Source organism: Paenibacillus sp. FSL M7-0656, assembly GCF_038003225.1.
Lineage (GTDB): Bacteria > Bacillota > Bacilli > Paenibacillales > Paenibacillaceae > Paenibacillus > Paenibacillus amylolyticus.
Genome location: NZ_JBBOOT010000001.1, coordinates 4,786,726 through 5,017,411 on the forward strand (window position 1 = coordinate 4,786,726; position 230,686 = coordinate 5,017,411).

Below are 230,686 nucleotides of genomic sequence, written 5' to 3' on the forward strand. Positions count from 1 at the left end.
GGAAGCTCTATAGTTCTGGATTATGCAGATGAGCATCTTTTTGAGGAAAAAGGAATGTTTAATCGGGTTGAAAATATGGTTAAATTGGCTGCAATGGGTGGTGAGCCCATGCAATCCGGCTATGCATATGTGGAGATGGAGGCCTTGCTTGATGAAGCAGGGCTACTTATTTATGAGCATCTGACTCCCGAGGCGATTCAGGAACAGTTTTTCCAGGATCGAATCGATCATCTAAGGGCATTTGAAACGATACATTTCATTCACGCAGTAAAAAAATAAATCGATCCGGGCATGTAAGTCACCTATATAGCCCGCATTTGCATAGTAGCGGCAAACCTTCACCCTGTGGCAGGGTGAAGGTTGTTTGGTTTGATCAAAGGAACAGCACAAACCATGATTCTGTAGCCAATAACATCACACGTGATACAAATGTTCAACAATCAGACTTGTTAGTGTGCAATTCCATGTCATTCAATGTCCTCCCCTCTATTTGTGCATAATGCCCATATAATAGAATGGAACTGGTTAAAGGCAGGAGGATGCATACGATGTACAAGGTTTTGCTGGTTGATGATGAATTTATGATCTCGGACGGGATCTCCAGTGTGGTGAACTGGTCCAGATTAGGAACAGAACTGATCGGCATTGCTCAAGATGGATTGGAAGCGCTTGCTTCAATTGAGCGGCAACGCCCGGATATCATCATCTCGGACATCCGCATGCCGGGAATGGATGGGTTACAGCTGGTTGAAGCTGTGGCAGAGAAGTATCAGCATATCTCGTTTATCATGCTCACGGGTTTTACGGAGTTCGAATATGCGAAAACGGCCATGCAGTATGGGGTGAAGCACTATTTGCTTAAGCCCTGCAGCGAGGAGCATCTTGTACAGGCTATCAGTGAATTGGTCAGTGAGAAGCGAGAGTTAACCGATCAGGAGCGTTTTGTGCAGTCGATCCAATATAATCTGGAGCGAGTACTGCCACATGCCAAGGAATATTTTCTGAAAGAGCTAGTCACGAACAGAACATACGGGGTCAAGGAATGGAAGTATTTCGAGGAATTATTCGATGTACAGTTTCAGGATCAGCGTGTGCGGTTGCTGCTGGTAGAGATTGAGGGGGATCATGAGTATTTGCACTTGTTCGCGGTGAAGAACATTGCCGAAGATATTTTTCACAATCCAATATTAAGTGCCACGGTTGGAAGGCATGTGCTACTAATCATGGAGGACAAGTTGTCTGAAACGCAGTTGTTCCATAATATCGATGAGATTCGCGCCACATTTACCCGATATTATCATGATGATCTCACGATAGCGCTAAGCGAGCCAGGAGACCTCTCGCAGGCACGCCATTTGTACATGCAGACGCTGGTTTATCTCAATTACCGCTTTTACCTCGGTGAGGGCAGTCTCATTATGGAACGGGATATTTACTCTCCCGGAGAACGCATTCTTCCTGAATTCGAATACGATCCGGAGCGGATGGTTACTGCAATCAAGGCGGGACACTGGAAGGAAGTGGGATCAGAGCTGAACCGGATGTTTCAGCTGCTTGCCAGCTTGCGATACGATATATCCCAAACGAAGTCCTATCTTATTCAGATGTTTATGGAGATGATTCGACTCAGTGGTTCTGCCGAGATGAAAAGGTATATGGACCAGTTGCCAGGCATGATTGAATCCAGCACCCTGCATTCTTTTCAACAGTTTCTGCTTGCCGTTGCCAAAGAAATCACCTTGCGCCGCTATGATCAACATCGCTCCAGACAATCGCAGATGGTAGGCAGTGTGAAACAGTTGGTAGAGAAACGCTACAAGGACGAGACATTAACACTCCAGTCCATCGCTGGGGAAATATACATGAATCCAGACTACATCGGCAAAATGTTCAAAAAAGAAACTGGTGAGAAATTTACGAACTATGTGTTAAGCTACCGCATCCGTAAAGCGTTGGAGCTTCTGGAGCAGGACGGGAACTGCACTGTATCCTCGCTTGCCGAACAGACAGGCTTTGGTGCCAACTGGCCGTATTTCAGCAAAATGTTCAAGAAATACACGGGATTCTCCCCTTCCGAGTATAAAAAAGTACCCTAAGACAGCGTTGCTGTCGCTTCTACATAGCTAATCTTTATATCCGATCTACATCTAATCTGTGATCGGGCCCTGTACGCCATTCATCGGCAGCAGGGTCTTTTTTTGTCGGACGGAACTCGGTTTTGAACATCCATTTATCGGAAATGAGCATGGGAAGAAAAGGCGCTCGCTTCTATCATTAGAAGTGTCATGTTAGTGAATGAACATCGAGAGTGGAGGTTGAGTGGATGGAGCTGAATCGAAGCCGGGGGATTGAACCTGGGCGTTTGAAGCCAGCTGGCAAATGGAGTTCGGTGAAAAAGGAACTTGTCCGCAACAGATACGTCTATCTGATGCTCGTTCCTGTGGTAGCCTACTATCTGATTTTCAGCTATGGGCCAATGTACGGGCTACTGATGGCATTTCAGGAATCCTACAACCCGATCAAAGGAATCTTGGCAGGCGAATGGGTCGGATTTGACAACTTCACCATGTTTTTTGAAAGTTATTATTTCTGGCGACTGATTAAGAACACACTGATTTTGAGTTTTTACAGTATTGTGTTTGGTTTCCCGGCTCCGATTCTACTAGCACTGCTACTGAATGAAGTCCGGAAGAAGTGGTTCAGAGGTGCAGTACAGACCATCAGTTATATGCCGCATTTTATTTCGGTTGTCGTCGTGGTTGGAATGTTGAAAACGTTCTCATCTCTGGACGGTGGGTTATTTAACGTCATTCGTGACTTTTTCGATCTGCAGCCAATTATGTTTTTGGCGGAAAAAGATATGTTCCGTCCGATGTACATCCTGTCCAACATATGGCAGGGCGCAGGCTGGGCCTCGATTATCTTTTTGGCAGCACTAAGTGGTATTGATCCTCAGTTGTATGAGGCTTCCAAAATTGACGGCGCAGGCCGCTGGAGACAGCTGTTACATATTACACTGCCGGGCATTATGCCCACGATTGTGATCATGTTAATTTTGCGTATGGGGGCGGTCATGAATGCGGATTTTCAGAAAATATTGCTGATGCAAACAGCACCGACATATGAGACATCGGATGTCATATCCACCTTTGTTTATCGATCCGGTATTTTGGAGGGGAACTATACGTATTCAACCGCCATCGGACTATTTAACGGCGTCATTAATTTCGCGCTGCTCATTATCGCAAACGCGATCAGCAGAAAGCTTAACTCAACCAGTCTATGGTAATCGGAAGGTGAAGCGATGAAACAGTCTATAGGGGAACGACTTTTTGATGTATTTAATACACTGCTGCTCTTGGTGATCATGGTTTTATGCTTGTACCCGATGCTGTACGTGTTCAATTCTTCAATCAGCGACCCGGACCAGATGCTGCGTTCCCGTTCACTGATGCTCATTCCTGAAGGTTTTCAGCTGGGAGCGTACAAGTCGGTATTTCAGGATACTCGCATCTATACGGGATATATGAACACCTTGTTCTATGTTGTGGTGGGTACCGCCATTAATCTGCTCATGACTTCACTGGCTGCATATGGGCTGTCACGCGGTGATCTGATGGGCAGAAAAACGCTGATGAAATTAATTACGTTCACGATGTTCTTCGGTGGCGGTATGATTCCGACTTTTCTGCTGATTCAGAATCTGGGCATGGTGGATACCCGTTTTGCGCTTATTATTCCGGGTGCCATCAGCACGTTTTATTTCCTCATTATGAAAACAAACTTTGAGGGCATTCCGATCAGTCTGATCGAATCGGCGAAGCTTGATGGTGCCAATGACTTTCTGATTTTGTTCCGAATTGTACTGCCTTTGTCAAAGCCAATCCTGGCGGTCATGATGCTGTATTATGCGGTTGACCATTGGAATGATTATGTCGGACCGATGCTCTACCTGCGCAGTCAGGAGTTATATCCGATCCAGATTATTATGCGTGATATTTTGATCAGCAGCAGCACAGAGGCCATGGGCGCTGGCGCCGATACCGGCTTTGCCATTGGGGAGAACATCAAATATGCGACCATTATTATCTCCACGCTGCCTATTATGCTTGTATATCCGTTCATCCAACGTTATTTTGTTCAGGGCGCTCTAATCGGTGCTGTGAAACAATAAAAAATGTATCCTATGGAGGCGAATTACGTGAAAAAAAGAATGGGGTCCATCCTGTTGTCATCGCTACTTACCATGTCTTTACTGGCGGGCTGTACAGGTGATAATGAACCAGGTAGTGCAGAGCCAGCAGAAGGAACAGAACCTGCGGTTCAGGCATTAACCGAGATTCCGCTACCGATTACAAGTGAGCCATTTACCATTGATTACTGGCGCGCCAATGATGCCAAACTGACAGCTTCCTTGAACAATTTTGGCGATATGGCAGCTTATAAGGAAAAGGAGAAGCTGACAGGCATCAAAGTGAAGTTCACACATCCTCCGCTTGGACAACAGCGTGACCAATTCAATCTGTTGATCTCCACGAAAGAGCTACCGGATGTCATTTATTATAACTGGGCAGATGCCGTTGGCGGACCGGAAAAAATGATCAAGGATGGTCGAATCATTCGATTGAACGAACTGATCGACAGTTATGCACCGAACTTAAAGCGGATTATTGAATCCGATCCGGATGTGAAGAAGCAGATTGCACTCGATGATGGCACGATCTATATGTTCCCGCTGCTCAAGCTGGATGCGTTGAAGCTGAATGCCACTTCCGGTTTAATTATGCGCCAGGACTGGCTTGATGCATTGAACCTTAAGGTACCTACCAACATCGATGAGTGGTATACGGTACTCAAGGCATTTAAGGAACAGGACCCTAACGGCAACGGCAAGCCAGATGAGCTGCCATTCACAGGAAACTGGGGGCCGGGTAACCTGACCAAGCTCCATGATTTTGCCGCGGCCTTTGGTGTAATTGGTGGCTTCCAGATGAATGGAGACAAGGTGGAGTTTGGACCGATTCAGCCGGGCTACCGTGATTTCTTGGAGACCATGGCCAAGTGGTACAAAGAAGGGCTGATTGATCCCGAGATCATGACCAATGACGGCAAAGCTTTCGATTACAAGGTCACCAGCAATCTGGCAGGCGCATATCAGGGTGGTGTGTTCAGCGGCATGGGGAAATACTTCAATCTGATGAGAGATACGGATCCGAACTTTAACGTGACGGGTGTACCATGGCCTGTATCTCCGGATGGAACTTCGTATGCAACATTTAATCTGGACGCTAAAGTGTTGTCTTATGGTGAGGCTATTACGGCTTCCGCAGACGAAGACCAATTGAAATACATTGTACAGTGGATGGACTACAACTATAGCGAAGAGGGTAGTGATCTGTTCAACTTTGGTATCGAAAATGACAGCTATGTTCGTGACGGGGAAGGTGTCAAATTCACAGATACCATCATTGATAATCCGAACGGTCTGACGTATGACCAGGCACTGGCTTCCTATGCCTTATCCATTATGGACGGTCCGATCAATCAGGATAGTCGTTATCTGGATGCCTTACTATTTGACGACGGACAGCGTGCGGCCAATGCGGAATGGATGAAAGCAAGCTCTGCATTAACGCTTCCTCCAATTCGTTTGTCAACAGATGAGGTGACCACAAGTACATCCATCATGAGCCAGGTGAATACGTATTTGAATGAAACGATGACTGCCATTATTAGCGGACAGAAGCCGATCACCGAATTTGACAAGATGGCCGAAACAATCAAGAGCATGGATATTGACCGGGCGATTGAGGTTCATCAGGCTGCGTATGATCGATATCAGTCCAAATAATACGTGAGAAATCGAGCGCTAAAACTTTGGGGAAACCTTCCTGTATGTGATATACCTAGTAGTATCACGTGGTTCAAAGGAGCGCTTTGGTCATGACAGCCTACCGCAAACTGAGCATCAAAATGAAAATGTTTCTGATGATTATGTTCATGATGGCGTTTATCATCATCCTGGCGTTTGGGTCCTTGTATTATACGTACTCGGTGTATGACAAACAGCTGTTTGATAAGTCATCCCGACTTCTGAACCTTTCTTCGTCTACAGTGGATGTTGAACTTCAGAAGTTGGAAGCGTTATCATTGAACATGATCTCCGATACGCAGATTCAAAGAGCCTTGAAGTCGTTGCTGGATGACTATAGCGCATATTCAAGCTTTATTGAACGAAAAAAGATCACAGATCGGCTATGGGAGCATATTAGTGGGGCTGCACATTATGTGCAGTCCGTTCATCTGATTGATTCCAGGGGAAGAGTGAATAAATATGGCGAGACACTAACCGTATCTCAGGAAAAATATGATCGGATGATTGCGGCTGCGGAGCAGGCCAATGGTGCAGTACGCTGGTTATACCCGGATGACGATGACCCGATGCTGGTTATGGTCCGTCAGGTGCGAACCTACGAACCGATGACTCTGGAACCGGTAGGCATACTGTTTCTGCGTATTAATATCGAGCGACTCGTTGAGGAGTATGCGGGCATCGATAGCCAGGACAGTGACATTATTTTAAAAGCAGGCAGTGATGTGATCTATCCTTATCGCCAACTTCCGGAAGCGGTGTCCGCCGGACTGAATCCACTTCCAGGCAGTGGGGGATATGAGATCAAGAATCTGGATGGGAGGGAGATATTTCTTTCCCAGAAGAAATCCTCTTATACCGGCTGGGTTTATTACAATATGGCCTCTTATGATGAAATTTTTGAACGTATTATATGGTTGAAAAATATACTGATCGTCGTTTATCTTATCGCCATTCTGGTTGTTCTCGCGCTTGGTATGGTGTTCGCACGAAGTCTGACAAGGCCGATCAGGCAGCTCATCAGTCAGATGAAGGAGGTTCAGTATGGGGATCTGGAGAATATAGACGCCAATCTGTCCATTCCAACGCACCAGCACATGGATGAACTGGGGTTACTACAGCGTACGTATCGACTGATGATTACACATATTAATACATTGATTAAAGAAAATTATGCAAGCCAGTTGGTCATTAAAGAAACGGAGTTCAAGGCGCTACAGGCGCAGATCAATCCCCACTTTCTGTATAATGCGCTGGATTCGATCCATTGGCTCGCCAAAAAGAACAGGCAGGAGCAAATCTCCAGTATGGTGTTATCACTCGGATATTTGCTGCGTTCCTCCATCAGCTTCAAACAAAATATCATTACCATTGCGGAAGAGCTGGAGATCGTCAATCATTACATCACCATTCAGACCTACCGTTTCCGGCAACGGCTGGATTTCCGTATGGATGTGCCCGCTCCTTATCTGGGGTGTGCCATTCCCAAGTTGATCCTACAGCCACTCCTGGAGAATGCCATTCAATACGGTTTGGAACCACAGGTTGGATCATGTCTGATTCGAGTGTATGCCGAGATATCAGGTGGCAAGCTGGCTCTTATCGTGGAGGATCACGGCCCCGGCATGGAACCCGAATATGTGGAACAGGTGCTGCGCGGTGAAGTGAAGACCAGAGGCACAGGTATTGGTCTACTGAATATCAGGGAGCGGGTACGTCTGGCTTTTGGCGAAGAATATGATGTTCTGCTGGAAAGTAAGCCGGGGCTTGGAACGAGAGTAACAGTGCTGCTGCCACCCCCATCACCAGGTAAGGAGGAGAAGTTATGGGAAGATGGATGCGAATGATAGGCATGCTCTGCCTTATGCTGACTCTTCCTGGCTGCGTGAACCAGTTGGATCAAAGGCCAGGCATGATTGTGGAAGAAGAGCCGATAACGCTACGAATCGCTTGGTGGGGTGGAGAGTTCCGCAACAATGCAACGATTGCCGTTATCGACCTGTATGAGAAGTTGAATCCACATGTGAACATCGAATACGAATATAGCAGTTTCAATGAGTACTGGAGAAAACTTGCCCCACATGCAGCAGGCAATGCGTTGCCCGACATTATCCAGATGGACATCTCTTATCTGTCCCAGTACAGTTCGCTGCAACTATTGGAGGACATGACGCCGTACATGCAGAGCGGGCTGATTGACACGACAGATATTGAGAAGGAACAGCTGGAGAGTGGTAGCCTGAATGGAAAAACCTACGGTCTCAGCTTGGGGGTTAACGCCATGCTCAGCATCTATGATCCGGAAGTGTTAAAGGCCAATGACATTGAATTGCCAACGGATACGTGGACATGGGCGGATTTTGACCGGATGGGCGAACAATTGCTCGGGAAAGGCATCTATCTGGGAACCTATTTCACGCCGGAACAGTTTTTCGCGTATTACTTGAGACAGTATGGTTCCAAGCTATACGCCGAGGATGGCAAGAGATTGGGATATGAGGATGATGGGCTGTTTATTGAGTACTTTGGCAGGATGCAGAAGCTCGCGGAAAAGAAACTTATTTTTGCACCGGATATCTGGACATCAGACATTGGCCAGCCTGATAACGACCCGTTTTATCTGGGAGAGGCTTTGTTTAGCTGGGGGTATTCCAACCAATTTATCAGCACCGCTCAGCGTTATGGCAAACCCTTAACCATCTCCCCAATGCCTGGGCCAAACAGCCAGGATGGATTGTTCTTGAAGCCAGGCATGTTTTTCTCCATGGCGGGTAATTCCAGACATAAGGAGGAAGCTGCCAAGTTCATCAGCTTTTTTGTGAATGATTTGGATGCCAATCTGCTGCTCAAAGGGGAGCGGGGTGTGCCTGTCTCATCCAGTGTCAAAGAGCGGATGAAGCTGGTGGTTGAACCGGAGCTGGCGCAGGTGTTTGATTATATCGATTGGGTTGCGGATAACAGCACTCAGATGGACCCGCCTGATCCCGTAGGTGCGCCAGAGGTCACTGCGGTGTTACGTGAGTTGTACGATCTCTTGTTGTTTGGCAAAATTACGCCTGAGCAGGCGGCGAAGGATTTCCGTGAGCGGGCGAACGCCATTCTGGGTGGGAAGTTATAAGAATGGACTAGATCATATATGTATTTAATGGACTTGGGGCTGTTGTCGTTCACAAGCTCAACCTTCATTCTACTCGGGTGAGGGTTTTTGTTATGGAATGGTGTATATTTCCTCTAGTATAATGAAAATGGGTAGTTGTCCTATCTGTAGATTAGATAGATTCTATCCATATATTAATGGATGAGGAGTGTCAGGACATGTCCATACATCAGATAGGTCACAAGGTGTCTTTTGCCGATATGAAAACGAAGTTGCCTCAGGAGAGCTGGATGTACACTCAGAATGAAGCGCACAACGGTGAATTTGAAGCCGAGGAAGTATGGTTACATTCTGGTGATCTTCATATCAGTGAACTGTTGTTGGATGAAGGACCCTTTTTGATCTTGGTTGAAGGAAATCTGAAAGTGGATCGTTATATTGGAAATACAAGTTCCGACGCGGCCAGTTCAAATCTGGTTGTACTTGGGAATCTCATAACGCCCTATATGATCGTGGGTGGGCAGGAAATATATATTACAGGTAATCTCTATGTGGAGGATATGTTCTGGGGGGATTATAACCATGGAGAATTGACAGTGAGAGGGAATGTAGAAGGTGGATTGCTGGTAAGTACCGATCAATATACGATTCAGGTTCAAGGACAGCGTAATGTGAAGCGTCAGCTTGAAGAATGGGAGGATCTCGGACCATGGCGGGGCTTTGACATGTTGGCGTTATTCGTTCCTGAATGTGTGATTGATGAAGATACAGAGCCGTTTCCTTGGCGAGAAGAAATGTTAAAGAGGCTGCAACAAGGACAACCTGTAATCAACCGAAAGTACATTCATGCTGATGAATCAGAGCCAGATGTGCCGGATTGGTTCGAAGATCATCGAATTACCGCTGAGAACATAGAGCGTCTTACTCATCCATCTTTGTTGCCTGTAAGAGAGGAGGATGAGTTACTGAACAGCTATGAATTTTGGTTGGACGAGCAATTTTGCCGAGTATCGGTCTATGGAGATGAGCATACGGAGGGGTATTTCCGTAGTCTGTATTTTCAGGATGACCACAATTGTGCATTGTTGCTTAAGATGGAGCCATCAGATCAAGGTTCCAACTCTCCTGATAAACATATCGTACAACCGGGTGAACCTGTCTGGATGATCTCAGGAGCATATCGTTATCTAAACAATGAGAAGTCGGAATGGAACGTATTTTCGGAGAACTCACCTGCTGATATTCAGCAGTTAAGCGAGCAAGGATGGAGCACCTTGTTGCAGTCTGTATCGAATTATCAGTATGCCCGTTCCTTAATTTCGCACCAACTGATCCACGATTTATTAGCACTGCCTGTCGTGGAGCCATATGACGATTATTATGATGATGATCGGCACGGACTGTGGATTGGAGAGTTATATTATGCATTTCGACAAGCAGGTCAGATGTCTGATGGTTTTCCTCAGCCAGCTATGCTACGTATTGGAAGAGAGTATGTGGATGCTCAAGGGGAGACGCAGGTGGAGAAATACTATTATACCCTGCACCAACATGCGGACGGCTCGGAAAGTGTGTTGATCGAATACTCGGCTCAGAAGGACGAGGATGAGGAAGAAGAACCGTTGTTGCTTGAACTTCATTACATCGGCGGCTCTCAGTTACTGCATGCCGTTCAATTGCTGGAACATGGACGCAAAGTGCTCATTCAAGCGAATGAGGATTTACTGAATGGGGAGCTACCTTACGCTGCTGAAACATTTGCAAAACGATTTTGGAAATCCAAAGGATACCTGAAATGAACAAAACAACCTTCACCTCTATTACAAGAGGGAGGGTTGTTCTGTCATTGCATTTAACCAAACTGGGCTTGATGCAGTCGGCTGTACGAGCCTTGACGCGCGAGAAGTTCTTCATGACTTCCTTGTTCAGCGACGGTGCCGTTCTCCACGACTACGATGCGATCGGCGTGTCTGATGGTCGCCAGTCGATGGGCAATCACCAATGTCGTACGGCCTTGAGCCAGCTCGGACAACGCCAGTTGAATGGCAGCTTCCGTCTCGGTATCGAGAGCGGATGTAGCCTCATCCAGAATGAGAATTGGCGGGTTTTTCAGGATCATTCTGGCGATGGACAGACGTTGCTTCTGTCCGCCGGACAATTTCACGCCACGTTCACCGATCATGGTGTCCAGTCCATCTGGCTGGGATTGTACCAGCTCTTCCAATTGGGCCCGGCGAATGGCTTGCCAGATTTCCTCATCGGAAGCATTCAGTTTGCCGTATGCAATATTTTCTCGAATCGTTCCATCAAACAGGAAAATATCCTGCTGCACAATCCCGATATGGGAGCGCAGTGATTCCAGCGTCATGTCCTTCACCGGAATGCCATCAATGGAGATATGTCCTGCATCCACATCGTAGAAGCGTGGGATCAGACTGCATAACGTCGTTTTACCTCCGCCCGAAGGTCCAACCAGAGCAACCGTCTGGCCTGCCTGAATATCCAGATTAACCTGAGACAGCGTAGGTTTGTGTTCTCCATAAGAAAAGGTAACGTTATGGAAAGCAATATCTCCTTTGACATCCGGAATCGGTTTCGCCTGTGGTGTATCTTCTACATCCGGTACAGCTTCAAGCAGCTCCAGGTAACGTCTGAATCCGGCGATGCCTTTGGGATACGTCTCAATGACAGAGTTAATCTTCTCGATCGGTCCGAGGAATACATTGGAGAGCATCACAAAAGCGATGAATTCTCCGTAAGTCATACTGCCTTGAATGACAAACCAGGTTCCACATACCAGTACAAACAGCGATACAAATTTCATCAGGATAAAACTGAGTGAAGAGTTCCAGGCCATAATACGGTAGGTGATTAGTTTTGTAAGCCGGAAACGTTCGTTGTTCTCAACGAAACGTCCTACTTCATGTTTTTCATTGGCAAAAGCTTGTACCACACGGATGCCGCTCACATTATTTTCTACCCGTGCGTTATAATCGGCGATATCCGCAAACATGCGCTTGAACGCCTTGGACATTTTGCGACTGAAATACAGTGACAGGTAGATCATCAGCGGCACAATGATGAACGTCATCACAGCGAGCTGCCAGTTGATCCCCAGCATAATTCCGAAAGCTCCGGCGAGTGTCATGAGGGCAATGAATAGATCCTCGGGTCCGTGATGCGCGATCTCACCAATATCCATCAGATCGTTGGTCATGCGGGAGACCAGATGCCCGGTCTTATTGTTATCGAAGAAGCGGAAGGACTGTTTCTGTACACGCTGGAACAGTTCACGCCGCATATCGGATTCGATGTTAATACCAAGCTTGTGGCCCCAATAGGTCACTGCATAATGGAAAAAGGAACTGAGCAGGTAGATGCCGAGCAACCCGACACACGCCGCTAAGATCATGGACCAATTGCCAGCCGGAAGCAGTTGATCGACAACCCTGTTAACGGCGAGTGGAAAGGCCAGCTCCAGCAGCGCGGCAGCGATGGCACAGGAGAAGTCCAAGATAAAGAGTCTTTTGTAAGGACGATAATAAGACATAAAACGGCGAAGCATATGTAAGTCCTCCTCAATATGACATAAATGCCCGAGCAGGATGATTAGCCTGTCCGGACACCTGTATTCATGCTTATGTTATTTACGGTTTTGCTCGGCACGTTCTACGATCATATTGGCGAATTCCTCAGCCTGACCTTGAATCGCAATTGGGTCGAAGTACCAGTAACGGTCTTCCAGCAACTCATACACCTGATTGTTTTTCACAGCCGGCAGGGATTGCCAGATGGAGTCACCTTGGTAATTTTTGGTGTTCTCTCCAACGGTTAAGAAGATATGATCCCCTGCATAATCACCAACAACTTCACGCGAAATTTCTTTCCATTGGGTATCACCCATCAGTTCTTTTTTGGTGATTTCGAGTGGGGCAAGTTGCAAAGCACTGTAGACCGCTTGTCCTCCTCGACCAAAATTGTCTCCATATCCATAATAACTCTTGTCGGATACCTCAAGGATGGAGAAGGTTTCCTCCGGTTTGATGACTGTTTTCACCTTGGCACGAGCGGCTTCAATCCGTTCATCGTACGTTTTCAGCCAAGCTTCGGCTGCTTCGGATTTGTTCATCAGCTCTCCGAATCCCCGGATTTCGTCGTGTACATTGGTGAAAGTACCATACGGAATGACCACGGTCGGTGCGATTTTTTGATAACTCTCAATTTCGCTGGCCTGATCAGAGTAGGTAATGATCAGATCCGGGTTCAAGGCAACAACCTTCTCCATGGATACCGCCGCCCGATCACCAATACTCTCTATGCCCGCTACCTGATCTGCATAGAACGGGTTTTCCAAATAATATTGAACAGTACCAACGGGTTTCACACCCAGTGCGAGCAGATCACTTACGTACATATCGGTAACGATTCGTTTCGGTTCAGCCGGAATTTCAACATCTCCGCTTAATGACTTGTAGATCCGTGTAGCACTTGAATTGTCTGAACCGGACGACGTGTCTGTGTTCGTCTCGGAAGAGGCTGTTGTTGTTTCGGTTCCCGCTGCCGAAGTCTGTTCAGTGGCAGTCGAGCCTGTTCCGCTACTACATGCAGCCAGAATCATAATGATGGCGAGCATAAGAAGAAAGCCGGAAAAGCGTTTTTTTGCAGCAAACATATTTTTGTTCCCCCTGTGTATAATCAATAATGATTATTATTCTCATTAATAACATAGAGGAAGATGTGATATTTGTACATGGACAACTATGATCACTACTGCATGGACAATTATGATGTGAGGTGACGCATGATATGCTGCAACTGCTCCATAACGGACAAGGGATCAAATCCATAGAACATGTCGGCATCAATCTCGTATACACGTCCTTCACGAACGGCGGATAGGGTGCCCCAGGATTCCTGATTCGGCAGGTTATCCAGCATTTCTCGTTTGGCAGGTTCCTCAGGGAAGGCGACAAACATGTGATCTGCGGCATACAAGTGAATCTCGGACAACGGAACATGAACGTACCCCGTAAGTAACTGTCCATCCTGCTCCATACGTGAGGGTGGAGTGAAGCCCAGCGATTGATACAGCACATGAGAGGCTCTGCCCCAGCCATGACCGTAGATATAAGCCCCGTCTTCTCCAATCATAAACATGCAAACGGCGGACCCTCGTGTTCCTTCCATCTGTTGGTCTAACGTATGATTGGCTTCTTGCTCCAGTTGATGATATTGATCTAACAACGCTTGTGCATTGGATTCAAGCCCGGTAATTCTGCCCAAAAGAAGAAGCTGCTCCTGCCAATCGATTTCCTCAAAGGGCATCAGAATGGTCGGTGCAATCAGACGTAGTTCATCGGAAGCGGGATGCGGTGCATACCCGACAATGACATCGGGCTGAGCGTTTGCAATCAGATCCGTATGTTTAACCAGCTCATATTCGGAATGTCGCTCAAATTGCTCATGACCATCATGATCATGCGCACACATTTTTTCTTCCATCCAGCTTGCTACGGCGCCCATGTGGGGAGTGTGGCCCAGTGCCAGAAGTGAGGCCGTATAATTGTAAGTCAAAGATACAATCTTTTTGGGCATTTTCCGGTAGTGTGTTGGTGCTGATCCAACCATCTGTTTGAATTTGCGGCTCAGATAAAAGGTGTCCCTGTAGCCTGTCAGTTGTGCAATCTCCTGTAGCGTAGGGTTCGCGAACAACAGATGCTCCTGAGCCATCCGGATCCTGAGACGGGTCACATATTCAACAAACGTAAGACCTGTATGTTTCTTGAACTCCCGTGAAAAATGCTCAGGACTCACATTTGCATCCCTAGCCAATTGTTCGCGGGTCAGCGGATGGGTATACATCTGATGGATATGTCTAAGCACGGCATCAAGCCAGGAGTGATCTTCATGAGCAGAATGAGCCACATGATCCCGTAAAATATCCAGTAACTCATAAAAAAGCATATGTGGCCTGAAGGGGCTGGAATCACGGCCTGCCGTACTGGCTTGGACCAGCTCTACTGCCCTGTCGGTGAGAGTGCGACTCGCAATGGGAACTGGTATCCCGAACGGCCAGAAGAGCTGTTCATTTTCAGTGGAATCAAAAGCAATAGCAATGCCCTGTACTGGCGACAGGGAGCCGCGCTTGTTCTCGTGCTGAAGCAGGTTTCCAGCTTGCCGAACGACTGCACAGCCTGCATTTAATGTCAGTTTACCCTCTGTACTGATCAGCCTGGCCTGGCCAGCAGTAATGACGTATAACACATGAAGAGTGCTCCACATTTCATCTATGCGGGAGAATGCCTCGCGGTCGTGAAGCTGCACCAGATGGCACGGCTTGAAGTGGGCAACAGGTACGGACTGAATCTTCTGCAAGGAAATGGGACGGGACAGCGATTTTTTATGATAAATAGGCTTGGAAATATTCATTAGATAACTGTCTCCTTACATAAGTCAGCAGGGACAGTATTCGTCTCATGCCCCTGGTGTACTGGCGTAATTCTCGGATCTCGACTATTATGCAGTATATACTATATACGGAGTGACGTGGATGGACAGATTGAACAAATCAACTTTTTATTTGAAAAATAGATAAAGTGGTTGAAATCGCTATCAACACCGACTATAATGAAAATGTCGAAACGTTTCAATCTGGCGTTTACTGCCAGTTTCATTGTATTAGGCACGAACTGTTTATAGAGCGCCAGATTGAAAGACGTGTCATGACCATCACTAATGGTATGGATTGGAACGGGACGCATTCAACCGTGGCCCCATAAGGATGGGAACGAGGATTTTTTTTGAGAACACCTCGAAACGTTTCGATTGACATCCATCGCTATGATATGTATAAAGATTAATAAACGATAATGAAGGATTTAGTGGTTGTTCTAACCATGTACCGTATAAAATGTGGGTAACCTTAGAATTTGTTCTATATAAATTGAACTAACATTTACACAAAACGGAGAGGGCAGAAAGAACCTGAAGAAGCAAGGCGTTCGCCTTTATCCCCGGATTTTCACCCTTATAAAAGGGAAACAAAAAATCTGGGGATAACAGCGATCGGAAGGTTGTTCTGTCATCGAAGTGGTCAGTGTAAATATTCTGTAGTTCAATTTATATATAGTTTAGAAGGAGCGAACGTGGAATGGCAACGATTAAGGATGTGGCAAAGCTGGCAGGTGTAGCACTCTCGACTGCTTCCTATGCGCTGAGCGGGGATAGCAAGGTTAGTGCCAAGACCAAGGCTAAAGTGCTTGAGGCAGCACGAGAACTGAATTACCGCAAGAACGGCTTTGCCATGGACCTGAAACGGAGCCGGACAAACACGATCGCTTTGATCCTGACCGATCTGTCGGGCCCATATTACTCGGAATTGATCCGTAGTGTACAGGATGTAGCCCTCGCGAACGGGTATGACCTGATTGCTTGCAGCTCCATGGGTGGACGGGATTCAACGGCAGTGCGATTTTTGCGTGAAAAAAGAGTAGATGGAGCCATCATTCTGGCGCATAACATTCATGATGATATTCTGGTAGAATCTGCCGGTCATCGTTTTCCCATCATTGTGATGGATCGTCAGCTGTCGAGTGACCATCTGGTCAACGTGCTGGTGGATGGAGAGCAGGGCGGTTACCTTGCTACCCGCCACCTCATCCAGGCTGGACATCAGAAGATTGCTTATATCAGCGGTCCATCCAACTCGTATGACAACGCGCTCCGTTACCAAGGGTATCTGCGAGCGATGCGGGAAGCGGAACTTGAAGAAAAGTCCAAATGGCGTCTGAGCGGTAATTTTGTACGTGAGGGCGGATACAGTGCAACCAAAATGATGATCATGCAGGGCGATCTTCCCTCAGCTGTATTTTACGGTAACGATGAGATGGCGATTGGTGGCCTGAAGGCATTGGAAGAGCGTGGTGTATCGGTGCCAAATGATATTTCAGTGATCGGTTTTGATGATATTCAGTTGTCCGAATATGTGCATCCACCGCTGACAACGATACGCCAGCCGAAGCATGAAGCCGGGTCGCTCGCCGGACATCTGTTATTCCAGATGCTCAATGGCGAAGCGGTTGACCCTTCATATACGTTAACGATTAATATGATCGAGCGCAGCTCTGTACGTTCGGTTTAGACCGAGTCTGAACAACAAAGAACTGCCTGCATGCTGAAGTAAAAGTTTAATGATGGGGTTATCGTCCGGACGGGCTGTAAAAAGCCGGTTTGAAGAGGCCCCTATTCTTTTTCAAATTTATCGAAACGTTTCGATTTTAACTAATTCAAGGAGTGAACCTTATGACAACGATGATTAATGAACCGATCCGGTTAAGTGCCGGAGAGTTATCCTTTACCTTTTTGAACAGTGGCGACCTATACCAGGCTACATCCGGTACAACGATGTTGAACCAGTTGCTCAGCAACCAGATTGATGGATCATTGAACAACCTGTACCTGCGTGTACATGAGGGAGAGAATATCAGCTCGTTCCCGTTGCTCGGTGTACGTTCGAACAGCAAGGTGATTACAAGCAAGGCACAATCCAGCAACCAGTTGATCTGGGAGGGCACAGTCCAGCTGGAAGGTAGCGAAAAAGGCATTGGCTATCAGGTCGTATTTACGGCTACACCTCAAGGTGTATGGTTCTGGGATGTGAAGCTCACAGGACAACAACATAACGTAGATGTGGTATACGGACAGGATGTTGGGCTTGCAGATCCAGGTGCGGTACGCAGTAATGAGGCTTATCTGTCACAATACATTGACCATACGGTGTTTGAAGATGAGGCGAAAGGCTATGTCGTTTGTTCCCGTCAAAACCAGCCTCAGGGCGGTGCATTTCCTTATATGCAACAAGGTTCCCTGACCAAAGCAGTTGGTTACTCCACAGATGGATTCCAATTCTTCGGTCTGTCATACAAGGAAACGAATCAACCAGAGAGCTTGACTCACCCAACGCTGGCAAATGAGACATATCAGTATGAATTTGCCTATACGGCATTGCAATCTGAACTGCTGAATCTGAACGGAGAAGCTCAGGTGGTCTTTTATGGACTGGCGAAGCCTAATCATGCCGAAGCGATCTCTGCACTGGAATTCGGAGATGAAGTTACAGCAGCATGGAATGAAGTACAGGCTCTAACTGTGGAAAATGGTGACACGTTGGAACAGGTAAAACTGTCCTCCTTCCTTGGTGAACCACTGGTTACGCTTGATCTGACGCAAGATGAGATTCATGATCTGTTCCCTGATCGTCATCAGGAAGAGCACAGCGGTGAGGAACTGTTATCCTTCTTCACAGGCAGCTATGAACATATCGTTCTGAAAGCAAAAGAATTGCTCGTAGAGCGTCCGCACGGTCACATTCTGATGAGTGGAGGCAACGTGCAACTTGGAGCACAGGTTATTACGACAACATCGTATATGTACGGTATTTTCAACTCACAACTCGTTATTGGTAACACCAATTTTAATAAAATGATCAGTAATGCTCGCAATGCATTAAACGTGCCGAAAACGGCGGGACAACGCATCTATGTGGAAATGGACGGACAATATCGTCTGCTGACGATGCCTTCCCTGTTCGAAATTGGCTTCAACTATGTACGTTGGATCTACAAAACGGCATCCGATACGATCATCGTAACGAACTATACAGGGGCACACACCACCGAAGTGAGCATGAACGTACGCTCCACAAGTGGCACAGCATACCGTTACCTGGTAACAAACCAGATTACGATGAATGTGAATGAATACGAGTATCCGCTACATATGACGCAGGATGGCGATACTTTGATCTTCAAGGCTGATCCGCAAGCGATTAGTGCTGGAACATATCCGGATCTGCAATACCGCATGTCGGTGGATGGCGCAGCTGTGAATGTAGGGGACGAAACGTTGCTGGCAAGTGGTATCCGCAGTGGTTCCGCATCACTGGTTACGCTTAGTCTGGAAGCGAGTGCTGAATGGACGCTGAAGGTACAAGGGGTATTGGAAGGTCAAGCGGACAGCGGAGTGGTAGCAGGTTCAAGCCAGACGTTTGAAGAGGAAGTGCAGGCATACCGCGAGTTCTTCGCAGGTGTGATGAACGGGTTCCGTTTGTCCCGTGGAGAAGGTCAGAGTGCAGAGGATCTGTTCAAAGTAAATGCGCTGGCTTGGTGGTACACCCACAATATGCTGGTTCACTATTCTGTGCCTCACGGTTTGGAGCAGTACGGTGGCGCGGCTTGGGGTACACGAGATGTGTGCCAAGGTCCGGTGGAGTACTTTATGGCAACGCAAAAATATGAGCAAGTTCGCGATATCATCAAAATGGTTTATACCCACCAATATGAAGATGATGGCAACTGGCCGCAATGGTTCATGTTTGATAAATACTTTGCGATTCAACAGGAAGAGAGCCATGGCGACATCATCGTATGGCCGTTGAAAGTGCTGGCGGATTACCTGACAGCGACTCGCGACTATGCAATCCTGGATGAGAAAGTACCTTATACCGTGAAACATAGCTTCGAGTTCACGGAAGAGACGGCAACGGTGCTGGATCACGCGAAAAAAGAGATCGAATATATCCGTTCGCACTTCCTGCACGATACGTTCCTGTCTTCCTACGGAGATGGCGACTGGGATGATACGCTTCAACCAGCCAATGCACAGCTGAAGCAATACATGGTGAGCAGTTGGACGGTGGCATTGACGTATCAGTCCGTGAACGTGCTCTCGCAAGTGCTGAAATTCAAGGATGCGGACTTTGCACAGGAGCTTGACGTGCTGGCTCAAGGCATCCGTGAGGACTTTAACCGTTACATGCTGGGCACAGATGTGATTCCAGGCTTTGTATACATGGAAGAAGCGGACCAAGCGAAGCTGATGCTTCATCCAACAGACACAGAGACAGGCATTCAATATCGACTGTTGCCAATGACGCGCAGCATGATCGGTGAATTGCTGAATGCGGAGCAAGCAGAATCGCATTATGCCTTGATCCGTGAGCAGTTCCTATGCCCGGATGGCGTGCGTCTGATGAATCGTCCAGCTCAATATGCTGGTGGTGTAAGCACACACTTCAAACGTGCAGAGCAAGCGTCCAACTTCGGACGTGAGATTGGTTTGCAATATGTGCACGCCCATATCCGTTACGTGGAAGCGATGGCGAAGCTGGGTAAGACAGATCAGGTGTGGAATGGTCTCGCGATGATCAACCCGGTTGGTATCGGCGAGGTTGTACCTAACGCGGAGATTCGCCAAGCGAACTCATACTTCAGTAGTTCGGACGGTAAGTTTAATACGCGTTACGAGGCACAGGAGCATTTTGACCAGCTTCGTAAAGGGACTGTACAAGTGAAAGGCGGATGGAGAATCTACTCCAGCGGCCCTGGAATCTACATGAACCAGCTGATCTCCAATGCGCTTGGCATTCGTCAAGAGGGCGGCGATCTGGTCATTGACCCGGTATTGCCAGCTGAGCTGAACGGCATGCAATTCGAATTCGAGTATGCGGGTGAGCCAGTGACGTTCATTTATCACTTGAACGAAGGTGCTGTGAGCCGTGTAGCGGTGAATGGCAAAGACATTCGTACTGAGCGTACAGCGAACCGTTACCGTCAAGGCGGAGTAAGCATCTCACTGGATGAGTTCAGACAAGCACGCAGTGCAACTGAGCGTACGGTTGTTGATATCTATATGTAATTTCATAGCATGATGTACACCAAGGTCATCCTCCTTTAATCAAGGCGGGATGGCCTTTTTGGCATATGCTCATAATCCACTAGCGCAGCGGGACCGCCAGCAACGTGTACAACAGCTCATTATGCCGCACATGCTTGGTTACATAGCCCTGTTGTTCCAGCCAGCTGCATAGCTCACCCAGCAGAGGGAAGTGACGCTCGCGTAAGGCGCGCAGCTGTTCCTCGTGTCCTGTGGTTTCTGCCTGCCGAATATAGGAATCACGGTGAGTCGCATCAACAAACATCAGATCCGTTAGACCGATACGTCCACGCGAGGTTAATACCCGCTGCATCTCCTGTAAAGCCAATAGTTGCTGATCTGGACTTAGATGATGGAAAGCAAAGCTGGATACAACAAAGTCGAAGGAATGATCGGTAAAAGGCAACGCCAGAAAATTACCAAGTTTCACATGCATCTCAGGATATTTGGTACGACATCTGCGTAGCATCTCCCGGGATTGGTCGATTGCAGTCATGTCTGCGCCGTGCTGTAGCAGTTTTCCAGCCAGATTACCTGTGCCTGTACCAATATCAAGTCCTTTCTCACCAAGGGCGGGAGAGATCCAATGAGCTGTCTGTTCGAGCGCTTCGTCATAGTTGTGATACAGATAAAAGGAAGACTGTACCGTATCATTGGAATCGCCCGGCGTGGAATGACCTGCATTATGGTTTGGATGTGAAACTTCATTCTCATCGCTTATAGGCGAGGGGTTGGCCGAATGATGCCTGTCCTCTGAATTGGGGTGTTCAGTACTGACTCTGCCTTCTGCCTGCACTCGCTGATCATGGATGGCTGCCTGCATGTCATAATTCCACCGATCATGCCAGTTCTGCCGTGCTTCACGCAGGCGACGGGCACTGTCTGCGAGATCGTGCAGATGGCTGACATCCAGCGGACCGTCCTGACGATTCAGGTCAATCATGCGCTGGGTTGTATCCATCATACGTTTCAACTCAATCCACTGGGCATACATGACGGCCTGTTGCAGTTCCAGATATTCTTCCAGCCGCTGCTGATTCCCTTGATCAATCTCTCCGAGCGCATGTGTAATATCCTGTAGCGACATGCCAATCTCACGCAGTGCAGCAATGGTCTGAAGCCGCCAGATATCATTCTCCGTATAGGTACGATACCCGTTATTGGACTGTTTGGCGGGTAGAATTAATCCTTTTTCCTCATAAAAACGAATGGCTCTCGCCGATATACCAAGCCTGCTTGCTGCCTCTTTGATATTCATCATGCATCCCCTCCTTATCGAACCAGTATAAACTATGACGTTAGGGCAAGGTTAAGTGATTATTTCATTTTGCGAAAAGGTTCAATATCGAGTGGAATTTTAGTCAAAGCTGAGGCTATGCTACAATATATAGAACAAAAAAACTTAAATAGTAAGTAAACGAACAATGTCTTCCTATTCCTAAGTTTCTAAACTTTCTAAAATCTCCCGACGTGTAACGTACAGCGTTGTCGACTATAGCACGAAAGGTTGAATCATTATGCTTACCAGCCATACATTTACGATTCGTCCATCTGAGATTAAAGATGCAGCCCAGCTAATGGAGTTGGACACCCTGGTATGGGACAAATACACCTCACCTGCACCGATGCAGTGGCGCTCCAGACAGCAATATCTGCAGCATTGTCCGCCAGGCAGCCAGTTGATTGCGGTGCAGGGAGAGCGGGTATGTGGTTATGTGGGCTTTCAGCCAGCCACAGGTATGCCGGTCAATCGTCATGTCTATGAGATTCATATTGCAGTTCACCCTCATGATCGGCGTTGTGGCATTGCTACAGCTTTGATGGATGCCATTAAGCAGCATGCGGTTGAACATGGCGTTCGCAAGCTCAGGCTGCGCGTACTTTCCAGCAATCCGGGAGCCATCACGTTTTATACACAGTGTGGATTTGTGACGGAAGGCAGGTTGGTGTCCGAGTTTTATATCGGAGGCAAATATGTGGACGATATTCTTATGGGTTATTTTATCCAGACCAAATAGAAACATAGCTGAGGAGGAGGAACAACGATGGATATGGGACTTAGGGGTAAAAAAGCATTGGTGCTGGCTTCCAGTCGCGGGCTAGGCAAAGCAGTGGCTGCTCAATTGGCAACAGAAGGTGCTGACGTCATGCTTGCCAGCCGGAGCGAAGAAAAGCTCGCAGCAGTGAAGCATGAGCTTCTGGCGCTTGGTGGTGGCGGACGTGTGGAATATTGTGCAACCGATGTGACACGCAAGGAAGATATTGAGGCTCTGATTCACAAGACAGCAGAAATGTTTGGACAGATTGATATTCTGGTGAACAATTCGGGTGGCCCGCCATCGGGTTCATTTGAGTCACTGACGGATGAGGATTGGGAACGTGCATTTGAATTAAATGTACTCAGTTATGTAAGGCTGATTCGCGGTGCTCTTCCTTATATGAAAGAAAGTGGAGGACACATTGTCAATATCGCTTCAACTTCAGTGAAACAACCCATTCCGGGTTTGGTGCTGTCCAACACGTTCCGTACCGGCGTGTTTGGATTGGCGAAGACCTTGTCTCAAGAGCTTGCTCCATACGGAATTTTGATCAACACGGTGGCGCCAGGACGTATTGCAACAGACCGTATACGTGAGCTGGATGCAGCACGGGCTGAGCAGAATGGAATCAGTGAGGAAGAGGTATCTGACCAATTCCGTAAAGAGATTCCACTGGGCCGTTATGGTCAACCAGAGGAGTTTGCCAAAGCGGTTGTATTCCTGTTATCCGGAGCCAATACGTACATTACCGGAACCTCATTGATCGTGGATGGTGGTATGGTCCGAGCACTATAAAAGTCATTGAATAAAATAAAATACCCTCTGTCACCACATTACGTGGAGATCGAGGGTATTCGTGTTGATCCATTATGTTGGGAGAGATCACTCCCGATTCATTATGTAGGCGAATTAGCGCAAGAGTTCCCATTCATGCTGAAGCATGCCGTACACCGCATGGTTCACGTAACCTTTAGGCAGTTTCTCTGCCTGACGAATGACACCCTCGAGAACAAATCCGAGTCTTTCAGGGATAGCGCGACTCCGTTTGTTATTTGTTGCCGAGCGAATCTCGACGCGATTCAGATCCAGGGTCACCAGTGCATAATCAACCAGAACGCGACAAGCGCTTGTCATCAAGCCTTGACCCTCAAAGCCTTTGCCAAGCCAATATCCGATGCTTACCGAGCGATTGGTCCAGTTAATTTCGTGGAATCCAATGACGCCGGCTAGATCCCCTTTTGACCATACTCCGGCGGTGAATCCGCCATTCTCGGCACCTTGTTTTAACGCGTTGGTAATAAAGTTCGAGGTGTGTTCCACTTCTGTCACATGATCCACCCACGGCAACCAATGTCTCAGTTGATCCCGCGAGCGATCCGTCAGTTCGAACAGTGGTTTGGTATGTTCCATGGCCAGTGGCCGGAGTTCGGTATATTCATCCAATGAATAGGTAAACATGAATGCAACCTTCTTTCTTTGTATAGTGTTGTTCAAAAAAGTCCACTTTTGATTACGAATCATGCCTAACGGCATTATCAGCATCGAATATGAAACCAGATTTTTTGAACACGTATTTGTAGTGGATTAGCGGGAAGTCTTGGGTAACTTTTGCTCCAGTGCAAACAGGTCTTCTTCCATTGAGGCCATGCGTTGATTGACCGTTGTGCGTGCGTCACGGAGTGCCTGATTATATATGTAGGGAGCGAGCTGTGTCATGAACAGGTCGAGGACACCCCAAGCGGCCAGATCGCCGAGTTCTTCGCCACGTTCCTCTTCGAAATACGACTGGATGGTGCGAATGGCTTCATCCTGCTGTTCTTTGGTCAGTTTAAGCGAGTTCGATGGAATGGGAAACCCTCCCTTTAATTTGTTTTTACTATCATGCTACATGATTCGAGCGAACCCGTCAAAATGGTTTAGGGCCTATTTATGCACGGCTGATCCTGACTTTGGTGCCGTTCTTTATTGAACTCCTCCCCCGTTAAAGGTATATTTAAATGAAACGCGTACGAAACTTTCCAAGAAAATAGATTTTTTCAGGAAATGACTTCGTTATTAAGGAATTATAGCCGGAATTGCAGCAATTCCCTAAGGCTCCAATCCATTCATGAAAGGTTTGATACCTGTGGACAATCGTACAACCCCACCTAACTTTATCAAAAATATTATTACCGAAGATCTCCGGTCTGGGAAAGTCCAGGAAGTTATTACCCGTTTTCCTCCGGAACCGAACGGTTATCTGCATATCGGCCATGCCAAGGCGATCTGGATTAACTTTACGCTGGGCGGCGAATTTGGCGGCAAAACGAATCTGCGCTTTGATGACACGAATCCGGTCAAGGAAGATGTAGAGTACGTTCAATCGATTCAGGAAGACGTGAAATGGCTCGGATACGAGTGGAATGAGAAACGTTTTGCCTCGGATTATTTTGACGAGATGTACAACCGTGCTGTCTTGTTGATTAAAAAAGGTAAAGCTTACATCGACGACCAAAGCGCCGACGAAATCCGTGAAATGCGCGGAACGCTGACGGAGCCGGGTAAGAACAGCCCGTACCGTGATCGTTCAGTGGAAGAGAATCTCGACTTGTTCACACGTATGCGTGCAGGTGAATTCAAGAACGGAGAGAAAGTGCTGCGTGCCAAGATCGATATGTCTGCACCTAATATCAATCTGCGCGATCCGGTTATTTATCGGATTTCTCATGCACATCATCATAACACGGGCGACAAATGGTGTATCTATCCAATGTACGCCTTTGCTCACCCGCTCGAAGATGCAATTGAAGGTGTAACGCATTCCCTCTGTTCCCTGGAGTTCGAGGATCAACGTCCATTCTACGATTGGGTTATTGCCGAGTGTGAGATGGAGAACCAACCACGTCAATATGAATTTGGTCGGCTGAATCTGTCCCAGATGGTAACAAGCAAGCGGAAGCTGAAACTGCTCGTAGATGAAGGACATGTGGATGGATGGGATGATCCACGCATGCCGACAATTTCGGGTCTGCGCCGCCGGGGTTATACACCGGAAGCTATTCGTGATTTTGTATATGAGACAGGCATTTCCAAAAACTATGGAGTTATCGACCTGCAAACGCTGGAGCACTTTGTACGTGAAGACTTGAAACTGAAAGCTCCGCGCACGATGGCTGTGTTGCACCCACTCAAAGTGGTCATCACCAACTATCCTGAAGGACAAGTGGAATGGCTTGAAGCAGAGAACAATGTGGAGAACCCAGAGATGGGTAATCGCCAAATTCCGTTCTCCCGTGAGATTTATATCGAACAAGACGATTTCATGGAAAATCCGCCGAACAAATATTTCCGTTTGTTCCCTGGCAACGAAGTTCGTCTGAAACATGCATACTTCATCAAATGTAACGATGTGATCAAAGATGCAGAAGGTAATGTAACCGAGATTCATTGTACCTATGATGTGGAGACAAAGAGCGGCAGTGGATTCACTGGCCGTAAAGTCAAAGGAACAATCCACTGGGTAGAAGCGACTCAAGCGGTACCTGCTGAATTCCGTCTGTACGAGCCGTTGATCCTGGATGAAGCACCGGAAGCAGAGGTGGAAGTGGCAGTAGCTGGGGCTGAAGCTGAGGTTGTGGAAGAGCAACCGGAGAAAACGTTCCTGGATCAATTGAACCCGAACTCCCTTGAGATTGTTAATGGGTATGTGGAACAAGAGATGAAAGAAGCGAATGCTCAGGATAAATTCCAATTCTTCCGTCATGGTTACTTCAGTGTAGATCCGAAACATTCCGAACCAGGACGTCCGGTATTTAACCGGGTCGTATCCCTGAAAAGCTCATTCCAACTGCCGAAGGCGTAAGGCCGTTGGAAGAACTTAAGGTCTGTTCATCAGAGTACTGGTAATCAGCCAATTTATAAAAGTAAAAGTAAGGGCATCCTTCGTCATGATCATGGCGAAGGATGCCCTTTATTGTTTCTCTGGATCTAGCCAGGTCCAGTTTTAGACGTAGTAATACAATTTCGCATGAACATGAACATGAACATGAACATGAGCTGAGGCCTTATGTGTGCGTATGAGGCAAAAATCTAACGAACCGAAGACACGTTATTCAAGTGTATTTGGACATTCCAGCAACGTAATGAATCGTAGACACCTTATTTCCTCGTTCGGTCTGTCTTTTTTGGATTTTCAGCGTCTTTTACGCGAAATAACGTGGCTGAGATTCCTTGGCTTTAGAATTTCGTGAAATTAGTGCAAATAAGACGTCTAAGGTTCGTTAGGAGCAACAAACCTTAGACGCCTTTTCTCTTTACTGCACCTATGCTTAATCTTTTGTTTGAATGTTTGAACGGTTTATTTACACGATAACGGAGAGGACAGAAATAACCTGAAGAAGCAGAGCGTTCGCCTTTATCCCCGGGTTTTACCCTTTGAAAAGGGAATCAAAAAATCCGGGGATAACAGCGATCGGAAGGGTATTCTGTCATCGTAGTGCTCTTGTGTAAAACGATCTCTCAACTTTTTCTAACAAAAGATTATCTGTCCTCATCCATATTGCCCATCTCCGTCAACACAACCGGCTGATAGCCGTTACGTCGATTCGATAACCACATGATGCTAAATCCAACAGCGCCGATGAGCGAGAAGAATACGCCAATGCTATACATGATTTCTGCACCGAAGCTCTGGAACAACCAGCCGCCGAACAGACCGGCAATCACGCCGGAGAGACCTCCCCAGGCCATCGTATAGACCGCTTGACCGGAAGAACGATAAGGTCTTGGAATGAACAGCATGGTCAGTTGCGTACCCACATAGAAGTACCCACCAAACGTAATGGAGTGCATCAACTGAATGAATACAATCTCCAGTGGGTTGTTAGCCATTGCCATGAGCTGCCAGCGAAGTGCAAACAGCACACTGATCAGAATGAGAGATGCCAGGAGCATGCTCATTTTGCGTTTGAGTAAACGGTCGAGCAGCAGGAATACGCCGACTTCGAGAATGGATGAGGTGAAGATGGCCCAGCCGACCATCTGTTTATCGCCACCCATCTCTACTATGTATAGTGACATAAAAGTACTGTTCATGGCATTAGGCACCGATACGAGTACACCCAGGCCGATAAATGCCATAAAATACGGATTGAACATGACTTTGCCAAACCGCCGAAAAGTAACCACCGGTGTATCCGAAGCGATCGGCTGTCTGGGTAGAAATACGGATAATACAAAGGCGGTGGCAATCATGCACGCAAATATAATGGATACACTGCCGATGCCAAAACGGTCAATGAGCGGTCCGGCTGCGACGGCAGTCAGCGCCCAACCGAGTGAACCCCAGAGCCGGAATGATCCAAATTTCTGGGTTGTACCATCGATATATCCAAGAATCAGACTGTTCGTTTGAGCAAATAATGGACTTTGAAAAAAATAAAAGAAAATCATGGCTACATAGATCCATGTATAAGTGGGCGCATAGAATACACCCTGGGCGAGCACAAATGTGCCTCCCATCATAATCATCAGAATGATGCGAATGTTGCGAGATTTATCGCTCCAGAAACCCCAGAACGGGTTGGCAAACAAGGATACAAAGGGTCCAATCGCCATGAGACTGCCAATCTCCAGTTTGGTCATACCAATCTCTTGCAGATACAACTGCAGGAATCCGGCGAAGATGGAGATGGCTCCATATATGAAAAAGTTATATAGTTTCAGAGAAACCAATGAGGGATTGCCTCTTGAAGGTGCAGGTCTGTCCAATTAAGCCATTCCTTTCAAATGCATATTGTTCAATGTATCATTTGTTGAAAGGGGATTCAATGCATAGCGAACGTTTTGAAATTGATGTAGTCAAACACATATCGTTACCAGGAGGGAGGATAACAACATGAACACGCGTGAATGGACAGGCATCATATTGGCAGGAGGATTATCCAGCCGCATGGGGACCAACAAAGCCATGTTGGAACTGAACGGTTCCGTTGTACTGCAACATGTCACAAAGGCCATGAGACCCGCCGTATCCCGTATCATCGTGGCTGCCGGACCCAATGTGACAACTTACGGTGCAATGGGCTACGACTGCGTTCAGGATCACTATCCGGGGAAGGGGCCACTCGCCGGTCTTCACGCAGCGCTGGAAGCTTCCGATACAGACTGGAATCTGGTATGCGCCTGCGATATGCCGCTCCTGCAAACGTCCTTTTTTGATGGGATAAAAAAGCTGGCCGAGGCGCATGACTCTTATTCTGCTATCGTTCCACGCGTGGATGGACATGTCCACCCTCTTGCAGGGGCTTACCACATACGAGTGCTCCCTGATCTGGAGCAACGTCTGATACAGGATCATCTTCGAGTCATGCGATGGCTTGAAGAGATCGGTTGCTGTTATGTCGAAACGGAAGAGCTTGAGAGAGCGGGTGTTCACCAAGTAGCGATGCAAATGAGTAATATGAACACGCCGGAAGAGTACGAGCGTATCCGTAATCAAGATTCTGGACTCGATTCCGATCTGTGGGTTACAGGATCGCCTGATGCTTCTGCATGATGATTGCGATATTGAAGCGGGCTTTGGCCTGTCCAGCGTTTGAATTGTCTGCTGAAATGGGACAGATGGGTGTAACCGAGCTTCCACGCAATTTCCCCGAGCGACAGCTCTGGCTGTTCGATCAGCACTTTGGCCTCCTGCAACTTCAAGCTGGACAAGTAAGCCCTGGGCGATCGCCCGTACACCTTGCGAAAGACCTGTAAACCATATCCCGGGCTGATGCCAAACGAGGATATAATCTGCTCTACTTTGACCGTGGATACGCTGCTTTCCTTGGTTCGAAGCTGGGCATGGAATGCCTGCTTGATCGCCTCCGCTATAGCTCCCGCATAATGCATGGCTGTTGGAGCTGGTGCATGTGAAGCAGCAACGGAAGTGGTGGCCTCCGGTTCATTGTCAGCGGCTTGGGACAACAGGGCGAACAGTTCAAACATGCGTGCCTGCATGATCATTTTGTCAGTGGACGTGTAGGCTTCAGATACGTTAATCATCCCCATCCAACTCTCCAGCACAACGCGCATCTTCCTATTATCTGCCGTACCTGCTGCGTAGATTCGGCTGTGCTGTGACATCAGCTTCAGGGTGAAGACCGGATCATCCACATTAAAGTGAGCGCTAAAATAAGTCATGCCTTCCGTGGATACACATTGATTTGTATGTTTGAACCCGGGAGGAATGAGAAGAATGGAACCTTCCTCCACGGTATAGGTATAACCATGAATCACACTCTCCTGCGTACCTTCGATGATCAACATAATCTCAAAGCCCGGATGTGATTCCTCCGGCATCGCCCATCCACAGGGTACTTGTTGGCTGTGAGCACCATAGAATTTGATGTTACAGTCGATAATAGGCAGCCAGTGGGCCAGCGTATGGTGTGGCATTTCTCGGAGCTGTGATCGGATATCCATCATATTCACCTCGGAAAAGGGTAAAAACAACTTGCCTTATACAATCGGCACCCGTAGTATACTTCATTATAATCAGTTTAACGCAAGCATGGATAATCCATGGAATACATCAGCGTTTGAAGTGGTTGCTGAACAATCCAAGTTCTTCAACCGACATTAATGTAAACGCTACCATTATGGATTGGAATATGTCAACTCTTGCACACGTCAAGATCACTATATTTTCCACCTAAAAAGGAGATTAAATCATGGACAAATTATTATATGGCGTAGCTTACTATGATGAATATATGCCTTACGAAAGATTGGACAAAGACATTCAGATGATGAAGGATGCAGGGATTAACGTGGTCCGCATTGCAGAATCAACCTGGAGTACCCATGAACCGCAAAATGGTGTATTTGACTTCTCTTCCGTGGATCGTGTGCTCAATGCCATGCATGAGGCGGGGATTCAGGTCATCGTTGGCACACCAACGTATGCTGTTCCAACGTGGATGGTCAAGGAATATCCGGACATTCTGGCTACAACCTCACAGGGACCTGGCAAGTATGGCGCAAGACAGATCATGGACATTACACATCCAACCTATCTATTCTATGCCGAGCGGATCATCCGCAAGCTGATCTCTCGGGTAAGTACACATCCAGCGGTAATCGGTTATCAGACAGATAACGAGACGAAGCATTACAATACGGCTGGAGATAATGTACAACTGCAATTCGTCAAACATATGCGGAACAAGTTCAGCTCCCTGGATGAGCTTAACAAGGAATTTGGCCTCGACTACTGGAGCAATCGGATCAATAGCTGGGAGGACTTCCCGTCTGTTGTAGGAACGATCAACGGCAGTCTGGGTGCTGAATTTGCCAAGTTCCAGCGACAGTTGGTAACCAACTTTTTGGCTTGGCAAGTGGGGATCGTGAATGAATACAAACAGGAAGGACAGTTTGTTACCCAGAACTTTGACTTCGATTGGCGTGGATATTCCTACGGCATTCAAGGGGATGTGGACCATTTTGCCGCATCGAAACCTTTTGACATCACCAGTGTGGACATCTACCATCCTTCCCAGGATGATCTGACCGGCATTGAGATTTCATTCGGCGGGGATGTGGCGCGTTCGACCAAACAATCGAATTATCTGGTACTGGAGACCGAAGCGCAGGCGTTCTGGCATTGGGTTCCTTATCCGGGACAGCTGCGTTTGCAGGCATTCAGTCATCTGGCTTCAGGGGCGAACATGGTCGCTTACTGGCACTGGCATTCGTTGCACAATTCCTTTGAGACGTATTGGAAAGGATTGCTCAGTCATGATTTCGAACCGAATCCGGTGTACAACGAAGCGAAGACCATTGGTAGGGATTTTGCAAGACTGAGTCCTAAGCTTGTGAATCTGAAGAAAAAGAATCGGGTGGCCGTGCTGTTCAGCAATGAGGCCCTGACTTCCATCAAGTGGTTTGGGTTTAACTTCACCAGTGACAAGAACTACAATGACGTGGTGCGCTGGATGTACGATGAATTGTACAAGATGAACATTGGCTGTGACCTCATCGACCCATCGGTTGAGAGTTATGCGGAGTATGACGTACTCGTTGTACCTGCTCTGTATGCTGCTTCGGATGCATTGCTGGAAAAATTGAATCAATTCGTAGAGGATGGCGGACATATCGTCTACTCGTTCAAAAGTGGATTTGCAAATGAGCATATCAAGGTACGCTCTACCCGCCAGCCCGGGCTAATTAGTGAGGCATGCGGGATCAGTTATAACCTTTTTGTAGAGCCAAAACATGTTTCGCTGCGCGATGATCCATTTGTAGTTGGTGAGGAGCAGAACCGAGTTCACACCTGGATGGAACTGATTACACCAACAACGGCTGAAGTACTCGCTTGGTATGATCATCCACATTGGGGTGAATATGCGGCAATTACCCAGAATGCCTATGGAAAAGGCAAAGCAACCTATGTCGGCTGTTACACCAGTTCTGCGGTGATCCGTAAGGTGTTGGAACGTGTCATGAAGGAAGCGGGCGTATGGGGAGCTGATCAGGAGCTGGCTTTTCCGATCATTGTGAAGACAGGTGTGAACGATCAAGGGAACACGATTCGCTATTATTTCAATTATGCAGATGAGGCAACATCCTTCGTGAATGCTTATGGAGAAGGGACTGAACTTCTGGCAGGAACCCCGATTGCTGCGGGAGAGAAGATCGAACTGGAGCCATGGGGCATACGGATTATCGAACAATAATAGAAAATAATAAATATAGGTATATAAGTTGAATTCAACAAGTACACGTTAACGGAGAGGGCAGAAGAAACCTGAGGAAGCGGAGCTAAAAGCTTTCTGAAAGAAAGCTGCATCGGAAGCATATACCTCGCCTTTATCAACGGATTTTCCCCTTAGAAAAGGGAATCAAAAAAATCCGGTGATAACAGCGATCAGAGGGTTGTTCTGACCACGTAGTGATCTCGTGTAACCATTCATTCTATTGTATAACGTGATATTTTAACATTTCCAAACGAATATAAAGACCAAAGCGCCCTCAGCTTCCATGCTGGGGCGTTTGTCTATTTTAGCTCAGGAGTGGATGCGCTGTGTTTACCGAATGTTATCGGAAGCTGATAGATCCTTTCAAACGCAGCATTCGCAATAAATTGATTCTTACCATGACGCTTCTGGCTGTTCTGCCCGTCATTGCCATGACCGCTATGGCAGCCGAGAATACCCGCTTTTCCATGGAAAAGGAGATTATGGAGACCAACCGAGCCAATATGAACTGGGCCTCCATCTATCTGGGTGAACAGTTCGCGCGCATGAACAATATTATTTATTCCATTCAGATCAGTGACGAATTGCATCAATATCTGGCGTTGAACGAGGAAGCGCCGGCGGCCAGTCGATTCGATGAACAGAAGGCCATGTTCAATATGCTGAACAGTGTATACTATTCTGCTGGCAATTATGTATTTGGCGTTGAACTGTACCTGAAGGAATTGGACACCTTGTTCACCTTCAACTCGATGGATTCTCGCATCAAAGCGGTATCGGAAATACCGGAAGGATATCATGAGCTTTTTGCACAACATAAAGATTTTACGATTATCAATGATCCGGACGATCCGCAAAAGTTTCACATGACCCGCAGCATGAACCGCTTCGAGGATCAGGCACAGATCGGGGCCATCAGTCTGGAGGTCAAGTGGGCTGAGTTCAACCAGACCCTGGAGCTGCTGGATAGCCGGGGAGACTATGCGGTATACATTGCTGATAGCGCGGGCAGTCCGGTCTATCAGCCAAACCAAGAGATTCAGCCGTCTGCGGAAGCACTGGAGAAATTGGCAGGCACAAAAGAAAGCTCGGGTTTCATTCGTACAGCCAAGGAATACGTATTTTTTCATTCCATTGAGCCGTCAGGACTGCGTGTGATCAAGATTGTACCTGCCCACGTCGTTAACGAAAGTGCCTTGGAAACGATGAAATACGGATTGGTTGTGGGTGGCCTGGCAACCGTCATTTCTGTAGGACTAGCTGCGCTCGTAGCCTGGCGTACATCGAAACCCATTGTCAGACTGGCGAATTCCATGAAGGGTATTCAACTGATCAAGGACAGGGAAGTGGTGCGAAGTGGCCGGGTAGATGAGATTGGTCTGCTGGAGAAAAATCTGCACGGCATGGCTAGTCGTATCCGGGAACATATTCGCGACAACTATCTAATGAATCTGGAGAAGCAGACGGCCGAGCTCAAAGCACTGCAATCCCAGATCCATCCGCATTTCCTGCAAAACACACTGCAGATGATTGGCGGCATGGTCTACTCGCAAAAACCGGCAGACAGTTACAAGGTCATTCGAGCCTTAAGCGAGATGTTTCGTTATATTGTGCGAGCGCCGGATGGACTGGTGCCCCTGCAGTCTGAACTCGATCAGTTGGAGCATTATATGCTGATTCAGAAGCAACGTTTTGCCGGCAGGCTTGAATATACAACGGAGATTACGGGAGAATTTCGGGCGTGTTATATCCCCAAGTTGTCTTTGCAACCCATTGTGGAGAATGCATTTTTGCATGGTCTGGAGAAGAAACAGGGCGAATGGAAGCTGGGCATTGAGGTCGTCTATGAACCTAAAGATGTAACCATTCGAATTTGTGATAACGGTGTGGGTATGGATGCTGAGAAACTAACGGAGATGAAATCCAGACTGGAGCGGCTTACCCGGCAGGCAGATCGGGTGTGGAGTTCAGGTACAAGTATTGGACTGGTCAATGCGGCCTCACGAATTGTAATGCATTTTGGACCTGAATACGGGATGAGCATGGAAAGTGAATATGGACAGGGGACGAGCGTTACGGTACGAATCCCCTGCAATACAGGAGGCGAAGCCTTGTGACAAAGGAACTGTACAGAGTGCTACTGGTGGACGATGAACCGTGGAACCGGGATATTTTGCGCAATCTCGGAGATTGGAATGAACTCGGCATGACCGTTGCAGGTGAGGCAGAGGATGGCGAGCAGGCCATACAACTGGTCAAGCAGCATCAGCCTCACATTATCATTACGGACATGCGCATGCCCGGTACAGACGGTGTGGAACTGTTACAGACGCTGAGCGGACAGTACCCACAGATCAAGGTGATCGTGGTGAGCGGGTATGATGACTTCAATTATGCAAAACATGCGCTCCGCCATCGGGCTGCTGATTATCTGCTCAAACCGGTGAATCCGGATGAACTGAATGGTGTACTTGCTAAATGTGCAAGGGAGTTGGAAAAGGTTGAATCAGCACCTGAATCGTGGGAATCGTACCCATCTTCGTTCGCAGGTGAGTTCTCCCTGTTTCAGCAGCAGGCCCGCCTGCGGTTTAATGACCTAAACGTTCAGAGTCTGCGGGAGTGGTTCCAGCAATTACAGCAGAAGCTGGAACGATGTGAGATTAACAGACCTCGGCAGCTTGGAAGGGTGGCTCATGAATTACAGGCTTTGCTGGACGAACTGTGCGTCTCCAATGGCTTGTACGAGCGGCCCGAAGCAACGGCGCTACCTCCTGCGTCTGCGCTGGCTTCCATCGAATCCACGATCACATGGATTTCGACTCCGTACTATCAGGCTTTGGAGCAACTGATTGCGCAGCGTAAGTTCAAGAATAAGCTGAACCTGGACGAGGTGAAACAATACATTGAGCAGCACTGTATGGAGATGATTACGCTGGAGCAGCTCGCCCAGATCTTTTTTGTCAGCAAGGAATATCTCAGCAAGGTATTCAAGAAAGAGTATGAGGTGAATGTGACCGACTATGTTGTCCAATTACGTATGACGAGAGCGAAAGAATGGGTGATGGATGAACAGATTCCGTTCAAGCATATTGCCGAGATGGCGGGTTATGAGGATGTGTCCTACTTCTATCGAGTGTTTAAGAAGCATTTCGGAATATCTCCAGGGGAGATGCGGAAGGGACAGGCTCGTATATCAGGTAAATCAGGCAATAGTACGGAATGAGACATTCGAGAGAGCATTTGCGGCAGGATTAAGGTTTAAAATAATCCAATACACAAGTCTAATTTTGTCCAATGAAGCGCTTTCATTTACTGATATATAATGATCCTATGAAAGACAAACCAGTTACACACCGGGAGGTCATAAGAGATGAAAGTATGGAAAAGCGTAGCAAGTGCGGTACTGGTCAGTGTTCTGCTCGCAGGTTGCGGTTCCAATGCAGGAACGGACAATGGGCAGGAGGAATCCGCATCAGGCAGCACGGTATCACTCAAAGTATTCGTTGCACAACCTCGGCTGAAAGAACATTACGACAAATATATAGAACAGTTCAAAGCTAAGGAGAAAGCAGAGAAAAACATTGAAGTGAACGTGCAACTGGAGATGCCGCCTGCGGACAATGCACCTCAGATTCTGAAGACTCGTCTCGCCTCCAATGATGCACCGGATGTGTTCGCCCTGCATGCAGTCAATGAGATTCCACCATTCAGCAAAGCTGGTTATCTGGAAGACCTGTCGGGCCAACCTTTTGTCGATAAGCTACTGGATTCGGTTAAACCTTCCATAACGGATGCGGAGGGTAAAATCGTAGCTATTCCATTGGAAACAGTATCATGGGGCTATCTGTACAATAAAGATATTTTTGAAGAGCAAGGGCTGGAAGTGCCAACGACGTTAACAGAAATGAAAGCGGTCGTGGAGAAACTCAAAGCAGCCAACATTACACCGTTTGAACTGTCCTACAAAGAAGCCTGGATTCCGCAATTATTCCTGCCACTTACCGTGGGTGCATTAACTCAGTCTGAGCACAAAGACTTCGTGGAGAAGATGAATCAGGATCAGGGCTCCTTCTCCGATATGAAAGCATTGTTTGATATCTTCGATCTCGTCAATGCCAATGGAACGGACAAAGCGCTGGAAGTGGGCGGAGATGATGGTTCAGCAGCCTTCGCATCAGGAAGCGCCGCGATGTGGATTCAGGGACCCTGGTTTGCCGAAACCATTCTGAAGTCCAACCCGGACTTGAACTTTGGTGTAGCACCAATGCCGATCAATGACAATCCGGATGATACCAAAATCAATCTGAGCACCTCCACTTCGCTGGCAGTATCGTCATCTAGCAAAAACAAAGAAGTGGCACTCGATTTCGTGAACTACATTCTCGATGACAAGGATTCAAGTGCATTCTTCGAAGCGCTTAAATTTAATCCGATTGCCAAGATCCATGACTTCAAGAGCTTCCCGTGGGTAGACGATGCCCAGAAATATGTGAGTGAAGGTAAAGCTTATGAGGACCCATCTCTTCCTCAAGCGGTGAAAGACGAGTCAGGCAAAGCGTTGCAAGGCTACTACTCTGGGCAATTAAATCAACAGCAGGTTATCGATGCGCTCGACAAGGCGTGGAAATCCTACAACAAAGTCAACAAGTAAGGAGCTGTGAGGAATGGAGTATCCGCTTTTGTTGGCAAATCTCTACGGTTTGAGAGTTTTGTCAACAAATGAGCGGTACTTTGTTTCGTCAGAGTCTCCAAGCAGATGATACGGCAGGCAGAACGTTCTTCGTTCCCTCGTTTACAATCATCCGCTTCGAGTGAAAAGGGGGAGAACCAATGGCTACGAATGTGTTCAAGAAGTATCTGTCACTGCTCGCGTTCACTGCGCCTGCCTTTGTCATCTATGCGATTTTCCTGCTGTATCCCACGTTTAGTGGCATGTTCTATAGTCTGACGGATTGGAACGGACTCAATCAGGATTACAGCTTTATCGGTCTGGGCAACTTCGTGGAATTGTTCAAAGAAGATCCAGACTTTCTGAACTCTCTGTGGTTCACGATGAAATATGTAATATTTATGCTGATTCTGCAAAATGGAATTGCCTTGCTGCTCGCTGTGTTGATTGAGTCACGAACGCGCAGCAAAGGGCTTTTCCGGACGTTGTTCTTCATGCCTAACATGATCAGTACAATCATCAGTGCTTTCATGTGGACCTTCATCTTCTCTCAGGTGCTGCCACAGCTCGCAGAGAAACTGGCTTTTTCGTTCCTCGACCAGCAATGGTTGGGTGATCCGAAGTTTTCATTTTACTCCATTCTGATCGTATCGCTCTGGAACGGTGTAGGGTATATGATGATCATCTATCTGGCTGCTCTCCAGGGTGTGCCGAAAAGTCTCAAAGAAGCGGCTGTTATTGATGGGGCCAACGCATTCCAGGTACTGCGTAATGTAGTGTTGCCGATGATAACTCATGCCGTGACCATCTGTTTCTTCCTGACGCTGAACGGAGCATTCAAAGTGTTTGAAGTGGTATATGGACTGACTGGTGGCGGACCGGGTCGGGCCACGCAGGTGATCACGATGAACATCTATGAAGAAGCATTCTCCAACAACTTCAGATACGGCTATGCGAGTGCCAAATCGGTTGTGCTGTTCATCATCGTACTCATCTTTACACTCATCCAGATCACCGTCATGAAGAAGAAAGAGGTGGAAGCATGAGGATGCAACGACTGAACAGTTATCTGATTCGACTGCTGCTGATTCTGGGCTCTCTCGTCGCCATGCTGCCGATCTACATGGCGGTTGTGAACTCTTTCAAAACACAGGGTGAGATGTTCCAATCTTTTCTCGCGCTGCCAACAACGTTGCACTGGGAGAATTATTCGGACGCGTTTAACAAAATCAATCTGTTGGGCAGTTCCATGAACTCGGCAATTGTATCCTTTCTGGGGATCGGGGGAATCGTCTTCTGTGCCTCACTTGCGGGATACAAGTTGTCACGTACCTCCGGACGTTTGAGCAACCTGATCTTCTTCCTGTTTGTTGCATCCATGCTGGTGCCGTTCCACTCGATCATGATTCCGCTGACACGGGTAGCCAAAGGCATGGGGGTGCAAGGAAGCACGTACGGATTGGCCCTGATCTATATCGGACTTGGCGTGAACATGGCAATCTTCCTCTATCACGGGTTTGTGAAGTCCATTCCGCGTGAATTGGAAGAATCAGCTCAGATGGACGGATGTAATGAGTTCCAGACATTCTTCCAGATTATCTTCCCACTCTTGCTGCCGATCACAGTCACCATCGCGATTCTGGACTTCCTGTGGATCTGGAATGACTTCTTGTTGCCACTGCTCATGCTGACCGATGTGAATCGTTATACGCTGATTCTGTCCACAAACATGCTGTTTGGTGAATATAATAAGGAATGGCCATTGATTCTGTCCTCCCTGGTACTGACTGCGATTCCGGTTATTCTGATCTATGCGTTCTTCCAGAAGTTCATCATGGAGGGTATTGCAGAGGGTGCGGTCAAAGGATAGAACGTTCAAAGGAATCCCGCAGCGCATCTGGTGTTTGCCCGTTCTGTTATTCGGCCAAACTTTCGAAACTTACGCAAATAGCCTTGATCTGAAGGACGTGGTCCTTCAAGGTCAAGGCTGTTTTTTTTGATTGTGAAATCAGGAAAAAGCATTCGTCGAAGTCAGGAGCCAGAATCCATAAGCCTGTGGACAGCCTCTGCCAGGCATTGTAATCCACGCTCCATCTCATCGGGGGATGCATAAGCGTAAGACAGCCGAATATGACTCGCATCTAACCGGTCATACAGATAACCCGGGTGGATAAGTACATTTTGCTCCAGACAGGTATGGAACAATTGGCGGATAGAGAGCGGAGAGACAGTGAATTGCAGCCAGATGTAAAACCCGCCAGCGGGTATTTCCCACTCCGCAATCCCATGGAAGCGACGTTGAAGCAGCTCCAGCATGAAGTCTCTGCGTCTGCGTAGTTCAGGGCGAAGGCGTTCCATATGTCCAGCGTGATGTCCTTCGGCGAACCATAGGGCAGCAGCTTCTTGGGCGAGTGAACTGGTGCCGTAATCGGTCTGCATCTTGATATCTGCGAGACGGCGAATGACCGGCTCTGGCCCAACCAGCCATCCGAGGCGCAGTCCAGGACTGACTGCCTTTGACAGGGTGCCCATATGCAGCACCCGTCCTTCCTGGTCACGCGCCTTCAGCGATGAGGGAGGAGGTTTATCCAACCACAAATCACTGTAGGCGGCATCCTCCAGTATGGAGATGCCTATTGTTCGAGCGGTGGTCATGAGTTCTTCCCGGCGGTGATCACTCATGACATAGCCGGTGGGATTGTGAAAGCTCGGGATCGTGTAGAGAAGCGAGATGTGGTCTTGATCTTTGACATGCTGCGCAGCATCCTCCAGACGTGCAATATGCAATCCTTCGTCATCCATAGGGATGCCACTCATTTTCAACCCTGCCGATTGAAAGGCGTGAATCGAATAGAGATACGACGGTTTTTCCAGGAGAACCGCTGATCCGCGAGGGAGCAGTCCGACCGAAATCAAATGCAGTGCCTGAAGAGAGCCCGATACGATCAGTATGGAATCTGGAGAGGCTTGAATGCCATTCGTCTGCAAATGGACGGATAAAGCCTCACGAAGCGCCAGGCTTCCTTGAGGTTCCAGGTAGTTGAGTGTACGAGAACGATGGGACAGGGAGTGCAGAATGTCGTTAAAAGCATCCTGAGGCATCAGTTCCGGGGCAAGCTCCCCTGTACCAAGACGTATGATGCCAGGCCGGAATTCAGCCTGATTAATCTGCTGGATCTCGGGCAGGTTGGGATAATACCAGCCCTCCTCGATGGCTTCGTTCCAGTTGGGCATCGCTCCGTGAGCCATGCCATGCCAACCGGAGCCGGAAATATATGTTCCACCGCCATGCCTGCCTTCAATCAGACCAGCGGCGGCCAGATTATCCAGGGCGGTGACCAATGTACTGCGGTTTACGCCCATGGACTTAGCCCATAATCGCTGTGAGGGGAGACGATATCCTGCGGACCATTCGCCCGTTGTGATTTTCTGCCGGATATAGGCTTCAATCTGGCGATATAAGGGCAAGTCGAGAGAAGGGTTCGGCTTCCACCCCATGCTTAGCCGAGAATCAGAACGTTCCATAACTGGCAGAATCACCTCCGGTTTTCTTTGTAACAAACAATATATCATTTGGTTGGGTCTGATGCCATCCAAGTGGTTGGTTACGTCAGCCATCATCTGCCCTACTATGGAATACAGAGATAAGGGGGAAGCGCGATGGAGGTTGTTATTCACGCAGTGGTTCTGGCGTTTGGCCTGATCTTGCCACTGGGTGTGCAGAATGTATTTATTTTTAACCAAGGCATGAGCCAGAGGCGTTATATACATGCCCTGCCTGCTGTAATAACGGCAGGGGTCAGTGATACGTTGTTGATCGGGGCAGCCGTTGGAGGGGTGTCGCTCATTTTGTTGCAATGGCCATTGCTAGCGAATGTGATGTATGCAGTAGGAAGCTTGTTTCTGCTATATATGGCATGGAGTATTTGGAGGTCGTCCGAATCTGTGGAAGGTTCGCAAACGGTAATGTCAGCAGGGCGACAGATTGCGTTCGCAACATCGGTATCTTTACTCAATCCCCATGCTCTGCTGGACACGGTTGCCGTGATTGGCACCAGTTCACTTCAGTATGAAGGGGTGGAGCGCATTTATTTTGCCCTAACAGCCGCGGCTGTATCGTGGATATGGTTCTTGGGACTTGCAGGCGCAGGCAGGGTGATTGGCAGAACGGATCGAACTGGACTCATCAGTCTGGTGTTTAATCGGTTGTCCGCTGTGGTCATGGTTGGTTTGGCGGTTATGATGCTGTGGAAGCTCATCTATTCCTAAAAAGGACCGTGATGTGGCTCGTCTTGTTTAAAATAAAAAAACTCCCCGTGACGTTAATCGCACGGAGAGTTCAATGTGGATGCTGAATTTGGTAATCAGCATAGCCTGTTGAATTAGTTATTGAGTAGGAATATGTAGTGCTCGATAATGCATCGGTATTGCGTCTCTTATATATGGTTGGTCATTTGAATTAGGGTCATCGTAATCGGATCTATTCCGCCTTCAGCAACATGGATTCAATAAACACTTTCAGATCACGGCTTACACTGTTCAACTGATCAATGACCTCGCTGAACTCGGTTACCAGCACCGCTTGTTGGTTGCTAGACTGTGAGATGGATGTGATCTCCTGCTCCATCTGCTGAATGGAATGCTGAACATCTTTCAAGGAACGTTCGATATTCACCGTAGCTTCTTTGGTACCTGTAGAAAGTTTACGCACTTCAGATGCAACGACGCTGAATCCTGCGCCTGCTTCACCTGCTCGGGCCGCTTCGATGGCTGCATTCAGGCCGAGCAGATTGGTCTGTTCTGAGATTTCACGGATGAATGCGGCGACTTTGTTCACTTCGCCTGAGTTCTGCACAGCCATGCGGGTATTATCCAAAATCTGTGTGGAAGATGCCGTCAATTGCTCGGATTGGGCGGCTACCGTCTGCACCATATCTGTTAATTTTCCGCTGATACCACCGATCAATTCAGTGAAGTACTCCAGTTTTTCCTCGTTCTGAAGAGAGAAACCAATGGCAAGTGTGCCCACGATATTTCCTTGTTCATCTCGAAGTGGGGTGGCCGCCGAGTTGATTGATGTGCCATAGAATTTCGCATCAATACGGTTCGCTGAAGTTTCCCCATGTATAAGTGCCCGGCGTAGTGTAGGGTCATCGAGGGAAACGGGGTCTCCTGCCTTGATGCCCAGATCGAGTTCATTGCTCGGTACATAATACCAGAACTTCTCGGTATCGGTTACTGCAATCATGATATCGTGTTCTTTCAGCATAATTTTAAAATGTGGACTTGCTGCAACGAGTGCTTCAACGATGTTCAATAAGGTTCAGCTCCTATAATGTATGTGTATCATCTAGATGTATTGTATACATCGTCAGAATGAGGTTGATCTTGAAGGCCTGATAAGGGCATAACGTATATTAATTAAATTTTTAACAAATGAAACAGGGGAATTGATGATTTTCAGAAATTTATGAAAATATAACGAAAAAGCAGACAAGAACATGATGTTCTTGTCTGCTTTGGCTATCCACCTATGCCTTATGACACGCTCCACTTCACGTTATGAAAACTGATTTACGTAAGGGATCACCGCGCCAGCGTTACCTCATCCGTTGCGTGAAGAGGTCATCCTGACGGTAAAGATATATATCCATATGCAGGAATACGCGGTTGAGTTATATTGCGTACTGTTGTTATCCGCCAATCTGGGACATGCGGCGTACCGTCGGCGTGTGCGATTGCATTTTTTGTTCCAAAGCCAGAGCCATCTCATGATTCTTTGGTTTCGTACCCAGCGCTTTGAGGAAAAGTGCCGCCATGGCATTCGGATCATCCACGAAGCGGCGAACATTATACTCATCCGACCAGTAGAGGCAGGCTTTGATATGTCCGTCAGCGGTCAGCCGAAGTCGGTTGCAATTGTCACAGAAGTGATCGCTTACGGGATGAATCAATCCAAATGTGCCTTCGGAGCCCACAATTTTCATATTTCGTGATGGGCCATTGCCCGCAGGGCCTTTTGTATTTTCTACCGTCCAGCCTGCTTCAGCACATACATCAGTCACGGCTTCCAGCGGCAAATAGGATTTGCGCCATGAATCCGAAGCCTGTCCAATCGGCATATATTCAATAAAACGCACATGAAGAGGTTGATCAATCGTCATAGCAATAAAATCCTTGATCTCATCATCGTTGATACCCTTCATCAGCACAACATTCAGCTTGATTGGAGCAAGGCCAGCGGCAGTTGCAGCTTCAATGCCTTTCAGCACCTTGTTCACATCTCCGCCGCGGGTAATCATGGAGAAGCGATCAGCGCGCAGGGAATCCAGACTGATGTTAATCCGGTTCAACCCAGCATCTTTCAACGCCTGGGCTTGTTTGTCCAGCAGAAGAGCGTTGGTAGTCAGGGCAATATCGTCAATCCCGTCAATTGCCGAGATCATGCTGACGAGCTTATGCAGATCCTTGCGTACCAACGGTTCGCCCCCGGTGAGTCGGACTTTGCGCATGCCCATCGGGGCAAGTACCTTCAGCACCTGTGCTATTTCTTCGTAGCTCATAATCTCATCATGTGGAGCAAACTCCATACCCTCTGCGGGCATGCAATACACACAGCGTAAATTACAGCGGTCCGTAACAGAAATACGGATGTAGTCATGTATCCGGCCAAATGAATCCTGAAGCAGTTCCATGCAGACCACCCTTTCATCGGTTCAGATTGGAAATCTTCTATTATAAATGATACGACAATTTCAAAAGGAACAGTTGCATCAAATTTTAGCTATTTCTCCAATCCGCGTCAACGATGACGTCAGATGACAGCATTTTTGGCGGGGTGATTCAGATGGAATTGTCCCACGAGTTGTTGCAGAAAAACCGTAATGGCTTCCACATTATGCGAAGAATGCTGAACCTGCAACATATCACGGATCAGCTCCATCATTTCTGCTTCTACCTCGGCAGAAGTCGCCCGATTTTGATGGCTGATTGCAGCAATATTCTCCATCAGCATGACCACTTGATCCACGACTTGAGTGCGCTCAGGTTCTTCAGCAGTAGCATTTTGCAGAAGTTGCGAAGCGGCCTGAACCAGTGTTGTTCCTTCAGCCAGTACCTGATCACCCTCTGTGATCAATTGAGATGCAGCTCCTGCTGCCGTTGAGATTCGGTCCAGAATCTGATGAATATTTTCAGTTGAAGAGCGGGATAACTCGGCTAGCTTGCGGATTTCCCCTGCCACGACCGAGAACCCTTGGCCATGTTCGCCCACGCGTGCGGCTTCAATTGTAGCATTCAGAGCCAGCAGGTTGGTCTGAGCTGAAATTTCATCAATGACAGCCAGTGCACGGTAAATCTCTTTCATGGTATCCATGAAGGACAGGATGGTACGGTTAGTATCGGATACCGCTCCTGAGATTTGGGTCATTTTATCGCCGATTCGTTCCACTTCCTGCTGGGCCACGCTGATCTGTTCGGTAGCAGAGGTCTCCAGTTGTTGCAGCGTTATGCGCATGTGATCAGCAGCGATCTTGGCCTGGTCGAGATCTTCCAGTTGGGTGCGAATGGCCTGAATCATCGAACCAAGCTTGTGGTTCACACGTTCAGTCGTGCCTTGGGTTGTCTCTGTTGAGGTTCGCATCTGATACTGGTTGTCCATAACGTCTACCGTGGCAAGTTGTACCTTCAGCATAATGCCTTCCAGAGAGTCAATCATGTTGTTGATCCACTTCGCCAGTTCACCTGATTCGTCTTGGGCAAAAGCAGACGTGTCCAGGCGCTGGGTCAGATCACCCCTGCCTTCGGCGTTAATTCGAATAAATCGGCTGATGCGACGCAAGTCTTCATGAACCCGTTGATATTGGCTGCGATGCAGCTGTAATGCAGTGAAGAATCCGAATAACACGTTAAAAGCGGCCATTGCTGTCGCGCTCCAACCACTACCAGTGAAGGCATAGACCAGAGCTGCTCCTGCAACGCCTGACAAAAGCGTGAAGAGACTGTGTTGCTTGAACTGGCGCCAGCCGATGCTTCGTATCCGATACACTTCCTCCAGATCCCCTTCACACATCATGCCCCAGCGATCAGGACAGTGTGGCAGCTGGAAGGTGATGCCTTTGCCGATCACAGAAATATGGCGATAATCCGAGTAGCCGGGAAAAGCTACAAACAGATTGGAACCATTCTGAATGGTGTTTGCTACTCCGGGGTGTAGTTCTCCGGTCGACGGATCAGTGAACATGAGTTCCAGTTCGGTATGCTCCTTGACGGAAACGATACCCCATTCGGTGGTGACGCCATCTTTGAGATTTTCCCCATGTGTAAAAGTACGATCCTCGAAGCGGCTTCGGGACAAGGCGGTGCCAGGTTGCAGATGGGGCCGTAATATCGACTCAGCCATAAAGAGGTAATTGTCACCGGAATCGGGATAGATATGACCTGATTCTCGTTGGATCAGGTCACCGAGTACATCCCCGGGAACACGGCTGCATAATGAACCGACATATCGACCTTCCTGCAGGATTGGGGAGATAAACAGCAAGGTGACATCATCGTGAAAAGCGGACGAGCGGGGACCAATATCCAACGTCAGTGGATCAGAATATGGACCATACAAGCATTTTTTGCCATGACGATCTGCTCTGGAGTATTTCAATCCTGGTCCAATTAAAGCTTCGTAATCTTCATAGATCTGTCCAATATGTTTCTTATATGTAGAGAATACCACCTGATTCTGTTCGTTCAGCATAAATAGCTCCGTACTGTCTACGGCTCGAATATAACTGGATTGAAACCATGTATCTAGTTTACTTCGTTGCTGTGAACCTTGTAATACATCTTGTAATCGGACCGACTGTATCTGTTGAAGCAAACGATCCAGGTGATTCCATTGTTCATCTGCCCAGTCCATCATAAGCTGTCGTCTCGTTTCGGCAATCCCCTCAAAAATCTGTTCCACATCTTCCTTTATATGTGCGTTCAACCGATAGGATCGCCACAGCGGCAATCCTTTTCTCCATCCCAGCCAATCAAACATCATGACCACCCCGATTTCTGGATTCTATATTCAATCTTTATACAAGAAAACGAACAAGAATACGAGGGGATATGTCATATTTTCCGAATATTTAATCAATAAATACAAATGATTGTGCGCTTGTTGTTAGGTGAAATGAATGTTAGCTATCTACGAAGAAAACTCACATGTATGTATCTGAGAATCCGTCTCATTTTACATTGTGTAACATGAACAGGTCCATACTCAAAACACACTGTATAATGTAATCCCCGCCCAAAGCGATATAGTATTATCTAACAAGCAAAACCTGTTACGTTTGTGTATATAAACCTCCCATTCAGCCTTGGTGTGTAATGAAAACAACTTCCCACAAAGGAGAATGCCCATGTCCTCCATATCCTCAGCCACAGTCCCCGAAGCCTGCCATATTGATGTAGATCATGTGTCCGTTGTTTTTGGTACAGGTACACAACAAGTGACTGCCTTGTCGGATGTTACATTCCAGATCCAGTCTAATGAGTTTGTCTCTCTGCTGGGCCCTTCCGGCTGTGGCAAGTCGACCTTGCTCCGGCTGGTGGGTGATCTACTTCAACCTACCTCAGGCACCGTTCGCATCGCAGGTCAGGAGCCTGAGCGGGCTCGACTACAGCGACAGTTCGGCATTGTCTTTCAGACACCCGCCTTGTTCGATTGGCGCACCGTTCGACACAATGTGGAATTGCCCTTGGAACTGCTGGGTACCCGCCGTAAGGAGTGCCGCCGCATTAGCAGTGAACTGCTTGAAATGGTAGGGTTAACCCGCTTCGCAGACCATTATCCATGGCAGCTCAGTGGCGGAATGCAGCAACGTGTATCCATTGCACGTGCGCTTGCACTTGATCCACCATTGCTGCTCATGGATGAACCCTTCTCTGCCTTGGACGAATTCACGAAAGAAAAACTTCAATTGGAGCTGCTTGAGATCAAGCGCTCAACAGGCAAGACCTTCCTCTTTGTCACACACAGCATCCCCGAAGCCGTATTTCTGTCCGACCGGATCATCGTGCTCTCGGCACATCCGGGGCAAGTACATTCCATTCATTCCGTCAATCTGCCTTCCGAACGTCATAGTGAACTGAGAGAAACGGAAGCCTTCTACCACATGATCACAACCATTCGCAACTGCTTCTACGAGGAGCGTGATGAATCTCATGTCCCTGCGGTTCTTTAAACCGGGATATCGATCCTGGGTTGTCATCTGGATTATGACCATATTGGTGCTATGGGAAGGAATCGCCTGGATACTCCAACTGTTCTTGTCACCCCAGCAGGCGGCGTCTCGCCTTCCTTATCTGCACGAAGTCCTTGCAGCCTTGTTTCGTTACTCGAGTACGCTCGCAGAGCAGGGGGCTGTCACGTTTGGCAATGCAGCCATTGGTTTTGGAGGGGGAACGTTGCTTGGTCTGGGTCTGGCTCTACTCATGAGCGGGGCTGTCTGGCTAGAGCGCACGTTATCTCCATATGTTGTCTCCTCACAGATGGTTCCGGTTATTGGTCTCGCACCAATTGTGTACGGGATCATCCACAATGCGGAGTGGGCCCGAATTGTTATGGCCGCGTATGTCACTTTCTTCCCGATCATCATCCATACATTAAAAGGATTGAAAAGTGCAGCACCAGAGCACCTGGAACTGATGCGTTCCTGTGGAGCTTCACTGACTGCACGATATATCAAATGCCTGCTGCCCTCAGCACTGCCGGGACTATTTTCCGGTATGAAAATAGCTGCTCCGCTCGCGGTGACTTCCTCCATCGTTGTGGAATTGATGGGCGCTCCCGATGGACTCGGCGTCCTGATGGTCAGTTCGTTATATTACGGTCATGCCCAAGTTGGCATGTTCTGGGCCACCATCATGCTTAGCATTGGCATTGGCCTGATCTCGTATCTGGCCATCAGTCTGGCTGAACGTTGGCTAACCCCTTGGCAGCCTGAATTCAGGGCCAAAGGAGGCGATGCCACATGAGTGAAGGTAGAGTTTTGCAACGGAAGCGTGATGAAGGTGTGGCTATTGCTGCTGTAACTGGCGCGGCTACGCCCCTCACGGGTTCACAGATAACATCTGCTCCAGGATCAGAAATTCACGGACAACAGGGACAAGCCGAAAAGGCCAGATTGGGTACCAGCGTTCGCAGGCGCTCAATTGTACTGAGCATGCTTCCTTGGGGTGCGGGTGTGTTGTTTCTCACCCTCTGGCAGCTCAGGTTGTTTCATTGGATATTCTCGCTGGAAAGCTACCAACTGCCTGTGCCTTCCGCGATTGCGGCATCCATTCAGGAAAATGCCAATATGCTCTTTCGATACGCGATGTATAGCGGAACCGAAATGCTGGGAGGTTTTTTGCTCGGTTCATTGTTGGGTGCTCTGGCAGCGGCAGGTGCATCGTTCTTTCCAACAAGCGGCAGGGCGGCGGTTACGGTTTTGTCGGCACTGAACGCAGTTCCGATTGTGGCCCTTGCCCCGATTATGAACAATTGGTTCGGAGACGGGATCTGGTCGCGTATTGCTGTCGTCACGGTGATTACGATGGCAGCGATGGCTGTTAGCCTGTTCAAAGGGCTGACTTCCATTCAGCCGCAGTACAGTGATCTGCTGAGTGGCCTTGCCGCGAGCAGGATGCAGTTTTTTTGGAAGCTGAGACTGCCTCATGCGCTGCCTTCCCTCTTCGCCGGTCTGAAGATCAACATGTCGACCAGTATTATCGGGGCCATTGTGGGTGAATTTTTCATCGCCTCCCAGGGGCTGGGGTACTTGCTCTCGGATCAGATTCGACTGGCAAACATGCCCTTGGCCTGGTCCTGCATTGTCATCGCCGCCGCGCTCGGCATTGTGTTGTATGAAGCGGTTGTCCTGGCAGAAAAACGACTCATTCCGTGGAATCGTGCACGCACAGATCACTAACATACATCAGGGTATCAACCATCCATAGATCGTAATACCTGATAGAGGTTGTTCAAAAAGTCCACGGTACTGAAAAGTAGACTTTTTGAACACGGACTGATGCTTGATAAATCGTATATAAACAGGGAGTTGTTCTGTACATGTACAAAACGTTGAAGCCGGGTTTGCTGGTATTGGTCCTGTTGGTTGTTACGATGCTGGGTGCATGTTCTACGAAGTCCGAGCCGGCTATTGAGCCTGTCGTTGCAAGTTCAGGAGGGTCAGGAGAGGCGGATCAACCGTTAACCAAAGTGAAAATTCAGCTGAAATGGGTGCCGCAGGCACAATTTGCCGGGATCTATGCAGCGAAGGAAAAAGGTTTTTTTGCAGATGAAGGCATTGATGCCGAGATTATTCCGGGTGGTCCGGATATCGTGATAGAGCAGCAGGTGGTCAATGGTGCGGCCGATGTGGGCATTACGGGTGTAGACAGTTTGCTGGTCAGCCGGGATAACGGTCTGCCACTCGTCTCACTCGCCCAGATCTCACAGAAGAGTAGCTATCGCTTGATTGCCAAGAAGTCCCTAGGTATTACTGATCCGGCTCAGATGAAAGGCAAGAAGGTCAGTACCTGGTTTGGCAGTCAGCAGTTTCAGGTGCTCGCGTTCATGGAGAAGAATGGTCTGGATCCGAAGAAGGATATTGAACTGGTGAAGCAGGGGTTCACGATGGATCAGTTTTTCAACGATCAGGTAGATGTGGCGACGGCAACGATCTATAACGAATTTCACGTGGTGCTGGAAAGTGGGATGAAAGAATCCGATCTGGATGTATTCAATATTGAAGATGCCGGTGTTGGGATGCTGGAGGATACGCTGATTGCCAAAAAGGATTGGGTAGACAGCAACCGTGAGCTTGCGGTCAAAGTGACCCGTGCCATTTTGAAAGGCTGGAACTACGCCATTGATCAACAGGATGAAACGGTGGATATCGTGATGAGTAATGTGACGGATGGTAGTACCACTCGTGAGCATCAGGTAACAATGCTGGAAGAGATTGCAAAGCTAATTCGCCCGGAAGGGTTTACGGAGCAGCAAGTCGGCAGCTTTGTAGATGAGTCGTTTACCCGAACTGCGGATATTGCACTGAACTATGGTTTGATCAAAAAAGCCGCCAACCTGGATGAAGCGCTGGAGAAGAGTATCTATGAAGAAGCTGTGAAATAAGCGCGTGGAGGAGGATGACGAATGAGTTCTGTAGATCAGCAGCCCCAGCCGCTTGGCGGTACGAAGGAAGAATGGCTGGAGAAGGATCGCAAATACGTATGGCATCACATCTCGCCTCATAACGATCATCCAATGATTGCAGTAAGCGGGGAGGGCAGTTGGATCACCGATCAGGATGGTACGCGTTATTTGGATGCGATGTCTGGACTGTGGTGTGTGAATGTGGGGCATGGCCGTGAGGAGATTGCGAGAAGTGCCTATGAACAGATGAAAGCAATTGCTTATGTACCGATGACACAGAGTCACGAACCAGCGATTTTGCTGGCGGAGAAGCTGAATGAATGGCTGGAGGGGGAGTATCGAATATTCTTCTCCAACTCAGGTTCAGATGCAAATGAGGTGGCTTTCAAAATAGCCCGTCAGTATCACCATCAGAATGGTGAGCCTACTCGGCACAAATTCATTTCCCGTCACCGTGCCTATCACGGCAACTCCATGGGAGCGCTGGGAGCCACCGGGCAAGCCGCTCGCAAGATCAAATACGAGCCACTCGGCGTAGGTTTCTCTCATGTTCCACCACCGTATTGTTACCGCTGTCCGTTTGGACGAAACAAGGATGGATGCGGACTCGAATGTGCAACCATCTATGAAGAGGTGATTCGTTGGGAAGGTCCTGAGACGGTTGCCGCAGTAATTATGGAGCCAGTGATTACAGGAGGCGGCATGATTGTGCCCCCGCCGGATTATATGCGTACCGTGCAAGAGATCTGTCAGCGCTATGGCGTGCTGCTCATTGTGGATGAGGTAATCTGCGGTTTTGGTCGCTCTGGGCAGAAGTTTGGTCATCAGAACTATGGTGTACAGCCAGATATTGTGACGATGGCAAAAGGCATGACCAGTGCCTATTCGCCGCTATCGGCAACGGCCGTGCGAGCCGATCTGTATGACACGTTCCGCGAACCCGGACCGGATGCCCATTTTCGCCATGTGAATACATTTGGCGGAAATCCGGTGTCCTGCCGGGTGGCACTGGCGAATCTGGAGATTCTGGAACGAGAGAATCTGGTCAGCCGCGCGGAAGAACTGGGACATCTGCTTCGTGAGAAGCTGGAGCCATTGCTGGAGCTGTCCATTGTGGGGGATATCCGTTCATTCGGGTTCGCCTGTGGCATTGAATTGATTGAAGCAGACGGGTCTCCTGCGGAGGCGGACAAAGTAATGAAGGTACTCGCCAGTTGTAAAAGGGATGGCATCCTGATTGGCAAGAACGGCGATACCGTGCCGGGGTTTGCAAACATTTTGACGATCTCTCCGCCATTTGTCACGACCGAGGATGAGTTGGATCTGATCGCTGGAAGTTTGCTCATTGCGCTACGTAGTCTGGACGCAGGTTAGTTGCCATACACAGGTACGACAGACGTTTACGGTTTAGCAAGCAAAATGAAAATTTTCATATCATTACGCGAAAATAAGCGCAAGGAGGCGAGGAAGGATGCAGACCACAACAGGCAAAGTCATTAATCAGCTTCGGCTGAATGAGCGAATTGAGCAGTTGTCACAGATTGGCCGAATCGCGGAGACGGGTGTTTGCCGACTTGCCCTGACCCCGGAAGATATGGATGGCATCATACAAGTTCGTCTCTGGATGGAAAATGCCGGTCTGACGACACGACTTGATGCCTTCGGTAATCTGATTGGTCGTCTGGAAGGTGCGGATCAGGCGCTGCCAATCCTCATGATTGGTTCCCACATCGACTCTCAGCCGTATGGCGGTCGATATGATGGAGCGATTGGTGTGCTCGGTGCACTCGAAGCCGTGCAGTGCCTGATCGAAAATGGTATTCAGCCCCTGATGCCAATTGAGATAATTGCCTTTTGCGATGAAGAGGGTTCCCGTTTTAACAAAGGCCTGTTCGGCTCACGTGGTATAACCGGTCAGTTGGAAGAAGGCGAACTGGAGCGGCAGGATAAAAACGGAGTGACCCGTCGGGAGGCGCTGGAAGCCTTCGGCTGTTCTCCTTCGGATTTTGAAGAAGCGATCTATCCGCCAGGTTCCATAGGCAGTTATCTGGAGCTGCACATTGAGCAGGGCCCCGTGCTGGAAGCGCTGAATGCACCAGTAGGTCTGGTGACGGGCATCTCCGGCCCGCTGTGGCTTACGGTGACGATGAAAGGCATGGCCGGTCATGCTGGCTCCGTTCCGATGGGGATGCGGCATGACGCTTTGGTAGGTAGCGCCAAAGTCATTGCGGCTTTTGATGACATGGTGAGAGAAGACCCGGCAGCCCCAACCGTAGGTACGGTGGGAAGTCTGAGGGTGTTTCCAGACTCACGGAACATCATCCCGGAGGAAGTCAGCTTCACGATGGATTTGCGAGACATGGAGATGGAGCGCAGGAGCCGGCTTGAAGCCCGATTGATGAACATTTTGGATGACGTGAGTTTCCGATATGGTCTAAACTACTCGCTGACAGAGGATACGAATAGTGAGCCGCGGTATTGTGCAGAGCCAATCAAGTCGGTGATTCGTTCATCCGCGGAAGAAATCGGGGTTACTCTGCCAGAACTGATGAGTGGTCCGTTCCATGATGCGTTGGCCCTTTCGCTTGTGTGTGATTATGGCATGATCTTTGTCCGCAGCAAGGACGGCATCAGTCATCATCCCAGCGAATATTCCTCCCCGGAGGATATTGGACTCGGCACGGAAGTGTTATATCGCACCATTCGGAGGATGTGCAGTGGAGTGAACCAACCAATCATTTTACCTGAGGAGGCGTTGTGACGTTATGGGCAAAATCAGCATCGGATTAATCCAGGCTTCTCATGAGATTGAAGGTTCGGCTCCCGTTGAGGAGCACAAAGAAGCTGCGGTTCAGAAGCACATTGCGCTGGTCCGTGAAGCTGCTGCACGAGGGGCCAAGATCATTGGATTGCAGGAAGTATTCTATGGACCGTACTTTTGCACAGAGCAGAATCCCAAATGGTATGCATCCGCTGAACCGGTGCCGGAAGGGCCAACGACCAGACGTTTTCAGGAACTGGCGAAGGAGCTTGCGGTGGTGATTATTTTACCCGTGTATGAGGTGGAGGGCATTGCTTCGTATTACAATACGGCAGCCGTCATTGATGCAGATGGTTCATATTTGGGAAAATACCGCAAACATCATATCCCACATGTGGAAGCAGGTGAGGGTACGAATGGGTTCTGGGAAAAGTATTATTTCAAACCAGGTAACCTTGGGTTTCCGGTATTTGATACGGCCTACGCCAGAGTCGGCGTGTACATCTGTTATGATCGTCATTTTCCGGAAGGGGCACGATTGCTCGGGCTGGCGGGGGCAGAGATAGTGTTCAATCCGTCCGCTACGGTTGCGGGTACATCGGAATATCTGTGGAAACTGGAACAGCCTGCTCACGCGGTAGCTAACGGCTATTATGTAGCGGCCATCAACCGGGTTGGCGTGGAAGCGCCATGGAATATGGGTGAATTTTATGGACAGTCGTACCTGGTCGACCCGCGAGGCAGAATGGTAGCGATCGGCAGCCGGGATCAGGATGAGGTCGTCATTGGCGAGATGGATACGGAGATGATTCGTGAGGTACGTAATGTGTGGCAGTTCTACCGAGATCGCAGGCCGGAAACGTACGAACATCTGGTTAGTATGTAAAAGTAGCTGGAAGCTGCGCGGATCAAACTTCAGGAGGTGCATGACATTGATGAACAGCTCAGGAACAACGTTATCCGATTATGGGTGGGAGAGTCGTTTTGCCGAGATGAAACCCGCCATGACAGGCAAGGAAGCGATGGAGGAGTCAAACCGCTGTCTGTACTGTTACGATGCACCTTGTATCAAAGCCTGTCCAACCGACATTAATATCCCTTCTTTTATTAGCAAAATATCCACAGGTCACCTGAAAGGTTCGGCCCGCACCATCATGGATGCAAATCCGGTTGGAGCCAGTTGCGCACGTGTCTGTCCCACAGAGGAATTGTGTGAAGGTGCATGTGTTCTGAACGAATCGTCGAAGCCGATTCGCATTGGTGACTTGCAGCGTTACGCCACCGACTGGGCGCGGGCGAAGAATGAGCCGTTATTCCAGGCAGCACCTGCCAATGGGAGAACCGTTGCTGTTGTGGGAGCGGGGCCAGCAGGACTGTCGGCAGCACGTGAACTGGGGCGTGCAGGATATGAGGTGACGATCTATGAAGCAAAACCCAAAGGCGGGGGGCTGAACACGTACGGCATCGTATCCTTCCGTTTGCCCGAATCGGTTGCGCTATGGGAAGTGGAGCAGGTGGAGGCACTTGGTGTGCAGATCCGTTATGGGGTGCGCATTGGTGTGGATATTCCTGCTTCGCAGTTGCTGGAGCAACATGAAGCGGTCATTCTGGCCTGTGGCATGGGTTCAGTACCTATGCTGGGCATTGAAGGGGAGACACTCGAAGGTGTCTATGATGCGATTGAACTGGTGGAGTCTACCAAGCAAGGTGTTCCACCCGCTTTGAATGGTCTGAAGGTCGCCGTTATTGGCGCGGGTAATACGGCGATAGATGCAGCGACTTGTTCGGTACGTCTTGGTGCCGAGCGGGTGCAGATGTTATATCGGCGCGGGGAAAGTCAGATGACGGCGTATGCGTTTGAATATACGTTTGCCAAGCAGGAGGGTGTGGAGTTCCGGTGGTTTACGATGCCGCAGCGTATCATTGGAGACGAGAACGGTCGGGTTCAGGCTGTGGAATGCGTGAAAATGGAGTTGATTACTCCGCCTGGAGGTGGGCGTGCCTTGCCAGTGCCTGTGGAGGGATCGGAGTTCATGATTGAATGTGATACGGTCATCCGGGCGATTGGGCAGCATCGGTTATTACCATTAATCGAAGCGTTTGGGCTGCGTCACCACTGGGGCGTCGTCGAGATTGAGCCGTATACGTACCGTACCTCGCATCCTCAGATCTATGCGGCAGGAGATGTCATTTTTGGTCAGGGCCAGGGTGAGGCGATGGTTGTCTCGGCTGCACAGCAGGGTAAGCTGGCTGCCGCCGCAGTCATGAAGGCGTTGCCTGGACAGGTGGAAGAGACGGCGTGAGTTGTGAGGGAGACAAGGTACGGAGTGTCCAGTGTAACTAATATGTTCAAACAACACCAAGGAGGGATCGTTATGGCTGACTTATCCATTAATCTGGCAGGTATTCGATCACCCAATCCATTCTGGCTGGCTTCTGCACCACCGACCAATACGGGATATCAGGTTCAGCGTGCGTTCGAGGCGGGCTGGGGTGGTGCGGTGTGGAAGACACTGGGTGAGCCAATTATCAATACATCCTCGCGTTTCGCGGCGGTCCATTTTGGCGGACAACGGGTGGCGGGATTTAACAATATTGAATTGATATCCGATCGTCCGCTGGAAGTGAATCTGCGGGAGATCGCCGAGACCAAGAAGCGCTTCCCGGACCGTGCGGTTGTCGCTTCACTGATGGTGGAACCTACGCGGGAGAAGTGGCATGAGATTGTCAAAAAGGTGGAGGCTGTCGGTGTCGATGGCCTGGAGCTGAACTTTGGTTGCCCGCATGGTATGGCTGAACGTGGCATGGGAGCTGCCTCCGGTCAGCAACCTGACCTGGTCGAACTCCAGACGATGTGGGTGAAGGAAGTGGCGACCACACCGGTGATTGTGAAGCTCACGCCGAATATCACGGATATTACGGCGACTGCCCGGGCAGCTGTCCGCGGTGGCGCAGATGCGATCTCCCTGATCAATACAATTAACTCCCTGGCAGGTGTGGATCTGGATTCGTGGAATACCGTGCCCCATGTGGGCGGCAAAGGAGCACATGGTGGATACTGTGGCCCAGCTGTGAAGCCAATTGCACTGAACATGGTTGCGGAGTGTGCACGTAATCTGGAGGTGGGTGTGCCGATCTCTGGCATAGGCGGCATATCTGATTGGCGGGATACCGCAGAGTTTCTGCTCATGGGCGCTACAGGGGTTCAGGTATGTACCGCAGCGATGCATCATGGATTCCGTATTGTGGAGGAAATGATTGATGGGCTGAACGATTATCTGGATGAAAAGGGTCTGAGCAGTGTAGCAGAACTGGTAGGTCAGACGGTTCCACGTTACTCGGATTGGGGCAATCTCGATCTGAACTACAAAGTGGTCGCCCGCATCAACCGCGATGTCTGCATCAATTGCAACAAATGCCATATTGCTTGTGAGGACACCTCGCATCAGTGTATTGATATGTTGACCGACCCGATCGGCTCCTATCTGGAAGTGGTGGAAGAGGACTGTGTTGGCTGTAATCTGTGTTCGATCGTTTGCCCGGTGGATGGGGCGATTGAGATGGTTGAACTTGTACCTGAGCAGGAACCTGTAACCTGGAATGAACGGCAGTCTGCGATTGCGATGTTGCAATCCGTTAGAGATCAATCAACCAAGGAGGCGATATCATGAGTACCCGCAAATTGATTCGTAATGGTGTGTTGGTCACGGCGTCGGATACCTTTGAAGCAGATATTTTGATCGAAAAGGGTAAAATCACACAGATTAGCATCGGACTGGTGCCAGACGAACGAATGGAGGTTGTAGATGCAACGGGCTGTTACGTCATTCCGGGCGGGATCGACCCGCATACGCATTTGGATATGCCCTTCGGTGGAACGGTAACGGCGGATGATTTTGCGACGGGAACGACAGCAGCAGCTTTTGGCGGTACAACAACGATCATTGATTTTTGTCTGACACAAAAAGGCCGTCCATTAATCGAATCTCTCCAGGAGTGGCATACCAAAGCCGAGGGTAAAGCTACCATCGACTACGGTTTCCATCTCATGATTGGCGAGATGAATGATCAGGTGCTAGAAGAGCTGCCGCAGATCATTGAAGAAGAGGGTGTGTCATCCTTCAAGGTGTTCATGGCGTATAAAAACCAGTTTCAGGCCGATGACGGGATTCTCTTCCAGACGTTGCAAAAGGCAAAAGAGTACGGCGCACTCGTCATGGTTCATGCCGAGAACGGGGATGTCATTGACCTGCTGGTTCGACAGGCGCTCGCCGAAGGGCGCACCGAGCCGATTCATCATGCGCTGACTCGTCCATCCATGTTGGAGGGAGAAGCGACAGGCCGTGCGGCGCGTCTGGCTGCACTTGCGGATTCACAGCTGTATGTGGTGCACGTGACCTGTGCAGAAGCAGTGGAGCAAATTGCGCGTATGCGTGAAATGGGCTACCGGATCTGGGGGGAGACCTGTCCTCAGTATTTGACACTGGATCAATCGATCATGGATCAGCCGGACTTTGAGGGTGCAAAGTATGTTTGGTCACCTCCGCTGCGGGAAGTAGCGCATCAGGAAGTGTTGTGGAATGCATTGAAAAGTGGTCAGTTGCAGACGATTGGCTCCGATCATTGCTCGTTTAATTTCAAGGGGCAGAAGGACTTGGGCAAGGATGATTTTAGCAAAATTCCAAACGGGGGGCCTGTCATCGAAGATCGTCTCAGCATTCTGTATTCCGAAGGTGTAGTCAAAGGAAGGATCACACTGAATCAGTGGGTTGATCTATGTTCGACAAGAGCGAGCAAGTTATTTGGACTATTTCCGCAGAAAGGGACTCTCGCTGTCGGGACAGACGCGGATATCGTTATTTTTGACCCCTCTGTAAACAGGGTGATATCGGCAGATACGCATCATATGAACGTGGATTACAGTGCATTTGAAGGTATGCAGGTACAGGGATGTCCGGTGACGGTGTTGTGTCGCGGGGAGTATGTCATTCGAGATCGGCAGTATACCGGAACAGCAGGGGCAGGCCAATATGTGAAGCGCAACAAGTATGATGCAGGCGCGCCCATACCGATGAAACATCCTGTGACGGCAGTGAATGGAGGGAGAAGCTGATGTCGGATCATGATGTATTTGAGACCGAGAGGATCGCCATAGAGCGAATGGTTGCACAGGGTTATCGGATCTATGCGGTACGGGAACATCTGGAGGGTGCTCACGTCATATGGGGGCACCCGGATCTTCCCGAAGAGAAACAAGAGCAATACGTAGGCACGGCGTCTGGACGGAAGTGGTTCAGTCACATCCTGATTCGCCAGCTTCAGGAGCAACGGGGAGCGTAGACCATACTGAAGCTCTTCATGCGATCGGGCCGTGTACGTACTCATAAGCGTAGATGGCAAGTTCGATCGCAACCCTTTTCTCGGGGAGGATATAGTCTTCTCCCAAAAGGGCTTCGATTTTGTCCAAACGGTGATACAGTGTCTGTCTGACGATATATAGAGCGGTGGCCGTCTCTTGCTTGGAGCAGCACAGGACCAAATATTGCTTGAGGGTCCGCAGCAGCTGACCTCCTTTCTCCACATCGTAACGAATGAGCGGCCCCAAATATTCTTCGATGAAATCATCCAGATTGCCACTCTGCTTCATACTAGCGATGATGCGGTAACAATGAAGATTACTGTAAAAGGGCTGCTGCATCACACCGATGTCCTTCTGAATTCGCAGTGTCTCCTTCGCGGATTCCAGACTATCCTTGAGACGGGAGAGGTCTGTGCAGTTATGACTGATACCGATCAAGCCTGAGAAGAGGCAGTGGGTCTGTTCCTGCTCGTGCTGCTGTAGCTGTTCGATGCAGCGCCAGAGACTGCTTTTGCGCTGAGATCCAGGTAGTGGGTCGAGAATGATAAGAATGATCTGGTGGTTCAGAACGGTGCTGTAGAGGGTGAAGTTCTCCCGAGCAAATACCAACCGGGCGACGATGTTACGTTGGATTAACAACTTCTGAAGTCTGAGGCTATCTGTGTATGCTGGATTGCTGTCGAATAAAATAATAGTGGCTTTGCTCGTTGCGAGAAGGGGATTAACGGTAGATATATATTCATGGATTTCCTTCGTGGAGTGGTGTCCGTTAAGCCAATCAATGACCCACATATCTTCTTTGTAGCGGCGTTTCTCTTCCATGTATTTGGTTCGCATCCAGTCCTGAGCAATCGCGGCCGCGCATCGTTCCAGTGCCTGAATGACGAATTCATCCGAAGGTTTGATCGGTATGCTTGAATCTTGATCCGTCAGCTTTTGATGCATCAGCACAAGGTCGGCAAAGGTGTAGTCCAACGCCTGAACAGGCATGCTGATCACATCCAATGTGTTATCTGACAGCTGCATTAAATTCGGAATATCCTCCCCCGCCAAATGTTCCCGCTGCAAAAACCAATCCTGCCGACGAGTCTCCAGCTGCTCTGGAGGGCAGTAGGGAACGGCACTTGCTTCCCCTTCAAGTGGATATAACGCCACGGCAAATCCGGTTGTTCGTGACAATAATCGAAGAAGGGGTTGTACCCCGTCTCCATTCAGAAGAAGTTGGTTAAATGAGGTGGTGAGACTATCGAGTTCAGCGATCATCCGCTGATGACTGCGAATCAAGGTGAAATGCAAGTCTTGCGTAATATCGATATAACGGACTTGTTCGTGAAACCAGATCAACGGAAAATCAGCTGCTACTGCAATTTCTTTCATAGCCCCGAGCTGTAACTTGGTGTGATCCCCCAGTTCCATACAGAGTCCGGCAGCCCCACGTGCAATTAACTGACGCAAAAAAGACAGGCCTTGCTGCTCACCCTCCTGCCAGCCAATGCCTGTTGTCAGCACCAATTCCCCGCCATTGAGCAAGTCCCCCACCTCGGGAACCTCCATGATATGAACCCAGCGAACATACCGCTCCAGCGCACGATCACTGGCCAGGACTTCTGCCTTGCGAAACACAGGACGTTTTAACATGTCTCTGACTTGAATATGAAGCGTTGTCTCCCCCACACAACCACCATCCTTCCCCAATCACATGTGATCTATCTGGAGTCTGGAATCCGTCAACTTACATAATTAATCCATATTATAATTCTATTTACAGCCAATGGGCTGAAATCTAACGTTCATTTGTTTCAAATGACAAATGGGACTGTTCTTTTTGTGATTTTGATTAAAATAAAGAATTTATATGTCAGTCTATGTCTCGTGTGAATTACATAAAAAAAAGCCCCTTAACATCACATCGGAATTCAATCATTCCAATATGCGCTAAGGGGCGAGAAGCTAATATTATAGTCTGTATTTAAGTTGTACTCGAACCGTTACATGAGCACGATCAACGACTTCTTAATCTTCGATTCTTTTCTTTTTAAATTTCATCAGGAACTCATACACAATCGGTACGATAACCAGCGTGAGCAGCGTGGAGCTGATCAGACCACCGATTACGGTAATTCCTAATCCTTTCGAGATGATCCCCGCACTTTCTTCGAGGCCCGTAACCAGTGGCAACAGGGCACCGATAGTTGCGAGAGCGGTCATCAGGATTGGACGCAGACGAGTTGCACCGGCTTCCAGCAAGGCTTCACGGGTAGGCATACCCTCTTTTTCCTTGTGAATAACACGGTCGATCAACACGATAGCGTTGGTGACCACGATACCGATGAGCATCAGTCCACCCATCATGGCGGAGACGTCGAGCGTACCACCAGCGATGAACAGACCTACCATAATACCAATGACCGTAAATGGCAGGGAGAACAGGATTGCGAATGGTGCCAATCCGCCACCAAATGTAACAACGAGCACGAAGTATACAATGGCGATGGCCGCCAGCATGGCGAGACCCAGTTGAGTAAAGGTATCATTAATCTGTTCGGTTGTACCGCCGAACTTCACTTCAACGCCATCAGGCAGATCCAGCTTGTCGATCTCAGCCTGTAGGTTACTAGAAGCTTTCGTTACATCCGAAGCCAGGATGTTGGCTGTGACTTGTACAACAACTTTACCATCAATTTGCATGATGGAGTTCGGGGATGTACCTTCTTCCACTTTGGCAACATCTTTGATTGGTACCTCGATGCCAAGCGGTGAAGTGACGGTTTCATCCTCAATCTCTTTAATGCTGCTGAATGTTTTGTTGTCTGTCTCTACATATACTTTGTACGTTTTGTTATCGATATCGACTTCCGTAAGCACAGGACGTTCCCGTGCCGGGCTCAGCGTCATCGCCAGTTGGCCTGCAGTCAGGCCCAGGGAACTTAATTTCTCCTGATCTGCCACGAGCGTATACTGCCCGTAGGTGTCAGCGAGTGTAGTGTCTGCTTTTTCAAAATTATCCTTATCTGCTTCAACCAGTTTCAGAATTTCGTCCGATACAGGTTTGAGTTGCTCTACATTATCGCCATAGATGGACAGGCTCAAGCCACTGCCACCCAGACCGCCGGACATGTCGAGCTCATTCCAGGTACCTACGGTAACTTCTTTCTTCAGACCTTCTACAAGCTGTTCCTTCACTTTGGTAAAGTCTTTCGTGTCTTCGTTATATTCAATATAGAATAGAGCCGAGTTGGAACCACCGCCACCCATGCTGCTCAGTGGATTACTTCCGCCGATGGAATATTGCATTTTCTCCAGACCTGGTTGTTCCAGCAACCACTTCTCGGCAACGAGTGCTTCTTTTTCGACATCTTCACGCAAAGCTCCGGTTTGTGGGCTGTACGTAATAGTCACGTATTTATCCTGTTGTTCTGGCAAGAAGCTTGCACCGATGAACGGGTACAGGAACAAACTGCCGACCAGCAAGATCACTGCAATACTGACTGTGATGAGTTTGTGTGACAGGGTCCAGTTCAGCAGGCGTTTGTAACCTTCCGCCATTTTGCCTGGTTTTTCTTCGTGATTCTGTTTGTTCTTCAACCCTCCACGGAACAGGGTGTGCGCAAGCATCGGCACAATGGTAATGGCAACGATCAGGGATGCCAGCAAAGCGAATACCATGGTCAGTGCAAATGGTGTGAATAACTCACCGACCATGCCGCTTACCAATGCCAGTGGCAGGAATACCGCAATAGTTACGATCGTGGAAGAAAGGATTGGCACAAACATCTCGCGAGTTGCTTCGCGGACTAGTTCACGGCCTTTCAATCTTTCACCTTTGAGTGTTAATCTGCGGTAGATGTTCTCGATAACAACGATGGAGTCATCGACAACCCGTCCGATGGCAACCGTCATCGCACCCAGCGTCATCATGTTCAAAGTAATATCCATCATATTGAGAGCAGTCAATGCCATGAGCAAGGAGAGCGGGATCGAGATAATGGAGATAATGGTTGAACGAATATTACGCAGGAAGAGCAGGATGATCAGGATGGCAAACAAGGCGCCAAAAACGGCTTTGCCCAACATCGTGTTCACCGAGTCCTGAATCGGCTTACCTTGGTCAAGCAATACAGTCAAATCAGCATTTTTGAACTGCGATTGCAACTCTTCAGCTTTATCTTTGACTGCGTTAACGACATCAACCGTGTTGGCATCGTTGGATTTTACAATGGAAATACCAATCGATTCCTTGCCGTCTGTCCGGGAAATGGATTCCGCTTGACCGATGACTTCGATCTTGGCAATTTCACTTAATTTTACTGTCGGGATACCAGCTGCGTTGGCAGCACCTGAAGGGCTACCTACACCGGCATTACCACCAGCGGCTTGGTCCGTTCCTTGTGAAGCACCTGGAGCGGTACCTTGACCAGCTTCACCAGTTGGTGCTCCAGAGCCTTGTGGGGCTGCGTTTGAACCATTGCCTGCGGAAGCACCGGCACCGCCGGGTACAACTGGAATGGCAAGGTTTTTCAGGTCATCGATGTCGATGATGTTTCCATCTACAACAACGGCTTTCTGGGATTTATCCAGTTCAAACAGTCCAAGGGGCACACGAATGGATGAACCCTGAACGATGCCGTTTACCGTATCTTCGGTCAGGCCCAGCTCGGCCATTTTGGCTTGGTCAAACTTCAATTGAACTTCTTTCACATATTGACCGGACACCTGAACCTGAGCTACACCGTCAATGTCTTCGAGTGCAGGCTGAATATCCGATTCAACCAGTCGTGTCAATTGTTCCAGGTCACCGCCGTCCTTGTCGGACAGGCTCAGAGATACAACCGGGAAAGAGTTAATGCTGAACTTGGAAATGGTCGGCTTCTGCACACTGTCAGGCAGTTGAACTTCATTCAGTGCCTCACGAACGGTTGCAGTTGCGTTGGTCAGATCTGTTCCATAATCAAATTCGAGTGTGATCGATGCTGCGTTCTCCATGGAAGTGGAGGTAACTGTCTTCACGCCATCTACATTACGTAGTTTTACTTCCAGCGGCTTCGTGACATCCTCAACAATTCCCTCCGGTGCAGCCCCCGGATCAATGGCAGTGACATTTAGAAACGGTACGTTGATGTTTGGGATTGTCTCTTGTTTCATCGTCAATCCGCTGTACAAACCTGCGAAAGAGATGATAATCGTCAGAATCCAAATCGCAAACTTGTTGTTCAGTGAAAAATTAATAATACCTTTCATACGATGGTTTCTTCTCCTCTCTGTTTCTCCTGTTTATGTGTGTGACGAGTCAGCCTGGATGAACCGGCTATACATGGCATCCAGAATATGCTGAAGCTCGGAGTGCAAAGATTGAATGGCAGTTACGTTCTCCAGATTGTGCATCATGCCCAGAATAATGGCACGTCGCGGTGTGAATTCCATCATCTCCTGCCGGAGAATGGCAATGGTCTCAAGTACATCATTCTTTGGTTGCCCAGCAGGCAATTCGGAGGCAGCAATATCCTGCATTTGCTTGATAATATGAATAGGATGCCGCATCACCGTGGAATCCGGATGGGGTTCGGTAATCCATGCAGGCCAGTCCTCCAAAGGAATCAAAGGCAAAGGTCGCTGCTTAAGGAATCCGTGCGCTGCATAATCCATCATTTGCAGTAAATTTGTTGCCATTTTGGTAACAGTAAGGGACGGCATCTCTGTAAACCAGATCTTGACGTAGGAAAGGAATAGCCCCTGTGTCAGCAAAATAAGGTCAATCGTATAAGGTTCAATCTCCGATCCGTACTGCTCCTCCAGCTTATCCTTAAACCAATGTAAGGTACGGACTTCCAGATCTCTTTGCAGCGGATGGCATTGTTCCTTGCGTTGCTGTTCATCATCCATCATCATGCTGCGCATCTGTACTCGCAAAAATTCCTTGAGCTCGGCAACATGGATCAACAGTGTCTCAATCTGCTTGTGAAGACGTTCACGCGAGGTAAGGCTGGTTTCATGCTCAATCTGTGTCATCTCGTCCATGAGCGTGTACATGCAGTACTCCAGAGTACTGGCTTCTAATTCCTCTTTGGATTTGAACATGATGTAGAGGCTACCTTTGGACATCCCGCATAATTCTGCAATCTCTTGCATGGATGTTGCAGCACTGCCTTTGGATGAGAATAACTTGAGTGCTGTAGTAATGATGAGTTTTTTCTTCTCATTCATCTCATGTATAGGGTTCATTAACGATGCATTCACCTCATCAGGGAACTTGTGAGTTCTTGAATTGACTCTAAGGTCAAAATAAGTATAAACGATCTGGTTAAAGGAATTCAAATGGGAGTAAATTGGAAAATGTATATGGGGAAAAGTGGCTGATCAAAGGGAAGGAGAGACGGCAAGTAACAAGGTGCAGCTTGTATGTACGATAGGGATAAGGTATCAAGAACGTTTAAGTTAGTTTCCTCCAGTGAAGGCGTATAAGGCAAGCATAATAATGGCGACTAGAGCGATGAGATAGAAAGTGGCCATGGCGATCAGAAGGGTATACCCTGTATAAGAGCCCATGCGTGCCAATAACTTTTTCATGAATACGACATCCTTTCTTACGTGGCAAAGTATAAAGAGGTTCCCTATTTATATCATTCCCCAAAAAAGACGACTTCCTGATCGAAGTCGTCTAATTTATATTACAAGATTTAATAGATATCATAATGGAAGCTAAGAATTACACGATAACGGAGATTGCAGAACCGACTTGAAGAAACGAAGTGTTCGCCTTTATCACCAGATTTATCCCTCTTCAAAGGGAATCAAAGAAATCTGGGGATAACAGCGATCGGAAAGTGGGACTGCAATCGGAGATATAAGAGTGTAATTCAGTTGTTCCGTTACGTGATCAGTTTCAGACCAACAGCTGCCACCAAAATCATCGCGATAAACAGGATACGCTTCGCTTCTTTCCGTTCACCGAACAGGAACATGCCTGTTAACGTACTGCCGACCGTCCCGATCCCGGTCCACACGGCATACGCTGTGCCCATCGGAATAGACGTCATGGCGTAGGACAACAACGAGAAGCTGAACACAAACGACACCAGCATAAGTACGATGTATGGCCATCCTTTCTTGGTGGAAGCACCATTAATACCGATTACGCCGAAAATTTCACATATCCCTGCACCTACAATTGCCATCCAAGCCATTATACTGCACCTCCTTTGGCTTCTTGCTGATCCGTAACCAGCTTCAGTCCGATTACGCCGCAGAGCAGCAGCCCGATAAGCAATACTTTGGCCAAGCGGAACGGTTCACCGAACAATACCATTTCCGTAAGGACAGTACCCGCCGTACCAATTCCCGTAAAGACGGCATACACCGTACCCACAGGCAACCTTTTGGAAGCGGCAATGATCAGTCCAAAGCTGATCACGATGGCAATCCCCGTTAAAGTCCACTCCCAGGCATTCGAGGCATGTTTCAGCCCGCTTACCCAGACAATCTCAATAATTCCACCGATAAATACATATAACCAGTTGCGGTTCATGTTGTTAAATCTCCTTCCGGCACAACGCTGTGCGCCTCGTCGTTCAAATGATGAATGCCATGCCAAAATACAGGCCAGGCTGCTTCCAACCGTCTCTTGTACCGGCGGGAACTTCCATAGATAATCTCCACGGTAATACCGTCGAGAAACGTCATAAATGCAATGGCGGCTTGTTCTGCGGGAATGGCTGGAATATCTCCATTACGCATTGCCCTTTGCAGCAGACGAGTCAGTGCACGTTCCATACCATCGATAAATGGATACACTTGATCCATCACTTCGCCATACAGAGAAAGGGGTGGGTAAAAACAATTACGCAACATCAATCGAGCCGAAGCATGAGCGTTGTATTCTTGTTCGAACCAGATCAGCAAACCCTTCAGCCTCTGCTCCAATGGCAGATCCGCATGATCACGGAAATATTCCAGTGTGTGCCGTGTTACCTCGTGAAATGCAAAGTCCAGTGTGTGTAAAAACAAGTCATCCTTGCAGCTGAAATGCGCATATATGGACGGTTTTTTAATCCCGACTTCATCAGCAATAGCTCTCAGAGAAGCTCCCTCATAGCCATCTCTGGCAAAATGGAACAGGGCTGCATCCCGAATGGATTGTGCAGTCATTCAATCACCTTCCTAACGGTCGTTAGGTAATTATATTTTCACACTTTACATCACCTGTCAAGATGAAAATATCCGCCTGCACAGTAGAGTACAGGCGGATATAACAGGTATGGATGTGGTTTCTGATCAAAAGGTCGTAAGACCCAGAATCAGTTGCAGCTTATATAGGATACCTTTCAAAAACGTAGTCTTCTCCTGGAACTCATCCAGGTCTAACGTGAACTCGGCATCATTATTATTCCAAATACGCTCAAAATAATTCGCGATATCAAGTGTGAACTTATTGTCTGGAGGTGCAGCAACCCATAGATCATTCTCCAGATTGTAGTCATTCATGTTTCGTGGTGTAAAGTTGGTTGAACCCCCGAGGACAATATGATCTCCGGTTGCTTTGGCAAGATAGATCATCTTGGTATGGTATTGCTCCTTGGTGGTGTTATACCAGCGGATCTGTATTTTACCGTCGGATTTATCATGCAATTCAGCAGCGACAGGACGGTTCGGAATACCGATCTTTTCCTGACCAAAGGCATTTTCATTTGGATCCAGTACAAGTCGGATCTCGGTTCCTCGTTTTGCGGCTTCCAGCAGGGCTTCCAATACTTTCGGAGAGGCCACATAGAACATGCCCATCCATAAGGTGTCACCTTTGCCAGCTTGATTGATCTCATGGAGTACAGCGTCATTCACTTTGCCTTCAGTTAAATAGCGTATTCGCAAATCTCCCGTGTTTGAATTCGAGGAAGGAGCTGTGTAGGCAGGAACCTTGCCTCCGCCTGAGATGTCGAGGACAGCTTGCTCGGACTGAAGAATATCGCCAATGATTGGACCTGTTACTTCAAATGCAATATTCGAGTGGTAGGCACTCGCATCATGAATATTGCCAGAAGAGACAATCGCCGTCTTCTCACTAACAACAACTTTGCGATGATTTGCTTTCACGTTGAGCAGCTTGAGATAGGAACGGACCGTTACATCCGGACCGTCCGTGGCCATCAGGTTTTTGATCCAGCCATCTCCGGATTGGCCAAACCATTGGAAGAAGGTCCGCCAGACCGCAGAGTATACTGGAGTTGAATCACGCAAAGGGTCCACATCCGTGATGACCACATGAATGCCTGCTTGTTTCATTTGTTCCAGCAACGGATTGGGTGCTGAGTTATAGTTGGTATTTACTTCATCTGTAATGAACCAGATGTCCATATCAGGATGCTGATTTTTTTTGGTGACCAGCGCTTCGGTGAATTCAGTACTCACGGGAGGAAAGTTCTGTCCCTTATGTTGATAATTATTGAACAGGAACATATCCACCAAGACAAACTGCTCTGCTTCCTCCAAAATTTGCATCATGCGCTGGAAAATCTGCTGTTCGTGCTCCATCTGTCCGTCGGAGGAAGGATAAGTGAGGTCATGCAGGAACTCGACTTGATCCACACGATACTCCGGACTTTCGTAGGAAATGCCCGCTGGTAATGGTTTGTAGGTCTGATAGAGCATGACGGCGATGAGCCATAGGACCAATAGGGCGAGCCCTGTTCGTATGTATGGAATTTTGCCGCGTGAAGACTTGCGGTCTGATGTATGGCGGCGTAATGAGACCAACGGTGGACTCCCCCTTCTGTACTTGCTGACTTCTATTACCACACGGATGATAACGTTGACGCAGGAGAACCCGCTAGCATAACGAATGTAGCAGTAAAACGCATATGGCAAAATTGGCATTATGCAATCGACAGGTGTCTGAGCGTTGTGTATAATGAGTGTATTATTTTTGTAGAATGTTAGGGTTTTCATATGCCTGACAAGGACGGGGAACCAATGATGTAACCTTTGAAATCTGGACATTTAGGTAAAGAAAGTGGGTAATAAGGTGTATTCCATCAAACAAGTCGCTGCCATGCTCGGTATCCCGACGGTGACGCTCCGGGCTTGGGAGAATCGGTATAGTGCGGTCACCCCTGAGCGGACGGAATCGGGTTATCGAATGTATACCGAAGAGAATGTTGCGGATCTGCGCTGGTTGAAAGAACAGGTTGAGCTACATCAGACCAATATTTCGGAAGCGGTACGGATGTTGAAAGTAAACAAATTAAATCCGCCCGAGGCTATACCCACGCCGATCATGGCTCCGGTGCCTACGATGGAAGAAGCCTACGCACGAATGGCAGATCAGATCTATGACTCGCTCTACAACTTTCAGGGTGAACGTGCCAATGGTTTGATTGATTTTGGGTTCACCATGTATGGGTATGACTCGATGTTCTATCATGTGTTGGTGCCCATTCTGGTTCGGGTTGGAGATGCATGGGAGCAAGGTAGGGCTTCGGTGGCTCAGGAACACTTCATGACACAGCTGATATCACAGCGGTTTTATCAGTTTTTCCATCTGTTCCCGATCTATCCGCATCTGCCCAAAGTTCTGGCGTTGTGTCCGGAGGGGGAGCATCATCAGGTCGGATTGCTGCTGTTCTCTCTCTTTATGCGCAAAAATGGAGCGGAAGTACTGTATCTGGGTGCGAACACGCCAGAGGAAGGCATCTTCCCGATTATCCGGGAGCAGAAGATCAAGTTGGTCTGCCTGTCGATCACAAGTCCGGGGCTTCTTGAAAAATGTGACCAGCTCGTCGAGCGGATTAAAAACGAGTTCCCACATATTCGCTTTGTACTTGGAGGTAAAGGCTATGAGCGTGCAGAGCATGCACGTTATCCGCAATGGATTATGCCGGAGAGTTCTGCGGACTGGCAATCGTGGATGGAGCGTGAGTATCTCTCCGAGCGATCACCTGGTGCAAGGTTCGGACAGGCCAATAATTAAACATAATCTCAAATGATATGAATAGGTTAGTGTATAAAGGACATCCTTTGACGAAAGTGATCAAAGGGTGTTTTTTGTGTTTATAAATGGATTACCAGGTATTTTGACCGACGGGTCATTTTTTGGTTTACAAGGCCGTATAATATTTGTATTATATTTGTATAATGTTTTTGCTAGTTACCGCTTAAAGTGTTCTTGGGCGGTTTAATAATAGGTTAGGGGCTAGAGAACTATAGGAATTCCCTACATAGAAAGGTGAGTGGCATGATACCGAATCAACAACGCAAACGTGCAGCTGTCATTGGCGCAGGTCCAGGTGGACTTGCAGCAGCGATGTTATTGTCCGGTCAGGGGTACGAGGTAGATGTGTATGAGAAACAGCCAGTCATCGGGGGGCGTTCTGCCAGATTGGAACTGGGTGAATATCGATTCGATCGAGGTGCTACATTTTTGATGATGCCTCAGCTGATTGAAGAGATGTTCGACGTGGTGGGACGTAAGTTATCCGATTATGTGGATATGAAAGAGCTAACTCCGCTGTACGCACTGAACTTTGGTGACAAGGTGTTCAAGCCTTCTCGTAATCGGGAAGATACAGCTGCACAGATTAAGGAATTGTTTCCGGGCAATGAAGACAATTACCTTCGGTTCATGCAAGAAGAAGAAGTGAAGTTTGGCAAAGTCATGCCTCTGCTCCGTCGTCCTTTTGGCAAGTTGACTGACTATCTACGCAAGGATGCGGTAACAGCTCTACCTAAGCTTGATGTCCACAATACAGTCTACGGGATCTTGTCCCGTTATTTTACAGACGAGCGTCTGCGCTGGGCATTTACATTTCAATCCAAATACCTTGGCATGTCTGCCTGGGATTGTCCGGGCACCTTTACCATACTATCGTTTATTGAGCATCACTACGGATTGTTCCACCCCATTGGCGGCGTGAATCGGATCTTCCAAGCCATGGCCGATGTCGTGGAAGAACACGGAGGGCGCATACATACTTCCACCCCGGTGAAACAGGTCATCGTTCGCAATGGTCGTGCAGAAGGTGTGTTGCTTGAGAACGGTGAACGCATCGAAGCAGACCATGTGGTGGTGAACGCCGACTTTGCACATGCGGTTAATCATCTGTTCGAACCAGGCGTGCTTAAGAAATATACCCCGGAGAAAATGAAACGCAAAAAGTATTCCTGCTCTACAGCAATGCTGTATCTGGGCGTGGATGGTGATGTGGACCTGCCGCATCACTCGATCTATTTTCCCGAGGACTACCGGTTAAACGTTGATGAGATTACAAAGCATAAAATGTTATCAGCCGATCCATCTCTATATATTCATAACCCTTCCAGACTTGATTCGACGCTGGCACCGGAAGGGAAATCTGCTTTGTATGTTCTTATGCCTACGCCTAACCTTACCGCAGACATTGATTGGGAGGCAGAACGGGAGAATGTGCAGGAGGCCATGATGAAACGCATGGAAGGCATTCCTGAGCTGGCAGACATACGCAACCGTATTGAAGAATGTATGCTGTTCACTCCACTTGATTGGGAGACTGAACTAGATGTGTATCGCGGAGCAACGTTTAATATGGCACATAACCTGGGTCAGATGATGTATCTGCGTCCCCATAACCAGTTTGAAGAGTTGAAAAGTGTATGGCTGGTAGGCGGCGGAACACATCCGGGCAGCGGGTTGCCCACGATCTTCGAATCGGCACGGATCAGTGTCAGACTGATTCAGGAAGAGGACGCACGCACACGTTCCAAGCCATCCTCTTATGTGAAGACGGCAGAAGCCAGAGGGCATTCATGAAGCGGGCCGCTATTGTAGGGGCAGGGATTGGTGGACTTACTTCTGCATTGTTATTGAACCGTCAGGGATGGGATGTCACCGTGTATGAACGGGGTTCTCGCGTTGGTGGACGCATTGGATATGAGCAGGAAGGCGAGTATCGGATCGATCAGGGGCCAACGATCGTACTGCTGCCGGAGATGTTACTTGGCATAATGGAGGAAGCAGGCGTAGATCGTTCGAAGATTGAGTTACTTCGCTGTGATCCGTTATACAGAGTGCATTACCACAGTGGTCGTGTCATGACCAAGATGACCTCACGTGAAGAGCAGACGGCGGAGATTGAACGTTTGTTCCCGGGAGAGAGCCGGGGATTCACACGATTCATGAAAGATATGGACACGTTGTTTCCGGCAGGCAGGGCAGCGTTTCTGGAAAGGGCTTTTCCGCGCAAAAGGGATTTCTTCACCCCTTCGCTCATGTCACTCATGGGCAGATTGCGTGCACACAAAAGTGTCCGGAAAGCGGTAGGCGATTATTTTGAGCACGAGGAATTGCTTGATGCATACTCACTGCAAAGTTTATACATTGGTGGATCACCGTTTGGGACGCCAGGTATCTATTCCCTTTTACCTTACGCAGAGCATGAATATGGCATCTGGATGGTCAAAGGTGGATATGCAGCATTGCCGGCTATTCTGGAACAGGAACTGATATCACGTGGTGGGCGTGTCGTGCTGAATTCGGAAGTGACCGGACTCAAGATTAAAAATGGTGTGTGTGAAGGTATAGAAACGGCAGCAGGCGCAGAAAATGTGGATGCAGTTATCTACAATGGTGATTTCCCCCATCTATCAGGTTTGCTTGGACAATCACCAGAGGTAGCACGTAAAAGAAAACCGTATCGTCCCTCTTCCGGATGTGTATTGCTCTATGTGGGCGTGGACAAAACCTGGGAAGATGCAACGACGCACCAGTTCTTCCTGCCACCGAGTCTTGAAGGCAGTTTGCAGGAAGTGTTCAATCAGCGACGAATTCCGGCAAAGTCCTCATTTTACGTATTTAATCCGGTCGCATTGGATGAAACTGCAGCGCCTCAAGGACAGAGTGTATTGTATTTCCTCATTCCCGTACCAGATGCCGAAGGTGTCGACTGGGATCAGGAGAGTGAAGCATTGGCAGAACGTGTACTGGAAGAAGCGGAGCAACGAGGATTCCCGGGACTTCGTGCAGCGATCAAGTGGAAAAAGGTACGTACACCCGCTGACGCAGAGCGAGACGGGCTCTATGGGGGCGGAAGCTTTGGTATAGCACCTGTATTATTCCAGTCCGGTGTATACCGACCGCAACCCAAACCATTCCCTAATATAAAGGGATTATATGCCGCAGGAGCATCTGTACATCCAGGTGGCGGAGTGCCGATTGTAATGCAGAGTGCACGGATGGCCGTCAATCAACTCATGAAGGAGATGGGAACATGAATGAAGCGATTTTGAGCAGGTGTGAAGAGTTGATGCAAAAGGGTTCTTCCTCTTTTTATCAGGCCTTTAGAGGGCTGCCAAGTCCACGTCGGGAAGCGGTATATGTCATTTATGCCTTCTGCCGCATGATTGATGACAGTGTAGACGAGCCGGAACATTCGCCTTATACGATTCACGAGATCCATGATTTGTTTGATCGGCTAGACGACGCGGAAGGACATTTTATCTGGCCCGCACTGAGATGGTTGTTCAGCAGTTTCCCTCATCTGGATAAGGGGCCATTTTTCCGTCAGATGGAAGGGCAACTCACAGATCTTAAAGTAACGCATTATACAACGATGCAGGAACTGGAGCATTATTGTTATCTGGTGGCCGGAACCGTAGGCGAGATGTTGTTGCCTGTATTGAGAGATGATAATGGCGCAGAAGTAGCCGTGAACGGGATTGCTTTGGGTAAAGGAATGCAGATCGTTAATATTATTCGGGATGTTGGTGAAGATCGGGCCAGAGTGCGCCGGTATGTTCCGCTGGAGATCATGGAGAAGCATGGTTACACCGAGCAGGACTTTGAAGACGGGGTCGTGGACGAACGTTTTATTGCCATTGTTCATGAATTAAAAGCTGCAGCATTGAACTGGTTCCGTATTGGCATGGATCGTCTGGATACGTACCCAACGGAAAGTGCATTTTCCATCGAGCTGGCAGCAGCCTTTTACTCCACCATTCTACACGCGGTTGAACGCAACGATTATGACGTATATACCAAACGGGCATATGTTAGCGATGAATTGAAACTGGAGATGCTGGGTGCGATTGTAAAACGTTACCCGATGCTGGCCTATCAAGCCTCCCGAACGGCGGTATCCTGATGATCCAGTGGCTTTACTGGGCGTGGTATGTCATTGGAGCAACCTTGATGCTAACGATCGGTGTGCCTGACGTATTATCTTTTTCAAATGGTTTATTTCTAATCTTCTACGCATTGTATGTGCTGGATCTGATCTATCAAGGGCGTAATCGGACAGGCCTGTCCGACCAGTCAGTCATCTGGCTGAAACCCGGACTCTGGATATCCTCTGTGATTATCTGGCTTGGAGGTATGGGCGTAGAGTGGGTAGGCGTTCATACGCATTGGCCTTTTGGCGAGTATGCCTACTCAGACTTCTTCGGGATTCATCTGTTCAGTGTGCCAGTTACGCTGGGTTTCGCCTGGATCGCAGTGGTGGGTAACTCGGCGCTGTTAAGTGGCGGTGGTTCAACGTGGACTGGCAGATTGCTTCGAGCAGTGAAGACCGGGTTCTGGGCGATTGTACTCGATCTGGTGCTCGACCCTGTTGCGCATGCAAGAGGATTCTGGGAGTGGCAAGCCCCAGGTGGATTCTACGGTGTTCCGTGGACCAATTACATAAGCTGGTTTATCATGGGTGCATTCTTATCCCTTTTCCTTCCGGCCATGCCTAATGACCGTAGCTCATTGCTGCGTGCAAAATGGTTGTATCAGCTGTTTATTCTTCTGTTCGGCCTGCTTGCTCTAAAGGAAGGGATTACGGGCAGCTTTATCATCGCCATTGCTGGTGTGCTTCTTGCCGAAGGGAGCTGGCTCTATGATTCGCGCCGTAAAATCAAAACCGTTTAATCGTATTTTTGCCTTATACAATCACTATTATCTGCTACGTCGGCGCTTCCGCTCCTTCACGCTCACAGGGTCACTGGACCCGCAGGTGGACATCAGGGACAACTCCCCGATTGAACCGACTCGTCCCGTGATCTATTTCATGAATCACAGCTCCTGGTGGGATGGTCTGCTGCTCTATCATGCGGCCAGGCAGACATCGCGGGGTGATCATTATGTGATGATGGAGGAGCAACAGCTTCAGCAATATGCTTTTTTTCGTAAATTGGGTGCGTATTCGATCAATAAGGAGAGTGCGTCCGGTATTAGGACCTCTCTACAGTACACCAGTGAATTATTGGATTCAGGTAAAAGGGTCTGGATTTTTCCCCAAGGAGAAATATTGCATCAGGAGGCCAGACCGATTCAGTTCCGTCCAGGCATCGGATTGTTACTTCGTCGTTCTCCAAATGCCATTGCTGTACCGGTAACCTTGTGCCATGGGATGGTCCAGCATGATTTACCGGAAATATCGATGCAGGCGGGCCCGGCTGTGATGGAAGACTGGAAGGTGTTGAAGAGTGAAGAGATTGCCGCCAGACTCGGCCATGTGCTGGAACAGCAGTTAGACGATCATAGATCAGAGCTTATACGGATGGGGCAGGGAAGTTTGCCAGATGCGATTCCACTGATTCGTCATGTACGTTCGACAAGTGAAAAATACGATGCGGCACGAAAGCGGGTGAACCGTTAGCATGAATGCATCTGAAATCTTCTGGATTGTGCTTACCTGCATATTGGGCATACAGTTGCTGTTCGCTCTATGGAACGTCTCCTGTCTGCCCAAAGTGCGTTCATTCCGAGCAGACCGAATACAACCACCAGACCTGCTGGTCTCGGTGCTGATTCCAGCCAGAAATGAAAGACTACATATCGAAGGATGTCTGGAGAGTGTGCTCGCGAGCGATACATCAGGATTCCAGATGGAAGTATTGGTGCTGGATGATCGCTCCGAAGATGAGACAGCGGCCATGGTACAAGCGATTGCGGATCGGGATGCACGTGTGCGTTTGCTGCATGGCGTTGATCTTCCCGAAGGCTGGATGGGGAAATCCCATGCGTGTCACAGGCTGGTTCAGGAGGCCAAGGGAGAATGGTATATGTTCGTGGATGCGGATGTGCGTCTGGAGCCAAGTGCCATTCGGCAGACTCTTGCGGCAGGGTGTGAGCAGAGCGGGGGGCTGGTAACCGGTTTTCCTTATCAGGTAACAAAGACGTGGATGGAAAAGCTTGTTGTACCCATGATGGTCTTCACCATCATCAGTCATCTGCCCATTTTCATGATACGAAGATCATCCAGTCCGATGTTTGTGGCCGCTACGGGGGCTTTTTTGCTGATTCATCGCTCCAGTTACGAAGCTTCCGGTGGTCATGCTGCCATTCAGGCACATCTGGTGGATGATATGAGTCTCGCCAAAGCAGTCAAGCGTGCAGGTCATCCGGTGATGCTGACCGATGTGCATGATGTAACGAATACCCGCATGTATCAGAACGGTGCAGAAGTATGGAATGGATACAAGAAAAATATGTACGAAGGTATGGGACGTAAAGACGTACTGCTGCTGGGCACGATGTTGATGTATACACTGATGTATATTGTGCCTCCACTAGGATTGATTATTGGACTCCTTATGGGCAGTTCGATGTCCATTCTGTATGGATTGTTAGGAACATTATTAGGTATGGCTGTGAAAAGAGTAGCGGATCATGCTGGCGGACAACCCTGGTGGCTCGCCCTTCTGCAACCGGTCAGCATGGCCTGTGTCATTGCCATCGGACTTGCTTCCTGGCAGGCAGGCCGCTCCGGCAAGGGGTATGTATGGAAAGGTAGGCGGTACAGTTGAGAGGTAACGTCATTATAATCGGTGCAGGATTTGGAGGTCTGTCGTGTGCAATACGACTGGCTTCACAAGGTGTGCAGGTGACCATTCTGGAGCGGCAGCAACACGTAGGTGGCAAGCTACAGCAGATTGAGCGGGACGGGTATCATTTTGACCGGGGACCGAGCACGATCACGATGCCATCGACCTTTCGTTCAGTCTTCGACCATGCTGGAGTAGCAATGGAAGATTACGTACAATTATATGAGTTAGAGCCGCGCACGCGTAATATATTTGCAGATGGCACAGTGGTAGATTTGTCAGGTAATCGCGGGTGGATGAAGGAGCAGATCGCTGCGTACAGTCCGGAGGATGCAGCTCGTTATGATGCGTTTATGGATGAGTCTGCTGCACTGTATGCGGAAGCCAATCGTCATTTTCTGGGTAAGTTGCTGCTGTCTCCTTCTGACAAATACAATCTCCAAATGCTGCGCAGCTTGCTCCGCGTGCGGCCAACGGTGAAGCTGGATAAGCTGCTACGCTCGTATTTCCAACATCCGCATACGCTCGCTATGTTCGGACGGTATGCGACCTATGTGGGATCATCGCCGTATCAATCGCCTTCCATCTTTGCCATGATGGGTCATGTGGAAGCAGAAGTGGGCATCTACGGAGTCAAAGGTGGAACCTATCAACTGATCGAAGGAATGACCCGGCTGGCTCGGGAAAAAGGTGTACAGATCATTACCGGCACAGAGGTCCGGCAGATTGTTGTTCGGAATGGCAAAGTGGCAGGCGTGGATACAGATCAAGGCTTCCGGGAAGCCGATCAGGTGGTTGCCAATGGAGATGTGCTTAGCGTGAATAGATTACTGCTTGCACCGGAACATCGGAAAGAGATGAGCGATGCCCGTATACGGAAGTATGAACCATCCATTTCGGGATTTGTGACGCTGGCGGGTGTGCGAAGACAATATGATGCGCTGCTGCACCATACGGTTTTCTTCCCGGAACGGTATGAACCGGAGTTTGACCATATTTTCCGTGACCGTAAAATGCCCGAAGATCCGACGATCTACATCTGTTACTCCGGTTATTCGGAAGCAGGCATGGCCCCGGCGGGAGCCAGCAACCTGTTCATTCTGGTCAATGCCCCCTACTTGTCGGATTCATGGAATTGGGAGCAGCAGACGGAACGTTACGGAGCGTTTGTGCTGGAACAGTTGGCAGCGAGGGGAATTACCGGGTTGAACCAATCCGATGTGCTGATCCGATATACGCCGCGAGATATTGAACGGGATACTTTGGCGCATCAAGGTTCAATCTACGGCATCTCGTCCAACTCCGTGAAGCAGACCTTCATGCGACCGGGCAACCAAAGCAAAGATGTACAAGGACTCTGGTACGTCGGCGGAACCACGCATCCAGGCGGCGGCACACCGATTGTGACGTTGTCTGGACAGCTTGTTGGTGAGCAGTTGGCATCTGAAATCTTGAGATAGTTCGTTGTGCAGGATGATGGAGTGAAAATGTGTTTTGTTGATCCATGTGCGTGTGTATCGTCTCTGCTAATTAACTTTGAAGCTACTACGGATGATCCGTGCTGTTGAGTAGGTATGAGATAGTGGTGCTCCGAGATTTAAGTGAGACATTTGGTGTCGGGGCATCCTTTCATTAGAGGGTTTGGAACGTTATACTGGATAGAGTTAAACTGCTGAGCTGCAATGCTTATAGGATTAATGTTTTTGTCTTTTGCAAAAGACGTATATACATAGAAGCTAGGACCAGGCAGGTTATCCTGTCGATCCGCACGATTCTCACATAGGAGGTCTCATCATGAATGAACAAGAGCGAGCCGGCGAACGGCTGCTTCCCGAAGTGGCTACGGGAGAACGGAAGCTAGAGCACGTGCGCCTCTGTCTTGAGGAGAATGTGGCAGGAGAAGGGGTAACCAGCGGCATGGAGCGGTATGCGTTTCGCCATCACCCACTGCCGGAACTGGATTTTGAAGAGGTGCATCTGGAGACTTCGTTTATTGGCAAAAAAGTACGCACACCCTTGCTCATCAGTTCGATGACGGGTGGAAGCAAAACAACGGGCGCGATCAATGAGCGCCTCGCCCGAGTAGCAAACGCCAGAGGCTGGGCACTTGGCGTAGGTTCGATCCGGGCTGCCGTGGAACAGCCGGAACTTGCGAGTACCTTCGATGTGCGGCGCTGGGCACCGGACATCCCGGTCATTGCAAACCTGGGCGCGGTCCAGCTGAACTATGGTTTCACAACAGCTGACTTCCAGCGCGCCGTAGATATTGCGGGTGCGGACATGCTCGTGCTTCACCTAAACACGTTGCAGGAAGTTTTCCAGCCGGAAGGTAACACCAACTTCAGCGGATTATTTCAGCGGATTGAAAACTTGTGTCGTGAGCTAGACGTACCTGTTGGTGTGAAAGAAGTAGGTTTTGGCATCGATGGCGTGACGGCTCAACGCCTATATGAAGCGGGTGTCGCATTCATCGATGTAGCCGGGGCTGGAGGTACAAGCTGGGTACAGGTAGAGAAGTACCGCAACAATAACCCGGTACGCCGGGCAGCAGCTGAAGCTTTTGCCGACTGGGGCATTCCCACAGCGGAGTGTATTCAGGAAGTACGAGCGCTGAATCCTACTGGTGCCCTGATTGGCAGCGGTGGACTGTACACTGGCGTGGATGCGGCCAAAGCCCTCGCGCTCGGTGCGGACCTGGCTGGTTTTGGCCGATCTCTGCTCGAATCCGCAGTCGCTTCGGATGATGCGCTGAATGAGCGGTTGGAACAGGTTGAATTTGAACTGCGTACGGTGATGTTTGGCATTGGTGCAGGGCAGATTGAAGATCTGAAGCAGACGTCACGTCTGGTGGAACGGCGTTAGAGTGAGGGGGAAATGAAGGTGCGAACCCCAAGCTCACAAGATTTCCCTGGGAGATTCGCACCTCGAAATTTGTTGAAAACGTCGTAATTATTACCTTTTGGCAACAGGAGTGTGGTTTTTTTAACACAAATATTTCTATAATTCGGTATAATAATTGAGCATACGTGATAATGTTTGAATTTGATGACGTTATTACGTGTATTTTCGCTGTCGTACTCCGTTTGGAGTGCGTGGATTGAAATTCACTTTGGGTCTATCCTCAATGCATTTCAAAGTCGCACTCCGTTTGGAGTGCGTGGATTGAAATTGGTAAAGTGAAGGGGTTCCGAAGAACCCCTCTGCGTCGCACTTCGTAAGGAGTGCGTGGATTGAAATTCTAAAGCCTGGGCTTATATCTCTTCGGGCTGGGGGTCGCACTTCGTTTGGAGTTCGTGGATTGAAATATTTAGTAACACTCCCTTGTTTTTGTTGGTTGCGGGGTGGCACTCCGTTTGGAGTGCGACTTATCAAATCCTTAAAACGCCTTATCTGTGCTTGTTGTAACATAACCAGAAGTCAGAAGTAAGCCAAACAAACCGTCCAAAGTAAAACATGGACGGTTTGTTTGTGTTTCTCTTTGAAAGTGAGAATTTGATGGCTTCATTGACAATGCTCAGCCCAGTTTGTTTTTTTATCCCTTGTCATCATCCGGTATGTACTCTAACACATCGTTAAGAGTGTAGTCATTTCCTGTCAGTGCCCGTAGAGTGTTCACGATATTATTCAAGGTATCTAAATCAAGCCTTTTCGTTTTTCCTTCGTACAAATCATAGATAAGGTCAGGTCTAACTTTTGCTTGTCTAGCCAGTGTATTTTTAGTGATGCTAGTTGCATCTAAAGTGTAGACCAATCTTATTTTTCATACAAATAGCCAATCCTGCCTTTCGCTGTATTCAAAAGCTGATCGTCCAAAATATATTATGTCGCCTTATTAGGAAGGTTTGTCGAAAACTAACCAAAATGAATGCAAATAAGCTATATTTAAAATGTAAATATATCTCAAAATAGGAATTGGAGGAATTGAAATGGTGAAAAGATTTATGGTCATGTTATCAGCTTTATTGCTTGTAGCAAGCTTGTTTGGAACTGCATTTGTATCAGCAGATAGTGTTAATGCAGATTCGATCAAAGTAATTACGGAAGAAAACCTACAGCGAGCAATAACTGAAGGCTCTTCTCAACAGCCTATTGCCTCTATTGAAGTAAGCAGTCAAGAAGAGGCCGATAGAATCATAAAAAAGATTGAATCTATTGAGCCGATAGACGTGGAAGTGTATAGACAATCAGATAATATCTCGACAGATAATGTTTCTCCTCAAGCTGTCCAGGTAGCTAAAGTTAGAACCCAGCCTACATACACATATTATCAAAAAAATGGAGTTACTGGTCATATTGAAGTATACTTAAAGATATGGGTTGAAGGCGGCGATATTGCCACATGGATCAGTAGTGTAAAAGGATATGCTGCAGCAGCTACTAATGCAGAAGGAGTAAGAATGAATATTAATTATATCAATTTCTTGCCTCTTAAAACTGTGAATATTACTGAGGAAAGTGATATCAAAATTAATTTTGACACTAGCCTGATTTTGGTTGAAGGATACGCGACTGTGAAATTAACCGGCGGTTGGTCGAATGCTGATGTATTCTTTGATTGGGAACATTATTTCTAATTCTAGTACAAGTATTATATATTCGGCGTGTGGCGATAGCTACACGCCTTTTGCTTAAAAAACTATATTTTTGTAAGGAGTCAATTGATATGATTGAAAAAACTCTTTTTAAAATAGATAGCGGTGGTCTCAATACCTTGTATAGTGATCCAGAGCATGAAGAAGTATTGAAGCAAGAGGTTTATTCTATTCAAGAAAACATGATAGTAGTTAGAAAAATTTTAGATAGTGGAGTGGCATTTAACGAAATTGTATTTGAAAAGCAGGATTTAAAAGAAGTTATTTTGTCTAATGTGGATATACAGTTTGCCTTGTTCCAATTCTATATGATCTATCAGGGTGAACTTCGAGCGGGGACCAACCAACCTAAATATGTAGGAGAACTACACTATCCAGAGTTAGAAGGTCAATTAAATGAAAAACTGGTCATGAAGCTACTTACGCTTTTCGACTCTCTACGAGTTGCATACAAAAACGGGAAGGTTCATATTCAGATTACTTTATCAAATCCAGATTCGATGAAGAAAGTATACGATGGCTATCATACGTTGTATACGGAGGGGCGCTTAAATCCATTTATTTTGTTCTTTTTAAGTAGGGTAAGAGGGCAAGCATTGATTCACACTCCTTATGTCACTTACCAGTATAGGCCGAATACATCAGAAATCTGTGATTTAGAAGTTACTCAACAAGAAATGCAATTTATTGAATTTGTTCAGCTACAACTAGCCTTAGCTCCTTATTTTATATGTTATTGTGTGGGTTGGAGGGAAGAAGAGGTCATGGATAGTACAGAGATGAAGAAGCTGGCTAAGTATTTTCCAAATGTCTTTTTTCTTTCAACAACAGATGTCTTTCTGTCTCAGATGCTTATAGTCAGCAAATAATAATAAAATGCTAACTAGCCGAGCGTATTATTGTTCGGCTTTTTTAATGTGATAATAGATATGTTGAATTTAAATAAAAGTAAATAATTTACAAGTAAAATATTGACATTAAATTCAAAAATATAGTATTATTTTATTGACCATTGCTTAATTTCGATTGGAAAGGTGGTGTACCTTTGAAATCAGTAGCCACAATACGTGATCATTTAGCAGACTACTTAAAAACGAACCATATGACACTCAATCAATTCTCTGAGATATCGGGAATCAACTCAGGGACGTTGAGTGGTACGCTGAACGGGCTGCGTACCATTGGCATGCAGCAGTTGGATCGACTAACTGCCGGGATGGGTTTAACAGAGGGTTACTTCTATGAATTATACATACATGAGTGTTTTGTACATACAAGTCCGGATTGGCGAAGACTGGGGCCTTTTTTATACCGTTGTGCCGAACTCGGTAAGGTCGATTATATGGAAGAAGCCGTTAATCTAATTATGGATAATCTTTCCTATGCACCGCTTTTGTTCGAGTTGGCTGAACAGTTATATCGTGAAGGGAAGTTAGAAGCGGCCAAGCCCTTGTATGTATGTGTAGCCGAGGGTGAGAAAATGCAACATTCTGAACGGTTGGCTCTAAGTCAGTATCGTTTGTTCACAATCGGGCTTTCCAAGGATCAGTTGAGCAATCTTACACTTGCTACGCAGTTTGAGTTTTTTGTAGATCGGCTTGATGAACACTACCAGCTGGATGGATTGAACGATTTGATTAATGTGTATGCTTCGTTACGCCGATGGGACAAGTTGTTGGAATTGGGTGAGAAACTGAAAGTAAAAGCAACCATTCATTATGAGTTGCATGGCAACATGAAGCCAAGAGAAATCAAAAAAGAGATTATATTTTATATTTTGTACTCTTATTTAGTGATGGGAAGTGCCTGTTTTTATCTTGAGGATTACAAGGTAGCCCTCAATTATGTCACACAGTATATTGACCATAGTTGGGTCGCATCCCCTAGTCAAGCTGAACAAATTGTGATGCAGCAATTCCAGGAATGGGCTGAAGCGAATCGTTTTATGTATATGTTGAGAGATGGACAATTGCATGTGCTGCCTGAATATCTGGAGTATATTTCAAACAAAGAAAATGAAGTGTTCCCAGCTTTATGTGAGATTGTGGTTGCAGCTAATCAATTTCACTTGGATATTGATTATGTTCTTAACCAATATGAATCATTTGTGCTGTATCAGGAACAGGGTAGCCGAATTGGAAAGATTAGCAGTCAACTTACAGGTGATCGTTACGTTCGTTTGTTATTGGGATTAAGTGAATATTATTTAAAGAGAAAAGATTATGAGAAAGGTTTCAAAGTGTTATTGGACGGTTTATTCTTTTCTCTTGAAATTAACAGCGGTTTATCTATGCTTAAATGTGTCGGGATATTTGAAAAATATCGAAGGAATGCGTCTGATACAGTGACTTTGCAGTACCAAAATCTAATCGGTGAGGTGCAAAATCTCAATGAGAAAAAAATTAGTTTCGCTTATAGCGATTTGTAGTATTGTCGTTGTAATAATGTCTGTTCCAGTAACAATTCAGTTAGATACTGGACAACAACCGGCTGTCAAAATGACAACGAACAGTCATGGACTTGGAAGTTAACAAACATTTCTAAAAAGACGTTCTATAAATATGAGATGCTCTCTCAAGTCGACTGGATTAATCCGTCTACTTCGAAGGGAGCTTTTTTGCATTTGGATGCTTTATGCTTTGTTTTTGAGGAAATTTGTTAGCACTGATACCCAACAACAAACAACATGGCTGAATACGATGATTAAACTGAATGTGTTGGAGTTCGTTTTCTTTCCTACTAATTAGCAGAATGGACTAGAATGTTACAACAGGGAGGGGTGAATATGGATTGTGGTGAGCTCAAGTTGCAGATCGAAGCAGCGAGACAAAAGCTCTATCAACTCAAGGTGGACTATGGAGATCTGCTTCATCCTCATGTTATACAGCAATCTATGGTCCTGGATGATCTAATTAATCAATACAATCAGGTTAAAATAAATAAGCCGATTGAATAATTCAATCGACTTTGGGCGAGAAACTTTGGCGGGTCGCTCGCCCCTATATTTTAACATAAGTCCACAGAGCGAAGTATCGCTATTACATACATTCATCTTTCACGGTGACATTCTCATTGGTTACAGTGACGTAGGAATTGCCGGACAAGTATTCGGTATAACCGCAAACTGTTTTGTTATAGGTTTTTCCGCGGCTGTCCGTAAACGCCAAGGAGACGGCCCCCTCCCCGGAACGTTTCAGCGGCGGGGCGAATTTCACGTTTGCTCCGCTGGGAATATCTTTTTTCAATACGTAGATGGAGCCACTCTCATTGTTGTTAAATGAGTTTTCGCCTTGAACTAGACTAGCCTGAATATGGGTGAGGTCATAGTCGGACTGATTGTAGATCGTGATCCTTAAGTGGCGAAAGGGATCCACTGCATTCAGAAAGCTCATAAAAGCGACTATGGCGATTCCGAGTATGATAGCGGATAAGATAATCATTTTCTTTTTGGAGAATCGGCGACGTGTGTTCAATATGATCCACTCCTTTCCTATGAGGTATAAACGATAAGAAGAGATCAAAAGTTTTGATTAAAATGGATAAATATAAAAATTGAAAACCGTATCATCAGAATAACTTCATGCGCTAAGCGAGAGAACAGGATACAATACGATATAGTAGTGCAAAAAAAAGATTGCACGGAGATCATACATAATTAAGATCACTCTTAATAAGGAGGGGAATAACTTGGAACTTTCTCCAATGAATCAGGAAGATTATGCGAGTTTTCGCATTCGATCGATTAAGGATTTTGCAGAAGAAAAAGTAGAAGCAGGTACCTGGGCGGAGGAAGAGGCACAGCAACTGGCGGAGGAATCTTATGAACGTTATCTGCCAGAAGGCTTGGACACACCCGGAGCGTATCTCTACAATCTGGTGCATCCTGTGGACGGCAATGTAGGGTATATCTGGTTTAACATCACGGATAATCGTCGTGGAAAAGATGCCTTTTTGCTGGATATTGTGGTTGAAGAAGCACACCGCGGTAAGGGATACGGAACAGAGACAATGCAGGCGCTTGAACAGATCGCCTTGAGTCTTGGCGTGGATCGCATTGGTTTGCATGTGTTTGGACATAATGTGCGGGCGAGCAGCCTGTATCGCAAGATGGGATATGAGGTAACGGACCTGACGATGTACAAGGAAATCAGAGGGTAAATCTAAAAACGGATAATCTAGGCCAAACTTAAGATCTGCGCAAAACGAATTATCCGCAGTAACCGGGGATTTCGGGAAGCGTATGGGACTCTAGTCGAATTGGCGAAGTTCCTTGATGCCTTGAGGTTTGTCATATATAATGTATAGGATTATCCATACCGAACAAGTAATCAATGAGGAGTTGTCATATACATGGCTTTGAAAGCAGGAATTGTAGGGCTTCCGAACGTCGGAAAATCTACGTTGTTTAACGCAATTACACAAGCAGGTGCCGAATCGGCAAACTATCCGTTCTGTACAATTGACCCTAACGTGGGGATCGTTGAAGTACCAGATGAGCGTTTGGACAAACTGACAGAACTCGTTGTACCTAAGAAAACAGTACCAACGGCGTTTGAGTTTGTAGATATCGCTGGTCTTGTTCGCGGTGCGAGCAAAGGCGAAGGTCTGGGTAACAAGTTCCTTGCCCACATCCGTGAAGTAGATGCGATTGTACACGTGGTACGTTGCTTTGTAGATGAGAACATTACACACGTCGATGGCAAAATTGACCCGGTAAGCGACATCCAGACAATCAATCTGGAGCTGATCCTGGCCGATATCGAGAGTGTTGAGAAGAAAATCGATCGCTCCAAGAAAAACATGAAGGGCGGCAACAAGACTGCCTCTCAAGAAGTAGAAATATTGGAGAGAGTGAAGGCTGTTCTGTACGATGACAAGCCGGCACGCAGCATGGAACTTACGGATGATGAGCTTCTGATCGTGCGCGATCTGCACTTGCTTACCCTGAAGCCTGTTCTGTACGCAGCCAATGTAGCTGAGGACGAAATCGGCGACGTGGCGAACAATGCTTACGTGCAAAAAGTAAGAGAATTCGCAGCTGCTGAAAACGCAGAAGTGGTGCCGATCAGTGCAAAGGTTGAAGAAGAGATTTCTGAGCTGGAAGGCGAAGATAAACAAATGTTCCTGGAAGAACTCGGTATCGAGGATTCCGGTCTGAACCTGTTGATCAAAGCGGCTTACAAATTGCTCGGTCTGTACACATACTTCACAGCAGGTGTGCAGGAAGTTCGTGCGTGGACAATCCGTAAAGGTACCAAAGCGCCTGGCGCAGCGGGAGTCATTCACACCGACTTCGAACGTGGATTCATCCGTGCAGAAGTTGTTTCTTATGACGATCTGGTTGCAGCGGGTTCCATGAACGGTGCCAAAGAGCGCGGACAACTTCGTCTTGAGGGTAAAGAGTACGTTGTAAATGACGGTGACGTTATGCACTTCCGTTTCAACGTATAGGTTGTTACACCTTTATATGTAGATTTAATAACATGACCCTGCGACCTTCTCGTGAAGTTCGTGGGGTCTTTGACTTAGAGTTTTGCAGATGAGGAACAAGAAAAACCACCGGGATTAGGTTGGTCGCCTTGCAATCCGGTGGTTTTTCATTCGTTTGATTGAAATTCGCCGTGGTCGCCCACCGGCCTTTGTTTAGAGAAGTCACGATGTTAGCGCATCGTGGCTTTTGTTTATTTTACATTTCGGAACAACATCGAACAATAATTTCATTTTGTATTTTGCAGAACTGAAAATTAGTTCATCCGCATGCGGAACAGTTACTATTCAGAACCATAAGAATATGCTATAATTAAGAGTCGTATACCACGTTAAAATTCGCGCTGTAACAGATGAGCTTAAGCGAGTTTCATACAGGGTACGCGATTTCTTGATTTCACTTTAAAAGTAAAGGATTTGATGACGTTGTAGCGATGTTATACGTCGATCATACAGGAATGTGAATACATGCTGCGGTCAGGGGATTCGGTGAGAATCCTGTGCGTTGTGGAATATAGATTATAGATGTTATGAATAATGAAACCGAAATAATTATTAAAAACGATATTTGCATGGACAAAATAATGTGTGAGGTGACTATACATGTTGGATAAATTACAGGCGTTAGCCGACCGTTATGACAAGTTGAGCGAGCTTTTGTGTGACCCGGATGTGGCAAGTGACAACAAAAAGTTGCGGGAATACTCCAAAGAACAATCCGATCTGCAACCGACTTATGAAGCGTACAATGAATACAAACAGGTAAGTCAGGATCTCGAAGCTGCGAAGGAAATGCAGGGTGAGAAACTGGATGATGAGATGCGCGAAATGGTCAAAATGGAAATTGACGAACTGAGCACTCGCCAGAAGGAACTGGACGAATTGATTCGTGTGCTTATGTTGCCAAAAGATCCGAATGACGACAAAAACGTTATTGTTGAGATTCGCGGAGCAGCTGGTGGAGATGAGGCAGCGTTGTTTGCAGCAGATCTGTATCGGATGTACACACGTTATGCAGATGCACAAGGCTGGCGTGTAGAACTGATGGACGTTAACACAAATGATCTCGGTGGGTTCAAAGAGGTTGTTTTCCTGATCAACGGACGCGGCGCTTATAGCAAAATGAAATACGAAAGTGGCGCACACCGTGTGCAGCGTATTCCAACAACTGAGTCCGGCGGACGTATTCATACGTCAACTTCAACGGTTGCGGTTATGCCTGAAGCCGAAGATTTTGATATCGAAATTCATGATAAAGACATCCGTGTTGATACGTTCTGTTCCAGTGGTGCCGGTGGACAATCGGTTAATACCACGAAATCCGCAGTACGGGTAACGCACGTTCCAACGGGAATCGTGGCGACATGTCAGGATGGAAAATCACAGAACTCCAACAAGGAAAAAGCGTTGCAGGTTCTGCGTACACGTATCTTCGATATGAAACGTATGGAAGAGGAAGCAAAGATCTCTGTTGAGCGGAAGAGCAAAGTGGGAACGGGCGACCGCAGTGAGCGTATTCGTACGTACAACTTCCCGCAAAGCCGTGTGACGGATCACCGTATCGGCCTGACGATGCACAAGCTGGATCAGATCATGAACGGGGAGATTGAAGATATCTTGTCTGCACTGACGATTGCTCAGCAGACCGAGTTGATGGATAGAGGAGAATAATCTGTGACCCGCGCGCAGTTTGTCATGACGCCGGAACAGAGCTGTCGGGAAGCCTTCGTTGAGGCTTCCTCTTTTTTGGAGAAGTGCGGCGTGTACGAGCCGCAAAACAATGCCCGGTTGCTGTTGGAACATGTACTCGGCGTTTATGGCGCCGCGTATTACATGATGCAGCCGGAGCCTTTTCCCAGCGAGCATCGCAGCCGCTGGGAGGACGCCGTCACGCGCAAGGCTGCGGGTGAGCCGGCGCAATACATTATCGGCAGCCAGGAATTTTATGGGCTGCCGTTCGAGGTCACGCCGGCCGTGCTGATTCCGCGGCCGGAGACCGAGCTGTTGGTCGAGGCTGTGCTACGCGAAGCCGACCGCGTGTTTCCCGACGGCGCTCCGCTCGCCGTTGATATCGGCACGGGCAGTGGCGCCATCGCGGTGACGATGGCTTCACTGCGCCCGCGCTGGCAGGTTGGCGCCGGGGATCTCTCGGCGGCTGCCCTGCAAGTGGCCGCGCGGAACGCGGCCGCGAACGGGGTACAGATCGACTTCCGTGAAGGCGATCTGCTGGCCCCGTTCGCCGGGGCACGGGTGGACATCCTGGTGTCCAACCCGCCATACATCCCGGCGGCTGATATCGCCGGGTTACAGCAAGAGGTGCGCGATCATGAGCCGCGCATGGCATTGGACGGCGGTCCGGACGGGCTTGCACCGTACCGTATCATGCTGGAGCAGTTGGCGCTGTTGCCTGCGCCGCCGCAGATCATTGGTTTTGAGCTGGGCCAAGGGCAGGCTCGCGACATCGCAGCTCTGCTTGAATCGGCGGGACATTGGCCGGAAATTATCATTGTACCGGACCTTGCCGGAATCGAGCGGCATGTCCTGGGTGTTCGTACTTCGGAACAGGTGACGAAAATGTAAGGTTCTGCGGGTTTTCTTTTTGCCGTGAAATCCTCTACAATGAGATATACCGAAGATTTCTGAATGCTTGGGGGAACATAATTACATGCTACACAAATTTAAAAAAATAGACTATTCTATTGTCTTTATACTCGTTATTCTGATGGGTATCAGTATTTTATCGATTTACAGTACAACGTTTGGTCGTCCAAAGCTGGAGGGACTCCCGAAAAGCGCAGTGATCTTTTATATTTTGGGCTTCGTAGTCTTTTTTGCGATGTCGATGATCAACTATAAATTCATAATCAAAAATTATTTATATATCTATGGCGTGGGGATGCTCCTGCTCATATTCGTTATGTTCTTTGGTAAGGAGTATTATGGTGCAAAAGGTTGGCTGTCCATCTTCGGGGTCAGTTTGCAGCCTGCTGAATTGTTCAAGTTATGCCTGATTGTGTTTTTATCGGCCTTTTTGGCCCGAAAGAAGAACCGTCCGCTCTATTTTGGACGTGACGTTATTCCGATTTCGCTCTGTGTTCTGCCGCCGTTACTACTCGTATTGCTTCAAAATGACTTGGGAAATGCGTTAAGCTATATAGTCATTCTTGTGGGCCTACTGTGGATTGGTAACATTAAATTTACGCATGCCCTCATTGGCTTTATGATCGCAGTGGCTGCTTTTATCGGTGGTACACAGGCGTATATTCATTACCATGATGAGATTGTTAAATTTCTGAATGACATTGGACGTTCGCACTGGGCGGATCGTTTTGACCCTTGGCTTGTACCAGAGCTGACCTCAAGAGATGTACTCTGGCAGACGTATAATGCAAAGCTTGCGATTGGTTCTGGTGGGATTACAGGCAAAGGTTATATGGAAGGCACAACGATTCAGTCAAATCGGGTGCCGCTGGCCTATGCTGACTCCATCTTTGTGCAGATTGGGGAAGAATTTGGTTTCATCGGTGCCTCGGTACTGCTTCTCCTGTACTTTATCCTGATTCACAGGCTGGTGCTGATTGCACTGGAGTGTAAGGATCGCGCGGGGCCTTATCTCATTGTTGGGATCATAGCGATGCTGCTTTACCAGATCTTTGTTAATATTGGTCCATTCATTGGTCTGATGCCGTTGACAGGAATTACGCTGCCGTTTATCAGTTCGGGTGGTACCTCCATTATGATCAACATGATCAGCATGGGTCTTGTGATGAGTATTAAGGTCCACACGGAAGAGAATGAGGATATTCTTGGCTCTGCGGAACAACCGAGTATTACAGATCTGGTGAGGAAATTGCTAAGACGCAAGCCATCCCAGCAGGAGCAATAACGTTTCTGAGTCAAACCGTGAAATAGCACGTCAGATTTATGTATATAAGCTAGATAACTATAGAACCCTGGAACAGACCAACCCAAGTTACATTGGGTGGATGTTTTGGGGTTTTTATTGTTTTTACGGCGTAATTCAGGCCGTTAAATAGTTCGTTTTTTAACCTGAAACGACCCTGATTTCCATTTTATTATCCAATTATATACAATGGTAATATTGAGTTCAATTGGAAATCATAGAATGCTAGATTTCAGGGGGATGGACAGAGCCATGTTGAGAATGTTGAAAAAGATGGACGGTGTGATTCTTTTTGTAATGCTGTTGCTCATGATTATTAGTGTATTTGCGATTTATAGCGGAACGCAGACAGATGCCAATCTGGCGAATCATCATGTCAAAACGATGTATTTCTATGTGGCCGGGTTCATTGCGCTGCTTGTGATCGGGCTTGTGAATTACAAGTTATACGTGAAATATGCGTTTTATTTGTATGGCTTGGGGATCATACTACTGATCCTGGCCAATGTCCTGGGAAGTTCAATCAATAACGCCAACGGTTGGCTGAAGCTGGGCGAGAACTTTTCTTTTCAACCGGCAGAGCTGTTCAAGATGATTCTGATTCTGTTTCTCGCCCATTTGATCGTGAAGAGACAACGAGGCACACTGAAATTTTGGAGAGATATTGTGCCGATTGGCTGTTGGGCGTTTATTCCGTTTGCCCTGGTTATGGCTCAGAATGATTTGGGGAATGCGCTGGGGTATGTGGTGATTTTGGCTGCGGTATTCTGGATCGGAAATATGAGGCTGAAGCACGCATTGATTGCACTGGCGATTGTGGGAGTGGCGTTCTTTGGTTTTGTCAAAGCCTATACCTTCTACCATGGTGAAGTTTTCACTTTTCTTGAAAAGATAAAACGTGAGCATTGGGCGGAGCGGATTGATCCCTGGCTTGTACCGGAGGAGGCTACCTCCAAAGCTTCCTGGCATACGAAAAATGCAGGTTTAGCGATCGGTTCAGGGGGCATCATCGGCAAAGGTTATTTGCAAGGAACATCCGTTCAGAGTGGACGAGTCCCCTATACGTATTCTGATTCCATTTTTGTCGTGATCGCAGAGGAGTTTGGGTTTGTTGGTGCATCCGTACTGATTCTGTTGTACTTTATCCTGATCCACCGCATGGTGCTGATTGCTCTGGCATGCAGAGATCGCGCGGGACCCGTCATCATTGTAGGTATTATCGGAATGTTGTTGTATCAGGTGTTTGAGAACGTGGGGGCGTTCCTCGGACTGATGCCACTCACAGGTATTACGTTACCGTTCATCAGTTACGGCGGTACCTCTTTGCTTATTAATATGGCTTGCATCGGTGTAGTCATGAGCATTAAGTTGTACGGGCAAGAAGAGGAGGATGAACTTCTGATGGGAGAGCAGCAACCCCGGTTATCGGAACGTTTACGGAATATGCTCAAGAAAGAAAAAAGTGCTGTGTAACTGTTGAGTCGGTGTAGGTGAAAAGTAAAGCGGTGGGACGTATAACGTGATCGTTCATAGGAATGAAGAGGTTGATTTGCCCTGTAACCAGGTGCGGATCAGCCTTTTTAACATGATGGGTGAAAAAGTGTGAATGATAGATGAGAGAAGCATGCATAGGTGTCTTCGAGCCTGCTGTAGGCTGAGGCGCACCTGAAAGAGTTGGGAATAGAGTGTTGAGCATTGTGTGGAGCTTCAGGTGCCAGCTGTTAGGAGTTAAGAGTTAGGTGGTGTTAGGAGCTAACGAACCACACACGTCTTATTCGGGGATTTGAAGTGTCTGGAGAAAACTAAGGAATCTGAGACACGTTATATCAGCATAAACAGCCTTTTGTAGCGTGTTGATCAGATAACTTTGGGAAATAACGTGCCTCATGTTCCTTACAATTTCAAAAGGATGCCTGAAGGGCAAATAAGACGTCCTCGGTTCTTTAGAACATCGACTGGTCACTCGCGAGAGTCATTCGCCTAGGGTCAGCCAGTACAGTCTTCAAGGCTTCTTGGACGCTGACATTCTGTCTTCGTATAACTTGCCTGGGTTTAAACACACATTCTAGTAGTACGTGTTCAAATAGTTGGGTTTTCAGTACCGAGAAGATGGGATGAGGTTAGAAATGGAGTAGTGGAGCGTAGGATAAACTACGTGAGCAATCAAAATGGTTCTTTGGTAAACATACTCCGTAAGCCTCCCGCTTATTTCGGCTGAATCTCATATTCAACGTTGATGATGGAGCTAGGCACCCTTTGTAATTAAAGTGGGCTTGTGAACAACCTCTAGTAGATTTATTGCAAATGCTAGGTTTACTTCCGTCTCTACCGGGCATACTGATAGACATGAGAGAGTTGCAGGTAGCGTGATCAGAGAGCCGAGGGGGAGAACGGAATGAGCAGAAGAATTGTAAAGCAAATTGGACTTATTATTGTATGTCTTATGATGATTATCATGATGTGGGAAGGTCAGAAAACGGATGCAGCTGTGGCGGCCACAGCAATTCCGGAACAATCGATTCGCTTGCGTATTCTAGCAAACTCGGATGCACCGGGAGATCAATTGGTGAAACGCGAGATTCGGGATGCTGTCGTTGCTCAGATGGGCGAGTGGGTAGCCGAACTGGAGAATCCGCAAAGTCTGGATGAAGCGCGCAAGGTGATTCGTGAGCATTTGTCCGAGATTGAGAATAGAGTAGGAGAAGAGTTGGCCAGTCGCGGTTTAAATTATGAGTATCAGGTGGAGCTGGGTTCCGTTCCGTTCCCGACCAAACTATATGGTGGCACTGTGTATCCTGCCGGAGATTATGAAGCGGTTCGGATTACGCTGGGCGAAGGAAAAGGTCAGAACTGGTGGTGTGTGTTGTTCCCGCCGTTGTGTTTCATTGATGCAGGGACCGGGGATGCACTGGCGAAACCTTCAACGGTATCAGCCGCAGCGGCTGAACCAGGAGATGCAGAAGCATCTGTGCAGGGAGACACACCGGAAGCGAGATTCTTTCTGTGGGATATGGCTGTGAAACTGTGGAGTTGGGTGACTAGTTTGTTCGCATAACAACGTATTTATAATACAGTAGAGGGCGACTTCGATTCAGGGAGCTGCCCTTTTAATATGAATTAGTGGTGAAATTCCGAGCGAAGTATGAAGGGCATCCGAGTTGGGACAGGTATGTTATAATTACTTATAGTGCGTGTTCAAAAAGTCTGGTTTTCAGTACCAAGAAGATGGAATGAAGCTAGAAATGGAGTAGCGGAGCGTAGGGAAATTACGTGAGCAACCAAAATGTTTCCTTCGGAAACATACTTCGTAAGCCTCCCGCTTATTTCGGCTGAATTTCATATTCGACGTTGATGATGCCGCTAGGCATCTATCGTAATCAAAAGCGTAGTTTTTGAACAACCTCTTATATTAAATACGGATATGAACTAACCTACTTGAAGTTTAGGAATGATGATATATGAGCAGAGAAAACGAACCAGTGCAACACACCTCTGAGATGAGGGATGGTAGAGAAGAACGTGATATGAAAGCTCCGGCAGAGCTGGTCACTGAGATGTGGGATGTACGCGTCTTGGTGAGCGCTGAGAACGATCACGGATTGGGTAATATTGAATTATTGGATGTGAAAAAGGGGAGCGCCGATCAACAGGCGCTCGCCGACTTGCAGGCTGCCGCAGCACGCATTCGTCAAGGTCAGACGGTGGCCTTTCCGACCGAGACGGTCTATGGCTTGGGTGCCGATGCGCGTAGCACAGCAGCCGTGGAGGCTGTATTTGTCGCCAAAGGCCGACCTTCTGACAATCCACTGATTGTGCATATCGCGCACCGTGACCAGTTGGATGCGCTGGTCACGGAAGTGAATGAAACGGCGGAAGCGCTGATGGCGGCCTTCTGGCCGGGACCATTGACGCTGGTGCTGCCGGTTAGGCCGGGGGCGGTGTCCCCGCGTGTCACCGCCGGTCTGGACACGGTGGCCGTGCGCATGCCGGACCACCCGGTGGCCTTGCAGTTGATCGCGGCGGCGGCATGCCCTGTGGCTGCGCCAAGCGCCAACCGTTCCGGGCGGCCAAGCCCGACACTCGCGTCTCATGTGCGCGAGGATCTGGATGGCCGCATCGGCGGCATCGTGGACGGCGGCCCCACCGGGGTAGGCGTCGAGTCCACGGTTGTGCAGGTCGGTGACGACGGTACCGTCACCATCCTACGCCCTGGCGGCATTACGGCGGAACAACTGTCCGCCGTTGCCGCCCGTGTCGCCACGGACCCCGCGCTGCTCGCGGAGGGGGCCGATGGCGTGGGTAGCCCGGCGCCGCGCTCGCCGGGCATGAAGTACACGCACTACGCACCCGCAGGGGCGCTGTGCGTGGTAGAGGGGCCGCCCGCAGCGGTGGCGGCCTGGATCAGCGCCGCCCTCGCAGAGGCGGCGCAGCGCGGAGAGCGCACCGCTGTGCTGGCGTTCGCCGAGCACGCGGAGCAGTACCGCGCCGATGCCGTGTTCTCGCTGGGTGACGCCAGCGAGCTGGAAGAAGCAGCGCGCCGGCTATACGCCGCGCTGCGCAGTTGCGATGAGCAAGGCGCCACATATATTGTGGCTGAAGCCTGCTCACGCGAAGGGCTGGGAGCAGCCGTCATGAATCGGCTGCTCAAGGCTGCGGGGAACCAACTCATACAAGTTGGCAACCAGCAACCCTCATAACCTCTCCTGATCATACAGTCAGGAGAGGAATCACTCTTTTTCCAAAACAAAATCAAGATTCTATAAAGCCAGCATCTGACCAGAGATCCGTCGCCGTTTGCCTTTCATCGGTCATGTTTAGGTCCTTGTCCGCATATCGTGTACAAGAACCTTTACGTGACTTGGGGGTATGGGGATGTGGGATGTGTCTGCCCATGTAGGGCAGTTGGTAACCATTTTGATCATGGCTATTGCGCTTGGCCTCGATGCGTTCTCACTCGGGATCGGAATTGGCATGAAGGGCGTTCGGCTGCGGGATGTATTGCGAATCAGTATTGTAACGGCGCTATTTCATATCATCATGCCGCTCATCGGCATGTATATGGGCAAATACGTCAGCTCCCTGCTCGGTGACATTACAACGTATGCGGCAGGTGGATTGCTTGTTTTGCTGGGTGCTCATATGATTCTGAATGCATTCCGTGAAGGCGATACAAAGCTGGTGGACCACCGTTCCCTGCTCGGCGTTGTTTTGTTCTCCCTCAGCGTAAGTGTGGATTCATTCTCCGTTGGCGTATCCTTAGGGATGTTCAGCAGTGATCTGATCTTAACTGTACTTGCTTTCGGTGTGTGTGGCGGGGTGATGTCGGTTATGGGTCTGCTATTAGGCCGTCGGGTGAGCCAGAATCTCGGGGATTACGGCGAAGCAATTGGTGGCGCAATCTTGCTTGCGTTTGGACTTTTGTTTATATTTTAGAATAAAACTTGAGATATCATATCATTCGCATCATATGTAAAATGGGGAGGCTAACACAATGAAACATATTTTATTCGTGTGTACAGGAAATACGTGCCGCAGCCCCATGGCAGAGGGGCTTTTGCGAAAACTGGCATCGGAGCGTGGCATTCAGGTAGAGGTTCGCTCCGCAGGTGTGGCAGCAACGTCGGGTATGCCGATCTCCCGACACGCTGAAGCGGTTTTGAGAGATCATAACGTTGAAGGTCCACCTTATTCCACACAGCTTAGCTCTAACCTGGTAGGTTGGGCCGATCTGGTACTTACATTAACACGGAGTCATAAGCAACATGTCATGCAGGTTTTTCCCGATTCAGTCCACAAAACCTATACATTGAAAGAATATGTGGAGGATGATGAACAGGTATTAAGTGATGTTCAGGAGTTGGACAGCCTATTTGCAACGCTTGAGATGAAACGTGCCCTTGGCCAAGAGATCCTGGCATCGGAGCGTGAGCGAGCCATTGAGATTAGACAACGAATTCCAAGTTTCGACATCTCCGATCCGTTTGGGGGAAGTCGTGATGATTACAATATAGCTGCAGCTGAGATTCGGACGGCATTGGACCGGCTTTTGGATAAGCTGGGATAATTCTGATCCCGCGAGGCAGGTTATAGAAATAGGACACGTGATGTAAATTAACCGTTGATTTTAGCCGCGGGTTGTTTTATGATGAAGGGGAAAACAGGGATCCGGTGTAACTGGCGACGAAGTGGGCATAACCACGATGGAGCACCGGAACAAACGGCCGGTCGCCTGGGCAAAAGAGCAATTCTGCGTTACCCGCAGACTGCTCTTTTTTTCGTCTTTCATCTGATTATTCGCTATAATAGTACCTGAGATGCCGTGCAAGAATACGAAGGACAACCAAGAGACAGCGGGCATGATTTTATCGGGAGGCGATAATAGGATGACTATAGAGTTAGATTCGGAACAACCCGGATTGCAGGAACAGACCGCGTCTATTCTGCATGAACTGGCGCTTGCCGGACAGCTTGGGCCAGGACAGATCGTTGTGATCGGTACAAGCACAAGTGAAGTCGCAGGCGCTCGGATTGGTACGAGTGGTGCCATTGAAGTGGCGCAGCAGCTTCTTGCGGGTATACGCGAGGTGCAGGAAGAGTTCGGTTTTGACACGGTATTCCAATGTTGTGAGCATCTGAACCGTGCACTGGTAATGGAACGTTCTGTGCTTACTCGACTTGGATTGACCGAGGTTGGTGCAGTACCCGTGCCCAAGGCCGGAGGTTCAATGGCATCCGCAGCATATCGTTCGCTGACCGATCCATGCCTGGCTGAACATGTGCAGGCCCATGCGGGACTGGACATTGGGGAGACGATGATTGGGATGCATCTCCGGCATGTAGCCGTACCCTATCGTACAGCGCTTCGCTATGTTGGAGATGCTCGTGTAACCACAGCGTTGACCCGTCCGAAGTTGATTGGCGGCGAACGCGCGGTGTATCGTATGGAAGAACAACCAGATTCGACATTTTGTGACTAACATATAAAGCGAGACTAATTGGGTTACACTCCTGACTTTGATTGCATCACCATCTTCCGATCGCTGTTATCCCCAGATTTTTTAATTCCCTATTTAAAAGGGGAAATCCGGTGATAAAGGCGACCACTTCGTTTCTTCAGATTGGTGTTGCACTCGCCGTTTTCGTGTAAACATTAGTTTCACTTTATAACTTCACTTATAACTGGGAGGAATTTAATCATGGAACAATTGCGCAAGAATGACCCGGCAGTACTGGAAGCGATGAATCTTGAACTGAAACGTCAACAGAACAACATCGAACTGATCGCATCCGAGAACATCGTAAGTGAAGCAGTAATCGAAGCAATGGGATCTGTTCTGACCAACAAGTACGCTGAAGGATATCCAGGTAAACGTTACTATGGCGGTTGTGAGCATGTGGACATCGTTGAAGACATCGCGCGTGATCGTGCAAAAGAATTGTTCGGAGCAGAACACGTGAATGTTCAACCTCACTCCGGTGCACAAGCGAACATGGCAGTTTATCTTGCAGCGTTGAAACCTGGTGATACTGTACTTGGTATGAACCTTGCCCATGGTGGACACCTCACACACGGTAGCCCGGTTAACGCATCTGGTTTGCTGTACAACTTTGTAGCATACGGCGTACAGGAAGATACATTCCTGATTGATTATGATGAAGTACGCAAAGCGGCTTTCAAACACCGCCCTCGTCTGATCGTTGCAGGTGCAAGTGCATATCCGCGTACCATTGATTTTGAAAAGCTGGCTTCCATCGCCAATGATGTAGGCGCTTTGTTCATGGTGGACATGGCTCACATCGCAGGACTGGTTGCTGCTGGTTTGCATCCAAACCCGGTTCCACATGCGCATTTCGTTACAACAACTACACACAAAACGCTGCGTGGACCTCGTGGTGGTATGATTCTGTGCCGCAAAGCATGGGCAGCAGCGATTGATAAAGCCGTATTCCCTGGTTCCCAAGGTGGACCTCTGATGCACGTGATCGCTTCCAAAGCGGTAGCATTCGGTGAAGCTTTGCAACCATCGTTCAAAACGTATGCTGAGAATGTCGTGAAAAACGCACAGGTTCTGGCTGAAACGCTGATCGCTGAAGGACTGAACATCGTATCTGGTGGTACAGATAACCACTTGATGCTGATCGACACACGCAGTGTGAACATCACAGGTAAGGAAGCTGAGCATGTGCTTGATTCCATCGGTATTACCGTGAACAAAAATGCAATTCCATTCGACCCTACAAGCCCGTTTGTAACGAGTGGTATTCGAATTGGTACACCTGCTGCAACTTCCCGTGGCATGAACGAAGAAGCTATGGTAGCGATCGGTAAGATCATTGCCAAAACGCTGAAAAATCCAAAAGATACAGCGAAGCTGGATGAAGCCCGTGCAGAAGTGACTGCACTGACAGACCAATTCCCGCTCTATACAGATCTTAAATACTAAAAAACTTTGCTAATGGTGTTTGTATTTGAGTGTTCTTAATGTACACACGCAGGCGGAGCAAACCGAAAGAACCTGAAGAAGCGTAGCGCTCGCCTTTATCCCCAGATTTCAACAATTATAATTGGATCAAAGAAATCTGGGGATAACAGCGATCGGAAGGTCATTCGGTTTGCGGAGCACCATTAGTGTTTACACGTTTTTGAACATACTCAACGACATAACAGCAAGAGCAAAACAGGACCGGATGGATCATTTTCCGGTCCTGTTTTTTATAGGATTCGGTAATCTGTAATGATTGGGTGCCCTTTGATGGTGTAATTCGTTGTTGGTGATGATATAATATACAGGATTTATCGAGCCCATGAATGGTGGCTAGGTATATTTGGAAATGCTGAACATGAAGAACTTACCGGAGGGACAAATTAGATGGGAAAATTAGTAATATGTGATCACCCTTTGATTCAACACAAACTGACGTTTATACGCGACATGCGTACGAATACGAAAGATTTTCGTGAATTGGTGGATGAAGTAGCAACGTTGATGGCTTATGAGATTACAAGAGATGTTGAATTGGAAACGATTGATGTACAGACACCTGTAGCTGCAACACAAGGTAAAGTCATCTCTGGACGTATGCTCGGACTGGTGCCGATTCTGCGCGCAGGACTCGGAATGCTGGATGGCGTTGTGAAATTGTTGCCAGCGGCAAAAGTTGGACATGTTGGTCTGTTCCGTGACCCGGAAACACTGCAACCGGTAGAATACTACACCAAACTGCCTACAGACGTAACAGAGCGTCAATTGATTGTAATTGATCCGATGCTGGCAACCGGTGGTTCGGCAATTGCAGCTATTGACGTGCTCAAAAAACGTGGCTGTACCCAAATCAAAATGATGAACCTGGTTGCAGCACCGGAAGGTGTAAAAGCTGTGCAAGATGCACATCCCGATGTGGACATCTATGTAGCAGCATTGGACGACCGTCTAGATGATCATGGTTATATCGTTCCAGGGCTTGGAGATGCAGGAGACCGTCTATACGGCACTAAATAAGCATATTGCATGCGGAGTAGAAAAGAGGCTTGCTCGAATGTCTAACAAAATTAAAGTCATGACGATCTTCGGGGTGCGTCCGGAAGCCATCAAGATGGCTCCGCTTATTTTGGAATTGCAGAAACACCCTGAGTCTATTGAATCTATTGTTTGCGTAACTGCGCAGCATCGCCAGATGTTGGATCAGGTACTTGAAGTTTTCGACATTCATCCCGATTATGATCTGGATGTGATGAAGGACCGTCAGACATTGAATGAAATCACAATTCGTGTGCTTGGCGGTCTGGAGCCAGTGTTAGCCGAAGCTAAGCCGGATATTGTACTGGTTCACGGGGATACATTAACTACCTTTGTAGCGAGCTATGCAGCATTCTTGCAACAGATTCAGGTAGGACATGTGGAAGCGGGGCTGCGGACGTGGAACAAGCTGTCTCCATATCCGGAAGAGATGAACCGTCAGCTGACGGGAGTACTGGCTGATCTACACTTTGCACCTACGGATTGGTCTTCTTCCAATCTTGCCAAAGAAAATAAATCGGAGTCTAGTACGTACGTCACAGGCAACACGGTAACAGATGTGTTTCAATATACTGTACGGGAGGACTACACACACCCGGTACTTGATTGGGCCCAAGGCAAACGCCTTGTGCTGATGACAGCTCATCGCCGTGAATCTCAAGGCGAGCCTCACCGCAACATTTTCCAGGCCGTCAAACGGATTGCCGACGAATTCGAAGATATTGCCATCGTGTACCCGGTGCATCCAAGTCCTGCTGTGAAGGAGCCGGCTCACGCGATCTTGGGGAATCATCCCCGTATTCAATTAATTGATCCACTAGACGTGGTGGATTTGCATAACTTTTACCCGCACACTCACTTGATTTTGACCGATTCAGGCGGTTTGCAGGAAGAAGCACCTTCGTTTGGTGTGCCTGTGCTCGTATTGCGCGATACAACAGAACGCCCGGAAGGTATTGAAGCCGGAACGCTGGAATTGGTAGGTACCGAAGAGGAACGTGTGTATGAACGGACCAGAGCTCTGCTTACAGACAAAACCCTGTATGCAAGCATGAGCCAGGCTGCCAATCCATACGGTGATGGACATGCTTCGGAAAGAATTGTCAATGCGATTTTGCATCATTTCGGTGTAAATGGTGAGCGTCCGGAATCATTTCACAGAAAATTCAAAAAATAATACATTTTTTCTGACGGATTTATAAAGGGCAAGCATACAGTTAAACTGTACGGTTTACGCGGGTTTATGGGCTTTGAGGGTCTGTATTCCCGTCGTTTCCCCCTTTAAAACGCTAAAATCATTCAATTGACAAAGGCTCTCATCATTCAGTAAAATTAACTGGGATTGCAAGGGTGGCGTGGAAAATGGCCGATTCGAACAAACCAAATTCATCCCGTAACCATGACGATAATGTATGGAAAGCGATGGGACTCGTGACAGCTTTTGGGATCGAGATTGCCATTCTCGCTGTTGCCGGATATTACGCTGGCTCCTGGTTGGACAAGACCATCGGAGGTAACGGAATATGGATCGCCGTAAGCGTTCTCTTTTTTCTTGCGGCAGGCGGTGTAAGCATCTACTTTATCGCGAAAAAAATCATGGGGGAAAGTGATGAGTGAACTAACCAGATACCGCAGATCGATGACTGTTTTCGTCATGTACTTTCTTATGATTTGTTTTCTCGCAGCGGCCTTTATGCCACGTGTGGAGACAATTGCTTTGGGACTGGCCCTGGGTACAGGAGTTAGCTGGATCAATGCATTTTACCTGGGCTACAAAGTAAGGAAAATGTCTGATGATGCGGCAGAAGGTAACTTGAAGCGTGTCAACTTGGGATTTTTGACAAGAGCGGCATTCGCTGTGCTCGGTATATTCATATCGATGCGCTTTCCGCAGTACTTCAATACATATGCGGTTGCAGGCGGTCTCGTCATTGCACAATATTCCTTATTGATTATAGGGATTGTCTATTCCCGCAGAGCAGAATGATGTTAAGGGCTGCAGCTTTCAAGTCGAGAAAGGGGTGAGAAAAATATGCATGAAGCTCCAATTATTATGCTTGGCGGATTTCGACTGGATCTATCGGTTCTGTTGATGCTGGTAGTTACAGGTGCAATTGTTTTTATTTTTGCTGTACTGGCAACACGGAGATTATCCGTTGAAAATCCCGGCAAGCTGCAAAATTTTATGGAGTGGGCAGTAGAATTCGTCCGCAATCTGATTTCCAGCACAATGGATATGAAGAAAGGTAAACATTTTATCTCTCTCGCTCTTTCCATGATTATGTTCATTTTTGTAGGGAACATGCTCGGCCTTCCGCTCGTGGCTGTATCTGAGGTAACAGATGTTAATCAGGCACAGGTATTCGGTAAGCCGATTGTTACAGCGGTGGAGGCGTTTGAAAAAGCGCATGCCAAGGACCCTGAAGCACACCCACACGTTGAACTTGCCTGGTGGAAATCACCAACAGCCGACTTGTCTGTAACGATGGGACTAGCTCTTGTAGCGTTCCTTGTATCTCATGGACTTGGATTGTTCCGTAACACAAAAGGATATCTCCAGCATTACTTCAAGCCATTCGCCTTGTTCTTGCCAATCAACTTGATTGAGACGGCATCCAAGCTGTTGACACACGGTATGCGTCTATTCGCGAATATCTTCGCGGGTGAGGTACTGATCGCAACGATCCTGAAACTGACCACATTCAAAGTGTTTGGTGCTATTGCAGCGATTCCGCTACTTATGGTGTGGCAAGGCTTTAGTATCTTTATCGGCGCGATCCAGGCATTTGTGTTTGTTATCTTGATGATGGTGTACATTTCACAGAGCATCGAGACGCATGACGAGCATTAAGTTTCAAGCCCTACGAAGATTTCTTCACCAGGCTGAACAATAAAAAATTCGATTTATTATTTTAAGGAGGATATACAAATGGGAGCAATGGCATTAATCGCAGCAGCAATTGTTGCAGGACTGGGCGCGTTTGGCGCAGGTATTGGTAACGGTATGGTAATCAGCAAAACGGTGGAAGGTATTGCCCGTCAACCGGAAGCAAAATCCACTCTTCAAACAACAATGTTTATCGGTGTAGGTTTGATCGAGGTATTGCCGATCATCGGTGTGGTACTCGCGTTCATGTTCTACGGTATGGCTTAATCAAATTTTAAAGGTTTGGCGGGGAAGGCCATAGCCATCCGCGCCTTCTTTTTAGGTAATGTCCGTTCTAACGGATGACGTTTCAAGGATACCTCCAGGAAGGAGTGAACAGATTGAGTTTCATATGGGAAAATACGCTTCTTGCGATTGTTGCATTTGCAATTTTATATTGGCTGCTTAGCCGTTATGCCTTCGGGCCTTTGTTCTCCATTATGGAAAAACGTCGTGAACTCGTGATGACGCAGATGAATGAGGCTGCACAGACTCGGGAACAGGCCATTGCCTATGTGGAGGAACAAAAACAAGCTCTTGAGCAAGCACGTCAAGATGCTTACGACATCATTGAACAGTCCAAACAAACAGGTGGCAAACAAGCTGAATCGATTTTGGCTGATGCAAAAGCTGAAGCTAATCGTCTGAAAGACGATGCAGTACGCGAAATCGAGAGCGAGAAGAACAAAGCAGTCGCAGCACTTCGCAGCGAACTGGGTACAGCTTCCGTTCAGATTGCATCCAAGTTGATCAAAAAAGAAGTTGAGAACGGTCCTGCACAAGAAGAGCTTGTGAACCAATACCTCAATGAGGTAGGAGGCCGACAATGAGCCGCGATACGATAGTTGCCAAGCGTTATGCGAAAGCATTGTTCGAAGTTGCTCTTCAGCAACAGCAGGTGCTTGAGGTTGAACAGGAACTGGTTGCAGTAGTCAGTGCATTGACTGGAGATGCAGATATCGAAAAATTTATCGTATCCCCTAATATTTCTGATGAAGCGAAGCAGAACGTGATTCACTCAAGTCTTGATGGCAAGGTATCCGATTCAGTCCTTCGTACAGTCTTGTTGTTGATTGAGCGCGGACGCGTTGAATTGCTGGGAGACTTGCTGAATGATTATCGGAAGATCCAAGGTGAGTCGCTGGGCATCGCTGATGCACGTGTCTACTCGACTTATGCGTTGAATGATGAAGAAAAAGAAGCGGTAGCCCGTGAATTCGGTGGCCGTGTGAATAAAAAGATTCGTATCGAGAACATTGTTGATCCGACTCTGCTGGGCGGATTGAAAGTCGCCATTGGCGATACGATCTATGACGGCAGCTTGGCTGGCAAGCTCGAACGTCTTGAGCAGTCTTTTAACAGACGAGTACAGTAGATTGGGGTGAGGACACTTGAGTATCAAACCAGAAGAAATCAGTACATTAATTAAGAGCCAAATCGAACAATACAAGACCGATATCGATGTAGTCGAAGTCGGAACGGTAATCGAGGTTGGTGATGGTATCGCTCGTGTTTACGGACTTGAGAACGTCATGTCCAACGAGTTGGTTGAATTCCCAAGCGGTGTTATGGGACTCGCCATGAACGTCGAAGAAAGCAATGTCGGTGTCGTTATCCTGGGACCTTACTACGATATTCGTGAAGGTGACCAAGTGAAACGTACTGGTCAAATCATGCAAGTGCCTGTAGGCGAAGCATTGATTGGACGCGTTGTGAACCCGCTCGGTATTCCTGTAGATGGCAAAGGGCCAATCGCTACAACGGAATTCCGTCCGGTTGAAGGTAAAGCACCAGGCGTAATGGATCGTAAATCGGTTCATGAGCCGATGCAAACAGGGATCAAAGCCATTGATGCAATGGTTCCAATCGGTCGTGGACAACGTGAGTTGATCATCGGTGACCGTCAAACAGGTAAAACATCCATCGCGATTGATGCGATCCTGAACCAAAAAGGTAGCGGCATGAAGTGTATCTATGTGGCTATTGGTCAGAAACAGTCTACGGTTGCTCAAGTTGTGGAAACTCTTCGTCGTAAAGGCGCAATGGAGTACACAATCGTTGTAACTGCAGCAGCTTCCGATCCATCACCACTCTTGTACATCGCACCGTATTCCGGTTGTTCGATGGGTGAGTACTTCATGTACAAAGGCGAGCACGTTCTGGTTATCTATGATGACTTGACCAAACAAGCCTCTGCATATCGTGAGCTTTCCTTGTTGCTTCGTCGTCCACCGGGCCGTGAGGCTTATCCGGGTGACGTCTTCTACCTGCATTCCCGTTTGCTGGAGCGTGCTGCGAAGCTGAATGATGAACTTGGTGGTGGTTCTTTAACCGCACTGCCGTTTATTGAAACACAAGCTTCCGACGTATCTGCATACATCCCAACGAACGTAATCTCCATCACGGACGGACAAATCTTCCTGGAAGCTGACTTGTTCAATGCTGGACAACGCCCGGCGATCAACGTAGGTATTTCCGTATCCCGTGTCGGTGGTTCTGCTCAGATCAAAGCGATGAAAAAGGTTGCAGGTTCCCTGCGTCTCGACCTCGCTCAATATCGTGAGCTTCAAGCGTTCTCCCAGTTCGGTTCCGATCTGGATAAAGCGACTCAGGCCCGCCTGAATCGTGGTGCGCGTATGATGGAAATCCTTAAGCAAGGTGTTAACCAGCCTCTGCCTGTAGAACAACAGGTTGTCAGCTTGTACACTGCGGTTAAAGGATTCCTGGATGAGATTCCAACAGGTGATGTTACTCGTTTCGAGCGTGAGTTCCTCGCGTTCATGGAGAGCAGCCATCCGGAGATTCTTGCATCCATCCGTGATACTAAAGAATTGACTGCAGACAACGAAAATGCACTGAAAGGTGCAATTGAGAAGTTCAGAAAGAGCTTTGCTGTCTCTGTCTAAATAAATGATTGCAGGTGCGGAGTTGTCTAACCGATTCCGCATGTCTGCATGTAATACTTTGACTCTGTCAAAAAAGATGATGCTTACGATGTAGTTTTGACTTTGTCAAAACTAGTGGTGATGCTTACGAAGTAACTTTGACCCCGTCAAAGTTTTGAGGTGGTGAAATCATGGCAAAAGGCATGCGCGAAATTAAGCGGCAAATTAAAAGCGTACAAAGCACCAAGCAGATCACCAAAGCAATGGAGATGGTAGCTGCTGCAAAACTGCGTAAAGCGCAGGAAAAAGCGGAAGCAGCCCGTCCGTATTCGGAGAAGCTGAAAGAAGTTGTAGCTAGTATTGCATCAAGCACGCAAGGTATACAGCATCCGATGCTGGAGAGCCGTCCGGTCAAAAAGACAGCTTACCTGATCATTACATCGGACCGTGGTCTTGCAGGTGGATACAATGCGAACGTTTTGCGTCAGGTTAATCAGACGCTCAAAGAGCGCCACAACTCCCAAGATGACTACGAATTGTTCGTCATTGGACGTAAAGGACGCGATTACTTCAGACGTCGTGAAATTGCGATGGCATCCACAACAACGGATCTGTCGGATTCGCCTTCATTTGCAGACATCAAATCCATCGCACACGAAGCTGTTCATGGGTTTGAACTGGCTGAATTTGATGAATTGTACATTTGTTATAACCGCTTTGTGAATGCGTTGACCCAGATTCCTACGGTAGAAAAACTTCTTCCGATGGAAACACCTGAGGTAACTGCTGCGGAAGGACCAACGGCAAGCTACGAATACGAGCCGTCTGCTGAAGCTGTACTGGAGGTCTTGCTTCCGCGTTACGCGGAAACGCTGATCTATGGTGCACTTCTGAACGGTAAGGCAAGTGAGCTGGGGGCGAAAATGACAGCAATGGGTAATGCAACCAAAAATGCATCCAAACTCATTAACGACTTGTCATTGACCTATAACCGTGCCCGTCAAGCGGCGATTACGCAGGAGATTACGGAAATTGTGGCAGGTGCCAACGCAGCACAAGGCTAACCGTTTTTTTATTAATGAAGGCTTGCAGAGCAAAGATAAACGAACGGTACATTATTTTTGCAAAAGTAGCAGGCTTGTAGGAGGGGAACGTTAAGATGAACAAAGGACGCGTTGTGAGCATCATGGGTCCGGTTGTTGACGTCGAGTTTGATCGCGGCGGTCTGCCGGAAATCCTCAATGCCATTACGATCACTACAGTAAGTGAGAGCGGCGTTAGTGTAAACCTTACACTCGAAGCTTCGAAACATCTGGGTGACAACCGAGTACGTTGTATTGCGATGTCCTCCACGGATGGACTTGTTCGTGGTATGGAAGCTTTAGATACAGGAGCACCAATCTCTGTACCCGTCGGAGAAGCAACACTGGGTCGTGTATTTAACGTACTCGGCGAAGCAATTGATACTGGCGGTGCCGTAGCTGCTGAGCACAAGAACCCGATTCACCGTTCAGCACCTGCATTTGATGAACTGACTACCCAAGCAGAAATGCTGGAGACAGGAATCAAAGTTATCGACTTGCTCGCACCTTACGCTAAAGGTGGTAAAATCGGCCTCTTCGGTGGTGCCGGTGTAGGTAAGACGGTAACCATTCAGGAATTGATCAATAACATCGCACAAGAGCACGGCGGTATCTCCGTATTCGCGGGTGTTGGTGAGCGTACACGTGAAGGTAATGACTTGTATCACGAGATGAGTGATTCCGGCGTTATCAACAAAACAGCAATGGTCTTCGGACAAATGAACGAGCCTCCAGGCGCACGTCTTCGTGTAGCCCTCACAGGTCTGACGATGGCGGAATACTTCCGTGATGAAGAAGGCCGTGACGTGTTGCTCTTTATCGATAACATCTTCCGTTTCACCCAAGCTGGTTCAGAAGTATCTGCCTTGCTTGGACGTATGCCTTCCGCGGTAGGTTACCAACCTACGCTGGCAACAGAAATGGGTCAATTGCAAGAGCGCATCACTTCAACGAAAAAAGGTTCTGTAACATCCATCCAGGCCATCTACGTGCCTGCGGATGACTACACTGACCCGGCTCCTGCAACGACGTTTGCCCACTTGGATGCAACGACGAACTTGGAGCGTAAAATTTCCGAGATGGGTATCTACCCTGCGGTAGATCCACTAGCTTCCAGCTCCCGGATCTTGTCCCCTGAAGTTGTAGGTGAAGAACACTACAGCGTAGCTCAAGGCGTTAAACGTATCTTGGCACGTTACAATGAATTGCAAGATATCATTGCAATCCTGGGTATGGACGAGTTGAGTGAAGAAGATAGAGCGCTTGTATACCGTGCTCGTAAAATCCAACGTTTCTTGTCCCAGCCTTTCCACGTTGCTGAAGCATTTAACGGTATTCCGGGTAAATACGTTCCAGTTAAAGAAACGGTGCGCAGCTTTAAAGAGATTCTCGAAGGTAAGTATGATGATCTTCCGGAAGCAGCTTTCCTCTTTGTTGGTACAATTGAAGAGGCAGTGGAGAAAGCCAAAACACTGGTTTAGTCTGAATCCAGGATTGTCCTTATGAAGCGGGCTATCCTTCGGATATTTCAGGAGGGATGGAATTGAGCACCTTTTTGTTGGAAATCGTAACACCCGAGCGTTTGGTCTATTCAGAACAGGTGAATAGCATTACGGCTCGTGGTATTGAAGGGGAACTGGGCATTCTGCCAGGTCATATTCCTATGGTTACACCTTTGCAGATTGCACCAATCTATATCCATAACGGAAAAGAAAATAAACGAGTTGCTATCGGTGGCGGGTTTATCGAAGTTCGTAAAGATAAGGTTGTTGTACTCGCAGAGAGTGCTGAATTCCCGGAAAGCATTGATGTGGATCGTGCGCGTGCGGCGAAAGAGCGGGCAGAACGTCGGCTTGCAAGCCAAAGCAATCAGGACCACTTTGATCACCGTCGTGCAGAGATTGCGCTGCAAAAAGCGGTTAACCGGATTAATGTGTTCGGCAAATAAACGATTCTTGGAAGCCTGGCGGCTTAGTCTGCCGGGCTTTTTGAGTTTGTTTGATAGAATTGTTTTATTGAATATATCAAAAGGGCTGACCACAAATCCATCCTATCCCTTCAGTAAACAGAAGTATTTTAAGCAAAATATTCACCGATTATGATTATTTGAATAGAATGTAGGACTAAAGTAGTGGGCGCATTTACCACTAAGAGAACCATTTTTTTCATGAGTAAATTTAAATTATTTCCGAGGAAATGACAGAATCGATATCGAAATAGCGCTCTTTTATGTCGTTTTAGTCACAAAATCCCGGCATTTTAAAATTAAAATATTTTAGAAGTGGAAATCAATGTAATTGACAATGTATGATGAAAGAGCCTATATTCCATAGAGTCAGCAGAAGCAGGAAGCTGCGTAGTAGATTCCATAGTCATGCACAGCCGCATTGTTGCTGCTCGGTGATTGGGCATCAGGAGATTCCTGCCTGGCAGGAGTAAATCTGACAGTACGCTCAGTATGTTGTGCTTAAGACATTCCAGTATACTAACAAGTTATGGGTGCCGGGCATATGATATGCTGATCGCTGCAACAAATGTGGAGGTAAAGAATATATGGATACTGATCTGACGAATCAGGTGAACCAGGCGTTAAGCACGAACGGCTTGGTCTCAATCATCGTCTCCCTGTTATGTATAGCGTTGTCTTGGTGGGCTTTGACAAATCTCAAACTGGATTTAATCATCAGGCAACCACGAGGTGCTCAGGGAAGACTGTTGCATTTGTTGCTCGCCATCATTTTGGGGCATGCCGTTGCTGGCTTTGTCATTGACTACTTGTCCTGGACTCAAATGTTGCGTAATTTGTTTTAATGTTGAGATGGTTGGTTAATCATCTGTTAGGTTCTTCAAGCTGCTCATTGTCGAATAACATCGATTAATTGTGTTAACAATTAGAGTATGAGTTGTCGGTAAAGAAATTAAGAAAAAAATGTGACGTAAAATTGGATGAATTTGAGATGTTTTATGTAAAAATGCTTGTATCGTACAATTCAACAATGTTATGATGGAAGTTAGGGAATTCACAATTGTTCACTTATTTTGTAGTTATAAACGGGATATCCGGTTCATGCCGGCTAATAACCATCCCACTCTGTCTGTTCTGATGCTCTGCTGGCTTGTAAGACACTGATTTTTACATGCTGAATAGCAAGATGCACGGCACATGGTATCATTGATATGGATTATAAAAACCAATTCTTTTCTGAACAGACATCTGTGGCAATATGCCAGAATATGTCGAAATTCCACACACAGCAACAGTCCTTTCTAGCATAGTGGGGCTTACGTATTCCGGAATGAAGAAAAGGGAATAAAAGCGCGGAGGGAACCATGATGAGCAAATTTATCGTCCGCGGTGGCAAAAGGTTGACCGGAAGTGTCAAAGTTAGCGGCGCTAAAAATTCTGTTCTTCCGATCATCGCTGCCTCTCTCTTAGGGGAAGAAGGACAAAGCGTTATTATTGACGCGCCTCCTCTAGACGATGTGATGACGATTAACAAGGTGTTGGAATCGCTGGGAGCGGGAGTTACATACCGGGACGAAGTGATTACCGTAAATGCGGAGAAACTTACTTCCTGTGAAGCCCCGTATGAATGGGTAAGTAAAATGCGGGCGTCTTTCCTGGTCATGGGGCCTTTGTTGACTCGTATGGGTCATACAAGAATCTCACTTCCTGGTGGATGTGCCATCGGTACACGGCCTATTGATCAGCATTTGAAAGGTTTTGAAGCCATGGGCGCAGAGATCAGCTTGGGCCAAGGTTATATCGAAGCTCGTAGCCAAGGTCGGTTGCGTGGCGCGAAAATTTATCTGGATGTGGCTTCCGTAGGTGCCACTCAAAATATTATGATGGCTGCAACATTGGCCGAAGGTGTAACTGTTCTGGAGAACGCGGCAAAAGAACCTGAGATTGTGGATCTTGCCAACTTCCTGAATGGAATGGGTGCCATCGTACGTGGTGCTGGTACTGGAGTGATCCGCATTGAAGGTGTGGAGAAACTGACAGGTGTTACACACACCGTTATTCCGGATCGGGTAGAAGCTGGTACGTATATGGCTGCTGCTGCAATTTCTGGTGGTGACGTGTACATTGAAGGTGCAATCTCTGATCATTTAGGCTCCGTTATCGCGAAGCTTGAAGAGATGGGTGTTACAATCCAACCGGATGAGAATGGCGTGCGTGTAATCGCAGATCGCCCTCTTAAAGCTGTGGATGTAAAAACATTACCATACCCAGGATTCCCGACCGATATGCAATCCCAGATGATGGCACTTTTGCTTGCATCTGAAGGAACAAGTGTCGTGACAGAGACTGTTTTTGAAAACCGATTCATGCATGTGGATGAATTCCAATTGATGAATGCGGAGATCAAAGTCGAAGGACGTTCGTCCATCGTCACAGGTAATGCCAAACTGAAGGGTGCCAAAGTAACGGCTACCGATCTGCGTGCGGGTGCCGCACTCATTATTGCAGGTCTTGTTGCTGAAGGTACAACGGAAGTGGGCGGTGTTCATCACATCGACCGTGGCTATGTACATCTCGCTGAGAAGCTTAACGGACTTGGCGCTGACATCTATCGGATCTCGGTTGATGAGCCTAAGCTGGAAGCAACCAAAGCACCTAGTGAAAAAGTGGAGAAAGAAGTACCGATGTTTAAGGTGCAACCAACTTTGGCTTAACACTGGATTGAATAGAAAAAATATGGTCCCTCTATTATAAGTCACGCGGTTGTGTAGATTATGAATGCGATGGAACGTAATTGTCAAAAATGATAAAGCTAAGCCATCTGGCTTGGCTTTTTTTGTGTTTACTTTTAAGAAGACAACGAGATATTTGATACCTGATTCTATTAATAGCTGGTCCTAACTTGTATAGCATAACATCGTATTCTGTATCGATTCTGAACCAAATGAAAGAGCATACTTTATATAGGGTGTCGGTACCAGCTAACACTGGTATTCAGCGACAGATCAACGTTTCTAAGATGTACATAGCAAAAGAAAACAAGAAATTGAGCAGAACGAAAAGGGCCTCGTTTCTCTCAAATCAGGTTCTATCAGATCAAGCCAGCTCATAACCTAAACTATGGATTTGAACAACACGACCGGCACATGACCGGCCATAGATAACGGAGGGTTATATTCGAATGAAAGAAGCTCGTGTACAGGTAAAGGTACCCCTTGTCCCTCGTCCAGGTATGCAAGAGCCGGAGGGAAATATCGTTTCTGGAGTGGAAAAAGACAAGCCTGCCCCATTGAACCTGAGGACTGTTCCATCACAGCCTGCAAGATTATCCAATCCAGGACGGGTGTCGGCAGATGAACTGAACCGACAGACAACCGAGCATATTCATATACCTGTTATTGAGCTGGACCAGTTCCGCCGAGTGAAGCGTCGCCGAATGCGGACATTTGGACGAAAACCCCGATGGGGACGTAATACGACGCGATGGCAACCTGCTACCGCTGTATCTGCCTTATTGGCAATGGCGTTACTGATTCCGGTAATTCTGGTATGGCCGCGGACAAGCGAATCACCAAAGCCGATCCCTGCTCCAACAGATTCAAGCAGTACAAGAACCCCAGCTCCTGCGCCAGCCGTTCCTGTTACGTACCCTGAACCTAAAGTGCGCGTATACCTGTCTGCAACGGGCACAACGATGAATCTGCCATTGGAAGACTATGTTACCGGGGTGGTGGCAGCTGAGATGCCTGCGGAATTCAGACTGGAGGCGTTAAAGGCGCAGGCAATAGCAGCTCGTACATTTATCGTGCGTAGGTTAGCTGCGAGTGATACAAGCGGTGTTCCATCAGGTGCGGCGGATGTGACGGATACGGTCAGCCATCAGGTGTTTATTCCGCCAGATCAGGTGGAATCGGATTGGACGCGTCTAGGGAAGGCGAAGGAATGGGAGAAGCTACAACAGGCTGTACGCGAAAGTCGAGATACGGTGATGACATATCAGGGCAAGGCAATCACCGCATCCTTTTTTTCCACAAGTAATGGGTATACCGAGAATGCTGAGGATGTATGGGGGAACGCCGTACCGTATCTGCAAAGTGTAGACAGTCCGTGGGACAAAAACCTGGCACCAGGATTCAAACAGACCGTCACCATGAAGCGTAATGATATTCTGCAGAAGTTAAACTTGGATGCCATTCCCGTTACCGCTCAGAAGGGTGGATCGTGGATGGAAGTATTGTCTACAACCAAAGGACATCGGATTAAGGAAATGCAGATCGCGGGTGAGACATTCAGCGGACCCGAGGTTCGTAAACTGCTTGGATTAAGATCCAGCCAGTTCAGTTGGAAGACCACAGGTGACGAAATCCAGATTACAACGTACGGTTACGGTCATGGGGTTGGCATGAGCCAATGGGGAGCAAACGGCATGGCACAGGAGGGACACACGGCCACCCAGATTCTCAAACACTACTATACCGGCATTTCATTCGGACAGGCATCCAAGATGCTTGCATCGAAGTAGGAGAGATGAACACGGATGGATAAAGCGAAATAATTCGAATGAGTAGGAGTATGTGCGAATGTATGCAAATGTATGTGAATGAGAGCAGTTGCACGCTAACGAACCTGGGAGGCCTTATCAGGCGATATTACAACGAATGGAAATTCTAACGAATCTCAGACACGTTATATCACGACATACCACCGAACTGATCCGATAATAGCGCCCAAAAGAGTAATTAGCGTGTCTACGGTTCGTTAGAATTTCTAAGCCGCGATTTCCCCGCCAATAAGGCCGTCTGAGTTCGTTAGAAATATTTTATAATCTAATCATTAACAAAATGGAGGATACTGCCATTCACTACATGCTCATTCGCAATAAGCAAGCCGAACCAGAACCAGAACGTTGAAATCAAGTTTCCAAGCCCTAAGGTTAAAAAATTGATTTATGTTCCCTGTCTACCAAGCAACTTCTAACTATACTGTAACCATTCATGATTTAGCTTCTTTCAAATCTAGATGTTAGATGGAACAGTCAGTATTGGCGTGCCTTGTCTATCTCTAATCTCACATCTCACTTTCAAAGAACCTGGGCGGTTTAAATCTGCATTATCCAGTCACATACTATATCCTTTCTCTCACCGATAAATGCACTTCATAGAAGGATTGGCCTCTACATCCAATCCAGACCAGTCTACCAACCACCCATTCCGGAGCTTTCGAGATTCGGCTATATATGAGGAGAGTGCTAGCGTATGGGGAGCGCAGGGGACAGAAAAGACCTGTAGAAGCAAAGTGTCCGCCTTTACTATCGGATTTCACCTTTGAAGAAGGTGATAGAAGAAATCTGGTAGTAACCAGCGGTCGAAAGGTTTTCTGGCCCCGAAGCGGCGCACGCACTAACCACTCACCCTTCACATATATAGCACTCTCTGAAACCTCCGTGAAAATAATTAGAGTCGCGCGTGTATAAAAGAGTTGCACCCGGTAACACTTGTTACTGAGGTGATTAACATGAATGAACAAAACAAAAAAACAAACCAAGAAGAAACTCCTAAAACAACTCAAGGAGTACCGGCTAGCCAGCCCTCTTCATGGAAAAGAGCAATGTCCAAACGCTGGGTCTTCCCGGCAGCCTACATCGCAGCAGCAGGCATTATACTAACCTTAGTGTGGGTCTATCAGGGCACAGGCGACAAAACGCTAAACTCGGACCCTTCTAGCGGGGTAGTAGAAACAGGTGCATCGGCGGGTACAGAAGGAACAGCAGTAGGTGGAGAAGAAGAAAGTGTGGAAGTTGTTGCAAAGTCGGAGAATTTTGTATGGCCGGTAGCGGTACCGTCCGAAATTTCGGTAGTGAAACCTTTCTATGATAGCGAAGCTTCAACCGAGGAACATGAAGCGGCAATGGTGCAGTACAATGATACATTCATCCCGAACACGGGTGTGGATCTGGCACGTGGGGATAACAAATCGTTTGAAGTCAAAGCAGCACTCGCCGGTAAAGTTACCCGGGTTGAGCAAAATCCGCTCACAGGTCAAGTTGTGGAAATCACACATAGCGATAACCTGAAGACGGTGTACCAAAGCTTGGCAGACGTCAAAGTGAAACAGGACGACGAAGTGAAACAGGGAGATGCGATTGCATCCGCTGGCGTCAATGAATTGGGTAAAACGCTTGGCAACCATCTTCACTTTGAAGTGTACGAAGACGGACAGCCGGTTAACCCTCAAGGATATCTTCCGGAAAAATAAATGAATTTTACCGCAGCAACATGACGGGCAGGGGGTTAAACCTCTGCTCTTTTTGTGCTTTTCAGAAAATAATGGGACCTTCGAAGCTTGTCACACCTCTAAACCGCGAATATATAGGCATGCTCCTCATATAATGTACCAAACTATCCACACAGTAGGGAGGCGGGAGCGTGCACGATTACATCAAGGAACGGACCATCAAAATTGGTCGCTGCATTGTTGAGACGAGGAATACGGTCCGTACCATAGCCAAAGAATTCGGCGTGTCAAAGAGTACTGTGCATAAGGATCTGACGGAGCGTCTGCCGGAAATCAACCCTGATCTTGCTGACCAGGTGAAACACATTTTGGAGTATCACAAGTCCATCCGCCATTTGCGGGGCGGTGAAGCGACCAAAATTAAATACAAAAAAACGAGTGGCAAGAAACGTGAGGTGTTGGCTTCCGCCAAATCGTAAGCATCTTCACAAAGACGTAGGCCAAAAAGCTCACACATGCATTGAATCCCTCCCCTGAAGTATGATATGTTAAATGCTGGTACAGGATCGAATTATGACATCTTATCAGCCCGATTTTTACATATATATGTTGCACTTTGTCGAACGAGCGGTGACGTGATAAGGGACTCTTTTTCACAGGATACGCTGACCAAATAATATCACTTTGGGGGCTCTTTTATGTTTAGCAAGGATATCGGTATTGATCTTGGCACGGCCAACGTGCTTATTCACGTGAAAGGAAGTGGGGTTGTCCTCGATGAACCTTCCGTCGTGACCATTGAAAGAGATACGAAGCGTGTCCTTGCTGTTGGGGAAGAAGCGCGTCGTATGGTGGGGCGTACTCCAGGTAACATTGTTGCCATTAGACCGCTGCGTGACGGCGTTATTGCGGATTTCGAGATTACAGAAGCGATGCTCAGACATTTCATTAATCGTGTGGGTGCAAGAAGCTGGTACAGCCACCCTCGAATTCTGATCTGTGCACCAACGAACATTACTTCCGTGGAGCAGAAGGCCATCCGTGAGGCGGCAGAACGCAGTGGTGCCAAAGAAGTGTTTCTGGAAGAAGAGCCGAAAGCGGCAGCGATCGGTGCGGGAATGGATATTTTTCAGCCGAGCGGCAATATGGTCGTGGATATCGGCGGCGGTACGACTGACGTTGCAGTCCTTTCTATGGGCGACGTGGTCACCGCCTCTTCTATTAAAGTCGCAGGGGACAAGTTCGACGAAGCCATTATCAAGTTTATCAAAGCCAAGTACAAGCTCATGATCGGTGAACGGACCGCTGAAGACATCAAAATTGCGATTGGTACCGTACATCCGGGTGGACATCAAACAGAGATGGACATTCGCGGACGCGATATGGTATCCGGCCTTCCTGTTACCGTAACGATATCGGGAAATGAAGTACAGGAAGCGCTTTGGGATTCCGTACAATCCATCATCGTGGCAGCCAAATCGGTATTGGAACGTACACCGCCTGAATTGTCAGCGGACATTATCGACCGTGGTGTTGTATTGACTGGCGGAGGTGCATTGCTGAACGGACTGGACGAGCTTTTGTCCAATGAATTGCATGTACCGGTATGGGTTGCGGAAGATCCAATGCACTGTGTCGTGAAGGGGACAGGCATAATGCTTAATAATTTGGATCAGGTGGTTAAGAAAAAGTTCTAATCTGCCGATATAAATAGCAAAGGTTCGCCATGCTCGGAAAGCAGAACGGACAAGCAGCCAACCTGTGATGCAGGTCAAGCGCTTGAGGAGAGGGGTTAATTCATGTTAAGAGGTCTGTACACCGCTACTGCGGGAATGATTACGCAACAACGCCGCCATGACACAGCAACACAGAATATCGTAAATATGAACACCACGGGATATAAACAGGTGAACAGCGTAAGCCGTTCCTTCCCGGAAATGCTCATTACTTTGGTAGGCGGAGATGCAAATCTTCCAACAAAGCGGCTGGGCAAGCTGAACACGGGGGTGTTCGCGGAAGAAAGTTTGTCCATGAATTTGCAGGGGACCATTATGGAGACTGGGCAGAAAAATGATTTTTCCATTTCATCCAATATGACTGTCAATGATCCGCAGACTGGACAACCTGTCCCGTTTGACGCATCAGGCAAATTTGTACGGGCCGACGGCACGGTGACTTACCAGCCTCAGGCGTATTTTACAGTTCAGGATGCAGAAGGTAACACCGGATATACACGCGATGGTCACTTCGAGATCACAGGAACGGGACAATTGCTGAGTTCAACAGGTTCACAAGTGTTGGATAATAATGGACAACCCGTAGTGTTGACAGGTTCCGTAGAGCAATTTAAAGTGGATGAGCAAGGTCGTCTCGTGGATGCAGCAACAGGTACACCAACAGGGGTTACTCTTGGCATTAGTGTCATTGACCAGCCGAATCAATTGGTTCGTCAAGGTAATGGCAATTTTAGTCTTAGCGATGCAAACGGGGCAACGTCCCGGATGATGGCAGCTGATGATAATGTGCAGATCCGTCAGGGATACCTGGAAGGTTCCAATGTTGATGCCTCACAGGCAACGGTTGATATGAACGCCGCATTCCGTGCGTATGAAGCAAACCAGAAGATCGTACAATTCTACGACCGCAGTCTGGATAAAGCCGTCAATGAAGTCGGGCGTGTATAACGCCGACGTTTAAATATAACCTCGCAGCGGAGAGCCAAACGCCCTTTGCGTAGCAAAGCAGAGAGGCTCACGCGAAGCGCAAACCAAACGCATCCGAGCCTATGCGAGGAATGCGTAGCAGTACCTGAGCGCAGCGACGGTCTCGACAGTCCTTTGCGGAGCAAAGCAAGGAGAGACCCCGCGGAGCGCAAGAGCCTAGACGCAACCGAGCCTATGCGAGGAATGCGTGGCAGTACCTGAGCGCAGCGATGGTCTCGACAGTCCTTTGCGGAGCAAAGCAAGGAAGAGACCCCGCGGAGCTACACGCCGCATAAAGAGCGTGCCCGACTATGATTCAGCCATGTGAAACGATGGCGGGAATCATAGTCGGGCAGTCGCGGCGCACACACACCACCGCCACTTAGCAAGATCGTACCCCACTTACCTAATCCGCCTGTTTCGGGAGTCCAGAGGGCAGCGCCATCTGGGGCCCTCCCTACTAGGGAGGGTTTGGGAGGGTGGACAGGACACAAGGGAGGGTATACCACCAATGAATAATTCCATGATTAGTGCCAAGGTTTCCATGACTGCCATACAGCAGCGTCTGGATGTCATTTCCGATAATATTGCCAACGTGAATACGGCAGGCTATAAGAGCAAGCAGGCGGCATTCGAGGATGTGCTGACCCGGGTTCAACAACAACCGGACAAGTACAAACTGGATGGACGTTCCACACCGATGGGATATAACCTCGGTTTTGGTGCTCGTTTGGCAGATGTAACGAAGGATATGTCTCAAGGCCCCTTGAACGAGACTGGTCTTCCGACCGATCTGGCCATTGAAGGAAATGCGATGTTTGCAGTTGAAGCGAATGGGGAGAAAATGTGGACACGTCAGGGTGCATTTCATTTTGTACCTGATACAAGACCTAAGCCTACTCCGAATTCACCTGATATGATGGTGATGGTCAATGGCGAAGGCCACTTTGCCCTGGATCGTCAAGGCAATCGTATTACGGCACCGAATAATAGCAAAGTTGCTTTTGATGAAAATGGCAACCTGTTAATCCGACGCGGTAATGCGGCAAACGCAACCATTGGAGCACAGCTGCAAGTGGTAGACATTGAACGTCCTGAGGGGCTGGTGCAGTTTGCGGATAACCTGTTTGGTCTGGATGCGGGATTAACCGAAGATGATGTATTTGGCGCTAATGCAGCTACACGTCAAGCAGCTGCCTTGATCCGACCAGGATTTCTGGAGCAATCCAATGTTGATATGACACAGGAGATGTCTTTGCTTATGCAAGGACAGCGGACATATCAGTTGGCGGCAAAGGCGCTAACTTCAAGTGATTCCATGTTGGGTCTTGCCAACAATATGAGAGCGTAAAAGGTGAATGTGATGACAGAAACACAGCAGCAGAACAGTAAGCCGGAGAAAAAGGAAGTCAAGAAGAAGAAGAAGAGTGGATGGCGCATCGCAAGATGGTTCCTGGTTCCGGTCCTGCTTGTTCTTGCCCTCACTGGCGGAATGGTAGCTGGATATGTGGTACTGGGCAAACAGGATATCGGTTCCGTATGGCAATGGAGTACATGGGAACATGTATATAATCTGGTATTCGCTCCATAATGTAACGAGTTAAGCGAAAACTCCTGCGCAGGCAGGAGTTTTCTTTTTGACGTTGAAAACAGTATAATGATGGATGACGTTTGACGTCACAAAAGAGGCCTCCCCTGCGAAAGACATTCGTCATCGCGAAGAGAGACCCCTTATCTTAACCTTCACTACTGCAGTCATGAAGGATATAACTAGTGTTAACCGAAAATATGCTTTTTATACAAAATTTAAAAATTAAAAACCTTTTATATGAGCTTCGACTTGATCATAATCAGGTTTTCCATGTCCGCACTAAAGTCAGTGAAGGGAACGGAATCGTTCGAAAGAAGCGAAGCGCTCGCCTTTGTTTCCTAATGTTATCCATCTGAAAAATAGTTCAGAAACATTAGGAAACAACAGCGATCGAAAGAACGATCCGTAACCGTAACGGTCACCTATGCGCACATGAAAAATCCATGATGAAGAACGCTCATATAAACATCCTGAGAGGAGATTACACTGTGCTCGATATCAAACAGATTCAAGAAATCATCCCGCACCGCCCCCCGTTTCTGCTGGTGGACAAGATTCTAGAGATTGAGGATGGCAAACGTGCCGTTGGTTTGAAAAACGTAACCATTAACGAACCTTTCTTCATTGGTCATTTCCCAGAGTATCCGGTAATGCCGGGTGTACTGATTACAGAAGCGCTGGCGCAAGTTGGTGCAGTAGCCATTCTGAATTTGGAAGGCAACAAAGGAAAAATCGGATTTTTGGCGGGACTGGACAACTTCCGATTCCGTGGACAAGTTGTGCCCGGAGATACGTTGATTCTGGAAGTGGAGATTACACGTCTGAAGGGTTCTATTGGTAAAGGTAAAGCAACTGCCAGAGTGAACGACAAAGTGGTCGCTGAAGGCGAGATCATGTTTGCACTGTCTGACCCAAGCTGATTACATACGTGAGCATTTACATCATGCAGGAACGTAGTCGGGCCGAATGATGCAAGATGCTGAAGTAACTCAGCACACCTGAATTTATATAGACGGAAGGGGTTTATCGGAATGGAACAGTTAAGCACAGCAGCAGCAGAGACGTTGCAGCAATGGTTGGAGGATGCTTCGATTGATGAAGCAACGAAACAGGAGCTTCGTGACTTGCAGGATCAGCCGAAAGAGCTGGAGGAACGTTTTTACAGAAACCTGGAGTTTGGTACAGGGGGATTACGCGGAGTCATTGGTGCGGGAAGTAACCGGATGAACCGTTACACCGTAGGTCGGGCAACGCAAGGATTTGCGCGTTATTTGCTTGAGCAGCATGGTGACCAAGAAGGCAAACCTTCTGTTGTCATTGCTCATGATTCCCGTCATTTCTCACCTGAATTCACACTGGATGCTGCGCTTGTACTGGCTGGAAACGGCATTGTAGCCAAGCTGTTCCCATCCCTGCGTTCAACTCCTGAGCTGTCATTCGCAGTGCGTCATCAGAAGGCAACTGGAGGGATCGTTGTAACAGCGAGCCATAACCCACCGGAATATAACGGCTACAAAGTATACAATCATGAGGGCGGTCAATTGGTACCGGATGAAGCGGAAAAAGTCATTCAGTACATCCAGGAAGTGCCTTCCCTTGCTGATGTGAAGAAACTGACGCAAGAAGAAGCAGAAGCTCAAGGGCTCCTGATCTGGTTGGGTGAAGACCAAGACCAAGCGTTTGTGGATACCGTAGCAAGCCGCAGTCTGAGCCGCGAACTGATCCAATCCGGCATAGGCCGTGATTTCAAAATCGTTTACACACCGCTGCACGGAACAGGCAACATCCCTGTACGTCGCGTACTGGAGCAGATCGGATTCGAGCAAGTGCACATTGTGGCTGAACAGGAACAGCCGGATGCTGAGTTCTCTACCGTGAAATCCCCTAACCCGGAAGAACGCGAAGCGTTTACGCTTGCAATGAAGCTGGGAGAATCCGTAGGCGCTGACATTCTGATCGGAACCGATCCGGATGCAGACCGTATGGGTGCTGTCGTGAAAGACAATGATGGCAAATATTTCGTCTTGTCCGGTAACCAGTCTGGTGCCATTATGGTACATTACCTGCTCAGTCGCCTGCAAGAGACAGGTACACTGCCAAGCAATGGTGCGGTTGTCAAAACAATCGTAACAAGTGAGATGGGTGCTGTTATTGCTGAACATTACGGTGCAGAAGTGATGAACACACTGACGGGCTTCAAATATATTGGTGAAAAAATGAACCAGTTCGAAGCAACAGGCAGTCATACATTCTTGTTCGGATATGAAGAGAGTTATGGCTACCTTTCCGGTAACTATGCCCGTGACAAGGATGCTGTCCTTGCCTCGATGCTGATTGCTGAAGCAGCTGCGTATTATAAGAGCCAAGGCAAGACGTTGTATGATGTCTTGCAAGAGCTGTACAACCAATTCGGATATTTCTTGGAGAAGCTGGAGTCCCGTACGCTGAAAGGCAAAGACGGCGTGGCTCAGATTCAAGCCAAAATGACGGACTGGCGTTCCAATCCGCCACAAGAAGTAGCGGGAATTGCTGTACAAGATGTACTGGACTACTCCCTTGGTCTGGACGGTCTTCCGAAGGCGGACGTACTGAAGTTCATTTTGGCAGACGGTTCATGGTTCTGCTTGCGTCCTTCAGGAACAGAGCCGAAGATCAAAGTATACTTCGCCGTGCGTGGAGAGAATTTGGAAGATGCGGAAAGCTGGATCGAGCGTCTGGTGACTACAGTGATGTCGCGTGTAGACGCACAATAATACAAATGCAACATGAGTAAGAACATGAGAAGGCCTCTCCGCACCGTAAGGTTGGTTGGCGGAGGGGTTTTTCTTTGAAATAATATTACAGATGGATCTATATAAATTGAACTGAACATTTACACGAGAACGTAGAGGGCAGAAATAACCTGAAGAAGTGAAACTAAAAGCTTTCTAAGAGAAAGCTACATCGGAAGGATATGCTTCGCCTTTATCACCCGATTTTCACCTTTATTAAAAGTGAATCAAAAAAATCGGGGGATAACAGCGATCGGAAGGTTGTTCTGCCATCGAAGTGGCGAGTGTAAATAATGCTTTAGTTCAATCTATATAGCATATAAGAGGGCTTGTTGACACAAGCTGTTTGTAACCTATTGTATAAATGTTAAATGAACGAATTACTTGAGCTGAACGTGCAGTTGGTTCCAACACTTGAGGAGGTACATGTAGTGCGTCAAAAATGGCTTTATTGGAATAACGCTTCTCGGAAGTGGTTGTGGCTCGTCGTTATTATCGGTCTGGTCGCGTCCATCCCTGTAATCAGTGATCGGGTGCAGACAGAATCTTCTGCCAAAAAGGTGGAGCTTGTCTTCAACTATCGAGGTCTGCTGGATATTTCCGCCTATCAGGCACATCCGCAAGATTTCATGAATGAACAATTGACTCGTCTAAAAGACGCAGGCGTAACAACGATGGCTGTGTTCGAAAGTACATTGGACGAGCTGAGAAAGACACGCCGACTAATGGTATATAACGGCCAGGATCTCGCGAACCTGACCAAAGATGTGATCCCTTCTAATGCAAATTACACGTATGTGTTATTTACATCAGAGGAAAACGCACAGACGTATACCCCTATTATTGAACAAACGTTCGCTGATCGGCAGATTCCGGTAGTACCATGGGAATATGAAGGTCGTAGCGGCTTAATATTGCAGACTCCTCCGGAGAATGCCAACATGCAGCCTTTGCAGCCCGATCCGGTTGCCGTGAAGATGCTGCGTGATAAAGGTTTCTACATTTTGCCGCGGATCTCGGACAGTGTGCCATACAGCCAGGAATCGATGGAGCGCTTGCTTACCTTCTTCGAACAGAATGGCGTAACGCGCATCTTGTTTGATGGTGATGCTGTGAAAGGGTACAATGATAATGCAGAGATGAAAAGTCTCGACCAATTTGCACAGTTGCTGAACAAGCACAATATTGGTCTTGCAGCCATTGAGAACTTGAAGAAACCGCAGTCTGGATTCCAGACCCTTGCATATAAAACGGATTACAACGTTACGCGTCTGTACTCGCTTAGTGATGGAGATGCCAATCTGGACGTAGACACGATTGCTGACCGTTTTGTTCTCGCAACCAAGGATCGCAATATTCGTATGCTCTATATGAATGCATCGCCAAGCCGGAATACAGCAAAGGCTATGATTACAGATCCAATTGAGAATCTGATCAATAGTCTGGGTGAGCCGGGTCATGCGGTAGAACGCATGGCGAAGCATGGATTCGAGTTAGGACAAGCTGAAGCATTTACAGTTAAGGATTCTTCGATTCAGCGTTATGCCAAGCTGGTTGCTCTTGTTGGTGCAATTGCCATGATTGCACTTATGGTTTCTTATTTTATCCCACTACTGACTTTGATCGCATTTGTGGTCGCTTTGGTGGGCAGTGCAGGATTGTTTCTTTTGAAACCAACGCTGCTGGAGCAAGGAATTGCCTTACTTGTGGCAATCGCCGCGCCGACCATAGCGATGGTGCTGGCCGTTCGTACAGTGAACTATCAGCAACAGCGTCAACCCGACGCATCTGCGGGTCGTCGTTTGAAACAAACGTTGGTGTTATATGTAAGAACTTCGATTCTGTCATTCCTGGCGGTACCTTTTGTCATCGCATTGCTTAACAGTATTACGTACAGTCTGGTGATTAACCAGTTCCGCGGCGTGAGTCTGTTGCACTTTGCACCTATGGCACTGGTAGCGATCTATATTGTGTTTTATCGTGGTTCGGGTTCGTTCTCTATTAAGAAAATTAAAGAAATGCTTCGTATGCCAATTAATGTGTTAATGGTTGTTTTGGCACTTGTTGCTGCCGTTGTTGGATACTATTATTTGAGCCGTACAGGCAACTCGGGTTCAGTAACACCATTAGAGATGTTCCTTCGTACCACGTTGGAAGATACGTTCGGTGTACGTCCGAGATTCAAAGAATTTATGCTGGGACACCCGCTATTTATCGTTGGCGTGTTCGCCGCTTTAAAATATCGTAAAGTTATCTTTGTGCTCATTATTGCAGCGATTGGACAGTTGTCCATGGTGGATACGTTCGCGCATATCCATACGCCGGCTGTATTGTCACTCATTCGTGGAGTGATGGGACTGGGACTTGGCTTAATCTTCGGTATCATTGCTGTGGGTGTGTGGCAAGTAGCGGAAGGATGTTGGAAAAAATGGTCACCACTTCTCAAAAGTTAGTCATCTCGGGGTATTACGGATTCCGCAATAGCGGAGACGAAGCGGTGCTAAAGTCGATTTTGACAGCGCTGGAAGAGGAAAGCCAAAGGTCGAACATAACGATTGAACCTATTGTTCTCTCGGGTGATCCCGAGTCGACAACCGCCATGTACGGTGTGCGCTCCGTGCATCGTATGAAATTGAAGGAAGTCCGTGAAGCACTCAAAGAGAGCGACGGGTTAATCAGTGGCGGAGGAAGTCTGTTGCAGGATGCAACTGGACTGAAATCCATTCCTTATTATCTGGGTGTAATCAAGCTGGCCCAGTGGCTGAAAAAACCAACGTTTATCTATGCACAGGGGATTGGCCCTGTGAATCGTAAAATTTTTAATCCGATGATCAAATCGGTCTTCAAAGCCTGCACCTATGTATCCGTTCGGGATGAACAATCTGCAGACTACCTGCGTGGGCTCGGGTTACAGTGGAATCAGATCCATGTTGTACCCGACCCTGTAATGGGTTTGCCATTACCTGAAACAAAAGTTGAGAGGAGCGCAGATGCTGTCTCTGCTAATGCTACTACTCAAGCTAATCGAGTGGAACCTTCAACTGGAGGACATACCAAGCTTCCTGTGATCGGCGTATCGGTACGTTTTTGGGAGTCAGACCGGAAGGAACTTACGGCTATTGCCGCCGGATTGAAAAAGCTGTGCTCCAAAAGAGCGGTGCACCTGCGTTTTCTGCCATTTCATCTGCCAGTGGATGAACAGGCATCACGATTCCTTATGGAAATGCTCGGTGATGTGACCAGCAAAGGCAGCGAGATTAGTATCACAGAAGATCTGACCGACCCTCAGCTTATGCTGGAGGAAGTCAGCAAGTGTGATCTCGTCATCGGTATGCGTCTGCACAGTCTGATCTATGCAGCTTCGCAATATGTGCCTCCGGTGGGTATCTCGTATGATCCGAAAATTGATCAATTCCTGCTTCGTCTGGACAGTGAACCAGCAGGAAATACGGATACACTCGATGGAGATAAACTCGCCAAGACTGTTGTTGGACTGCTGGATCAACGTTCACAGTGGTTGAAGGAACATGAAGAAGGCATCACCCAACTGAAGCAGGAAGCCAGAGTGCCTGCACAGCAGATTATTAACTATTTAGGCCGCAAAGGATGAGATAAAGATGAGTCAGACCGGATCAATACCTACCGTTTCGATCTACGGCATTCCTTTTTCCAAACTGACGATGAAAGAAACGGTAAAGGTTCTACAGGAAGCTGTGCTGTCCAAACAGACACCACATCAGGTCATTACAGCCAATCCCATTATGGTTATGGCCGCATTGGAAAATCCCGCAATTATGGAAGTTATGCAAGCTGCGGAATTGATTGTTCCTGATGGAACAGGTGTCGTATGGGCTGCGAACTATTGTGGAGATCCTGTAGCTGAGCGAGTGCCGGGTTTTGAGCTTTTACATGAATTGCTGCGTGTTGGAGAAAACTATCGATGGGGCGTATATCTGCTGGGTTCCACCCCTGAGGTGATTCAAGAAACGGCAGTTCGGTTACAACAGCAATATCCGGCGATTCGAATTGTGGGTTATCGCGACGGTTATTTTGGTCCGGCTGAGGATGAACAGGTCATCGCTTCCATTCGGGAAGCGGCACCTGATCTGTTGTTTGTAGCACGTGGGGCGGACACCCAAGAACCGTGGATTCACAAGCACAAAGATGCACTGCAGGTTCCCGTAACCATGGGCGTTGGCGGAAGCTTTGATGTGATTTCGGGTAAAACTAAACGTGCGCCTATCCTGTTCCAAAAGTTAAGACTGGAGTGGTTTTATCGCTTATTGCGTGAACCAAGCCGGGCTGGACGGATGCTTGCGCTTCCGAAATTCGCTGTTAAGGTGATGCGTGACAAAGAAAACGTGACGAAAGTCCGTTAAAAACAGGTAATTGCGAGATAAATGCGTGTTTTTGCTATAAATTGAGGATGGCTTTTCGGGTGTGATGAGCGTATAATTCATTCCGGATTACATGTGTGCCACTCCATGAAAAACGGAAGTTGTTGCATACGGCCACTTCGATGTCAGAATAACCTTTTGATCGCTGTTATCTCTGGATTTCTTTTATCCACCTTTACAAGGTTGAAATCCCGCGATAAAGGCGAACGCTTCGCTTCTACAGGTTATTTCTGCCCTCTCCGTTCTGGTGCAAATTGCATTTTTCATCAAAAGTGACTAACAAATAATTTTTTATATATAAAAAGAGATCAGGGGATTTATAATTTCGTACAGGTATTATAATTGGGGGTCGAATGTTCAAATGGTAGCGATCTTTATCATTGGATTTATCGTGTCAATGGGACTGGCTCTTGCCCTGACACCACTTGTCAAAAAGTTCGCAGTCCGCATTGGCGCAATGGATACGCCGAATGCACGTAAAGTACACACACGGATCATGCCTCGTCTTGGTGGTCTGGGGATATTCCTGGCCTTTATTATTACAGTTGCTGCATTGCTTCCGTTTGTATCGGCATGGTTCACGACTCGGGATATGAGTTTTGTCAGCGCGTTTCTGATTGGTGGAACAATTATTGTACTGATCGGCGCACTCGATGATCGGTTTGAACTATCGGCCAAAGTGAAGCTGCTTGGTCAGATCGTTGCTGCTTCTGTCGTTGTATTCGGATTTAATATCCGGGTAGATTTCGTTAACATTCCTTTTCAGGATTCCTACTCTTCACTCGAAGCTTGGGTATCCATTCCGCTGACGATCTTCTGGATCGTTGGTGTAACCAATGCGATTAACCTGATTGATGGTCTGGATGGTCTGGCAGCCGGTGTATCTGGTATTGCAATTGGTACCATTGCCGTGATGTCCTTCCTGATGGGTAACATGATGATCGCTTTGATGTGCCTTGTGTTGCTGGGTAGCATCATTGGATTCCTGTTCTTCAACTTCCACCCGGCCAAGATCTTCATGGGGGATACCGGATCACTATTCCTTGGTTTCTCTCTGGCGATGCTGTCCATGCTGGGATTCAAACAAATTGCTATCGTGTCCTTTATTACACCGCTGATCATTATCGGTGTGCCGCTCTCGGATACCTTCTTCGCGATTATCCGTCGTGCGGTACAACGGAAACCGATTTTCGCACCGGATAAAGGTCACCTGCATCACTGCTTGCGTGAACTTGGATTCAGTCACCGTCAGACGGTACTGATCATATACGGAATTGCTGCATTCTTCGGAGTTCTGGCAATTATCCAATCTTCCGCCGCCATGTTTGAAGCGAACTGGGTGACGTTCGTGGTCATCTGTATAATGATGTTCTTCCTCCAGGTGGGAGCAGAAGTCATCGGGCTTGTTAGCAAAACGAGAAGACCGGTTATTAACTTCCTGATGCGTATGCGCGTCAAGCTGAATCCGGAGACCCGTTCGAAATCATAAATAGATAAATGTAATGGTTACAGCTATTCTTGAATATTATTCCAGACCCAACCTTATCCCTTGTGGATAAGGTTTTTTGTTTATTTTGAGATTTTTACTAAATAATTGGAACCTTTTGCCGATATATAAAGGTAACTGACTTAAAAAGAGGAGAGATGATATTTAATGCAACAAAAGAAACGGCCGTTGGTCTGGATCATGTTGGTCACCATGGTGTTCTCATTGTTCCCACAAGGTCTATTCGGTGGGTCCGTTGCTTCGGCTGCGGATTCATTTACGACTTATTTTACGCCATCCGATCGAACGATTCGTGAAAGCTCTAGACTTTCGTTGGTTTCTAACAAAGGTGAGTTTATCACTCGGGATAATGTGTATAAAAGCCCGACATCATCATTAACGATAACAGGCACATTTGCTATGGTTAATGGAACATCGCTTAAAGTGAAGGTAGAGCAGTTGAATCTTACCCAAACTGGAGCTGTCCAAGAATGGAAAGTTGATGAGACACGTACGACTACGACTGCCATAACTGACAGTGGTAACAATCGATTTACAGCAAATAGTGTAGGTTTGTTTTCCGGATTTAACAAAATTACATTTATCGGGACACAAGGACAGAGCACTGTGGAAAGCTCAGATACATTCTATGTTTTGTATGATCCTGCCCCATTTATTGAAAATTTCACGCTCTTCACAGATCCTTCAGCTGAGGGAGGTAGCGTAGCTTACAATCTGAATGAAGGTACAGAGACTGTAGTTGATACAGAACGAGTGGATTTTCAAGGTAATGTGAAGAATGCAACTCAAGTGATCGTGTCTGTTAATGGTAAGGACGACATTGATACACCTGTACGGCCAGATGGAAGCTTTTTTGCGGCACAAATGAAATTGTTGCCAGGAAAAAATATATTGAAGTTCAAAATTGTAAGTGAAGCGAATCAGATCGAAACAGAGCGTGTGGTTTATTATTTTGATAAAACTAAGCCGTTCGTTCAACTTAATGTAAATATCGGTAGTGAGACGAAATCGGTATTGAGCAGAAGCGAACCGGCAACGTTCACAGATCCAGATAAGACAACTGCAACATTATCTGGTGAAGTATTGATTCCGTATGAGGAAGGTAGTAATAATTTTGCTACAGACGGAAAAGTAACAATACAGCCTGGAGGAAAAACAACCTTTGACGATTATGATGTTACGGTAACTGAAGAGAAACTAATTACAGGTCCCGATGGGAAATCTGTGAAATACAGAATGGTTAAGTTTCAAGGGATTCCAACCTATGATTTAACACCTGATGGTTCCATAATAGCAAAAAATCAAATCCTTAAAGTTAACGTAACCCAAGGAACATTCAGTGCAGAATATGCAGCGAATTACGTATATTCATCGGATGCACAGGATATTACTAACATTTACTACCTACCTAATTACAAGGGTGGAGTTATCGACTCCAAGGTTCCAATTAACGGAACAATGTTGCAGGATGATGAAGTATTTGTATTAGTTGAGTCCAGCAGACCGATCACAAAGACGCTAAAAGCTGTATATCTGCCTTCAGGGGCTAATGAGCTTGATATTACAGAATATACTGGCACTCCGGCTGCTAGTGGCTTAGAGTCCAATCAAAAAGTATACGTTATTAAGAAGCTTGCGAGCGGTAAGCAACAGATCCGCTTCTCATTTGGAACTAATGTTTCACCAGAACTCTCAAAAGTTGTTGAGCTGACATATGCTACAATCAGTTCGATCTATGTAGAGAGCCTGCAGAATGGTAGAACATATACATTTGACTCATCTAAAGGCACACAAAACCTGACTCTTAAAGGTGAACTACTTGGTTTTAAGTCCTTGACTGATCTCAAGGCTGAGTTGATTGTAAATGGTCAATTAAAGGCAACGACAGATGTAAGTATGGTGAAAGATCCAGTTCTTGCTTTCCCTAAAACTAAAGACTTCAACTTCAGTCTTCCGATTCAGAGAAATGGTCCTATCTATTATGGAGAGAACACTATCGAAATACGGGCTATTGAAGAAGATGCGGGTGGGCTACCGAGAACGATATCCACGATTTTGAAAATTAATGTAGTGGATACGAATAATTCAACGATTTCTACATTCATGCCTACATTGATTCCAAAAGACTCTAGAAGTGTTTTTGATAAAAACACAGTATCGACATATTCGGAAGATGAACTGACTAAAATCTTTGCCGTCACTCCAGACTTTGTGCTCAAAGATAACAAATACGTAACAAGTGAAAAAGAATATGATTTGGTATTCCGAGGTAGTGGTGCACAGAACATTAATGTGACATCTGGATCAAAGGTGATCTTCAGCAAAACCGTTAATACAACACCGGTTCTGGATATCATCAACAGTGGATCAGTTGGAGGAGAAACAACTGGCTCTGACTTTGCGGGTAATGAAGATCAGTTTATTGCGAGGATTCGCGGTTTGAAGTTCGATGCACCGGGAACCCAAGTTTATACACTCGAATTAATTAATAGTACAGGTGCCCGCTCTACACAGAGAATCGAGATTGTCCGTGAACCTGCGTCCTATCGAATTGTTGCGCCTCAGCCAACAGTAGGTAATCAAATTGTCGTAAATAAAAACTTTGTCCGGTTCGATATCGAGGCAGAGGGAGCAACTGAGGTTCTTATTGGTAAAGAAGCAGCGGTTAAACGGCCTGACTATAACAATCGTTTCATACTGGATTATGTGGGATTGAAGGCCGACAAAGAAAACAAAATCAAGATTAGCATTACTCGTGATGGTGGAACTACTAATGATACGGTAACTGTGTATTACACCAGTGCGGTTACAACAGATTCGCAGTATATGGCTCCTAAAGTAGCCAATAAATACACCGTGTTCAATAAAGAATTAACGTTGTCCTTCCCTAAAGGGACAGTTCTTCAGTCGGAGAACTCGATAGGAATCACGAAATTTTATCCTAACAACAAACTTTTGTTTGGTATTGCAGAACCAGCAAAAGGTATTGTAGAGCGAATTAATGATTATGGAAATTCAATCGGTGTTGATTCGGATGAAAGAGGTACAAATGTTCAAAAAACACCAATACAAGTGTCTCCAACGATTTCTGGTAATTTCGCATCTACTTTAAGTACAGGTGATTTTGTACTGATTTCGGATATCTACTGGATCAATGGTGGCTTAGGAGAGCTAGGTAACAAAAGTGACAATGGATACAAACCTGGCACAAACGGTCTAGCTCCTTATAGCGTAGAAGGGACATTTACCAACTATGCTGCAGAACGTATCCTAACACCTTCACAGCGGGGAACATTAACATTGAATTATGATCCATCCATTGTAGATGATGTAGGGTCTACAATTACGGTTTACAAATACTCAGATAAAACAAATCCAGGTAACTGGGTATCCATTGGTGGTAAAGTAGATACGAAGAAGCATACGATTACTGTACCGTTTGATGAATTTGGTTATTACAAAGTCATGAAGCAGAGCAGAAGTTATTCGGATATCACGAATCATCCATGGGCAAGAAATGTACTCAATGCGATGTATTCCAAAGGGTTGATGAAGCCGTTGAAGAGTAATTCATTCGGTGCAGATGATCAAACAACACGTGGGGAATTCGCAACATTGTTGGTTAAGGGAATGAATATTCCATTGATAAATCCAACCAAACAAACGTTCAGTGACGTAGGCAAAGGCACTGGAGCTGAGATTTGGAGTTATGAAGCCATTGAGACAGCAGCGCTTGTGGGGATTGTACAAGGACGCAGTGATGGATTCTTCCAGCCACAATTACCAGTCTCCAGAGAAGAGGCGGCTGTTATGATTGCGCGTGCAATGAACGCGAAACTTGCGGCCAATGATAGCAAGTTATCTTCAGCACTAGGCAAGTCATTCCTGGATTCATCTTCAATCGAGTATTATGCTCGTCCAGCTGTACAAGCAGTGACAAAAGCGAAGATCATGGAGGGAAGCCCTGTGACTGTTCCAGGAGCTAAGAAACCTTCATATCAATTCAATCCAAAAGGCAATATGACTCGTGCTGAAGCTGCTAAAATTGCTGTAGAGCTGCTTAAGAAAAGTACAGGTCTATTCCCTAAAACCTTGAGTTAGTTCATTTGATATATCGAATCAATTTAGGAAGGACCTGTCCCTTACTCTAAAGGGGCAGGTCCTTTTCATGGCTGTCAATGAATTGACATAGAGTACTTTTATAATAGAAGGAACAGAATTTTTACCAATAACTATTTTTGTAATTTGCTAGAGTTTAAGATACAATAACGGTAAATACACAATGATCTAGAGGGTGAAGTTAGCTAATGAAACCGATTTATTCGAAAGCCCAGCTGGGCTACATGAAGGCAAAGACACAGTTTGAGAAGCAGGCAGTCATTCTGGAGAAAAAGTTGGAAGATACACGCAAGACTCAGGAGATCTCTCAGGAAGTTATGGAAGGGCTTGTACAGTCCACTGGCTTCCATGATGCGTATAACAATCTGGTTCTGGCTGAGAATGAGTTGATTGAATGGTCTCACACGACGATGAAGCATGAGAAAACGTACCGTGAGAACAGACAACCAATTGACGATATGTATCTGAGATTGAACAGCGATCCAAATATGCGTGCTCAAATTATTGAACTCGCGATGAAGATTAAATAACTTATATTTCCAGAACTGCACCAGAAGCATCCCAGTAGGGGTGCTTTTTTATTTTATTTTTTGTGAATTTTGTCGCTTCCTAGGGTGAAGTTGCGGGTATAAATAAACGTTGGTAGCACAGACAAACCAGAGATCACCATTCCAGATTCGCTGCTGTATCAACGGTTTGAAAAGGTTTTGAATGGCTTCAATACCCGCACTGTACCTATACATAAAAAAAATCAAAACTTTTTTTGTGCAATCCGCAACTTTTTGAAATCTACTGCGTTTAAAGTGTAGAGTCGAAAACATTGGGCCTGTTACCAAGAATGACCTCGTGAAGAATCTTGTCTATTTTTTAGAAAAAATTGCTTTACGGCACGAGAGACCCATTGTATAATACGTAAGGTAGGATTAGGAAACTACTCTATTTACGTGTGATTCTGCTTTATTAACTAGTTTACAAGTTTCTGTGATATGCTCACAGACATCATTTATATTAACTTGCTCACAACTCTGGAAAGGGGGTGCAACAATATATGAGGAATACGAGCGACCCTATTAAAAAAGAAAATTCAAATGTTATGAACGCCCAAGGAGGAGAAAAAAAGGTTATGAAGAAAATTTTATCCGTAGCATTGTCTACAGCAATGGCATTCTCAATGTTTGCATCTGTAGCATTCGGTGACACAGCAGTTTCCCCGCAACAACAGTTTGATGCATTGAAAGCAAAAGGTATCTTCAACGGTTATCCGGATGGTACAGCAGGTCTTGACAAAGACATGACTCGCGCTGAGTTTGCAAAAGTTATCACTAAATTGCTGGGTCTGAAAGAGATCACTGGAACTCTTTCTTACACTGACAAAAACTACACAGCTAAAAACTGGGCTGTACCTTACATCGAAGCAGTAACTGCTGCTGGTATCATGGAAGGTAAAAACGTTGAGAAGAAAATCTTCGACTTCAACGGTAAAGTGACTGTGTCCGAGATGGCTACAATCCTGACTCGTGCATTGGATCTTGAAATCCCAGCTGAAACAAACAACACTGCTCCAGCTTGGGCTAAAGGTTATGTTCAAGCAGCAATCAACGCTGGTCTGGTTGATGCAAACACTAACTTCACAGCTAACGCTTCCCGTGAATTGCTTGTAGGCGCTGCTTACGCAATTGACGAAGCACAAAGCTTGAAAGTTACTAAATATGAAGTAAGTGAAGGCGGTAAAGTCGTTACTTTCACAATCAGTGACGGCGAAACTGTAAAAGTTACTTTGGATAAAGCTCTTGAAGCTAACAAAGAAACTGAAGTGAAATTTACTTACAAAGAAAAATCTTTCACTGAAAAAGTTACTTATGTTGTAGAAGCTGCAACTAAAGTACAATCCGCTTCTTCTGTTAACTTGAAAGAAGTAGACGTTGCTTTTGACGGTAAAGTAGACAAAGCTACTGCAACTGACAAAAACAACTACTCTGTGGATAACAACTCTAAAGGAATCAAATCCATCACTTTGTTGGCTGACGGTAAAACAGCTCGTTTGTTGTTGAACGAATCCAGCAAATTCACGCAAGGAACAACTTACAAAGTAGTTGTTAAAAACGTGAAATCTTCTACTGGTACTGTATTGCCACAAGGTGAAGTTTCCTTCACATCTGCTGACAATGTACTGCCTACAGTAACAGAAGTTAAAGCTCTGGGAACTAAAGTTATCAAAGTGACTTTCTCTGAGCCAGTTGTAGCTCCATCAAGCAGCAACTTCCAATTGGATGATAAAGCTTTTGTTGGATCTGTAACTCCAGGTGCTAACCAACGTGAAGTGATTTTGCGTGACTACACAGGAACAATTTCTGAAGGTGCTCACAAATTGACAACTTCCATGATTGAAGACTTCGCTGGTCTGAAATCTTTGGCAGCAACTACTGATTTCACTGTAGCAGCTGATACTGAAGGTCCTAAAGTGACTGAAATTTCCGCTACTTTGGAAAAAGTAACTGTAACTTTCGATGAAGAGATCGATCCAGCTTCTGTAACTAACGACAGCTTCTACTGGAAATCTGGTTCTTCTAACAAAACAGGTACAGTAACTCAAGTCGCTTCTAACGTTTATGAAGTTGTATTCAACACAGATAACCGTCTGCCAGGATATGAGTCCACTTTGTTCGTAGAAGTGAAAGACTATTCCGGTAACGCTAACGCTGTGAAAGAACATAAAATCAATGCAACTGTTGACTTGGTTCGTCCACAAGTAGTTGAAACTACATTTGGTGATCGTGGTAACAAAACTGTAACAGTGCGTTTTGACAAAGCTGTTACTGCATCTGATAAGAAGTACTACACTGTTAAAAAAGGTAATGATGTAATTCCTGTAGAAAGTGTAACACCAGCTGATGCATCTGGTAAAATCTTCTACGTGAATTTCTTTAACCCGCTGTCCAGTGGTACGTACAACTTGAAAGTTGCTGATGTTCAAGATACTACTGCTTTGAAAAATACTCTTGTTGAATACAATGGTACTTTTGTAGCAAATGATACTGCTAACCCAACTATTGTTTTCACAGATTATAACCAAACTAATAAAAAGCTCACTTTGAACTTTGGTCGTGAAATGGATCTTGCTACAGTTCAAGCAAAATCTAACTACTACATCAAGTTCCAAAAAGCAGGTGCTGATGCTAACTTCATCTCTATTCCTAATGAAGTAACTGTCAACCCTGTAAATGGCGGTAAGTCCGTAGTGCTTACATTCCCTGAAAACATTGATGGAACACCAGTTACATTTGGCCCTACTGGTTCCGTTCAAGAAGTGAATGTTACTGGTTTGAGATCTAAAACAGGTCAAGTAGTAGCTTTGAACAGAACCCCACTGGAAACAGCTGCTAATAATCAGGTTCAATGGACTGGTACTGTTCAAAAAGATTCCAGAACTTTTGAATTGACTTTCAATAATGTTATTGCTAATGCAAATATCGGTGACTTCCAAATTAATGGTCAATATCCGTCTTCCGTAAGCATTAATGATAATGTTGTTACTTTGAAATCTTCTACTGATGTGAATAATGGCGCTGCAATTACAGTGTTTGCTAACAGCTCTATCGAGACTTATTCCAACACTAAATTGAATTTGCCAAGTAACACAACTGTTAATGTTAGCAATGCAGTTGCACCTAGAGTAGATGAGGTTTCAAAAGTAAGAACTGTGAATAATGCTGGCGCTCAGGAGTTCGTTATCACTTTCTACAATAATGTTGCTTCCGCAACTACTGCTTCTGATGTAACAGGTGATTTAATTGTAAGAGATCTTACAACTGATAACACACCTCCGCTTCAAGCAGGAACAGATTATAAAGTAACAGGAATTGCTAATAATAAAGTTACAGTTGAACTGGCTGAAGCGTTCGACAAAAAACCAGTATCTGTAGAAATTAAAGACGCTAAGTTTTTGGTTGCAGCAGGTAGCACAACTAAGGCTGTTAATGCTGGTCCATTCACAGTAGCAGCTCCTACTGGAAGTACTGTTGAAGATGTTAAATTAACTGCTACTACATTTACAGCTTCTGAAGCAGCGAAAAAAGCAACAACTTCTCCTGTTAATGGTATTAAACTGACTGCTAAAACTGCAGGCGTTACTTCTTTGAGTGACGTAACTTGGTCAGAAGATTCTAACGCATCAGTTCCAGTAGCAGCAAATTCTACTACTATTGTTACTAACGGTGCAACTACAGCTCAACAAATTGTAGATGCAATCAATGGTATTGATACTCTACCTTACGAAGCTGAAGTTAGTGGCACATATACTGCTCCTGTAGCAGATGGTGCTGTAACGGGTTCTCCATTTACCTTCACTGGTGGAGCAGCAGTAGCAAATGGTGAGTTGAAACTTACACTTAATAAAGCTGTTAATTATCCAACTGGTGTTCAAGCTGTAGATTACAAAGTGGTTATTGGTTCTGAAACTTACAGCGCAACATTGAATACAGTTGCAGGTGTTTCTGTACTTGAGGTAAATACTCGTACAGCTACTAAAGCATCTCTTAACAATAAAAACGTTCAGTTCAGTATTGCTGATGGTGGTTCTGTTAAGAATGTAAGCTTCGCATTGAATCTTCAATAAGATATTATCATTTAAAAAAAGGTCGAGGATATCCTCGACCTTTTTTTTATAGAACAATACTTATACTTATAAGAACATTTAAAAACAGGTGATCATAAGTGAAAAACCAACAACATCGTAACTTTCTTCCCCCCCAAAACGTTTATACTATATAGCAACAAGCAACTTATGGGAGGTTTGGAAGTGGATCATAAAAAGGTCATAACGACTTTGATAACTAGTATGTTATTCATCAGTTCAAGTGGAGGCTTAGTAGCTGCCGCAAGTACACCAGCTAACTCAGGTAAACCTGCTACCAATAACAGTGCAACAACAAAGAAGCAACAGACTACACCTACGAATAAAGTCGTACATACCCTGGCTAAGGTACCTGCGGTCAAAGTAACTGCACGGAGTACCGTGAAGTTAACCGACGTCAATATCTTGTCGCAAGACGACGGGAATACGGTGACGTATACATTGACGTATAAAAATAATGACAGCACACCAATGATGATGCTCGATTATTGGAGCAAAGTGAAAACAAAAGGTGGAACAAGCTTCTCTCCAAAGCTGATCGCTAAGGATCAGGAGAAAAAGACGGTATCACCGGGTTCCACGGTGGATCTCACATACGTTATGAAGGTTGGACGTGAAGTGAAATTAAGTGATCTGAACTTCCTGATTGTAAAATGGGATTTCAGTAAACCGAATTATGAAAGCACGCTGGGGAAATTCAATGTTCCCGCATCATATAGCATCACTACACCTGTAGGTAAAACGAAGACGGTTCGTTTGAGTGATTCAGCCGTCAAGGTTAAAGTCTCTGGTATTAAAGTGTATCCAGGTGAGAATAAGAAGCAATACGTCAAAGTCGGCGTAAACCTGAATAATATCAGTTACAAGCTGTTGGATAATCCAAACATTAAGTGGATTCTACGTACACCAGGTGGTACGAATTATCCGTTGACTCCGGATAAGGATAGTACAAGTGTCAGCATTCAGGCACAGGCCAACAAAACGTTAAATTTAATGGCTTCATTGCCTACAGCATTGAAACTGGAAAAGTCCGAATTACTTCTTGTGGAAGAACAAGGTGAAGAGAAGACTGCTCTGCCAGTGGCTGCATTACAGCTTCCTGAAGCTAGCCAAACCAATGTAAACGTAGCAGCGAATCAACCGAATATCATCTCGATTGATGGACAACCTGTATCGACTCTTTTGGAATCTGCACGTGTCCGTGGTGAGGATGAAGAGTTTGATCTAACGATGCAGTGGGTCATTAAAAACCAAGGTAAGAAAGAAGTTAAGGTTCCCAAATACGCATTAGAGATCCGTACAGAAGATGGTACTTCCTATCCCATTGAGACGAAGGCACTGGATGATCTGAAGTTGAAGCCAGGTGCGACTAAAACGATCAAGCTGATCACTACGATTCAAGGAGATGGGGATACCAGCAAGATCAAACTATATGCCATGACACCTACAACCAAAGATGAGAGCAAAGAAGGGGAGACGTCTGGCGGAGGCACGAGTGGCTTTGAGTTCTCCTATCCGGTTGGCATCTATGCTATTCCTGAATCCGTAACAAGTGGAGATGGACTTACAACGGAAACGGTAATTAAAAATAGTAAAGGTACATTCGGTGTATCTGTTGGCTCCTTGCAACGGCTTCCTTGGACAGACAGTGATATTATTGCTGCCAAGGTCACCATCCGTAATGCATCAGCCAAAACGGTCCAATTGCCTGAGCTGGAAGCGATGTTCACGATTGATTCCGCTAGAATTGATGGAGATACGAAGCTGATTAGCGCGCAAGGGGGCAAGTTGCTTGGTTCTGGCATGGTCACCGAAGCTTATCTCTTGACGAAGATTCCATCTGAACTCAACATGAGCCGTCTGGAATTAACTTTGCAGGAGAAAGTAAGTGAGGAAGAAAAGAATGATTGGATTACCCTGAGTACGTCCGGTTTAATTCAGCCCCTCTCTTATGTAGGCGAAGGAAAAACCTATACTCAAGGAACTGCAGACAAAGAAACAGAACTGGGCATACGCAGAACCTATGTGTATCCGGGATCTTCGTCCGATATTGTATATACCGAATTCGAGATGACGAATAAGTCTCTGCGTCAAAGTGGCCTTGCGAAGTTGGTAGGATACTACAAAACAGCAGATGGTCAATACTACAAAGCAACAGCCAAGCAGGCAAACCGTGTACCGGGACCAGGTCAGAAGAGTATCGTTACGTTCTGGGCCAAAGTGCCGAAGAGTGTAAAAACATTATCTGATATGCGTCTGATTGTAGGTGAAGGGGTTGCTGACAACAAGTTTGTCACCGGTGAAGGTGAGGCAACGGCTTATGTTAATGCCATGTCATTTGAAGTACAGCCGAAATCATTATCTGTTCTATCTTCTCTGAATGACATAGACTTGTATCCGTTCAAATTCTCGGGCAGCAATATCAAAGCTTACCTTACAGGTGGAACGGCAGTACAGATTGAGATGATCTACTCCTTAACACAGGAGGAAGCTGTGGATAGTGGAGAATACGGACACAAGCTCATTCTATCTCTAACCGATGGGTCAGGTAAAGTGTTTGATAAAGAGATCACACCAGGAACTGATCTGAAAACAGGCATTAACCAGACGCTGAACTGGAGTATTGATGATACGGTATTTGATAAAATACGTGGTGGCTCATATCGCGTAGCCTTGTATGATGTTTTCGAAGGTCAACGAATTCGTCTTGCAGAACAAGGCTATAGTTACGATGTATCCAAACTGCCTAAAGAAGAACCGATCATCCCGGAGTTCCCGGAAGAGGGTTCTAATAATCCCAATAACAATCGGTAATTTGTACGCAAATTAAGATATTTTAAAGCTAAGACCTCGCTTCCACATCTGCGGAAGCGAGGTTTTGCTTGTCGCATGTCTATTTTTTCTCTATAGTTAAAGTTAATAGATTACCAGAGGAGGAAAATGATTCACATGAAACCTTATATGAAAGTATCCCTTGCTGCGCTCGCCATTGGTGTTGGCGTGTGGGTTGGGTCGGTATACAGCAATACTGCCATTGGTGCAGGAACAAGCCAGCCAGGCACAGCAGACGATCCGGTTGTAACGAAGAGTTACGTAGATCAGCAGATCCAACAGGCTTTGGGCGGTAAGATCCCGACTGGAAACGGTAGTACCAATACAGGAACGGACAGCAATGCAGGAAATGGTAACAATACTGGCTCTACAGGAACCGGGAACTCCGGTAGCACAGGTGGAGACACTTCACTTCCTCCACTGGTCTCAGGCGCTTCTGATGCCGTTGAGATCGTAACGGTGAAGCCGGGTCAACAGCTGATCGGCAAGTCTGGCGCGGAGTTCATTGTACGTAGCGGCAAAGCTGTAATCGTCAGTGAGGGTACGAATGGTGTAGCTGATCTGACGGACGGGATTGACCTGACGAATGGGCAGGCAGCGCCGATCAATCACCTGCTCTCTTTTCCAAGGGATGGACGGGGGATCACGGTATTGGAAGGAAACAAATACAGCCTAACCGTAATGGTTCGTGGTGGATATACTCTGAAATAGGATTTGTAGCTGTTAAAGGAATTATTCATTCGTCATACATTTCATTTGCTCAGATTACCCAGTTCTAACAAACATTAATACGGCTAGCCAACCTTGTTCCTGCTCACTCTATAACTGTTGATAATCATTTAATGGAGGTGCAGGAACCATGGCTAGAAGCAATCGCAAAGTGGTCCCCGAAAGTCGTCAAATGCTGGATCAGATGAAGTATGAGATTGCTGCAGAGTTTGGTCTCAATGTGGGTTATGGTGGCCGAGGTTTGGCTGGTGCGGATACAGAATTTGGATCTGAGCTGGGTGAAGTGAGTGATCACTCCTATGGGCAATATAAAGGGTGGGGACATCTGACTTCCCGCGAGAATGGATCCGTTGGTGGAGAGATCACCAAGAGGCTAATTCGTCAGGCAGAGCAGCACTTATAGGGCATTTTCCTTACCCCATTTCGTTTGACACGTCTTGACAAATACGTTAAGATGGCACTTGAGGTATGCAACCTTTTCCACTAGGGAAAGGTTGATTTTCGTTTGAGGCAATTACCTGAAAAATCCTTATCTTCGGTACTGCGGACTCTGCGTCCTTATTCCATTATGGAAAGCTTCGAGGGTACAGTGAACGAATCGCTGTCATGTTTTGTTCGGGCAATCGCCATACTACTAGTTATGGGAGGTTGAAACTTCATGTCTGTTAAAGGCCGGCATCTATTTACATCGGAGTCTGTAACTGAAGGACATCCGGATAAAATCTGCGATCAGATCTCAGACGCCGTATTGGACGCGTTCCTGGCGAACGATCCCAATGCTCGCGTAGCTTGCGAAGTTTCCGTAGCCACAGGCTTAGTGCTTGTCATCGGTGAAATCAGTTCAGCTTCTGAATACGTGGACATTCCGTCCATCGTTCGTAATACAATTAAGGATATTGGCTACACACGTGCCAAGTTCGGTTTTGATTATAACACTTGTGCAGTTCTGACTTCTCTGAATGAGCAGTCTGCTGATATTGCCCAAGGCGTTAACGCAGCGCTTGAGAACCGTGACCCGGAACAAGTCGCTCGTGAAACAGAAAACATTGGTGCAGGTGACCAAGGTCTGATGTTCGGTTTTGCAACGAACGAAACACCGGAACTCATGCCTTTGCCAATCGCACTGTCCCACCGTATCGCACGCCGTCTGGCGGAAGTGCGTAAGAATGGTACGTTGGAATATCTTCGTCCGGATGGTAAAACGCAAGTAACGATTGAATACGACGGTGACAAGCCGGTACGTGTGGATACAATCGTTGTGTCTACTCAGCACGCTGAAGAGACTACACTGGAACAGATCCAAAAAGACATCAAAGAACATGTAATCTTGCCTGTCGTTCCAGCTGAATTGCTGGATGAGCAGACTAAATATTTCATCAACCCAACAGGACGTTTCGTTATTGGCGGACCTCAGGGAGATGCAGGCCTTACTGGACGTAAAATCATCGTAGATACCTACGGCGGTTATGCACGTCACGGCGGTGGTGCGTTCTCTGGTAAAGATCCAACTAAAGTAGACCGCTCTGCAGCATATGCGGCACGTTACGTAGCGAAAAACCTTGTAGCTGCAGGACTTGCAGACAAAGTGGAAATCCAGCTTGCTTACGCGATTGGTGTAGCCAACCCAGTATCGATCAACGTGGATACATACGGAACTGGCAAAGTCAGCGAAGAGAAATTGGTTGAGCTTGTGCGTAACAACTTCGATCTTCGTCCGGCTGGCATCATCCGTATGCTGGATCTGCGTCGCCCAATCTACAAACAAACTGCTGCTTACGGTCACTTCGGCCGTACAGACTTGGATGTACCTTGGGAGCAAGTGGACAAAGTAGACCTTTTGAAAACTCAAGCAGGTCTGTAAGTTAGGTGCAATAGTAATGAAGCCCTTGATTCCGATAAGGAATTAAGGGCTTTTTTGTGCTTCCATCGATTTCACTGCTTGTCATGGACAAAGGAAAAATTATGGAATATATCCCCAAATAACTAAACGAAATCCCTTCTCTAACCGAAATACATAATGAGGTCTGTACATCAGACAGGAGAAGAAATGCAGATAAGGGGGAAGATCAGTGGAATTGAAGAGAATTGCAAGAAAAGGCATGCTCGGAATCTTAATTGTTATGCTGACGGCTCAAGGATGGCTTACGGGTTGGAGTGGAGTCGAACAGGGAGCATATGCTGCACACGCATTAAGTGCAAATGGAATAACGAATACTGTTCCTGCGGTGAAAGGAACGAATATCGATAGTTCAGTACCATTCGTTATTGATTTTGATAAACCTGTTCAGAAGGCACCGGGTACACAAAGTTCAATCTTGATTAAACGTTTGGATGACAATACAACGATGGGTTCGGTGCTGGTATCCAGTGAACAAGTCGTGATTGATCCCACACCACCGATTACAGATCCTACGACACCGGATGCGGGAGACAACACACCTGTACCAGCTACTGGCCTACGAGTGACGATTACACTGGGCAAGACTCTACCGGGAGCAACATACTACGTAGAGATAGATAATAAATCATTTGTTTACGCGGACAACACTGCATTTCCGGGACTGACTAACAAAGAGTGGACCTTCAGTACTCTGGGGCTAGGCTCAACTTCCCTTGTGAGTAGAGTTCCTGATAACGCAGCAATGGTATCCCTTTCAACTAAGGTAGTAATGACGTTCGATAAGCCGGTAACCCCAGGTAGAGGGAATCTCTTTATTTATCAGGGAAGAGTTGGTGGTACTGTATTTGAGCAGATTCCAGTAAACGCAGGAGCACCTCGAATTACAGGTTTTGGAACCAATACGATTACGATCGTTCCCACGAATAACTGGAACAACAACACTACATATTACATCGTAATGCCAGAAGGTTATTTGCGGGATAGCAATGAGAATGATATCAGTGCAATTAGTGGAAATGTTTGGGGATTCAATATCATATCCGATCCGACGTCCCTTATGGTATCTACTGTATCTCCCGCAAACGGTACTACCAATGCACCATTAACGGGAAATTTAACAGTTACGTTCAACAAAGAACTTGATCCGAATTACATTCAGAATGTAACGCTCAAAAAATCAAATGGAGCAACCGTTGCATCCAAGACAGCCATTAATAGTTCAAACAATAGACAATTGCTGATTACACCTGCGAGCGCATTGGATAGCAATACAAATTATGTGGTAGACATTCCAGCCAATACGTTTCGTGATAAAACAGGAAATACATTTACAGGTCTTAATGGGTCTACATCATGGGCCTTTAAAACATTAAGTGCAGATACAACTGCACCTGTGTTGAAAAATGCTAAGATGCATAGCAATAACACCATTCGCCTGACGTATGATGAGTGGCTGTACAGCACTAATTCGCTGAGTAGTACTTATGCTGTAACTGTAAATGGTGAAAAGAGGAATGTCAGCTCCACTTATATCTCAGGTGACAGTGTATATGTTGTCTTGGATACGGGTGTAGCGGTAGGACAGGTTGTGCGGATCGCATATGCACCCGGTACTACAGGTAATCGTCTTACAGATCAGTCTTCCAATGCTGCGGCTGCTTTTGGCGCAAGAGATGTGGAGAACGGTTTAGATTCTGTTATGTCCAAGCCGCGAGAAGGTAACGTGTATTACAGTACAATGACGTTGTACTATCCTGAGACGGTATATATCACTTCAAGTGATGCAGCAAGACAATTCAGTGTAACTGCGGATCAGTCGGCTGTAGGCATCAATAGCATATCAATCAATGGCAGCTCTGTGGTTACATTGAATCTTAGTCGGTCAATTACGGATGGTGAGGTCGTTCGGGTTGCATACACGCCAGGTTCATGGCCCGTAAAAGATACACGTGGACAGGCTCTTGCTGGATTCAGCGGCTTCTATGTCCGCAATTCAATTGATACCAAACCACCTGAGTTTAAGAGTGCTGAGGTGAGTGGTAACAAGTTATGGATGCGTTACAATGAACCAATGAACACGACGAATAAACCGCTCAACAGCCAATATTCTGTTCTGGTCGATGGTAAGCCAGTCTTCGTTAATGATTCTGAGATCGAAAATGATCTGGTCACGTTAACGCTGGCTTCAGCGGTGAAGGATACACAAAATATATCGTTATCATATGTACCTGGAGCATTGCGATTAACGGATCTGAACAATAACCCAGCAGGATATCTCAATCTGACTCCAGTAACGTACACATATGGAAATGGCAAAATCCTGTCGGCTACGCTTCAGGGAGACACGGTTCAGATTAATTTCCGTGATTCAATCCAGTCCCAGGCTGCACTAACAGCATCTCAGTTCAGTGTAGTGATTGGTAATTCAAACACAACTGTATTGTCTGCTTCAGCTTCTGGCTCTGTGGTGACGTTGAAAGTGGATACTTCAGCAGTAACATCGACAGCTACTCAGACGGGAACGGTGAGTTATGTACCTGGGGCAGTGCCGTTAAGGGATGCGTCGAATGTCACTGTAGCGGCATTTGGACCACTTACGTTGCAACAGACAAACAATAGTTCTACCAGTAGCCAGACGAACAGCCTTCCAGCCTGGTTAACAGAACTAGATGCATCGAGCTATGGTCAGTCTTTACTTGTGATGAACAATAATACGGCTTCTGCCGAGTCTGCGATGTCACGTAATAATCGCTCTACTCGTCAATTCAATGTGGATGCGACCAAGCTAATCCAGACCTTTGAATACGCATCGGCGGTCGGTAAGACGATGGAGCCTATTGTGTTTGAGATTCCCGATAGTGAATCTTCTGCGTATGTTGGATTCCCGTTGAATGCACTGACACAGATTGCGGCAAGCTATCGCACAGGTAGCATTGGTGTGAAATATGGTGATCGTCTTTGGACTGTTCCTCTTTCCAATCTGGATTTAACCGCTATGAGTCGAAGTGTAGGAACCACTGGAGCATCAACAGGTGTGCGCGAGCCATCCTTCTACGTGCAACTTGAGACGGTACCCGTGCTTGCGTCAGGTACATTGGATGGAATGCTTATTAACTCGGGCGCACAGAAGCTAGGTAATAATACGGATGTATATCTGTTTGCTTTTAATGGAAACAATAATCAGCGTATGGAACTTGATCTCAAAAGCCAGTTGTCTATGAAATTACCTGCAAATACGCCTACTGCCACATCCGTATATACTTATATCGATCCGGTTACGCTTATGTTATCCAACGTACCTAGTTCGTTTAAAAGTACGGCTGGGGGTATGGTTATAAAAGGCCAGATAAATGGCAATCAGACGGTAGCTCCGGTCACCCGTACTGTAAACTATCAGGATACGGCATCACATTGGGCTAGTGCAGTCATTAAAGAGCTCTCTGCAAAATGGATTATTAGTGCCCCCAATGGATCCTTCTATAGACCGAATGAGAACATTTCACGTGCGGAATTTGCTGAATTGGTCGCTAGAGGCCTTGGACTGAATGGAGAACCTACCGCAGCAAGTCGTTTCCAGGACGTTCGCAGCGGTAGTGTGACAAGTGCCTATATCGGTGCTGCTGCTGAAGCGGGAATCATTACAGGAAATACTGATGGTACCTTTAAGCCGGATCGCCCCATTACGCGTGAGCAGATGGCACTTATGATGGTACGTGCGATGAACTACGGTGGGAAAACAGTCTCTCTTCAATCTTCGGCTGCTACCACTCTATCCAAGTTCAAGGACAGCAACAAAATCCAGTCCAAGGATTCTGTTGCCAAAGCGGTGCAGGAGGGAATCATTCAAGGCATGACAGCCAGAACATTTGAACCTCAGGGAAATGCAACTCGTGCACAGGCAGCAGTCATGTTGAAGCGGGTTTTGGACAAGTTAGGATATCTATAAATTAATAGGGACACTTCAAGGAAGCTCATTTCTTGAGGTGTTCTTTTTTTTGTTAAAGCATGTAAGCTCTTTCTTACGTCGTCTCAAGTTAAAGGCAAAGTTACTGCAACCCTACATATGGTGTACCCTATCGGACATTTGATGTCCAAAAAGCAGGTGGTGATGCGATTACTACGACGAGATCGGCCGCAGAACATCGATGACTGATGATTATGGAAAGACCACGTACAGTTATCGTGCAGCAGATGGGGTGCTGAACGGAATGACGTTCCCGGATGGGACACGACTTGATTACGCACTCGCAGCATCGGGGACGACGCCTGTGGATCGTATGACATTCAGTTATGCGTCCAATAGCTTGCTGGAGAAATTGTCGTTTGGCAAGGGTCTCAGCACAAGCTACCAGTTCAATGGCTATGACCTGTCGGGAATCACGATCTCTCAAGGGACATCTGCGGTGCAACAGTTCGCCTATGAATATGATGGTAATAAAAACATCACGTCTCGTACACAGAACGGGGAAACCGATCAATACACATACGATGAATTGAGCCGGATTCAGACCGAAACGGGCACACAAAAAGAAACGTATACTTATGACCCGAATGGTAACCGGTACAGTACCGGAAGTGGTAAGATATACGGTCTAAAGGATGCACAGTATACGTATGACAGCCAGAATCGTCTGATTAAAGCAACGGGTGAAGGCAAAACGGTAACCTACAGCTATAATGGAGATGGACTGTTGTATGAACGTACGGAAGGCGACCAAACGATTCGTTATTACTACGATGAAGAAGCCAAACTCATGGCTGAGGCCAGTGTAACTTCTGGAAAAGCAGAATTGACTTATGCTTACATCTATGATTTGTATGGACAACTGTGGGCACGTCAGGACAAGCAAACAGGCAAGCTGGAATACTACCAATTCAACGGTCACGGAGACGTGGTTGGACTCGTGGATGATGCCGGTCAAGTATTGAACCAGTATACGTATGATATCTGGGGTGGGCCATCAACGACCGAACAAACCGTACCGAATATACTTCGTTATGCTGGCGAGTATTGGGATGAAACGATAGGGTTACAGTATTTGCGAGCCCGATGGTACGATCCAGGCATGGGTCGATTCATTGGTGAGGATACGTACGAAGGTGAACTGAACGATCCACTGAGTTTGAATTTGTATTCGTATGTAAACAATAACCCGTTGAAGTACGTGGACCCTAGTGGGCACATGCCAAAAAATCTCTTAAACGGCTTCTTGAAGGACTTCTTGAATGGTAGGAATGATGGAACGAAATATACAGATTTACAATTATCCGATGCTGTGTTGAATGCTAATGGAGATAATCGAATATATTTAGCGTTCCATGAAATTGCCCAAATTCATACAGCAAAAGCAATACATTTAAAAACAGGCTTGAGCACAACTTTGGAATATCATATAGAACAAGAAATTGCATGGTGGCCTAATAAGCATTATTGGGTAGATATAGTAACATCAAACGGTCAAATGTGGGAATTAAAGGCCAGACGAGATGTTCCTTACGGTGATACTGACGGGTACTATGAAGATGCAGAAGAACAACTGACAAAATATCAATCTGTAAATGGAAAGCTTGTTAGGGGAGCGCAGTATCGAACAATAAAAGGAATAATTGTAGAAGGTGATTTATATATGGATATTGAATTTTTCGATAAAGGGAAGATATTCTACGAGTTCTATTTGGATTATGGTAATGGTAAAACTGTGTCAATGACAACTAGACAGGCAGAAAATTATGTGGATGCGAATCACTTGTACCCGCCTGAATTCAACTTTAAAACCAAAAAAAGGAGAAGGTAGTTTGACAACTAAACTAATTAGTTCCTTCCTTCTGATTCTGTTACAAATGGGGTGTAATATGGCTAATGAAAGTAATTTTGTATATGAAGCAACTTACGTAGTAGAAGTATTGGAAGCTTCTATAGAAAATAAGGGCTTTCCAAAATCAGAGATAGTCAGGATTGACAATTTTTTTGATATGGATCTTTTTAGAGAAGAGGAGAACAGAATTCAAGAAAAGTTGATGAGTGTCTATATGGCCTTTCTGGGAAAAACTAATTTTAAGAATATTGACTCTGACGAGAATAATAAGTTGTTTAAACAACTAATCATGGAGTTAAATGAAATCTATGTAGAATTAGAATCAATGTAATGGTGAGGTGGAAATATTGTATCCAACTATTGAGGTGCCTTTTGAATTTACTCCTTTTTCGGTGATGTCGAAAACTGAAGCAGAGGAATATTATGAATGGTTCCTTTCGATCATCCCGCAAAGAATTGAATTATTACAGGAAAATGTTGAATTATCTGGTTCTCATGTACAGCTGGATTTCAGTCAAGATTCTTTGATTTCTCTGTGGGAATGGTTTATTCCTAGAATTGAACAGAAAAAAATGACGATAGAAGAAATAAATGAAGAATTGGATCTAGTACCGGATTGGATGAGACCTGAAGTAGAACAAAATGTATTAAAGTTTAGTAGAGATACAGAAACTCAAATAATAGATATTGGAATTTATTTTAGCAGTGTATTGATACATTCATCCAGTAAATTGAAATGGACGGTAATTAATAAACCACGGAATCATGTTGATGTTAATCAACCCTTACTGGCTGGGACAGGGAAGATACGACTAAATCCAATTCGAGTCGTGGATGTATGTGCGGCAAGGGCTTTAAGTGATGTTGGAAATATAAACATGTTAAATGATCTTTATGTTTGGTGGAGAGAAAAATTGTTGAATCACTGAACATACTAGGGCTTGTACAGTTCATAAAAGTCTTCCAAAATGTCAGAGAATATGAAATGTTGTAATAATTGTACCCTATAGTGTGGACTTACTTAAAAAGTCCAACTATGGGGTGATTTTTTATTGAAATATACATATCTATTAAGCTATTTGTAATTCCCTTACAATTAGATAAAGGGAAAAAGAAGTATCCTTATATAGGAACGGGAACCTTTTTGAACATTACCTAGATTCTCACTATGGAAGATTTTAAGAACTATCATTCATTTATCAAGATTACCAACCAATACATGGATTTTTGTTAGGTCCAGAAACGATTATTTGTGACAAGTCATTTAACCAATATATACCTCAATCTTGGCTGGGGGCGTAACTTTTTCCACAAAAAGCAGTCTATTAATAGAAGAGTATACTAGAGATCTCGCTATCGGCTGCCTACTTGGCAGTGTTCGTGATGTCTAAGATTGATATACAAGATGGGAGAGACGTTTCAGACATGCTGGGGAAACATGAGAAACAGCTGGAAGACGTTAAGGGCAGTAAGGTGAAGAAATGGGCGATTGTGACGCTGGCGGGTGTGATCTGGATTGCACCGGTGATGAGCGCAGGCGGGCAGATGTGGTCAGGCACTTCGTGGCAATCGGTGGCCGCTGCAGCATCTACGAATACAAGCAAGTTGAGTGAAGAAATTCTGACTTCGGGTGCGAAGCTCATGAAATACAGATATACAACAACACGTTCCGGTTCCAAGGTCAACGTATTGGCGGATGTAGTCCAGGTGGATCTGCAGAACCCGTATGTGAAGCTGGATGTAATGACAGGCAAGGGCGGTAATCTGAACAGTAAACAGAGCACAGGTGCCATGGCCAAGGAAAACGGTGCAGTAGCTGCTGTAAATGGCGATTACTTCAATGTATCCGGGGAACTCTCGCCAATTGGTGGACAGGTCTCCGATGGCGTGCTGGTCTCCACACCTTCTGAGCTGTCGGGCATGTATGCCCTCACGGTGACCAAGGATGGCAAGCCGATGATTGACGAGTATTCTTTTGACGGAACAGTGAAGGCACAGGATGGTTCAACCTTTGCTTTGCGTGGGATAAATAAAGAGGATTATACGGTAGAGTCGGGTGCGGTGAAGTATAGTCATGCCAACTCGATGTATATTTATACACCGGCATGGACATCGAGCAAACGACCAAATGATCCTTCCACAACGCCAACAGAGGTTCTCGTGCAGAACGGAGTAATTACCCAAATCTCGGATAAAAAAGCGCTAAACATGACGGTGCCGAAGGATGGGTACATTTTGCGTGCGCATGGAACAGCGGCGACATGGATCATGAGCCATCTATCCGTTGGCCAAACCTTGGATGCGGATTACAAGTTAAAAGCCAAAACAACCGGGCAATCGGTTGATCCGAGTAACCTGGAGATGATGATTGGCGGTCACACCATTTTGGTAAACGGTGGCAAGGCAGCTTCCTTTTCCCGTGATATCGCATCTTCCGGCATTGGTGGCATTCGTGCAAGAACGGCAGTAGGATACTCCCAGGATGGTCGGTATGTCTACATCATCGCAGCGGAGAAAAACAGTAACAGCAGCGGGATGTCGCTGACTGAACTGCAATCCTTTATGACCAGTGTAGGTGTCTGGAAAGGCATGAACTTGGACGGAGGCGGCTCCACAACCATGGTAACCCGTCCGTTGGGTGAGCAAACCGCTGGTCTGACGTTCAACACAGAGTATGGCACCGAGCAACGTCAGGTTGTAAATACGCTAGGTGTGTTCTCTACGGCTCCTGTAGGTAAACTGAAGGGCTTTGCCGTGAGTGGAAGCCAAACGTTGCTGGTGGGGCAAGAGGGCAAGTACACAGCCAAAGGATATGACACCTACTACAACCCGATTGCAACAGGCGATATCAGCATGTCCTGGAAGTCCAGCAACAACGGCATCGTGAGTGTCAGCAACGGCACAATCAAAGGCGTGAAGCCAGGTACAGCAACACTGACAGCAACGAGCAATGGAGCCTCATCTTCCATTAAAGTATCGGTATTGGGTGGAAGTGAATTGGCTTCACTGACAGCAGGATCGGGTCTAGGTTCGCTCAAGGCGGGCACAACGATGTCCATTCCAGTGACGGCAACAACGAAGAGTGGACAAAGTGTTACGGTTCCGGCAGACTCGCTGACATGGGAATTTATCGGGTTCAAAGGTAAAGTCACTGCTGACCAATTAACCGTATCTTCCGTCAATTCAGGTGCACAAGTAGGATATGCGATTGGACGTTATGATGGTTACAGTACGGTCGTTGTACTCTCGGCTTCTGCCAGCGAAACGATCTGGGAGAACTTCGAGAACGTGAATTATCCGATTAACTTCACAACGAACGCAGCGGGTGTAACTGGTACGGCAACCGTTACAGCAGGAACTGGTGAAAAAGCCGGCTCCAATGTGCTGCAACTCGGTTATGATATGACTGCTGGAACAGGCAAAATGTACGCTTATGCACAACTGAATGGCTCTACCGGTAGAGAGGTATCTGCTGCAGCTACATCGATGTCGATGGATGTTATGGGAGATAAAAGTCTGAACTGGCTACGTGCCGAATTCACGGATGCCAATGGCAAAACAGTATATGCCGATCTCGCCAAGGCAATTGACTGGAACGGGTGGAAGAAGCTGAGCGTGGACCTGAACGGACTGAACATCGCCTATCCGGCGAAGCTGAAGCGGGTCTATGTAGTGAACGTGGAAGAAGGTCAGGATGAGCGTGCGAAATCAGGCACGGTTGCTTTTGACAACATCGCATTCACGATGCCTTCCAAATCCAGTGAAGTCGGATTGCCTACGGGAACAGCTTCGCTTGTGCTTGGACAGAAATCGATGACGGTGAACGGAACGAAAAAAGCCATTGATGCAGCACCAGTCCTGAAAAATGGTACAACGTATGTGCCAATCAAACATGTTTTGGACGCTTTTGGTGGTCAGGCAAGCTGGGATAGCAAAAATCAGCGAATCACGGTATTACGTGGTGGCAAGCTGATTGATCTGGTTGTAGGGCAGAAAGAATTCATTCTGAATGGTAAAAGACAGAGCGCAACTGTTGCACCATACGTAACGGGTGGTAGGACTTTAGTCCCGCTCAGACTCGTTTCCGAGCAACTTGGTCTCACTGTAAAATGGGAACAGAAAACGAAGACCGTTACCATCTCATCGTGATATGGTATGATATATACCGGAAACGATAGAAATGGAGTCGAACAAACGTGGATTTACAAGCCGATGCCATAGACCGCGTCATTAAAAACGCCATACAAGTCATGGAAAACAGCAAATATCAAATGTTCGAAATTATGGACGCAACTCGTGATGAGCTGAAAACACTCAACGAGGAGTTAAAGTCGGTACTGAAGGAGACGGCGGAAACGATCGAGAAAGTAGATCAATTGGAGCTGAACTACCGCCGTTCCCGGATCCGGCTGACTGAGGTTAGCCGCGACTTTGTCCGTTATTCCGAGCATGATATCAAGCAGGCGTACGAGAAAGCAACACAGCTGCAGCTGGATCTGATGATTTATCGTGAGAAGGAAATGTATCTGAAGGCCCGTCGGGATGATCTGCAGAAGCGTGCCAAAAATGTGGAAGCTTCTGTGGAGCGTGCCGAGACCATCGGTTCGCAGATGGGTGTTGTACTCGAGTATCTGTCTGGTGAACTGGGTCAAGTGACCCGGATCATCGAATCTGCCAAAAATCGACAAATGATTGGTTTGAAAATAATTTTGGCCCAGGAAGAAGAGCGGAAACGTATTGCTCGTGAAATTCATGACGGGCCTGCACAGATGCTCGCCAATCTAGTGCTTAGGACGGAAATTGTAGAAAGAATGCTCATTAAGCAGGATTTTAAGATGGTCCAGGCCGAAATAGTAGATTTGAAAGGCCAGGTTCGTTCCAGTCTTGAAGAAATGAGAAAAGTTATTTTCAATCTGCGTCCTATGGCACTGGATGATCTGGGACTGATTCCAACGCTTCGGAAGTACGTGCAGGATTTTGAGGTAAAAACGAAAATCCGGTCGCTTTTTGAAACAAGAGGTAAAGAACACCGTTTATCTTCCGCGATGGAGGCTGCGATCTACCGCCTCGTACAGGAAGGTCTGTCGAATGCTGCAAAGCATGCTTATCCCACATATGTTGTGGTGGAGATTACATACCAGGCTCAGCTCGTCAAAATTGTCGTTCAGGACAATGGGCTTGGGTTCAAACCGGAGCTTCTTGCCAAGAAAAGCAAGGATCATACCCACTTCGGTCTGATTGGGATGAGAGAACGGGTTGAACTGTTAGAAGGAAGAATAGAGATTGAATCCGGAGAAAATCAAGGAACCAAAATAGTGATTCATATCCCGACAAACGTGGATAAGGGAAAGGAGTAGCAGGATGATGGAAAACCGTGATACTGGTAAAGCATCGATTAAAGTTCTTTTGGCTGATGATCATCAGCTGTTCCGTGAGGGACTGAAACGCATTTTAAATATGGAGGACGACATTGAGGTCATCGGCGAATGCGGCGATGGTATTCAAGTGCTCGAATTCTGCAATCAGGATAAACCTGATATCGTATTGATGGATATCAACATGCCAATCGAAAATGGGGTTGAAGCAACGGAGAAATTGCGTGAGCTGTTCCCTGATGTCAAAGTAATTATCTTGTCCATTCATGATGATGAAAGTTATGTATTTGAGACGCTTCGTAAAGGGGCTAACGGATACTTGCTGAAGGATATGGAGGCAGAGTCTCTGATCAATGCGATTCGTTCCGTGCATGAAGGACATGCGTTCATACATCCGAAAGTAACTGGCAAACTGATCATGCAGCTGCGTCGTATGACGTATCTTAATGAAACAGGGGCAATGAGTGAAGGAGCTTCGAAGGAAGCAGGCGTTAAATTTGTCGCTGGCGACAATAACCCGCTCACACGTCGTGAGGCTGAAGTGCTTCGCTTGATGGCAGAAGGTAAGAGCAACAAAATGATTGGTGAATTCCTGTTTATCAGTGAAAAAACAGTAAAAAACCATGTCAGCAGCATTCTGCAGAAGATGGAAGTGGACGACCGTACTCAAGCTGTTATCAATTCGATCAAATATGGTTGGGTTACGCTCTAATACCTTATGTTTTTGTAAAGCAGTATTCTTACGGTAAGTCAGTCCATTGGTTGATTCAACCTAGACGAAGTATAGATTGGTGTTCACTCGCGCCCTTTCCAGAATGTTGGATTGGTCTGCGGGTTAATGGACTTTATCACTGCAAATGAGCAAAGTGTAAGGTTGTGCGGAACATATGTTCAAGCTTAGGCGTGAATGAATGACCTGGCCTGTCTTTCTTCGTCCGGTGTCGATCAGCGTGGAATATGAGTGATAGGAAATGCAAGTGTAACCCTTCAGGAAGTACAGCATATACTTGTTGTATACAGGGATGTTCGCCATGGGTGAGCATGACCTTCCGAGGAGGTGCAGTTGCCATGGTTGCTCATCTGACTATGATTCTGCTCATATACTTCCTGGCGGCAATGGCCGTTCATGCCATGCACCAGCGCCATCTTTCCCGTCCGGAATCTGAAGGTTTCGAGCAGATCCTGCTCATCCCTTCCAATCAGGCAGGGCGGATCGAAGGCATTGTAAGAGAACTTTGCCGGGAATTGTTATACCGTGGTAAGAGCTTCAGATTAACCGTTGTTGCTGATCGTACAGAAGCGGAAACGATTACGATTATTGAAAAGCTTATGCAAAGGCAAGGCATGGAGACATCTTATCTGCCTGCTGTCCCTGCTGATATTGAACGGGTAGCACAGACCGATCACACGTTTCGCCTGATTGATTTGCGTGAGTCAGAGCAATAAATCATCATGTGAACGGAAATGGGATTAACATTTCGCAGATCTACAGTGAAAAGATTACAGCAGAAGCTGTAGTCTTTTTTTGTAATTGTAGCCAAGTCTGCTTTTAAATTAAAAATGGGTTTTTATGCAATCTATGGTTATTGTCTGGGTTTTGACGAGTTCATGAGTATTAATATAAACTTTTCGAAGTCAGAACTCTTAATTTAAAAGTATAGACGATTCAGATTGGAAAAAGTTTCGCAATTTTATAGAAAGATTCTGGTTATTAGCAGAATTGGTGTGATGGATCATGTTGTGTGACTAACCTTGTGATGTAAAGATTCAATTGGTATAGTGATAAGTAGATTGATCATACGAAGATGGAATATGGACATGAAGCACATGCTCCGGCGAACAGCCGGGTTGGCATGTGCTTTTTTTGCGTTCAGAAGAAAGTACGATGGGGGAGGAGATTAAATGAAGGTTGCTTTGTATGTGTGCCGTGTAGGGGAAGGGTGGAGCATGGTGTTATCACTCGATATTCGAGTGGATGTGGCTTGGTGGCTAGAGGGAGGAAGTGGGCGACATGTGCTGCGCTGGTTGCTGTTAGACAAGGCGTTACCGTTAAGTCAGGCATCCTGGTTGGTTGAACATTTTGGGATGGAGCGAGGTATGGATCAGTGGGGCCAGCGCGAATGGCAGAGTTATCTTGCACGGAAGCTGGATGTGTATGAATTGGCCTCTGGGGAAACAGAGGCCAGAAAAGGTATAGCAGGCAAAGCGGGGAGTGCCGCTGCGCGTGGTGCGTTGGTAGGCGGGATGCCAGAGCCGTATCCCGCCGTGCAGTGGGCTCAGCTGGAGCGGGACGCGGCCCTGCTGGCTGAGCGGATCAGCGGCCGCCAATTACTGGCGGCCGAGGCGGAGGCGTTGCTGGCGGACACCGCCCAGCCGCCAAGGGAGTGCGCGCGGCTGCGCAGCTCGCGCGCTTGCACGGGCGGCTGAGTATCACAGCCGCCCTCGAAGGGCCTGCCACGCGCCGTCGGCACGCGTGGCTTGGACGCGCGCGGAGCGCGCCCCGCTGCCACCGTTGTGGCAGCAAAGCTAGGCAGCGCGTGCCCTGCGCTGCCTGCGGATTGGTGGCGTGCGCCTACTGCGAGGCTTGCCTCGCGCTGGGGCGCAGCCGTGCTTGTGCGCTGCTGCTACGCAGTGCAGCGCAAGGGGCCGTGCCACGACGCGGCGAAGCACCGCGTGGCACGGCCTTGGCCCCCACCGGCGGCGGGCTCGCCCGGTGGGGGCTTAGCGCAGCGCAGAGCGCGGCAGCAGCCGCGGCGCTTGCGTTTTTGGCCCGGCCGCCCGCAGGGGATGGGCCGGGGCGGTTCTTGCTGTGGGCCGTGACCGGGGCCGGCAAGACCGAGATGATTTTCCCCCTGCTCCAACATACATTGGACCGCGGTGGACGAGCTCTGGTCGCTACGCCGCGCAGGGATGTGGTGCTGGAGCTAGCCCCGCGTCTGGCCAAAGCTTTTCCGGACACCTCGCTCGCTACCCTATACGGAGGCAGTGACGAACGCTGGAAAGACGCTCAGCTCACGCTTGCGACCACACATCAACTAATGCGTTTTTATCAGGGATTTGATCTCGTCATTATCGACGAACTTGATGCATTCCCTTATCACAACGATCCCATGCTCGCTCACGCGGCAGCATCCTCCTGTAAGCCGGACGGGAATTTTGTTTATCTATCTGCCACACCGCCTGCTCGGCTCCAGAGGGAAGCAGCACGGGGGAAACTCAATCATGCCAAAGTTCCAGTACGTTTCCACCGTCATCCTTTGCCCGTGCCAAGATTGGTCAAGATGGTTACCGTTGCTGAATGTATTAAGATTCGAAATCTTCCTTCTGCCTTGAGGACTAACATCCAAATTTCATTGAAGCGTGACGCCCAGGTATTTGTCTTTGTGACACGCATTGCCCAGATTGAGGCGTTTGTGAACCTGATGCGTCGTACCTTTCCCGGAATCCATATCGAAGGAACTTCATCTCAGGATCCTGATCGCGCTAGCAAAGTTACAGCCTTTCGTGAACGCACAATTCGTTTGCTCGTAACGACAACAATTCTGGAGCGTGGCGTGACCATTCCGCGCAGTGATGTTTTTATATTGGATGCAGACAATGGTCTCTTTGATGAAGCGTCACTGGTCCAGATGGCGGGAAGAGCAGGGCGTTCCATGGATGACCCGGCGGGTAGAGTGGTTTTTGCATCATCTCGTCGGACACGTTCACAGGTGAAGGCCGTTGCACAGATTCGGAAAATGAACACCATCGCTCGTCGCAAAGGCTACCTGCATCCACCATCCAAGACATAATTGTCATCTGCCCAGTTCGTATCCACATATCACAATACATTCCCGAGACTGGAGGTATGCCCCTATGCTCAACTGGCTCAGCAACATAACCGATCACGCGCAACACCTGACCCAGCGTCTTCATCACCTGCTCGCCCCGCCGGGAGCGACTTGTCTGACATGTGGGACTCGAGCGATTCTGTCTTCTACCTATCCAGGCATATGCCCACGTTGTGTGAAACAGATTCCATGGATTCGTTCCATCCGCTGCCTGCGTTGTGGTCGGGGAGTCGGTTGCCCGGACTGTGCTCGTCCACACTTGCAAAACCGTTCTTTTATCCTCAACCGCAGCGCCGTACAGTACAACGCTCTTATGAAAGAATGGATTGGCATGTACAAATTTCGGGGCCATGAACGATACGCGCCGCTCCTAACCGCGCTGTTGATTCAAGCCTTTCAAGCGATGAGCGAAGAACGAAATTCTGCTTTGGCAAAAGAACCCCCAGCCCCCGTGGCTCATTCCGCCACACATGCTCAACAAACGAAGCCGCAATGGCGGCCTGACGCCGTCACCTATGTCCCGGTGAGCAGCGAGCGGCTGGCCGAGCGTGGCTTCAATCAGGCGGAGCGGCTGGCTGCTGGGCTCGCCACCGCCTGCCGCCTACCTATCGTTGATCTGTTGCAGCGCCAGATCAACACCACCAAACAAAGCTTCAAATCACGCGGTGAGCGTATTGAAACGATGAAAAACGCTTTTTCCATCAACCCGGATGGCACGAAGTTAATTGAAGAGCTATACAAGGGATCTCATCTGCCAACACATATGGGCATATCGCGTGCCAAACCCATACAGTTACTGCTGATTGATGATATCTATACAACAGGCAGCACCTTGGACGCTTGTGGCCGGGTTATTCTTAATGCTGGCTTCCACATGGAGATTCCGGTCGAGATTTACACACTGACACTGGCAAGATCATAGAAAGTAAATCCAAGTAATAAATGACGGTCCAGCATTCTTCAGCCACTTTAGGTGTGTGATCTATACTGTATGATTAATAGTAGACAGGAAAATAAGTTCCTATATTAATCGTTGATACGTTAATGGGTGTCTCCATTCCATTTATTTTGTTTGAAGTATAGTTGTTTGATGAAATTATAAATGAAAGCGTAATAAGAAATTTTTTACATGTAAAAAAGAGGAATTGATTTTCTCGCGCAGAATAGATAGTTTTGCCGTTCACCACAGGGAGTGGCACAACATATTTTTTGAAGGGGAGAACAAAAGTGGTCGCAGGAAAAAGAAAAAGCGGATTTTACTTATGGACTGTCCGTCTACTAGTATTCATGCTGGTATTCGGACAGTTTGGCGTGTACGGGGGGAACCGGGCAGATGCCGCAACGAGTAATAGAATTATTGCATCCAGTAATGATTATCGTTTTGTATTATCAGAACAGAATGGAAATCTGATGGTGAATCAGAAACCGGTTGATTTGGGTTGGGTCAGATCATACAGCTTTTCAGCAACAGGGTATTCCTTCTCAAGAAGTCAGTCTATTAGAGGAACTGTTGAAGATATGACCAATGTTACCTTTGGTAAGTATACTTCTACCTATACTGGGCAAGTAACTAACGCATTTATCGTTGACTTTTCCGAGGTTTGGGAATATTACAGTACCATGGAATATAGACAGTCAGGCAAGGATGTAGGTGTTTGGGACATTTCCAGAGTTGATGAGTTTGGGATGGAAACACCCAGATATGTACAAAGTTATGAAGCCTCTCAACTTAGTTTGGTGATTAGTGCAGATACAGGTGCTGTGGTAGATTTTGTATCCAACCTTAATCCATATTACACACGAAAGGCAGAATCATTCAGCTTTGTTAAGGAGTCGGGAACAAAGGAGCCAATTACTACGGTTCCTGCTATTCCAACTGGTCTGGTAGCCACTGCGAATGATGCGACGATCAACCTTAACTGGTCAGCTGCACAACAAGCAGTTCAGTATGAAATTGAAGAAAATGGAGTAACTAAAGGTCCATTCTATGGTCTGAACTATACAAGTGGCCCTTATAAAAATAATACGAACTATACTTACAGAGTACGTGGTATTAATCAAAGAGGTGTAGGTGAGTGGAGTGTTCCATACTCGCTGAGAACTTTGCTTGAAAAACCGATCTTAACCGTAAAAGGCGAAGAGGGAAAGAATACATTGAATTGGAAATCTGTTGAATTTGCAGATCGATATCAATTGCGAATTGACGGAGGAGAACCTATAGAATTGGGCAATGTGAACTCATATGAGCATGACGATTTGGAGGCCAATTCAACACATACCTATGTGCTGAAAGCATTCTCAACTGACAATGAGAGTTCATGGAGTAAACCACTAAGTCAATTAACAGTACCTAACCGTGCAGATGGTTTGAAAATTACAGATACTACATTGAATAAATTGTCTGTATCCTGGACTGCTGTTAAGGGGGCCACAGGATATGATCTGGAGATCAATGGGGCAGTTGTTGCGGTAACAGGAACCACGTACAACAAGACTGGACTTGCAGCCAATACAGAATATACCTTCAGAATCAGATCCAAAAATTCAGGTGGGGTAGGAAGTTGGAGTGATCCAGTAACGGGCACCACTCAATTGAGCACACCTGTAGTTCAGTCTAATGCCACGGCAGAGGAAGTTGTACTTGTATGGGCTCCAATTGAAGGTGCAACTTCGTATGAGATTGAAGCAGATGGAGTTGTTTCTTCAGGTTTAGAAGATCCAATCTTTAACCACACCAATCTGACATCAGGCACAGCGCATAAATATCGTGTGCGGGCAATTAATGAGACAAATACAAGTGCTTGGACACCAGTAGTAACGCAAAATACCTTGCCTGGCTCTGTCGGTGGATTGAATGTGAGTGCAGTCACCAATGCAGCCATTACGGTAAAATGGAATGTGGTTACCGGTGCTACAGGCTACGATCTGGAAATTGACGGCACTCCGATTTCTTTGACAGCTACAAGTTATACGAAGAGTGGACTCGTCGGAAACACGGAACACACTTTCCGTATTCGTTCAAAGAACGTTGCAGGTGCAGGAGCCTGGAGCGAAATAGTAACAGGTCGTACGCAATTTAATCTTCCTGTATTGAAGGCATCCTCTGAAGAAACGGCTATCACATTGACGTGGACATCCATACCAGATGCTACTGGATATGAAGTTGAAGCAGATGGCGTAATTGTTGCGAATGTAAGTGAATCAAACTACACACACGAAAATATATTACCAGGTACTTCTCATAAATATCGTGTTCGGGCAGCTACTGACAATAACACAAGTGCTTGGACAGCAATCCTGACGCAGAGCACATTGCCTGCAATAGTATCAGGTCTCAATATAGCATCCACAACAAATGCTGCAATTTCCTTGAAATGGAGTGCAGTGACCGGTAGCTCTGGATATGACTTGGAGATTGATGGAGTGGTAGTTCCAGTTACTGGTTTAACATATACGAAGAGTGGTCTTGCAGCGAATACGGACCATACGTTCCGTATCCGTTCCAAGAATACGGCAGGTGTGGGTGTGTGGAGTGATGTGGTAAGTGGCAGGACTCAACTCAATACGCCTGTGCTGAAAGCATCTTCCCAAGAAGATGCAATTACTGTAACTTGGGCAGATGTTACTGATGCAACCAAATATGAAGTGGAGGCAGATGGTATTGTTGTAGCAACGGTTACGGCGCCAGTCTATACACATGAGAGTTTGACTCCAGGAACAACGCATAAGTACCGTGTAAGAGCCCTGACGGAGCTCAACGTTAGCCCTTGGACTGCACTTCTCACTCAGAATACTTTACCGGGTTCAGTCACAGGGTTGAGTGTAACCTCTGCAACCAATGTCGCTATCGCGCTTAAGTGGAATGCCGTAACTGGAGCAACGGGTTATGACTTGGAGATTGATGGCACGGTAGTAGCTGTAAGTGGATTAACATACAACAAGACAGGTCTTGCAGCCAATACGAATCATACGTTCCGCGTTCGCTCTAAAAATACGGCAGGTGCCGGAGTATGGAGTGATATCATTGATGGTACGACATTGTTGAATACCCCTATTTTAAAAGCTTCCTCGGAAGAGACTGCTATTACAGTAACATGGGCAGATGTATCAGATGCGATCAAGTATGAGATTGAAGCAGATGGCTCAATTGTTGCAACAGTTAATGAGCCGAAATATGTACATTCAAGTCTTCAGCCAGGAACAGCGCATAAGTATCGTGTACGAGCACTGACAGATACAAACAACGGGGCTTGGACTGCTGTCTTAAATCAAAATACACTACCAGGTTCAGTTACTGGACTGGGTATTACCTCTGTAACGAATACAACAATGGCTTTGAAATGGAATGCTGTAACCGGAGCAACAGGTTATGAGCTTGAAATTGATGGCACGGTAGTAGCTGTAAGTGGATTAACCTACAACAAGACAGGTCTTGCAGCCAATACGAATCATACGTTCCGCGTTCGCTCCAAAAATGTGGCAGGTGCCGGAGCATGGAGTGATGAGGTAAGTGGTACAACGTTATTGAATCCCCCTGTTCTAAAAGCTTCCTCGGAAGAGACTGCGATTACATTGACATGGGCAGATGTAACAGATGCAACCAAGTATGAGATTGAAGCAGATGGAGTCGTTACTGGTACAATTAGCGAACCGAAATATGTGCACACTAGTTTGCTTCCAGGAACGGCGCATAAATATCGTGTACGTGCACTGACGGACTCTAATACAGGTGCCTGGACTGCGGTGCTGACGCAAAATACGATACCTGCTTCGGTTACTGGTTTAAGTATTAGCTCCGTTACCAATGTAGCCATTGCCTTAAAATGGACGGCAGTAACGGGAGCAACAGGATATGATCTTGAGATCGATGGTACAGTTGTACCAGTAACGGGAGTAGCTTATACGAAGAGTGGGCTTGTGACAAATACGGATCACACGTTCCGTATTCGTTCTAAAAATACAGCAGGTGCAAGTATATGGAGTGAGATTGTAGATGGCACAACTTTACTTAACACACCTGTGCTAAAGGCTTCTTCTGAGGAACAAGCGGTCACCTTGACATGGCCTGAAGTTAAAGATGCAACCAAATATGAGATTGAAGCGGACGGAGTCTTAGTGGGTACTGTTAAGGTGCCTACTTATACTCACAATAATCTGATAGCTGGAACAGCACATAAATACCGCGTACGCGCTCTGACCGAAACCAATGTTGGAGCTTGGACTGCGGTCTTGACACAAAATACGTTGCCTGGTTCTGTGACCGGGCTAACGGTAACAAGTGTAACGAACACAGCTGTTGCTCTGAAGTGGAACGCAGTCTCAGGAGCGACGGGATATGACCTTGAAATTGATGGCACGGTGGTACCTGTTAGTGGAGTGGTTTACACCAAAACGGGACTTATCGCCAATACGGATCATACATTCCGTATTCGTTCCAAAAATACTGCTGGGGCTGGAGCTTGGGGAGATGTAACAGATGTTACAACCCAGTTAAACACACCTGCTCTGAAAGCAACATCAGAGGAAACAGCTATTACTTTGAATTGGCTTGATATTAAAGATGCAACTAAATATGAAATTGAGGCAGATGGAACAATTGTTTCTACAGTAACCGATCCCTCATATGTTCATAGTAATTTGCTTGCAGGAACATCGCACACCTATCGTGTGCGTGCATTAACGGATAAGAACAGCAGCGCTTGGTCTACGGTCTTGAATCAAAGCACTATACCAGGCAGTGTGACCGGATTGAGTATGAATTCTGCAACAACAGTAGCCATTGCTATGAAGTGGAATGCAGTTACGGGAGCTACAGGATATGATCTTGAGATCGATGGTAAAATAGTCGCTGTAACCGCTTTGGCTTATACCAAAACAGCACTTCTAGCCAACACAGAGCATACCTTCCGCATTCGTGCCAAAAATGCTGCTGGCATTGGTAGCTGGAGTGAGATTGTAACCGCCTCGACCCAATTAAATGTACCAACAACGCTGAAAGCTGTACCTGAAGAAACCGCAGTTACGCTGACATGGAATGAAGTTGTTGGTGCAACAAAATATGAGATTGAGGCAGATGGCATAGTGGTTGCTACTGTAAGTGATCTCTTGTATGTCCATAATGGAGTACTTGGTGGAACCATTCATAAATATCGTATTAGTGCCCTGACCGACACTAATGTGAGTGCATGGACAGCAATATTGTCCCAAACTACGTTACCTGCCAGTGTCTCAGGTTTAAGTGTTAACTCAGCAACAACAGCGGCTATCTCGCTGAGATGGGGTGCTGTTACCGGAGCTACCGGGTATGATCTGGAGATTGATGGTACGCTGATTGCCGTGAGTGGAGTTGCTTATACGAAGAGCGGACTTGCACCAAATACGGAGCATACCTTCCGAATTCGTGCCAAAAATGCTTCTGGTGCGGGAGCTTGGAGTGAGATTATAGCGGGAATGACTCAATTAACTACACCTGTGCTGAAGGGAACTTCGGACAAAACAAACGTTTTTCTGACTTGGGACTCGGTTGGGGGAGCTTCGTCTTACGAAATTGAAGCCGATGGGCAAATTGTGGCGACTGTCAGTGATACAACGTTTATTCATTCTGACCTGTTACCGTCCAGTTTGCATAAATATCGCATTCGGGCATTCAATGATCAGAACACAAGCATATGGTCTTCTGTACTAAGTATTAGAACATTGAATTAGTAATGTATAAGGGGGAATGGGTTTGCATATATGTGCATCCTGTTCCCCTTTTTTGCTTTGTAAATAGACTATGGCTTCATCAGAGAAAATAAGGTAATGTATAATTATTATCTATTCGGAAATGGAAGTTTGAGAGGGGCGTTTTAGCGATGAATCTAGGTAATTGTCCTCGCTGTGGTAAATTATATGCGTTGAATTTTCGAGATGTATGCTCGAATTGTATTAAGGAAATGGAACAGGAATATCAGATCTGTGTAGATTATTTGCGCGAAAATAAAGGCACCAATATCCAGGAACTATCTGATGCAACAGAAGTTTCGATCAAAACCATTACCAAGTTCATCCGTGAGGGACGGATTTCCATCGAAAATGCCCCGAATATGATGTATCCTTGTGAAGTATGCGGAACATTGATTCGTGAAGGTCATATGTGTGACTCTTGTCGTAATCGTTTGACGAAAGACTTGGCTAGTGCAGCTCGCGATGTAGGTCAGAAGGATAACGGCAATATAGGCGGACGAACCTACAATGCTGTCGACAAACTACGCGATTCATAGGAATGAGGTCTTAAATACGAATATTGCTATAACAAATGTTTTGAAACGTACCGATAAACTTATTAAAGATTATCGGTTTTTTTATTTTCCCAATCATTTCGATAACATAAAGATAAAGTAAGAAAAACGTATATCAATGTAAAATTCTAACGTGGAAGGAAGTGTAGTTCATATGAAAATCAATGAACCGAGTAGAATTGGAGCAATCAATTCATATCAAAGGAACGTTGAATCCAATCAGCAGGCTGATGCCAAGAAGAGCCGCCGTAAGGACGAAGTATCCATTTCTCCGGAGGCGATGAAGATGCTTGAGGAACAAAGTCGTACACAGGATGTAGGACGCTTACAGCGGATACAGGAACTGAAGGAACAGGTTAGTTCGGGAACGTATCAGGTAGACAGCAGCAAGCTTGCTGACAAGCTACTGCCGTATTTTAAGTCTTTTGATAAGGAATAGGTGATCACGTAATGGCAGCACTGGACAGATTAATTGCAGTTTTGCAGCAAATGGAACAAAGTCACCGCGATATGCTGGCACTCAGCGAGGTCAAGAGACAGGTCATTGTCAAAAACGATGTGGATGAACTCATTGCCGTTCTGAACAAAGAATCCCGTTTCATGAAACAACAGGAGCCATTGGAGATTGAACGGCAGAGCGCAGTTCACGAATTGCTTCAGGAGCGGGGCATCAAGTCCATGCTGAACCTGAATATCACCGAGATCTCGAAGCTGATTTTTGATCCGGCTGACAAACTGCGATTGCTTGAAGTCCAGAAGAAGCTGGCGGGAACACTGCAGGAATTAAAGGAAATCAATCAACTGAATCAAAAGCTGATCGAGCAATCGTTGATGTTTATTGATCTTTCAATGGATATCTTTGCTTCTCGGCCAGAACAGGATGCCACATATCAGCATCCTGCTGATAAGAACGGTAATCCAGGGCGAATCGGTCTGTTTGACACGCGTGCCTGATTAATTAGGGGGAAACCAGGTGACATCTACATTTCATTCAATCGAAACGGCTAAACGCAGTTTGTTCACACAGACGACAGCTCTTAGCACAACAGGTCATAACGTAGCCAATGCCAACACGGAAGGGTACTCACGCCAAAAGGTAAACATGCAGGCATCCATTCCAATGGAGCCGTTTGCATTTCTGCATAGCACAACACCAGGACAGCTCGGTACAGGGGTAGAGTTCGACTCTATTACCCGTGTGCGCGAGAAATTTCTGGATGACCAATATCGTAATGAAAACACCAACTTCGGGAGTTGGTCCATTCAACGAGACACGCTTGAGAAACTTGAAGCTATTGTGAACGAGCCTTCCAACACCGGATTTCGGACGGTTATGGATAACTTCTACAAATCATGGTCAGATCTGAGTAAGAATCCTGAGGATGTTACAGCACGTCGTATTGTCAAGGAAACAACACTGGCTCTTACGGATGCGATGAATCAGATTAGCCGCCAATTGGGTGCGCTTAGCGAAGATCTGAATAGCAATATCGCTGTGAAAAGTAATGAGATCCAGGGTTACCTGGGTAACATTGCAAACCTTAATAGTGCCATCGTGAAAATTGAGTCTCTTGGAGACAATGCCAACGATTTGCGTGACCAACGTGATCTGATGACAGACAAGCTGTCCAAAATCATGAACGTTACCGTTACAGATTCTCCGCAAGGATACCAGGTTCAGATGAATGGACAGGCACTCGTCACAGGCGGGGCAGTACAAGTGGCGGTAGATCCTGCTTTTCTGAATGCCGCGTATACAGCAGGCACGCTCACTAATGGTGAAGTCCACGGCATGATTAAGTCCAGAGACACGTTGGTGAGTGATTACCAGAAACAAATGGATGACTTGGCTAATACCCTTGCTAACGGAGATATTGAAATTACTCTTCCTGCTGGCTCGGTATTGCCAGACAATACTGTACTGGATGGTGTTACATACACAGGTGCAGCACGCACACTCGCTACAGACTTGAAGGTTACGGTCAAAGGACTGAACGGTCTGCATCAGCTTGGATACAGCATGGATGGAACTAACTCTGGAGGAGTCCCATTCTTTACAGCAGCGGGTGGTGGAACAGCCATTACAGCTGGCAATATTTCATTGAATGCCGAAATTTTGGCTGATCCGAATAAGATTGCCACTTCGCTTCGTACATCGGATGCTTCTGGTACAGAGACTGTAATCAAAGGTAACAATACACTTGCCATTCTGCTTGCGAATCTGAAAGATACACCAATGAAATCAGCGGACGGTTTACGTAATGCAACGATCGGTGCACAATTCAGTGCCATTGTGGGACAACTGGGGGTACAATCCCAGGAAGCAGCACGTCAGACATCCAACTCGGAGTTCCTAGTGGAACAAGTGGATACCCGTCGTCAATCAGTGAGTGGTGTATCACTGGATGAAGAAATGGCGAACATGATCAAGTTTCAACATGCATACAGTGCATCGGCGCGTTTTATGACCACATATGATCAACTTCTGGATAAATTGATTAACTCTACCGGCATGGTAGGCAGATAATAGAAGGGAGTGACTAACAACCATGAGAATAACAAATAACATGCTTAGTTCACAGTTGCTTTTGAACCTGAACCGGAATGCACAGCAAATGAACAATACTCAGACTCAACTGGCAACAGGCCGTAAAATTAACAAGCCTTCGGATGATCCGGTAGGAATCACTTACTCCCTTCGTTATCGGACAGAACTTTCATCTAATGAGCAGTATCAGAAAAACGTAGACAGTGCGGTGTCTTGGCTTGAGTTTAACGATACTGTTATGAATCAGGGGGGGAATGTCGTCCAGCGTCTGCGTGAGTTGACGGTACAAGCTTCGACGGGGACGAATCCTCAATCAGCACTGGATAGTATCAATGAAGAAGTTAAGCAACTAAAGGAACAGCTTATTGATATTTCAAATAGTAAGCTTAACGGCAAATATGTATTTAACGGTGAAACCTATGATATAAAACCATACGATTTTCCTGCCAATGCAGATGGGACATTGGATACAACCAATGCGGCTTCTGTGGTGACGGATAAGGGGAAAATTAATTTCATTGTAGGCGAAAGCGTCCAGCTGCCTATTAATGTTAGTGGCAATGAAGTGTTTGGAACAGAAACAGAAGAAGATAACCTCTTTGTAATTGTTAATACGATTATGAAGGCTTTAACTGAAGGTAATCAGAAAGAGCTTTCCAATCAGCTAGATAATATTGATACTCGTATGGATAAGATGTTGTCAATTCGATCTGAAATAGGAGCAAAGACCAACCGTGTTGATCTGATGATGGGGCGTTTGGAGGATCTCGGTATTAACTTGACAGATCTGCAATCCAAGGTGGAAGATGCGGATTACGCAGAACTATCTTTACAATCTAAAATTCAAGAAAATATCTATAATGCTTCTCTTTCAGCAGGTGCCAAAATCATCTCGCCATCTTTGGTAGATTTCCTGAGATAATATAAGGAGGAGCTATGCTATGAACACTCTTCCTATTGTTCAGATTCGAACTACACCATCTATATTAAACATGGATGCTGACCCCGGACAGTACTCCATTCGTCAACCTAAGGCGGAGGTTCAACTTCATACCAAACCTGCAAAACTAACTGTGCAAAGTCATCCAATTGAGCTGAATGTTGATCAAAGTAAGGCTTTCTCTGCATATAACGGTGGCAACATGATTGATATGAATGCACGTATCTATTCCGGAATTCAACAGAAGTTTTTGCAAAATATAGCTTCGCGTGTAGAGCAGGGTAATCAGTTGGCATCCATCCATAAACCTGGCAATACGATTGCGAATATTGTGGGTACCGATTGGAAGCCGCAACCTTTTCCAGAGACGAGAACTCCTGCTTCTTTTGATAATGTGGATATTCGTATCAACACAAGGCCTCCAGATATCAGCTATGATTCGGCGGTCTCTGAGTTGAACGTTATCGTGAACAAGCCGGAGATTGAGTATCAGAGAGGAAAACTGGACATTTACGTAAAACAGTACGCATCAGTACAATACACTCCACCAGCCATAGATATGGAGTTATAAGTTATAATGTGAGCTATAGACGGTCTCGGAAACAGCCCTCTATGGCTCTTTTTGTATAAATTCATTGCCAAGGAGGCGTTTATTATTCATATTCAGACAAGCATGTGGGGAGAAGTAGAGGTTCAGGAGAAAGACATATATCAATTTCCTAAAGGGTTACCTGGATTTGAAGAGGAGACTGAATTTGCAGTAATTCCATGGGCAGACACACCATTTAGTTATTTGCAGTCTGTTCGTGAAAAGGATCTGTCATTCTTATTGGTAAGTCCGTTTACGTTTGTTACGGATTATAGCTTTGAGTTAAGTGACATGGATAAGGAAGAATTGGAAATTGCAGAACAAGTTTCAGTTTACTCTCTGGTCACGATTCATTCCCAAGCGAATAAATCAACAATGAACCTTCTTGCACCTGTTGTGCTCAATCTCGAAAAGCGTCTAGGTAAGCAAGTTATACTTCATCAGTCGATCTATGAGACGCGCCATCTGATATGGTCAGAAGACGAAGAAGCTAAATCCGTGAAGGGTGGGGTGTGACATGTTGGTGTTATCTCGAAAAAAGGGCGAGTCTATAGTTATTCAGGATCACATCGAAGTAACGGTTCTAGCAGTTGAAGGAGATACCGTACGTATCGGGATATCTGCACCAAAGCATATTGATATCTTTCGCCAAGAGATTTATACAGCTATTCAAGAGGCCAACAGAGAGTCGGTGACCCCTCTGGCGGCCAATATAGATGCATTCATGGAACGACTGAGAAAAACAGAAAATAAAAAAGATTAAAAATATTCTATTTTGCTATAAACAGTTGCTCATCTCCCGTCGATATATAATTTAGACGCTGCTTCGGCAGGGCGGCCGACCTTAATGTCGCGGCGTTTACCACAAGGATGTGGAACTAATTTATCTTCAGGGAGGAAACACTCAATGATTATCAACCATAATATTCCGGCGTTGAACACTCACCGTCAATTGTCCATTAACACAGGTAACACTAACAAAAACATCGAAAAATTGTCTTCTGGTCTTCGCATCAACCGTGCTGGTGACGATGCTGCAGGTCTAGCAATTTCCGAAAAAATGCGCGGTCAAATCCGTGGTTTGGACCAAGCTTCTCGTAATGCTCAAGATGGTATCTCTTTGATCCAAACTGCTGAGGGTGCTTTGAACGAAACTCACTCCATCCTGCAACGTCAACGCGAGATTGCTAACCAATCCGCGAACGGAACGAACACAGACTCCGACCGTCAAGCACTGCAAGACGAAATGAACCAACTGACTTCCGAAATCAACCGTATCGGTAATACTACTGAGTTCAATACTCAAAAATTGCTTAACGGTGGTATTGGTTCTAATGGTAGTGACAAGCTGACACAGGCTACAAGTGCCCAAAAAACAGCTTCTGTAGCAAATGCTGGAAATGCAGTTGCTCTTACCGGAGCAACAATTACTGTTGACAACAGAACATTTGATCTTTCAAGTATAACCGTTGGTTCTGTAGGTGCTAGTGCGGCAGCAAACGCTAAGGCTTTGAAAACTGCCTTGGATGAAGTGACTTCTGGTGGAGTTAAGTTGTCTGAACTGGTAGACATCAAAGTAGGTGCGAACGATGCACTTGAATTTACTGCTAAGTCCACAGGGTCAACAAGTAAGTTGGACTTTGCTGGTGCAGCAGCTCTTGGCGTAGGTGCTACTGCTACTGCTACAGGTGATCCATCGACAATTGAACGTGCCGGACTTGAGGGTGGTAATGCCCTTACTGCTGCTGATGTTTCAATTGCTGCAGGAGCAACGCTGAAATTTACAGTTGGCTCTGAGAGTGAAGTTACAGTCAACCTTAACTCGGGAGTTGACCCGAAAACTTATGATACTAATAATACTGATGCCAATGTAGCTAAAGCTGCTATGGATAGTCTGATTAAAGATCTGAATGCATCTCTGCAATCAGCTGGATTGGATAGTAAGATCACTGCTTCCTTGTCTAAGGATAACAAAATCCAGTTCATCTCTGAAACAGGAAAAGACATCAAATTGGGCGCTAGCCCTGCAGCTGGCATGGGACTTAGTAACGCTGCGACAATTGGTAATATTGATCAAGTAGTTGGCGCAGGCGCACAAGGCGTAGGCTTCTCCACGAAGTTCCAGATTGGTGCAAACACAGGTCAATCCATGTCCTTGCAAATTAACGATGTTCGTGCAGCAGCACTGGGTATCACTGGTAATGCTGGACAAGCTGGTTTCACCAAAGATAATGCGGTTACTAACGGCTCCAACGATATTAAAGGCGAAGCCGCTTTGAATATCTCTACTCGAGAAGATGCTTCCAAAGCAATCGCTGTTCTGGATAAAGCAACCTCCCTGGTGTCTAGCGAACGTGCTAAACTGGGTGCTGTACAAAATCGTCTAGAGCATACGATTAACAACTTGGGAACAGCTTCTGAAAACTTGACAGCAGCTGAATCCCGTATCCGGGACGTTGATATGGCTAAAGAAATGATGAGCCAAACGAAAAACAACATCTTGGCTCAAGCAGCTCAAGCAATGTTGGCTCAAGCAAACCAAGCGCCTCAAGGCGTACTGCAATTATTGAGATAATCAGGGCGTCAGCCTAGATTGAATTAATACGAAGATGTTCATTTAAAGAAAGCCCCACTTGGTGGGGCTTTCTTGCTATAATTATTCTGTAGCTATTTTCTACCTACGATAAAAATTCGCAAAAGGGAGCAAGGACATGGAATTTTTGAACCGGAATATTGAGATTTTGTCTGCTAACTCTAATCACTGGATTGGAATTCCAGATGAAAATGAGCTAACTGGAGCGCGTTTTGAGGTGGATAGCTCGGGTAATGAGTTGTTTATAGATGGGGATCGAGTGTATGACCTGAAAAGTACTTTCGATAATACCAATCAGCCTAATCCATTAAAGCGCGAACTGATCTTTGTTATTGGAATCTATTCTGTAGGAGAAATAGAGCAGCTTATTCGATTGATGGGTAATGATTCCTTATTAGTCATTATAGAACCGAACTTTGCTCTATTTAATTATGCATTACAGCACCATGATTTTTCCATTCTCCATACCTCTTCAGCGGTTATTTTTGCTGATAAAATTAGCAATTTACCGTTATTTTTGGATAAATATTTTTCAATGAATGCTATTTTTTATCTGAAAACTATAAAATTTTATTTTACACACTTTTATAGAGAACAAGATATCCAGTCCAGTGTAGCAATTATAAGGATTATCAAGGAAATTGTGAGTTATAAAACACTTATGTATGGTAATTCAGTAGAGGACAGCCTAATTGGATTTAGGCACCATATGAAGAATTTGAAGCATCTACCTCGCTCAAAAGATGTCTCGTTGCTTAAGAATACAATGCGTAACGTGCCAGCTGTTGTTGTAGCTGCCGGGCCGTCTTTAAATAAAAATATCGAAAATTTACACGATTTGAAAGGTAAGGCAGTTATTATTGCTGTTGATACGATTGCTCAACGTCTTTGCAACGAAGGGATTATTCCCGACTTTATATGTTCAATAGAACGGGGAATTGAAACGTATACGTATTTTTATGAAGGAAAGACATACCCTGTTGAATCAACACTTGTTGGCCCACTCGTGCTCTACCCCGAGATATTTGAGGAGTATCCAGGTGAATTAGTTATACCTATGAGGGAAAATGTTGGGGAGTTCATCTGGTTAGAACAAGTTTTGGGACTCAAAGGTGACAATGCGATAAGTATAGGCTTATCATGTGCCCATGTGGCTTTTGGTGTTGCAGAGCATATTGGCGCATCACCAATTATATTGCTAGGACAAGATCTGGCATATGGTAATTCCACTGAAGAAACACATGCTGGGGGCACTATTTACGATGACAAAAATATAATGAATAGTACAAGTGTGGAACAAGAGTTGTTGCATACTGAAGGTTACTATGGTGGGATGGTAGCTACAAGAGAAATTTGGAATGCCTTTCGCACATGGTTAGAAATGGAAATTGCAACAAAGAAATTAGACGTGATTAATGCCACTGAAGGTGGGGCTAAAATCGAATCTACACGGCAACTCAGTTTGGCTGAAGTAGGACGGAAGTATTGTAAATCAATGATTTCACCTGTATCCGAGCTAATAAAAAATGTTACAGCTTACCCTCTTGAACAACAACAGATGAAGTATGTGATTAAAGAGCAGTGCAAATACTTTTTAGAGCTTACATCTCGATTTGAAAAACAACGGAAACATGTTAAACGTTTAAAGCTTAATGCATTTTCTTCTGAGAGAGAGTTGAAGGCAGCTTTACAGAGAATCGATCAGACAGAAGAATTTTTCAAATTAGTTCTGGATAACTGGTTATTACGTCACTGCATACAGCCAGCAATGATTAACTCCGTTTGGAATCTTTATGATATTGAACGTGTAGTTAATTTTAATAATGTAACACAAGCGCAGAAAATTAATCTTGGGTTCCTAGACATCGGTGTGTATACGCTAAATGAAATCACTAAAATATTAAAATCAACGGTGGAAGAACTATAGCCTTAAAACAAGGGTGAGTGATTCTAGCAAGAGCTTTAGCGGTATCAGGGAATTCTTGATAGTGCGCTGAATTTTGTTCAGAAAGCTGCGGACGCGATTAGAACTTTTGAGTTTAAAGACCTTGCACTGCTGACAACATGACGTTTGGTTATGGATGCTATATCAAAAAAGCGTATATACTTCAGGAGTGGAATGAGTACATTTCTATTTCCAAAGACTTGAAGGAGTATAGCAATATATTTTGTCTTGTCCAACCAGCCTCGGCTAAGTGAAATCTTGCAATATCTCAAAATAAGGTTGTCTCGTTGTTGCAAGCTTATTTCCAAGAGTTTAAAAGTACCTAAGCGTTTGTGTTTCAGAAAAACTTCAGTCTTCAGTAATGACTTTAGTTCGTGACATTCATTTCTTAAACTACCACCTGCTTCGGGCAGATGGTAGTTTAAGAAATGTACTTGTTATTGAACAGAATGAGCTTGGTGGCTTTGGATAGAGTCACTTACTTAGGGAGCATCTGAGCGGAAAATTAAGTCGGTGAAGGATGGCCGAGGATTTGGTCTGAATAATTACCACCAATGCATAACTTCAAGAGTAGGTAGTTCAGGAGACAAGACTATGGAAGTGAAAGAAAACTACTACTAAGAGGAGAGTTTGAGACGGGGACCTCCTATAGTTCGTGTATATTAACATATTGTATCCATATAATAAGGGGGTTAGAAAATGAAGATTCTTCTCACCGGTGGTGCTGGGTTTATTGGTCGTTGGGTCGCTAAACATTTATTGAGTGAAGGTCATCAGTTGTGGATTCTTGACGATTTATCTAATGGACGGGAAGAGAATATATCTGAATTCAAAGAACATCCAGGTTTTATACAGTTTATAAATGATTCCATTTTGAATGAGACACTACTCGAAGATCTATTCAATGAAAATCACTTTGAAATCTGTTATCACTTAGGAGCTTCTATTAATGTACAGGATTCAATCGATGACCCACGAACAACTTTTAATAATGACACTATAGGAACATTTTACATTTTGGAGCAATGTCGGAAACACAATACTAAAGTTATTTTTATGAGTACTTGTATGGTATATGACCGTTGTAATGATGAGACTGGTATTACTGAAAATCATTCAACAAAACCAGCATCTCCGTATGCAGGTGCTAAAGTAGCCGCAGAGAATATGGTGCTTTCTTATTACCATACTTATGGTCTGCCTACTGTTGTAATTCGTCCTTTTAATACTTATGGTCCTTTTCAGAAAACTGGTGGAGAAGGCGGTGTAGTTGCTATCTTTATCAATAACCATCTAAAAGGTATAGATCTAAATATCTATGGAGATGGAACACAGACGAGAGACCTTCTATACGTAGAAGATTGCGCAAAGTTTGTGGTTTCTGCTGGATTTTCAGATGCAGTTAATGGAGAAATTGTAAACGCAGGACTAGGGAAGGATATCTCTATAAATAATTTGGCGAGTTTAATTACGGGGAATCTTATGAAAATTAAGCACATAGAGCATATTCATCCACAAAGTGAGATTCAGAAGTTATTGTGTAATTCTGGAAAAGCTACTAGCTTGCTTGATTGGAAACCAGAAGTCACATTGGAAGAAGGGATAGCTCGTACCAAGACTTGGATACAGCAGGGAGGGCTTCTATAGTAGTCAGATAAAATAAGTCCATTCAATCTTATGAAAGGAGCATCAGTTCAAAATGGATGAAACCCAATTACCACATATTGTACGTAACACCATGTTACCATACGGACAACAATGGTTGGATGAAGAAGATATTGCGGCTGTCGTTGAAGTATTACGCGGAGATTTAATAACTCAAGGACCAGTAATCCAGGCATTTGAAACCAAAGTGGCGAATTATGTAGGAGCTCAATATGCTGTTGCTTTTGCTAATGGCACGGCTGCTCTGCACGGAGCATGTTTTGCTGCAGGTATTTCTCAAGGCGATGAGGTTATCACAACACCAATTACATTCTTAGCCAGTAGTAATTGTATATTATATCAAGGCGCTACTCCTGTATTTGCTGATATTGATATGAATACCTACAATCTTGATCCAGGCCAAGTGGAATTGAAAATCACGGAAAATACTAAAGCAATTATTGCTGTGGATTTTTCAGGACAACCTGTTGAGATGGATCGTCTTAATATGATTTCAAAAGATAATGACCTGGTTTTAATTGAAGATGCTGCTCATTCTTTGGGTGCATCCTACCAGAAAGTGAAAGTCGGTTCGTGGGCAGATATGACAATGTTCAGCTTTCACCCTGTTAAGCATGTGACAACAGGGGAGGGAGGAGTTATTGTAACCAATAATAAACAATACTATAATCAGCTCCAGTTATTCCGAAGTCATGGAGTGAACAGAAACCCCGATGAGATGTTGAATAACGAGGGTCCTTGGTACTATGAGATGCATTCCTTGGGTTATAATTATAGAATGACAGACATTCAGGCTGCATTAGGTGTATCGCAAATGAATAAACTAGATCAATTCGTTAAGAGAAGAAGAGAAATTGCGGAACAATATGATAGAGAATTAGCTGGAATAAAAGGGCTAGTTTTACCTTATCAACATGAAGGCAGCAATTCGAGCTGGCACATATATGTTACTCGATGGCTTCCAGAGGTGCTTAACGGTACTAGAAAAGAATTCTTCGAAGCTTTACGAAACTTAAATATTGGAGTGAATGTGCATTACATCCCAGTTTACTTGCAGCCTTACTACCAAAAGCTTGGTTATGAACCTGGCCTATGTCCTAATGCCGAGCATTATTATAACACTGCTATAACTCTTCCGTTGTATCCTAGAATGTCAGAACAAGATGTAAAGGATGTAATCAATGCTGTTCGTAAGGTAGTTCACGATTTTAGTGAATAATCCTTTGTAGTGAATCTTGAAATAGGGGAGTTTTTTCGAAATGTCAGAGGCTTAGGCTTAAAAGAGCTAAGTAATAGGTTTTTGTATGTCGAATTGTCGGATGAAGTGTGAAAACCACTCTGGAAAGTGGTCAAGACCCCATTTAATAGACATTATAAAAAGACCCTAGGCTGCAAACTGGCGTCGGTACTCTACCGGCGTCAGTTTTTTTAGTTTCCGTTGTGGTCGTTTTCGGTTGTGAAAACGGATATACTTTTCGATTTTGCTTTGTGCTTCGGTAAGCGTTCGGAAATGATAAGGATAGAGTCCTTCCGTTTTGAGATGCGAGAAGAAACTCTCCATCGAGGCATTGTCATAACAATTTCCTCGGCGAGACATGCTGATTTGGGCGCCAACCTTTGGCAGCATGTCGTGGTAAGCATGAGACGTGTTACTTACATCCCTGGTCGCTGTGAATGACTAGTCCGGTCACGTCTAACGCCTTGCTGAATGTGCGGAGAACCAGTTCATTGTCGTTGCGTTCGCCTATTTCGTAGGCCACAATTTCGTTATTAAACAGATCCTTTATGGCTGAAAGATATATCCAGCGCTCTCCCACACGATACTGGGTAATGTCCGTGACCCATTTCTGATTCGGTTTTTCTGCACTGAAATCTCGCTTCAAGCTACACGCTGCGCAGGTGCATACGAGCTGTTGGAGCGCCGTTTACGACGGATTCGAGATTGAATGCCGAGCATTTGCATCAGGCGGAGTACCTTTTTGTGATTCATCCAAATCCTTTGATCTTGCCAAAGGAATAACTGGAGTTGTCGATAGTCATATTTGCCTTCATAGCGAAGATACATTTGAAGTACCTGCTCTGCATCGCGATCGAATCGTTTACGTTTTACATAGGTATAAAACCCACTCCGGGACACGCCAAACACATTGCAGAGTTTCTGGATATCACCGTATGCCGCTACTTTTTCCATGATCTGAAAATTCTCTTGTTTGCTTCCTCCATCCAGATTACCAAGCACTTTTTTAGCAACACATTCTCCCGTTTCAGTTTTTGCACATAGCGTTCTTGATCTAAGTATTCTTTCCGTCGACCTCGCTGATCCATCAGTCCAAACTCGCCTTGTTCCCGGTGTTTTCGCATCTCGTCCCGGGTCATGAATTCCCAAATGTTCATTAATCTTTCGGTAAGTACGGCCCTCAACCGTATGCAGACGAGTAGCCTCTTTTTGTATCTTCTCCGAATACGTTTTATACTTTTGTCCTTTAATCGCCATAAAAAAAATGCACCCCCTAGAATTTCATCGACTAAACCCAGGGGTTTCTCCAATGTCTATTCTAAGGGGTGCACTCCAAAGCTCGTGAGGGTCCTTCCAACGTAGCCATTTTGGTGGGTTAATCAATTTAAGGGGTTCTAGGCCTTCATCCGAAATCCGTACCCTAAACCACTCAACAATATTCGAGAGAAAACATAAGTGTCTATATAAGTCTATTCTCTTATCCGCTTGGATGAGATGTTGCGTTCTCTATTGAAAACATACATAATTTCAGCTTGTTTATTGGGAAGATTCTTTTCTGAATATATAAATATCTAAAAATCTAATTACTAACATATATTATTTGGGTATTTAGGAACAATTACCGATACAGTTATATCTCAGTGGTTATTTCTCACTGGTTTATGTTAAACCCTAACATCTTTTTAACAATAACCGATATATAATATAAATGCGAAATAGTTGGAGGTCGTTCAAGGGTGAACATTCAATTTTCTTTATCTGCTGCCTCGTCTGCAAGTAATTCTGCTATAGAGGTACAGCACCCGGCAGGCGCTTCTCAAGCGGGAACCGACACAGTAAACATCAGGACAGCGAAAGAAGCCTATAGTAAAGAAAAGCAGGGACTAAATCTATCTATGGGAGAAGAACTACTGATCCGTAATATTGACCGAGCAGTGAAAGCACTACAAGGTCCGGAGACCACGCTGGACATCAGCATCCACGAGAAGACACATGATATCATGGTCAAGGTTCTAAACAAGGAAACGGGAGAAGTGCTTCGCGAGATACCGCCTGAGAAGACACTGGATTTGGTAGCCAAGATGATGGAGATAGCGGGCATCCTGATCGACGAGAAAGTATAAAGGTACAAAGTAACTTAACGAGCGAGGAGTGAATTTATGCGTATTAACGGATTTTCTGGTATGGACATCGATCTTATGGTCAAGGAAATGATGACAGCCAAAAGGGCTCCGCTGGATAAATTGAACCAAAAAAAGACGACACTGGAATGGCAACGTGACAGTTATCGTGAATTGAATAGTAAGATGTATGAGTTTCGTAATACCAAGCTACAACAGACATATAGACAATCAACAGCGCTTAATACACAAAAGGCAGTTGTAACAGGTAATACGGATGCGGTTAAAGCTGAAGCAGGTGCAGCAGCTAATGGTATTAAAATGGAAGTCTCGGTTGCACAACTTGCTACTGCGAAAGCTCAAGAAACCGATGGAAAAGGCCAAGGTTATAGTTCGAGGCAGTCGCTAGCTGAATTAGCAAACGGCATAAAATTTGGAGAACCAACAACCAGTTTAGGTACAAGCGATAATACAAAAGAATACAAGATTAAGATTAATGATGTAGAAATGACTTTTACGGGGCAGGATACAGTCTCTTCTATTATTGCAAAAATCAATAGTAAGATGGATTTAAACGTAAAAGCTAGTTTTGATGAACTGACAGGAAAGTTTACCATTGCCTCTAAAGATCTGGGCTCTAAAGGCACACTGAAAGTTGAGGCACCAGACGCTGGGAATAATTCGCTAATGGATGTATTCGGGCAAAACTCTACTGCAGTGATCAATGAGGTTGTAGCGAAGGATGCTATTGTACTAATCAATGGTGTAAAGTTAGATCCTCCACCTACAAGTAATGTGATTACTTACAATGGGGTGCAAATGAATTTGCTTTCAACGACTGCAAGTTCATTTACGGAGATTAATGGTGTAATTACATTGAATGGTGATAAACCTTTTACAATTAATACGCAAAATGATCCTGATAAGGCTCTTGCAACGGTTAAGTCCTTTATAGAAGATTATAATAAAATGTTAGAATTGTTAAATACCAAGGTTAGTGAAGAGAAGTATCGTAGTTTCCAGCCCTTAACTACAGAACAACGTAGCGCTATGTCAGAAAGTGACATTAAGTTGTGGGAAGAAAAGGCCAAGAGTGGCCTTCTTAAAAACGACGATATCCTTACGAACTTAGCTTCAACGATGAGAAACATTATGGGCGAGAAAATGGGAGAACTCAGTAGTATTGGGATCACAGGTGGTAAATATTACGAAAATGGGAAAATATACTTGGATGAGGATAAGTTTAAAAAAGCCATCCTTGATAATCCTCAGCAGGTCTCTGATTTATTACAAGGTACGGGTGCTGGTGCCGATAGCTCTATTTTTGGCAAGATGTATAAAGAGATGGATACAGCTATGAGCAAAGTTGCAGAACGTGCCGGTACAACTAAATTTAGCGGTGATGTTAACAGTCTATTCAAGGAAGAGAGCGTCATGGGTAAAACTCTCAAAGGCTATAATACTCAGATTACGGCATTGGAAAAACGCCTGAGTGCTCTTGAGAATCGTTACTACAAACAATTCACGGCTATGGAAACGGCTATGAGCAAGTATCAAAGTCAGTCTTCAAGCTTATCCAGTTTCTTCTCCAGCTAAATTATCTTAAAGAATGAAAGGGTGTAAATATGATTAAGTCTCCATATGATCAATATCGTCAGTCGTCCGTTCAGACCTCTTCACCGGGGCAGTTGTTGATAATGTTGTATGATGGGGCTATTCGTTTTGTACGGACAGCGATTGATGGATTGGGTGCCAAGGATTATCAGAAGGTTAGTCTGAATCTTGGAAAAGCACAAACCATTGTTAGCGAGTTATCAGTTACATTGGATCGATCTTCTGATATTGCAGAGAATCTTAATGCTTTGTACGAATATATTAATTATCTTCTTATTGATGCTAATACGAAGAAGACTTCTGAGCCTGCTGAGGAAGCCCTGGGTTATTTGAAAGAGCTGAAAGAGACCTGGGTTCAGGCAAGCAAAATGGTATCCTCATCTGAACTTGGAGCCGTTCATGGATGAATTGATTAAAGAGCTAGAGCAGCTAACGCAAGATATCATGCTTCAGATTGCTAAAGTTAGTTCAGATGAATTGGAACTATTTGTGGACAAGCGTCAAAGCATTATTGATTCCATGCTAAAGCAAGATCAGGGTAAAGCTTCAATACCTCAACAAGCACGGCTTAAGAATATCATGGATAATGATCATGCCATTCTGATGCGCATGAGCAGCTTGAAGATAGAAGCTAAAGACTGGCTCATTCAACGCAAACAGGCTAAAGTACAGAAGAATGCATATGAGACGTCTTACGCAGTGGACAGCATTATTGTAGACACGAAAAGGTACTAAATAAAAGAACATACAAGAATGTAAGATATCTAAAAGGTATTTTACATTCTTTTTTTGTGACATGAATGAATTTCATTATATCCAATCTGTGCTGAGCTTACACTTTTAGTGTATAACAAAGGGTCTAAAGCATTTTTCCGTAATTTCTTCAAAAAGATGGTTTTTCAACACTCGCTCAGATCACTTACAAAGCCGTGATACGTTTGTTATTCATTCGCTTTGTTTCGTGTACTAACGATTAAGGGTCACGAACGTTAGAGTTATTTTGATATAGGGATTCACAGAGAAGCATTTTATACCGATAATAGTAGTAATGATGATGGTGTTTTGTGAATGATACTGTAAATCGTATTAATTTAAGGATGTGCATCAATTGAAATCAATCTATTCAGGAAAAAAGATACTTGTTATAGGTGGTACAGGAACTATTGGACAACAGTTGGTTCAACATTTGCTCAAGTACAACCCCCATGTTATTAGGATATTCAGTAGAGATGAGCATAAACAATATGAAATGAAGCATGAACTTAGTTTGTTTTCTGATCACCTCCGGTTCTTAATCGGAGATGTGAGGGACTTATCTAGACTGATGAGGGCTATGGAGGACATAGATTATGTTTTTCATCTAGCTGCAATGAAACATGTGCCTTCATGTGAATATAATCCTTTTGAGGCAGTACAGACTAATGTCATTGGAACACAAAATGTAATTCAAGCTGCAATTTCTAACAATGTAAAAAAAGTATTGTTTACAAGTACAGATAAAGCAATCTCACCTACCAACACATACGGTGCTACAAAACTTACTGCGGAAAGACTGATCTCTGCTGCTGAATATCAAAAGGGTTCGAAAGATACTGTATTTTCATCCGTAAGGTTTGGAAATGTTATGGGATCACGTGGCTCTGTAATTCCCCTGTTTAAGAAGCAAATCTTGGATCAAAGAAAAATAACAGTTACTGAGTTAGACATGCTCAGATATATGATGACTCCCACACAAGCCATTAATCTGATTCTGCAAGCTAATGATAGAGCTGTAGGAGGGGAAGTATTCGTTCTCAAAATGCCCGTGATACGTATTGGTGATTTGGCGGAAGTTTTAATTGAATTAACTTCAAATAAATATCAAATCAAAGAGAGTATAGAAGTATGTAAAATAGGAATTCGTCCTGGTGAAAAAAGATATGAAGAACTAATGACAATGGATGAACACTTAATTGCAAAGGAATATCATGATATGTTCGTTATACCCCCTTTCTTTCTCAATGACAAGAATGAGCTTTCAGATGTATCCCCTTTAGAAATGATCCCGATTTCCAAGAAGACTATTGCTGATTGGTTAGTATCTGAAAATCTGATTTAAAGATGAATCGTTTGTTTTGATCCAAAAGGGTATGCTTCAAAGAGAACGGTTGTCCGTGCTAACCATTGAAAGTTTGCTTATATAACAATTATTTTAAATACAAGACTTACAGATTTACTTTGCTGACCGAAATCCTTGTGTCAAAGTTAATCGAATAATTTTCTCGAAGGGAAGCGATTTAAACAAACACATCAATTGAAGTTTTTAGGTTGAAAGACCATCGTGAATCTCTACTGAGGAATATTAGTTAATAGATTGAAAATATAAAAAGTGATAAAAATGAGGACAATATGAATATTACTGCAATAATTCAGGCTCGACTGGGGTCTTCGCGTCTTCCAGCAAAGGTTATGAAGACACTTGAGGATAAATCTGTATTGGGACATGTAATCACAAGAGTTCGTGCAATTCCCTTGGTTAATAATGTTGTTGTTGCTACTACAAACGCAATTGAAGATGAAGAGATTTGTAAAGAAGCAAAGCGATATAAAGTGGATTGCTATAAGGGGAGCATAAACAATGTGCTCAAGCGATACTATGAGGCAGCGAAGTTATCAAATGCAGACGTTATTGTTAGAATAACTTCAGACTGTCCATTAATTGATCCGAACATCTCTAATAAAGTCATTAAATATTTTATCAATAGTCATATAGATTATTTGAGCAGTGGGCTGAGTAACACTTTTCCAAGAGGATTGGATACTGAGGTTTTTACTTTTCAAGCACTTGAGAAGGCTCATGAGGAATCTACAAAAGAATATGAGCTTGAACATGTTACACCATATATTTATGAAAATCCAGATTTATTTCGAATTAGAGTATATAGTAATGAACAAAATTTTAGTCATTACCGATTAACCTTAGATACGATTGAGGATTGGAAGCTAATTTCGGAAATTTACAAAAAGCTGTATACTGGACGAGTTTTCGGATTAGATGACACTATACATTTACTTCAAAGTCATCCGGAACTTGCGCTTATTAACTCGCAAGTTAAACAAAAAGAGTTAGGTGAATAAACAGTTTTCGACTTTTATAGCTATACTCTTTAGTTGTATCATATGAAGAATTGAATTGAAGCTTATATGTTTTTAATATGTTAAAGTAACAATAAAGAGGTATTCTTGAAATATTAAATTCCCAAAAGAATAGGTGATGTAATTGCAGGAAGAATATTTATTATCAATTGGAGCTGGCAAAGAGCAAGTAGCTTCGATTTTAAAAGCAAAAAAACTTGGATTCAAGGTCATTGCAGTAGATAAATATTCCGATGCCCCGGGTATGGAACTTGCAGATTTAGCTATTCACATAGATATAAAAAAAACTGATGAAATTATTGAAGTATTAGAAGAGTACTCTGTATCAGGTATAATACCCTCGCCTATTGGAAGGTATCTCACGACAATAGGAAGAATTAATGATTACTTTGGATTAAGTGGAATTTCTGAAAAAGCAGCAATGAGATGTGTAGATAAATTACTTTTTAACGAAACTTTAAAATCAGTTTTTCCTATGCGGGCAGACTTTAAACTTGTTCGAGATCAAGAAGAGTATTTGGAAGTTATAAAAAAAAAAAGTTTTCCAATTATATTAAAGCCAAGATATGGGTCTGGAAGTCGAGAAGTGTTTGCGCTCTTTGACGTTAATGAGGCTTTGGAATGTGCCACAAAAGTAAATTTTGCTAATGGAGACTATCTAATAGAAGAGCTTGTTGTTGGGGAAGAATACGGAGTAGATGGAGTTGTTAGAAATAAAAAGTTCGAACTAGTTCTTGTTCGGGAGAAAGAACTTACTGAATATCCTTATAGGCAAGCTTTAGCTACAAATGCACCAGCGAAGTTAAATGTGGATATGTTAGCTAAAATCACAAATCATTTGAAAAAGTGCATTGAAGAAATAGAATTGGATAATTGTCTATTACACGTAGATCTAATAATTGACAGGCAAGGAGAAATTCACGTTATTGAGTTAGCAGGTAGACCAGCTGGTTTATTTATTTCATCCCAAATCGTCCCATTTGTGACAGGTGTGGATTATCTTAAAGAAGGCATTTTATTATGTGGGGATAAAACAAATGATTTTCGAAAAAAGTGGGAGCCTAGGCCAATAAGTTTTAGATTCATAAATAAGACATTTTCTGAGAATGAAATAACTGAATTGAAGGCTAACAATAATATAGTTGATTTTTCAAATTTTCAATTTATTCCTGCTAGGTATATAAAGGACGGGCACGATGTTATGGGGATAAATTATGTCATGTCTACTGGGATTAATTTAGGTGAGGCAATTGAAACTACAAAAACATTCTTATAAAAGGTAGGAGATGTTCTAATGGATTCACTAAATAAAAAACAATGGCTTCAACAATTCAAAAAAAATAAATTGTTTTACCCCGACGAGAGAATCGTATCATTTCTTAGTAAATATTATAAAAATCAGGGTAATAGAGATAAACGTGCACTGGATGCTGGATTTGGCTCTGGAAGGCACTTGGCTTTACTACATGACTTTGATTTTGTAGTTCATGGTATTGATTATAGCGAAGAAATCGTTGATCTTGCTAAAATTGAATTTTCTGATTGGGGGTTTGATTTGAGATGTGCAGACATATCTAATAACGACTATCAAAAGGACTTCTTTGATGTTGTACTATGTTATGGGGCTATTTTTCTAAGAACTCCATCTGAAATGGAAGCTGATATTTCAAATATTTATAACTTACTAAATTATGGTGGGAAGATGATTATAAATTTCAGAAGCAAAAATAATTGGTTCTATGGATACGGAGAACAGATTGAGAAGAATACGTATATATTGGATGAGCGTGCTAAAGCGTATAATAAAATGACATATACATTCTTGGATGAAGATGAAGCAGAGCAAATGCTCAAAAAAAGTGGATTCAGTATAAATAACTACGAATTTTATGAGTTAAATAAAAATAAAGCTACAGAATTACACAGTTGGCATGTTTTTTGGGTCGAGAAATAAATGATTATTATGCATGGAGCAGGTAATTCTGATATAGGCATAGGTCATCTAAGCAGAATTAATAGTCTTGCTTTAGAGTTCAATCGCTTAAATATTAGAGTGATGTTAGTTTTGGAAGCACCTAAACTTTTGGTGACTGAGATTATTAATTCCACCAATAATATTTATATAGCTGAAGATAGGGAAGATGCGAATGAATATATCAAAAAAGTAACAAAAGAAGGTGAATTTATCGTTTATATTACGGACCTTCTTGATCTGGGCTTCGAACAAAGAAAGTTTTCGGATCAATGTAAATTTAAGGTGCGTGTTCACCTGAACGATTCAAATATTAGTGAATATATTCCAGATATTTGGATAAATGGAGATGCATTTAGGAATCCTTCCAATTCCTTATTCAACCATGGAAAAACTACTGGTTTAATGGGCCCTGCATACTCAATTATACGAAAGGAAATTGTTAATGTCAGACCGTTAAATAGGAAAGTTGTTGATGAGATTAAGAAGATACTGATTAGTTTTGGTGGAGCTGATCCCGGTAAATATACTGAATATTTTTTGGGTGATATTTGTGTTAGATATCCGTCTGTACAATTTAATGTTGTTATTGGACCAGCTTTTTCTGATCATAGGATTCATGAAATAGTTAATAATTTCACTGGTGTTTCAAATGTAGATCTGCTCATTAAACCTCAGGGGCTTGAAAATTTGATCATTTCAAGTGATGTTTTTATTAGTCTAGGGGGAATTAGTGCATATGAAGCGATGTGTCTTGGTTGCCCCGTAATAGCAGTTCAGTGGAAAGGGATGTCTTCATATGTAGAGAAGATGGATGAAAAAGGATTCATATCTTCTCTTGGAAACATAGAGGATGTTATAGAGACACTCCCTAGTGTATTAGTAGGAACAACACTTCTTCAAAAAAAAGCAGAATATGCTTGGCGTTTAATAGATGGACGAGGAGTGGAAAGAGTTGCTTCTTCGATCTTACAATATACTTGAAAGGATTTTTTAAATGTCATTATATTTCGATAAGTTAAAGAAGCCATTTATAATAGCTGAAATGTCAGGTAATCATAATCATTCATTGAATAGAGCCTTGGAAATTGTTGAAGCTGCTGCTAAGTGTGGAGTTAGCGCTCTTAAGTTACAAACCTATACTGCTGATACAATGACACTTAACATTAATGAGGGTGAATTTTATATAAGTAATCCTTCGAGTTTATGGTTTGGACAATCATTGTATGATCTTTATGAAAAAGCCTACACCCCTTGGGAATGGCACGAGCCTATCTTTAAGAGATGTAGAGAGCTGGGCATCATTGGTTTCAGTACTCCTTTTGATCATACTGCGGTAGATTTTTTGGAAACTTTAAATGTTCCTTTTTACAAAATTGCATCATTTGAGATGACTGACCAGCAATTAATAAAAAAAGTTGCTCAAACTCGGAAACCTATTATTGTTTCAACAGGAATGGCAACAGTTAGTGAAATTGATGAGATGGTTAGAACCGCTCGAGAAAATGGTTGCCCTGAGATTGTTCTATTAAAATGTACGAGTACTTATCCAGCGAAGGCAAAATACTCGAATTTATTAACAATTCCGCATATGAAAGACCTTTTTAATTGTAGAGTTGGTTTATCAGATCATACGTTGGGAATAGGGGTTTCTGTTGCTAGTGTAGCATTAGGCGCAAGTGTTATAGAGAAACATTTCACTCTTTCTAGGTTAGACGGAGGTGTTGATGCAGAATTTTCGTTAGAGCCGAAAGAAATGGAATTACTGGTTGACGAAACCAATCAAGCATGGGAATCTCTCGGTTCTATTCATTATGGTTTAACAAAAGGAGAACGAGCGGAAGGAAGACGTTCCCTTTATATAGCGAAGGATATGAAAAAGGGCGATATATTTACTGAGATGAATGTCCGTTCAATTAGACCAGGTAAAGGACTTGAAACAAAATATCTTGATGTTGTCATAGGGAGAACAGCCAAGACTGATCTTAAAAAGGGAACTCCACTTAGTTGGGATATATTGTAAAATATATCAATGATGAGTTAAAAGTGGGGATGGAAGTGATAAACCTTTTGTTGGTGTAGCCATTTTTCTTGTACTCTGGGTTGCAAAGAGTTTCTTCGCAGAAAGGTCATTATGTGTGGGTATAGGAAAAATGGTCAAATGGACGGCTTTCAAAATCTATTAGAGTTTGAGAATCATACTAAATTCGTCGTGGTCTATTGTTGAATTTACTAAGTGAATGGATAAGATGGATCTCTTTAGTAAAGAAGGGTGGGTTACTATGAGATAGCTAGCTCCAACGAGAGCATTTTCCATCGACAAAGTATACGATCAGTCATGAGGACAGCATAAATTAGAGGTGTCATGCGTTCCGTTCCATTAGCGTGGCTATATCCAGTCTTTATTTTCCTACGACCAGTTCCCAGTGTCCGATTATTTCGAATTTTCTTTGTGGAGAATAACTTGTAATTTACCTCCAATCAAACGTCCTAGGTATATTTAATTATGGGATTATATCGCAAGAGGTTACAGGTAGGCCCTAACGGTATGATTTTTTTCCTTCAAGGAAACAGACATTTACCTGACCATTTTCAAGTTGAGAAGGAAAGTTTACTACATTCCTGGGAAGCGTTCTTGGATTAATAGATCCGCATGATAGAGTTGCGATGAAACGGTGCACTCTAATTTGCGGTAAATGTCGCCGGACGCCTTCCTATTTTTTTTAAAACCCAAAAAAATGATTTAATGGTTTTATTTAAATATTATTTATGATATGGATTTTTTTGCTCATGTTGGATTCTCGTTGTATGAATGAACGTGTGAATCTTCATTTTCCATTAGATTTCGTACTTTACATACAGTGATCAAAACATCAAAAATAGACTTATCAACCCGCCAATTACCTGATATATTTAAGATATCCCACCTTTCAACACAAACCCCAATTAATCTACAAAAAATTCCAAGAAAACATTTACTTTTCCAATTGACAATGGATAACTTTGGATGGTATTATCTGAATTGTGGGCAGAGGTTAAGGCCGAAAGCTTCACTTCATTTGATGACGAAGGGAATGTTAGTGCATGCAAGGTAAAGTAAAATGGTTCAACGCAGAAAAAGGTTACGGTTTCATTGAGACTGAAGACGGCGGCGACGTATTCGTACATTTCTCCGCAATTCAAACCGAAGGATTCAAAACTTTGGAAGAAGGTCAATCTGTAGAATTCGACATCGTCGAAGGCGCACGTGGACCGCAAGCAGCTAACGTAATCAAATTATAATCATCCGGACAATCCGACCTACATATATGGTTAGATGGTTACCAAATTGAATTATCGCTAGCATCAGACTCCGGTACTTTCCGGGGTCTTTTTTTGTTCTAAATAGATTCGAGATTTGAGGATCAGTTGAGAATCGATATTCTTTTAAATCTGGTAGTTTCAAGAGAGAGATTGAAGTTCATTTTACATAATAGATTGAGCAAGCTCAAAAACGGTTAAATACATCATCAAGCGCCTAATAAGACATTCCATGTAAATATACGATTATGGCTGAATATGATGAAATATCGCGAAATATAGCGTTATGGATACGTTGGCAGATGTGGCTTGAACAGATGTCATTATTCGGTCACCGGGAGTTTTTACATGGCGCTTACATTCGTGTTATAATGAAGTGGCAAAGGAAAAAGGAGGAGTGCCCTATGAATTTAAGTATTCGAGGTCAACAAATCGAGGTTACTGATGCTTTGAAGGATTATGTCGACAAAAAGTTGAGTAGACTCGAGAAGTATTTCGATGCACCCCTTAACTCTGACGGTGCTGTTACATTGAGCACGACGAGAGGTTTGCATACGGTAGAGGTGACGATCCCTTTGAAAGGCATTGTGCTCCGCGCCGAGGATGAGAGCGACGATATGTACGCATCCATTGACTCCGTGGTGGACAAGCTGGAACGTCAGATCCGCAAACACAAAACAAAAATTAACCGTAAGTTCCGCCAGGAAGGCAGCCTGAAAACACTCTTCGTTGAAGATCCAACAGGTACTGTAGCTACAGCTGAACTGGATGCGGACACGGATGACGATGATTTTGAAGTCGTACGGACGAAACGCTTTATGTTGAAACCAATGGACGTGGAAGAGGCCATCCTCCAAATGAACATGGTTGGTCACAATTTCTTCGTATTCTCCAACATTGACAGTGAAGAAGTTAGCGTTGTTTACAAACGGAACGATGGTAAGTACGGATTGATCGAACAAGGTTAATATTAACGTACAGGATCATCGGAACGGACATGCGTATGAATATCTAATAATAATGAAGACAGGGACTGTAGTTTCCTGGATTGGACTTAACAAGAGCTTCCATCCCTTAGGGGATGGGGCTCTTTTGTGCGTAGAGAAGCTGGGAAATCACCTTTGGAAATAAAATGGTGAAACTATTCCCTATGCTGCTGCGTCTAATAGATAGTAAGAATAATCATAATTGGTACAAGTTTATCACCAGATTCCGATGCTTACGAAAATATTCGTATACCTACATTCGAGAACTGGATATTGAGATTTCCATCCAAATTTACCATCAAAATTCGTTGACAGAGCTGTCTATCCTGCAAAACGAAACATGACAATCGGACGCTTCCGCTAACGACTATGATTTTTTGCACTTAAACTCGGTTTGATATGTCTCAGAAGTTCAAAGAAGTGTGCCGTGGCGTGTTGCGGCGGCTCTTACAAACTGTTACAATTTATGCAAAGAGAATCATTGTCCTGATGAGGAATTGTCAACGAATGATCGCTAATCATAATCAATGACAGGCACAGCACCATGAACATGATTCGCAAGGCTCGGGCTTCGGCTACTTTTTAATAACCGAATCCGTTTGAATACCGAATCAGCTTCATGAGAACCCTTGGCAAGCCTGGAGTTGATTCATCATATTACTTATTGGCATATGATTTGAATTTGATTTTTACACGGATGACGAAGAGGGCGGAAATGATCTGTAGAAGCGAAGCGTTCGCCTTTATCCCCGGATTTCCCCCTCTGAGAAGAGAGTTTAAAAGAAATCAGGGGATAACAGCGATCGAAAGGACATTCTGGCAACTGAGTTGACGAAGTGTAACCTTCATTAAGCTCAAATCATATTGTTTGTCACCCCCGGGCAAGTGGATGCAATATCCATCCGATGGTGTCGCGTGGCGGCAACAGGGGGTCTATTCTGTTTTGCACGAAAGGGGTATACCATGCTAGGACTTGTCAAAAAGATCTTCGGCGACATGAATGAACGTGATGTTAAACGTCTGATGAAGACGGTCGATGTGATCAATAAACTGGAACCACAATTTCAGGCGTTGTCTGATGAACAACTGAAAGGTAAAACGGACGAATACCGTGCTCGTATTGAAAAGGGAGAAACGACAGATGAACTTCTTCCAGAGGCATTTGCAACCGTACGTGAGGCATCACGTCGTGTACTGGGCAAACGTCACTACGATGTACAGATGCTGGGCGGTATCGCTCTGCATGAAGGCCGTATTTCCGAGATGAAAACGGGTGAAGGTAAAACGCTGGTAGGAACACTTCCGGTATATCTGAACGCGTTAATGTCCAAAGGTGTACACGTGGTCACGGTCAATGACTACTTGGCACAACGGGATAGCCAGGAAATGGGACAAATCTATGAGTTCATGGGCATGACGGTTGGGGTTAACCTCAGCGGTATGGACCATGCGTTGAAACAACATGCATATGCATGTGATATTACGTACGGAACGAACAATGAGTTTGGTTTTGACTATCTGCGTGACAACATGGTGCTTTACAAAGAGCAAATGGTACAACGTCCATTGTTCTTCTGTATCATTGATGAAGTAGACTCCATCCTGGTCGATGAGGCGCGTACGCCACTCATTATCTCTGGACAAGCTCAGAAGTCGACGGATATGTACTATGCAGCAGATCGTTTTGTGAAACGTTTGGTGCCGGAAGAAGACTTTACGGTAGACATTAAAGTGAAATCCGTAGCGTTGACTGAGGCGGGCGTGGCAAAAGCAGAGAAAGCATTTGGTATCGAGAACTTGTATGATCATGCCAATGTAACTCTCAACCATCACATTGTACAGGGCTTGAAAGCTAATGCAATCATGCGTCGTGACGTGGATTATGTGGTCAGTGATGAGGAAGTCATGATCGTCGATGAATTCACAGGTCGTCTGATGTCTGGACGTCGTTACAGTGATGGATTGCACCAAGCGATTGAAGCCAAAGAAGGCATTGAAGTACAAAATGAGAGCATGACGCTTGCTACGATTACCTTCCAGAACTATTTCCGGATGTACCGTAAACTTGCGGGTATGACGGGTACAGCGAAAACCGAGGAAGAAGAGTTTAAAAAAATCTACGGTCTCGAAGTACTGCAAATTCCAACCAACCGCCCAAACAAGCGGGATGACATGGCAGATGTCGTGTACAAGAGCATCGATGGCAAGTTCAATGCCGTTGTAGAAGAGATCGTGGCACGCCACAGTAAGAATCAACCGATTCTGGTAGGTACAGTGTCCATTGAGAACTCTGAACGCCTGTCTGACATGCTTAAGCGCCGTGGTGTCAAACACCAGGTACTGAACGCCAAGTACCACGCGGAAGAAGCAGAGATCATCTCAGGAGCTGGTCAAGCGGGTGCAGTAACGATTGCAACCAACATGGCAGGACGGGGTACAGATATTATCTTGGGTGATGGTGTAGCTGAAGTAGGCGGCCTTCATATCATCGGTACTGAGCGTCACGAATCACGCCGGATTGATAATCAGCTGCGTGGTCGTGCAGGACGTCAAGGTGACCCGGGTTCAACACAATTCTACCTGTCACTGGGTGATGAATTGATGAGACGTTTCGGTGCAGATAATGTATTGAACATGATGGAGCGTCTTGGTTTTGAAGAAGACCAACCGATCGAGAGCCGGATGATTACCCGTGCAGTAGAATCAGCGCAGAAGCGTGTTGAAGGTAACAACTTTGACGTGCGTAAAGTCGTTCTCCAATATGATGATGTCATGAACCAACAACGTGAAATTATATATAAACAGCGCCGCGAGGTACTGGAGTCCGAAAATATCAAACAAATCGTTATGGATATGATCAAGCCTTCCATTGAACGTATCGTTGAAGCACATTGTAGTGACGATATCCCGGAAAACTGGGAGCTTCAGGAAGTTGCTGATTACATGAACAGCAAATTGCTGGACGATGGTTCCATAACTAAAGATGATCTGTGGGGTAAGGAAGCAGAAGAGATCATCGAGTTCCTGTTCACGAAAGTTCAGAACAAGTACAATGCACGTGAAGAGCGAATTGGCGAAGAGATGGTTCGTGAGTTCGAGAAAGTGGTTGTGCTCCGTGCAGTAGACAGCAAGTGGATGGATCATATTGATGCAATGGATCAATTGCGTCAAGGTATCCACCTTCGTGCCTACGGCGGTACAGATCCACTGCGTGAGTACCAGTTCGAAGGCTTCGAGATGTTCCATCAGATGATCGCTTCGATTCAAGAAGAAGTAGCGACTTATGTGATGAGAGCACAGATCGAGAGCAATCAGGAGCGTCAAGCGGTTGTTGAGGAAAGTCAGATCTCGACAAGTGGTGAACCTGCTGAGAAACGTCCAGTGAAGGTTTCTGACCAAATCGGACGTAACGATCCATGCCCATGCGGTAGTGGTAAGAAGTTCAAACACTGCCACGGTCAAGAGTAGAGCGATGGTTTTTATATACACTATAGTGTAATAAGTTGAACCTTGATTTTACACCATAACGGAGAGTGCAGAAGCAATCTGAAGAAGCGGAGCGTTCGCCTTTATCCCCGGATTTTTCCCTTGTAAGAGGGAATCAAGAAAATCTGGGGATAAGAGCGATCGGAAGATGCTGCTGTAATCGGAGTAACAGGTGTAACATGAATGAGGTCAACTTAGATAGCATGACATGAATGGCTCCTTGCAGCCGGGTATTCCATAGGATGAAGTGAAGGATGCAAAACCGATTAATGGTGCATAGTTATAATAATATGACCATGATCACGGGGAAGAGATATACTGATACAACAGTAGTCTCAACACCAGGTAACGCATCGGATACTTGATCTGGAGGAATGCCCTGGATGCGGGGAGCTTATCTTAATGAAAAGAGGAATTGCACATGATCGATCCAAACGTGAAGCATGACCTGCGTGAAATAGGCAAGAAACTAACCAACCTTAGGGGGTCTCTTTGACTTAGATCTGAAGCAAGAGATGATCGGCAACTTCGAAGTGAAGATGTCTGCTCCGGATTTCTGGGATGATAGTGACAAGGCGCAATCCGTAATCGCTGAGCTAAATGCGGTGAAGGGATCTGTGGATCAATACACCAAACTCCAACAGGACTATGATGATGCGGTGATGATGGTAGAACTGGCTGACGAGGAAGGCGACGAAGACCTCGCTGCAGAGATCGGTAGAAGCGTCACAGCGATCGTGAGCAAGGTGGCAGAGTTCGAACTTCAGCTGCTCCTGAACCAGCCGTATGATAAGATGGATGCCATTCTAGAGCTTCATCCGGGGGCAGGTGGTACCGAGTCACAGGACTGGGGACAAATGTTACTCCGGATGTACACACGTTGGTCCGAGAAGCGTGGCTTCAAGGTTGAGGTGCTGGATTATCTGCCAGGAGATGAGGCGGGGATCAAGAGTGTCACGCTATCGATCAAGGGGCACAATGCTTATGGTTATCTGAAAGCCGAGAAGGGTGTACACCGACTGGTGCGGATCTCTCCTTTTGACTCATCGGGCCGTAGACATACGTCCTTCGTATCATGTGATGTGGTTCCTGAGATTGATGATACGATTGAATTGGACATTCGAACAGAGGATCTCAAGATTGATACCTACCGTGCGAGTGGCGCGGGTGGACAGCATATCAATACCACCGACTCAGCCGTGCGGATTACCCACCTTCCGACAGGTGTAGTTGTAACGTGTCAGAATGAACGTTCACAGATCAAGAACCGTGAGCGGGCGATGAAGATGCTTCGTTCGAAATTGTATGAGCGTAAAATTGAAGAGCAAAAACAACAGCTGGATGAAATCCGAGGAGATCAGTCGGATATTTCATGGGGTAGCCAGATTCGCTCCTATGTGTTCCATCCCTATAGTATGGTAAAGGATCACCGTACAAGCGTAGAGACTGGAAATACAGGAGCAGTAATGGACGGCGACCTCGATGCATTCATCGATGGTTATTTGCGTAGCCAGATTAAAGTAGAAACCGATTAATATAAGTTCCTGTATGGACCCATACGTGTAGGCGTATGCTGGTGTATACGGGAGCTTTTTTTTGAATAATTTTATAGGATAGATAAAATGAGCGAACAACTGATCAGTCACATAAAAGGAGAGCACGAGAACATGCAACAACGATCACAACTTCACAATAATCGCAAAAAGAGGATAACTAGCCTCATTCCACTCAATGGTCCATGGAGAAACGTCGTGGATACGGTATCTATCATTGTAGGTTCGTTTTTAATTGCAGTGGCCTTTAATTTATTTTTATTACCAAATCAGATCGCTTCGGGTGGGGTGTCCGGGTTATCAATTCTGGGCAAGGAATGGCTTAATTGGGAGCCGGCATATACCCAATGGGCAATTAATATCCCACTTTTGATTGCGGGTTTCCTGCTCATTGGCAAGCAGTATGGTGTTCGCTCGGTATTGGGCAGTATTGTCCTGCCACTGTTAGTTTATCTCACGAAGGATTGGGCCATTCCAACAACGAATCCGCTACTTGGTTCACTGTATGGTGGGATTGGTGTTGGTTTAGGGATTGGAATTGTATACCGAGGTAGAGGATCAACAGGTGGCATGAGCATTCTTGCCAGAATCGTACAGAAATACAGTGGATTGAGTTACTCTCTGTGTGTCGTAATTATGGATGCTACGGTTATTATTATGGCTGCTTTTGTATTGTCATTGGAACAGTCTCTCTATGCACTAATTGGGTTGTATGTTACTGGTAAAGTGATCGATGCCGTTGAGATGGGCCTAGGCTTTTCCAAGGTGGCTTATATTATCTCCAACCAGACCGAAGCGATTAGCAAAGTGATTCTGGATGACCTGGATCGCGGATTAACGAAGCTGGAGGCCAAAGGCGGTTACACCGATGATCAACGAACGGTACTGATGGTCGTGGTTGGACAGAATGAGGTACCAAGACTCAAAGCGTTGATCCGGTCTGTGGACCCGGGAGCATTTGTCATTATCAGTAACGCGCACGAAGTGCTCGGCGAAGGCTTTAAGCGGGGAGAACATGTGTGAACGAGTTTAAAATACAGCGAGTGAGCCGTGTAGGCTCATAAGTTTGAAAATTTAAGAAAAAAAGCAGGTACGCCCTCCTCTGAGATAACGGAGAGGGAGTACCTGCTTTTCTATTATTAAAAGTTCAACTTAACATTTCACATAACGGAGAGGACAGAAATATCCTGAAGAAGTGGAACGTTCGCCTTTATCCCCGGATTTTCCCCTTTAGAATAGAGAATCAAAAAAATCTGGGGATAACAGCGATCGGAAGGATGTTCTGTCATCGGAGTGCCACCACTACAAAATCGGAGATAACAGACGGGAAATGGCTTCTTTGAAGCGGATAATGAGACTACGTTTTTGGTATTCATCGAGCGTCATTTCCCGCGATACATGCAGGTCGTGCTCAAAGGTTTGTACAAGTGCTGCCGCAATCGCTTCATCGTACATAAAAGCATTAACCTCAAAGTTCAACCGGAAACTGCGGTAGTCAATATTGGCGGTTCCCACGGATGCAACCAAACTGTCAATGATAAGTGTTTTGGCATGAATGAAGCCATTATCATATATAAATACTTTGGCGCCCACCTTCAACAACTCACCAATATAAGATAACGTAGCCCAATATACAAAGGCGTGGTCGGGTTTATTTGGAATCATAATGCGAACATCAATGCCGGACAGACACGCGAGACGAATAGCTTCGAATACACTGGCATCCGGGATAAAATAAGGCGTTTGAATCAGAATCGAATGTTTGGCCCCATTAATCATCTTAAGATAACTGTTTTTGATATGCTCGGTCTCTGCATCAGGTCCACTGGAGACAATCTGCATGGCAATCTTTCCTGTGCCCTCAATATGAGGGAAATGCGCCGGAACATAAGGTGTGTCGTGTTGTTTGGACGCTTCATTCCAATCCAAGAGGAAACGGGTCTGCAGCGCATGAACTGCGTTCCCTTGAATACGCAGATGTGTGTCACGCCAGTAACCGAATTTCGAGTTCAAGCCAAGATACTCATCTCCAACGTTAAATCCGCCCGTGTACCCCAGGTTACCATCGATGATGACAATCTTCCGGTGGTTCCGGTAGTTCATACGCAAGTTGATCAGACTGAATTTGGAGGGGAAAAAGACTTCAACCAAACCGCCTGCTTCGCGCAATTCTTTGAAAAAGCGTTTGGATACCCGCCGCGATCCGAGCGCGTCATACAGCAAACGAACTTTGATGCCTTCCCGCGCTTTGCGGATGAGTGCATCTCGAATTCTTTTGCCCAGACGGTCGCTTCTATAAATGTAGTATTGTACGTGCACGTGATCCTTGGCCGCTTCGATGTCATCCAAGAGCCGCTGGAATTTATCTGTTCCATCCGTAATGATCTCGACCGCATTATCTTCCGTCACCAGAGCACCGTTCTGCTTCAGGTTCATATAGATCATGTCCTGGCTAGTCTCGGTTGCTTGGTTGCGGAAAGGTGTGCGGTTATCGTGCAACTGCGTGAGCTGGGCTTCAATACGTTCCTCTAGCCCGAGCTTCTTACGTTCTTTCCACTGGAAAAGCCGATATCGGGTCAGGTTCTGACCGGTTAAAAGATAAAGTAAAAACCCAAACACCGGAATAAAGTTCAAGACGAGCAGCCAAGCCCAGGAAGCGCTGGCATCCTTCCGTTCGAAGAAAACGACTGCTGCCGCAAAAATAATATTCAGGCCAAGGAGTACAATAAGTAAAATGGATTCGATATGCACTATAGTCCCCCACGTCTCATAATGACCATCATGAATCTATTCATATGTCCTTGGTAGCAGGTTAGTTATGAATGAGACCCTGATTGTAATGTTTCCTACTAATACGTATTTTAACAGATGTATACCTATTCGTCCCGGATGAGAAAAAAAGATATGTTCGGATTGGATGAAAATCCATGTGAAATTGATGATAGAGTGTTGTATTTATATAACCAGAGTCGTATAATAATACACAAATATGCATATAAGCGACGGAATTGCTGTGTTCAAGTATCCTTCAGGCAAGGACATAGCACAAGTAGCGCATACATCGAGATTGGGGGAGCGAGAGTGAATAACAAATTAAAAGTAGCAATCGTCGGTTCCACCGGCTACGGCGGGGTGGAGCTGATTCGTTTTTTCCAGAACCATCCGCAGGTTGAAATCACATCGGTGATCTCATCATCGAGCAGTGGTGAGTCCATCGCAGATGGATTTCCGCATTTGACGGACGTGATTCACAGGCCACTCGACGGTGTAGATCCGGCTGAAATTGCGAGTCGTGCGGATCTGGTATTCACAGCGACCCCGTCCGGCGTAAGTGCAAAGCTCGTACCAAGCCTTCTGGCAGCAGGCCTTAAGGTCATTGATCTGTCTGGCGATTTCAGACTCAAGGATGGAACAGTGTACGAAGAGTGGTACAAACATCCGGCGCCTTCAGCTGATTTGCTGGAACAAGCGGTATACGGCATGGCTGAGGTGTATGGCGAAGAAGTGAAGGGACAGAATTTTATATCCAACCCAGGTTGTTATCCAACGGCTACACTTCTTGGACTGATCCCTGCTGTAGAGGCAGGCTGGATTGATCCTTCTACTATTATAATTGATGCCAAATCAGGCGTATCCGGAGCGGGACGTGGAACAAGTCTGACAAATCATTATGCAGAGATGAATGAGAATCTCAAAGCCTACAAACTGAATAAACATCAACATATTCCCGAGATCGAACAAGTGCTTGGCAGTATAACGGGAACGCCTGTAACGGTTACCTTTACAACACATCTGGTGCCAATGACACGTGGAATTATGAGTACGATGTATGCAAACCTCGTTGGGGAACACAGCGACCGGGAGATCGTGGATTTGTATCGCAAATATTATGAGAACAGACCTTTTGTACGTGTACGTGAACCGGGCATCTGGCCTTCTACCAAAGAAGTGTACGGATCCAACTATTGTGATATCGGGTTTGCGGTGGATCCTCGCACAGGTCGTTTAACGATTATTTCGGTCATCGATAACCTGGTGAAGGGTGCTTCCGGGCAAGCGATTCAAAATATGAACCTGATGATGGGATGGGAGGAGAACCTCGGGCTGAACATGACACCGGTATATCCATAAGGGATTGGAATTCAGGAGGAGCACTGGGACATTCGGTGTAAAGTGCTTTCTCGGAGTCACTTAGGGAGAACGGATCAGGTTAAGCAGGCGGATCATCAGCATATAGCTGAACGCATACGGGGGATATGATATGGGAACGAATGTGGAGCAACAGACTTTTACCGTGGTTGAGAACGGAACAATTGTAACCCCTGGGGGATTCACTGCTGGTGGACTTCACTGCGGATTGAAAAAGACATCTCGCAATGACATCGGAGCGATCCGCTGTGATGTACCGGCTACAGCTGCTGCTGTATACACAACGAACGTGTTTCAGGCGGCACCACTCAAAGTAACGCGCGAAAGCTTGAGCAATGGACGCCTTCAGGCTGTTATCGTTAACAGTGGTAATGCAAATGCATGTACAGGGCAACAAGGGGAAGAAGATGCTTATGCGATGCGTTCGGCGGCTGCGCGTGAGTTGGGTGTGGCAGAAGAGGACGTGGCTGTGGCATCCACAGGTGTCATTGGTGAATTGCTCAAGATGGATGCTGTACATTCAGGCATTACTGGTCTTCCAGCGCATATGGGCAAGGAGTCGAATGAGGCGGAGCAATTTTCACAAGCGATTCTGACAACGGATTTGGTAAAAAAGGAAGCTTGCGTCTCCGTTATAGTTAACGGTAAGACGGTTACGATTGCGGGAGCCGCCAAAGGCTCGGGTATGATTCATCCGAATATGGCGACAATGCTCGCTTTCATGACCTCTGACGCGGTCATTGGTGCAGAAGCGTTGCAGCGCTTGTTGCGCCAGGCAACCAATCATACATTTAACATGATTACCGTTGATGGGGATACAAGTACAAACGACATGCTGGTAGCTATGTCCAGTGGTTATGCAGGCAATGAAGAGCTGACCACAGAGCATCCAGATTGGGACGCTTTTGCAGCCGGCTTCACCTATGTTTGCCAAGTGCTAGCCAAAGCCATTGCTCGCGATGGTGAAGGAGCAACCAAACTGGTTGAGGTAGAAGTTACAGGAGCAGTAAGTGATGAGTCCGCGCAAGCAATCGCGAAAACTGTCATCGGGTCCAGTCTGGTGAAATCCGCCATGTTTGGCGCAGACGCCAACTGGGGACGGATTATTGCAGCCGTAGGGCGTGCAGGACAGCCGGTGAACCCGGATACCGTAGATATCCGTTTGGGAGATATCTCGGTACTTGCGCAGTCCCGCCCAGTCGTGTTTGACGAAGAAGCGGCATTGGCCTATTTGCAGACTGATACAGTTCGCATCGTGGTGGATTTGCACCACGGCGAAGGAACAGCAACAGCCTGGGGCTGTGACCTGACGTATGACTACGTCCGAATTAACGCCGCATACCGCACGTAATAAGAATTAGCATTTATTCTATTGAAGCTAACAGCTTTCCTATGAGAAGTTGTTTCGTAAATATTTAGAAAATCTATAAGGATTGAACTTTATTTGGTCTTTGAGATAACTGGCGAAGGCAGTGGAGAAGACGGAATCGATTCTGTAGAAGCGAAGCGTTCGCCTTTGTCTCCGGGTTTCCCCTTTAAAAAGGGAATCAAAAAACCTGGAGACAACAGCGATCAAAAGAACGATCCGGATTCGGAACGGTCTGCCACCGAATATCGCATCAATTAAGTGTTAAGCCTTTTAGAATATTTGAACGAAAGGAGCTTGCCCTCATGAATTCAACAATGCCAAACGAGAGTACCGCAACGGAAGCGAGCACAGAGAAACAGATGTTTGTCATGAAATGTGGAGGCAGCACGCTGGCAGCATTGCCCGAGTCTTTCTTTGCTGATCTGCGTGATCTGCAGTCTCAGGGCACGCAGCCGGTAATCGTGCATGGCGGAGGTCCTGCGATCTCGGATAACCTGGCGAAGCTTGGTATCGAAACCGAATTCGTTAATGGCCTGCGCAAAACGACTGAACCTGTGCTGGACGTAGTGGAGATGGTGCTTGCGGGCAGTATCAACAAACAGATCGTGCGTCTGATTCAACGTGTGGGCGGTCGTGCACTAGGCTTGTCTGGCGTTGATGGAGGTCTGATTCAGGCGAAGCCCGTATCGAACCACGCAGAGATCGGTTGGGTAGGCGATGTCACTGGTGTGAACGCAGAGATTATCCAAGGCATCGTGAACATGGGTTATATGCCGGTTATCGCACCAGTTGGCGTAGATGCAACTGGACAACGCTACAACATTAACGCAGATACAGCTGCGGGTGCAGTGGCGTCTCATCTCGGAGTAAGTCGGATGATTGTCGTGACCGACGTTCCAGGCATCATGAAGAACGTAGGCGGTGAGAAAAAAGTACTGCCATCCGTATCTGTACAAGAGATTGAGGACATGATCCAGACCGGAGAAATCTATGGCGGCATGATTCCCAAAGTGCGTGCAGCTATCGCATGTATCCATGGCCAAGTACGTGAGGTCGTCATCGTAGACGGCAGCGAACCTCAAATCCTGAGCCGAGTGCTCAGCGGAGAAATCATCGGAACAAGAATCATCCGTATGCAATAATTTGCTCGATACGCTAGGGTCTTAATAGTCTTATTTAAATAAAAAAATATGTGCACGGCTTTTTAATATAAGAAATCTAATATTACACTCACATATCGTAGGGTGCAGAACCAATCTGAAGAATAAAAATGCATAACGGAGAGGACAGAAATAACCTGAAGAAGCGGAGCTAAAAGCTTTCTGAAAGAAAGCTACTTCGTAAGCATCATCTCGCCTTTATCACAGGATTTACCCCATTGAAGGGGAATAAAAAAAATCCGGGGATAACAGCGATCGGAAGGTTGTTCTGTCATCGAAGTGGAAGTATGCATACGTTCGAAAGATAGTTCTGCAATCGGGTGGTCTAGTGTAAATCAGGTTTCTTATATAATTGCTCGTGCACCAACCAATAAGGAGTGATATGGTCATGGCAAAAGGCAACGAACAGCCAGGTTCTGGCACAGCGGTAGCGGGCGCAACAGCAACAGGTGCAGCCGCACAGACGGAAAGCTCGCTTTTCCAAACGTATGCGCGTTATCCAATCAGTCTGGTCAAAGGTAAGGGCAGCTGGTTGTGGGATGACCAGGGCAACCGTTATCTCGATTTCATGTGTGGACTCGCTGTAACTAGCCTGGGCCATGCACCGGAGAAAGTTGGAGCCAAGCTGAAAGCTCAGATTGATGAGCTGTGGCATGTATCCAACCTGTTCCAGATTCCAGGCCAGGAGAAAGCAGCAGCATTGCTGACAGCCAATACATGCGCTGATGCAGTGTTCTTCTGCAACAGTGGTGCCGAAGCGAATGAAGCAGCTATCAAAGTTGCACGTCGTTATCACCAAAAGGTGAAAGGTACAGATCGCTATGAAGTGATCACCTTTGCCCAGTCCTTCCATGGACGGACACTTGCTACACTGACAGCAACCGGACAGGATAAGGTGAAAGAAGGATTTTTGCCATTGCCAGCCGGATTTGTAACTGTACCTTTGCATGATATCCCTGCACTTGAAGCGGCAATTGGACCCAACACAGCAGCTATTATGCTGGAAATGGTTCAGGCCGAGGGTGGTGTATATCCGGTTGAACTGGAATTCGTCAAACATGTACGGAAATTGTGTGACGAGAATGGATTGTTGCTCATTGTTGATGAAGTACAAACGGGAATGGGACGTACAGGCAAACTATTCGCACACGAACATTATGGCATTGAGCCAGACGTGTTCACCGTTGCCAAAGGCATCGGCAGTGGTTTCCCTGTAGGCGCGATGTTGGGTAAAGGTTTCCTGCGGGATGCATTCACGCCAGGTAGCCATGCGACGACGTTTGGTGGAACACCACTTGCTTCATCCGTTGTGATAGCAACAATCGAAACGATGCTGGAAGATCGTTTGCCAGAGCGTGCAGCGGAGATGGGTGAATACCTGATGAGCTCCCTGCGGAATCGTTTGGCGGGCAATTCCTTCGTTAAGGAAGTTCGTGGCTTGGGATTGTTGGTCGGCATCGAATGTGCTGAGCCGGTAGGTGATATTGTGCTTGCTGGGCAAAAACGCGGTATTTTGTTCGTCTCTGCAGGACCTAATGTGATTCGTTTGCTTCCGAACCTGTATGTGAGCAAAGAAGAGATCGACGAGGCGGTATCCCTTTTAGCCACATTGATCGAAGAGCACGTAGCGGCGAAAGCCTAATATAAAAAAGGGAACCTTTCTGTCTCGGGGCCATTACTGACCTCGAAGCAGAACGAGATGATGAATCCCTGTAGCCGCGCGGTGAACTTGCAGAAGGCGGAAATGAATAAACTTGAGAAGCATTCAAACAAAGTGTCAACGTTGCTCTCTTCTGCCCATGCGGGTGCAGGGAACCGGAAATAAGGAGGACATTATAGATGACAGCACAACAGACGGAAAAGATTCAGAAAATTGATCTGAGAGGCCGGGATTTTATCGAATTCACGGACTACACAGCAGAGGAAATTCGTTATCTGCTTGATCTCGCAATTGAGATTAAAGGCAAGCAAAAAAGCGGTGTACCTTTTCAACCGTTGAAAGGCAAAACGATCGGACTTATTTTTGAAAAATCATCCACACGTACGCGTGTATCCTTTGAAGTGGGTATGTTCCAATTGGGCGGACACGCGCTCTTCCTGAGCAAAAATGATATCCAGCTGGGTCGCGGGGAAACAACACATGATACAGCCAAAGTATTGTCCCGCTACCTGGACGGCATCATGATCCGTACCTTTGGACACCATAATGTAACTGAACTGGCAGAGCATGCCGATGTTCCGGTCATTAACGGCCTGAGCGATGCAGCGCATCCTTGTCAGGTACTGGCAGACTTCCAAACGGTGCTGGAGCACAAAGGCAAGCTCGCAGGTCTGAAAATGGCTTACATCGGAGATGGCAACAACATGGCACACTCCCTGATGCTCGGAGCAGCGAAGATGGGAATGCATGTTGCTGTAGCAACGCCAGAAGGTTATGAGCCGGATAGCGCAGTTGTGGAGCAGGCGCGCATTATCGCACAGGAGAGCGGTTCTGAAGTGACTGTAACCTACAGTGCACAAGAAGCAGCCAAAGATGCAGATATCGTGTATACGGATGTATGGGCGAGCATGGGCTTTGAAGAAGAGCAGAAGATTCGTGAGCAGGCATTTGCGGCATATCAAGTGGACGAGGAACTGATGAAAGGCGCGAAGCCGGACTACATGTTCTTGCACTGTCTGCCAGCACACCGCGGCGAAGAAGTGAGTGCCGGTGTAATTGACGGACCGAACTCCCTGATCTTTGATCAGGCGGAGAATCGCTTGCATGCACAGAAAGCATTAATGGCTGCATTAATGAGCGAATAGATGCTATTTGCCTTTATGGGTTGATTTTAGGCGCAGATTTCGCGATGATAGATAAAAGTTTATAGCAACTGATCTTGGGGAGGACCATTGAACATGGCTAAGGAAAAAATTGTACTCGCGTATTCAGGCGGGTTGGACACATCTGTAATTTTGAAATGGTTGAAAGAAACGTATGATGCAGAGATTATCGCATTCACAGCGGATATTGGACAAAAGGATGAATTGGACGGTTTGGAGGAAAAAGCACTGGCAACAGGCGCTTCCAAAGTATACATTGACGATCTGCGTGATGAATTCGCAAAAGATTTCATCTATCCGATGTTCCAGGCAGGTGCCCTCTATGAAGGACAATACCTGCTTGGCACAAGTATTGCTCGTCCACTGATCGCTAAACGTATGGTGGACATCGCTCGTGCAGAAGGTGCTACAGCCATCGCTCACGGCGCAACAGGTAAAGGAAATGACCAAGTTCGGTTTGAGTTGAACGCGGCTGCACTGACACCAGACATTAACGTAATTGCACCTTGGCGTCTGGAAGAATTCCGTAACCAATTCCCGGGACGTGCCGAGATGATCGCGTACGCTGAGAAACATGGTATTCCGGTAACCGCTTCTGCGGCTAAACCATACTCCACAGACCGTAACTTGCTGCATATCAGCTATGAGAGCGGTGTGCTAGAAGATCCTTGGTTCGATCCAAGCGCGGACGAGAACAAAGACATGTTCCTGCTGAGCAGTGCACCTGAAGATGCACCAGATCAAGCGGAATATGTTGAACTGGAATTCGAACAAGGTGACTGTGTTGCACTGAACGGTGAGCGCCTGAGCCCGCTGCAAGTGATGGAGCAACTGAACGAGCTGGGTGGCAAACATGGTATTGGCCGTGTAGATATGGTTGAGAACCGTTTTGTTGGTATGAAGAGCCGTGGCGTATACGAAACACCAGGTGGAACAATCTTGTTCACCGCACATCGCAAAATGGAGTCCATCACGATGGACCGTGAAGTGATGAACCTGCGTGATAGCCTGATCACACGTTACAGCACACTCGTTTACAACGGCTTCTGGTTCGCACCGGAACGTCTGGCGCTGCAAGCACTGGTGACTGAAAGCCAGAAGAACGTTACAGGTACAGTTCGTGTGAAACTGTATAAAGGCAACATCATCGGCGCAGGCGTGAAAAGTCCTGTCAGCCTCTACAATCCGGACATCGCAACGATGGAAGCTGATCCAACGCAAGCCTACGATCAAGGTGATGCAACAGGCTTTATCCGCCTGAATGCACTGCGTTTGAAAGTAAACTCCGGCGTGGAGCAAAACAAAAACTAATTTCAACCTGCATCTATAGAGCTATATCAATATAAATGACAAGGCAGGCCGTTCTTGCACATCTGGCAGGAGCGGCTTTGTCCATGAGCGAAAGGGGAGTACTCACCGTGAGCAAGCTGTGGGGAGGACGTTTTACAAAACAAACCAATCATTTGGTTGAGGAATATACGGCATCGATCAATTTTGACAAAGCTTTGGCTGAGGAAGATATTCAGGGCAGTCTGGCCCATGTGACAATGCTGGGCAAATGCGGCATTCTGCCAGCGGAAGATGTAGAGACCATCAAAGAAGGATTGATCACCGTTCTGCACAAAATCCGTGCGGGCGAAGTGGAATTCTCCGTATCGGATGAAGACATCCACATGAATATTGAGAAAAACCTGATCGAGACGATTGGCCCTGTAGGCGGAAAATTACATACAGGCCGTAGCCGGAACGATCAAGTTGCAACGGATATGCACTTGTACCTGCGTGAGCGCGTCGTTGGATTTGTAGGCATGCTGCATTCCTTGCAGGAAGCACTGATTGGACAAGCGAAAGATAACCTCGATACCATCGTACCGGGTTATACGCATCTTCAACGGGCACAGCCAATTCTGTTCGCACATCACCTGATGGCGTATGTCTCCATGTTCCAACGGGATGCGGAGCGTCTGATGGACAGCTACAAACGCATTAACATCCTGCCACTGGGCGCAGGTGCGCTCGCGGGCACAACATTCCCGATTGACCGTCATTTTGTGGCGGAACAACTGGGATTTGATGGCGTCTACGAGAACAGTCTGGACGCAGTAAGCGACCGTGACTTCATCGTTGAGTTTCTGGCGGCAGCTTCGCTGATCATGACCCACTTGTCCCGTCTGAGTGAAGAGCTGGTACTGTGGAGCAGCACGGAGTTTGGATTTGTTGAACTGGACGATGCGTTCTGTACAGGCAGCAGCATCATGCCTCAGAAGAAAAATCCAGACGTTCCTGAACTTGTTCGTGGTAAAACAGGACGTGTGTACGGCAACCTGATCGGTTTGCTGACGGTACTGAAATCTCTTCCGCTGGCATACAACAAAGACATGCAGGAAGACAAAGAAGGTATGTTTGACACAGTAGCGACGCTGGAGGGTGCGCTGCAACTGTTTGCTCCAATGATCGCGACAATGACAGTGAACAAGGATCGGATGCGTCAAGCGGTCAACCAGGATTTCTCCAACGCTACGGATATTGCCGACTTCCTCGTGGGCGAAGGCTTGCCTTTCCGTCAAGCGCATGAAGTGATTGGTAAAACGGTGTTGTACTGCATCCAGAACAGCAAGTATTTGCTGGATCTGACGATTGATGAATTCCGTCAGTTCTCACCACTGTTTGATGACCGGATCTATGATGTGCTGCAACCGGAAGCGGTAGTGAACGCTCGTAATGTTTACGGCGGGACAGCTTCGGGTCAAGTTGCTGAAGCGATTGGACGCAGTGAGAAGGTACTGGAGATCACCGAGCAATGGATTACGAACCGCGGTTAATACCACCGCTACTATAAGGTACCCTTACAGATACAACAGTACAACAAAGAAGCAGGCCAGAGAACTTTGTTCTCAGCGGCCTGCTTTTTGTGTTTTACAGCGAAGTGCTTTAGATACATTCTACTCAACCGCGAACGGATGTTAGGTTGTTCTACTATCGGAGTACCAGTTTAGTTACTCGCGGTAGCTCCATTGCAATTCTCCACTAATCGCGCTTTTGTAAAGGCAACCATTTCAATACATCCTGAATCTTGGCATCCCAGTAGCCCCACTCATGTTCACCAGGCCCTTCCTCGTACGTCAGTTCGAAGTTCGTCTGTTCACAGGCTTGACGGAAGGTTTGATTATCCTCATACAGGAAATCTTCCGTTCCGCAGCATTGGTAGAGCAAAGGCCGAGGACTTTCGCTAGATTGTCTTTCTTTTAACAGATGAATCAGATCATTCTCGGTGCCTGCCACCTCTGGTCCGAAAATACGTTGTAACTCCGTCTGTTGCAATGCTGAGGATGCGTTTCTATCCATATGTGCAGACATATCGAGTGCTCCAGACAAACTGGCAGCTGCAGCATATTGATCTGGTTTACGAAGGGCCAGCTTGAACGCCCCATAGCCACCCATGGATAATCCGGCAACGAAATTGTCCTCCCGTTGGTCTGAGAGCGGGAAGAAAGAACGAGCAAGTGCCGGCAGTTCTTCACTGATAAAGCTCCAATAACGTCCGCCTTCTACCATATCTGTATAGAAGCTGCGGTGAACCTGTGGCATAACAACGGCGATTCCGAGGTTGGCCACATAACGTTCGATGGAAGTCCGACGCAGCCAGATGGAATCATCATCAGACAGGCCGTGCAGCAGGTACAGGGTTGGGTGTAGTCCTTTGCCAGTCACATTCTCCATACCGATCTGATTGTGGGTTTGTTGCGGCAGAATGACATGCATGCTGGTGCTAAGCCCGAGCGTATCCGAGTAAAAATCACATTTAATAAGTGCCATGAGTATAAGAAACCCCTTTCATAAGTTCGTTAACCACGTGTTCTGACATGAGACGATGGGATGGAAATCGGATGCCTAGGCCTCCAAAGTGTTTATATGTAACAGGTTATACGCATTACGCTTCCATTGCAATAACAAGATCTACAGTAGAAAACAAAGAATTTCACACCAGTGGTTAAAGTGGAAATATGTAATCAGATCATCGATTTTTAAGTATAGTTTACAACGTAACAATGTTATGTTACACTCATTTCAATAAAAAGGGGGACCATATATGACGGATGATTTGATCTCCAAGAAAGAATTGTTGGACCTGACAGGAATCTCATACGGCCAGTTATACCGTTGGAAGCGGAAAAATCTCATTCCGGAAGAATGGTTCATTCGGAAGTCGTCCTACACCGGACAAGAAACCTTTTTTCCCAAACAACAGATTTTACTGCGCATTGACAAGATTCTCAATATGAAAGACGGATTATCGCTGGATGAGCTGGCAGACGTGTTTTCACCTACGTTGGGTGAAGTAGAGATGTCTGCACAGCAACTATTAGAGCGAAACATTGTTTCACAGATCTCGCTGGATCTGTTAAAAGAAGCAGGTCGAGAACAACCGCTGTATGCTTTGGAGCAGATTATGATGCTCTACGTCCTTGATAAGCTGTTAATGAGCGGAGATATTACTCGGCAAGAGGGTTCGTTGCTGATCAAAGTGATGTCCGAACATTATTATCGTTTTACAGGCAAACCCAGCGAACTCGTGCTTATTCGTAAGATGGGTGTTCCTTCATTCATGCTGGTAACAGCAGGAACGGAGTTTTATTTTGACAATGGTGTGAAAGTGGTTCTTAGGCAGCCGATGGGAACATTTATGGAAGAATTAAAACTCAAATTGGGATAAGGAGAGGATCATCTATGGAAGAGCGGAATAAGCGGAATGATCTGAATGTGGCGGGTATAAGTCAAACGGCAGGCGGGAATTTTCACCGTGTATCTATTGATGGCATGGCTAAGGTGAACGGCAACCTGGACTGCACCTCTATGGAAGTGAATGGAACATTGAAGATGCACGGCGCTTTGACCTCCGAGAGTGCAGCGATTAACGGCATGTGCACGTTGAATGGACCTCTGACCAGTTCTCGTGTTCGGGTGGATGGTTTGACGACGATTAACGGAGATCTCCATAGCCCTGAACTTGAAGTGAACGGAAAGTGTACCGTACGTGGAAGAGTAGATGGGGAACGAATTGATATTGGCGGTGTGATCGATATTGAAGGGGATGTCCAATGTGAGTCCCTGAATGTACGGGGCAATATTAAGATCAGCGGCTTACTGAATGCGGGAACAGTGGAGATCAGGCTGCATACATCTTCTTCGGCTAAAGAGATTGGCGGAGAGCGTATCGATATTCGTCGCAAGGAACAACAGAATGGCTTTTGGAAAAGTATTGGTCTGGGCGGGACCCCTTCATTTAAGACATCCTTAATTGAGGGTGATGAGATTGTGCTGGAAGATACCGAAGCTGACATTGTGCGGGGGAGTAACATTTTTATCGGTCGCGGCTGTAACATCAGACTGGTTGAGTATTCAGGTGAACTTGAGGTAGATCAGGATGCCAAGGTGGGCAGCAGTCAGCGAATTTAAAGTTTGGATATGGAGAGAAAGGGATGGGATCGACATGAATAACAATCATGGGCGTTCATTGGACAAAAAAATGGATATCAGCATCGTTGGTGATGGCAGTTCTTCTGGTGGCGTGTACGGCAAGATCAAGGTCGTAGGGGACGCGTCCTTTAACGACAATCTATCTTGTGATCGATTCAAATGTACGGGTACATCGGTCATATACGGATCGCTTGAATCCACAGATATTAAAATTACCGGAACCCTTACTCTGACAGAGCGAGAGGCCAGCAACGGTGGTGAGGATGGAATCCAGGCATCTGGCCTGCATGCCAAAGCTGAGCATATAAAAGTGGTCGGTGAACTTCATCTGTCAGGGGATTGTCAGGCGGAAAATATCAAGCTGAACGGACGGTTGACGATAGCGGGGATGCTCAGCGCTGAACACATCACACTCAAAATCATGGGTCCATCCGAGGTCAAGGAAATGGGTGGTTCCATCATCTCTGTGAAGAGTGGACGGTTGAATGACTTGTTTACGGGGAATAAATCAATTCTCAAAGCACAGATTATCGAAGGTGATGATATTGAATTAGAGAATACGGAAGCCGAGATTGTCCGTGGCGATAAAATAAAAATCGGTCCTGGCTGCCGGATTGGTACAGTGGAATACCGTTCATCTCTGCAAATTCATCCGCAATCGGAAGTTTTGCTGCAAAGCAATCGGTCCTTGGACTGATTAACGCAGACTTCTTTTCGGATATACTAATGCAGTCATATGAATAGAGCGTGAATGGAGAGATTGAGTACAATGGCTGCACGTAAAAACAGTATTGGATTGGTGCTGGCAGGGTTACTGCTCAGCATACTAATGGCTTCGATGGATAATACCATCGTGGCAACAGCTATGGGGGATATTGTCGGGAAGCTGGGTGGGCTCGACAAGTTCGTCTGGGTTACCTCCGCGTACATGGTGGCTGAGATGGCAGGGATGCCGATCTTCGGTAAGTTATCCGATATGTATGGACGGAAGAAGTTTTTTGTATTTGGTATTATTGTGTTTATGCTTGGCTCAGCGCTGTGCGGAACGGCAACGTCTATTGTGGAATTGACGATGTACAGAGCGATTCAAGGTATTGGAGCGGGGGCCCTGGTGCCGATTGCTTTTACGATCATGTTTGATGTCGTTGCACCAGAATCTCGTGGTAAATTGGGTGGATTGTTTGGAGCCGTCTTTGGCCTCTCCAGCGTATTCGGACCTCTGCTCGGTGCTTACATTACCCAGTATGCGACATGGGAATGGGTATTCTATATCAACCTGCCGCTAGGCTTGATTGCATTTGTGTTTATTGCGTTCTTCTATAAAGAATCCCATCAGCATCAATCCCAACAGATCGACTGGCTGGGTGCTGTAACACTGATCGGTGCTGTTGTGTGCCTGATCTTTGGTCTGGAACTTGGTGGCAAAACATTTGCCTGGGGTTCGTGGCAGATTCTTGGCTTGTTTGCCGGATTTGTAGCATTAGCCCTGCTCTTCCTTTTTGCAGAAACCAAAGCCAAAGAACCAATCATCTCCTTCAGCATGTTCCGCAACCGGGTCTACTGGTCCAGTAACGTTATTGGTATGTTCAGTGGTGCGGCGTTCATTACAGCATCCGTGTACATTCCGATCTTCATACAGGGGGTACTCGGTGGTAAAGCGACCAACTCCGGTCTTGTGCTTCTGCCCATGATGCTTGGGTCCGTTGTGACGGCGTCCCTAGGCGGGGTGTTGATGACCAAAATCAAGTATCGTAATATTATGATTCCTACGTTAGCCTTGCTTGTCATTGGACTTGGATTGTTGACTACACTGGATGAGAATTCATCCATTTGGACGATACGTATCTACATGGTGATGGTTGGTCTGGGTGTCGGTGCTTCGTTCTCCGTACTTAGCAATGCAGCCATGAACGCATTTGAACCGCAAAGACGCGGAGCAGCAAGCTCCACACTTAACTTTTTGCGGTCCCTCGGTATGACGATGGGCATTACGATCTTTGGTATCGTACAGAGCCAGGTATTTACGCGTAAAATGAATGATGCTCTCGCTGGTTCAGCTGCGGAAGCAGGCGGTGCTTCTGCGGGTGGCGTGCCGCAGGGAGTGGATCTGACCGATCCACATGCGCTGCTCTCACCAGAACTCAGACAGGCGATTCCGCCTCAGGTGCTGGATACCATCACACATGCCCTGTCCTCTTCCATCGTGCAGTTATTTGCCTGGGCTGTAATTCCGGCTGCACTCGCGTTGGTCGCTTCCTTCTTCATGGGAAAAGAGAAGATGGTCGTAGGGGAAGGGCAAGGCGAATACACCGGCGGTCACTAAACCGTAATGCAGTAAACTAACTATAAGTTAAGGTAGTACAGCTGATCGTAGCTTGGTAAAACTCGAATAACATATCTTAAACCATAAAAAGACACACTTCTCGCGTATCCTTAAAAGGGACGGGAAGTGTGTCTTTTTGTTTTCGTAGGATCAGTTTATCCTAGAATGCATGAATTACAGATTGAACTCTTTTGGCTGCTTCAGAAAAGGAACCTAAGGCTGTTTCGTATCGCTAATCCCGTCCTCGACAACAGAAGGCCCTTGTGGGTCAGGCAGGCTGCTATGACCGGAGCGGGCAATCAGGCGATTCTGAGCTTTGTACGTGTCCCGTGTAATCGTTTTGGATTCGACCACTTTGCCGTCCAGCCTCTTGGTTCTTACCGTCTCAACAATATATCCAGGCTGTCCGTCTTGCAGCACCTGCTGTGCACCATCAGGCAGTACAGTACTGGACACATACTTTACCGGAACACTTAATGTTTCAATGGTGCGAGATTCAAGTGCATAGCTGACATTCTCCGGGAATGTGCCGAAAAATTTCACCATCAATTGATGGTTCTTCACCTCTGCATGAATGAGTAAGGATTTTCCTGTATTGTTCTTGAAGCGAAAATTGATGGCTCCCGAGGCAAAGGTGGCATCCAGTCCTTTGGGCAAATATTTGACCGGCAGGGAATGGTTGCGACGCTCAATAATATCAAGACCCGTCAATAGCGCTGCGTTATACACCGTACTGGATACCTGACAGATTCCCCCGCCAATTCCGGGGGTTAGTCTGCCATTAACAATGACCGGGGCCTCACGAAACCCATACTCCTTTTCAGCTTTACGGACGACCTTCTCATAATCGAATGTGGCATCTGGTGGCAAAATCATGCCGTTAATCGCTTCCGCTGCTGCGCTGACATTATGTATCCGGCCTTCACTACTATTGCCCAGACCCGTGGAGAACTGGATGATCTTTCGGTCAATGCCTTCCTGGCGCAGCGAATCAAGAGTTACTTCAGGTTTCAGCGTATACAGTGGTACCTGGATCAGCAATGGGGCTGGTTTCTCATCCGGGTTGAGTACACTGAAATCTCGGTGCAGCTTCGTCTGAATGAGACTTGTGAGTGTATTCCAATCAATCCGGCGGACGCCCTTTTCCGGGATATACTGGACTTTGTCACTTGTGGTAATGCGGCGAACAGCGTCCGCAGGTGTACCGAAGGTTTCTTTTTCCCAGGCAGGGCTGAGATGTTCTTGGAGTGGTCTTGAGTTATAGGTCATATCGAGAGAGAACTCTTTCGGAAAATGATAACGTGCATAAGCGCGTTCCCACAGGTTACCTTCCTCCAGCTGCTGTATTGCGGACTCCAAGCTGTTAACGTTGTAACTCACCCCCACCTGAGCTGCGGTATACGACATCGTCTGGGGGTTGGGTTCAGTCACTTCAAAGGTGACAGGCCAGTCCTCCAGCTTTTGGATCTGTTCATCCAATTCATGCAATACGTTCTTACGATTCTTCCCCTCCACCAGCATCTCGCCAACATGAACGTTTTTGGGCAGGGCAGGCTGATTCACGTACATATACAACAATCCATAGGACGCGGAGCCGATCAAGAGGATGGAGAATAGAACAATGACCGTCAAATGTATTTTTTTCATAACCGTACGCTCCTTTATACTTCGGTTGTTCCCGACTTTGTAACACTTTCTATATATATGATCCAATGCAGGAAAACTTTCGGGTACTCAATAGGTAACAAATTTGTTACAATAAACTTCATATGCATCCATGCTTCACCATTGAAACAGGAACGCAGTGGATTTTTCCCTGATGAAATTCAGGTCTTTTTAAAGGAAATGCCGGGATTGTGTCGAAATGATAATGGCTAACTATGCGAGCAGGAAGTGATGATGTGATAGAAATGCAGGACGTGTGGAAGACCTACGCCAATGGGACCCACGCATTACAAGGGGTGTCGGTGAAGATCGACCGCAATGAATTTGTTTATATCGTCGGTCCGTCCGGAGCAGGTAAATCGACATTTATGAAATTGATGTACAGAGAAGAAGTTCCGACCAAAGGACAAATATCCATTAACGGATTTAATATTGGTAAGTTGAAGCCAAGAAAGATTCCTTATGTGCGTCGTAACATCGGCGTTGTGTTCCAGGATTTTCGTCTGCTGCCACGGATGACAGCATTTGAGAATGTGGCATTTGCCATGGAAGTTATTGAAGCACCGAAGCGTCATATCAAAAAACGAGTGATGGAGGTGCTCGACTTGGTGGGTCTGCGGAGCAAGGCAAATCGCGAACCTTCACAGCTCTCGGGTGGAGAACAGCAGCGTATTGCCATTGCACGGGCTATCGTCAATAACCCATCGGTTATTATCGCGGATGAGCCTACAGGTAACCTCGATCCGGAGACGTCGTGGGGCATTATGCAACTATTGGATGAGATTAATTTCCGGGGAACAACCATTGTTATGGCAACCCACAACAAAGATATCGTAAATACGATGCGTAAGCGGGTAATTGCGATTGAACGTGGACAGATTGTACGGGATCAGATGAGAGGGGAATACGGTTATGAATTTTAGTACTCTCTTGCGCCATCTGCGGGAGGGATTCAAAAACGTATTCCGCAACGGCTGGATGTCTGTGGCCTCCATCATGTCCATCATTGTGTCGCTATTGATTCTTGGTGTGTTTATGCTACTGGTCCTCAATGTGAACTCCATGGCGAATCAAGTTGATAGCCAGGTGGAGATCAGCACGTTCCTCGAACTGAATGTGGACGAGAACCTGCGTAACACACTGGAGCAAGAAATCAGCGCGATGCCTGAAGTAAGTGAGATTCGTTTTGTTTCCAAGGAAGAAGGACTCAAGGAGTTCCGTGAGCGTCTTGGAGAGAGCGCAGATAACGTGCTTAGCGGTTTCGATGTGGACAACAACCCACTGCCGGAGACCATTGAAGTTGAGGTCATTGAACCGGAAACCGTCACTTTTGTGGCGCAAAAAATCGAAGCTTTGAACGAAAAACACCCGGAGAAGCCGATCATGAAAGTGAACTACGGCAAGGAAACGGTGGAAGTGTTGTTCAAATTTACGAAGCTTGTTCGTAACATCGGATTTATTTTTGTCGGGGGACTGGGTCTCATGTCCATGTTCCTGATCTCGAATACGATTCGCGTAACGATTCTGGCACGTCGCCGGGAGATCGGAATTATGAAGCTGGTTGGTGCAACCAATACCTTTATTCGCTGGCCTTTCTTTATTGAAGGTGCACTCATTGGATTTATTGGCTCGGTCATTACGGTTGGTGTGCTGTTTGTTGGATACAGCCAGTTGATGAAGACGATTGGTCAGGATGTCTTCATGCAGATGCTTAACTTGATTCCGCTCGGCGAAATCTGGGGGCTGTTTGGAACACTGTTGATCGGACTTGGTGTGCTGGTAGGTATTTTGGGAAGTACACTGTCCATTCGGAAATCACTCAACGTTTAATTTTGTTTTCAACGATCGAATTGCAGAATATGTCGAAAAGAATGGTAAAGCAGGTTCATTAATGGACGCTGTTTGACGATATGTAGGAAAGACGGAGTCTTTTAAGATTGAAGAAAGCAAAGAACATGCTGTTCACCACCTGTGCAGGTTGCTTTCTTGTGAAATCATAGGATGGGGGATCATCATTTTGAAAAAAACCGCTTCGCTGCTGGCCTTTACGTTATTGGCCAGTTTGACGCTTCAACCTTCTGACGGATATGCCAAGAGTAGCATCAGCGATATTGACCAACAGATTCAGCAACTGGAGAGCAAGGCGGCTTCTGCCAAGCAGGAGCAAAAAAAAGCGGCTTCCAACAAAAAGGAAGCACAGCATTACAAGAACAAAACCAACGCTTATCTAAAGGTTGTTATGGAACAGATCAATGTCGTTAGTGATGAACTGGCGAGTGTATCCTTGCAGATCGAGAACACGGAGGAAGATCTCCGTACAACAAAAAAAGATCTGCAAGCGGCAGAAGAACGCATTGTTGCAAGGGAGAAATTGTTGGAGTCACGCGTACGCCTGATGTATACGGACGGTGCTGTATCCTATCTGGATGTATTGTTGTCCTCTACTAGCTTCACTGACTTCCTGACCCGTGCGGATTCACTCAAAACGATTGTGGATCAGGATCAGCATCTGCTGGATGAGCACAAAGCGGACAAGCAACTGGTCGTGGACAAAAAGGCAGAATTGGATGTGCAATATGCGGAAGCCAAGAGTCTGTATGCACAGAAGAAACAGCGCAAGTCCCAATTGAATGAAAAAGAAGCGGAAAAGCAAGTGCTTCTCGCTTCATATGATGCTAAAATTGAAGAGTCAGAAGAGCTGACACAAGAGCAGGAAGATGTATTAATGCAGATTGCCAGCAAACGTTCGGCACTTCTTCAAGAGAAAAATAAATTGCGTGAACAGCAGGCAGCCGCCGCAGCCAAAGCAAAAGCCGCAGCAGCGGCTCGGGCGAAAGCTGCAGCCAAGGCGCCTACTAGAGTGAGTTCGGATAGCAGCAGTGAGGTTACGTATTCATCCGGGAATGGTATCTTCTCCAGACCGGTATCTGGAGGACGTATTTCTTCTGGATTCGGTCCCCGTACCCATCCGATTACGGGTGTAGTGGGTAAAATGCATGCCGGTGTCGATTTTGCTGTCCCTCAGGGAACTTCGGTTCACGCTGCTTCTGGCGGAATCGTGATCATGGCTGAATGGTATAGCGGTTATGGTTATACGGTTATTGTGGACCACGGCGGTGGACTATGGACGTTATATGGTCACTTGCGCGAAGGTGGATTCAAAGTCAGCAAGGGAGACACAGTAAGCAGAGGGGATACCATTGCGGAGTCAGGAAATACAGGGAACTCTACTGGACCTCACTTGCATTTTGAAGTGAGAGACAACGGTACTGCTGTAAATCCGATGAACTATTTGTAATTATTGCTCCATCGTTCGAATGGAAAAACATATTCCGTACAAGCTAGACATATACTAAGCTGGCATGTTCAGGGAATGGATTCTGGCAACAATGGAATCGGACACGCTTCAAAACTAAAGGCGGTGACAAACGGATGATGAAGAAAAGATCGGCGCTACTGCTTGTCATTGTGGGTCTCCTTGGCGGTAGTTTACTAACCCTGGTATTAATGACGTATCCGGGAATAGCGAGCCAGGCCACACCGGGCGAAGGTTTGCTGGCCAGTGTAACCGGTAATACACAGCAGAAGAACGATTTGAAGAAGATTGAAACCGCGATGGATTTGATCTCAAGCAACTATTATAAAGATGTGGATCAGACCAAATTGATTGACGGTGCGATCAACGGCATGATGGAATCACTTGGTGATCCGTACTCCAACTATATGGGGCAGGAAACGGCTGCTCAGTTTGAAGAGTCGATCGAAGGTTCCTTTACCGGTATTGGCGCAGAGGTATCCTCACAGGATGGAAACGTTGTTGTTGTTTCCCCAATCAAAGGATCTCCTGCCGAGAAAGCGGGTATTCGTGCAAAAGACATGATTATGTCGGTCAACGGCGAATCCTTGCAAGGTTTGGAACTGAACAAGGCTGTTAACAAAATCAGAGGTCCCAAGGGCAGTGAAGCGAAGGTACAAGTTAAACGTGCTGGATCTTCCGAGCTGATTGATTTTGTGATTGTACGTGATGATATTGATCTGGAGACCGTATATGCTCACATGGAGGATGGCGGAATTGGCGTTATTGCCATTACTCAATTCTCTTTGAATACAGGCGATCGCTTTAAGGAAGAGTTGGCGAAGCTTGAGAAGCAGAACATGAAAGGTCTGGTCATCGACGTACGGAATGACCCAGGCGGTGTATTGCAAGTTGTTATTGATATTGCTGAACAGTTTGTTCCTAAAGGCAAGGTTATTGTGCAAGTTGAAGACAAGAACGGCAAAAAGGAACAAAGTAAATCCAATGGATCAGCCAAAGCTTACCCAGTCACAGTCCTGATGAACAAAGGCAGTGCGAGTGCGTCGGAGATTTTGGCCGGTGCATTACAACAGTCAGCAGGTGCTAAGTTGATTGGTGAAAACTCTTTTGGTAAAGGAACCGTCCAGACGAGTTATGACAAGCAGATGGGTGATGGCAGCTTGCTGAAGATCACTATTGCCAAGTGGCTCACTCCGAACGGAGACTGGATTCATGAAAAAGGAATCAAACCGGATATTGCGGTAGACCAGCCGGATTATTTCTCGGTGGCACCGATTAACAAAGAGAAGTTACCACTGAAATATGACAGCAATAGCTCGGATGTGAAAAGTGCGCAGACGATGCTGAGAGGACTCGATTTCAAACCGGATCGTGTGGATGGATACTACGACCAGAAGACGGAAGAAGCGGTCAAGGCATTCCAGAAGCAAAAAGGCATTCAGGCTACAGGCCAGATTGACGAGAAAACCGCTGAATCACTGGAAGCGGCTCTGATTGAACGTATTGCCAATCCTCAATATGATGCACAGCTGAAACGCGCGATCGAAAATGTCTCAAAGGATATTTCGTCCGCTGTGTCGAAGCCATAAAGAAGGCTGATTTTCAGCCTTCTTTTTTTCTGAACCGGCTGAAAGAGAGGGGTGACCGACCACAATGGAATGGGTATGGCCGTGGTTAACTACATTAGGGGAAGCTTTGTTGCAGTTGTTTATTCAGCCGTTTTATTATATTGCGGTGATCCTGATTGCGCTGATCTATCATCGTCAATTACTGCAGGAGCGTAAATTGTTCCATGTTCGTTTGCAAAGCTCGATAACACAGACGATTCGGGCGGTGCTCGGAGGCATACTCATTGGTACTATCGTCTCGATTGTGTCCCTATTCCTCGGTGCACATCTTACACTGGGAAGCCTGATATGCATATGGGCTGCAACATTAATTCTATCCTTGTTCCGTATCCGGTATCTGTGCTTTGCTTATGCGGCCGGGTTACTGGGTGTGCTACAATTTGGTTTGAATGTGGCTTCAGGCTGGCAACCATCGGGTTGGATGGGCACTATCACGGGAACGCTACGTACCCTGGATATGCCTGCACTGCTTGTCCTGGCTGCCATTCTACATATGGGTGAAGCCTTGTTGGTACGCATGCAGGGGGTATCGATGGCATCACCACTTCTCTTCGAGGGAAAACGCGGGAAACTGGTTGGTGGATATCAATTGCAGCAGTTCTGGGCCATTCCTCTACTGATTCTTGTTCCAGTCACAGGAGGTGGCGCGGAGCTGGCATGGAATCCACTGATGAATGCAGGTCATAGTTACATGCTGGTTGCGTTGCCGATTATGCTCGGATTTGGTGAGATAACGCAGAGTATGCTTCCGGGACAAAAGGTACAGATCTCATCCAAGCGGTTGATGATATACGGGGCAACTTTGCTTGTGTTCAGTTTGCTTGCTGCATGGTGGTCTCCACTTATGGTGGTTGCTGCGCTGATCGCATTTATTGGACATGAATTTCTGGTATGGTACAGCGCGTTTGAAGAGCAAAACCGCAGTCCGGTATTTGTCCATCCGCAGCATGGGTTGAAGGTATTGGCTGTTATTCCGGAGAGCCCTGCTGCAGATTTGGGGATTGAAGCAGGAGAGACATTGTACAAGGTGAATGGTAAGTTGGTTCATTCACCGGAAGAGTTACATCGTGCCCTGCGGATGAACCCGGCTTTTTGCAAACTTGAGGTGCGAAATCACCAGGGAGAAAGCAAGTTCATGCAACGAGCGATCTATGAAGGGGAGCATCATCAGCTAGGTGTCATTATGGCACCGGACAATCACGAGGTCTGGGCGATTCGGTTACGTCCACTGACGTTGTTCCATATCATCAACCTCAAATTGTTTGCCCGTCTGAAAAAACCACTCAGGGACGAAGCTCCCTTGGCGTTACCGCCAGCCCCCGTGGGCAGTGATAAAGGGTCCATAGAGATGTAACAACTAAGCATACGTGATGAAGTATGTTGCATAAATAAAACAAAGAAAAAGGTATTTCCGAGCGCCGTCACAGGCAAGGGAAATACCTTTTTTTGTTATTGTTTTAACATAAAGATGGCGATTTGGGTCCGATCACGCAAGCTCAACTTACCGAGAATATCCGTGACATAGTTTTTGACCGTGCCTTCACTGAGGAACAGTTTGGCGGCAATTTCCTTATTGGACAACCCCTCCGATATGGCCTCGGCAACCGCCAGCTCCATACGTGTCAGTCCATAGGCTTCGATTGGATTCTGTGTCAGGAGAATTGCAGCGGGACGAAGAAGGCCTGCCAATTTGCGGGCAATATCCGGATGAATTAACATATCACCGTTATGTACGGTCTTGATGCCTTGAATGATCCGCTCGGGGGGGACGTTTTTGAGCAAATAACCGCTTGCTCCATTCTGTAATGCCTGAATAATATAATCATCGTCGTCAAAAGTAGTTAGCATGAGCACCTGGATTTCAGGAAAACGTGCCTTGATGCGTTTGGTACCTTCAACTCCGTCACATTCCGGCATCCGAATATCCATTAACACCACGTCCGCAGGCGTTCCTGATTCAAGCAATTCCAACGCTTCCTGTCCATTTGAGGCTGTGCCTGTAACGCGAATGCCGGAGTCAAGTCCAAGCAGCACTTTCAGGCTCTCACGAATGAAGTAATCATCGTCTGCGAGAATCAGCCGAATAAGTGGGAGTTGGGCTGAATCATTATTTTGGTTCACATCATTACGTTCGGACATGAGAACATTCACTTCCTTTTTCAGAGTATATCAACTTTGTTAGTAATTGGAATGCATGTAATCACTGTATACGGATAAGCCGATTGAATCTCCAGGGCTCCTCCCACCATTTGTGTGCGTAGAAGCATACCTTCCTGTCCTATGCCATTTCGCTTGGAAGAATGAGGATTGATTTTGCCATCATTACTCACACTCATACACACTTCCTGATCCCCGAATACCAGCTCTACTGTGATTGAAGAAGCATTTCCGTGTCGCAGGGCATTGGTAAGGGCTTCTTTGGCATTTTTGTATAAAACAATTTGTATGCTGGGATACAGCACATGGGATGGGCCATGAACTTCATAATTTGTCTTCACGCCGGTATCTCTACCCACTTCCTCTAGGAGACGATCCAGGGCGTAGGCTTCGGATGCATAGGAATTAGGTTGCAGTTTGTGCAGTGTGCTGCGCATATCATCCATACTATCGGCCAATTGATCGCGAATCTGTCGCACCATTTCCGTTCCTTGTTCCATATCGAGGGGGATGGTCAGCAGGGCGGCTTCCGACATCATTTTGGTGCGGATCAGTCGATGCCCGATATCATCATGAAGCTGTCTGGAGATACGGGTACGTTCCTCTGCCTGAGCCACTCCTTCAAGTTGCTTTGTAAATAACAGCAGCTGCGCACGAGTTTCTTGTAGCTCGTAATGTTTGCTGCGAAGTTCGTCATAGACTTGTTCCAGTTGTCCGCGGCTGCTCGCCGTCCTTGATCCCTGCCAGGACAGAGCCGCTGTGATGAGCAGAAGCAGGTTGCCAAGAACCATCGCAGTTGTCTCTGGGGAGAGTAATGTAGTGGCGGTTGTATTTAGTGTGGTTAACCCTGGCTGCGGTGCCTGTGGGGCAGAATAATGCCAATGCAAAGCGACATTGTTAGCGACAAGCTGAATTGCAACCATCAACCATCTCCGACTTCCCACCAGTCTGTATATATACACGTAGAGCACGGATAGAGAGAGGAAAAACATAAATGGTCCATACGAAGCAATCAGCCAGCAGCTCCAGAGTATTTCGGCCAGCAGCAACAGCCATTGCTGTGTACTTGAACGGTTAAAATCTTTCCACACGGAGAGTACAAGCGCGATGATGATATACAGGGTGTAGACGGCTTCATTTTCCAAGGGCAACATCAACAGGTACAGTACTGCTGGAACGATAATTAATCCATATTGCAGAAACCGCATTGGCATATGTAAATGACATCCTTTATATAAAAAGTGGAGTACAAAATCTCTTGGTAATGCGCCCTTGATTATACCATAAGCAGCATTCGAATCAGGAGATGACTTAAGTCACCTTCGATTCATGACTTTTTGTACCTTCGCTACAGATTGCGATCCGTTACAATAAAATTATGAAATCCAGCGGCGAAGGCCGAAACGGAAAAGGGGCGTAAAAGGGATGGGCATACTTGAAGTAGATCATGTAGTAAAACGATACGGCAGCAAGCTGTCCGTGGATCATTTGAACCTTAGTGTTGGCAAAGGCGAGATTTTTGGATTGCTTGGTCCCAATGGAGCAGGAAAAAGTACCACCATCAGCATGATTGCAGGGCTCCTGAATATGGATCAGGGTGAGATCAGATTAGATGGGATCTCGGTCAAGGAGCGACCGCTTGAAGTAAAGCGCAAGATCGGACTCGTTCCGCAGGATCTGGCTTTATACGAAACCATGTCTGCTGCGGAGAATGTGACCTTTTTTGCCAGACTGTATGGACTGCGTGGAAAATTGCTTAAGGAAAGAGTGCAGGAGTCCCTTGAATTTGTAGGGTTGCAGGATAAAGCAAAGGATGCCCCCTCGACCTTCTCTGGCGGTATGAAACGCAGGTTAAACATCGCATGTGCGATTACACATCGCCCGGATCTAATTATCATGGACGAACCGACAGTTGGCATTGATCCGCAATCTCGGAATCATATTCTTGAATCGGTACGGACACTCAACAAGATGGGTTCAACGATCATATATACAAGTCATTACATGGAGGAAGTGGCTACGATTAGTCACCGGGTTGCGATTATGGATCAGGGACGAATCATTGCCAGTGGGACTGAAGCAGAGTTGAGAGAACGGGTAGCATCGGAGGAAAAAGTAGTGCTCTCCACTTCCGATATCGGTACCGACGTCGTGGAAGAACTGAAACTTCACCCCCGCGTACGGATGGTAGACGTTTCAGAGAATACACTGACCATTACGCTGCCTTCGGCACAGCAGGATCTCCAGGATCTGCTCTTCATTTGCAGCAAACATGAAGTATCCATTCAGTCGCTCAAGGTTGAAGAGCCGGATCTGGAAACGTTGTTCCTCAATCTGACCGGGCGTACGCTTCGGGACTAGGGGGAACAAGAGATGAATATATGGCATATTTGCATCTTTGAATTAAGGCGTATTCTTAAGATTCGATCTGTGGTGTTAAACCTGTTTATTTTGCCGTTGTTACTGATTTTTATATTGGGCACGGCACTTTCCAGTACGATGGGTACGGCGGAGGATGTTATTCCCGATACTGTACGTGTGGGAATCATTCATTTGAGTACTGAATCTGGTGGAGGATCAAGTACGCTTAATCAAGCGCTGGATACATTCGTTGCATCCCCGGAAGTGGCTGAGATGGTCAAGGTGCAGAACTTTACAACTGAAGAAGAGGCCGTTCATTCGCTGCGTACCGACAAGCTGGACTTTGCTGTAATGATTCCTTCGGATTTTGAGCAAAACGTGATGATGGGGAAAGAGGCCAGGTTACAGTGGATACGAGGAAAGGACAACACACTTAATACCTTAGGTGAAACTTTGTTCACACGTTTTACGGATGAATGGAACCGACAGATGGCGATTACCAAAGTGCTCGGTCCGGAAGTAATTGTTGCCATGGCCTCTGCTTCGGAGTCTGGTACGGCGAATTCAACCTCGATTGCTGTCACTAATCCCGGTAAGACAGGTACGGCGTATAGTGCCTCCCAATACTATGCAGCTTCCATGCTGGCGATGTTCATGTTGTACTCAGGCATGACAACCAGTACCAGCCTTTTTGGAGAGCGTGATAACAAAACGTTAATTCGCCTTCAGGCTGCGCCTATAGGTAATGGAGTTATTTTCGCTGGCAAAATTGCAGGTAATAGTCTGCTCGCTTTCTTACAAGCAACAACGATCATCCTTATGACATATTGGCTCTACGGTGTGGATTGGGGAACCCATCCTTGGTATATTGTGCTGACTTGTGTATTCATCACCTTGGCATCCATGACTTTAGGCGTGATCGTCGCACTGGTATGTAAAAGCACAGCATCGGCCAGTGCAACCTTACAAGGTATCATCATTGCCATGACATTCATTAGCGGTGGATTTAGGCCCATTCCAATTGATTTTGTACAACGGATTAGTGAATTTACGGTTAACCACTGGGCGCTCCAGAGCTTTCTGAGAATGATGCTGGATGCACCTGTAGGAGAGATTGTGTATAACATTTTAATGTTAGGCGTGGTATGCGCTGTATTGCTGTTCATCTCAGGATTGATCTATAGAAAGGCAGGATACCGATATGAATAGTCTACACATCGCCTGGTTGATGATTAGACGTACACTTGGCCGTAAAATGGGCTTCATTACGTTTCTGCTTCTGCCTTGCCTGGTGGTTACGGGAGCGGTTGCCCTTTTTGGAAGTGAGCAGAGTACACGGACGGTCATTCCCTACGTCAATGAGGATACAGGGGTAGCAGGGACATGGATGATTCATGAACTTGCTGACAAGGAGGAGTACCTGCTCAAGCCAATGAACAACGAAGCAGAAGTGAAGGAAGCTATCGCTCAGCAAAAAGGAAGTTCTGGCATTATCATTCCCGCACATTATACAGAGGATCTGTTACAGGGTAAGGCAACCGAAATTCAACTGGTAGAACTGCGCATAAGTGAAGGTTCCTATACCCTACGAGCGGCTGTTGAAGGTTTGACTAGGGGATTGCAACAATCTGCTTCAGCTGTTAAGGTGGCGGCAGGTCCTGTCTCAAGTGAGACGGATATACTATCGAGTATAGAGAAGCCATTTGAACAGCTTCTACAGGAGATAGGAAAACATCAGGTTGCTGGTGAAGTCACCGATCTGCAGATCTATCCCAAGCCAGGCCTGAACAATGTGACTGGATTTACAATCATGTTTATGATGGGGCTGCTGACCAGTGCAGTGGCTGTGATAATGGAAGATCGCAGGAAACGCACGATGGCCAGAGTATATACGGCGCCCGTTCGTGCATATGAGATTGCACTTGGCAATTTCCTGGGTAGCTTTATCATTGGCATGATTCAGATTGTTCTGGTTTTGGGAGTCAGCAGGTGGCTGCTGCATTATGATGCCGGCATTCCTTTTGGAATTCATTTCATGATCTTGGCAGCGTTCATGCTGGTCTCCATGGGCATCGCAAGTACGGTTGCTGGATTGATCCGTAATTCCAAAAATGCCAACATGCTGAATTCACTTGTCATTATGCCAACCTGTATGATAGGTGGTTGTTTCTGGCCGATCTCGTTGATGCCGGATTATATGCAAAAGCTCGCCAACTTTGTTCCACAGAAATGGGCGATTCAGGCGGTGGAGACGATCTCTGCTGGCGGTACATTGTCGGATATCACATTGCCACTATTGATTTTGTTTGGCATGGCTGCCATTTTACTGACTGTTGGCTCTGCGATTCTACGCCCTAGCCAGCCAGGAGTAGAGGCATAAGGTAATACGACATAAAAGAAAGCACGCTCTGCTGAATTGAATTCAGTTAGAGCGTGCTTTCTTTGCATAAGGAATGATGCATTATGTGAGATATTGATGATTAAGGTTGGAGTTGACGCAGGACCGTTATTTCAACCCGACGGTTCTTTTGTCTTCCGGCCGCTGTGGTGTTGTCACCCGTTGGGCGAGTATCCGCATATCCGGCATACTGGAATCCGTCTGGATTAAGCTTCTCTGTATCCAAAAAGAATCGTAATACAGACAGTGCACGTTCTCCAGAAAGTTCCCAGTTGTCTTTGTACGTGGAGTTGGCCCCGACCGGAATATTGTCCGTATGTCCTTCGATGCTGACAACGGTATTCAGATCCCGAAACAGACTTGCCAGCTTGGTTAGTGTGGGTGCAGCATCCCCTTTGAGGGCAGCTTGCCCCTGATCAAACAGGAAGCGGTCACTAAGTGTAATGGATAGGCCCTGTGGCTTGTCCGCAACAAAAATCTGATTTTCCAGTTTATTATCCTCGATATATTGGGTAATCACATTGAACAGATTTTGCAATTCCTGCTCCTGTGATCTGAACTGTTCTTCCCGTTCTGTGAGGGGCTTGTTGTCATTATCTGGTGTTGCAGTCCCGGAATCGGAAGGGTTTCCTTCACCATCTGAAGGATCTTCACCCTGCACCTCGGATGGTGGAGTCTCTGTAATCGTTTGACCGGGTTTCTCACCGAGTCCCTCACCAAGCTCAAGGATTGAGTCGGACGCATTAAATGTATTTTGTAACGATTGAGTAACGACGTCATATTTACCGGAATCCAGATTGCTCATGGCATACATGATGACAAAAAAGATCAAAAGCAGCGTTATGAGATCGGCATAAGTAATCATCCAGCGATCCCGATGATCGATAGTTTCACGTTTTCCGCGCCGTTTACTGCGCCGACTCATCCAATCCCTCCTTTGCTAGGGGGCGTATATGCTGACGATGCGTGAGGGTGAAGGACTCCAGTCTTTTGCGTACAAGCTGGGGATTCTCACCGTTCTGAATGGCAAGTACACCTTCGAGAAGCATTTCCATGGTCTGCACTTCATCGGCACCTCTGGATTTGATCTTGGAGGCAATGGGCAAAAAGATAAGATTGGCACTGGCGACCCCATACAGGGTTGCGGTAAAGGCAACAGCAATGGCAGGTCCGAGTCCGGTTGGATCGGTCAAACTGCCAAGTACCTGAATAAGTCCCATCACGGTTCCGATGATGCCCATGGTTGGGGCGTACCCACCAGCAGATTCGAATATTTTGGCGTAACCCTCATGTTTTTGTTCAATAGAGTCGATCTCCATCTCCAGGATCTGGCGAACCACATCCTGATCGGTACCATCAACAACCATCTGAATACCGTCTTGCAAAAATGGATGCGGATGATCCATAACCTTGCGTTCCAATGCAAGTACACCTGAGCGGCGTGCGATTGAAGACATCTCCACCAGTTCTTCAACCCACAAGCCTGAATCATTATTGTTACGTCCAAAAGCCATACGCAGGGCAGCTGGAATCGTACGAAGGCGATGCGCCGGGAAACTGGCAACCACAGCAGCAATCGTTCCACCGAATACAATTAAAGCAGCCGTTTTTTGCAGGAGACCAGACAATTGGCCGCCTTCCCACAAAAAACCGCTAATGACTGCGGCAATTCCGGCAATAATACCGATAAGTGTCGCAATATCCATAAATTAACCCACTCCTATCTTCATTTCACGTTTGCATCACTAAAACGAACGAGGTATAATTAAACGGGAACAAATATTCCTATTACTATAAGTTTTCCCATATGAAAATTCGGGGAACTTCGACAATATATAGTGACTATTATTTTAGACGATAGGGTGAGATACGGCAATGAGCGATATTATAATGAGCGACAAAACGTTCGAAATCGAGTCAGAGTTTTCTCCCCAAGGTGATCAGCCTGCAGCCATTATAGAATTGGTGAAGGGTGTTCAGGAGGGGAAGAGATACCAGACACTGCTGGGTGCAACGGGTACGGGTAAGACGTTTACGATAGCCCAGACGATAGCCCAACTGCAACGTCCGACGCTGATTATTGCACACAATAAAACGTTGGCAGCGCAGCTTGCAAGTGAGTTCAAAGATTTTTTTCCTAATAACATGGTTGAGTATTTCGTCAGTTATTACGATTATTTTCAGCCAGAAGCATATATCCCGTCCTCCGATACGTATATCGAGAAGGATTCAAGTATTAATGAAGAGATCGACAAACTGCGGCATGCAGCGACAAGTTCGTTGTTTGAGCGCAGGGACGTCATCATTGTAGCGAGTGTTTCCTGCATTTATGGTTTGGGTTCACCGCACTCGTATTCAAGCATGTTGCTGTCACTTCGGGTAGGCATGGAGAAACCGCGCAATCAGATTTTGTCTCGTCTGGTAGAGATCCAGTATCAGCGGAACGATATTAACTTTGTGCGGGGTACATTCCGTGTTCGTGGGGATGTTGTTGAGATTTTCCCTGCTTCCAAGGGTGAACATGCAATTCGGGTTGAATTGTTTGGTGATGAGATCGAGAAAATTACGGAGATTGATGTGTTAACCGGAGAACTGATTGGTGAACGTGAACATATTGCCATCTTCCCGGCGTCTCACTTCGTAACGCAAGAAGAGACAATGAAGGTTGCGCTGGTGAACATTGAGCGTGAACTGGAGGAGCGTCTTGAAGTGTTGCGTGAACAGGGGAAACTGCTGGAGGCTCAGCGACTGGAGCAGCGCACAAGGTATGATATCGAGATGATGAAGGAAGTTGGATTCTGTTCGGGGATTGAGAACTATTCCGGTCCGCTGACTTTCCGCGAACGCGGCGATACCCCATACACACTGATGGATTACTTCCCGGATGACATGTTGATTGTGGTTGATGAGTCTCACGTGACTCTGCCACAGATCCGTGCGATGTACAATGGTGACCAAGCGCGGAAGACGGTATTGGTTGAGCATGGTTTCCGTCTACCGTCAGCGCTGGATAATCGTCCACTCAAATTCGATGAGTTCGAAGGCAAGATGGATCAGATCATCTATGTATCGGCCACACCAGGCCCGTATGAGATAGAGCATACCGATACGATGGTGCAACAGATTATCCGTCCAACCGGACTGCTTGATCCAATCATTGAACTGCGTCCAACAAAGGGGCAGATTGATGACTTGATTGGTGAGATTAACGACCGGATTGCCAAAGACGAGCGTGTGTTGATTACAACATTAACGAAGAAGATGTCCGAGGACCTGACGGATTATCTGAAGGAAGTTGGAATCAAAGTTCGTTATCTGCACTCCGAGATCAAAACGTTGGAACGGATGGCGATTTTACGTGATTTAAGGTTGGGCGTTTTCCATGTCCTGATCGGAATTAACTTGCTCCGGGAAGGTCTCGATCTGCCCGAAGTTTCCCTCGTCGCTATATTGGATGCTGATAAGGAAGGATTCCTGCGTTCCGAACGCTCACTGATCCAAACGATTGGTCGTGCGGCACGGAACAGCGAGGGTCGCGTTATTCTATACGGTGACAAAGTAACGGATTCGATGGATAAAGCGATAAAGGAAACAGAGCGTCGCCGCGCAATTCAGATCGAGTACAACGAGAAACATGGAATTACACCACAGACGATTCGCAAAAAAGTGCGTGATGTGATTGAGGCAACCAAAGTTGCCGAATCCAAGAAAGACTATCTTACAGGCGCAGCCGAGAAGATGTCGAAGAAAGATCGCCAGGCGCTTATTCAGCGCCTAGAGGTAGAGATGAAAGATGCAGCCAAAAACCTGCAGTTTGAGCGTGCTGCCGAGCTTCGCGATGCGTTGCTGGAACTTCGCGCTGAATAAGATACAGCTCATTCATATGCTCCGGTAAAGATGGATCTGTAACAAGAGAACGGCCAATTGGCCGTTCTCTTGTTGAGTAAGGAAATCGTTGATATCTACCGATAATAAGAGATGTTGAAATCTTGAATTCAGGTCTATACTGATAGAAATGTTGAAATTGGTTAAAAGGTTTATAGGAAAGCAATTGGGAGTCGAGAGTGCCCCGGTGTTGACCTCGGAGCCGAGCCGAAGGCAATGGCGACCTTGCCGCGACCAAGGCGAAGCCGAGAGCGTTCCGGTGTTGACCTAGGAGCCGAGCCAAAGGCAATGGCGACCCTGCCGCGACCAAGGCGAAGCCGAGAGCGTCATCGGTGTTGACCTAGGAGCCGAGCCAAAGGCAATGGCGACCTGACGCGACCAAGGCGAAGCTGAGAGCGACCCGGTATTGACCTTGGAGCCGAGCCGAAGGCAATGGCGACCTGACGCGAACGTGGCGAAGCCGAGAGCGTCCCGGTGTTGACCTTGGAGCCGAGCCGAAGGCAATGGCGACCTGACGCGAACGTGGCGAAGCCGAGAGCGTCCCGGTGTTGACCTTGGAGCCGAGCCGAAGGCAATGGCGACCTGTCGCGAACGTGGCGAAGCCGAGAGCGTCACCTCGCAGTAGAGCGGCCGTATAAGGTTCCGGCAATGAGCCGGAACCTTATACGGAGCCGCGGGCACACGACCACCCTTCACATAGCAAGACCCGACCCCTCACCGTTGCACCGCTTGTTTCGGGTGTCCAGAGGGCTGCGCCCTCTGGGGCCCTCCCTTGGAAGGGAGGGTTTGGGAGGGATCGAAAAGCCTTTTAAAAGGTTGGATTAGTAAATTTGAGAGGATGAATACTATTGGCGAGCGATAACATTGTCATTAAAGGCGCACGAGCGCATAACCTGAAAAATATCGACATTACCATCCCACGTGACCGCTTTGTTGTATTGACCGGCTTGAGTGGCTCAGGCAAGTCCTCGCTGGCTTTTGACACGATCTATGCCGAAGGACAGCGGCGTTATGTAGAATCATTGTCAGCTTACGCACGGCAGTTTCTGGGACAGATGGAGAAACCGGATGTGGATTCCATCGAAGGATTATCTCCTGCCATTTCAATAGATCAGAAAACAACAAGCCGTAACCCACGTTCCACAGTAGGAACTGTGACCGAAATCTATGATTATCTGCGTTTGTTATTTGCACGTGTGGGCCATCCACATTGTCCGGACCATGGCGTGGAGATCAGCTCCCAAACCGTAGAACAAATGGTTGACCGTATTATGCAATACCCAGAGCGTACCCGGCTACAAATATTGGCACCCATTATCTCTGGTCGTAAGGGTGAGCACAAAAGTGTGTTTGCTGATGTGTCCAAGCAGGGCTTTGTCCGTGTACGGGTAAACGGGGAATTGCGTGACTTGTCAGAAGATATTCAATTGGAGAAAAATAAAAAGCATACGATTGAAGTCGTTGTTGACCGGATCGTTGTTAAGGATGATGTACAGGCGCGTCTGGCCGACTCTATTGAAACAGCACTAAATCTGTCTGGTGGACAACTGCTGGTGGACATTATGGGTGAAGAAGAGCTGCGATTCAGTTCCAACTTTGCCTGCCCGGTGTGCGGATTCAGTATTGAAGAGCTGGCACCGCGGATGTTCTCATTTAACAGCCCTTTCGGGGCTTGCCCGGATTGTGATGGGTTAGGTGTCAAAATGATCGTTGACCCTGATCTGCTCGTACCGGATCGGACTAAGACCATCGAAGATGGAGCTTTTGATGCTTGGACAGGTGGCACATCCACCTATTATCCGCAGTTCCTGAAGTCAGTATGTGAGCACTTCAACATTCCGCAAAATGTACCTGTCGAAGATCTGCCGGCTGAGCAGATGAACAAGTTGTTACAGGGAACAGGTACGGAGAAAATCCGTTTCCGCTATGAGAATGATTTTGGACAACGGAAGGAAGCACTGGTTACCTTCGAAGGTATCGTGAATAACCTGGAGCGTCGTTACCGGGATACAGCATCTGAAGGTATCCGTGAGTTTAT

At 46.3% G+C, this 230,686-nt stretch carries 184 protein-coding genes and 1 riboswitch (2 of these 185 running past the window's edge); of the genes, 152 read left to right on the forward strand and 32 right to left on the reverse strand.

The annotated features are described in order from the left end of the window. From MHI01_RS21160 to MHI01_RS21195, 8 genes are all read left to right on the forward strand, one after another. Positions 1-279, forward strand: partial view of a class I SAM-dependent methyltransferase gene (locus MHI01_RS21160; protein WP_127548932.1) — the 3' end only. 636 nt of this gene lie to the left of the window's left edge; 279 of the gene's 915 nt are visible here — the last part of the coding sequence; the start codon falls outside the window, past its left edge; it ends in the stop codon at positions 277-279. A gap of 269 nt (positions 280-548) precedes the next feature. Next, positions 549-2,096 (forward strand): response regulator, encoded by a 1,548-nt coding sequence (locus MHI01_RS21165; protein ID WP_127548935.1) that lies wholly within the window; start codon positions 549-551, stop codon positions 2,094-2,096. Between the two features lie 332 nt (positions 2,097-2,428). After that, positions 2,429-3,289 (forward strand): ABC transporter permease, encoded by an 861-nt coding sequence (locus tag MHI01_RS21170; RefSeq protein WP_235193717.1) that lies wholly within the window; start codon positions 2,429-2,431, stop codon positions 3,287-3,289. A 15-nt stretch (positions 3,290-3,304) separates the two neighbouring features. Then, positions 3,305-4,174 (forward strand): carbohydrate ABC transporter permease, encoded by an 870-nt coding sequence (locus MHI01_RS21175; RefSeq protein ID WP_036667808.1) that lies wholly within the window; start codon positions 3,305-3,307, stop codon positions 4,172-4,174. Between the two features lie 27 nt (positions 4,175-4,201). Then, positions 4,202-5,851 (forward strand): ABC transporter substrate-binding protein, encoded by a 1,650-nt coding sequence (locus tag MHI01_RS21180; protein ID WP_340984053.1) that lies wholly within the window; start codon positions 4,202-4,204, stop codon positions 5,849-5,851. A gap of 92 nt (positions 5,852-5,943) precedes the next feature. After that, a complete protein-coding gene (locus tag MHI01_RS21185; protein WP_340984054.1) occupies positions 5,944-7,719 on the forward strand; it encodes a sensor histidine kinase in 1,776 nt (591 codons plus the stop codon). Then, on the forward strand, positions 7,698-8,990 hold the full coding sequence (locus MHI01_RS21190; protein WP_340984055.1) for an ABC transporter substrate-binding protein: 1,293 nt from the start codon (positions 7,698-7,700) through the stop codon (positions 8,988-8,990). Before MHI01_RS21185 ends, MHI01_RS21190 begins: the two co-directional genes overlap by 22 nt. Before the next feature lie 197 nt (positions 8,991-9,187). Then, entirely contained in the window at positions 9,188-10,768 is a 1,581-nt protein-coding gene (locus tag MHI01_RS21195; RefSeq protein WP_340984056.1) for a hypothetical protein, read from the forward strand. 53 nt (positions 10,769-10,821) lie between these two features. Here the strand turns inward: MHI01_RS21195 and MHI01_RS21200 are convergent, their stop codons facing one another. From MHI01_RS21200 to MHI01_RS21210, 3 genes are all read right to left on the reverse strand, one after another. After that, the gene (locus MHI01_RS21200; RefSeq protein WP_127548945.1) at positions 10,822-12,534 is read right to left on the reverse strand and encodes an ABC transporter ATP-binding protein; all 1,713 of its coding nucleotides are present in this window, start codon (positions 12,532-12,534) and stop codon (positions 10,822-10,824) included. Positions 12,535-12,612: 78 nt separating this feature from the next. Then, a complete protein-coding gene (locus MHI01_RS21205) occupies positions 12,613-13,641 on the reverse strand; it encodes an iron-hydroxamate ABC transporter substrate-binding protein (protein ID WP_340984057.1) in 1,029 nt (342 codons plus the stop codon). Between the two features lie 110 nt (positions 13,642-13,751). After that, positions 13,752-15,398 carry an AraC family transcriptional regulator gene (locus MHI01_RS21210; RefSeq protein WP_340984059.1) on the reverse strand — a complete coding sequence of 549 codons (1,647 nt, stop codon included), beginning with the start codon at positions 15,396-15,398 and terminating at the stop codon, positions 13,752-13,754. Between the two features lie 721 nt (positions 15,399-16,119). Between MHI01_RS21210 and MHI01_RS21215 the strand changes: the two genes are divergently transcribed. Together MHI01_RS21215 and MHI01_RS21220 are read left to right on the forward strand one after the other, a co-directional pair. After that, entirely contained in the window at positions 16,120-17,109 is a 990-nt protein-coding gene (locus MHI01_RS21215; RefSeq protein WP_340984060.1) for a LacI family DNA-binding transcriptional regulator, read from the forward strand. A 161-nt stretch (positions 17,110-17,270) separates the two neighbouring features. Beyond that, complete coding sequence (locus MHI01_RS21220) at positions 17,271-20,663, forward strand: GH36-type glycosyl hydrolase domain-containing protein (protein ID WP_340984061.1); 3,393 nt, start codon at positions 17,271-17,273, stop codon at positions 20,661-20,663. 79 nt (positions 20,664-20,742) lie between these two features. On the opposite strand, the gene MHI01_RS21225 is transcribed toward MHI01_RS21220, so the two are convergent. Beyond that, positions 20,743-21,939: a MerR family transcriptional regulator gene (locus MHI01_RS21225; protein ID WP_340984062.1), complete on the reverse strand. Its 1,197-nt coding sequence runs from the start codon at positions 21,937-21,939 to the stop codon at positions 20,743-20,745. 259 nt (positions 21,940-22,198) lie between these two features. Between MHI01_RS21225 and MHI01_RS21230 the strand changes: the two genes are divergently transcribed. Next, positions 22,199-22,699, forward strand: coding sequence for a GNAT family N-acetyltransferase (locus MHI01_RS21230; RefSeq protein WP_340984063.1), 501 nt, complete (start codon positions 22,199-22,201; stop codon positions 22,697-22,699). A 27-nt stretch (positions 22,700-22,726) separates the two neighbouring features. Beyond that, a complete protein-coding gene (locus MHI01_RS21235) occupies positions 22,727-23,515 on the forward strand; it encodes an SDR family oxidoreductase (RefSeq protein WP_340984064.1) in 789 nt (262 codons plus the stop codon). 114 nt (positions 23,516-23,629) lie between these two features. Here the strand turns inward: MHI01_RS21235 and MHI01_RS21240 are convergent, their stop codons facing one another. Further along, entirely contained in the window at positions 23,630-24,178 is a 549-nt protein-coding gene (locus tag MHI01_RS21240; RefSeq protein WP_036612698.1) for a GNAT family N-acetyltransferase, read from the reverse strand. Positions 24,179-24,304: 126 nt separating this feature from the next. Further along, positions 24,305-24,568: a DUF2164 domain-containing protein gene (locus MHI01_RS21245; RefSeq protein ID WP_076253656.1), complete on the reverse strand. Its 264-nt coding sequence runs from the start codon at positions 24,566-24,568 to the stop codon at positions 24,305-24,307. Between the two features lie 259 nt (positions 24,569-24,827). Here MHI01_RS21245 and MHI01_RS21250 point away from each other — a divergent pair, with 259 nt between their 5' ends. After that, positions 24,828-26,561, forward strand: coding sequence for a glutamine--tRNA ligase/YqeY domain fusion protein (locus tag MHI01_RS21250; protein ID WP_127548964.1), 1,734 nt, complete (start codon positions 24,828-24,830; stop codon positions 26,559-26,561). Positions 26,562-27,238: 677 nt separating this feature from the next. On the opposite strand, the gene MHI01_RS21255 is transcribed toward MHI01_RS21250, so the two are convergent. Then, positions 27,239-28,432 carry an MFS transporter gene (locus tag MHI01_RS21255; RefSeq protein WP_036612688.1) on the reverse strand — a complete coding sequence of 398 codons (1,194 nt, stop codon included), beginning with the start codon at positions 28,430-28,432 and terminating at the stop codon, positions 27,239-27,241. Between the two features lie 163 nt (positions 28,433-28,595). Between MHI01_RS21255 and mobA the strand changes: the two genes are divergently transcribed. After that, the gene (mobA, locus tag MHI01_RS21260) at positions 28,596-29,255 is read left to right on the forward strand and encodes a molybdenum cofactor guanylyltransferase (protein ID WP_340984065.1); all 660 of its coding nucleotides are present in this window, start codon (positions 28,596-28,598) and stop codon (positions 29,253-29,255) included. Here mobA and MHI01_RS21265 read toward each other — a convergent pair. Continuing rightward, positions 29,195-30,166 carry an AraC family transcriptional regulator gene (locus MHI01_RS21265; RefSeq protein WP_340984066.1) on the reverse strand — a complete coding sequence of 324 codons (972 nt, stop codon included), beginning with the start codon at positions 30,164-30,166 and terminating at the stop codon, positions 29,195-29,197. The two genes, mobA and MHI01_RS21265, sit on opposite strands and share 61 nt — an antisense overlap. 248 nt (positions 30,167-30,414) lie before the next feature. On the opposite strand from MHI01_RS21265, the gene MHI01_RS21270 reads away from it, so the two are divergent. The 6 genes from MHI01_RS21270 (at position 30,415) to MHI01_RS21295 (ending at position 38,978) form a co-directional block, all read left to right on the forward strand. After that, positions 30,415-32,418: a beta-galactosidase gene (locus tag MHI01_RS21270; protein ID WP_340984067.1), complete on the forward strand. Its 2,004-nt coding sequence runs from the start codon at positions 30,415-30,417 to the stop codon at positions 32,416-32,418. A 347-nt stretch (positions 32,419-32,765) separates the two neighbouring features. Continuing rightward, on the forward strand, positions 32,766-34,556 hold the full coding sequence (locus MHI01_RS21275) for a sensor histidine kinase (RefSeq protein WP_340984068.1): 1,791 nt from the start codon (positions 32,766-32,768) through the stop codon (positions 34,554-34,556). After that, positions 34,553-35,662 (forward strand): response regulator, encoded by a 1,110-nt coding sequence (locus MHI01_RS21280; RefSeq protein WP_340984069.1) that lies wholly within the window; start codon positions 34,553-34,555, stop codon positions 35,660-35,662. Before MHI01_RS21275 ends, MHI01_RS21280 begins: the two co-directional genes overlap by 4 nt. A gap of 147 nt (positions 35,663-35,809) precedes the next feature. Further along, positions 35,810-37,090, forward strand: coding sequence for an ABC transporter substrate-binding protein (locus MHI01_RS21285; RefSeq protein WP_047840742.1), 1,281 nt, complete (start codon positions 35,810-35,812; stop codon positions 37,088-37,090). A gap of 179 nt (positions 37,091-37,269) precedes the next feature. After that, positions 37,270-38,154 carry a carbohydrate ABC transporter permease gene (locus tag MHI01_RS21290; protein WP_047840741.1) on the forward strand — a complete coding sequence of 295 codons (885 nt, stop codon included), beginning with the start codon at positions 37,270-37,272 and terminating at the stop codon, positions 38,152-38,154. Next, positions 38,151-38,978 carry a carbohydrate ABC transporter permease gene (locus MHI01_RS21295; protein ID WP_047840740.1) on the forward strand — a complete coding sequence of 276 codons (828 nt, stop codon included), beginning with the start codon at positions 38,151-38,153 and terminating at the stop codon, positions 38,976-38,978. Before MHI01_RS21290 ends, MHI01_RS21295 begins: the two co-directional genes overlap by 4 nt. Positions 38,979-39,139: 161 nt before the next feature. On the opposite strand, the gene MHI01_RS21300 is transcribed toward MHI01_RS21295, so the two are convergent. Continuing rightward, complete coding sequence (locus MHI01_RS21300; RefSeq protein WP_340984886.1) at positions 39,140-40,633, reverse strand: aminotransferase-like domain-containing protein; 1,494 nt, start codon at positions 40,631-40,633, stop codon at positions 39,140-39,142. 135 nt (positions 40,634-40,768) lie between these two features. Here MHI01_RS21300 and MHI01_RS21305 point away from each other — a divergent pair, with 135 nt between their 5' ends. Continuing rightward, positions 40,769-41,377, forward strand: a complete 609-nt coding sequence (locus tag MHI01_RS21305) for a LysE/ArgO family amino acid transporter (protein WP_340984070.1) — start codon at positions 40,769-40,771, stop codon at positions 41,375-41,377. A 211-nt stretch (positions 41,378-41,588) separates the two neighbouring features. Here the strand turns inward: MHI01_RS21305 and MHI01_RS21310 are convergent, their stop codons facing one another. The 3 genes from MHI01_RS21310 to MHI01_RS21320 form a co-directional block, all read right to left on the reverse strand. Continuing rightward, positions 41,589-42,425, reverse strand: coding sequence for a methyl-accepting chemotaxis protein (locus tag MHI01_RS21310; protein ID WP_282320060.1), 837 nt, complete (start codon positions 42,423-42,425; stop codon positions 41,589-41,591). A 376-nt stretch (positions 42,426-42,801) separates the two neighbouring features. Then, a complete protein-coding gene (gene moaA / locus MHI01_RS21315; protein ID WP_076319249.1) occupies positions 42,802-43,803 on the reverse strand; it encodes a GTP 3',8-cyclase MoaA in 1,002 nt (333 codons plus the stop codon). Positions 43,804-43,922: 119 nt separating this feature from the next. Then, positions 43,923-46,148, reverse strand: a complete 2,226-nt coding sequence (locus MHI01_RS21320) for a methyl-accepting chemotaxis protein (RefSeq protein ID WP_340984071.1) — start codon at positions 46,146-46,148, stop codon at positions 43,923-43,925. Between the two features lie 364 nt (positions 46,149-46,512). On the opposite strand from MHI01_RS21320, the gene MHI01_RS21325 reads away from it, so the two are divergent. The 11 genes from MHI01_RS21325 to MHI01_RS21375 all read left to right on the forward strand — a co-directional run bounded on the left by MHI01_RS21325 (position 46,513) and on the right by MHI01_RS21375 (position 58,392). Next, positions 46,513-47,337, forward strand: a complete 825-nt coding sequence (locus MHI01_RS21325; protein WP_340984072.1) for an ABC transporter ATP-binding protein — start codon at positions 46,513-46,515, stop codon at positions 47,335-47,337. Next, entirely contained in the window at positions 47,318-48,130 is an 813-nt protein-coding gene (locus MHI01_RS21330) for an ABC transporter permease (RefSeq protein WP_100528373.1), read from the forward strand. The genes MHI01_RS21325 and MHI01_RS21330 overlap by 20 nt, the downstream gene beginning before the upstream one ends. Further along, on the forward strand, positions 48,127-49,065 hold the full coding sequence (locus tag MHI01_RS21335; protein WP_340984073.1) for an ABC transporter permease: 939 nt from the start codon (positions 48,127-48,129) through the stop codon (positions 49,063-49,065). The genes MHI01_RS21330 and MHI01_RS21335 overlap by 4 nt, the downstream gene beginning before the upstream one ends. Positions 49,066-49,205: 140 nt before the next feature. Continuing rightward, positions 49,206-50,270, forward strand: a complete 1,065-nt coding sequence (locus MHI01_RS21340; protein WP_445744907.1) for an ABC transporter substrate-binding protein — start codon at positions 49,206-49,208, stop codon at positions 50,268-50,270. Positions 50,271-50,291: 21 nt separating this feature from the next. Then, a complete protein-coding gene (locus tag MHI01_RS21345) occupies positions 50,292-51,665 on the forward strand; it encodes an aspartate aminotransferase family protein (protein WP_340984074.1) in 1,374 nt (457 codons plus the stop codon). Between the two features lie 97 nt (positions 51,666-51,762). After that, the gene (locus tag MHI01_RS21350; protein WP_340984076.1) at positions 51,763-53,052 is read left to right on the forward strand and encodes a M20 family metallo-hydrolase; all 1,290 of its coding nucleotides are present in this window, start codon (positions 51,763-51,765) and stop codon (positions 53,050-53,052) included. Between the two features lie 4 nt (positions 53,053-53,056). Further along, on the forward strand, positions 53,057-53,938 hold the full coding sequence (locus MHI01_RS21355; RefSeq protein WP_340984077.1) for a nitrilase-related carbon-nitrogen hydrolase: 882 nt from the start codon (positions 53,057-53,059) through the stop codon (positions 53,936-53,938). 49 nt (positions 53,939-53,987) lie between these two features. Then, positions 53,988-55,355 (forward strand): NAD(P)-dependent oxidoreductase, encoded by a 1,368-nt coding sequence (locus MHI01_RS21360; protein ID WP_340984888.1) that lies wholly within the window; start codon positions 53,988-53,990, stop codon positions 55,353-55,355. Positions 55,356-55,427: 72 nt separating this feature from the next. After that, positions 55,428-56,723 carry an NAD-dependent dihydropyrimidine dehydrogenase subunit PreA gene (preA, locus tag MHI01_RS21365; protein WP_340984078.1) on the forward strand — a complete coding sequence of 432 codons (1,296 nt, stop codon included), beginning with the start codon at positions 55,428-55,430 and terminating at the stop codon, positions 56,721-56,723. Next, positions 56,720-58,165 (forward strand): dihydropyrimidinase, encoded by a 1,446-nt coding sequence (hydA, locus tag MHI01_RS21370; protein WP_315371239.1) that lies wholly within the window; start codon positions 56,720-56,722, stop codon positions 58,163-58,165. Before preA ends, hydA begins: the two co-directional genes overlap by 4 nt. Continuing rightward, a complete protein-coding gene (locus MHI01_RS21375; RefSeq protein WP_047840726.1) occupies positions 58,165-58,392 on the forward strand; it encodes a hypothetical protein in 228 nt (75 codons plus the stop codon). The genes hydA and MHI01_RS21375 overlap by 1 nt, the downstream gene beginning before the upstream one ends. Before the next feature lie 16 nt (positions 58,393-58,408). Here the strand turns inward: MHI01_RS21375 and MHI01_RS21380 are convergent, their stop codons facing one another. From MHI01_RS21380 to MHI01_RS21415, 8 genes are all read right to left on the reverse strand, one after another. Beyond that, positions 58,409-60,085 (reverse strand): PucR family transcriptional regulator, encoded by a 1,677-nt coding sequence (locus MHI01_RS21380; protein WP_340984079.1) that lies wholly within the window; start codon positions 60,083-60,085, stop codon positions 58,409-58,411. 339 nt (positions 60,086-60,424) lie between these two features. After that, positions 60,425-63,649, reverse strand: coding sequence for an efflux RND transporter permease subunit (locus tag MHI01_RS21385; protein ID WP_047840724.1), 3,225 nt, complete (start codon positions 63,647-63,649; stop codon positions 60,425-60,427). Positions 63,650-63,682: 33 nt separating this feature from the next. Beyond that, positions 63,683-64,630 carry a TetR/AcrR family transcriptional regulator gene (locus MHI01_RS21390; protein ID WP_036612627.1) on the reverse strand — a complete coding sequence of 316 codons (948 nt, stop codon included), beginning with the start codon at positions 64,628-64,630 and terminating at the stop codon, positions 63,683-63,685. 213 nt (positions 64,631-64,843) lie between these two features. Then, entirely contained in the window at positions 64,844-64,975 is a 132-nt protein-coding gene (locus MHI01_RS21395) for a hypothetical protein (protein ID WP_340984080.1), read from the reverse strand. A gap of 302 nt (positions 64,976-65,277) precedes the next feature. Then, complete coding sequence (locus MHI01_RS21400; RefSeq protein WP_017691901.1) at positions 65,278-65,592, reverse strand: DMT family transporter; 315 nt, start codon at positions 65,590-65,592, stop codon at positions 65,278-65,280. Then, positions 65,592-65,933 carry a DMT family transporter gene (locus MHI01_RS21405; RefSeq protein WP_017691902.1) on the reverse strand — a complete coding sequence of 114 codons (342 nt, stop codon included), beginning with the start codon at positions 65,931-65,933 and terminating at the stop codon, positions 65,592-65,594. Before MHI01_RS21405 ends, MHI01_RS21400 begins: the two co-directional genes overlap by 1 nt. Further along, positions 65,930-66,553: a TetR/AcrR family transcriptional regulator gene (locus MHI01_RS21410; RefSeq protein WP_047840721.1), complete on the reverse strand. Its 624-nt coding sequence runs from the start codon at positions 66,551-66,553 to the stop codon at positions 65,930-65,932. The genes MHI01_RS21405 and MHI01_RS21410 overlap by 4 nt, the downstream gene beginning before the upstream one ends. Before the next feature lie 126 nt (positions 66,554-66,679). Then, positions 66,680-68,155 carry a phospholipase D family protein gene (locus tag MHI01_RS21415; protein ID WP_340984081.1) on the reverse strand — a complete coding sequence of 492 codons (1,476 nt, stop codon included), beginning with the start codon at positions 68,153-68,155 and terminating at the stop codon, positions 66,680-66,682. Positions 68,156-68,423: 268 nt separating this feature from the next. Here MHI01_RS21415 and MHI01_RS21420 point away from each other — a divergent pair, with 268 nt between their 5' ends. From MHI01_RS21420 to fni, 9 genes are all read left to right on the forward strand, one after another. Continuing rightward, positions 68,424-69,368, forward strand: coding sequence for a MerR family transcriptional regulator (locus MHI01_RS21420; RefSeq protein WP_340984082.1), 945 nt, complete (start codon positions 68,424-68,426; stop codon positions 69,366-69,368). A gap of 264 nt (positions 69,369-69,632) precedes the next feature. Next, complete coding sequence (locus tag MHI01_RS21425; RefSeq protein WP_282320066.1) at positions 69,633-71,183, forward strand: phytoene desaturase family protein; 1,551 nt, start codon at positions 69,633-69,635, stop codon at positions 71,181-71,183. Beyond that, positions 71,180-72,643, forward strand: coding sequence for a phytoene desaturase family protein (locus tag MHI01_RS21430; protein WP_017691907.1), 1,464 nt, complete (start codon positions 71,180-71,182; stop codon positions 72,641-72,643). Before MHI01_RS21425 ends, MHI01_RS21430 begins: the two co-directional genes overlap by 4 nt. Beyond that, positions 72,640-73,512 (forward strand): phytoene/squalene synthase family protein, encoded by an 873-nt coding sequence (locus MHI01_RS21435; RefSeq protein ID WP_076253630.1) that lies wholly within the window; start codon positions 72,640-72,642, stop codon positions 73,510-73,512. Before MHI01_RS21430 ends, MHI01_RS21435 begins: the two co-directional genes overlap by 4 nt. Next, a complete protein-coding gene (locus MHI01_RS21440; protein ID WP_076253629.1) occupies positions 73,512-74,279 on the forward strand; it encodes a carotenoid biosynthesis protein in 768 nt (255 codons plus the stop codon). The genes MHI01_RS21435 and MHI01_RS21440 overlap by 1 nt, the downstream gene beginning before the upstream one ends. Further along, positions 74,248-75,009 carry a lysophospholipid acyltransferase family protein gene (locus MHI01_RS21445; RefSeq protein WP_340984083.1) on the forward strand — a complete coding sequence of 254 codons (762 nt, stop codon included), beginning with the start codon at positions 74,248-74,250 and terminating at the stop codon, positions 75,007-75,009. Before MHI01_RS21440 ends, MHI01_RS21445 begins: the two co-directional genes overlap by 32 nt. Position 75,010: 1 nt before the next feature. Then, positions 75,011-76,159, forward strand: a complete 1,149-nt coding sequence (locus tag MHI01_RS21450; RefSeq protein WP_340984084.1) for a glycosyltransferase — start codon at positions 75,011-75,013, stop codon at positions 76,157-76,159. Next, a complete protein-coding gene (locus MHI01_RS21455) occupies positions 76,156-77,637 on the forward strand; it encodes a phytoene desaturase family protein (RefSeq protein WP_340984085.1) in 1,482 nt (493 codons plus the stop codon). Before MHI01_RS21450 ends, MHI01_RS21455 begins: the two co-directional genes overlap by 4 nt. Before the next feature lie 334 nt (positions 77,638-77,971). Beyond that, the gene (gene fni / locus MHI01_RS21460) at positions 77,972-79,039 is read left to right on the forward strand and encodes a type 2 isopentenyl-diphosphate Delta-isomerase (RefSeq protein ID WP_340984086.1); all 1,068 of its coding nucleotides are present in this window, start codon (positions 77,972-77,974) and stop codon (positions 79,037-79,039) included. A gap of 670 nt (positions 79,040-79,709) precedes the next feature. Here fni and MHI01_RS21465 read toward each other — a convergent pair. Beyond that, positions 79,710-79,928 (reverse strand): helix-turn-helix domain-containing protein, encoded by a 219-nt coding sequence (locus tag MHI01_RS21465; RefSeq protein WP_340984087.1) that lies wholly within the window; start codon positions 79,926-79,928, stop codon positions 79,710-79,712. A 175-nt stretch (positions 79,929-80,103) separates the two neighbouring features. On the opposite strand from MHI01_RS21465, the gene MHI01_RS21470 reads away from it, so the two are divergent. From MHI01_RS21470 to MHI01_RS21485, 4 genes are all read left to right on the forward strand, one after another. Further along, positions 80,104-80,751, forward strand: coding sequence for a hypothetical protein (locus tag MHI01_RS21470; protein ID WP_340984088.1), 648 nt, complete (start codon positions 80,104-80,106; stop codon positions 80,749-80,751). An 89-nt stretch (positions 80,752-80,840) separates the two neighbouring features. Then, positions 80,841-81,638 carry a hypothetical protein gene (locus MHI01_RS21475; protein ID WP_340984089.1) on the forward strand — a complete coding sequence of 266 codons (798 nt, stop codon included), beginning with the start codon at positions 80,841-80,843 and terminating at the stop codon, positions 81,636-81,638. Positions 81,639-81,814: 176 nt separating this feature from the next. Continuing rightward, positions 81,815-83,197 (forward strand): transcriptional regulator, encoded by a 1,383-nt coding sequence (locus tag MHI01_RS21480; RefSeq protein ID WP_340984090.1) that lies wholly within the window; start codon positions 81,815-81,817, stop codon positions 83,195-83,197. A 357-nt stretch (positions 83,198-83,554) separates the two neighbouring features. After that, entirely contained in the window at positions 83,555-83,725 is a 171-nt protein-coding gene (locus MHI01_RS21485; protein WP_076209783.1) for an aspartyl-phosphate phosphatase Spo0E family protein, read from the forward strand. A gap of 82 nt (positions 83,726-83,807) precedes the next feature. Here MHI01_RS21485 and MHI01_RS21490 read toward each other — a convergent pair whose 3' ends face one another. Next, positions 83,808-84,242 (reverse strand): hypothetical protein, encoded by a 435-nt coding sequence (locus MHI01_RS21490; protein WP_340984091.1) that lies wholly within the window; start codon positions 84,240-84,242, stop codon positions 83,808-83,810. A gap of 214 nt (positions 84,243-84,456) precedes the next feature. Between MHI01_RS21490 and MHI01_RS21495 the strand changes: the two genes are divergently transcribed. From MHI01_RS21495 to pseC, 70 genes are all read left to right on the forward strand, one after another. After that, positions 84,457-84,927, forward strand: a complete 471-nt coding sequence (locus tag MHI01_RS21495) for a GNAT family N-acetyltransferase (RefSeq protein ID WP_255319856.1) — start codon at positions 84,457-84,459, stop codon at positions 84,925-84,927. A gap of 192 nt (positions 84,928-85,119) precedes the next feature. Next, entirely contained in the window at positions 85,120-86,220 is a 1,101-nt protein-coding gene (ychF, locus tag MHI01_RS21500; protein WP_127549029.1) for a redox-regulated ATPase YchF, read from the forward strand. A 639-nt stretch (positions 86,221-86,859) separates the two neighbouring features. Continuing rightward, entirely contained in the window at positions 86,860-87,927 is a 1,068-nt protein-coding gene (prfA, locus tag MHI01_RS21505; RefSeq protein ID WP_017691918.1) for a peptide chain release factor 1, read from the forward strand. A gap of 24 nt (positions 87,928-87,951) precedes the next feature. Further along, positions 87,952-88,836 carry a peptide chain release factor N(5)-glutamine methyltransferase gene (prmC, locus tag MHI01_RS21510; RefSeq protein WP_082218880.1) on the forward strand — a complete coding sequence of 295 codons (885 nt, stop codon included), beginning with the start codon at positions 87,952-87,954 and terminating at the stop codon, positions 88,834-88,836. Positions 88,837-88,921: 85 nt separating this feature from the next. Further along, positions 88,922-90,142 (forward strand): FtsW/RodA/SpoVE family cell cycle protein, encoded by a 1,221-nt coding sequence (locus MHI01_RS21515; RefSeq protein WP_340984092.1) that lies wholly within the window; start codon positions 88,922-88,924, stop codon positions 90,140-90,142. Positions 90,143-90,412: 270 nt separating this feature from the next. Next, on the forward strand, positions 90,413-91,633 hold the full coding sequence (locus MHI01_RS21520; RefSeq protein WP_282320068.1) for an FtsW/RodA/SpoVE family cell cycle protein: 1,221 nt from the start codon (positions 90,413-90,415) through the stop codon (positions 91,631-91,633). A gap of 922 nt (positions 91,634-92,555) precedes the next feature. Further along, positions 92,556-93,215 (forward strand): stage II sporulation protein R, encoded by a 660-nt coding sequence (gene spoIIR, locus MHI01_RS21525; protein WP_282320069.1) that lies wholly within the window; start codon positions 92,556-92,558, stop codon positions 93,213-93,215. 469 nt (positions 93,216-93,684) lie between these two features. Beyond that, complete coding sequence (locus tag MHI01_RS21530) at positions 93,685-94,857, forward strand: L-threonylcarbamoyladenylate synthase (RefSeq protein ID WP_340984093.1); 1,173 nt, start codon at positions 93,685-93,687, stop codon at positions 94,855-94,857. Between the two features lie 175 nt (positions 94,858-95,032). Further along, the gene (locus MHI01_RS21535) at positions 95,033-95,593 is read left to right on the forward strand and encodes a manganese efflux pump MntP (protein ID WP_340984094.1); all 561 of its coding nucleotides are present in this window, start codon (positions 95,033-95,035) and stop codon (positions 95,591-95,593) included. Between the two features lie 58 nt (positions 95,594-95,651). Next, positions 95,652-96,224 carry a low molecular weight protein arginine phosphatase gene (locus tag MHI01_RS21540; RefSeq protein ID WP_340984095.1) on the forward strand — a complete coding sequence of 191 codons (573 nt, stop codon included), beginning with the start codon at positions 95,652-95,654 and terminating at the stop codon, positions 96,222-96,224. A gap of 96 nt (positions 96,225-96,320) precedes the next feature. After that, positions 96,321-96,402: riboswitch (ZMP/ZTP riboswitch) on the forward strand. 141 nt (positions 96,403-96,543) lie between these two features. Then, complete coding sequence (locus MHI01_RS21545; RefSeq protein WP_076254013.1) at positions 96,544-97,137, forward strand: TIGR01440 family protein; 594 nt, start codon at positions 96,544-96,546, stop codon at positions 97,135-97,137. A 219-nt stretch (positions 97,138-97,356) separates the two neighbouring features. Further along, a complete protein-coding gene (gene glyA / locus MHI01_RS21550; RefSeq protein WP_164783303.1) occupies positions 97,357-98,604 on the forward strand; it encodes a serine hydroxymethyltransferase in 1,248 nt (415 codons plus the stop codon). Positions 98,605-99,030: 426 nt separating this feature from the next. Continuing rightward, positions 99,031-99,660, forward strand: a complete 630-nt coding sequence (gene upp, locus MHI01_RS21555) for a uracil phosphoribosyltransferase (RefSeq protein WP_017691929.1) — start codon at positions 99,031-99,033, stop codon at positions 99,658-99,660. A 37-nt stretch (positions 99,661-99,697) separates the two neighbouring features. Further along, positions 99,698-100,855 carry a non-hydrolyzing UDP-N-acetylglucosamine 2-epimerase gene (gene wecB, locus MHI01_RS21560; protein ID WP_340984096.1) on the forward strand — a complete coding sequence of 386 codons (1,158 nt, stop codon included), beginning with the start codon at positions 99,698-99,700 and terminating at the stop codon, positions 100,853-100,855. Between the two features lie 185 nt (positions 100,856-101,040). Continuing rightward, positions 101,041-101,295, forward strand: coding sequence for an AtpZ/AtpI family protein (locus MHI01_RS21565; protein WP_017691931.1), 255 nt, complete (start codon positions 101,041-101,043; stop codon positions 101,293-101,295). Next, entirely contained in the window at positions 101,288-101,665 is a 378-nt protein-coding gene (locus MHI01_RS21570) for an ATP synthase subunit I (protein WP_017691932.1), read from the forward strand. The genes MHI01_RS21565 and MHI01_RS21570 overlap by 8 nt, the downstream gene beginning before the upstream one ends. Before the next feature lie 45 nt (positions 101,666-101,710). After that, the gene (gene atpB, locus MHI01_RS21575) at positions 101,711-102,529 is read left to right on the forward strand and encodes a F0F1 ATP synthase subunit A (RefSeq protein WP_017691933.1); all 819 of its coding nucleotides are present in this window, start codon (positions 101,711-101,713) and stop codon (positions 102,527-102,529) included. Between the two features lie 78 nt (positions 102,530-102,607). Continuing rightward, positions 102,608-102,832: a F0F1 ATP synthase subunit C gene (gene atpE, locus MHI01_RS21580; protein ID WP_017691934.1), complete on the forward strand. Its 225-nt coding sequence runs from the start codon at positions 102,608-102,610 to the stop codon at positions 102,830-102,832. Between the two features lie 113 nt (positions 102,833-102,945). Next, positions 102,946-103,434, forward strand: coding sequence for a F0F1 ATP synthase subunit B (gene atpF, locus MHI01_RS21585; protein WP_036612568.1), 489 nt, complete (start codon positions 102,946-102,948; stop codon positions 103,432-103,434). Further along, positions 103,431-103,979: a F0F1 ATP synthase subunit delta gene (locus tag MHI01_RS21590; RefSeq protein WP_036612565.1), complete on the forward strand. Its 549-nt coding sequence runs from the start codon at positions 103,431-103,433 to the stop codon at positions 103,977-103,979. The genes atpF and MHI01_RS21590 overlap by 4 nt, the downstream gene beginning before the upstream one ends. A gap of 16 nt (positions 103,980-103,995) precedes the next feature. Beyond that, positions 103,996-105,510, forward strand: a complete 1,515-nt coding sequence (atpA, locus tag MHI01_RS21595) for a F0F1 ATP synthase subunit alpha (protein ID WP_047840700.1) — start codon at positions 103,996-103,998, stop codon at positions 105,508-105,510. Positions 105,511-105,680: 170 nt separating this feature from the next. Beyond that, positions 105,681-106,553, forward strand: a complete 873-nt coding sequence (gene atpG, locus MHI01_RS21600; RefSeq protein WP_036612560.1) for an ATP synthase F1 subunit gamma — start codon at positions 105,681-105,683, stop codon at positions 106,551-106,553. 95 nt (positions 106,554-106,648) lie between these two features. After that, entirely contained in the window at positions 106,649-108,052 is a 1,404-nt protein-coding gene (gene atpD / locus MHI01_RS21605) for a F0F1 ATP synthase subunit beta (RefSeq protein ID WP_047840699.1), read from the forward strand. Between the two features lie 62 nt (positions 108,053-108,114). Next, positions 108,115-108,519 (forward strand): F0F1 ATP synthase subunit epsilon, encoded by a 405-nt coding sequence (locus tag MHI01_RS21610; RefSeq protein WP_036612555.1) that lies wholly within the window; start codon positions 108,115-108,117, stop codon positions 108,517-108,519. Positions 108,520-109,124: 605 nt separating this feature from the next. Continuing rightward, a complete protein-coding gene (locus MHI01_RS21615; protein ID WP_017691941.1) occupies positions 109,125-109,382 on the forward strand; it encodes a DUF1146 family protein in 258 nt (85 codons plus the stop codon). 522 nt (positions 109,383-109,904) lie between these two features. Beyond that, a complete protein-coding gene (murA, locus tag MHI01_RS21620) occupies positions 109,905-111,251 on the forward strand; it encodes a UDP-N-acetylglucosamine 1-carboxyvinyltransferase (RefSeq protein WP_017691942.1) in 1,347 nt (448 codons plus the stop codon). Positions 111,252-111,718: 467 nt separating this feature from the next. Further along, complete coding sequence (gene spoIID / locus MHI01_RS21625) at positions 111,719-113,059, forward strand: stage II sporulation protein D (RefSeq protein ID WP_340984097.1); 1,341 nt, start codon at positions 111,719-111,721, stop codon at positions 113,057-113,059. A 992-nt stretch (positions 113,060-114,051) separates the two neighbouring features. Next, complete coding sequence (locus tag MHI01_RS21630) at positions 114,052-114,792, forward strand: M23 family metallopeptidase (RefSeq protein ID WP_340984098.1); 741 nt, start codon at positions 114,052-114,054, stop codon at positions 114,790-114,792. Between the two features lie 170 nt (positions 114,793-114,962). Further along, positions 114,963-115,250: a sporulation transcriptional regulator SpoIIID gene (gene spoIIID / locus MHI01_RS21635; protein ID WP_024632710.1), complete on the forward strand. Its 288-nt coding sequence runs from the start codon at positions 114,963-114,965 to the stop codon at positions 115,248-115,250. Positions 115,251-115,469: 219 nt separating this feature from the next. Continuing rightward, the gene (locus MHI01_RS21640; protein ID WP_036612542.1) at positions 115,470-116,468 is read left to right on the forward strand and encodes a rod shape-determining protein; all 999 of its coding nucleotides are present in this window, start codon (positions 115,470-115,472) and stop codon (positions 116,466-116,468) included. Positions 116,469-116,570: 102 nt separating this feature from the next. After that, positions 116,571-117,455 (forward strand): flagellar hook-basal body protein, encoded by an 885-nt coding sequence (locus tag MHI01_RS21645; RefSeq protein WP_340984099.1) that lies wholly within the window; start codon positions 116,571-116,573, stop codon positions 117,453-117,455. Positions 117,456-117,984: 529 nt separating this feature from the next. Further along, positions 117,985-118,824: a flagellar hook-basal body protein gene (locus MHI01_RS21650; RefSeq protein WP_340984100.1), complete on the forward strand. Its 840-nt coding sequence runs from the start codon at positions 117,985-117,987 to the stop codon at positions 118,822-118,824. Positions 118,825-118,836: 12 nt separating this feature from the next. Next, positions 118,837-119,064 (forward strand): DNA-directed RNA polymerase subunit beta, encoded by a 228-nt coding sequence (locus MHI01_RS21655; protein ID WP_340984102.1) that lies wholly within the window; start codon positions 118,837-118,839, stop codon positions 119,062-119,064. A 488-nt stretch (positions 119,065-119,552) separates the two neighbouring features. Further along, positions 119,553-119,984: a 3-hydroxyacyl-ACP dehydratase FabZ gene (fabZ, locus tag MHI01_RS21660; protein ID WP_036613058.1), complete on the forward strand. Its 432-nt coding sequence runs from the start codon at positions 119,553-119,555 to the stop codon at positions 119,982-119,984. A 111-nt stretch (positions 119,985-120,095) separates the two neighbouring features. Further along, complete coding sequence (locus MHI01_RS21665) at positions 120,096-121,817, forward strand: phospho-sugar mutase (protein WP_047840692.1); 1,722 nt, start codon at positions 120,096-120,098, stop codon at positions 121,815-121,817. A 449-nt stretch (positions 121,818-122,266) separates the two neighbouring features. Beyond that, positions 122,267-124,288 (forward strand): DUF5693 family protein, encoded by a 2,022-nt coding sequence (locus MHI01_RS21670; protein WP_340984891.1) that lies wholly within the window; start codon positions 122,267-122,269, stop codon positions 124,286-124,288. Beyond that, entirely contained in the window at positions 124,264-125,445 is a 1,182-nt protein-coding gene (csaB, locus tag MHI01_RS21675; RefSeq protein WP_340984103.1) for a polysaccharide pyruvyl transferase CsaB, read from the forward strand. Before MHI01_RS21670 ends, csaB begins: the two co-directional genes overlap by 25 nt. Positions 125,446-125,452: 7 nt before the next feature. After that, complete coding sequence (locus MHI01_RS21680; RefSeq protein WP_340984104.1) at positions 125,453-126,214, forward strand: WecB/TagA/CpsF family glycosyltransferase; 762 nt, start codon at positions 125,453-125,455, stop codon at positions 126,212-126,214. Positions 126,215-126,593: 379 nt separating this feature from the next. Then, positions 126,594-127,721 carry a glycosyltransferase family 4 protein gene (locus tag MHI01_RS21685; RefSeq protein WP_036667762.1) on the forward strand — a complete coding sequence of 376 codons (1,128 nt, stop codon included), beginning with the start codon at positions 126,594-126,596 and terminating at the stop codon, positions 127,719-127,721. Positions 127,722-127,886: 165 nt separating this feature from the next. Beyond that, entirely contained in the window at positions 127,887-131,840 is a 3,954-nt protein-coding gene (locus tag MHI01_RS21690) for an S-layer homology domain-containing protein (RefSeq protein WP_340984105.1), read from the forward strand. Between the two features lie 206 nt (positions 131,841-132,046). Further along, positions 132,047-132,388, forward strand: coding sequence for a hypothetical protein (locus tag MHI01_RS21695; RefSeq protein WP_036612519.1), 342 nt, complete (start codon positions 132,047-132,049; stop codon positions 132,386-132,388). A 518-nt stretch (positions 132,389-132,906) separates the two neighbouring features. Further along, positions 132,907-136,473: an S-layer homology domain-containing protein gene (locus MHI01_RS21700; protein ID WP_340984106.1), complete on the forward strand. Its 3,567-nt coding sequence runs from the start codon at positions 132,907-132,909 to the stop codon at positions 136,471-136,473. Positions 136,474-136,656: 183 nt separating this feature from the next. Continuing rightward, positions 136,657-139,305 (forward strand): hypothetical protein, encoded by a 2,649-nt coding sequence (locus MHI01_RS21705; RefSeq protein ID WP_340984107.1) that lies wholly within the window; start codon positions 136,657-136,659, stop codon positions 139,303-139,305. A gap of 135 nt (positions 139,306-139,440) precedes the next feature. Further along, complete coding sequence (locus MHI01_RS21710) at positions 139,441-140,034, forward strand: hypothetical protein (RefSeq protein WP_340984108.1); 594 nt, start codon at positions 139,441-139,443, stop codon at positions 140,032-140,034. A gap of 148 nt (positions 140,035-140,182) precedes the next feature. Continuing rightward, positions 140,183-140,455 (forward strand): alpha/beta-type small acid-soluble spore protein, encoded by a 273-nt coding sequence (locus MHI01_RS21715; protein WP_017691962.1) that lies wholly within the window; start codon positions 140,183-140,185, stop codon positions 140,453-140,455. A gap of 255 nt (positions 140,456-140,710) precedes the next feature. Beyond that, positions 140,711-141,913, forward strand: a complete 1,203-nt coding sequence (metK, locus tag MHI01_RS21720; RefSeq protein ID WP_105600112.1) for a methionine adenosyltransferase — start codon at positions 140,711-140,713, stop codon at positions 141,911-141,913. A gap of 208 nt (positions 141,914-142,121) precedes the next feature. Then, positions 142,122-145,898 (forward strand): SwmB domain-containing protein, encoded by a 3,777-nt coding sequence (locus tag MHI01_RS21725; protein WP_340984109.1) that lies wholly within the window; start codon positions 142,122-142,124, stop codon positions 145,896-145,898. A 199-nt stretch (positions 145,899-146,097) separates the two neighbouring features. Continuing rightward, a complete protein-coding gene (locus tag MHI01_RS21730; RefSeq protein WP_340984110.1) occupies positions 146,098-147,747 on the forward strand; it encodes an RHS repeat domain-containing protein in 1,650 nt (549 codons plus the stop codon). Position 147,748: 1 nt separating this feature from the next. Beyond that, complete coding sequence (locus MHI01_RS21735) at positions 147,749-148,099, forward strand: hypothetical protein (protein WP_339179861.1); 351 nt, start codon at positions 147,749-147,751, stop codon at positions 148,097-148,099. A 16-nt stretch (positions 148,100-148,115) separates the two neighbouring features. After that, on the forward strand, positions 148,116-148,697 hold the full coding sequence (locus MHI01_RS21740) for a hypothetical protein (protein ID WP_340984111.1): 582 nt from the start codon (positions 148,116-148,118) through the stop codon (positions 148,695-148,697). 496 nt (positions 148,698-149,193) lie between these two features. After that, positions 149,194-151,917 carry a stalk domain-containing protein gene (locus MHI01_RS21745; RefSeq protein WP_340984112.1) on the forward strand — a complete coding sequence of 908 codons (2,724 nt, stop codon included), beginning with the start codon at positions 149,194-149,196 and terminating at the stop codon, positions 151,915-151,917. Positions 151,918-151,964: 47 nt separating this feature from the next. Then, positions 151,965-153,125, forward strand: coding sequence for a sensor histidine kinase (locus MHI01_RS21750; protein ID WP_074092506.1), 1,161 nt, complete (start codon positions 151,965-151,967; stop codon positions 153,123-153,125). 7 nt (positions 153,126-153,132) lie between these two features. Continuing rightward, positions 153,133-153,855, forward strand: a complete 723-nt coding sequence (locus tag MHI01_RS21755) for a response regulator transcription factor (RefSeq protein ID WP_026081439.1) — start codon at positions 153,133-153,135, stop codon at positions 153,853-153,855. A 356-nt stretch (positions 153,856-154,211) separates the two neighbouring features. Then, positions 154,212-154,589, forward strand: coding sequence for a hypothetical protein (locus MHI01_RS21760; RefSeq protein WP_036612497.1), 378 nt, complete (start codon positions 154,212-154,214; stop codon positions 154,587-154,589). A 474-nt stretch (positions 154,590-155,063) separates the two neighbouring features. Continuing rightward, positions 155,064-155,570, forward strand: a complete 507-nt coding sequence (locus MHI01_RS21765; RefSeq protein WP_340984113.1) for a hypothetical protein — start codon at positions 155,064-155,066, stop codon at positions 155,568-155,570. Between the two features lie 134 nt (positions 155,571-155,704). Further along, positions 155,705-156,934, forward strand: coding sequence for a helicase-related protein (locus MHI01_RS21770; protein WP_340984114.1), 1,230 nt, complete (start codon positions 155,705-155,707; stop codon positions 156,932-156,934). Between the two features lie 298 nt (positions 156,935-157,232). Beyond that, positions 157,233-157,895: a ComF family protein gene (locus tag MHI01_RS21775; RefSeq protein WP_340984115.1), complete on the forward strand. Its 663-nt coding sequence runs from the start codon at positions 157,233-157,235 to the stop codon at positions 157,893-157,895. Positions 157,896-158,200: 305 nt separating this feature from the next. Then, positions 158,201-163,678: a fibronectin type III domain-containing protein gene (locus tag MHI01_RS21780; protein ID WP_340984116.1), complete on the forward strand. Its 5,478-nt coding sequence runs from the start codon at positions 158,201-158,203 to the stop codon at positions 163,676-163,678. Between the two features lie 149 nt (positions 163,679-163,827). Further along, a complete protein-coding gene (locus tag MHI01_RS21785; RefSeq protein WP_340984118.1) occupies positions 163,828-164,235 on the forward strand; it encodes a TIGR03826 family flagellar region protein in 408 nt (135 codons plus the stop codon). Positions 164,236-164,407: 172 nt separating this feature from the next. After that, entirely contained in the window at positions 164,408-164,692 is a 285-nt protein-coding gene (gene flgM, locus MHI01_RS21790) for a flagellar biosynthesis anti-sigma factor FlgM (protein ID WP_340984119.1), read from the forward strand. Positions 164,693-164,703: 11 nt separating this feature from the next. Continuing rightward, positions 164,704-165,207 carry a flagellar protein FlgN gene (locus MHI01_RS21795; RefSeq protein ID WP_076319201.1) on the forward strand — a complete coding sequence of 168 codons (504 nt, stop codon included), beginning with the start codon at positions 164,704-164,706 and terminating at the stop codon, positions 165,205-165,207. Between the two features lie 19 nt (positions 165,208-165,226). Next, positions 165,227-166,780, forward strand: coding sequence for a flagellar hook-associated protein FlgK (gene flgK, locus MHI01_RS21800; RefSeq protein ID WP_340984120.1), 1,554 nt, complete (start codon positions 165,227-165,229; stop codon positions 166,778-166,780). A gap of 22 nt (positions 166,781-166,802) precedes the next feature. After that, the gene (gene flgL, locus MHI01_RS21805; RefSeq protein WP_340984121.1) at positions 166,803-167,723 is read left to right on the forward strand and encodes a flagellar hook-associated protein FlgL; all 921 of its coding nucleotides are present in this window, start codon (positions 166,803-166,805) and stop codon (positions 167,721-167,723) included. A 19-nt stretch (positions 167,724-167,742) separates the two neighbouring features. After that, a complete protein-coding gene (locus MHI01_RS21810) occupies positions 167,743-168,312 on the forward strand; it encodes a DUF6470 family protein (RefSeq protein ID WP_340984122.1) in 570 nt (189 codons plus the stop codon). A gap of 51 nt (positions 168,313-168,363) precedes the next feature. Beyond that, positions 168,364-168,846, forward strand: a complete 483-nt coding sequence (gene fliW, locus MHI01_RS21815) for a flagellar assembly protein FliW (protein WP_340984123.1) — start codon at positions 168,364-168,366, stop codon at positions 168,844-168,846. 1 nt (position 168,847) lies between these two features. Then, a complete protein-coding gene (gene csrA / locus MHI01_RS21820) occupies positions 168,848-169,093 on the forward strand; it encodes a carbon storage regulator CsrA (RefSeq protein ID WP_340984124.1) in 246 nt (81 codons plus the stop codon). Between the two features lie 144 nt (positions 169,094-169,237). Beyond that, positions 169,238-170,905 (forward strand): flagellin N-terminal helical domain-containing protein, encoded by a 1,668-nt coding sequence (locus tag MHI01_RS21825; protein WP_340984126.1) that lies wholly within the window; start codon positions 169,238-169,240, stop codon positions 170,903-170,905. 136 nt (positions 170,906-171,041) lie between these two features. Beyond that, complete coding sequence (locus MHI01_RS21830; RefSeq protein WP_340984128.1) at positions 171,042-172,850, forward strand: motility associated factor glycosyltransferase family protein; 1,809 nt, start codon at positions 171,042-171,044, stop codon at positions 172,848-172,850. Between the two features lie 717 nt (positions 172,851-173,567). Continuing rightward, positions 173,568-174,515 carry a dTDP-glucose 4,6-dehydratase gene (locus MHI01_RS21835; protein WP_340984129.1) on the forward strand — a complete coding sequence of 316 codons (948 nt, stop codon included), beginning with the start codon at positions 173,568-173,570 and terminating at the stop codon, positions 174,513-174,515. Between the two features lie 52 nt (positions 174,516-174,567). Further along, positions 174,568-175,752, forward strand: a complete 1,185-nt coding sequence (gene pseC / locus MHI01_RS21840) for a UDP-4-amino-4,6-dideoxy-N-acetyl-beta-L-altrosamine transaminase (RefSeq protein WP_340984130.1) — start codon at positions 174,568-174,570, stop codon at positions 175,750-175,752. Positions 175,753-175,917: 165 nt separating this feature from the next. Here the strand turns inward: pseC and MHI01_RS31005 are convergent, their stop codons facing one another. From MHI01_RS31005 to MHI01_RS21850, 3 genes are read right to left on the reverse strand one after another with little or no spacing between them, the layout of a single operon-like run. Then, positions 175,918-176,160, reverse strand: a complete 243-nt coding sequence (locus MHI01_RS31005) for an IS3 family transposase (protein WP_445744908.1) — start codon at positions 176,158-176,160, stop codon at positions 175,918-175,920. 22 nt (positions 176,161-176,182) lie between these two features. Continuing rightward, positions 176,183-176,416 (reverse strand): DDE-type integrase/transposase/recombinase, encoded by a 234-nt coding sequence (locus MHI01_RS21845; RefSeq protein ID WP_340984131.1) that lies wholly within the window; start codon positions 176,414-176,416, stop codon positions 176,183-176,185. Further along, entirely contained in the window at positions 176,413-177,027 is a 615-nt protein-coding gene (locus MHI01_RS21850) for an IS3 family transposase (RefSeq protein ID WP_340984132.1), read from the reverse strand. Before MHI01_RS21850 ends, MHI01_RS21845 begins: the two co-directional genes overlap by 4 nt. 479 nt (positions 177,028-177,506) lie before the next feature. Here MHI01_RS21850 and MHI01_RS21855 point away from each other — a divergent pair, with 479 nt between their 5' ends. The 15 genes from MHI01_RS21855 to MHI01_RS21925 all read left to right on the forward strand — a co-directional run bounded on the left by MHI01_RS21855 (position 177,507) and on the right by MHI01_RS21925 (position 194,959). Further along, entirely contained in the window at positions 177,507-177,893 is a 387-nt protein-coding gene (locus tag MHI01_RS21855) for a flagellar protein FlaG (RefSeq protein ID WP_340984133.1), read from the forward strand. Between the two features lie 36 nt (positions 177,894-177,929). Further along, entirely contained in the window at positions 177,930-179,486 is a 1,557-nt protein-coding gene (fliD, locus tag MHI01_RS21860) for a flagellar filament capping protein FliD (protein WP_340984134.1), read from the forward strand. 29 nt (positions 179,487-179,515) lie between these two features. Beyond that, positions 179,516-179,911 (forward strand): flagellar export chaperone FliS, encoded by a 396-nt coding sequence (gene fliS / locus MHI01_RS21865; RefSeq protein ID WP_340984136.1) that lies wholly within the window; start codon positions 179,516-179,518, stop codon positions 179,909-179,911. Further along, on the forward strand, positions 179,904-180,239 hold the full coding sequence (locus MHI01_RS21870) for a hypothetical protein (RefSeq protein WP_340984137.1): 336 nt from the start codon (positions 179,904-179,906) through the stop codon (positions 180,237-180,239). Before fliS ends, MHI01_RS21870 begins: the two co-directional genes overlap by 8 nt. A 373-nt stretch (positions 180,240-180,612) precedes the next feature. Continuing rightward, positions 180,613-181,602, forward strand: coding sequence for an SDR family NAD(P)-dependent oxidoreductase (locus MHI01_RS21875; RefSeq protein WP_340984138.1), 990 nt, complete (start codon positions 180,613-180,615; stop codon positions 181,600-181,602). Between the two features lie 290 nt (positions 181,603-181,892). Then, a complete protein-coding gene (locus MHI01_RS21880) occupies positions 181,893-182,621 on the forward strand; it encodes a glycosyltransferase family protein (RefSeq protein ID WP_340984139.1) in 729 nt (242 codons plus the stop codon). Positions 182,622-182,763: 142 nt separating this feature from the next. Further along, positions 182,764-183,915: an ATP-grasp domain-containing protein gene (locus tag MHI01_RS21885; protein ID WP_340984141.1), complete on the forward strand. Its 1,152-nt coding sequence runs from the start codon at positions 182,764-182,766 to the stop codon at positions 183,913-183,915. An 18-nt stretch (positions 183,916-183,933) separates the two neighbouring features. Beyond that, entirely contained in the window at positions 183,934-184,593 is a 660-nt protein-coding gene (locus tag MHI01_RS21890; protein ID WP_340984142.1) for a class I SAM-dependent methyltransferase, read from the forward strand. Then, on the forward strand, positions 184,594-185,595 hold the full coding sequence (locus tag MHI01_RS21895; protein WP_340984143.1) for a glycosyltransferase: 1,002 nt from the start codon (positions 184,594-184,596) through the stop codon (positions 185,593-185,595). 13 nt (positions 185,596-185,608) lie between these two features. Beyond that, positions 185,609-186,634, forward strand: coding sequence for a pseudaminic acid synthase (pseI, locus tag MHI01_RS21900; protein ID WP_340984144.1), 1,026 nt, complete (start codon positions 185,609-185,611; stop codon positions 186,632-186,634). A 1,061-nt stretch (positions 186,635-187,695) separates the two neighbouring features. After that, positions 187,696-187,893, forward strand: a complete 198-nt coding sequence (locus tag MHI01_RS21905) for a cold shock domain-containing protein (protein WP_017691992.1) — start codon at positions 187,696-187,698, stop codon at positions 187,891-187,893. 422 nt (positions 187,894-188,315) lie between these two features. Next, positions 188,316-188,879, forward strand: a complete 564-nt coding sequence (hpf, locus tag MHI01_RS21910; RefSeq protein ID WP_017691993.1) for a ribosome hibernation-promoting factor, HPF/YfiA family — start codon at positions 188,316-188,318, stop codon at positions 188,877-188,879. A gap of 981 nt (positions 188,880-189,860) precedes the next feature. Continuing rightward, on the forward strand, positions 189,861-192,365 hold the full coding sequence (gene secA / locus MHI01_RS21915; RefSeq protein WP_036667733.1) for a preprotein translocase subunit SecA: 2,505 nt from the start codon (positions 189,861-189,863) through the stop codon (positions 192,363-192,365). 439 nt (positions 192,366-192,804) lie between these two features. Next, a protein-coding gene (gene prfB, locus MHI01_RS21920) for a peptide chain release factor 2 (RefSeq protein ID WP_101313559.1) occupies positions 192,805-193,918 on the forward strand; the annotation gives its coding sequence in 2 pieces (ribosomal slippage) (positions 192,805-192,876 and positions 192,878-193,918; 1,113 coding nt in all). A gap of 132 nt (positions 193,919-194,050) precedes the next feature. Continuing rightward, complete coding sequence (locus tag MHI01_RS21925; protein WP_036612451.1) at positions 194,051-194,959, forward strand: YitT family protein; 909 nt, start codon at positions 194,051-194,053, stop codon at positions 194,957-194,959. Positions 194,960-195,238: 279 nt separating this feature from the next. Here MHI01_RS21925 and cls read toward each other — a convergent pair whose 3' ends face one another. Then, entirely contained in the window at positions 195,239-196,687 is a 1,449-nt protein-coding gene (cls, locus tag MHI01_RS21930; RefSeq protein ID WP_340984145.1) for a cardiolipin synthase, read from the reverse strand. 330 nt (positions 196,688-197,017) lie between these two features. On the opposite strand from cls, the gene argC reads away from it, so the two are divergent. From argC to argH, 8 genes are all read left to right on the forward strand, one after another. Beyond that, positions 197,018-198,067, forward strand: a complete 1,050-nt coding sequence (gene argC / locus MHI01_RS21935; RefSeq protein WP_340984146.1) for an N-acetyl-gamma-glutamyl-phosphate reductase — start codon at positions 197,018-197,020, stop codon at positions 198,065-198,067. Positions 198,068-198,197: 130 nt separating this feature from the next. After that, positions 198,198-199,436, forward strand: coding sequence for a bifunctional glutamate N-acetyltransferase/amino-acid acetyltransferase ArgJ (gene argJ, locus MHI01_RS21940; RefSeq protein WP_315371326.1), 1,239 nt, complete (start codon positions 198,198-198,200; stop codon positions 199,434-199,436). 93 nt (positions 199,437-199,529) lie between these two features. Next, positions 199,530-199,712, forward strand: a complete 183-nt coding sequence (locus tag MHI01_RS21945; protein ID WP_047840653.1) for a hypothetical protein — start codon at positions 199,530-199,532, stop codon at positions 199,710-199,712. Between the two features lie 44 nt (positions 199,713-199,756). Further along, positions 199,757-200,596, forward strand: coding sequence for an acetylglutamate kinase (gene argB / locus MHI01_RS21950; protein WP_100528444.1), 840 nt, complete (start codon positions 199,757-199,759; stop codon positions 200,594-200,596). Positions 200,597-201,002: 406 nt separating this feature from the next. Further along, on the forward strand, positions 201,003-202,256 hold the full coding sequence (locus MHI01_RS21955; protein ID WP_340984148.1) for an aspartate aminotransferase family protein: 1,254 nt from the start codon (positions 201,003-201,005) through the stop codon (positions 202,254-202,256). Positions 202,257-202,453: 197 nt separating this feature from the next. Then, complete coding sequence (gene argF / locus MHI01_RS21960; protein WP_047840650.1) at positions 202,454-203,419, forward strand: ornithine carbamoyltransferase; 966 nt, start codon at positions 202,454-202,456, stop codon at positions 203,417-203,419. A 93-nt stretch (positions 203,420-203,512) separates the two neighbouring features. Further along, positions 203,513-204,748 (forward strand): argininosuccinate synthase, encoded by a 1,236-nt coding sequence (locus MHI01_RS21965; protein ID WP_017692004.1) that lies wholly within the window; start codon positions 203,513-203,515, stop codon positions 204,746-204,748. Between the two features lie 107 nt (positions 204,749-204,855). Next, complete coding sequence (gene argH, locus MHI01_RS21970; RefSeq protein WP_036612430.1) at positions 204,856-206,259, forward strand: argininosuccinate lyase; 1,404 nt, start codon at positions 204,856-204,858, stop codon at positions 206,257-206,259. Positions 206,260-206,464: 205 nt separating this feature from the next. On the opposite strand, the gene MHI01_RS21975 is transcribed toward argH, so the two are convergent. Further along, entirely contained in the window at positions 206,465-207,253 is a 789-nt protein-coding gene (locus MHI01_RS21975) for an alpha/beta hydrolase (RefSeq protein WP_047840649.1), read from the reverse strand. Positions 207,254-207,527: 274 nt separating this feature from the next. Here MHI01_RS21975 and MHI01_RS21980 point away from each other — a divergent pair, with 274 nt between their 5' ends. The 4 genes from MHI01_RS21980 (at position 207,528) to MHI01_RS21995 (ending at position 211,238) form a co-directional block, all read left to right on the forward strand. Next, positions 207,528-208,151: a YhbD family protein gene (locus tag MHI01_RS21980; protein ID WP_047840648.1), complete on the forward strand. Its 624-nt coding sequence runs from the start codon at positions 207,528-207,530 to the stop codon at positions 208,149-208,151. A gap of 14 nt (positions 208,152-208,165) precedes the next feature. Continuing rightward, positions 208,166-208,894, forward strand: coding sequence for a polymer-forming cytoskeletal protein (locus MHI01_RS21985; RefSeq protein ID WP_047840647.1), 729 nt, complete (start codon positions 208,166-208,168; stop codon positions 208,892-208,894). 34 nt (positions 208,895-208,928) lie between these two features. Further along, a complete protein-coding gene (locus MHI01_RS21990) occupies positions 208,929-209,612 on the forward strand; it encodes a hypothetical protein (protein ID WP_047840646.1) in 684 nt (227 codons plus the stop codon). A 72-nt stretch (positions 209,613-209,684) separates the two neighbouring features. Continuing rightward, entirely contained in the window at positions 209,685-211,238 is a 1,554-nt protein-coding gene (locus tag MHI01_RS21995) for an MDR family MFS transporter (RefSeq protein ID WP_340984149.1), read from the forward strand. 213 nt (positions 211,239-211,451) lie between these two features. Here the strand turns inward: MHI01_RS21995 and MHI01_RS22000 are convergent, their stop codons facing one another. Further along, positions 211,452-212,885, reverse strand: coding sequence for a VanW family protein (locus tag MHI01_RS22000; RefSeq protein WP_340984150.1), 1,434 nt, complete (start codon positions 212,883-212,885; stop codon positions 211,452-211,454). A gap of 254 nt (positions 212,886-213,139) precedes the next feature. On the opposite strand from MHI01_RS22000, the gene ftsE reads away from it, so the two are divergent. From ftsE to MHI01_RS22025, 5 genes are all read left to right on the forward strand, one after another. Beyond that, entirely contained in the window at positions 213,140-213,826 is a 687-nt protein-coding gene (ftsE, locus tag MHI01_RS22005) for a cell division ATP-binding protein FtsE (RefSeq protein WP_024631580.1), read from the forward strand. After that, the gene (gene ftsX, locus MHI01_RS22010) at positions 213,816-214,733 is read left to right on the forward strand and encodes a permease-like cell division protein FtsX (protein ID WP_036612410.1); all 918 of its coding nucleotides are present in this window, start codon (positions 213,816-213,818) and stop codon (positions 214,731-214,733) included. Before ftsE ends, ftsX begins: the two co-directional genes overlap by 11 nt. Before the next feature lie 187 nt (positions 214,734-214,920). Continuing rightward, complete coding sequence (locus tag MHI01_RS22015) at positions 214,921-216,201, forward strand: murein hydrolase activator EnvC family protein (RefSeq protein WP_076254090.1); 1,281 nt, start codon at positions 214,921-214,923, stop codon at positions 216,199-216,201. 134 nt (positions 216,202-216,335) lie between these two features. Then, the gene (locus MHI01_RS22020) at positions 216,336-217,808 is read left to right on the forward strand and encodes a S41 family peptidase (protein WP_076254092.1); all 1,473 of its coding nucleotides are present in this window, start codon (positions 216,336-216,338) and stop codon (positions 217,806-217,808) included. Between the two features lie 64 nt (positions 217,809-217,872). Continuing rightward, a complete protein-coding gene (locus MHI01_RS22025; RefSeq protein ID WP_340984151.1) occupies positions 217,873-219,201 on the forward strand; it encodes a PDZ domain-containing protein in 1,329 nt (442 codons plus the stop codon). A 95-nt stretch (positions 219,202-219,296) separates the two neighbouring features. Here MHI01_RS22025 and MHI01_RS22030 read toward each other — a convergent pair whose 3' ends face one another. Continuing rightward, positions 219,297-219,986 (reverse strand): response regulator transcription factor, encoded by a 690-nt coding sequence (locus tag MHI01_RS22030; RefSeq protein ID WP_340984152.1) that lies wholly within the window; start codon positions 219,984-219,986, stop codon positions 219,297-219,299. A gap of 20 nt (positions 219,987-220,006) precedes the next feature. After that, positions 220,007-221,218 carry a sensor histidine kinase gene (locus MHI01_RS22035; RefSeq protein ID WP_340984153.1) on the reverse strand — a complete coding sequence of 404 codons (1,212 nt, stop codon included), beginning with the start codon at positions 221,216-221,218 and terminating at the stop codon, positions 220,007-220,009. Positions 221,219-221,429: 211 nt separating this feature from the next. Here MHI01_RS22035 and MHI01_RS22040 point away from each other — a divergent pair, with 211 nt between their 5' ends. Genes MHI01_RS22040 through MHI01_RS22050 form a run of 3 tightly spaced genes read left to right on the forward strand, consistent with a single transcriptional unit; the run spans position 221,430 to position 224,745 of the window. Next, complete coding sequence (locus MHI01_RS22040) at positions 221,430-222,365, forward strand: ABC transporter ATP-binding protein (protein ID WP_340984154.1); 936 nt, start codon at positions 221,430-221,432, stop codon at positions 222,363-222,365. Between the two features lie 12 nt (positions 222,366-222,377). Further along, a complete protein-coding gene (locus tag MHI01_RS22045; protein WP_340984156.1) occupies positions 222,378-223,574 on the forward strand; it encodes an ABC transporter permease in 1,197 nt (398 codons plus the stop codon). Further along, entirely contained in the window at positions 223,567-224,745 is a 1,179-nt protein-coding gene (locus MHI01_RS22050) for an ABC transporter permease (RefSeq protein ID WP_339284396.1), read from the forward strand. The genes MHI01_RS22045 and MHI01_RS22050 overlap by 8 nt, the downstream gene beginning before the upstream one ends. Positions 224,746-224,845: 100 nt before the next feature. Here the strand turns inward: MHI01_RS22050 and MHI01_RS22055 are convergent, their stop codons facing one another. Together MHI01_RS22055 and MHI01_RS22060 are read right to left on the reverse strand one after the other, a co-directional pair. Next, positions 224,846-225,688 (reverse strand): flagellar motor protein MotB, encoded by an 843-nt coding sequence (locus MHI01_RS22055; protein WP_340984157.1) that lies wholly within the window; start codon positions 225,686-225,688, stop codon positions 224,846-224,848. Next, the gene (locus MHI01_RS22060; protein WP_036612388.1) at positions 225,672-226,469 is read right to left on the reverse strand and encodes a flagellar motor protein; all 798 of its coding nucleotides are present in this window, start codon (positions 226,467-226,469) and stop codon (positions 225,672-225,674) included. The genes MHI01_RS22055 and MHI01_RS22060 overlap by 17 nt, the downstream gene beginning before the upstream one ends. 169 nt (positions 226,470-226,638) lie before the next feature. On the opposite strand from MHI01_RS22060, the gene uvrB reads away from it, so the two are divergent. Continuing rightward, complete coding sequence (gene uvrB, locus MHI01_RS22065; RefSeq protein ID WP_036612386.1) at positions 226,639-228,630, forward strand: excinuclease ABC subunit UvrB; 1,992 nt, start codon at positions 226,639-226,641, stop codon at positions 228,628-228,630. Positions 228,631-229,496: 866 nt separating this feature from the next. Continuing rightward, positions 229,497-230,686, forward strand: the start of a protein-coding gene (gene uvrA, locus MHI01_RS22070) for an excinuclease ABC subunit UvrA (protein ID WP_091013108.1). Its footprint extends 1,669 nt past the window's final position; 1,190 of the gene's 2,859 nt are visible here — the first part of the coding sequence; its start codon is at positions 229,497-229,499; the stop codon falls past the right edge of the window.

Excerpts from the sequence above, each read along its gene's own strand:
- MHI01_RS21165 (WP_127548935.1), top strand. The coding sequence starts at position 549 with ATGTACAAGGTTTTGCTGGTTGATGATGAATTTATGATCTCGGACGGG.
- MHI01_RS21170 (WP_235193717.1), top strand. The coding sequence starts at position 2,429 with ATGCTCGTTCCTGTGGTAGCCTACTATCTGATTTTCAGCTATGGGCCA.
- MHI01_RS21175 (WP_036667808.1), top strand. The coding sequence starts at position 3,305 with ATGAAACAGTCTATAGGGGAACGACTTTTTGATGTATTTAATACACTG.
- MHI01_RS21185 (WP_340984054.1), top strand. The coding sequence starts at position 5,944 with ATGACAGCCTACCGCAAACTGAGCATCAAAATGAAAATGTTTCTGATG.
- MHI01_RS21190 (WP_340984055.1), top strand. The coding sequence starts at position 7,698 with ATGGGAAGATGGATGCGAATGATAGGCATGCTCTGCCTTATGCTGACT.
- MHI01_RS21195 (WP_340984056.1), top strand. The coding sequence starts at position 9,188 with ATGTCCATACATCAGATAGGTCACAAGGTGTCTTTTGCCGATATGAAA.
- MHI01_RS21200 (WP_127548945.1), bottom strand. The coding sequence starts at position 12,534 with ATGCTTCGCCGTTTTATGTCTTATTATCGTCCTTACAAAAGACTCTTT.
- MHI01_RS21205 (WP_340984057.1), bottom strand. The coding sequence starts at position 13,641 with ATGTTTGCTGCAAAAAAACGCTTTTCCGGCTTTCTTCTTATGCTCGCC.
- MHI01_RS21210 (WP_340984059.1), bottom strand. The coding sequence starts at position 15,398 with ATGAATATTTCCAAGCCTATTTATCATAAAAAATCGCTGTCCCGTCCC.
- MHI01_RS21215 (WP_340984060.1), top strand. The coding sequence starts at position 16,120 with ATGGCAACGATTAAGGATGTGGCAAAGCTGGCAGGTGTAGCACTCTCG.
- MHI01_RS21220 (WP_340984061.1), top strand. The coding sequence starts at position 17,271 with ATGACAACGATGATTAATGAACCGATCCGGTTAAGTGCCGGAGAGTTA.
- MHI01_RS21225 (WP_340984062.1), bottom strand. The coding sequence starts at position 21,939 with ATGAATATCAAAGAGGCAGCAAGCAGGCTTGGTATATCGGCGAGAGCC.
- MHI01_RS21230 (WP_340984063.1), top strand. The coding sequence starts at position 22,199 with ATGCTTACCAGCCATACATTTACGATTCGTCCATCTGAGATTAAAGAT.
- MHI01_RS21235 (WP_340984064.1), top strand. The coding sequence starts at position 22,727 with ATGGATATGGGACTTAGGGGTAAAAAAGCATTGGTGCTGGCTTCCAGT.
- MHI01_RS21240 (WP_036612698.1), bottom strand. The coding sequence starts at position 24,178 with ATGTTTACCTATTCATTGGATGAATATACCGAACTCCGGCCACTGGCC.
- MHI01_RS21250 (WP_127548964.1), top strand. The coding sequence starts at position 24,828 with ATGAAAGGTTTGATACCTGTGGACAATCGTACAACCCCACCTAACTTT.
- mobA (WP_340984065.1), top strand. The coding sequence starts at position 28,596 with ATGAACACGCGTGAATGGACAGGCATCATATTGGCAGGAGGATTATCC.
- MHI01_RS21265 (WP_340984066.1), bottom strand. The coding sequence starts at position 30,166 with ATGGATATCCGATCACAGCTCCGAGAAATGCCACACCATACGCTGGCC.
- MHI01_RS21270 (WP_340984067.1), top strand. The coding sequence starts at position 30,415 with ATGGACAAATTATTATATGGCGTAGCTTACTATGATGAATATATGCCT.
- MHI01_RS21285 (WP_047840742.1), top strand. The coding sequence starts at position 35,810 with ATGAAAGTATGGAAAAGCGTAGCAAGTGCGGTACTGGTCAGTGTTCTG.
- MHI01_RS21290 (WP_047840741.1), top strand. The coding sequence starts at position 37,270 with ATGGCTACGAATGTGTTCAAGAAGTATCTGTCACTGCTCGCGTTCACT.
- MHI01_RS21295 (WP_047840740.1), top strand. The coding sequence starts at position 38,151 with ATGAGGATGCAACGACTGAACAGTTATCTGATTCGACTGCTGCTGATT.
- MHI01_RS21300 (WP_340984886.1), bottom strand. The coding sequence starts at position 40,633 with ATGGAACGTTCTGATTCTCGGCTAAGCATGGGGTGGAAGCCGAACCCT.
- MHI01_RS21305 (WP_340984070.1), top strand. The coding sequence starts at position 40,769 with ATGGAGGTTGTTATTCACGCAGTGGTTCTGGCGTTTGGCCTGATCTTG.
- moaA (WP_076319249.1), bottom strand. The coding sequence starts at position 43,803 with ATGGAACTGCTTCAGGATTCATTTGGCCGGATACATGACTACATCCGT.
- MHI01_RS21320 (WP_340984071.1), bottom strand. The coding sequence starts at position 46,148 with ATGATGTTTGATTGGCTGGGATGGAGAAAAGGATTGCCGCTGTGGCGA.
- MHI01_RS21325 (WP_340984072.1), top strand. The coding sequence starts at position 46,513 with ATGTCCTCCATATCCTCAGCCACAGTCCCCGAAGCCTGCCATATTGAT.
- MHI01_RS21330 (WP_100528373.1), top strand. The coding sequence starts at position 47,318 with ATGTCCCTGCGGTTCTTTAAACCGGGATATCGATCCTGGGTTGTCATC.
- MHI01_RS21335 (WP_340984073.1), top strand. The coding sequence starts at position 48,127 with ATGAGTGAAGGTAGAGTTTTGCAACGGAAGCGTGATGAAGGTGTGGCT.
- MHI01_RS21340 (WP_445744907.1), top strand. The coding sequence starts at position 49,206 with ATGTACAAAACGTTGAAGCCGGGTTTGCTGGTATTGGTCCTGTTGGTT.
- MHI01_RS21345 (WP_340984074.1), top strand. The coding sequence starts at position 50,292 with ATGAGTTCTGTAGATCAGCAGCCCCAGCCGCTTGGCGGTACGAAGGAA.
- MHI01_RS21350 (WP_340984076.1), top strand. The coding sequence starts at position 51,763 with ATGCAGACCACAACAGGCAAAGTCATTAATCAGCTTCGGCTGAATGAG.
- MHI01_RS21355 (WP_340984077.1), top strand. The coding sequence starts at position 53,057 with ATGGGCAAAATCAGCATCGGATTAATCCAGGCTTCTCATGAGATTGAA.
- MHI01_RS21360 (WP_340984888.1), top strand. The coding sequence starts at position 53,988 with ATGAACAGCTCAGGAACAACGTTATCCGATTATGGGTGGGAGAGTCGT.
- preA (WP_340984078.1), top strand. The coding sequence starts at position 55,428 with ATGGCTGACTTATCCATTAATCTGGCAGGTATTCGATCACCCAATCCA.
- hydA (WP_315371239.1), top strand. The coding sequence starts at position 56,720 with ATGAGTACCCGCAAATTGATTCGTAATGGTGTGTTGGTCACGGCGTCG.
- MHI01_RS21375 (WP_047840726.1), top strand. The coding sequence starts at position 58,165 with ATGTCGGATCATGATGTATTTGAGACCGAGAGGATCGCCATAGAGCGA.
- MHI01_RS21385 (WP_047840724.1), bottom strand. The coding sequence starts at position 63,649 with ATGAAAGGTATTATTAATTTTTCACTGAACAACAAGTTTGCGATTTGG.
- MHI01_RS21390 (WP_036612627.1), bottom strand. The coding sequence starts at position 64,630 with ATGAACCCTATACATGAGATGAATGAGAAGAAAAAACTCATCATTACT.
- MHI01_RS21395 (WP_340984080.1), bottom strand. The coding sequence starts at position 64,975 with ATGAAAAAGTTATTGGCACGCATGGGCTCTTATACAGGGTATACCCTT.
- MHI01_RS21400 (WP_017691901.1), bottom strand. The coding sequence starts at position 65,592 with ATGGCTTGGATGGCAATTGTAGGTGCAGGGATATGTGAAATTTTCGGC.
- MHI01_RS21405 (WP_017691902.1), bottom strand. The coding sequence starts at position 65,933 with ATGAACCGCAACTGGTTATATGTATTTATCGGTGGAATTATTGAGATT.
- MHI01_RS21410 (WP_047840721.1), bottom strand. The coding sequence starts at position 66,553 with ATGACTGCACAATCCATTCGGGATGCAGCCCTGTTCCATTTTGCCAGA.
- MHI01_RS21425 (WP_282320066.1), top strand. The coding sequence starts at position 69,633 with ATGATACCGAATCAACAACGCAAACGTGCAGCTGTCATTGGCGCAGGT.
- MHI01_RS21430 (WP_017691907.1), top strand. The coding sequence starts at position 71,180 with ATGAAGCGGGCCGCTATTGTAGGGGCAGGGATTGGTGGACTTACTTCT.
- MHI01_RS21435 (WP_076253630.1), top strand. The coding sequence starts at position 72,640 with ATGAATGAAGCGATTTTGAGCAGGTGTGAAGAGTTGATGCAAAAGGGT.
- MHI01_RS21440 (WP_076253629.1), top strand. The coding sequence starts at position 73,512 with ATGATCCAGTGGCTTTACTGGGCGTGGTATGTCATTGGAGCAACCTTG.
- MHI01_RS21445 (WP_340984083.1), top strand. The coding sequence starts at position 74,248 with ATGATTCGCGCCGTAAAATCAAAACCGTTTAATCGTATTTTTGCCTTA.
- MHI01_RS21450 (WP_340984084.1), top strand. The coding sequence starts at position 75,011 with ATGAATGCATCTGAAATCTTCTGGATTGTGCTTACCTGCATATTGGGC.
- fni (WP_340984086.1), top strand. The coding sequence starts at position 77,972 with ATGAATGAACAAGAGCGAGCCGGCGAACGGCTGCTTCCCGAAGTGGCT.
- MHI01_RS21470 (WP_340984088.1), top strand. The coding sequence starts at position 80,104 with ATGGTGAAAAGATTTATGGTCATGTTATCAGCTTTATTGCTTGTAGCA.
- MHI01_RS21475 (WP_340984089.1), top strand. The coding sequence starts at position 80,841 with ATGATTGAAAAAACTCTTTTTAAAATAGATAGCGGTGGTCTCAATACC.
- MHI01_RS21485 (WP_076209783.1), top strand. The coding sequence starts at position 83,555 with ATGGATTGTGGTGAGCTCAAGTTGCAGATCGAAGCAGCGAGACAAAAG.
- ychF (WP_127549029.1), top strand. The coding sequence starts at position 85,120 with ATGGCTTTGAAAGCAGGAATTGTAGGGCTTCCGAACGTCGGAAAATCT.
- prfA (WP_017691918.1), top strand. The coding sequence starts at position 86,860 with ATGTTGGATAAATTACAGGCGTTAGCCGACCGTTATGACAAGTTGAGC.
- prmC (WP_082218880.1), top strand. The coding sequence starts at position 87,952 with ATGACGCCGGAACAGAGCTGTCGGGAAGCCTTCGTTGAGGCTTCCTCT.
- MHI01_RS21515 (WP_340984092.1), top strand. The coding sequence starts at position 88,922 with ATGCTACACAAATTTAAAAAAATAGACTATTCTATTGTCTTTATACTC.
- MHI01_RS21520 (WP_282320068.1), top strand. The coding sequence starts at position 90,413 with ATGTTGAGAATGTTGAAAAAGATGGACGGTGTGATTCTTTTTGTAATG.
- spoIIR (WP_282320069.1), top strand. The coding sequence starts at position 92,556 with ATGAGCAGAAGAATTGTAAAGCAAATTGGACTTATTATTGTATGTCTT.
- MHI01_RS21530 (WP_340984093.1), top strand. The coding sequence starts at position 93,685 with ATGAAAGCTCCGGCAGAGCTGGTCACTGAGATGTGGGATGTACGCGTC.
- MHI01_RS21535 (WP_340984094.1), top strand. The coding sequence starts at position 95,033 with ATGTGGGATGTGTCTGCCCATGTAGGGCAGTTGGTAACCATTTTGATC.
- MHI01_RS21540 (WP_340984095.1), top strand. The coding sequence starts at position 95,652 with ATGAAACATATTTTATTCGTGTGTACAGGAAATACGTGCCGCAGCCCC.
- MHI01_RS21545 (WP_076254013.1), top strand. The coding sequence starts at position 96,544 with ATGACTATAGAGTTAGATTCGGAACAACCCGGATTGCAGGAACAGACC.
- glyA (WP_164783303.1), top strand. The coding sequence starts at position 97,357 with ATGGAACAATTGCGCAAGAATGACCCGGCAGTACTGGAAGCGATGAAT.
- upp (WP_017691929.1), top strand. The coding sequence starts at position 99,031 with ATGGGAAAATTAGTAATATGTGATCACCCTTTGATTCAACACAAACTG.
- wecB (WP_340984096.1), top strand. The coding sequence starts at position 99,698 with ATGTCTAACAAAATTAAAGTCATGACGATCTTCGGGGTGCGTCCGGAA.
- MHI01_RS21565 (WP_017691931.1), top strand. The coding sequence starts at position 101,041 with ATGGCCGATTCGAACAAACCAAATTCATCCCGTAACCATGACGATAAT.
- MHI01_RS21570 (WP_017691932.1), top strand. The coding sequence starts at position 101,288 with ATGAGTGAACTAACCAGATACCGCAGATCGATGACTGTTTTCGTCATG.
- atpB (WP_017691933.1), top strand. The coding sequence starts at position 101,711 with ATGCATGAAGCTCCAATTATTATGCTTGGCGGATTTCGACTGGATCTA.
- atpE (WP_017691934.1), top strand. The coding sequence starts at position 102,608 with ATGGGAGCAATGGCATTAATCGCAGCAGCAATTGTTGCAGGACTGGGC.
- MHI01_RS21590 (WP_036612565.1), top strand. The coding sequence starts at position 103,431 with ATGAGCCGCGATACGATAGTTGCCAAGCGTTATGCGAAAGCATTGTTC.
- atpG (WP_036612560.1), top strand. The coding sequence starts at position 105,681 with ATGGCAAAAGGCATGCGCGAAATTAAGCGGCAAATTAAAAGCGTACAA.
- atpD (WP_047840699.1), top strand. The coding sequence starts at position 106,649 with ATGAACAAAGGACGCGTTGTGAGCATCATGGGTCCGGTTGTTGACGTC.
- MHI01_RS21615 (WP_017691941.1), top strand. The coding sequence starts at position 109,125 with ATGGATACTGATCTGACGAATCAGGTGAACCAGGCGTTAAGCACGAAC.
- murA (WP_017691942.1), top strand. The coding sequence starts at position 109,905 with ATGAGCAAATTTATCGTCCGCGGTGGCAAAAGGTTGACCGGAAGTGTC.
- spoIID (WP_340984097.1), top strand. The coding sequence starts at position 111,719 with ATGAAAGAAGCTCGTGTACAGGTAAAGGTACCCCTTGTCCCTCGTCCA.
- MHI01_RS21630 (WP_340984098.1), top strand. The coding sequence starts at position 114,052 with ATGAATGAACAAAACAAAAAAACAAACCAAGAAGAAACTCCTAAAACA.
- MHI01_RS21640 (WP_036612542.1), top strand. The coding sequence starts at position 115,470 with ATGTTTAGCAAGGATATCGGTATTGATCTTGGCACGGCCAACGTGCTT.
- MHI01_RS21645 (WP_340984099.1), top strand. The coding sequence starts at position 116,571 with ATGTTAAGAGGTCTGTACACCGCTACTGCGGGAATGATTACGCAACAA.
- MHI01_RS21650 (WP_340984100.1), top strand. The coding sequence starts at position 117,985 with ATGAATAATTCCATGATTAGTGCCAAGGTTTCCATGACTGCCATACAG.
- MHI01_RS21655 (WP_340984102.1), top strand. The coding sequence starts at position 118,837 with ATGACAGAAACACAGCAGCAGAACAGTAAGCCGGAGAAAAAGGAAGTC.
- MHI01_RS21665 (WP_047840692.1), top strand. The coding sequence starts at position 120,096 with ATGGAACAGTTAAGCACAGCAGCAGCAGAGACGTTGCAGCAATGGTTG.
- csaB (WP_340984103.1), top strand. The coding sequence starts at position 124,264 with ATGGTCACCACTTCTCAAAAGTTAGTCATCTCGGGGTATTACGGATTC.
- MHI01_RS21680 (WP_340984104.1), top strand. The coding sequence starts at position 125,453 with ATGAGTCAGACCGGATCAATACCTACCGTTTCGATCTACGGCATTCCT.
- MHI01_RS21685 (WP_036667762.1), top strand. The coding sequence starts at position 126,594 with ATGGTAGCGATCTTTATCATTGGATTTATCGTGTCAATGGGACTGGCT.
- MHI01_RS21690 (WP_340984105.1), top strand. The coding sequence starts at position 127,887 with ATGCAACAAAAGAAACGGCCGTTGGTCTGGATCATGTTGGTCACCATG.
- MHI01_RS21695 (WP_036612519.1), top strand. The coding sequence starts at position 132,047 with ATGAAACCGATTTATTCGAAAGCCCAGCTGGGCTACATGAAGGCAAAG.
- MHI01_RS21700 (WP_340984106.1), top strand. The coding sequence starts at position 132,907 with ATGAGGAATACGAGCGACCCTATTAAAAAAGAAAATTCAAATGTTATG.
- MHI01_RS21710 (WP_340984108.1), top strand. The coding sequence starts at position 139,441 with ATGAAACCTTATATGAAAGTATCCCTTGCTGCGCTCGCCATTGGTGTT.
- MHI01_RS21715 (WP_017691962.1), top strand. The coding sequence starts at position 140,183 with ATGGCTAGAAGCAATCGCAAAGTGGTCCCCGAAAGTCGTCAAATGCTG.
- metK (WP_105600112.1), top strand. The coding sequence starts at position 140,711 with ATGTCTGTTAAAGGCCGGCATCTATTTACATCGGAGTCTGTAACTGAA.
- MHI01_RS21730 (WP_340984110.1), top strand. The coding sequence starts at position 146,098 with ATGACTGATGATTATGGAAAGACCACGTACAGTTATCGTGCAGCAGAT.
- MHI01_RS21745 (WP_340984112.1), top strand. The coding sequence starts at position 149,194 with ATGCTGGGGAAACATGAGAAACAGCTGGAAGACGTTAAGGGCAGTAAG.
- MHI01_RS21755 (WP_026081439.1), top strand. The coding sequence starts at position 153,133 with ATGGAAAACCGTGATACTGGTAAAGCATCGATTAAAGTTCTTTTGGCT.
- MHI01_RS21760 (WP_036612497.1), top strand. The coding sequence starts at position 154,212 with ATGGTTGCTCATCTGACTATGATTCTGCTCATATACTTCCTGGCGGCA.
- MHI01_RS21785 (WP_340984118.1), top strand. The coding sequence starts at position 163,828 with ATGAATCTAGGTAATTGTCCTCGCTGTGGTAAATTATATGCGTTGAAT.
- flgM (WP_340984119.1), top strand. The coding sequence starts at position 164,408 with ATGAAAATCAATGAACCGAGTAGAATTGGAGCAATCAATTCATATCAA.
- MHI01_RS21795 (WP_076319201.1), top strand. The coding sequence starts at position 164,704 with ATGGCAGCACTGGACAGATTAATTGCAGTTTTGCAGCAAATGGAACAA.
- flgL (WP_340984121.1), top strand. The coding sequence starts at position 166,803 with ATGAGAATAACAAATAACATGCTTAGTTCACAGTTGCTTTTGAACCTG.
- MHI01_RS21810 (WP_340984122.1), top strand. The coding sequence starts at position 167,743 with ATGAACACTCTTCCTATTGTTCAGATTCGAACTACACCATCTATATTA.
- csrA (WP_340984124.1), top strand. The coding sequence starts at position 168,848 with ATGTTGGTGTTATCTCGAAAAAAGGGCGAGTCTATAGTTATTCAGGAT.
- MHI01_RS21825 (WP_340984126.1), top strand. The coding sequence starts at position 169,238 with ATGATTATCAACCATAATATTCCGGCGTTGAACACTCACCGTCAATTG.
- MHI01_RS21830 (WP_340984128.1), top strand. The coding sequence starts at position 171,042 with ATGGAATTTTTGAACCGGAATATTGAGATTTTGTCTGCTAACTCTAAT.
- MHI01_RS21835 (WP_340984129.1), top strand. The coding sequence starts at position 173,568 with ATGAAGATTCTTCTCACCGGTGGTGCTGGGTTTATTGGTCGTTGGGTC.
- pseC (WP_340984130.1), top strand. The coding sequence starts at position 174,568 with ATGGATGAAACCCAATTACCACATATTGTACGTAACACCATGTTACCA.
- MHI01_RS31005 (WP_445744908.1), bottom strand. The coding sequence starts at position 176,160 with ATGCTGCCAAAGGTTGGCGCCCAAATCAGCATGTCTCGCCGAGGAAAT.
- MHI01_RS21850 (WP_340984132.1), bottom strand. The coding sequence starts at position 177,027 with ATGGCGATTAAAGGACAAAAGTATAAAACGTATTCGGAGAAGATACAA.
- fliD (WP_340984134.1), top strand. The coding sequence starts at position 177,930 with ATGCGTATTAACGGATTTTCTGGTATGGACATCGATCTTATGGTCAAG.
- fliS (WP_340984136.1), top strand. The coding sequence starts at position 179,516 with ATGATTAAGTCTCCATATGATCAATATCGTCAGTCGTCCGTTCAGACC.
- MHI01_RS21870 (WP_340984137.1), top strand. The coding sequence starts at position 179,904 with ATGGATGAATTGATTAAAGAGCTAGAGCAGCTAACGCAAGATATCATG.
- MHI01_RS21880 (WP_340984139.1), top strand. The coding sequence starts at position 181,893 with ATGAATATTACTGCAATAATTCAGGCTCGACTGGGGTCTTCGCGTCTT.
- MHI01_RS21890 (WP_340984142.1), top strand. The coding sequence starts at position 183,934 with ATGGATTCACTAAATAAAAAACAATGGCTTCAACAATTCAAAAAAAAT.
- MHI01_RS21895 (WP_340984143.1), top strand. The coding sequence starts at position 184,594 with ATGATTATTATGCATGGAGCAGGTAATTCTGATATAGGCATAGGTCAT.
- pseI (WP_340984144.1), top strand. The coding sequence starts at position 185,609 with ATGTCATTATATTTCGATAAGTTAAAGAAGCCATTTATAATAGCTGAA.
- MHI01_RS21905 (WP_017691992.1), top strand. The coding sequence starts at position 187,696 with ATGCAAGGTAAAGTAAAATGGTTCAACGCAGAAAAAGGTTACGGTTTC.
- hpf (WP_017691993.1), top strand. The coding sequence starts at position 188,316 with ATGAATTTAAGTATTCGAGGTCAACAAATCGAGGTTACTGATGCTTTG.
- secA (WP_036667733.1), top strand. The coding sequence starts at position 189,861 with ATGCTAGGACTTGTCAAAAAGATCTTCGGCGACATGAATGAACGTGAT.
- MHI01_RS21925 (WP_036612451.1), top strand. The coding sequence starts at position 194,051 with ATGCAACAACGATCACAACTTCACAATAATCGCAAAAAGAGGATAACT.
- argJ (WP_315371326.1), top strand. The coding sequence starts at position 198,198 with ATGGGAACGAATGTGGAGCAACAGACTTTTACCGTGGTTGAGAACGGA.
- argB (WP_100528444.1), top strand. The coding sequence starts at position 199,757 with ATGAATTCAACAATGCCAAACGAGAGTACCGCAACGGAAGCGAGCACA.
- MHI01_RS21955 (WP_340984148.1), top strand. The coding sequence starts at position 201,003 with ATGGCAAAAGGCAACGAACAGCCAGGTTCTGGCACAGCGGTAGCGGGC.
- argF (WP_047840650.1), top strand. The coding sequence starts at position 202,454 with ATGACAGCACAACAGACGGAAAAGATTCAGAAAATTGATCTGAGAGGC.
- MHI01_RS21965 (WP_017692004.1), top strand. The coding sequence starts at position 203,513 with ATGGCTAAGGAAAAAATTGTACTCGCGTATTCAGGCGGGTTGGACACA.
- MHI01_RS21975 (WP_047840649.1), bottom strand. The coding sequence starts at position 207,253 with ATGGCACTTATTAAATGTGATTTTTACTCGGATACGCTCGGGCTTAGC.
- MHI01_RS21980 (WP_047840648.1), top strand. The coding sequence starts at position 207,528 with ATGACGGATGATTTGATCTCCAAGAAAGAATTGTTGGACCTGACAGGA.
- MHI01_RS21985 (WP_047840647.1), top strand. The coding sequence starts at position 208,166 with ATGGAAGAGCGGAATAAGCGGAATGATCTGAATGTGGCGGGTATAAGT.
- MHI01_RS21990 (WP_047840646.1), top strand. The coding sequence starts at position 208,929 with ATGAATAACAATCATGGGCGTTCATTGGACAAAAAAATGGATATCAGC.
- MHI01_RS21995 (WP_340984149.1), top strand. The coding sequence starts at position 209,685 with ATGGCTGCACGTAAAAACAGTATTGGATTGGTGCTGGCAGGGTTACTG.
- MHI01_RS22000 (WP_340984150.1), bottom strand. The coding sequence starts at position 212,885 with ATGAAAAAAATACATTTGACGGTCATTGTTCTATTCTCCATCCTCTTG.
- ftsX (WP_036612410.1), top strand. The coding sequence starts at position 213,816 with ATGAATTTTAGTACTCTCTTGCGCCATCTGCGGGAGGGATTCAAAAAC.
- MHI01_RS22020 (WP_076254092.1), top strand. The coding sequence starts at position 216,336 with ATGATGAAGAAAAGATCGGCGCTACTGCTTGTCATTGTGGGTCTCCTT.
- MHI01_RS22025 (WP_340984151.1), top strand. The coding sequence starts at position 217,873 with ATGGAATGGGTATGGCCGTGGTTAACTACATTAGGGGAAGCTTTGTTG.
- MHI01_RS22030 (WP_340984152.1), bottom strand. The coding sequence starts at position 219,986 with ATGTCCGAACGTAATGATGTGAACCAAAATAATGATTCAGCCCAACTC.
- MHI01_RS22035 (WP_340984153.1), bottom strand. The coding sequence starts at position 221,218 with ATGCCAATGCGGTTTCTGCAATATGGATTAATTATCGTTCCAGCAGTA.
- MHI01_RS22040 (WP_340984154.1), top strand. The coding sequence starts at position 221,430 with ATGGGCATACTTGAAGTAGATCATGTAGTAAAACGATACGGCAGCAAG.
- MHI01_RS22045 (WP_340984156.1), top strand. The coding sequence starts at position 222,378 with ATGAATATATGGCATATTTGCATCTTTGAATTAAGGCGTATTCTTAAG.
- MHI01_RS22050 (WP_339284396.1), top strand. The coding sequence starts at position 223,567 with ATGAATAGTCTACACATCGCCTGGTTGATGATTAGACGTACACTTGGC.
- MHI01_RS22055 (WP_340984157.1), bottom strand. The coding sequence starts at position 225,688 with ATGAGTCGGCGCAGTAAACGGCGCGGAAAACGTGAAACTATCGATCAT.
- MHI01_RS22060 (WP_036612388.1), bottom strand. The coding sequence starts at position 226,469 with ATGGATATTGCGACACTTATCGGTATTATTGCCGGAATTGCCGCAGTC.
- uvrB (WP_036612386.1), top strand. The coding sequence starts at position 226,639 with ATGAGCGATATTATAATGAGCGACAAAACGTTCGAAATCGAGTCAGAG.